At 70.4% G+C, this 224446-nt stretch carries 231 protein-coding genes, 1 tRNA gene, 2 pseudogenes and 1 riboswitch (1 of these 235 cut by a window edge); of the genes and pseudogenes, 97 read left to right on the top strand and 137 right to left on the bottom strand.

Annotated elements, in window-relative coordinates; genetic code table 11:
• From bla to HHX41_RS20190, 5 genes are all read right to left on the bottom strand, one after another.
• On the bottom strand, positions 1 to 527 hold the 5' portion of the coding sequence (gene bla, locus HHX41_RS20210) for a class A beta-lactamase (RefSeq protein ID WP_182907219.1). The gene continues 355 nt to the left of window position 1, outside the view; the window shows 527 of its 882 coding nt (coding positions 1-527); its start codon is at positions 525 to 527; the stop codon falls past the left edge of the window.
• 121 nt (positions 528 to 648) lie between these two features.
• Positions 649 to 1761 carry an AAA family ATPase gene (locus HHX41_RS41865; protein WP_182907218.1) on the bottom strand — a complete coding sequence of 371 codons (1113 nt, stop codon included), beginning with the start codon at positions 1759 to 1761 and terminating at the stop codon, positions 649 to 651.
• On the bottom strand, positions 1758 to 2432 hold the full coding sequence (gene pnuC, locus HHX41_RS20200) for a nicotinamide riboside transporter PnuC (protein ID WP_182907217.1): 675 nt from the start codon (positions 2430 to 2432) through the stop codon (positions 1758 to 1760). Before pnuC ends, HHX41_RS41865 begins: the two co-directional genes overlap by 4 nt.
• Before the next feature lie 10 nt (positions 2433 to 2442).
• Positions 2443 to 2835, bottom strand: coding sequence for a DUF2809 domain-containing protein (locus HHX41_RS20195; RefSeq protein ID WP_182907216.1), 393 nt, complete (start codon positions 2833 to 2835; stop codon positions 2443 to 2445).
• Positions 2836 to 2860: 25 nt separating this feature from the next.
• Positions 2861 to 3415, bottom strand: a complete 555-nt coding sequence (locus HHX41_RS20190) for a DUF1707 domain-containing protein (RefSeq protein ID WP_182907215.1) — start codon at positions 3413 to 3415, stop codon at positions 2861 to 2863.
• On the opposite strand from HHX41_RS20190, the gene HHX41_RS20185 reads away from it, so the two are divergent.
• Positions 3414 to 4025, top strand: coding sequence for a cadmium resistance transporter (locus tag HHX41_RS20185; RefSeq protein WP_182907214.1), 612 nt, complete (start codon positions 3414 to 3416; stop codon positions 4023 to 4025). The two genes, HHX41_RS20190 and HHX41_RS20185, sit on opposite strands and share 2 nt — an antisense overlap.
• A gap of 218 nt (positions 4026 to 4243) precedes the next feature.
• Positions 4244 to 7573 (top strand): S8 family serine peptidase, encoded by a 3330-nt coding sequence (locus tag HHX41_RS41860; protein WP_310742082.1) that lies wholly within the window; start codon positions 4244 to 4246, stop codon positions 7571 to 7573.
• A 53-nt stretch (positions 7574 to 7626) separates the two neighbouring features.
• Here the strand turns inward: HHX41_RS41860 and HHX41_RS20175 are convergent, their stop codons facing one another.
• Positions 7627 to 9021: a protein kinase domain-containing protein gene (locus HHX41_RS20175; RefSeq protein ID WP_182907212.1), complete on the bottom strand. Its 1395-nt coding sequence runs from the start codon at positions 9019 to 9021 to the stop codon at positions 7627 to 7629.
• Positions 9011 to 10399 carry a DUF4407 domain-containing protein gene (locus HHX41_RS20170; protein WP_182907211.1) on the bottom strand — a complete coding sequence of 463 codons (1389 nt, stop codon included), beginning with the start codon at positions 10397 to 10399 and terminating at the stop codon, positions 9011 to 9013. The genes HHX41_RS20175 and HHX41_RS20170 overlap by 11 nt, the downstream gene beginning before the upstream one ends.
• A gap of 227 nt (positions 10400 to 10626) precedes the next feature.
• On the opposite strand from HHX41_RS20170, the gene HHX41_RS20165 reads away from it, so the two are divergent.
• From HHX41_RS20165 to HHX41_RS20145, 5 genes are read left to right on the top strand one after another with little or no spacing between them, the layout of a single operon-like run.
• On the top strand, positions 10627 to 12051 hold the full coding sequence (locus HHX41_RS20165) for a hypothetical protein (protein ID WP_182907210.1): 1425 nt from the start codon (positions 10627 to 10629) through the stop codon (positions 12049 to 12051).
• Between the two features lie 8 nt (positions 12052 to 12059).
• Complete coding sequence (locus tag HHX41_RS20160; protein ID WP_182907209.1) at positions 12060 to 13046, top strand: hypothetical protein; 987 nt, start codon at positions 12060 to 12062, stop codon at positions 13044 to 13046.
• Positions 13043 to 15331 carry a hypothetical protein gene (locus HHX41_RS20155; protein ID WP_182907208.1) on the top strand — a complete coding sequence of 763 codons (2289 nt, stop codon included), beginning with the start codon at positions 13043 to 13045 and terminating at the stop codon, positions 15329 to 15331. The genes HHX41_RS20160 and HHX41_RS20155 overlap by 4 nt, the downstream gene beginning before the upstream one ends.
• A complete protein-coding gene (locus HHX41_RS20150) occupies positions 15328 to 15693 on the top strand; it encodes an erythromycin esterase family protein (protein ID WP_182907207.1) in 366 nt (121 codons plus the stop codon). Before HHX41_RS20155 ends, HHX41_RS20150 begins: the two co-directional genes overlap by 4 nt.
• 8 nt (positions 15694 to 15701) lie before the next feature.
• Positions 15702 to 16196, top strand: a complete 495-nt coding sequence (locus tag HHX41_RS20145) for an AAA family ATPase (protein WP_220504253.1) — start codon at positions 15702 to 15704, stop codon at positions 16194 to 16196.
• Positions 16197 to 16201: 5 nt separating this feature from the next.
• Here HHX41_RS20145 and HHX41_RS20140 read toward each other — a convergent pair whose 3' ends face one another.
• Positions 16202 to 16570, bottom strand: coding sequence for a VOC family protein (locus HHX41_RS20140; RefSeq protein ID WP_182907206.1), 369 nt, complete (start codon positions 16568 to 16570; stop codon positions 16202 to 16204).
• Between the two features lie 367 nt (positions 16571 to 16937).
• On the opposite strand from HHX41_RS20140, the gene HHX41_RS20135 reads away from it, so the two are divergent.
• Positions 16938 to 17333, top strand: a complete 396-nt coding sequence (locus HHX41_RS20135) for an SCO4402 family protein (RefSeq protein ID WP_182907205.1) — start codon at positions 16938 to 16940, stop codon at positions 17331 to 17333.
• Positions 17334 to 17557: 224 nt separating this feature from the next.
• On the opposite strand, the gene HHX41_RS20130 is transcribed toward HHX41_RS20135, so the two are convergent.
• Positions 17558 to 17642: transfer RNA gene (locus tag HHX41_RS20130), tRNA-Tyr, on the bottom strand.
• A 157-nt stretch (positions 17643 to 17799) separates the two neighbouring features.
• On the opposite strand from HHX41_RS20130, the gene HHX41_RS20125 reads away from it, so the two are divergent.
• The 9 genes from HHX41_RS20125 (at position 17800) to HHX41_RS20085 (ending at position 26051) form a co-directional block, all read left to right on the top strand.
• On the top strand, positions 17800 to 18279 hold the full coding sequence (locus tag HHX41_RS20125; RefSeq protein ID WP_310742081.1) for a GNAT family N-acetyltransferase: 480 nt from the start codon (positions 17800 to 17802) through the stop codon (positions 18277 to 18279).
• A gap of 54 nt (positions 18280 to 18333) precedes the next feature.
• Complete coding sequence (locus tag HHX41_RS20120) at positions 18334 to 18825, top strand: YajQ family cyclic di-GMP-binding protein (protein WP_182907204.1); 492 nt, start codon at positions 18334 to 18336, stop codon at positions 18823 to 18825.
• A gap of 153 nt (positions 18826 to 18978) precedes the next feature.
• Positions 18979 to 21528: an MFS transporter gene (locus HHX41_RS20115; RefSeq protein ID WP_220504252.1), complete on the top strand. Its 2550-nt coding sequence runs from the start codon at positions 18979 to 18981 to the stop codon at positions 21526 to 21528.
• A complete protein-coding gene (locus HHX41_RS20110) occupies positions 21525 to 22346 on the top strand; it encodes a YceI family protein (protein ID WP_182907203.1) in 822 nt (273 codons plus the stop codon). The genes HHX41_RS20115 and HHX41_RS20110 overlap by 4 nt, the downstream gene beginning before the upstream one ends.
• A gap of 35 nt (positions 22347 to 22381) precedes the next feature.
• On the top strand, positions 22382 to 22864 hold the full coding sequence (locus HHX41_RS20105) for a MarR family winged helix-turn-helix transcriptional regulator (protein WP_182907202.1): 483 nt from the start codon (positions 22382 to 22384) through the stop codon (positions 22862 to 22864).
• A gap of 111 nt (positions 22865 to 22975) precedes the next feature.
• A complete protein-coding gene (locus HHX41_RS20100) occupies positions 22976 to 23881 on the top strand; it encodes an ABC transporter substrate-binding protein (protein WP_182907201.1) in 906 nt (301 codons plus the stop codon).
• Positions 23878 to 24717 carry an amino acid ABC transporter permease gene (locus HHX41_RS20095; protein ID WP_182907200.1) on the top strand — a complete coding sequence of 280 codons (840 nt, stop codon included), beginning with the start codon at positions 23878 to 23880 and terminating at the stop codon, positions 24715 to 24717. The genes HHX41_RS20100 and HHX41_RS20095 overlap by 4 nt, the downstream gene beginning before the upstream one ends.
• Positions 24714 to 25454: an amino acid ABC transporter ATP-binding protein gene (locus tag HHX41_RS20090; RefSeq protein ID WP_182907199.1), complete on the top strand. Its 741-nt coding sequence runs from the start codon at positions 24714 to 24716 to the stop codon at positions 25452 to 25454. Before HHX41_RS20095 ends, HHX41_RS20090 begins: the two co-directional genes overlap by 4 nt.
• Positions 25455 to 25511: 57 nt before the next feature.
• Complete coding sequence (locus tag HHX41_RS20085) at positions 25512 to 26051, top strand: helix-turn-helix domain-containing protein (protein ID WP_182907198.1); 540 nt, start codon at positions 25512 to 25514, stop codon at positions 26049 to 26051.
• 4 nt (positions 26052 to 26055) lie between these two features.
• On the opposite strand, the gene HHX41_RS20080 is transcribed toward HHX41_RS20085, so the two are convergent.
• Genes HHX41_RS20080 through HHX41_RS20060 form a run of 5 tightly spaced genes read right to left on the bottom strand, consistent with a single transcriptional unit; the run spans position 26056 to position 32311 of the window.
• The gene (locus HHX41_RS20080; protein ID WP_182907197.1) at positions 26056 to 27114 is read right to left on the bottom strand and encodes a peptidase C39 family protein; all 1059 of its coding nucleotides are present in this window, start codon (positions 27112 to 27114) and stop codon (positions 26056 to 26058) included.
• 8 nt (positions 27115 to 27122) lie between these two features.
• Positions 27123 to 28856, bottom strand: coding sequence for an ABC transporter ATP-binding protein (locus HHX41_RS20075; protein WP_182907196.1), 1734 nt, complete (start codon positions 28854 to 28856; stop codon positions 27123 to 27125).
• Positions 28853 to 29683 carry an ABC transporter permease gene (locus HHX41_RS20070; protein WP_211591761.1) on the bottom strand — a complete coding sequence of 277 codons (831 nt, stop codon included), beginning with the start codon at positions 29681 to 29683 and terminating at the stop codon, positions 28853 to 28855. The genes HHX41_RS20075 and HHX41_RS20070 overlap by 4 nt, the downstream gene beginning before the upstream one ends.
• A 5-nt stretch (positions 29684 to 29688) precedes the next feature.
• On the bottom strand, positions 29689 to 30648 hold the full coding sequence (locus HHX41_RS20065) for an ABC transporter permease (RefSeq protein WP_182907195.1): 960 nt from the start codon (positions 30646 to 30648) through the stop codon (positions 29689 to 29691).
• A gap of 10 nt (positions 30649 to 30658) precedes the next feature.
• Positions 30659 to 32311, bottom strand: a complete 1653-nt coding sequence (locus HHX41_RS20060) for an ABC transporter substrate-binding protein (RefSeq protein ID WP_182907194.1) — start codon at positions 32309 to 32311, stop codon at positions 30659 to 30661.
• A gap of 206 nt (positions 32312 to 32517) precedes the next feature.
• On the opposite strand from HHX41_RS20060, the gene HHX41_RS20055 reads away from it, so the two are divergent.
• Complete coding sequence (locus HHX41_RS20055; RefSeq protein WP_182907193.1) at positions 32518 to 33549, top strand: hypothetical protein; 1032 nt, start codon at positions 32518 to 32520, stop codon at positions 33547 to 33549.
• Between the two features lie 19 nt (positions 33550 to 33568).
• The gene (locus HHX41_RS20050; protein ID WP_169981270.1) at positions 33569 to 34144 is read left to right on the top strand and encodes a pyridoxamine 5'-phosphate oxidase family protein; all 576 of its coding nucleotides are present in this window, start codon (positions 33569 to 33571) and stop codon (positions 34142 to 34144) included.
• A gap of 15 nt (positions 34145 to 34159) precedes the next feature.
• Here the strand turns inward: HHX41_RS20050 and HHX41_RS20045 are convergent, their stop codons facing one another.
• From HHX41_RS20045 to HHX41_RS40745, 7 genes are all read right to left on the bottom strand, one after another.
• Positions 34160 to 35008 (bottom strand): M48 family metalloprotease, encoded by an 849-nt coding sequence (locus HHX41_RS20045; protein WP_182907192.1) that lies wholly within the window; start codon positions 35006 to 35008, stop codon positions 34160 to 34162.
• A 75-nt stretch (positions 35009 to 35083) separates the two neighbouring features.
• Positions 35084 to 36628, bottom strand: a complete 1545-nt coding sequence (locus tag HHX41_RS20040; protein WP_220504251.1) for an NADH-quinone oxidoreductase subunit N — start codon at positions 36626 to 36628, stop codon at positions 35084 to 35086.
• Complete coding sequence (locus HHX41_RS20035) at positions 36625 to 38340, bottom strand: NuoM family protein (protein WP_182907191.1); 1716 nt, start codon at positions 38338 to 38340, stop codon at positions 36625 to 36627. Before HHX41_RS20035 ends, HHX41_RS20040 begins: the two co-directional genes overlap by 4 nt.
• A 52-nt stretch (positions 38341 to 38392) precedes the next feature.
• Entirely contained in the window at positions 38393 to 40309 is a 1917-nt protein-coding gene (locus HHX41_RS20030; RefSeq protein WP_182907190.1) for an NADH-quinone oxidoreductase subunit L, read from the bottom strand.
• A complete protein-coding gene (gene nuoK, locus HHX41_RS20025; protein WP_182907289.1) occupies positions 40306 to 40659 on the bottom strand; it encodes an NADH-quinone oxidoreductase subunit NuoK in 354 nt (117 codons plus the stop codon). Before nuoK (HHX41_RS20025) ends, HHX41_RS20030 begins: the two co-directional genes overlap by 4 nt.
• Before the next feature lie 43 nt (positions 40660 to 40702).
• Positions 40703 to 41242, bottom strand: a complete 540-nt coding sequence (locus tag HHX41_RS20020) for an NADH-quinone oxidoreductase subunit J (RefSeq protein ID WP_182907189.1) — start codon at positions 41240 to 41242, stop codon at positions 40703 to 40705.
• On the bottom strand, positions 41239 to 42069 hold the full coding sequence (locus HHX41_RS40745; RefSeq protein ID WP_182907188.1) for an NADH-quinone oxidoreductase subunit I: 831 nt from the start codon (positions 42067 to 42069) through the stop codon (positions 41239 to 41241). The genes HHX41_RS20020 and HHX41_RS40745 overlap by 4 nt, the downstream gene beginning before the upstream one ends.
• A gap of 540 nt (positions 42070 to 42609) precedes the next feature.
• Between HHX41_RS40745 and HHX41_RS20010 the strand changes: the two genes are divergently transcribed.
• The 4 genes from HHX41_RS20010 to HHX41_RS19995 all read left to right on the top strand — a co-directional run bounded on the left by HHX41_RS20010 (position 42610) and on the right by HHX41_RS19995 (position 45990).
• Complete coding sequence (locus HHX41_RS20010; protein WP_182907187.1) at positions 42610 to 43263, top strand: helix-hairpin-helix domain-containing protein; 654 nt, start codon at positions 42610 to 42612, stop codon at positions 43261 to 43263.
• Positions 43264 to 43363: 100 nt separating this feature from the next.
• Entirely contained in the window at positions 43364 to 43624 is a 261-nt protein-coding gene (locus HHX41_RS20005; RefSeq protein WP_182907186.1) for a hypothetical protein, read from the top strand.
• Between the two features lie 24 nt (positions 43625 to 43648).
• A complete protein-coding gene (locus HHX41_RS20000) occupies positions 43649 to 45652 on the top strand; it encodes a hypothetical protein (RefSeq protein ID WP_182907185.1) in 2004 nt (667 codons plus the stop codon).
• 146 nt (positions 45653 to 45798) lie between these two features.
• Complete coding sequence (locus HHX41_RS19995) at positions 45799 to 45990, top strand: hypothetical protein (RefSeq protein ID WP_182907184.1); 192 nt, start codon at positions 45799 to 45801, stop codon at positions 45988 to 45990.
• Between the two features lie 6 nt (positions 45991 to 45996).
• Here HHX41_RS19995 and nuoH (HHX41_RS19990) read toward each other — a convergent pair whose 3' ends face one another.
• The 4 genes from nuoH (HHX41_RS19990) to HHX41_RS19975 all read right to left on the bottom strand — a co-directional run bounded on the left by nuoH (HHX41_RS19990) (position 45997) and on the right by HHX41_RS19975 (position 48427).
• On the bottom strand, positions 45997 to 46950 hold the full coding sequence (gene nuoH / locus HHX41_RS19990) for an NADH-quinone oxidoreductase subunit NuoH (RefSeq protein WP_169981261.1): 954 nt from the start codon (positions 46948 to 46950) through the stop codon (positions 45997 to 45999).
• 10 nt (positions 46951 to 46960) lie between these two features.
• Complete coding sequence (locus HHX41_RS19985; RefSeq protein ID WP_310742080.1) at positions 46961 to 47494, bottom strand: NADH-quinone oxidoreductase subunit C; 534 nt, start codon at positions 47492 to 47494, stop codon at positions 46961 to 46963.
• A complete protein-coding gene (locus tag HHX41_RS19980) occupies positions 47491 to 47988 on the bottom strand; it encodes an NADH-quinone oxidoreductase subunit B family protein (protein ID WP_211591810.1) in 498 nt (165 codons plus the stop codon). Before HHX41_RS19980 ends, HHX41_RS19985 begins: the two co-directional genes overlap by 4 nt.
• A 67-nt stretch (positions 47989 to 48055) precedes the next feature.
• A complete protein-coding gene (locus HHX41_RS19975; RefSeq protein ID WP_169981257.1) occupies positions 48056 to 48427 on the bottom strand; it encodes an NADH-quinone oxidoreductase subunit A in 372 nt (123 codons plus the stop codon).
• Positions 48428 to 48796: 369 nt separating this feature from the next.
• On the opposite strand from HHX41_RS19975, the gene HHX41_RS19970 reads away from it, so the two are divergent.
• The 5 genes from HHX41_RS19970 (at position 48797) to HHX41_RS19950 (ending at position 54473) form a co-directional block, all read left to right on the top strand.
• Entirely contained in the window at positions 48797 to 50656 is a 1860-nt protein-coding gene (locus HHX41_RS19970; protein WP_182907183.1) for a 2-oxoacid:acceptor oxidoreductase subunit alpha, read from the top strand.
• Complete coding sequence (locus tag HHX41_RS19965; protein WP_310742079.1) at positions 50649 to 51719, top strand: 2-oxoacid:ferredoxin oxidoreductase subunit beta; 1071 nt, start codon at positions 50649 to 50651, stop codon at positions 51717 to 51719. The genes HHX41_RS19970 and HHX41_RS19965 overlap by 8 nt, the downstream gene beginning before the upstream one ends.
• 205 nt (positions 51720 to 51924) lie before the next feature.
• On the top strand, positions 51925 to 52833 hold the full coding sequence (locus tag HHX41_RS19960; protein ID WP_182907182.1) for an NAD(P)-dependent oxidoreductase: 909 nt from the start codon (positions 51925 to 51927) through the stop codon (positions 52831 to 52833).
• 31 nt (positions 52834 to 52864) lie between these two features.
• Entirely contained in the window at positions 52865 to 53746 is an 882-nt protein-coding gene (locus tag HHX41_RS19955; protein ID WP_310742078.1) for a phytanoyl-CoA dioxygenase family protein, read from the top strand.
• A 67-nt stretch (positions 53747 to 53813) separates the two neighbouring features.
• A complete protein-coding gene (locus HHX41_RS19950; protein WP_169981249.1) occupies positions 53814 to 54473 on the top strand; it encodes a class I SAM-dependent methyltransferase in 660 nt (219 codons plus the stop codon).
• Between the two features lie 49 nt (positions 54474 to 54522).
• Here the strand turns inward: HHX41_RS19950 and HHX41_RS19945 are convergent, their stop codons facing one another.
• The 3 genes from HHX41_RS19945 to HHX41_RS19935 form a co-directional block, all read right to left on the bottom strand.
• The gene (locus HHX41_RS19945) at positions 54523 to 55419 is read right to left on the bottom strand and encodes a hypothetical protein (RefSeq protein ID WP_169981247.1); all 897 of its coding nucleotides are present in this window, start codon (positions 55417 to 55419) and stop codon (positions 54523 to 54525) included.
• A 70-nt stretch (positions 55420 to 55489) separates the two neighbouring features.
• Positions 55490 to 55774, bottom strand: a complete 285-nt coding sequence (locus HHX41_RS19940) for a hypothetical protein (RefSeq protein ID WP_182907181.1) — start codon at positions 55772 to 55774, stop codon at positions 55490 to 55492.
• A 481-nt stretch (positions 55775 to 56255) separates the two neighbouring features.
• A complete protein-coding gene (locus HHX41_RS19935) occupies positions 56256 to 56879 on the bottom strand; it encodes a right-handed parallel beta-helix repeat-containing protein (RefSeq protein ID WP_169981243.1) in 624 nt (207 codons plus the stop codon).
• Between the two features lie 46 nt (positions 56880 to 56925).
• Between HHX41_RS19935 and HHX41_RS19930 the strand changes: the two genes are divergently transcribed.
• Complete coding sequence (locus HHX41_RS19930) at positions 56926 to 57237, top strand: hypothetical protein (RefSeq protein ID WP_182907180.1); 312 nt, start codon at positions 56926 to 56928, stop codon at positions 57235 to 57237.
• 148 nt (positions 57238 to 57385) lie between these two features.
• Here HHX41_RS19930 and HHX41_RS19925 read toward each other — a convergent pair whose 3' ends face one another.
• Positions 57386 to 58195: a 2OG-Fe(II) oxygenase gene (locus HHX41_RS19925; protein WP_169981241.1), complete on the bottom strand. Its 810-nt coding sequence runs from the start codon at positions 58193 to 58195 to the stop codon at positions 57386 to 57388.
• Between the two features lie 223 nt (positions 58196 to 58418).
• On the opposite strand from HHX41_RS19925, the gene HHX41_RS19920 reads away from it, so the two are divergent.
• The 4 genes from HHX41_RS19920 (at position 58419) to HHX41_RS19905 (ending at position 61540) form a co-directional block, all read left to right on the top strand.
• Positions 58419 to 59282 carry a metalloregulator ArsR/SmtB family transcription factor gene (locus HHX41_RS19920; RefSeq protein WP_182907179.1) on the top strand — a complete coding sequence of 288 codons (864 nt, stop codon included), beginning with the start codon at positions 58419 to 58421 and terminating at the stop codon, positions 59280 to 59282.
• On the top strand, positions 59279 to 59878 hold the full coding sequence (locus HHX41_RS19915) for a dihydrofolate reductase family protein (protein WP_182907178.1): 600 nt from the start codon (positions 59279 to 59281) through the stop codon (positions 59876 to 59878). Before HHX41_RS19920 ends, HHX41_RS19915 begins: the two co-directional genes overlap by 4 nt.
• Positions 59879 to 60005: 127 nt before the next feature.
• Positions 60006 to 60929: a glycosyltransferase family 2 protein gene (locus tag HHX41_RS19910; protein ID WP_182907177.1), complete on the top strand. Its 924-nt coding sequence runs from the start codon at positions 60006 to 60008 to the stop codon at positions 60927 to 60929.
• 71 nt (positions 60930 to 61000) lie between these two features.
• Complete coding sequence (locus HHX41_RS19905; RefSeq protein ID WP_310742076.1) at positions 61001 to 61540, top strand: dTDP-4-dehydrorhamnose 3,5-epimerase family protein; 540 nt, start codon at positions 61001 to 61003, stop codon at positions 61538 to 61540.
• Here HHX41_RS19905 and HHX41_RS19900 read toward each other — a convergent pair.
• The 3 genes from HHX41_RS19900 to HHX41_RS19890 are packed head-to-tail and all read right to left on the bottom strand — an operon-like array spanning position 61496 to position 64596.
• Positions 61496 to 62914, bottom strand: a complete 1419-nt coding sequence (locus HHX41_RS19900; protein WP_310742075.1) for an O-antigen ligase family protein — start codon at positions 62912 to 62914, stop codon at positions 61496 to 61498. The genes HHX41_RS19905 and HHX41_RS19900 overlap by 45 nt on opposite strands.
• A gap of 23 nt (positions 62915 to 62937) precedes the next feature.
• Positions 62938 to 63681, bottom strand: a complete 744-nt coding sequence (locus HHX41_RS19895; protein WP_182907176.1) for a hypothetical protein — start codon at positions 63679 to 63681, stop codon at positions 62938 to 62940.
• Between the two features lie 3 nt (positions 63682 to 63684).
• On the bottom strand, positions 63685 to 64596 hold the full coding sequence (locus tag HHX41_RS19890) for a hypothetical protein (RefSeq protein ID WP_182907175.1): 912 nt from the start codon (positions 64594 to 64596) through the stop codon (positions 63685 to 63687).
• Between the two features lie 186 nt (positions 64597 to 64782).
• On the opposite strand from HHX41_RS19890, the gene HHX41_RS19885 reads away from it, so the two are divergent.
• Entirely contained in the window at positions 64783 to 65979 is a 1197-nt protein-coding gene (locus tag HHX41_RS19885) for an acyltransferase (RefSeq protein WP_169981233.1), read from the top strand.
• Positions 65980 to 66025: 46 nt separating this feature from the next.
• Here the strand turns inward: HHX41_RS19885 and HHX41_RS19880 are convergent, their stop codons facing one another.
• Positions 66026 to 67222: an RNA-guided endonuclease TnpB family protein gene (locus HHX41_RS19880; protein WP_182907174.1), complete on the bottom strand. Its 1197-nt coding sequence runs from the start codon at positions 67220 to 67222 to the stop codon at positions 66026 to 66028.
• 22 nt (positions 67223 to 67244) lie between these two features.
• Here HHX41_RS19880 and tnpA point away from each other — a divergent pair, with 22 nt between their 5' ends.
• On the top strand, positions 67245 to 67661 hold the full coding sequence (tnpA, locus tag HHX41_RS19875; protein WP_182907173.1) for an IS200/IS605 family transposase: 417 nt from the start codon (positions 67245 to 67247) through the stop codon (positions 67659 to 67661).
• A gap of 135 nt (positions 67662 to 67796) precedes the next feature.
• Here the strand turns inward: tnpA and HHX41_RS19870 are convergent, their stop codons facing one another.
• From HHX41_RS19870 to HHX41_RS19825, 10 genes are all read right to left on the bottom strand, one after another.
• Positions 67797 to 68615, bottom strand: a complete 819-nt coding sequence (locus HHX41_RS19870) for a hypothetical protein (RefSeq protein ID WP_182907172.1) — start codon at positions 68613 to 68615, stop codon at positions 67797 to 67799.
• 93 nt (positions 68616 to 68708) lie between these two features.
• Positions 68709 to 69596, bottom strand: a complete 888-nt coding sequence (locus HHX41_RS19865) for a glycosyltransferase family 2 protein (RefSeq protein ID WP_169981227.1) — start codon at positions 69594 to 69596, stop codon at positions 68709 to 68711.
• 1 nt (position 69597) lies between these two features.
• On the bottom strand, positions 69598 to 71160 hold the full coding sequence (locus HHX41_RS19860) for an oligosaccharide flippase family protein (RefSeq protein ID WP_182907171.1): 1563 nt from the start codon (positions 71158 to 71160) through the stop codon (positions 69598 to 69600).
• Positions 71161 to 71176: 16 nt separating this feature from the next.
• A complete protein-coding gene (locus HHX41_RS19855; RefSeq protein ID WP_182907170.1) occupies positions 71177 to 72184 on the bottom strand; it encodes a hypothetical protein in 1008 nt (335 codons plus the stop codon).
• A gap of 4 nt (positions 72185 to 72188) precedes the next feature.
• Positions 72189 to 73445, bottom strand: a complete 1257-nt coding sequence (locus tag HHX41_RS19850; RefSeq protein ID WP_220504250.1) for a DUF4910 domain-containing protein — start codon at positions 73443 to 73445, stop codon at positions 72189 to 72191.
• Entirely contained in the window at positions 73442 to 74461 is a 1020-nt protein-coding gene (locus tag HHX41_RS19845) for an NAD(P)-dependent oxidoreductase (RefSeq protein ID WP_182907169.1), read from the bottom strand. Before HHX41_RS19845 ends, HHX41_RS19850 begins: the two co-directional genes overlap by 4 nt.
• Positions 74461 to 75108 carry a PIG-L deacetylase family protein gene (locus HHX41_RS19840; protein WP_169981219.1) on the bottom strand — a complete coding sequence of 216 codons (648 nt, stop codon included), beginning with the start codon at positions 75106 to 75108 and terminating at the stop codon, positions 74461 to 74463. Before HHX41_RS19840 ends, HHX41_RS19845 begins: the two co-directional genes overlap by 1 nt.
• Complete coding sequence (locus tag HHX41_RS19835) at positions 75105 to 75884, bottom strand: glucose-1-phosphate cytidylyltransferase (RefSeq protein ID WP_169981217.1); 780 nt, start codon at positions 75882 to 75884, stop codon at positions 75105 to 75107. Before HHX41_RS19835 ends, HHX41_RS19840 begins: the two co-directional genes overlap by 4 nt.
• Positions 75881 to 77095 carry a class I SAM-dependent methyltransferase gene (locus HHX41_RS19830; protein WP_169981215.1) on the bottom strand — a complete coding sequence of 405 codons (1215 nt, stop codon included), beginning with the start codon at positions 77093 to 77095 and terminating at the stop codon, positions 75881 to 75883. The genes HHX41_RS19835 and HHX41_RS19830 overlap by 4 nt, the downstream gene beginning before the upstream one ends.
• Before the next feature lie 213 nt (positions 77096 to 77308).
• The gene (locus HHX41_RS19825; protein ID WP_259401132.1) at positions 77309 to 77620 is read right to left on the bottom strand and encodes a transposase; all 312 of its coding nucleotides are present in this window, start codon (positions 77618 to 77620) and stop codon (positions 77309 to 77311) included.
• Positions 77621 to 77959: 339 nt separating this feature from the next.
• On the opposite strand from HHX41_RS19825, the gene rfbC reads away from it, so the two are divergent.
• Positions 77960 to 78517: a dTDP-4-dehydrorhamnose 3,5-epimerase gene (gene rfbC / locus HHX41_RS19820; RefSeq protein WP_310742074.1), complete on the top strand. Its 558-nt coding sequence runs from the start codon at positions 77960 to 77962 to the stop codon at positions 78515 to 78517.
• 25 nt (positions 78518 to 78542) lie between these two features.
• Positions 78543 to 79388 carry a glycosyltransferase gene (locus HHX41_RS19815; protein WP_182907167.1) on the top strand — a complete coding sequence of 282 codons (846 nt, stop codon included), beginning with the start codon at positions 78543 to 78545 and terminating at the stop codon, positions 79386 to 79388.
• Here HHX41_RS19815 and HHX41_RS19810 read toward each other — a convergent pair.
• From HHX41_RS19810 to HHX41_RS19770, 9 genes are all read right to left on the bottom strand, one after another.
• Positions 79383 to 80552 carry a hypothetical protein gene (locus tag HHX41_RS19810; RefSeq protein WP_182907166.1) on the bottom strand — a complete coding sequence of 390 codons (1170 nt, stop codon included), beginning with the start codon at positions 80550 to 80552 and terminating at the stop codon, positions 79383 to 79385. The genes HHX41_RS19815 and HHX41_RS19810 overlap by 6 nt on opposite strands.
• Positions 80553 to 80556: 4 nt before the next feature.
• A complete protein-coding gene (locus tag HHX41_RS19805; RefSeq protein WP_220504249.1) occupies positions 80557 to 81312 on the bottom strand; it encodes a WecB/TagA/CpsF family glycosyltransferase in 756 nt (251 codons plus the stop codon).
• A gap of 147 nt (positions 81313 to 81459) precedes the next feature.
• The gene (gene rfbD / locus HHX41_RS19800) at positions 81460 to 82317 is read right to left on the bottom strand and encodes a dTDP-4-dehydrorhamnose reductase (protein WP_182907164.1); all 858 of its coding nucleotides are present in this window, start codon (positions 82315 to 82317) and stop codon (positions 81460 to 81462) included.
• Positions 82318 to 82327: 10 nt separating this feature from the next.
• Positions 82328 to 83299 (bottom strand): dTDP-glucose 4,6-dehydratase, encoded by a 972-nt coding sequence (gene rfbB, locus HHX41_RS19795; protein ID WP_169981205.1) that lies wholly within the window; start codon positions 83297 to 83299, stop codon positions 82328 to 82330.
• Positions 83300 to 83393: 94 nt separating this feature from the next.
• Positions 83394 to 84458 carry a glucose-1-phosphate thymidylyltransferase gene (locus HHX41_RS19790; RefSeq protein ID WP_182907163.1) on the bottom strand — a complete coding sequence of 355 codons (1065 nt, stop codon included), beginning with the start codon at positions 84456 to 84458 and terminating at the stop codon, positions 83394 to 83396.
• 1 nt (position 84459) lies between these two features.
• Entirely contained in the window at positions 84460 to 85929 is a 1470-nt protein-coding gene (locus HHX41_RS19785) for a sugar transferase (protein WP_182907162.1), read from the bottom strand.
• 519 nt (positions 85930 to 86448) lie between these two features.
• Positions 86449 to 86820, bottom strand: a complete 372-nt coding sequence (locus HHX41_RS19780; RefSeq protein ID WP_169981200.1) for a hypothetical protein — start codon at positions 86818 to 86820, stop codon at positions 86449 to 86451.
• Positions 86821 to 86895: 75 nt separating this feature from the next.
• Positions 86896 to 87510 (bottom strand): GntR family transcriptional regulator, encoded by a 615-nt coding sequence (locus tag HHX41_RS19775; RefSeq protein WP_182907161.1) that lies wholly within the window; start codon positions 87508 to 87510, stop codon positions 86896 to 86898.
• A gap of 13 nt (positions 87511 to 87523) precedes the next feature.
• On the bottom strand, positions 87524 to 88459 hold the full coding sequence (locus tag HHX41_RS19770; RefSeq protein WP_182907160.1) for a DMT family transporter: 936 nt from the start codon (positions 88457 to 88459) through the stop codon (positions 87524 to 87526).
• 225 nt (positions 88460 to 88684) lie between these two features.
• Between HHX41_RS19770 and HHX41_RS19765 the strand changes: the two genes are divergently transcribed.
• The gene (locus HHX41_RS19765; protein WP_182907159.1) at positions 88685 to 90733 is read left to right on the top strand and encodes a nitrate- and nitrite sensing domain-containing protein; all 2049 of its coding nucleotides are present in this window, start codon (positions 88685 to 88687) and stop codon (positions 90731 to 90733) included.
• Complete coding sequence (locus tag HHX41_RS19760) at positions 90730 to 91083, top strand: DUF742 domain-containing protein (protein ID WP_182907158.1); 354 nt, start codon at positions 90730 to 90732, stop codon at positions 91081 to 91083. Before HHX41_RS19765 ends, HHX41_RS19760 begins: the two co-directional genes overlap by 4 nt.
• 66 nt (positions 91084 to 91149) lie before the next feature.
• On the opposite strand, the gene HHX41_RS19755 is transcribed toward HHX41_RS19760, so the two are convergent.
• From HHX41_RS19755 to HHX41_RS19735, 5 genes are all read right to left on the bottom strand, one after another.
• Positions 91150 to 91554: a hypothetical protein gene (locus tag HHX41_RS19755; protein ID WP_182907157.1), complete on the bottom strand. Its 405-nt coding sequence runs from the start codon at positions 91552 to 91554 to the stop codon at positions 91150 to 91152.
• 80 nt (positions 91555 to 91634) lie between these two features.
• Positions 91635 to 92066 (bottom strand): hypothetical protein, encoded by a 432-nt coding sequence (locus tag HHX41_RS19750; RefSeq protein ID WP_220504248.1) that lies wholly within the window; start codon positions 92064 to 92066, stop codon positions 91635 to 91637.
• A 280-nt stretch (positions 92067 to 92346) separates the two neighbouring features.
• A complete protein-coding gene (locus HHX41_RS19745) occupies positions 92347 to 93930 on the bottom strand; it encodes a hypothetical protein (protein ID WP_182907156.1) in 1584 nt (527 codons plus the stop codon).
• A gap of 102 nt (positions 93931 to 94032) precedes the next feature.
• Positions 94033 to 94848: a Sua5/YciO/YrdC/YwlC family protein gene (locus tag HHX41_RS19740; RefSeq protein ID WP_182907155.1), complete on the bottom strand. Its 816-nt coding sequence runs from the start codon at positions 94846 to 94848 to the stop codon at positions 94033 to 94035.
• A gap of 63 nt (positions 94849 to 94911) precedes the next feature.
• Positions 94912 to 95559, bottom strand: a complete 648-nt coding sequence (locus tag HHX41_RS19735; protein WP_169981178.1) for an NAD(P)H-binding protein — start codon at positions 95557 to 95559, stop codon at positions 94912 to 94914.
• A 100-nt stretch (positions 95560 to 95659) separates the two neighbouring features.
• Between HHX41_RS19735 and HHX41_RS19730 the strand changes: the two genes are divergently transcribed.
• The gene (locus HHX41_RS19730) at positions 95660 to 96013 is read left to right on the top strand and encodes a helix-turn-helix domain-containing protein (protein WP_182907154.1); all 354 of its coding nucleotides are present in this window, start codon (positions 95660 to 95662) and stop codon (positions 96011 to 96013) included.
• 14 nt (positions 96014 to 96027) lie between these two features.
• On the opposite strand, the gene HHX41_RS19725 is transcribed toward HHX41_RS19730, so the two are convergent.
• Positions 96028 to 96582 (bottom strand): TetR/AcrR family transcriptional regulator, encoded by a 555-nt coding sequence (locus HHX41_RS19725; RefSeq protein ID WP_169981174.1) that lies wholly within the window; start codon positions 96580 to 96582, stop codon positions 96028 to 96030.
• Between the two features lie 87 nt (positions 96583 to 96669).
• Between HHX41_RS19725 and HHX41_RS19720 the strand changes: the two genes are divergently transcribed.
• Both HHX41_RS19720 and HHX41_RS19715 read left to right on the top strand, forming a co-directional pair.
• Positions 96670 to 97113: a nuclear transport factor 2 family protein gene (locus HHX41_RS19720; RefSeq protein WP_182907153.1), complete on the top strand. Its 444-nt coding sequence runs from the start codon at positions 96670 to 96672 to the stop codon at positions 97111 to 97113.
• Positions 97114 to 97136: 23 nt separating this feature from the next.
• Positions 97137 to 97652 (top strand): GNAT family N-acetyltransferase, encoded by a 516-nt coding sequence (locus HHX41_RS19715; RefSeq protein WP_211591752.1) that lies wholly within the window; start codon positions 97137 to 97139, stop codon positions 97650 to 97652.
• Positions 97653 to 97700: 48 nt separating this feature from the next.
• Here the strand turns inward: HHX41_RS19715 and HHX41_RS40740 are convergent, their stop codons facing one another.
• Positions 97701 to 97934 (bottom strand): hypothetical protein, encoded by a 234-nt coding sequence (locus HHX41_RS40740; RefSeq protein WP_259401131.1) that lies wholly within the window; start codon positions 97932 to 97934, stop codon positions 97701 to 97703.
• 268 nt (positions 97935 to 98202) lie between these two features.
• Positions 98203 to 98442, bottom strand: a pseudogene (locus HHX41_RS42345) (GNAT family N-acetyltransferase); the annotation flags it as partial.
• A gap of 346 nt (positions 98443 to 98788) precedes the next feature.
• On the opposite strand from HHX41_RS42345, the gene HHX41_RS19705 reads away from it, so the two are divergent.
• The 4 genes from HHX41_RS19705 to HHX41_RS19690 all read left to right on the top strand — a co-directional run bounded on the left by HHX41_RS19705 (position 98789) and on the right by HHX41_RS19690 (position 102855).
• Positions 98789 to 99223 carry a nuclear transport factor 2 family protein gene (locus HHX41_RS19705; RefSeq protein WP_169981165.1) on the top strand — a complete coding sequence of 145 codons (435 nt, stop codon included), beginning with the start codon at positions 98789 to 98791 and terminating at the stop codon, positions 99221 to 99223.
• A gap of 92 nt (positions 99224 to 99315) precedes the next feature.
• Positions 99316 to 99915 carry an RNA polymerase sigma factor gene (locus tag HHX41_RS19700; protein ID WP_310742072.1) on the top strand — a complete coding sequence of 200 codons (600 nt, stop codon included), beginning with the start codon at positions 99316 to 99318 and terminating at the stop codon, positions 99913 to 99915.
• Positions 99908 to 100873 carry a CU044_5270 family protein gene (locus HHX41_RS19695; RefSeq protein WP_182907152.1) on the top strand — a complete coding sequence of 322 codons (966 nt, stop codon included), beginning with the start codon at positions 99908 to 99910 and terminating at the stop codon, positions 100871 to 100873. The genes HHX41_RS19700 and HHX41_RS19695 overlap by 8 nt, the downstream gene beginning before the upstream one ends.
• A gap of 224 nt (positions 100874 to 101097) precedes the next feature.
• A complete protein-coding gene (locus tag HHX41_RS19690; RefSeq protein WP_182907151.1) occupies positions 101098 to 102855 on the top strand; it encodes a glycoside hydrolase family 6 protein in 1758 nt (585 codons plus the stop codon).
• A 70-nt stretch (positions 102856 to 102925) separates the two neighbouring features.
• Here HHX41_RS19690 and HHX41_RS19685 read toward each other — a convergent pair whose 3' ends face one another.
• The 3 genes from HHX41_RS19685 to HHX41_RS19675 form a co-directional block, all read right to left on the bottom strand.
• Positions 102926 to 105478 carry a DUF6185 family protein gene (locus HHX41_RS19685; protein ID WP_182907150.1) on the bottom strand — a complete coding sequence of 851 codons (2553 nt, stop codon included), beginning with the start codon at positions 105476 to 105478 and terminating at the stop codon, positions 102926 to 102928.
• A 152-nt stretch (positions 105479 to 105630) separates the two neighbouring features.
• Positions 105631 to 106596: a lytic murein transglycosylase gene (locus HHX41_RS19680; protein WP_182907149.1), complete on the bottom strand. Its 966-nt coding sequence runs from the start codon at positions 106594 to 106596 to the stop codon at positions 105631 to 105633.
• A gap of 249 nt (positions 106597 to 106845) precedes the next feature.
• The gene (locus tag HHX41_RS19675) at positions 106846 to 107859 is read right to left on the bottom strand and encodes an RNA polymerase subunit sigma-70 (RefSeq protein ID WP_182907148.1); all 1014 of its coding nucleotides are present in this window, start codon (positions 107857 to 107859) and stop codon (positions 106846 to 106848) included.
• Positions 107860 to 108097: 238 nt separating this feature from the next.
• Between HHX41_RS19675 and HHX41_RS19670 the strand changes: the two genes are divergently transcribed.
• From HHX41_RS19670 to HHX41_RS19660, 4 genes are all read left to right on the top strand, one after another.
• Positions 108098 to 109231, top strand: coding sequence for a ThiF family adenylyltransferase (locus HHX41_RS19670; protein WP_211591751.1), 1134 nt, complete (start codon positions 108098 to 108100; stop codon positions 109229 to 109231).
• 95 nt (positions 109232 to 109326) lie between these two features.
• Complete coding sequence (locus tag HHX41_RS40735) at positions 109327 to 109452, top strand: hypothetical protein (protein WP_259401129.1); 126 nt, start codon at positions 109327 to 109329, stop codon at positions 109450 to 109452.
• A gap of 95 nt (positions 109453 to 109547) precedes the next feature.
• Positions 109548 to 110219, top strand: coding sequence for a DUF6879 family protein (locus HHX41_RS19665; protein ID WP_182907147.1), 672 nt, complete (start codon positions 109548 to 109550; stop codon positions 110217 to 110219).
• 21 nt (positions 110220 to 110240) lie between these two features.
• On the top strand, positions 110241 to 111425 hold the full coding sequence (locus HHX41_RS19660) for a hypothetical protein (protein WP_182907146.1): 1185 nt from the start codon (positions 110241 to 110243) through the stop codon (positions 111423 to 111425).
• On the opposite strand, the gene HHX41_RS19655 is transcribed toward HHX41_RS19660, so the two are convergent.
• Positions 111426 to 112325, bottom strand: coding sequence for an NAD-dependent epimerase/dehydratase family protein (locus HHX41_RS19655; RefSeq protein ID WP_182907145.1), 900 nt, complete (start codon positions 112323 to 112325; stop codon positions 111426 to 111428).
• Positions 112326 to 112486: 161 nt separating this feature from the next.
• Here HHX41_RS19655 and HHX41_RS19650 point away from each other — a divergent pair, with 161 nt between their 5' ends.
• The 7 genes from HHX41_RS19650 to HHX41_RS19620 all read left to right on the top strand — a co-directional run bounded on the left by HHX41_RS19650 (position 112487) and on the right by HHX41_RS19620 (position 117030).
• Entirely contained in the window at positions 112487 to 113338 is an 852-nt protein-coding gene (locus HHX41_RS19650; protein WP_182907144.1) for a helix-turn-helix transcriptional regulator, read from the top strand.
• A gap of 142 nt (positions 113339 to 113480) precedes the next feature.
• Positions 113481 to 113909, top strand: coding sequence for a hypothetical protein (locus HHX41_RS19645; RefSeq protein WP_182907143.1), 429 nt, complete (start codon positions 113481 to 113483; stop codon positions 113907 to 113909).
• Positions 113903 to 114136 (top strand): helix-turn-helix transcriptional regulator, encoded by a 234-nt coding sequence (locus HHX41_RS19640; protein WP_182907142.1) that lies wholly within the window; start codon positions 113903 to 113905, stop codon positions 114134 to 114136. The genes HHX41_RS19645 and HHX41_RS19640 overlap by 7 nt, the downstream gene beginning before the upstream one ends.
• Positions 114133 to 115134, top strand: coding sequence for an NAD(P)-dependent alcohol dehydrogenase (locus HHX41_RS19635; protein ID WP_182907141.1), 1002 nt, complete (start codon positions 114133 to 114135; stop codon positions 115132 to 115134). Before HHX41_RS19640 ends, HHX41_RS19635 begins: the two co-directional genes overlap by 4 nt.
• A gap of 81 nt (positions 115135 to 115215) precedes the next feature.
• Positions 115216 to 116142: an SPFH domain-containing protein gene (locus HHX41_RS19630; RefSeq protein ID WP_182907140.1), complete on the top strand. Its 927-nt coding sequence runs from the start codon at positions 115216 to 115218 to the stop codon at positions 116140 to 116142.
• Between the two features lie 3 nt (positions 116143 to 116145).
• Positions 116146 to 116388 carry a hypothetical protein gene (locus HHX41_RS19625; protein WP_182907139.1) on the top strand — a complete coding sequence of 81 codons (243 nt, stop codon included), beginning with the start codon at positions 116146 to 116148 and terminating at the stop codon, positions 116386 to 116388.
• Between the two features lie 15 nt (positions 116389 to 116403).
• Positions 116404 to 117030 carry a GPP34 family phosphoprotein gene (locus HHX41_RS19620; protein WP_182907138.1) on the top strand — a complete coding sequence of 209 codons (627 nt, stop codon included), beginning with the start codon at positions 116404 to 116406 and terminating at the stop codon, positions 117028 to 117030.
• Positions 117031 to 117057: 27 nt separating this feature from the next.
• Here HHX41_RS19620 and HHX41_RS19615 read toward each other — a convergent pair whose 3' ends face one another.
• The 3 genes from HHX41_RS19615 to HHX41_RS19605 all read right to left on the bottom strand — a co-directional run bounded on the left by HHX41_RS19615 (position 117058) and on the right by HHX41_RS19605 (position 120627).
• A complete protein-coding gene (locus HHX41_RS19615) occupies positions 117058 to 117693 on the bottom strand; it encodes an HNH endonuclease family protein (protein ID WP_169981122.1) in 636 nt (211 codons plus the stop codon).
• Positions 117694 to 117748: 55 nt separating this feature from the next.
• Positions 117749 to 119872, bottom strand: a complete 2124-nt coding sequence (locus HHX41_RS40730) for a sensor histidine kinase (RefSeq protein WP_310742071.1) — start codon at positions 119870 to 119872, stop codon at positions 117749 to 117751.
• Positions 119873 to 120045: 173 nt separating this feature from the next.
• Positions 120046 to 120627: a TetR/AcrR family transcriptional regulator gene (locus tag HHX41_RS19605; RefSeq protein WP_169981118.1), complete on the bottom strand. Its 582-nt coding sequence runs from the start codon at positions 120625 to 120627 to the stop codon at positions 120046 to 120048.
• Between the two features lie 84 nt (positions 120628 to 120711).
• Between HHX41_RS19605 and HHX41_RS19600 the strand changes: the two genes are divergently transcribed.
• From HHX41_RS19600 to HHX41_RS39740, 4 genes are all read left to right on the top strand, one after another.
• Positions 120712 to 121920 (top strand): FAD-dependent monooxygenase, encoded by a 1209-nt coding sequence (locus HHX41_RS19600; RefSeq protein WP_182907137.1) that lies wholly within the window; start codon positions 120712 to 120714, stop codon positions 121918 to 121920.
• Positions 121921 to 121974: 54 nt separating this feature from the next.
• Complete coding sequence (locus HHX41_RS19595) at positions 121975 to 122931, top strand: hypothetical protein (protein WP_182907136.1); 957 nt, start codon at positions 121975 to 121977, stop codon at positions 122929 to 122931.
• A 57-nt stretch (positions 122932 to 122988) separates the two neighbouring features.
• On the top strand, positions 122989 to 124077 hold the full coding sequence (locus HHX41_RS19590; protein WP_182907135.1) for a hypothetical protein: 1089 nt from the start codon (positions 122989 to 122991) through the stop codon (positions 124075 to 124077).
• Positions 124078 to 124479: 402 nt separating this feature from the next.
• A riboswitch (cyclic di-AMP (ydaO/yuaA leader) is annotated at positions 124480 to 124639 on the top strand.
• Between the two features lie 324 nt (positions 124640 to 124963).
• Complete coding sequence (locus HHX41_RS39740; protein WP_211591750.1) at positions 124964 to 125299, top strand: C40 family peptidase; 336 nt, start codon at positions 124964 to 124966, stop codon at positions 125297 to 125299.
• A gap of 138 nt (positions 125300 to 125437) precedes the next feature.
• Here HHX41_RS39740 and HHX41_RS19580 read toward each other — a convergent pair whose 3' ends face one another.
• The 3 genes from HHX41_RS19580 to HHX41_RS19570 all read right to left on the bottom strand — a co-directional run bounded on the left by HHX41_RS19580 (position 125438) and on the right by HHX41_RS19570 (position 129630).
• The gene (locus HHX41_RS19580) at positions 125438 to 126913 is read right to left on the bottom strand and encodes a non-reducing end alpha-L-arabinofuranosidase family hydrolase (RefSeq protein ID WP_182907134.1); all 1476 of its coding nucleotides are present in this window, start codon (positions 126911 to 126913) and stop codon (positions 125438 to 125440) included.
• Positions 126914 to 127643: 730 nt separating this feature from the next.
• Positions 127644 to 128258, bottom strand: a complete 615-nt coding sequence (locus tag HHX41_RS19575; protein WP_182907133.1) for a histidine phosphatase family protein — start codon at positions 128256 to 128258, stop codon at positions 127644 to 127646.
• Positions 128259 to 128379: 121 nt separating this feature from the next.
• Entirely contained in the window at positions 128380 to 129630 is a 1251-nt protein-coding gene (locus HHX41_RS19570; RefSeq protein ID WP_182907132.1) for a PEP/pyruvate-binding domain-containing protein, read from the bottom strand.
• A gap of 58 nt (positions 129631 to 129688) precedes the next feature.
• Between HHX41_RS19570 and HHX41_RS19565 the strand changes: the two genes are divergently transcribed.
• The 3 genes from HHX41_RS19565 (at position 129689) to HHX41_RS19555 (ending at position 132809) form a co-directional block, all read left to right on the top strand.
• The gene (locus HHX41_RS19565; protein ID WP_182907131.1) at positions 129689 to 130084 is read left to right on the top strand and encodes a DNA-binding protein; all 396 of its coding nucleotides are present in this window, start codon (positions 129689 to 129691) and stop codon (positions 130082 to 130084) included.
• Positions 130084 to 130716 (top strand): transcriptional regulator, encoded by a 633-nt coding sequence (locus tag HHX41_RS19560; RefSeq protein WP_182907130.1) that lies wholly within the window; start codon positions 130084 to 130086, stop codon positions 130714 to 130716. Before HHX41_RS19565 ends, HHX41_RS19560 begins: the two co-directional genes overlap by 1 nt.
• Before the next feature lie 734 nt (positions 130717 to 131450).
• Entirely contained in the window at positions 131451 to 132809 is a 1359-nt protein-coding gene (locus HHX41_RS19555) for a cellulose binding domain-containing protein (RefSeq protein WP_259401128.1), read from the top strand.
• Positions 132810 to 132925: 116 nt separating this feature from the next.
• On the opposite strand, the gene HHX41_RS19550 is transcribed toward HHX41_RS19555, so the two are convergent.
• The 6 genes from HHX41_RS19550 to HHX41_RS19525 form a co-directional block, all read right to left on the bottom strand.
• On the bottom strand, positions 132926 to 133957 hold the full coding sequence (locus HHX41_RS19550; RefSeq protein ID WP_182907129.1) for an alpha/beta hydrolase: 1032 nt from the start codon (positions 133955 to 133957) through the stop codon (positions 132926 to 132928).
• Positions 133954 to 135114 carry a glycoside hydrolase family 68 protein gene (locus HHX41_RS19545; RefSeq protein ID WP_182907128.1) on the bottom strand — a complete coding sequence of 387 codons (1161 nt, stop codon included), beginning with the start codon at positions 135112 to 135114 and terminating at the stop codon, positions 133954 to 133956. The genes HHX41_RS19550 and HHX41_RS19545 overlap by 4 nt, the downstream gene beginning before the upstream one ends.
• Before the next feature lie 157 nt (positions 135115 to 135271).
• The gene (locus HHX41_RS19540; protein ID WP_182907127.1) at positions 135272 to 136204 is read right to left on the bottom strand and encodes an ROK family protein; all 933 of its coding nucleotides are present in this window, start codon (positions 136202 to 136204) and stop codon (positions 135272 to 135274) included.
• A gap of 5 nt (positions 136205 to 136209) precedes the next feature.
• Positions 136210 to 137034, bottom strand: coding sequence for a carbohydrate ABC transporter permease (locus HHX41_RS19535; protein ID WP_182907126.1), 825 nt, complete (start codon positions 137032 to 137034; stop codon positions 136210 to 136212).
• Positions 137031 to 137999, bottom strand: coding sequence for a carbohydrate ABC transporter permease (locus HHX41_RS19530; protein ID WP_182907125.1), 969 nt, complete (start codon positions 137997 to 137999; stop codon positions 137031 to 137033). Before HHX41_RS19530 ends, HHX41_RS19535 begins: the two co-directional genes overlap by 4 nt.
• A 6-nt stretch (positions 138000 to 138005) precedes the next feature.
• The gene (locus HHX41_RS19525; RefSeq protein WP_182907124.1) at positions 138006 to 139361 is read right to left on the bottom strand and encodes an ABC transporter substrate-binding protein; all 1356 of its coding nucleotides are present in this window, start codon (positions 139359 to 139361) and stop codon (positions 138006 to 138008) included.
• 142 nt (positions 139362 to 139503) lie between these two features.
• On the opposite strand from HHX41_RS19525, the gene HHX41_RS19520 reads away from it, so the two are divergent.
• Complete coding sequence (locus HHX41_RS19520; protein ID WP_182907123.1) at positions 139504 to 140565, top strand: LacI family DNA-binding transcriptional regulator; 1062 nt, start codon at positions 139504 to 139506, stop codon at positions 140563 to 140565.
• A gap of 75 nt (positions 140566 to 140640) precedes the next feature.
• On the opposite strand, the gene HHX41_RS19515 is transcribed toward HHX41_RS19520, so the two are convergent.
• The 3 genes from HHX41_RS19515 to HHX41_RS19505 form a co-directional block, all read right to left on the bottom strand.
• Positions 140641 to 141759: a hypothetical protein gene (locus tag HHX41_RS19515; RefSeq protein WP_182907122.1), complete on the bottom strand. Its 1119-nt coding sequence runs from the start codon at positions 141757 to 141759 to the stop codon at positions 140641 to 140643.
• A 50-nt stretch (positions 141760 to 141809) separates the two neighbouring features.
• Positions 141810 to 142289, bottom strand: a complete 480-nt coding sequence (locus HHX41_RS19510) for a SigE family RNA polymerase sigma factor (RefSeq protein ID WP_182907121.1) — start codon at positions 142287 to 142289, stop codon at positions 141810 to 141812.
• Positions 142290 to 142462: 173 nt separating this feature from the next.
• The gene (locus HHX41_RS19505; protein WP_220504245.1) at positions 142463 to 143275 is read right to left on the bottom strand and encodes a GNAT family N-acetyltransferase; all 813 of its coding nucleotides are present in this window, start codon (positions 143273 to 143275) and stop codon (positions 142463 to 142465) included.
• 226 nt (positions 143276 to 143501) lie between these two features.
• Here HHX41_RS19505 and HHX41_RS19500 point away from each other — a divergent pair, with 226 nt between their 5' ends.
• Positions 143502 to 144008 (top strand): hypothetical protein, encoded by a 507-nt coding sequence (locus tag HHX41_RS19500; RefSeq protein WP_220504244.1) that lies wholly within the window; start codon positions 143502 to 143504, stop codon positions 144006 to 144008.
• 52 nt (positions 144009 to 144060) lie between these two features.
• On the opposite strand, the gene HHX41_RS19495 is transcribed toward HHX41_RS19500, so the two are convergent.
• A complete protein-coding gene (locus HHX41_RS19495; protein WP_310742070.1) occupies positions 144061 to 144792 on the bottom strand; it encodes a LysR family substrate-binding domain-containing protein in 732 nt (243 codons plus the stop codon).
• 55 nt (positions 144793 to 144847) lie between these two features.
• On the opposite strand from HHX41_RS19495, the gene HHX41_RS19490 reads away from it, so the two are divergent.
• Positions 144848 to 145219 (top strand): DUF5997 family protein, encoded by a 372-nt coding sequence (locus tag HHX41_RS19490; RefSeq protein WP_182907120.1) that lies wholly within the window; start codon positions 144848 to 144850, stop codon positions 145217 to 145219.
• 110 nt (positions 145220 to 145329) lie between these two features.
• Here HHX41_RS19490 and HHX41_RS19485 read toward each other — a convergent pair whose 3' ends face one another.
• On the bottom strand, positions 145330 to 145851 hold the full coding sequence (locus HHX41_RS19485) for a hypothetical protein (RefSeq protein WP_220504243.1): 522 nt from the start codon (positions 145849 to 145851) through the stop codon (positions 145330 to 145332).
• Between the two features lie 394 nt (positions 145852 to 146245).
• Here HHX41_RS19485 and HHX41_RS19480 point away from each other — a divergent pair, with 394 nt between their 5' ends.
• The gene (locus HHX41_RS19480; RefSeq protein WP_182907118.1) at positions 146246 to 146590 is read left to right on the top strand and encodes a hypothetical protein; all 345 of its coding nucleotides are present in this window, start codon (positions 146246 to 146248) and stop codon (positions 146588 to 146590) included.
• Between the two features lie 173 nt (positions 146591 to 146763).
• Here HHX41_RS19480 and HHX41_RS19475 read toward each other — a convergent pair whose 3' ends face one another.
• The 6 genes from HHX41_RS19475 to HHX41_RS19450 form a co-directional block, all read right to left on the bottom strand.
• Positions 146764 to 147180 carry a PIN domain-containing protein gene (locus HHX41_RS19475; RefSeq protein WP_182907117.1) on the bottom strand — a complete coding sequence of 139 codons (417 nt, stop codon included), beginning with the start codon at positions 147178 to 147180 and terminating at the stop codon, positions 146764 to 146766.
• Positions 147156 to 147467, bottom strand: a complete 312-nt coding sequence (locus HHX41_RS19470) for a hypothetical protein (protein ID WP_182907116.1) — start codon at positions 147465 to 147467, stop codon at positions 147156 to 147158. Before HHX41_RS19470 ends, HHX41_RS19475 begins: the two co-directional genes overlap by 25 nt.
• A 152-nt stretch (positions 147468 to 147619) precedes the next feature.
• Positions 147620 to 147787: a hypothetical protein gene (locus tag HHX41_RS19465; RefSeq protein ID WP_182907115.1), complete on the bottom strand. Its 168-nt coding sequence runs from the start codon at positions 147785 to 147787 to the stop codon at positions 147620 to 147622.
• A gap of 129 nt (positions 147788 to 147916) precedes the next feature.
• Positions 147917 to 148711, bottom strand: coding sequence for an ABC transporter permease (locus HHX41_RS19460; protein WP_169981051.1), 795 nt, complete (start codon positions 148709 to 148711; stop codon positions 147917 to 147919).
• Complete coding sequence (locus HHX41_RS19455; RefSeq protein WP_182907114.1) at positions 148708 to 149646, bottom strand: ABC transporter ATP-binding protein; 939 nt, start codon at positions 149644 to 149646, stop codon at positions 148708 to 148710. Before HHX41_RS19455 ends, HHX41_RS19460 begins: the two co-directional genes overlap by 4 nt.
• Positions 149643 to 149999, bottom strand: coding sequence for a hypothetical protein (locus tag HHX41_RS19450; protein ID WP_182907113.1), 357 nt, complete (start codon positions 149997 to 149999; stop codon positions 149643 to 149645). The genes HHX41_RS19455 and HHX41_RS19450 overlap by 4 nt, the downstream gene beginning before the upstream one ends.
• A 67-nt stretch (positions 150000 to 150066) precedes the next feature.
• On the opposite strand from HHX41_RS19450, the gene HHX41_RS19445 reads away from it, so the two are divergent.
• Positions 150067 to 150456, top strand: a complete 390-nt coding sequence (locus HHX41_RS19445) for a GntR family transcriptional regulator (RefSeq protein WP_169981045.1) — start codon at positions 150067 to 150069, stop codon at positions 150454 to 150456.
• Positions 150456 to 151589: a DUF1648 domain-containing protein gene (locus HHX41_RS19440; protein WP_182907112.1), complete on the top strand. Its 1134-nt coding sequence runs from the start codon at positions 150456 to 150458 to the stop codon at positions 151587 to 151589. Before HHX41_RS19445 ends, HHX41_RS19440 begins: the two co-directional genes overlap by 1 nt.
• Before the next feature lie 260 nt (positions 151590 to 151849).
• Here the strand turns inward: HHX41_RS19440 and HHX41_RS19435 are convergent, their stop codons facing one another.
• Positions 151850 to 152239 (bottom strand): hypothetical protein, encoded by a 390-nt coding sequence (locus tag HHX41_RS19435; RefSeq protein ID WP_182907111.1) that lies wholly within the window; start codon positions 152237 to 152239, stop codon positions 151850 to 151852.
• A gap of 144 nt (positions 152240 to 152383) precedes the next feature.
• On the opposite strand from HHX41_RS19435, the gene HHX41_RS19430 reads away from it, so the two are divergent.
• Both HHX41_RS19430 and HHX41_RS19425 read left to right on the top strand, forming a co-directional pair.
• Complete coding sequence (locus HHX41_RS19430; protein ID WP_182907110.1) at positions 152384 to 153532, top strand: sensor histidine kinase; 1149 nt, start codon at positions 152384 to 152386, stop codon at positions 153530 to 153532.
• Positions 153529 to 154200 (top strand): response regulator transcription factor, encoded by a 672-nt coding sequence (locus HHX41_RS19425; RefSeq protein WP_182907109.1) that lies wholly within the window; start codon positions 153529 to 153531, stop codon positions 154198 to 154200. The genes HHX41_RS19430 and HHX41_RS19425 overlap by 4 nt, the downstream gene beginning before the upstream one ends.
• A 43-nt stretch (positions 154201 to 154243) precedes the next feature.
• On the opposite strand, the gene HHX41_RS19420 is transcribed toward HHX41_RS19425, so the two are convergent.
• Entirely contained in the window at positions 154244 to 155239 is a 996-nt protein-coding gene (locus tag HHX41_RS19420) for a YafY family protein (protein WP_310742069.1), read from the bottom strand.
• A 113-nt stretch (positions 155240 to 155352) separates the two neighbouring features.
• On the opposite strand from HHX41_RS19420, the gene HHX41_RS19415 reads away from it, so the two are divergent.
• Positions 155353 to 155751 (top strand): VOC family protein, encoded by a 399-nt coding sequence (locus HHX41_RS19415; protein ID WP_182907107.1) that lies wholly within the window; start codon positions 155353 to 155355, stop codon positions 155749 to 155751.
• A 367-nt stretch (positions 155752 to 156118) separates the two neighbouring features.
• Here HHX41_RS19415 and HHX41_RS19410 read toward each other — a convergent pair whose 3' ends face one another.
• Positions 156119 to 156838, bottom strand: a complete 720-nt coding sequence (locus HHX41_RS19410; RefSeq protein WP_182907106.1) for a DUF2306 domain-containing protein — start codon at positions 156836 to 156838, stop codon at positions 156119 to 156121.
• 100 nt (positions 156839 to 156938) lie between these two features.
• Between HHX41_RS19410 and HHX41_RS19405 the strand changes: the two genes are divergently transcribed.
• Positions 156939 to 157679: a TetR/AcrR family transcriptional regulator gene (locus HHX41_RS19405; RefSeq protein ID WP_182907105.1), complete on the top strand. Its 741-nt coding sequence runs from the start codon at positions 156939 to 156941 to the stop codon at positions 157677 to 157679.
• A gap of 98 nt (positions 157680 to 157777) precedes the next feature.
• Here HHX41_RS19405 and HHX41_RS19400 read toward each other — a convergent pair whose 3' ends face one another.
• The gene (locus HHX41_RS19400) at positions 157778 to 158725 is read right to left on the bottom strand and encodes an SDR family NAD(P)-dependent oxidoreductase (RefSeq protein WP_182907104.1); all 948 of its coding nucleotides are present in this window, start codon (positions 158723 to 158725) and stop codon (positions 157778 to 157780) included.
• A 104-nt stretch (positions 158726 to 158829) separates the two neighbouring features.
• Here HHX41_RS19400 and HHX41_RS19395 point away from each other — a divergent pair, with 104 nt between their 5' ends.
• Positions 158830 to 159495, top strand: a complete 666-nt coding sequence (locus HHX41_RS19395) for a TetR/AcrR family transcriptional regulator (protein ID WP_182907103.1) — start codon at positions 158830 to 158832, stop codon at positions 159493 to 159495.
• Positions 159496 to 159659: 164 nt separating this feature from the next.
• Here the strand turns inward: HHX41_RS19395 and HHX41_RS19390 are convergent, their stop codons facing one another.
• On the bottom strand, positions 159660 to 161516 hold the full coding sequence (locus tag HHX41_RS19390; RefSeq protein ID WP_182907102.1) for a serine hydrolase: 1857 nt from the start codon (positions 161514 to 161516) through the stop codon (positions 159660 to 159662).
• A gap of 167 nt (positions 161517 to 161683) precedes the next feature.
• Between HHX41_RS19390 and HHX41_RS19385 the strand changes: the two genes are divergently transcribed.
• From HHX41_RS19385 to HHX41_RS19355, 8 genes are all read left to right on the top strand, one after another.
• Positions 161684 to 162835 (top strand): sensor histidine kinase, encoded by a 1152-nt coding sequence (locus HHX41_RS19385; protein WP_182907101.1) that lies wholly within the window; start codon positions 161684 to 161686, stop codon positions 162833 to 162835.
• Entirely contained in the window at positions 162813 to 163466 is a 654-nt protein-coding gene (locus HHX41_RS19380) for a response regulator transcription factor (protein ID WP_169981074.1), read from the top strand. Before HHX41_RS19385 ends, HHX41_RS19380 begins: the two co-directional genes overlap by 23 nt.
• Before the next feature lie 218 nt (positions 163467 to 163684).
• Positions 163685 to 164197, top strand: a complete 513-nt coding sequence (locus HHX41_RS19375; protein ID WP_259401141.1) for a DUF4240 domain-containing protein — start codon at positions 163685 to 163687, stop codon at positions 164195 to 164197.
• Between the two features lie 455 nt (positions 164198 to 164652).
• Positions 164653 to 164958 (top strand): hypothetical protein, encoded by a 306-nt coding sequence (locus HHX41_RS19370; protein ID WP_182907099.1) that lies wholly within the window; start codon positions 164653 to 164655, stop codon positions 164956 to 164958.
• A gap of 191 nt (positions 164959 to 165149) precedes the next feature.
• Positions 165150 to 165287, top strand: coding sequence for a hypothetical protein (locus HHX41_RS19365; protein WP_220504242.1), 138 nt, complete (start codon positions 165150 to 165152; stop codon positions 165285 to 165287).
• Between the two features lie 236 nt (positions 165288 to 165523).
• Positions 165524 to 165889, top strand: a complete 366-nt coding sequence (locus HHX41_RS39735; RefSeq protein ID WP_220504241.1) for a hypothetical protein — start codon at positions 165524 to 165526, stop codon at positions 165887 to 165889.
• Entirely contained in the window at positions 165886 to 166572 is a 687-nt protein-coding gene (locus HHX41_RS19360) for a siderophore-interacting protein (RefSeq protein WP_220504240.1), read from the top strand. Before HHX41_RS39735 ends, HHX41_RS19360 begins: the two co-directional genes overlap by 4 nt.
• Positions 166573 to 166829: 257 nt before the next feature.
• A complete protein-coding gene (locus HHX41_RS19355; protein ID WP_182907098.1) occupies positions 166830 to 168179 on the top strand; it encodes an NAD(P)/FAD-dependent oxidoreductase in 1350 nt (449 codons plus the stop codon).
• A 522-nt stretch (positions 168180 to 168701) separates the two neighbouring features.
• On the opposite strand, the gene HHX41_RS19350 is transcribed toward HHX41_RS19355, so the two are convergent.
• Positions 168702 to 169112: a DoxX family protein gene (locus tag HHX41_RS19350; protein ID WP_182907097.1), complete on the bottom strand. Its 411-nt coding sequence runs from the start codon at positions 169110 to 169112 to the stop codon at positions 168702 to 168704.
• Between the two features lie 445 nt (positions 169113 to 169557).
• On the opposite strand from HHX41_RS19350, the gene HHX41_RS19345 reads away from it, so the two are divergent.
• The 3 genes from HHX41_RS19345 to HHX41_RS19335 all read left to right on the top strand — a co-directional run bounded on the left by HHX41_RS19345 (position 169558) and on the right by HHX41_RS19335 (position 174406).
• Entirely contained in the window at positions 169558 to 171015 is a 1458-nt protein-coding gene (locus tag HHX41_RS19345; protein WP_310742068.1) for an MFS transporter, read from the top strand.
• Between the two features lie 722 nt (positions 171016 to 171737).
• Complete coding sequence (locus HHX41_RS19340; protein ID WP_182907096.1) at positions 171738 to 172640, top strand: VOC family protein; 903 nt, start codon at positions 171738 to 171740, stop codon at positions 172638 to 172640.
• A gap of 815 nt (positions 172641 to 173455) precedes the next feature.
• Positions 173456 to 174406 (top strand): MerR family transcriptional regulator, encoded by a 951-nt coding sequence (locus HHX41_RS19335; protein ID WP_182907095.1) that lies wholly within the window; start codon positions 173456 to 173458, stop codon positions 174404 to 174406.
• Here the strand turns inward: HHX41_RS19335 and HHX41_RS19330 are convergent.
• The 7 genes from HHX41_RS19330 to msrA all read right to left on the bottom strand — a co-directional run bounded on the left by HHX41_RS19330 (position 174403) and on the right by msrA (position 179313).
• Complete coding sequence (locus HHX41_RS19330) at positions 174403 to 174984, bottom strand: hypothetical protein (protein WP_182907094.1); 582 nt, start codon at positions 174982 to 174984, stop codon at positions 174403 to 174405. The two genes, HHX41_RS19335 and HHX41_RS19330, sit on opposite strands and share 4 nt — an antisense overlap.
• A 337-nt stretch (positions 174985 to 175321) precedes the next feature.
• A complete protein-coding gene (locus HHX41_RS19325) occupies positions 175322 to 175738 on the bottom strand; it encodes a PIN domain-containing protein (RefSeq protein ID WP_182907093.1) in 417 nt (138 codons plus the stop codon).
• Positions 175735 to 175941 carry a hypothetical protein gene (locus tag HHX41_RS19320; protein ID WP_139579074.1) on the bottom strand — a complete coding sequence of 69 codons (207 nt, stop codon included), beginning with the start codon at positions 175939 to 175941 and terminating at the stop codon, positions 175735 to 175737. Before HHX41_RS19320 ends, HHX41_RS19325 begins: the two co-directional genes overlap by 4 nt.
• Before the next feature lie 243 nt (positions 175942 to 176184).
• Positions 176185 to 177183 (bottom strand): Fic family protein, encoded by a 999-nt coding sequence (locus tag HHX41_RS19315; protein WP_310742067.1) that lies wholly within the window; start codon positions 177181 to 177183, stop codon positions 176185 to 176187.
• A 459-nt stretch (positions 177184 to 177642) separates the two neighbouring features.
• Positions 177643 to 177864: a hypothetical protein gene (locus HHX41_RS40725; RefSeq protein WP_259401126.1), complete on the bottom strand. Its 222-nt coding sequence runs from the start codon at positions 177862 to 177864 to the stop codon at positions 177643 to 177645.
• A 131-nt stretch (positions 177865 to 177995) separates the two neighbouring features.
• Entirely contained in the window at positions 177996 to 178466 is a 471-nt protein-coding gene (locus tag HHX41_RS19305) for a hypothetical protein (protein ID WP_182907091.1), read from the bottom strand.
• 184 nt (positions 178467 to 178650) lie between these two features.
• The gene (msrA, locus tag HHX41_RS19300) at positions 178651 to 179313 is read right to left on the bottom strand and encodes a peptide-methionine (S)-S-oxide reductase MsrA (protein ID WP_182907273.1); all 663 of its coding nucleotides are present in this window, start codon (positions 179311 to 179313) and stop codon (positions 178651 to 178653) included.
• A gap of 135 nt (positions 179314 to 179448) precedes the next feature.
• On the opposite strand from msrA, the gene rarD reads away from it, so the two are divergent.
• Together rarD and HHX41_RS19290 are read left to right on the top strand one after the other, a co-directional pair.
• Positions 179449 to 180354: an EamA family transporter RarD gene (gene rarD, locus HHX41_RS19295; RefSeq protein ID WP_182907090.1), complete on the top strand. Its 906-nt coding sequence runs from the start codon at positions 179449 to 179451 to the stop codon at positions 180352 to 180354.
• Between the two features lie 75 nt (positions 180355 to 180429).
• Positions 180430 to 181257 (top strand): LLM class flavin-dependent oxidoreductase, encoded by an 828-nt coding sequence (locus tag HHX41_RS19290; protein WP_182907089.1) that lies wholly within the window; start codon positions 180430 to 180432, stop codon positions 181255 to 181257.
• A 2-nt stretch (positions 181258 to 181259) separates the two neighbouring features.
• Here HHX41_RS19290 and HHX41_RS19285 read toward each other — a convergent pair whose 3' ends face one another.
• Positions 181260 to 181733 (bottom strand): Rrf2 family transcriptional regulator, encoded by a 474-nt coding sequence (locus HHX41_RS19285; RefSeq protein ID WP_182907088.1) that lies wholly within the window; start codon positions 181731 to 181733, stop codon positions 181260 to 181262.
• Between the two features lie 77 nt (positions 181734 to 181810).
• Here HHX41_RS19285 and HHX41_RS19280 point away from each other — a divergent pair, with 77 nt between their 5' ends.
• On the top strand, positions 181811 to 182554 hold the full coding sequence (locus HHX41_RS19280) for an SDR family oxidoreductase (protein ID WP_182907087.1): 744 nt from the start codon (positions 181811 to 181813) through the stop codon (positions 182552 to 182554).
• A gap of 55 nt (positions 182555 to 182609) precedes the next feature.
• On the opposite strand, the gene HHX41_RS19275 is transcribed toward HHX41_RS19280, so the two are convergent.
• From HHX41_RS19275 to HHX41_RS19190, 18 genes are all read right to left on the bottom strand, one after another.
• Complete coding sequence (locus tag HHX41_RS19275) at positions 182610 to 183605, bottom strand: polyprenyl synthetase family protein (RefSeq protein ID WP_182907086.1); 996 nt, start codon at positions 183603 to 183605, stop codon at positions 182610 to 182612.
• A gap of 11 nt (positions 183606 to 183616) precedes the next feature.
• The gene (gene nuoN, locus HHX41_RS19270) at positions 183617 to 185170 is read right to left on the bottom strand and encodes an NADH-quinone oxidoreductase subunit NuoN (RefSeq protein WP_182907085.1); all 1554 of its coding nucleotides are present in this window, start codon (positions 185168 to 185170) and stop codon (positions 183617 to 183619) included.
• A complete protein-coding gene (locus HHX41_RS19265; protein WP_182907084.1) occupies positions 185170 to 186675 on the bottom strand; it encodes an NADH-quinone oxidoreductase subunit M in 1506 nt (501 codons plus the stop codon). The genes nuoN and HHX41_RS19265 overlap by 1 nt, the downstream gene beginning before the upstream one ends.
• Positions 186675 to 188516 carry an NADH-quinone oxidoreductase subunit L gene (gene nuoL, locus HHX41_RS19260; protein WP_169980988.1) on the bottom strand — a complete coding sequence of 614 codons (1842 nt, stop codon included), beginning with the start codon at positions 188514 to 188516 and terminating at the stop codon, positions 186675 to 186677. Before nuoL ends, HHX41_RS19265 begins: the two co-directional genes overlap by 1 nt.
• Before the next feature lie 66 nt (positions 188517 to 188582).
• The gene (nuoK, locus tag HHX41_RS19255; RefSeq protein WP_030506864.1) at positions 188583 to 188879 is read right to left on the bottom strand and encodes an NADH-quinone oxidoreductase subunit NuoK; all 297 of its coding nucleotides are present in this window, start codon (positions 188877 to 188879) and stop codon (positions 188583 to 188585) included.
• A complete protein-coding gene (locus HHX41_RS19250; protein ID WP_182907083.1) occupies positions 188876 to 189793 on the bottom strand; it encodes an NADH-quinone oxidoreductase subunit J in 918 nt (305 codons plus the stop codon). The genes nuoK (HHX41_RS19255) and HHX41_RS19250 overlap by 4 nt, the downstream gene beginning before the upstream one ends.
• Positions 189786 to 190301: an NADH-quinone oxidoreductase subunit NuoI gene (gene nuoI, locus HHX41_RS19245; protein ID WP_139574090.1), complete on the bottom strand. Its 516-nt coding sequence runs from the start codon at positions 190299 to 190301 to the stop codon at positions 189786 to 189788. The genes HHX41_RS19250 and nuoI overlap by 8 nt, the downstream gene beginning before the upstream one ends.
• Positions 190288 to 191649, bottom strand: coding sequence for an NADH-quinone oxidoreductase subunit NuoH (nuoH, locus tag HHX41_RS19240; protein WP_182907082.1), 1362 nt, complete (start codon positions 191647 to 191649; stop codon positions 190288 to 190290). Before nuoH (HHX41_RS19240) ends, nuoI begins: the two co-directional genes overlap by 14 nt.
• The gene (locus tag HHX41_RS19235; RefSeq protein WP_220504255.1) at positions 191646 to 194000 is read right to left on the bottom strand and encodes an NADH-quinone oxidoreductase subunit G; all 2355 of its coding nucleotides are present in this window, start codon (positions 193998 to 194000) and stop codon (positions 191646 to 191648) included. Before HHX41_RS19235 ends, nuoH (HHX41_RS19240) begins: the two co-directional genes overlap by 4 nt.
• Positions 194001 to 194038: 38 nt before the next feature.
• Entirely contained in the window at positions 194039 to 195325 is a 1287-nt protein-coding gene (gene nuoF, locus HHX41_RS19230; RefSeq protein ID WP_169980978.1) for an NADH-quinone oxidoreductase subunit NuoF, read from the bottom strand.
• Positions 195326 to 195413: 88 nt separating this feature from the next.
• Entirely contained in the window at positions 195414 to 196151 is a 738-nt protein-coding gene (nuoE, locus tag HHX41_RS19225; protein ID WP_169980976.1) for an NADH-quinone oxidoreductase subunit NuoE, read from the bottom strand.
• Positions 196148 to 197464 (bottom strand): NADH-quinone oxidoreductase subunit D, encoded by a 1317-nt coding sequence (locus HHX41_RS19220; protein WP_169980974.1) that lies wholly within the window; start codon positions 197462 to 197464, stop codon positions 196148 to 196150. Before HHX41_RS19220 ends, nuoE begins: the two co-directional genes overlap by 4 nt.
• 43 nt (positions 197465 to 197507) lie before the next feature.
• The gene (locus HHX41_RS19215; protein WP_169980972.1) at positions 197508 to 198173 is read right to left on the bottom strand and encodes an NADH-quinone oxidoreductase subunit C; all 666 of its coding nucleotides are present in this window, start codon (positions 198171 to 198173) and stop codon (positions 197508 to 197510) included.
• Positions 198170 to 198721 carry an NADH-quinone oxidoreductase subunit B family protein gene (locus HHX41_RS19210; protein ID WP_169980970.1) on the bottom strand — a complete coding sequence of 184 codons (552 nt, stop codon included), beginning with the start codon at positions 198719 to 198721 and terminating at the stop codon, positions 198170 to 198172. The genes HHX41_RS19215 and HHX41_RS19210 overlap by 4 nt, the downstream gene beginning before the upstream one ends.
• A gap of 2 nt (positions 198722 to 198723) precedes the next feature.
• A complete protein-coding gene (locus HHX41_RS19205) occupies positions 198724 to 199083 on the bottom strand; it encodes an NADH-quinone oxidoreductase subunit A (protein WP_079315519.1) in 360 nt (119 codons plus the stop codon).
• Between the two features lie 2 nt (positions 199084 to 199085).
• Positions 199086 to 199247, bottom strand: coding sequence for a hypothetical protein (locus HHX41_RS19200; RefSeq protein WP_182907080.1), 162 nt, complete (start codon positions 199245 to 199247; stop codon positions 199086 to 199088).
• On the bottom strand, positions 199244 to 200497 hold the full coding sequence (locus tag HHX41_RS19195) for a geranylgeranyl reductase family protein (RefSeq protein ID WP_310742066.1): 1254 nt from the start codon (positions 200495 to 200497) through the stop codon (positions 199244 to 199246). Before HHX41_RS19195 ends, HHX41_RS19200 begins: the two co-directional genes overlap by 4 nt.
• A 163-nt stretch (positions 200498 to 200660) precedes the next feature.
• Positions 200661 to 201383: a demethylmenaquinone methyltransferase gene (locus HHX41_RS19190; RefSeq protein ID WP_182907079.1), complete on the bottom strand. Its 723-nt coding sequence runs from the start codon at positions 201381 to 201383 to the stop codon at positions 200661 to 200663.
• 218 nt (positions 201384 to 201601) lie between these two features.
• Between HHX41_RS19190 and HHX41_RS19185 the strand changes: the two genes are divergently transcribed.
• Positions 201602 to 202732 (top strand): hypothetical protein, encoded by a 1131-nt coding sequence (locus HHX41_RS19185; protein WP_310742065.1) that lies wholly within the window; start codon positions 201602 to 201604, stop codon positions 202730 to 202732.
• Here HHX41_RS19185 and HHX41_RS19180 read toward each other — a convergent pair.
• Positions 202729 to 202938, bottom strand: a complete 210-nt coding sequence (locus HHX41_RS19180) for a DUF4229 domain-containing protein (RefSeq protein ID WP_169980964.1) — start codon at positions 202936 to 202938, stop codon at positions 202729 to 202731. The two genes, HHX41_RS19185 and HHX41_RS19180, sit on opposite strands and share 4 nt — an antisense overlap.
• 259 nt (positions 202939 to 203197) lie before the next feature.
• Between HHX41_RS19180 and HHX41_RS19175 the strand changes: the two genes are divergently transcribed.
• Positions 203198 to 203419 carry a BldC family transcriptional regulator gene (locus HHX41_RS19175; protein ID WP_079315524.1) on the top strand — a complete coding sequence of 74 codons (222 nt, stop codon included), beginning with the start codon at positions 203198 to 203200 and terminating at the stop codon, positions 203417 to 203419.
• A gap of 113 nt (positions 203420 to 203532) precedes the next feature.
• Here HHX41_RS19175 and HHX41_RS19170 read toward each other — a convergent pair whose 3' ends face one another.
• Entirely contained in the window at positions 203533 to 203769 is a 237-nt protein-coding gene (locus HHX41_RS19170) for a hypothetical protein (protein WP_030506849.1), read from the bottom strand.
• Between the two features lie 9 nt (positions 203770 to 203778).
• A complete protein-coding gene (locus HHX41_RS19165) occupies positions 203779 to 204504 on the bottom strand; it encodes a hypothetical protein (RefSeq protein ID WP_169980963.1) in 726 nt (241 codons plus the stop codon).
• Between the two features lie 407 nt (positions 204505 to 204911).
• On the opposite strand from HHX41_RS19165, the gene HHX41_RS19160 reads away from it, so the two are divergent.
• Positions 204912 to 205214, top strand: coding sequence for a PLD nuclease N-terminal domain-containing protein (locus HHX41_RS19160; protein WP_169980962.1), 303 nt, complete (start codon positions 204912 to 204914; stop codon positions 205212 to 205214).
• Positions 205215 to 205323: 109 nt separating this feature from the next.
• Here the strand turns inward: HHX41_RS19160 and ccsB are convergent, their stop codons facing one another.
• The 6 genes and pseudogenes from ccsB to HHX41_RS19130 all read right to left on the bottom strand — a co-directional run bounded on the left by ccsB (position 205324) and on the right by HHX41_RS19130 (position 211123).
• Positions 205324 to 206307: a c-type cytochrome biogenesis protein CcsB gene (gene ccsB / locus HHX41_RS19155; RefSeq protein WP_169980961.1), complete on the bottom strand. Its 984-nt coding sequence runs from the start codon at positions 206305 to 206307 to the stop codon at positions 205324 to 205326.
• 3 nt (positions 206308 to 206310) lie between these two features.
• Positions 206311 to 208056, bottom strand: a complete 1746-nt coding sequence (locus HHX41_RS19150) for a cytochrome c biogenesis protein ResB (protein ID WP_182907077.1) — start codon at positions 208054 to 208056, stop codon at positions 206311 to 206313.
• On the bottom strand, positions 208056 to 208787 hold the full coding sequence (locus HHX41_RS19145; protein WP_169980957.1) for a cytochrome c biogenesis CcdA family protein: 732 nt from the start codon (positions 208785 to 208787) through the stop codon (positions 208056 to 208058). Before HHX41_RS19145 ends, HHX41_RS19150 begins: the two co-directional genes overlap by 1 nt.
• A complete protein-coding gene (locus HHX41_RS19140) occupies positions 208780 to 209382 on the bottom strand; it encodes a TlpA family protein disulfide reductase (RefSeq protein ID WP_396703499.1) in 603 nt (200 codons plus the stop codon). Before HHX41_RS19140 ends, HHX41_RS19145 begins: the two co-directional genes overlap by 8 nt.
• A 217-nt stretch (positions 209383 to 209599) precedes the next feature.
• Positions 209600 to 210202, bottom strand: a pseudogene (locus HHX41_RS19135) (histidine phosphatase family protein); the annotation flags it as partial.
• Between the two features lie 12 nt (positions 210203 to 210214).
• Complete coding sequence (locus HHX41_RS19130) at positions 210215 to 211123, bottom strand: LysR family transcriptional regulator (protein ID WP_169980953.1); 909 nt, start codon at positions 211121 to 211123, stop codon at positions 210215 to 210217.
• 204 nt (positions 211124 to 211327) lie between these two features.
• Between HHX41_RS19130 and HHX41_RS19125 the strand changes: the two genes are divergently transcribed.
• Both HHX41_RS19125 and HHX41_RS19120 read left to right on the top strand, forming a co-directional pair.
• Positions 211328 to 212215: an EamA family transporter gene (locus tag HHX41_RS19125; protein WP_182907075.1), complete on the top strand. Its 888-nt coding sequence runs from the start codon at positions 211328 to 211330 to the stop codon at positions 212213 to 212215.
• A 100-nt stretch (positions 212216 to 212315) separates the two neighbouring features.
• Positions 212316 to 212912 (top strand): Uma2 family endonuclease, encoded by a 597-nt coding sequence (locus HHX41_RS19120; RefSeq protein WP_310742064.1) that lies wholly within the window; start codon positions 212316 to 212318, stop codon positions 212910 to 212912.
• A gap of 29 nt (positions 212913 to 212941) precedes the next feature.
• Here the strand turns inward: HHX41_RS19120 and HHX41_RS19115 are convergent, their stop codons facing one another.
• From HHX41_RS19115 to HHX41_RS19080, 8 genes are all read right to left on the bottom strand, one after another.
• Positions 212942 to 213316, bottom strand: coding sequence for a LysR substrate-binding domain-containing protein (locus tag HHX41_RS19115; RefSeq protein WP_182907074.1), 375 nt, complete (start codon positions 213314 to 213316; stop codon positions 212942 to 212944).
• 92 nt (positions 213317 to 213408) lie between these two features.
• Positions 213409 to 214725 carry a glutamate-1-semialdehyde 2,1-aminomutase gene (hemL, locus tag HHX41_RS19110; protein ID WP_182907073.1) on the bottom strand — a complete coding sequence of 439 codons (1317 nt, stop codon included), beginning with the start codon at positions 214723 to 214725 and terminating at the stop codon, positions 213409 to 213411.
• Between the two features lie 24 nt (positions 214726 to 214749).
• Positions 214750 to 215394 carry a bifunctional DNA primase/polymerase gene (locus HHX41_RS19105; RefSeq protein WP_169980947.1) on the bottom strand — a complete coding sequence of 215 codons (645 nt, stop codon included), beginning with the start codon at positions 215392 to 215394 and terminating at the stop codon, positions 214750 to 214752.
• A 119-nt stretch (positions 215395 to 215513) separates the two neighbouring features.
• The gene (hemB, locus tag HHX41_RS19100) at positions 215514 to 216500 is read right to left on the bottom strand and encodes a porphobilinogen synthase (RefSeq protein ID WP_182907271.1); all 987 of its coding nucleotides are present in this window, start codon (positions 216498 to 216500) and stop codon (positions 215514 to 215516) included.
• Positions 216501 to 216568: 68 nt separating this feature from the next.
• Positions 216569 to 218158, bottom strand: a complete 1590-nt coding sequence (locus HHX41_RS19095; protein ID WP_169980945.1) for a uroporphyrinogen-III synthase — start codon at positions 218156 to 218158, stop codon at positions 216569 to 216571.
• On the bottom strand, positions 218155 to 219027 hold the full coding sequence (gene hemC / locus HHX41_RS19090) for a hydroxymethylbilane synthase (RefSeq protein ID WP_211591782.1): 873 nt from the start codon (positions 219025 to 219027) through the stop codon (positions 218155 to 218157). Before hemC ends, HHX41_RS19095 begins: the two co-directional genes overlap by 4 nt.
• 35 nt (positions 219028 to 219062) lie before the next feature.
• Positions 219063 to 220358 carry a glutamyl-tRNA reductase gene (locus HHX41_RS19085; RefSeq protein ID WP_169980942.1) on the bottom strand — a complete coding sequence of 432 codons (1296 nt, stop codon included), beginning with the start codon at positions 220356 to 220358 and terminating at the stop codon, positions 219063 to 219065.
• A gap of 25 nt (positions 220359 to 220383) precedes the next feature.
• On the bottom strand, positions 220384 to 221082 hold the full coding sequence (locus tag HHX41_RS19080) for a redox-sensing transcriptional repressor Rex (protein WP_169980940.1): 699 nt from the start codon (positions 221080 to 221082) through the stop codon (positions 220384 to 220386).
• 192 nt (positions 221083 to 221274) lie between these two features.
• Between HHX41_RS19080 and HHX41_RS19075 the strand changes: the two genes are divergently transcribed.
• A complete protein-coding gene (locus HHX41_RS19075) occupies positions 221275 to 221523 on the top strand; it encodes a glutaredoxin family protein (protein ID WP_169980938.1) in 249 nt (82 codons plus the stop codon).
• A gap of 16 nt (positions 221524 to 221539) precedes the next feature.
• Here the strand turns inward: HHX41_RS19075 and HHX41_RS19070 are convergent, their stop codons facing one another.
• Positions 221540 to 223165, bottom strand: a complete 1626-nt coding sequence (locus HHX41_RS19070) for a hypothetical protein (protein WP_182907072.1) — start codon at positions 223163 to 223165, stop codon at positions 221540 to 221542.
• 181 nt (positions 223166 to 223346) lie between these two features.
• Between HHX41_RS19070 and HHX41_RS19065 the strand changes: the two genes are divergently transcribed.
• Together HHX41_RS19065 and HHX41_RS19060 are read left to right on the top strand one after the other, a co-directional pair.
• Positions 223347 to 223994 (top strand): sigma-70 family RNA polymerase sigma factor, encoded by a 648-nt coding sequence (locus HHX41_RS19065; protein WP_169980934.1) that lies wholly within the window; start codon positions 223347 to 223349, stop codon positions 223992 to 223994.
• Between the two features lie 157 nt (positions 223995 to 224151).
• Positions 224152 to 224446: hypothetical protein (locus HHX41_RS19060; RefSeq protein ID WP_220504236.1), on the top strand; the 295-nt coding region annotated here is incomplete at its 3' end.

Below are 224446 nucleotides of genomic sequence, written 5' to 3'. Positions count from 1 at the left end.
CTCTCCTTGGGCGACCACTCGTTGAGCTCGGTCTCCCATCGGTCAAGCCGCGAGATCGGGTCCTTCAGCGTACGGAAGTAGCGGGTGAGCCCCTCCGGCCCGCCGATGCGCTTCAACAGCATGTTGCCGGCGGTGTTGTCGCTGTAGATGATCGCCGCCCGGCACAGCTCGGCGAGCGTCATGCCGTCCTTCACGTGCTTGCCGGTCTCCGGCGAGTACGGCTTCACCTCGTCGGCCGTCCAGTGGACGACCTTCTTCGTCAGCTCCCTGTCGGTGGTGCGGGCCAGCACCGCCGCGGCGGCCACCGCCTTGAAGGTGGACGCCAGCGCGAACCGCTCGCCCGCCCGGTAGCCGATCGTCTTCCCGGTCGCCGTGTCGATCGCGTACGCGCCGATGCGGCCCTTGAAGGACGTCTCCAGCGCCCGCAGCGCGGCGGCCGGGGTCGCTTCCGCGGCCGCCGGCGGGGCGGCGCCGACCAGGACGAATACCGTCATCGCGGCGGCTTTCACCGTCACCGGGTGTCCCATGGCATGTCCTCGCTCTCGTGCGCCGGTGATCTGTCAGACGCAGGAGCAAACCAGAGGGTTCGGAACAAGTCCAATATTTATATGGACATCCGGCCGATATCGGTTCACATATGAGCCGAGCTCAGAGCGGCGGGGCGAAGTGGCGGCCGGCCGCGACGAGATCGTCCACCGCCCGCGCCGCGGCGGCGAGCCGCTCCCCCGGCGGCCCGGAGACGACGACGTGCGGGAGGCCGCGCCCGGCCAGCTCGGCGCGCAGCCGCCGGTCCATCTCGTGCCTGACGTGCTCGCCGTCGCGCCAGCCGTCCTGCACGAAGGGCACGCCGTCCACGGACGTGTGGATCCACAGGTCGTGCCGGGCCCGCTCGTGGACGCGCAGGACGTCCGTGCTCACCGTGCCGAGGTAGCGCTCGTGCCACAGGGCGGTGGCGAGCGCGTCGGTGTCGCAGAACAGCACGGGCGAGCCGGCCCGCGCCGCCGCCTCCTCCCAGCCGAGCTGCCGGTGTGCGATCAGCGTGAACTCCTCCGGCTCCCACTCCAGGTCGTCGAGCCAGGGCTCGGGCGCTCCCGCCAGTTTGGCGGCCCGGCGGGCCAGGGCGAGCTTCTCCTCGCAGTAGGTCCTGCCGTACTCGGGCACCCACCGGGTCGCGGACCAGACACCGCCGCGTGCGGCGTAGTGGGCGGCCAGGGCGCGGGCGAGCGTGGTGGTGCCGGTGGACTCGGCTCCGACGACGACCACCCGCCAGGCGAGGTGAGCGCGTACGGCGGGGCTCAGCCAGGGCCACGCGGCGACCGGGTCGTCGCGGACCATCGTCCCGCTGACCGGATGGCGGTTCCGGTCCGGGTCGACCGCCACGTGCGCGCCGCCGAACCTGCGGGCCAGCTCCGGCCCGTACGCCTCGGAGGAGAAGACGGCGTCCACGTCGGGCGCGCCGCCGCCGTGGGCGAGCGCCAGCGCGTGCCGGAACGCCTCGACGTGCGCGGCCCAGACGTCCGGGTCGTCGTAGTCGATCTCGACGTCGTCCACCACCGGCGCCACCACCACGTGCGGCTGCGGATGGGCCTCGCGCAGCCACGCCGTACGCAGGGCGAGCGGGATGCTCTCCACGCTCGATGCGGCCACGACCACCGTGACCAGCGCGCAGTGCTCGGCGGCCGTGTCGACGAGGTGGTGGTGGCCGGCGTGCGGCGGATAGAACTTGCCGATCACGAGTCCGTGCGCGTAGCGGGCGCTCACCGTGCCACCGCCGCGTCGCCGTCGCGTTCATCACCGGGGACGGGAACGGGCCGGGCGGCCAGGTCGCGCCGCCAGGCGACCAGCCCGGCCACGCACAGCGCGAGGAACAGCACGTAGAGGACGCTGGTGAGGTAGAGGTCCTTGTACGCGTAGAGGGGGATGTAGATCAGGTCGGCCGCGATCCACAGCCACCACGACTCCACCCGCTTGCGGCACTGGCCATAGGTCGCCATGAGCGACAGGGCGGTCGTCAGGGCGTCCCAGAACGGGACGGCCGAGTTGGTCCAGGAGGCGAGCGCGGCGGTGAGCAGCCCGGTGACCCCTGCGCCGGCGAGGGCGAGCCACACCCATTCGGCGCGGCCGGTCCTGGTGACCGTGAGCGTGGTCCGCCCGGCCCCGCCGTAGAGCCACTGCCACCAGCCGTACAGGCCGAGGACCACGTAGACGATCTGCAGGCCCGCGTCGGCGTACAGTCCCACGGCCAGGAAGACGAGGCCCAGGAGGACGACGTTCGCGACGCCGATCGGCCAGTTCCAGATGTTCTGGCGGGCCACCAGCCAGACGGTGAGCGCTCCGGTCACGAAGCCGAGCAGCTCGGCCCAGCTCGTCGACACGCCGCCCAGGGTGACGGCGGGCTCCAGGAGGGGTCCCAGCAGATCGGTCAGTGCCACCACGACCTCCTTAATCGTCAGTGTGACGATAACAAGGGATCGCGATCAGGGAAACATGGACGACGTATCCGGCGGCAGCGCCCGCGGCGTACCAGAACAGGTCGGGGGCGTTGAAGGTCGTGCCGAGCGCCAGCCGGGCCAGCGTGCTGTGCGCCGACAGCTCGGCCGGCACGCCGGTGAGCTGGGCGAACTCGACCAGCCAGCTCAGGCAGAGCGCCACGGCCGCCACCACGACCGGCCGGGCGCGCGGCGCGGCCACGACGACCAGCGCGTACACGAGGAGGGTGTAGAGGAAGTCGCCCGCGTACTTGGCGACCGCGCCCGGCAGCAGCGCCCGGACCGCCAGGCCCGCGGCCACGACCACCACGGCGGCGGCCAGGGCGGCGAGTCGGCGATGCGGCATCCGGGCACCCTATCGGGCCCGGTCGTCAGGGGATCCGGTGGTAGCGCACCCAGATGTCGCCGCCGATGTGCCCGGACAGCCGCAGCACGACGCCGTCGGGGTCGGGCGGCACGGGAGAGGTGTTGTGCACGCGTTTGTGCCTGATCCATCCGCCGGAGGTCACCTCGTCGGCGACGACGCGCCAGCCGATCGGGACCCGGATGACGACGTCTCCGAACATCGAGTCGCAGCGGACGGTCATGTCGATCTCCCGGTGCGGGCAGTCCGCGTACCGGAAGTCGACCACCGCCGTCCGCCAGGTGCAGTCGAGCGTGATGCGCGGCGGCACCCGCCAGCGCCCGGTCCTCCTGACGGCGCGCGTGCCGCGGGTGAACAGCAGCAGGTCGTCGGCCGGCTCCGATCGCACCTCCGGGGCCCGCGTCCCGGGCAGGTCCGCGACCAGGGCCTCCAACTCGCCGTAGGTGCGCGCGGCGTACAGACGGTCGAGCCGATCGGTCAGTTCGTCCAGCGTGATGCGGCCCTCCCCGACGGCGGCGCGCAGCCTTTCCGCGGCCCGCGGCATCTTATGCTGACCTGCCATGGACGGCATCCCCGCCACGCTCGGCACCGCCTGTGCGGTCTTCGCGGGTACCAACGTCGACGACATCGTCATCCTGACCGTGCTGTTCCTGTCGGCGCGCGCCCGGGGCCGGCCCCGCCCCTGGCAGATCGTCGCCGGCCAGTACGCCGGCATCGCGGCGCTCGTGCTCGTGTCGGGCGTCGCCGCCCTCGGCCTCACCGTCGTCCCCGACGAGTGGGCAGGGCTGCTCGGCCTGGTCCCCCTCGCCCTTGGCGTACGCGGCCTGGTCGCGGCCCTGCGGGCTTCCGACGGGGACGAGGATCCCTCGCCCCCGGTGGCCGGCGGCGTCGTGCCGGTGGCCGGCATCACCGTGGCCAACGGCGCGGACAACATCTCCATCTACACGCCGCTGTTTCGCACCATCGGACCGGCGGACGCCCTGCTCACCGTCGCCGTGTTCGCCGTCCTCGTCGCCGTCTGGTGCGCGGCCGGGTCCTGGCTCGGCTCGCACAAGAAGATCATTGAGCTCGTCGAGCGGTTCGGGCACTGGCTCGTCCCCGTCGTCTTCATCGCGATCGGCACGGCGATCGTGCTCGAATCCGGCGCCATCGGCCGCCTCTTCTCGCAGTAGGCCGTGTCATCAGCAAAGAGCGCCAAATATCCCTTCATGGAACGATCTAGCCGGAAAAACGATCGCTAGTTAAACTCCGAGTCAGCTTCGGCCGCCCGTCTCGGGTGGCCGTTCGCCCGTCGCCCAACGGGGAGGGCCCGTGCCCTCCCATGCCCGGGGGCGGCGCGGCTCCTCCACGCCCTGAGCGGCGGGGCCTCACAGGTCTCCATGGAGGTGTCGTGTCGAGGAAGCCCCCACCTGCCTACTTACGGACCACAGCGGTCGTCGCCGGCCTCGGCCTCGTGACGGCGATCATCCCGGCGGCCTCCGCCGCCGCCGACCCCAGCCCCACCCCGTCGCGGTCGTGGAGCGCCACCGCCGTGACGGGCGCCGAGCGCGTCCAGGGCGCCAAGTCCCCCAGCGGCCGGCTCGCCAAGAGCGACCCCGCGCTGCTCGCCTCGCAGTCGCCGGAGCGGACGAGCGTCGTCGTCAAGCTCGACTACGACTCGCTCGCGGCCTACAAGGGCGGCCTGCCGGGTCTGCCCGGCACCAGCCCGTCGGTCACCGGCAGAGCGCTCAACCTGAAGAGCGGTGACGCGGCGAAATACCAGAAGCACATCGAGAGCGTCGAGAACACCTTCCTACGCGAACTCGGCGACAAGATCCCCGGCGCCAGGGCCGGGCAGAAGCTCCGCACGGTCTACGGCGGCGTCGCCCTGACGCTTCCCGCCAACAAGGCCGCCGACCTGCTGAAGCTGCCCGGTGTGGCCGCCGTGCAGGAGGACAGGCGCGAGCAGCCCCTCACCGACTCCAGCCCGGAGTTCATCGGCGCGACCACCGTCTACAACCGGCTCGGCGGCGCGAAGTCGTCGGGCAAGGGCGTCATCGTCGGCATCCTCGACACCGGCGCGTGGCCGGAGCATCCGTCGTTCGCCGACCCCGGAACGCTTCCGGCTCCCCCGCCGAGGGCGGACGGCACCGCGCGTACGTGCGACTTCGGCGACAACCCGCTGACGCCGGCGGCCGACCCCTTCCGGTGCAACAACAAGCTGATCTCCGGCCAGCCGTTCCTGGAGACGTACAACGCGATCGTGGGCGGGGAGGTGTACGGGGACAGCGCCCGTGACTCCAACGGCCACGGGACGCACACCGCCACCACGTCGGCGGGCGGGCCGGTCGACCACGCCGACCCGCTCGGCATCGACCGCGGCGCGATCCACGGCATCGCGCCCGCAGCGCACGTCGCGGTCTACAAGGTCTGCGGCGCGGAGGGCTGCTACCAGTCCGACTCGGCGGCCGCGGTCGCGCAGGCCATCGCCGACGGCGTGCGGGTCATCAACTTCTCGGTCGGCGGCGGCTCCGACCCCTACAGCGACCCGGTCGAGCTCGCGTTCCTCGACGCGTACGCCGCGGGCGTGTTCGTGTCGGCCTCGGCGGGCAACTCGGGGCCGGGCGCGGCGACGACGGACCACCGCGGCCCGTGGGTGACCACCGTGGCGGCCTCGACGCAGAGCCGCACCTTCCAGTCGACGATCACGCTGACCGGCGGGCCGTCGATCAAGGGTGCGTCGATCACAGCGGGCGTCTCCTCGCCGCTGCCCGTGGTGCTCGCGTCGGCCCCGCCGTACAACGACCCGTTGTGCGTCAACCCGGCGCCTCCAGGGCTGTTCGCCGGGAAGATCGTCGCCTGCGAGCGCGGCCCGAACCGGGTGCTCAAGGGATTCGCGGTCAAGCAGGGCGGCGCCGCGGGAATGATCCTGTACAACTCCACCCCGCTCGACGTCATGACCGACAACCACTGGCTGCCGACGGTCCACATCGACAAGCCGGAGACCGACGTGCTGCTCGCCTGGCTGAGCTCGCACCCGGGCGGCACGGCGAGCTTCACCCAGGGTGAGAAGGCCACCTGGCAGGGCGACGCGATGACGACGTTCTCCTCGCGCGGCCCGGGCGGCGACTTCCTCAAGCCCGACGTCACCGCGCCCGGCCTGCACATCCTGGCGGGCACCACCCCGACCCCCGAGTCGCCGCTGGAAGGCCCCCCGGGCAACCTGTACCAGGTGATCGCCGGCACCTCGATGTCGTCGCCGCACGTCGCGGGCGCGGGAGCGCTCGTGTTCGCGCTGCACCCCGACTGGACGCCCGGCCAGGTCAAGTCGGCCCTGGAGACCACCGCGACGACGAAGGTCACCAAGCAGGACCGCAGCACCCCGGCCGACCCGTTCGACTACGGCGGCGGCCGCATCGACCTGAGCAAGGCGGGCGACGCGGGCCTGACCCTCGACGAGACCGCGGCGAACTACGCCGCCTCGGCCGCCGACCCGCTGAACCGCATCGACCTCAACCTGCCGTCGGTCAACGCGCCCGTCATGCCGGGCGTGATCACCGCCAAGCGCACCCTCGTCAACGCCACCGGCAAGACGCTGGTCTACACCGCGTCGGGCACCACCGTCAGCGGGGCGAACATCACGGTGCTGCCGCCGCTGTTCACGGTGAAGCCGGGCAAGAGCCAGAAGATCACCGTTGTGATCACCGCGCCCGACCTGCCCGACGGGCAGTACTTCGGCCAGGTGAACCTCAAGCAGGTCGGCGGCAACCGGGAGCAGCACCTGCCGGTGGCCTTCTACCGGCAGGAGGGCGCCGTGCCGATCGACCAGACCTGCGCGCCGAGCACCATCGCCAGGAACACCGGCGAGTCCACCTGCACGGTCACGGTCCAGAACAACACCCTGGAGAACACCGACGTCACCGCGCTGAGCACGCTGGACGCGAAGCTGCGGCTCACCGGTGTGACCGGCGCGACCAAGGTCGGCACCCAGATCGTGACGGCCAGGAGCACGCTCGCGGGCAGGCAGCCGGACAAGCCGACCATCGCACCCGGCGTGGGCCCGGCGGGCTACCTGCCACTGTCGGCCTTCGGCATCGCCCCGACCCCCATCGGCGACGAGGAGGCGCTGAACTTCACCGTCCCGGCGTTCACCTACGCCGGCCGTACGTTCAACAGGATCGGCGTCGTCTCCAACGGCTACACGGTCGCGGGCGGCACGAACGGCGCGGCGGACATCCAGTTCGCACCGCAGACGCTGCCCGACACGGCCCCGCCGAACGGCGTGCTCGCGTCGTACTGGACCGACCTGAACGGCACAGGGGCGCCGGGCGTCTACGTCGCCACCCTGACCGACGGCGTGAACAGGTGGCTCGTCGTCGAATGGCAGGTCAACCTGTACGGCACGAACAGCCGCAAGGTCTTCCAGCAGTGGATCGGGCTGGGCGGCGCCGAGGACATCTCGTACGCCTACGACCCGGCCAACCTGCCGGGTGACCCGGGGGCGGACTACGGCCTGACCGTCGGCGCCGAGAACGCGGAAGGCAACGCCGGCAGCCAGATCAGCGGCCCGCCGACGCAGGACTACCGGATCACCAGCACGCCGGGCGCCCCCGGCGGCACGCTCAGCTACTCCTTCAAGGTCAAGGGCGTGTCCTCGGGCACCGGCACCGTCACGACCGGCACCTCCACCCCCCAGGTGAAGGGCATCACGGTCGAGGTCGACAAGATCACCGTTCAGTAGGGATTCCCGGGGCCCGGCGGACAGCGAAGTCCGCCGGGCCCTCGTCCACGGGTTCAGCCGGCGGTGGCGATCTGGGCGCGTACGGCGGGGCTGAGCCCGGCCAGAAGGCGCTCGGCGCGGCCGTCGGTGGTCGCCCGGAGCAGGGCCGCGGTGACAGGCGGGGGCACGTACTCCAGCACCTGCCGGGCCCGCCGGGTCGTCATCGCCTCGACCAGCCGGACCGCGGCGGGCGTGACGCCGAGCGCGTTGAGGATGTCCGCGGCGACCCGATCGGCCACGTCCGCCAGGATGCTCGCGCCCCGGCTCGCCCGCATCTGCCGCAGCAGCGCGGCCGCTCCCGCCGCGGTCATGTGACCGATCACCCGCCCTGCCTGGCCGGGCGGCAGCAGGGCCAGCACCTCGGCCGCCCGGGAGGGATCGCCCGCCATGGCGTCCAACGCCTGTCCGGCCGCACCGGGCGGCATCGCGGCCAGCGCCGCGGCGGCGCTGTGCGGAGAAGAGCCGCGCGGAGAAGAGCTGTGTGGAGAAGAACCGCGCGGCGACACGCGCGGTGACGACGGCGGCGGCTGCTGCGGTGTCTGTGGCGGTGAGTGCGGCGGCCGCCTCGGCGGCGTGGACCGCGGCGGCGCGAGGATCGCCGTCAACCGGCGGTCGAGTTCGGCCGCCCCCATCCGGAGGCCGGGGTCCTTCCTGAGCAGCCCGGCGATCACGTCGTACAACGGCCCGGGGCGGCGAGGCCGCGGAAGTCCTTCGCTGCAGACGGCGTGCACGGTCGCGTAGGGGTTGTCCCGCCGGAAGGGCGAGTAGCCTTCCAGCGCGCAGAAGAACGTGACTCCGAGCGACCACAGATCGGCGGCCGGTCCCACCGCTCGCCCGTCGACCCGCTCCGGCGCCATGAACTCCGTGGTGCCGAGCAGGGTGCTGCGCGAGGTGAGCCCGCTCTCGCCGACGATGTGGGCGATGCCGAAGTCGACCAGAACCGCCCTGCCGTCATGCCCCACGACGATGTTGGCCGGCTTGACGTCGCGGTGCAGCACGTGCGCTGCGTGCGCGGCCGTCAGCCCGGCCAGCACCTCGCGTCCCATGGTGGCGATCTCGCCCTCGGACAACCGCCGCCGCCGCATCAGGTCGTCCAGGGAGCCGCCCTCGACGTAGACCATGACGATCCACGGCGAGCCGCCCTCCTCGAAGACGTCGTAGATCCCGGCGATCGCGGGATGCCCGATCCGGGCCAGGGACCGAGCCTCCCGCAGAGCCCTCGCCCGCTGGACCTCGATCCTCTCCCCGTACGGCGTCAGGGCGATTTCCTTGAGCGCGACGAGCCGGCCGAGCATCCTGTCCTTCGCGAGCCAGACCGTGCCCATGCCGCCACGGCCGAGCTGGGACCTCAGCTCGTAACGGTCTCTGATCATCCGCCCGGGGCTCGCCATGGGAGCGTCAGTCGTCATCGGGCAGCAGCTCGACTCCCCCGTGGCGTTCGGCGCCGGTCCGCGGCACCCGCATGGTCCTGTCGTCCGGCATCCGTCTCAGCTCCTGGTCCTCCAGCGAGTCGTACACGTCGGTCTCGCCGACGGTCTCCGCGCGGGTGCCGGTCGGGCCCGCCGGGTACGGCGCGCCGCCCTCGGGAATGGTCACGACCGGCTGGGGGCCCGTTTCGCCCGTACGGGACCAGATGCGCCAGACGTCCTGGGAGCGGGCCGAGGGCGGGACGGACGTCCCCGGACCGGACGTGCCGGACGAGGCGAAAGTGCCCCGCGCGTCCCGGAACTCGTGCTTCTCGGCCAGCGCGAGGACCTTCTCGTAGTTGCCCGGCCGCTGCATCAGCTTGACCGCGATCGGCAGGCACTCGATGAGGAGGAACAACAGGAACAGCAGCAGGCGGGTGACGCTGAGGCTGGCGTCCTTGCCGGTCACCTCGTTGAGCGCCTGGATGCGGATGAGCAGGCCGTTGGTCGCCATATTCTCGGCGTCGAAGGACGCCTGGAGGTCCGCCTGCCGTTTGATCCCCGCGTCGAGCTGCGCCTTCGCCTTGGGCAGGGCCTCCTGCGCGCTGGCGAGGCGGGCCTGCTTGGCCTCCTCGCTACTCGCGCTCAACTCCCGCTTGCGGTTCTCGATCTGCCGGTTGATCAGGTCGATCCGCCGCTTGTCCTTCTCGTACGCGCGCCGGCTGTCCTGCGCGAGAGGACCGTCGCCCTTCTTCGGGCACGAGGGCCCTCCGTACAACTGGCACTGCCACTCGTCGTAGTGCTTGTCGGCCAGTTTCTGCTGTCTGGCGCGCTCGACGGTCAACGCCTTGACGCCCGGGTCCTGCTCGGTGTCGATGGGCACGTCGCCACCGGAGGAAATGACCTTCTCCAGATCCGCCACCTCCTTGCGGAGCTGGCCGACGTCCTTGCCGACGTTGCCCTGCTGCTGCTGCGCGACGAACACGTCCGCACGCCGCTGCTTGATTTGCACGATTTGAGCATCTATCTCGGACCGGAAAATCTGCAGCACCAATGGCGTGGAGATGACGAAACCGAGCAGGAGTGCCATGAGAACGCGCGGAACGGCCAGCGGCCAGCGGCGCGGGGCGTCCGCCCGCATCGTGGTGACCAGCCAGCGGTCGAGGCTTAGGATCATCAGGCCCCAGACAAGCGCCGCGATGACCGCCAGGACGACGTTGACGCCCAGGGCGCTGTTCAGGGCGAACGTCATCGAGACGACCGCGAGGACGGCCGTGGTGAGCACGGCGCCGCCGATGCCCTCGAACTTCCCGTACTCCGTCGGGCACCGTTCGAGCACCTCCGGCCGCGCTCCGGACAGCGCAATCAGAAACCGTCTCATGTTTCTCCTCGCCTACGCGGCCCCACCTGGAGCGCCATATTGCGACGTGGCATAACGCACGCGACGCGGGCTATCGTAGATCCCGGTCGTGAGATTGCGGGAAACTGACAATGATTCGACGCAACGACACAACAAGAAGCCTAGCGTTATGACAAGTCGTCTCTTCGTAGTTGTGGACTTGACATAAAGGGACGTGGGCGACGAATAGGACGATAACCGGAGGATTCGTGCCAGAGCCCGACAAGGCTCTGCTTCGCAAGGCCGTCGCCCGGGCCGTTGCGGGGCTCACCGCCACCGGCCGCCTCACGATCGTCGAGGTCGCAGCCGACGCGATGACCGTCTTCCGGATCCACCGGGACGACAACGGCAGGCCTCGCTGCCACTACTGGTCGCTGTCGTGGGGCGACCTGACCTCCGAGCACGGGTGGGGGGACGAGTCCCCCCGGCAGGCCGTGCTCCGGGCCGCCGACCTGCCGTCCGCCGACGAGGTCGTCCTCGTCTGCTCGTTTCCGGACGGCGCGGAGGCGAGCCGTGTGCTCGGCTGGCTGAGCGAGGAGCGGCCCGCCGCCGTCCACCCCGTCGACGGGCCGGTCACCGCGATCGTCGAGGACGTCCTGGCCTCCGACCCGCTGTCTCGGTCGTACGACCTGGTCGTGATGCGTGCCGACCACCCGAGCGGGCGACTGCGGCTGGGGAGCAAGCAGCTGTTCCCGATCGGCGCCGTCCCCGGCACCCGGGCCGAGGTGACCGTCCGCTGCGAGCCCGGCGACGAGTACGGCACCGCGTTCGCCGTGGTCACCTGGCAGGGCCGGGAGCCCCGGCTGCTGTCGGTGCACAGCGCCAGGCTCACCCCTGGGCGTTACCTGCTGACGGCCGAGCTGATGCGGCCGGGAAAGGTGCGGTTCACCGGCCTGGGCGAGCTGACCCGTGACCCGCGCGACTGGAGCGACCTCGTCGCCGCGGCGCCGTCACAGCTGCCGCCCCGGACCGGGCCGGCGCATCTGATCTGCGCGGTGGAGGTGTGCGGGCCCGACGCCAAGGTGGAGGAGCGACTGAGCCGGGTGCGCCAGGTGGTCAGTTTCCTGTCCGCCGAGCTCGCCGGCCTCCTACGGGTCTCCCTCGTGGCGTACGGCGCGCACTCCTACGACGACCGGTCGCAAGGAGAGCATCCGGTGGAGGTCGCCGCCTGGCAGGTCGCGCCCGAGCACGCCCTCGCCGCTCTGGAGCCGCTGGAGGAGCGCGGCGCGATCACCGAGGGCTATCCCTACTACCCGCACGCCGCCCAGCTGGAGGACATGCTGGACGCCGTGGCCCGTCGGCTCTCGACGTCGGAGCACATGCGCACGGTCCTGCTCACAGTCGGCGACCGCCCGCCGCATCCGGTGCGCGCGAACCGGTCGTTGATCCTGCCCTGCCCGCACCCGCACGACTGGCAGTCACTCCTGAGTCGCGTCCAGCGCCGGCCGGACACCCTGCTCGCCGCGATCTGCGACCGCCGGGACGCCTCCGCGCACCCGGCCTGGCGTCAGCTCGGCGCGGACGCCGTCGCGCATCTCGACGCCCTCGACATCCGGGGGCTGGCCACCGATCTGGGGCTGAGTGCGCCCGCCGCCCTCCCCATCCCGTTCCCCCTCCTCGACGAGACGGAGTGAGACCAGGCATGCAGTCCGATCCGGCGCCGGGACCACCGGCACACGACATCGCCATGTGGGGCGCCCCCGGCAGCGGCAAGACCACGCTTCTGGCCGCCCTGAACATCGCGCTGATGCGACGGAAGGACGACTGGAAGATCATCGGCTCCGACGCCGCCTCGTCCGACTACCTCATCGAGAGAACGAACGCGCTGTCGAGCGGAAGAGTCTTCCCCGAGGCGAGCCAGAGCCTGGAGCACTACCGCTGGACGCTGGTCGGGCCGACCGAGCGGCACAAGCGCCGGTGGTGGCGCAGGCTCCGGCCCGCCCCGCCGCTGAAGATCGGCATCAGCATGGTCGACGCGCCCGGGGGTCTGTTCAGCGCGGCCCCCCTCCGTACGGGGAACGGCTCGGGGGGCGTCGACGACCCGCGACGACGCCTGATGGACAACCTGGTGAAGAGCCGGGGCCTGGTCTTCCTTTTCGACCCCATCCGGGAGTTCGAGCTCGGTGACGCCTTCAATCACCTGCACCCGCCGCTCACCCGCCTGGCCGAGAAGATGCTGGAGACCGGCGAACTCCGGGACGGGAAGCTTCCCCATCACGTCGCCGTCTGCATCACCAAGTTCGACGACCCCCGCGTGCTCGAGACCGCGGAGAAACTGAACCTGCTCGACCCCGCGCCGGACGACGAGTACGGATTTCCCCGCGTGAGCAGCGAGGACGCCCGGGACCTGTTCCGGGCACTGTGCGAGGTGTCCGCGAGCGGCAACGCGGACATGGTCGTCAACGCCCTGGACCAGTTCTTCGACCGCACCCGCGTCGAGTTCTTCGTCACCTCGTCGATCGGCTTCTTCGTACGGCCGCAGACCAAGACGTTCGACTGGCACGACTACCAGAACCTGCTGCCCGAGGCGGGCAAGGACCTGCGCATCCGGGGACAGGTCCATCCCATCAACGTCGTCGAGCCCATGCTGTGGCTCGGGCAGCGCCTCGCCTCCGGCGGCTCCCGGTGATCGGATTCGAGTGGGCGCTGGAGGGCAAGCGACCCGGCAGCTATGACGAATACGGTCTACTGAACTGGAGCGACGGACGACTCGATCACGAGGTGTTCGAGAAGCTCAGGGACCGTTACACCGCGGGCACCGCCGTCGACCTGCCGCAGGTGACGATCGGGACCGCGAAGATCAGCGAGAACGGGGAAATATCCCACTATGTGGTCCTGGCGATCCGGGAATGGTCCGGTCACCACGACTTCGCCAACCGCAGGATCGCCTACACCCGCTGGTTCTACGTGCCGTACGAGCAGCTCGTCGATCGGCCCGTGTCGTACACGGCGCTCTACACGGCCTTCGCCGCGTTGCCGCTGGAGCCGCGGCCTCCGCTGACCGTCGACGTGCCCCCGTACGACCCGGAGGCGGTCTCTCCCGGGCCGGACGCGCTCTCGGCGGCGGCGCTGCTGCTGAACGGCCGGCCGGTGTGCGTGGTGGGCGCCGACGCCGTCCCCATGATCGACCGGCTGCGGTTCGTGGACACCGTCGCGGCGCTGCTGCCGTACGGGACGCGGACCAGGTTCACCGCCGCCACCTGGACCAGCAGCACGAGCGAGCACACCATCAAGCTGTCGTTCGCGCGGTACGCCCCCGAGGGAGGGCAGACGGTGGTCTGGGGACACGCGGCCGAGAGCCTCCGCGACCAGACGGCCTCGAAACTCTGCTACCAGTTCTACACACGGTCCGACGTCCCCATGGCGACGATGGTGGCACGGCTCGCCCGCGACACCGAGCCGCTGTCGATCGAGAAGGACCGGCCCAAGGTACTCCAACTGGTCGAACTGTCCGGCAGCGCGGTGCCCGAGATCGAACCCGTGCCGGATCACTCCCCGCCTGGCGCCCTTCCCGCCCTGTCCGCGGGTCCCGCGGACACGACGGTGGCGTACCGCAGCGGCGCGGGGAACCCCTTCATCGAGGCGCTGGCCGACGCGCTGATGTACGCCAAGGACGTCCGCGGCGCGGTCGAGGAACTGGCTCGCACGGGCACGAATCCCACGGCGCGGCAGCACCTCCAGCGGGCCCTGCTCCAGCGCAACTGCTTCCGCAGCGTGATCGACTCCCGTAGTGACGCGAGCGTCCTCTACGCACGGCTCGTGGACGCGGCCTTTCCTCCCGAGGACATGGGGAGGCAGTCCACCCAGGACGTCGCCGACGCTCTCGTCTGCTCACCCAGCACACCCGAGATCGTCCGGCGGATGCTCACCTCTCTCGTGGGCGAGCCACCGGCCGAGCGCCGGTGGACCTGGCGGACTCTGAACCGGCGAGCGCGTCTGGCCGTGACCCTAGGGGGAACGGCCGTGCTCGTCGTGGTGTCCGTCGTGGCCGTCTTCCTGACTCTGGGCGACGCCGGCGAATCCACCCCGGAGACGTTCTCCCCTCCGCCGGTGGCGGTGGTCGTGCAGGCGCCCGCGGACCAGCGGTACGCCGCCGAGGCCTTCGCCGAGATGCTCCGCCGCGACGGCTACGCCCCGGCCGTCGAGACCCTCGATCCCGCGACCTTCACGCCGCGCGCCGACGTGCCGGCCGTGACGATCGCCTACGACCTCGACGTCCTCCGGGCGATCAGCGGCGGCCGGTACTCCGGCGGGGACGTGCGGGGGGAACTGCAGGCGTTGGGCCTCAGCGAACTGGCGGACCTGCGGGTGACCGACCCCGACGTCCTGCTCGTCAGGGACGACATCAAGCAGCCCGAAAGGCTCCTCGACCATCCCGCGAAGGGCGACGAGGTTCTGATTCGCGACACCCTCGGCGCGGAGCAGCTGAATGCGCTGCGTGATCGGGGCGTCCAGTTGCGCCCCGAGTCTGCCCAGAAGATCGCGGACCTGCTGGCCCAGAGGTCCGCCGACGCCGCGATCGTTCCCGAGAGCGTGAGCGCTTACGAGGGCTACCAGCGCCTTGCTGCAGAGGAGCTGCCGCTGCCACGGCGCAGGCTGGTCGTGCTCGTCAACAACGCGGCGGGCGACGGGATGCGGCAGGACCTGCTTCAGGTCACCCAGAGAGCGGACCTCGCGCACGCCCCCCAGGGCGACCTCAGGGCGGCCGCGAAGACCCTCATCGACACGATCGCTCCGGTGGTGGAACCGGCGACCCTCGAAGAGCCGGCGGAAGGCAGCCGGTCCTTCCCGTACGCCCTCTTCTTCGTGGTGGTCGCCATCGCCTTCGTGGCGGTGGTGCTGTGGATGTGGCGCCCCGCCCGGCTCGGCGGCCACCCCCTCAGCTCGAAGCCGTCCAGGAGAGGCAGCAGATGACCGACCGCGATGGGCCCGCCGGCTTTGGAGCAGGCCGGTTCCGAGCCCGCCGGCCGCGATTCGGAAAGGTGAACCCGGCCAGGCCTCCGGCCACCTTCCGCGTTCCACTCGTCCGCAAACCCATGATCGTGGAGAGCTACCTGGCCACAGCCTCCCCGGGCGAGTATGTGGTCGACCTGCGGAGCGGGCCACGGCCCGGAGCTGTGGCGAGGTGGCTCGGTGAGCCCCTCCGCATGCGTAGCTACGGCGGCGCGGTGGCGAGGCGCTTCACCTACAAACTCAGCTACATGCCCACCGTGCTCGCCGAGCACTTCGACAGCATCGCCTTCGTGCCCGAGACCACCGCCTCCACGGCTCTGTAAATCCCGACATGAAGACGGCCAAGATATTGATCACCGGAATGTCGGGGACCGGTAAATCGACCGCTCTGCAGATCTTGGGCTCGCGAGGGCACCGGGTCGTGGACACGGACTACGGCCATTGGAGCCACTGGGTCACCCTCCCGGACGGGTCGCCGGACTGGGTGTGGCGCGAGGAGGCGATGACTGATCTGCTCGTCGGCCACACGGACGGCGCCTTGTTCGTGGCCGGCTGTAAGAGTAACCAGGGCGGGTTCTATCCGCTGTTCGACCACGTCGTGTTGCTGAGCGCACCCGCGGAGGTGCTGTTGGCCCGGGTCGGGGAGCGGACCAACAATCCGTACGGCAAACGGCCGGAGGAACGAGACGCGATCATGGAGAACCTGCGCGTCGTCGAGCCGCTGCTGCGGGCTACCGCGACCATGGAGATCGACGCCAGCGCTCCGATAGAGCATGTCGTCCGGCAGCTCGAGGAGCTGGCCACGGCGCGGGGGCCACTCGCGTGATCGAATCACGGCATGGGCGAGCCGACGCGATGCAGAGTTCCGTCAGGGTCGACGTAGGCGAACTCCCGGAGTCCGTACGGAGTGTCGTGAGGCTCGCCAAGGCGGCCGGCGACGTCCGCCGCGACCCATTCGGCGTACACGGCATCGGCGTCTGAGACATAGATATACACGGCAGCAGCAGTGCGGGCAGGATCGTGCTCATTCCACTCAGTCAGATGGAGCGAGACCGACCCCCGAGCGACGAAGCCATATCTAGGGTCCTCTTCGGATTTCCGCACCGAAAACCCCAGGTGACGGTAACGCTCGAGTGCAGCAGCCAGATCAAGGACGGGGATTACGGGCGCCACCGTCTCGAAGAGAACCCTGCTGTCCATGGCCATCCCTACGGCTGTCGCTATGAGAAGTCGATGCGAGGCTATGCGGTGGCCCTGACAGTTTCACGGATGCCGAGGTAATTCCTGGCGCCGCCGGCCGAGGCGGGAGCCGGCGGAGCATCCCGCCCACCACACCCAGGCAAGTCCATTGCGCAGCGGAGCGTTCAGTCGTTGTCTCCCTGATCGGAGAAGAGGTGCCGGTGGTCGTAGCCGACGTTGGCGAAAGCCGCTCTTAGCCATTGGCGCTTCGCGGGACCTGCGGTCTTCCAGGTCCACTCCAATGCGTGCGAGATCCGCTCAGGGAGGTGTCTTGGCATATTTCTCCAGGCTTTCCCTACCAAGTACCGGCTCTCAGTAGCGTGGCGTCGTGCACGAACACGCCTCCGCGGCACGGCGGGTCCAGTGGCCAGAGCGACGTGGAGACGTCCTGAACGCGTTACAAGCCCTCGCCGACCGCGAATATCAAGAGCAACACTGGCGGTCAGGACACGGGTGGCCAGACCTCACTGCCGCCGTTCACTGGCTGATCGACGACACGTTCATCGACCAAGCCGGCGCACGATCACTGATCCCTCAGCTCTTCCGGGACGAGCAAGAAGCCGACCACGTGCAGCTCGTGGTTAATGCCCTCCTTCGCGTTCTCGATGACCTCGGACCCACCGCCCCAGACCATGCCTACCTCGACCACCCCGCATGGATCACCGTCCTGCACGCGGCCGACGCCGCCCTCCAGGGTCTGTCGCCAGCGAAGGAGAACCCATAACGGCATCCCCGAACGCACCACAAGCGACGACGAGGTGCCGCCCTACCAAACACGTGGGAGCGTCAGGGGGCGAGGCGTGCGCGTCCACGCAGGAGCACCCCCGATCGCGTGCCCCGACATTGCCCTCAGCCGGAGCCAATCACGGGAATCGGGGGTACTCAGGGATCAAGAAACGAAGAAGCCCCCGACCGGCATCTCTGCTGATCAGGGGCTACTTTTCCTGCTGGTGGCAGGTCCAGGGTTCGAACCTGGGTAGGCTGAGCCGACGGTTTTACAGACCGCTCCCTTTGGCCACTCGGGCAACCTGCCTTGTCTTCCGCTCGCTGCGGCGACAGGTAGAAGAATAGCGGACTTCCCGGGTGCACGTGACATGGGTTCCGGCACGGCCTCCTCACGTGATCACAGCGAGCAGACGGCTCCAGAAAACCGGGAGCGGGCGCGGCAGGCAGGCGGCCATAGTGGGACGGTGATCAGAGAGGCTGAGCCGGCGGATCTCGCGGCCCTGGCGGAGATCGAGGCAGCGGCGGACGGGATGTTCGTGCCGCTCGGCATCGTCTTCCCGCCGGGCACCACGGTCATCGAGGGGTGCGACGACCCCGGGCGTGTCATCGTGGCGGGCCGGCCGCCGGTGGGGTTCGCCCTGGTCGGGATGGTCGACGGGCTGACCCACCTCGAACAGATCGCCGTACATCCCGACCACGGCAACCGGGGGATCGGGACCCGGCTCCTCGACGCCGTCTGCGCGGCGGCCACGCGGGCCGGTACCGCCGCGGTGACGCTGACGACGTTCCGCGACGTGCCATGGAACGCCCCCTGGTACGCCCGGCGCGGCTTCCATGTCGTACGACCTCACGAGTGGGGGCCCGAACTCACCGGGCTCGTCGAGCACGAACGGTCCCTCGGCATAGAGGTGGCGCCCCGCGTCGTCATGCGGAAGGACCTCTGATCACATCCGCGCCCACTAATCTCGAAGGGCAACGGAGAGAGGACACGGACACCGATGGCCGACAGCAGTTTCGACGTGGTGAGCAAGATCGACCGGCAGGAGGTCGACAACGCCCTGAACCAGACGGTCAAGGAGGTCGGGCACCGCTTCGACTTCAAGGGCACCGGCGCGAGCATCTCCTGGTCGGGGCAGAAGGACATCGAGATCAAGGCGAACAGCGAGGAGCGGGCCAACGCGGTCCTCGACGTCTTCAAGGACAAGGTCGTCAGGCGCAACCTGTCCCTCAAGATCCTGGACGCGGGCGAGCCGAAGCTGTCCGGCAAGGAGTACCGCCTGGTGGTGTCCCTCAAGGAGGGCATCGACCAGGAGAACGCCAAGAAGATCTCCAAGCTCATCCGGGACGAGGGCCCGAAGGGCGTGAAGGCGCAGATCCAGGGCGAGGAGCTCCGGGTCAGCTCCAAGAAGAAGGACGATCTCCAGGAGGTGATCTCCCTGCTCAAGGGCAAGGACCTCGACATCGCCCTTCAGTTCGTCAACTACCGGTGATACGCATCACAGCCTGACACGTCGATCAAGGCCCTGGCCTGCCGGTTCAGGGCCTTTGTCAGCTCCGCCCCATGACCATTTGATTGCCCGAAGCAACGATCAGTTTATGATTGCTTAGGGAAACTAAGTTTGATCGTACGGGGAAGGACTGCGATGGCGAACGCGATGACCAAGGAGACGCCGCCAGGAACGGCGGCCCCGGGAATGACGCACCGGGAGATCCTGGAGGCGCTCTCGGGGCTGCTGCTCGGAATGTTCGTCGCGATCCTGTCGTCGACCGTCGTGGCGAACGCGCTTCCCACCATCATGGTGGAGCTGAAGGCGGACGAGACGACCTACACCTGGGTGATCACCGCGACCCTGCTCGCGGCGACGGTCTCGACGCCGATCTGGGGCAAGCTGGCCGACCTGACGAGCAAGAAGGCGCTCATCCAGATCGGCCTGACCGTGTACGTGATCGGGTCCGTCATCGCCGGCCTGTCGCAGAACCCCACGATGCTGATCTCGGCGCGGGTGGTGCAGGGCCTGGGGGTCGGCGGCCTCACCGCGCTCTCCCAGGTCATCATGGCGGCGATGATCCCGCCGCGGGAGCGGGGGCGCTACTCGGGCTACCTGGGGGCGGTGTTCGCGGTCGCCACGATCGGCGGCCCGCTGATCGGCGGCCTCATCGTGGACACCGACTGGCTCGGCTGGCGCTGGTGCTTCTACGTCGGCGTGCCGTTCGCGATCATCTCGCTCATCGTGCTGCAGAAGACCCTGCACCTGCCCGTGGTCAAGCGCGAGGTGCGCATCGACTGGGGCGGCGCGGTCCTCATCGCCGCCTCGGTCTCGCTGCTGCTGATCTGGGTGTCCTTCGCGGGCAACAAGTACGACTGGCTGTCGTGGCAGACCGGCGCGATGGTCGGCGGGGCCGTCGTGCTCGCGGCGCTGTTCCTCCTGGTCGAGACGAAGGCCAGTGAGCCCATCGTCCCGCTGCGCCTGTTCCGGATGCGGACGGTCAGCCTCTCCGTGGTCGCCAGCGTGCTGGTCGGCGTGGCCATGTTCGGCGCGACGACCTTCCTCAGCCAGTACTTCCAACTCGCCCGTGGCGAGACGCCCACAGTGGCCGGCCTCATGACGCTGCCGATGATCCTCGGCCTGGCGCTCTCCTCGACCGTCTCCGGGCAGATCATCACCCGCAGCGGCCGCTGGAAGGTCTTCCTGGTCTCCGGCACGTTCTTCCTCACCGCCGGCTTCGCGCTCATGGGCACGCTGCGGTACGACACCGACTACTGGATCGTGGCCGTCTTCATGTTCCTCGTCGGCGTGGGCGTGGGCATGAGCCAGCAGAACCTCGTGCTGGCCGTGCAGAACGAGGTGCGGGCGGAGGACCTCGGCGCGGGCAGCTCCGTCGTCGCGTTCTTCCGTTCCCTCGGTGGCGCGATCGGCGTGTCGGCGCTGGGCGCCGTGATGGTCCACCGCGTCAAGAACTACCTGGAGGAGGGCCTGTCGGCGCTGGGCGTCAGCGGGACCGGCGGCGACAGCGGCGCGATCCCCGACCTCGCCGCGATGCCCGCCCCGATCCGCGCCGTCGTCGAGAGCGCGTACGGCCACGGCGTCGGCGACCTGTTCCTCTACGCCGCGCCGGCCGCCTTCCTGGCGCTGATCGCCGTGCTGTTCATCAAGGAGATCCCGCTGCGGACCAGCGCGATCACCGTCCGCGCCGACGCGCGGGAACCCGACGAGACCCTCACTCCCGAGATCTCCCACCAGCGCAACGGCGCCGCGCCCGGACGTCACGCGCAGCGCGACAGGCAGCGGCCGATCACGGCCGGCGCCGAGGTCGCCTCGCCGAACGGCCACGCCCTCACGCGACCCCTGAACGCGCAGCCCTTGAACGCGCAGGTTCTCACCGCCACGCAGGCCCAGCCGTACGCCGCCGTCGCCATGGACACGCACGGCCCGGGCGGCGTGGAGATCCGCGGGTTCGTCAAGGGCCAGGACGGCGTGCCCGTGGGCCGCGCCACGCTCACGCTGATCGACGTGCGCGGCCACCAGCTCGGCCGTACGGTCACCCGGGACGACGGGGGCTACGCGCTCCAGACGCCGGGCGGCGGGACGTACGTGCTGATCGCGTCGGCGGGCGACCGGGAGCCGCAGGTCGCGACGCTGGTCGTGGGCGACCAGCCGGTGGACTTCGACATGGTGCTCGCGGCCTCGGGCCGGCTCGTCGGCACCGTGCGCGGGACGGACGGTGCGCCGGTCGCCGAGGCGGTGGTCGTCGTGACCGACGTACGCGGCGAGGTCGTGGCCACGAGCGCGACCGACGCCGAGGGCGGCTTCTCCTTCTCCGGCGTCGTGGCCGGCACCTACACGCTCACGGTCAGCGGCGCGGCGTACCGTCCGGCCGCCGTCCCCGTCGAGGTGCTGGGCACCGGCCAGACCCGGCACGACGTCGTGCTGCTGCCCGGCGCGCGGGTGCGCGGCACGGTCCGCGTCAAGGACGGCGTGCCGCTGGCCGAGGCCAGGGTCACGCTGCTCGACGCCGCGGGCAACGTGGTGGGCGTGGCGACCACCGCCGAGGACGGCGAGTACGCCTTCACCGACCTCACCGGCGGGCAGTACACCATCGTCGCCAGCGGCTACCCGCCCGTGGCGAGCACGCTGAACCTGGGCGGCCAGGGCGACGAGCCGTACGACGTGTGGCTGGGACACGAGCGATGAGCGTCCCGGAGACGGTCCCCGGGGGGCTGCACGCCATGGTCCGCAGCAAGGACGGCTGGGCCGTCCAGCACGCGGTCGTCACGGTGACGGACACGACCGGCCGCCAGGTGGCGCGGGCGGAGGCGGACGCCGACGGGCAGGTCGCCACCGCCCCGCTGCGGCCGGGCGTGTACACGGTGGTCGCGACCGCGATCGGGTACGCGCCGGCCGCGTCCACCGCGATCGCGACCGCCTCGGGCGCCGCCGAGGCCGGCACGCTGGTGCTGGCCCGGCAGGGCGGCACCGAGCTCCCGCCGCCCGGCGTGTGGACGATCGACGTGGAACACTCGAAGATCTCGGCCACGGCCCGGCATCTCGGTCTCAGCAGCGTGCAGGGGCGGTTCACCGAGTTCTCCGGCCGGATCGACATGGGCGCCACCCCGGAGGAGTCGTCGGTGGTCGCCGAGATCGTCGCGGCGTCCATCGACACCGGCAGCCGGATGCGCGATGATCACCTGCGGTCCGCGGACTTCCTCGATGTCCCGGTGCACCCGGTGATCACCTACCGGAGCACCGGGCTGTCGCCGGCGGGCCCGGACCGGTGGACGGTACACGGCGTGCTGACGCTGAGCGGCGTCAGCCGCCCGGTCGATCTCGACATGACGTACCTGGGCGCCGGCCCGGACCTGTGGGGCGGGCTGCCGGCGGCCTTCCACGCGGTCACCGAGTTGCGCCGCGAGGACTTCGCGATGACCTACAACCAGGTCGTCCAGGCCGGGATCTCGCTCATCGGCGCGACACTGAAAGTAGAGCTGGACATCCAGGCGGTGCGCGGCTGAACGCCCTGCCCACCGCAGGCAGAAGGAGGCAGGCCATGACGCAGGCGGAGATCGCTCACCGACCGCCGACGGCCGGCGAGCGCGAGGCGTACTGCGCGGTCGAGCGGCAGCTCGCCATCCTGCTCCGGCGCGCCAAGGCGTTCTCCGCCGGCATGGGACGCAAGGTGCATCCCGAGCTCGACCCCGGCGCGTACGGCCTGCTGGTCCGCATCGACCAGAGCTCGCCGATGCGGTCCAGCGACCTGGCCGCCTACCTTCGGGTCGGCCGGGCGACGATCAGCCGCCAGCTCAAGGTGCTGGAGGAACTGGGGCTGATCAGCCGGAGCCCCGACCCGGAGGACGGCCGGGCCCATCTGCTGGCTCTCACCCCCGAGGGCCGCAGACGGCTCGACGACGCGCGGGCCGCCCGCGAGGGCCAGCTGCGCACACTGCTGGCCGCCTGGCCGGAGGAGGACGTCCGGCTGCTCGCGCGGATGCTCGAACGGTTCAACATGCTCACGGAAGGCCTGAACCCCTGACACCAGGTTTCACAGACGTTACTGGCTCCGGCCCATGCAGTGGCCAATCCGTCATAAGGGACGCTTAAACTGCGCCTCAGACTGTTTTCGCACCACAACAAGGAGGCCGGTGTGGCTCCCTGGTCCACCTATCGGAAAGCGGCGAGCATCGGCGCGGCGGTGCTGGCGACGGCGCTCGCCGTGTCCGCCTGCGGGAGCGACTCCGCCGATTCGGGCACGGCGACGGCCTCGGCCGCCCCGGGCGGCGTCGCCCTCGTGAACGCCGGAAAGATCACGACCTGTACGAACATCCCGTACGAGCCGTTCCAGTTCAACCAGGGCGACAAGGTCGTCGGGTTCGACGTGGACATCGTCGACCTGGTCGCGAAGAAGCTGGGCGTGACCCAGGACATCGTGGACATCGACTTCGCGGCGATCAAGAGCGGCGCCGCCCTGAACGCCCGCAAGTGCGACGTGGCCGCCGCCGGTATGACGATCACGCCGGAGCGGCAGCAGAACCTGCTCTTCTCCGAGCCGTACTTCGACGCCACCCAGGCGCTGATGGCCAAGAAGGGCAGCGGGATCACCTCGCTGGACGACGTCAAGGCCAAGAATCTCAAGCTCGGCGCGCAGGCGTCCACGACCGGCCTCGACTACGTCAAGAAGCAGGGCTTCGAGCCGATCGAGTTCGCCGACTCGCCCAAGGAGCTGCTCGGCCTGCAGACCGGCCAGGCGGACGTGATCGTGCAGGACCTCCCGGTCGTGCTGACCTGGCTGAAGAAGGGCGACGTCGGCGACAAGTTCGAGCACGTCGCGAGCCTCGACACCGGTGAGCAGTACGGCATCGGCATGAAGAAGGACAACGAGGCGCTCAAGAAGGTCGTCGACGAGGTCCTCGCCGCCGCGAAGTCCGACGGCACCTACAACGAGATCTACAAGAAGTGGTTCGGCACCGAGCCCGGCGCCACGTCCGGTGACGGTTCGGGCGCCGAGAGCCCGGCCGAGACCGAAACCGAGTCGCCCGCCGCCGGATCATGAGTGCTGTGAGCGAACAGCAGGACACCTCCCCCGCTGAGCCCCGCAAGGGGCTCAGCCCGCGGAAGAAGCAGCGCATCAGCCGGGGCGTCCAGTACGCCGTGCTGGTGGTGGTCCTCGTCGTCCTGGCCGCCCTGGCCGACTGGGCGGCGATCCGCCAGTCGTTCTTCAACCTGGACGTCGCACGCCAGGGCCTGCCCGACCTGTTCACGGTGGCGCTTCGCAACACCGTCATCTACACGGTGTCGGGCTTCGTCCTCGGCTTCGTCCTGGGTCTGGTGCTGGCCCTGATGCGGCTGTCCTCGGTCGCGCCGTACCGGTGGGTGTCGGCGATCTACATCGAGATCTTCCGCGGCCTGCCGATGCTGCTCATCTTCCTGCTGATCGGCAGCCTGCCGCTGGCGTTCCCCGGCTTCGAACTGCCCGGCGGAGTGTACGGCAGCGCCGCGCTGGGGCTCGGCGTCGTCTCGGCGGCGTACATGGCCGAGAACTTCCGGGCGGGCATCCAGGCGGTGCCGAAGGGGCAGATGGAGGCGGCGCGTTCGCTCGGCATGCCGCACATGCGGGCGATGGTGTCGATCATCATCCCGCAGGCGATCAGGATCGTGCTGCCGCCGCTCACCAACCAGCTCGTCTCACTGCTGAAGGACTCGTCGCTGGTGCTGATCCTCGGCGTCACCGCCGCCCAGGTCGAGCTGGCCAAGTTCGGCAACGACCAGTCCTCCACGTTCGCCAACCCCACGCCGATCCTCGTCTGCGGCTTGACCTATCTGCTGATCACGATCCCCCTCGGGTACGTCGCGAGGCGGCTCGAAGCGCGTCAGGGAGCGGGCCGATGAGCACTGTCGAGATCAGGAACCTGCACAAGTCGTTCGGCAGGCTCGAAGTCCTCAAGGGCATCGACTTCACGGTCGAGAGCGGCCAGGTCGTCTGCGTCATCGGGCCGTCCGGCTCGGGCAAGTCCACCCTGCTGCGGTGCGTGAACCTGCTGGAGCAGCCGACCTCCGGCACGGTGGTCGTCGGCGGCGTCGACCTGACCGACCCCGACGTGGACATCGACGCCGCGCGGCGGCGCATCGGCATGGTGTTCCAGCAGTTCAACCTGTTCCCCCACCTGACCGTGCGGCGCAACGTCACGATCGCCCAGGAGCGGGTGCTCAAGCGGCGCAAGGACGAGTGCGATCGCGTCGCCCGGGAGAACCTGGAGAAGGTCGGCCTCATCGAGAAGATCGACGCCTACCCGCCCCAGCTGTCCGGCGGCCAGCAGCAGCGGGTGGCGATCGCCCGCGCGCTCGCCATGAACCCCTCGCTGATGCTGTTCGACGAGCCGACCTCGGCGCTCGACCCCGAGCTGGTCGGTGACGTGCTGTCGGTCATGCGGCAGCTCGCGGAGGACGGCATGACGATGCTGGTCGTCACCCACGAGATGGGATTCGCCCGCGAGGTCGCCGACCGCGTGGTGTTCATGGACGGCGGCGTCATCGTCGAAGACGGGCCGCCCGAGCAGGTCATCGCCGACCCCAGGCACGAGCGGACCCGCGGGTTCCTGAGCCGCGTGCTGCACCCCGGCGTCTGATGCCCAACGTGCCCCCTTCGTGGAACAATGGCGTACTTCGAGGGGGGTGATGGGCGGGTGGGCGCGCTCTCGGAGCAGGTGCGGGCGGCGATCGCGAGCAACGTGCGGCACGCGCGGCACACGCGGGGTCTCAGCATCCGCGATCTGGCGGACCGCTCCGGCTTCAGCAAGGCGCTGCTGTCGCAGATCGAGCGCGGCCTGGCCAACCCCACGGTCGAGGTGCTGGCGGGGCTGGCCGAGGCGCTCGACCTGTCCTTCGCCGACCTCACCCGGACGCCGCTGTACGAGCCGCAGGTGATGCGCCGCGCCGGCGACGGCGCGGCGCGCACCCTGCTGAGCTCCCTGGACCGGCGCCGCTTCGAGCTGTACGAGACGCCGCTGCCGCCGGAGCACGCCCACGAGAGCGCCCCCCACGGGCGGGGGTCGGAGGAGTTCGCCTACGTGCTGTCCGGCGCGGTGACCCTGGAGGTCGCGACGTACGAGGTGCGTCTCGGGGCGGGGGACGTCGTGCGGTTCTCCGCCGAGACCGAGCACGGCTACCGGACCGGCGCGGAGCCGGCCCGGCTGCTGACACTCGTCTCGATGCCCTCCGACTGAACGGTCAGTTGAGCGCGATCATGCTCCGGTAACTCGGTCGGCCGTACCACGCGAGCCGGTCGAGCGTCGCGGCGGGCAGCGGCAGGTCGAGCGCGTCAAGATAGGTCTCCCCCAGGTGGGTGTCCGTCCACGGGTCGTTGACGTGGAAGACGTCCCCGTCCACCCCGTGGACGGCGATCCAGTGCGGGCAGCTCTCGTCGTGCATGCCGAACTGCTCGATCAGCACGAGCGCCACCCCGCCGCCCTCGACGACCGCGCGGAGCCGGTCGAGGTCGAAGGCGACGGTCTCCACGCCGACGCCCCTGCGGGACAGCTCGGCCCGGAAGCCCGTCTGGATGAAGCGCCGCAGCTCGCGCTCCTCGTCCGTACGGCACAGCTCCAGCAGGGTCGGCGCCTCGGTGGACAGCAGCACCTCGGGACTGGCGCCCCGGCCCGCGGCGGCGAGCGCAAGGCCCAGCGGGTCGCAGCCGGCCACGGTGGTCGCCTCGCGCCACAGCCGAAGTTCCTCCTCACGGGAGGGCTCGCCCCCCAGCCCCAGCCCGGCCAGGGCCATCTGCAGCGCCACGGGCCCGCAGGTGAAGTCGGTCGTCTGGCGCATGTACGGCAGCGCCCGCGCGGGCGGCCGCCCGCGCCAGCGCACCTGCCCGTGGCCGATCTCCGGGCCGCCCACGACCGGGCCCGCCCAGGTGGGCACCGGCACCTCCCGGTAGCCGCGGCCGAGAGAGCGCTCCCACGCCGCGTCGCGCGCCGCGAACCACCGCTTGACCGCCACCGCGCCCTCCCGCCAGGCGCGCTCCTCGATGGTGCGCACGAGCACGTCGGCGACCGCGTCGTCGGGCGCCCACACGTCCACGATCTTCCGGTACGCGGTGAGTGGCCTGTGCACCTCGAAGGCGGCCCCGGCCAGCCTCCCCTCCGTACGGGCCGTGACAAGCGTGCGCACCTGCACGCCGCCCGCGAGCCGCCAGCGGCGCAGCAGGTCGCCGGGCACGGCGTCGAGTCCGTCGGCGACGCAGGCCACGTCCTGCGTGACGGGCAGCACGTCGACGCGTAGTTCGGTCATCAGGATCTTCACTCCGCTCGTGTCGCCGCCGGCACGGACGCCAGCAGCCGTTGGGTGTACTCGTGCGCCGGGGCGCCCAGCACGCCGCCGACCGGTCCGGTCTCGACGACCCGGCCGCGACGCATCACGTACACGCGGTCGGCGACCTGCCGGGCGACGGCCAGGTCATGGGTGATGAACAGCAGGGTCAGCCCCAGCTCGCGGCGCAGGTCCGACAGCAGGTTGAGCACCTGCGCCTGCACCGAGACGTCGAGCGCGGAGACGGGCTCGTCGCAGACCAGCAGTTCGGCGCCCGGGGCGAGGGCCCGCGCGATCGCCACGCGCTGGCGCTCGCCGCCCGACAGCGCTGCGGGCCTGCGCCGGGCGTACGCCGCGGGCAGGCCGACGAGGTCGAGCAGGCCGGGCACGTCCGACCGCGCCTCCGACCGTGGGCGGCCTGCGGCCTTGAGCGCCTCGGCCAGCGAGGCGCCGACGGTGAGACCGGGGTTCAGCGCGGAGTACGGGTCCTGGAACACGTACTGCACCCGCCTCGGCCCGGTGGCCCCGCCGCCGAACTCGACGCTCCCGCCGTCGGGCCGTTCCAGGCCGACCACGCACCGAGCGAGCGTGGTCTTGCCGGAGCCCGACTCGCCGACCACCGCGACCGCCTCCCCCGCCGCGATCCGCAGGTCGACGGCGTCGAGCGCCTGCGCGGACGCCCCGGGGAACCTCTTGGTCAGTCCGCGTACGGTCAGCAGGGCGGGCGCCGGGCCCGCCTCCGGGGCGACGGCCGCGGCAGGGGGGACAGCGAGAGGGGGAACGGCTACCGGTCGCACGTCCGAGGGGCGCACGCACGCCGCCCGGTGTCCGCGCGCGACCTCGGCGAGGGCGGGCTCGGCCGTACGGCACGCCTCGACCGCGAGTTCGCACCGGTCCGCGAAGGCACAGGCGCCCCCTACCTCGTAGGGCCGGGGCACCGCACCGGGGATCGTCGGAAGCGCCGGCAGGCGGTGGGTGACGGGCGGGTCGCAGGCGGCCAGCCGGGCCGTGTAGGGGTGGGCGGGATGGTCCATCACCTGGGCCGCCGGGCCCTCCTCGACGAGCCGCCCGGCGTACATCACCATGATCCGGTCGGCCCTGGCCCGTGCGAGCCGCAGGTCATGTGTGATCAGGATCAGGCCCATGTGACGCGCCCGCTGCAGCCCGGCGACGAGTTCGAGGACCTCGTGCTGGGTCGTCACGTCCAGCGCCGTGGTCGGCTCGTCCGCGATCAGCAGATCGGGCCCGGCGGCCAGCGCCGCGGCGATCGCCACTCGCTGGCGCATGCCGCCGGAGAGCTGGAAGGGATACCGCCCCGCGACCTCGGCGGGCAGCCCCACCTCGTCCAGCAGCCGGGCGATCCCCGCGGCGCGGCCGGCGCGCGGCAGCGCCCAGCCGATCTGCTCGCCGCAGCGGTGCACCGGCGACAGCGAGGTGAACGGGTCCTGGAGCAGCAGCGCGATCCGCGAACCGCGGATGTGCTGCCAGGGCGTGCGTGCGGCGGCCAGGTCGTACGCCTGCCCGGACAGCTCCAGCCGCCCGGTGGCGCGCACGCCCTCGGGCAGCAGGCCGGTCAGCGCCCTCGCGGTCATCGACTTGCCCGATCCGGACTCGCCGACGACGGCCACGGTCTCCCCCGGCGCGACCGTCAGGCCGGCGCCCGAGACGAGGACGCCGGCCGCCGAGGTCACCCGTACGTCCCGGGCGTGGAGCAAGGGCGTCATCGGGCTGTCACCTTCCGGTCGAGCGTCTCCGACAGCCAGTCGCCGAGCAGGTTCACCACGGTGGCCGTGAGGATGATCAGCACGCCGGGCACGACGGCCGCCAGCGGGTTGTCGCCCAGCAGCGCGCGCCCGTCGGCGAGCTGGCGCCCCCAGTCCGGCGCCCCGGGCGGCACACCGAGCCCGAGGTATGACAGCGAGGACAGCGCGACCAGCGCGAACGCCACGTTGAGCAGGAGGTTGGCGACCACGATCGGGACGATGTTGGGGGCGATGTGCCGGAACATGATCCGCATCGGCCGGATGCCCAGGAGCCGGGCCGACTCGATGTAGGGCCGGGGCGTCTGCTCCATCACCGCCCCCCGCACGAGCCGCACGTCGGACGGCGAGAACAGCACGATCAGCACGGCGACCGTGATCCAGTAACCGCGCCCCACCAGCCCGGCGACCACGATGGCCAGCAGTACGGACGGCAGCGCCAGCAGCAGGTCGGCGTAACGGCCGACCAGCATGTCCACGATCCCGCCCCGGTAGCCCGCGAAGGTCCCGAGCAGGAACCCGATCACCATCGACCCCAGGGCGACCACGATCGGACCGGCCAGCGCGGAGCGGGCGCCCGCGAGCGAGAGCTGCAGGATGTCGCGGCCGAGCTGGTCGGTGCCGAACAGGTGGCCCTCGATGCCCGCGCCGACCACGCCCAGGTAGACGTCCTGGTCGAGGGCGTGCGGCGCGACCAGTTCCCGGCCCACCGCGCAGACTCCTACGGCCGCGAGCACGACGGCGGACAGGATCGCGACGACCGGCGGCCGCGTATTCGTCCTCCGCTTCATCGATTTCATCGGCGCACCGCCCTGGTCCGTACGCGCGGGTCGATCGCGAGGTACGACAGGTCCACGGCGAGCGCGGTCACCGACACGACCAGCGCGACGACGAGCGTCAGCGCCTGCACCACCGGGATGTCCTTGAACAGCACCGACTCCTCCACCAGCGACCCGAGCCCGGGCAGCGCGAAGGTGACCTCGATCAGCACGGTCCCGCCGAACAGGTAGGCGACCATCAGGCCGAGGCTGGTCACTATGGGGATCGCCGCGTTGCGCAGCACGAGGCGCAGCACCCGCCGCTCGGACAGGCCGCGGCCCCGGGCGAACGTCACGTAGTCCTGGTCCAGCTCCCGGATGACCGCCGCCCGGGTCAGCTTCACGACGAAGGCGCCGAGCCCGAAGGCGAGCGCCACCGCCGGCAGGACGAGATGCCACAGCGCGTCGAGGAACCCCTCGCCGGTGCCGTAGACGGGAAACCAGCCCAGTCCCAGCGCGAAGACGTACAACAGGATCAGTCCTACCGCGAAGCCGGGCGCGCCGACCCCGGCGACCGAGGCCGCCACGATCGCCCGGTCGAGCGGCCGGCCGCGCCGTACGGCGGTGGCGATCCCGGCCGGGACGCCGGCCAGGACCGACAGCAGGAACGCCAGCCCGGCCGTGGCCGCCGTGACGCCGGTCCGGTCGAGCAGCAGCGGCCCGACCTGCCCTCCGGTGCGGATGGACGTGCCGAAGTCGCCGGTGACCGCGTGGGACAGCCACCACCAGTACTGCGCGAGGAACGGCTCGTCCAGGTGATACAGCTCGCGGATCCGGGCCAGGGCCTCCGGCGTCACGTTGCGGGTGCCCAGCAGGTTGCGGGCGACGTCGCCGGGGGCGAGGTAGAGCAACGCGAAGACGAGCAGCGACAGGGCGAACAGCAGCGCGAGCGTGGCGGCGGCCCGGCGCAGCGCGAAGGCGAGGACGGCGCGGCTCACTGTGCCACCCTCATCGGGCCGCGTAGACCTGACCGGGCCAGTCGGCCAGCAGGGTGTAGGAGGTGTAGTCCCTGACCCCGATCGCGCTGCCGAAGGCGGTCGCCGCCTGGCCCCACCACAGGGGCAGGTACGCGAGGTCGGCGGCCTGCGCCGTCTGGGCCTCGATCAGCAGGCCGGCCCTCTTCGCCGGGTCGGCCTCGGCGGTGGCCTTGGCCATCGTCGCGGTGATGTTCTCGTTCGCGTACTTGGCGGGGTTGCCCTCGCCCAGGAACCAGCTCGCCAGCTCGCCCGGATCGCCGGTGGTGTTGAAGTACCACATGTAGCTCAGCGGCGGGAACTCGTTCAGCTCGGCCAGCCACTGCTCGATCGGCAGCTCCTTCACGTCGAGCGTGATGCCGATCTTCTGCAGGTCGGCGGCGAACGCCTGCGCGGCCGTCCCCAGGTGCGGGCCGGTGTTCGGGTAGGACAGGCTCGCGCTGAACCCGTTCGGCACCTTCGACTGCGCCAGCTCCTGCTTCGCCTTCTCCAGGTCGTACGCGTACTGGGGGACGGCGGCGAGCTTCCGCGTCGCCTCCTGCGGCGTCCACAGGCCGCCGAACTGCTCGGGCGTGGACAGCGCGGTGGCGACCTGGCCCCGGCCGCGCAGGATCTTGTCGACGATCGCCTGGCGGTTCACCGCGTGGGCGACCGCCCTGCGGACGTGCACGTCGTCGAACGGCGCGGCCTTCGTGTTGAAGGTCAGCCCGGCGTAGGAGCGGTCGGGCGCGTACACCACCCGGGTGCCGGAGGCGCCCTCCCACTGGCGCGACTGGGCCAGCGGCACGTTGAGCGCCATGTCGGCCTTCCCGGCCTGCCACGCCAGCAGGCGGGTGTTCTCGTCGGGCACGAACTCGAACCGGATCTTCGCGATCTTCGGCCGGGCGCCGTGCCAGGTGTCCACGCGGGTGAACTCGACGTAGGAGTCGGGGACGAATCCTGTGACCTTGTACGGCCCGGTGCCGACGGGGAGCGACTGCGGAGTGCCGAATCCGCCCTTCGCGCTCTCCCATGCGGCCTTGGGGGCGATCCACAGGGCGTTGACGTTCGACGGAAGCCAGGCGAACGCCACGTCGGCGGTCGTGGCGGTCAGGGTGATCTCGGCGTCCCCGGTCTTCTCGGCCTTCTTCAGATTCGCCCAGTAGGAGGCCGTGGCGGGTGAGACCTTCTCGTCCCTGGCCATCTCGATCGAGTGCAGCACGTCGTCGGCGGTGACCGGGGTGCCGTCGTGGAACCGGGCGTCCGGGCGCAGCCGGTAGACGAATGTGGTCGGCGACGTGCGCTCGACGCTCGACGCAAGGGCGGGGACGATCTTCCCCGTGGTGTCGACGCCGACGAGCCCCTCCATGCAAATCCCGGCGACGTAGTAGTTGAGGATGCCGGACTCCTGCCCGGGGTAGAGGTTCGACAGCGATCCGGGCAGCGACACCCGGAGCACGCCGATCTCCTTGCCGGTGTCCGTGCCGCCGGCGGCGCTTCCGCCCGGCGCCTTCGAACCGGCCGGTGACGACGGCGCCGCGCCGCAGGCCTCCAGCAGCGCCGCGGCCGACAGCACGGTGATCCCGGTGACCGCCGTCCTCAGGAATCCCCGGCGGGTGTGGACGCCGCGCTCGTCCCTGTCTGCCATGCCACACCTTCCCCGTGACCTGGCTTGTCTACCAAGCCACCCCAAATGGATAGGAGCAGTAAACACCATGGAAGGCGGGATCTTCCATCCCTTTCCCCACCAAATGTGTAGAGATCTTGCCGTGGCTGATTCGTGACAGAACCTTCCGTCCTCGCACCGCGTCTATCCAGGCGACATCCGATCCCGGCGGGACGAAAGGAACTCCGATGAGAAAGCCCGCGATCCTCGCCCTCTCGGCGGCGGCCACCATGGCGTTGACGACCACCCTGGCCGGCGCCGCGCAGGCGGAGGCACGTACGGGAGCCGCATCCGCCACGGCATCCTCCGCGTCCCCCGTCCGGTACGTCTGGCTGAAGTCCTGCCACAAGAAGGACGACTACTTCCCCTGCGGCCCGTGGCACCTGCTGCTCCGCAACGGCCGTGACAGCGTGGTCAAGGACGTCCAGGTGAATTCGCGCACAGCCAAGGGGAAGATCGACAAGCAGTCGAGCACGCCCTTCACGGTGAGCGGCGACGGGCGGCACGTGTCGTACTTCCGGGAGAAGGACGGCCTGCTCGTCGTCCGCGACGTGACCACGAACAAGGTCCGCGTGCTCCCCCGCTCGGTGTCGAAGCCGCCGAAGGGCATCGGCACGGGCGACCTCGGCATGACCCTGTCGCGGGACGGCGGCCTGCTCACGATCGACTACTACGACGCGGACGACAAAGCACCGTCCCTCCTCGTGAACGTGCGTACGGGGAAGGCGCGCAAGATCCCGGCCGGTGCCGCCATCCTGGGTTTCAGTCCCGACGGGAAGCACCTGCTCGTCTCCCGGGGGACCGCCGAGAACACCAGCCGGTTCAGCGTGTACGACCAGGACGGGCGGCAGACGAACACCCAGGTCGTGCCGCAGGTGGTGGCCAACAACAGCCCGACGGCGCTCGCCGACGACGGCTCCTCCGTGGCGGTGCTGATCACCACCACCTCCGGCAGGCAGCGGCTGCGGGTGTACGACCTCGCGAACGACACCGTGGGCGAGGCCGTCGACGTCCGCGTGCCCAAGAACGAGTCGGCCAGGCGCCTGGAGTGGACCCCTGACGGCGGCCTCAAGCTCTGGGAGACCCTGGACTCGGCGAAGACCGGCGAGACGACCGGAGTCGTGGTCCACGGCCTCGACGCCGGCACCGGCGCCACCACCAAGCTGGACTCCTTCCGGGTGAAGTCCAGCCTGTGGACGTGGTGGCTGCCCGGGGAGTGATGCGGGTTATCGTCCCGGTATGGGCAAGATTTACGAGAAGCTCACCGACCGGCTGCGCGAGTTCGTCACCACGCAGCCGGTCTTCTTCGTCGCGACCGCTCCCGAGCGGGGCGGCCACGTCAACGTGTCCCCGAAGGGGTACTCCGACACCTTCGCCGTCATCGACGACACGACGGTGGCCTACCTCGACCTCGACGGCAGCGGCGTGGAGACCATCGCCCACATCCGTGAGAACGGCCGCGTCACGCTGATGTTCTGCGCCTTCAGCGGGCCACCGAAGATCGTCCGTCTCTTCGGCACCGGCCGCGTGGTGACCCCCGGGGACGCCGGCTTCGCGGACCTGCTCACGCTCTTCGGGCCGCATCCGGGGGTGCGCTCGGTCATCGTCGTGAGCTGCGACCGCATCGCCGACTCGTGCGGCTACTCGGTGCCCTTCATGGCGTACGAGCAGGACCGCACGCTGCTCGACGAGTGGGCGGGACGCAAGGACGTCCAGCAGCGGCGGGACTACCGCGCCAAGCACAACCGGGAGAGCATCGACGGGCTGCCCGCCCTCGGCGCCGCGGAGACCGACCCGGTCGCCCAGCACTCCTGAACGGGTCCCTGCGCGTCACCGCCGGTAGCCGGCCATCCGCTCCAGACGGGCGATCCGCGCGGCGACCGGCGGGTGCGTCGCGAACAACCTGCTGATCCGGGTGCCCCGGAACGGGTTGACGATCATCATGTGGCCGGCCGAGGCGAGCCTGCCGTTCTCCGGGAGCGGCAGCCTGCGGACCTCCATCTCGATCTTGCGCAGCGCGGAGGCGAGGGCCAGCGGGTCGCCCGTCAGCCGTACGCCCGCGTCGTCGGCCGCGAACTCCCGCGAGCGCGCGATCGACACCTGGATCACCGTGGCCGCGACCGGCCCGAGGATCACCACCAGCACGGCGCCGAGGACCCCCGGGCCCTCGTCGTCGTCGGAGCCGAAGAGCACGCCCGCGTACCCGAAGTACGTGATCATCGTGGCGAGCGCGCCCGTGACCGAGGAGATCAAAATGTCCCGGTTGTGGATGTGCGACAGCTCATGGCCGAGCACACCCTTGAGTTCGCGTTCGTCCAGCAGCCCGAGGAGGCCGTGCGTGACGCACACCACCCCGTCACGCGGGTTGCGGCCGGTCGCGAACGCGTTGGGCTGCATGGTCGGGGACACGTACAGACGGGGCATCGGCCCGCGGGCCTCGGTGCACAGCTCCCGGACGACGCGGTAGAGGACCGGCTGCTCCACCTCGGCCACGGGCCGGGCCCGCATGGCCGACAGCGCGATCCTGTCGGCGCAGAAGTAGGCGACGCCGCTGACCACGAGCGCGGCCACGACGGCGATCCGGGCACCCGTGCCACCCCCCAGCCAGGCCCCGGCCACCAGGAGCGACGCGGACAGCGCCCCCAGCAGGGCCGCGGTGCGCAGGCGGTTGTGGTGCACGCCTCCTCCTCACGGCTCGGTGCGTCCAGCCCTACCAACGCGCATGGCCTGGACGAACGTTCCCCGTGACGCGCCTCACCCTGTCATGGACAGCACCACCTGCGGGGCGACGGAGAAGACCACGGTGACGGCGACCGTGACGGCGACGGCGGCCCCGGCCGCCGCTCTCGCCGGGACCGTACGGCTCTCGCCCGCCGCGGGCGGCGCGAACAGCCGGGCGGTCCAGGCGATGTAGTAGTAGAGCCCTGCCACCGTGTTGGCCGCCATGACCACGGCCAGCCAGCCGAGCCCGCCGTCCACGACGGCCCGGAAGACGACGATCTTCGCGAACAGGCCGGCGAGCCCCGGCGGCAGCCCGGCCAGGCAGACGAGGGCGAAGGCGAGGGACAGCCCGGCGGCCGGGCTCCGCGACGCCAGCCCCCGGTACGCCTCCAGGTCGCCGCCCTCGCGTTGCGACACCAGCATGACCACCGCGAAGGCGATCAGGTTCATCGCGGCATAGAAGACGAGGTAGGCGATCGACGCCCCGACGGCCACGCGGGGTCCGGCGGCATAGGCGGCCAGCGGCGCGAGGATGTAGCCCGACTGCGCGACCGACGACCAGGCCAGGAGCCGTACGGCGGCACGCTGCCGCATGGCGAGGACGTTGCCCGCCGTCATCGTCAGCGCGGCGACGACCGCCACCCCGGGAGCCCACAGCGCCGCCCTCTCCGGCAGCGCGGACGTCAGCAGCAGGATCAGCCCGGCGAAGCCGGACGCCTTGGACACCACCGACAGCAACGCCGCGACCGGGATCGGGGCGCCGTGGTAGACGTCCGCCGCCCAGAAGTGGAACGGCACCGCGGCGATCTTGAACGCGAAGCCCGCCACCACCAGCACGGTGGCCACCGCCGTGACCTGGGCCATGTCCCCGGCCGTGCCGCCCACCGTGCCGCCGACCGTGTCCCCGGTCGTCCGCAGGGCAGCGTCGATCCGGTCGAGGTGGACCGAGCCGGTCACGCCGTAGAGCAGCGACACGCCGAACAACGTGATCGCGGTGGAGACCACGGAGACCAGGAAGAGCTTGAGGGCCGCCTCCGACGCGCGGCCGTCATGACGTCTGAGCGCGGTCAGCGCGAAGACCGGCAGCGACACGAGTTCCAGCGACACGACCAGCATGAGGAGATCGCGGGAGGCCGGCAGCAGGACGGCCCCGGCCAGCGTGGCCAGCAGCAGGAAGTACCACTCCCCGGCCGGGATCCGGCCGCCCTCTCCCGGCCCGGTGCCGGCGATCTCCGTCATCGACAGCAGCACGACGACCAGCCCGGCGGCCAGCACAATCGCCGCGACGACCAGGGTGAAGCGGTCCGCGACGAACGAGCACGACGCCGCGGCGGACTCTCCTGCCAGGGAGGCGGGGACGCAGAACGTGCGCCGGGTCTCGCCGCTCGCGGCCTGGACGGCCACCACGGCCAGGGCCGCGGCCAGGCCGCCGAGCGTGACGAGGCCGAGCGCCCGCGCGCCGCCGGGCCGGGCGGGCAGGAACGCGTCCAGCAGCAGCACGAGCCCGGCCACCAGCACGAGGACCAGCGGCGCCGCCACGGCGGCGTAGTCGATGGACTGGATCACCCCGCCCGTCATGGCGCCACCCCCGGTCCGAGGAGCGCCTGTACGGCGGGCGTGGTGACGGCGAGCAGGGCCTTCGGCCACAGGCCGAACAGCACGATCAGCGCCACCAGCGGAAGCCAGGCCGCCAGCTCGTGGGCGGTGACGTCCCGGAAAGGCCGCTTCCCCTGGCCCGTCTCGACGGCATCGGCGGCGCCTGCTCCCAAAGCCCTGGCGGCGCCCGTCGCACCAGCCTCTCCGACGTCCGCCACGGCTTCGGGCTCCCGCTCCAGGGCGGCCACCGCGGCTGCTGCCGCGACCGGTTCGACCGGTTCGGCGCCCTCCCCCGCCTCGCTCAGCACCTCGCGTACGCCTTCGGCGGTGGCGAGCGGCGGTCCCGGCGGGATCGTCTCGACCGGCCGGCCGTGCGTCACCCGGGAGAGCATGCGCAGGAAGTAGGCCGCCGTGAGCACCGTGCCGAGCCCGCCGACGGCCATGAACACGAGGAACAGCGGCCGGGAGACGACGGCGGCCGGGCGGAACGCGCCGAGCAGCGCGAGCATCTCCCCCCAGAACCCGGCGAGGCCGGGCAGGCCCAGCGAGGCGACGCAGGCGAAGGTCAGCAGGGACGCGACGTACGGCAGGCGGCGCAGCATGCCGCCGCCCAGCCGCCTCATGTCGGCCGTGCCGTACCGCTCCTTGACGGCTCCGGCGAGGAAGAACAGCAGCCCGGTGATGAGCCCGTGGGCGACGTTGGCGAACAGGGCGCCGTTCAGGCCCACCGGCGTGAGCGAGGCGAACCCGAGCAGCACGAAACCCATGTGGCCGACGGACGAGTAGGCGATCATCCGTTTGAGGTCGCGCTGGGCGAGGCAGGCGAGCGAGCCGTACACGATGCCCACGACGGCGAGCGCGCCAAGCCAGGGGGCCAGGGCCGCGGCGCCCTCGGGGAGCACCGGGATCGCGATCCTGGCGAAGCCGTACGAGCCCATCTTGAGCAGCACGCCCGCGAGGAGGACCGAGCCGACGGTCGGCGCCTCGGTGTGCGCGTCGGGCAGCCAGGTGTGGAGCGGCCACATGGGCGTCTTCACCGCCAGGCCGAGCCCGATGGCGAGGAACGCGACGATCTGCGCCGACCGGGCGATTCCCGAGCCGTGCCGCCCGGCCAGCGCGACCATGTCGAGCGTGCCGGCCTGCGTCCAGACCACGAGCAGGCCGATGAGGAGGACGGCCGAGCCGAGCAGCGTGTAGAGGATGAACTTCAGAGCCGCCGCCCGCCTGCCCGCGCCGCCCCACAGGGCGATCACGAAGTACATCGGCACGAGCACGACCTCGAAGAACACGAAGAACAGCAGCAGGTCGAGGGCGAGGAACGTGCCGATCATGCCGACCTCGAGCACGAGCAGCGTGACGACCAGCGCGCCCGTGCGGCCCCCCGCGGGCGGGTGCCCCGCGAGGTGGACGAAGCACAGGAACGTCAGCAACGCGGTCAGCACGACGAGCGGCAGCGAGACGCCGTCCACCCCCAGGTGGAACCGCAGGCCGAGGCCGGGGATCCACGGCCGGTCGGTCCGCAGCTGCATGGCGGCGGGGCGCGCGTGGTCGAAGACCGCGGCGAGCGTGACGGCGAGGGCCAGCACCACGGCGGAGATCGCGATCCCCCAGGTCACCGCCCTGTCCCGGGCGGCGGGGGCGATGAGCGCTCCCAGCAGCGGCACGGCGACGAGCGCGATCGGCAGCCAGCTCATGTCGTCACCACCGCCACGCGAAGCCGCGTGCCGCCGCTGTGAGCCCGCCGCGTCATGTGAGCACCACCGCCGCGACCGCGATCAGCACGATCCCGGCCAGCAGGCCGGTGACGTAGAGCTGCGCGTTGCCGTTCTGGGCGCGCCGCACCAGGGCGGACAGGCCGAGCGTCGCCCGGCCCGAACCCCGGACCGCGCCGTCCACCAGCCGCGCGTCCGTGCGGACCACTCCCCGGGCCAGGCGCAGGACGGGCCGGGCGACCAGCGCGGCGTACGCGGCGTCGACGTAGAAGGCCCGCTCGCACGGCACCCGGAACGGGCCGAGCAGCCGGGCGGGGTCCTGCTCGGGCGCCGCCCGCCACAGGGCGTACACGATCCCGGCGCCGAGCAGCGCCACGGCGAGGCTGACGGCCGCCGACCCCCACTCGATCTCCACCCCGGTCATCGGGCCGGCCAGGCCGAGCAGCAGGGCGGGCACGGCCAGCACGCCGGCGGGCCACAGCATCGACGCGGGCGCCTCCCTGCCGTCGAAGACATGGGCGACACCGGGCGGCGGCTCCGCGAGCGGCTCGATCCGGGTGGGACCGAAGAACGTGCGCAGCCAGGCGCGGGCGGCGTACGCCCCGGTCACCCCCACGGTCAGCAGCGCCGACGCCTGCACGAACGGCTGGGCCGGTCCCGTCCCGTGCTCGATCGCCGAGATCACCGCGTCCTTGCTGAAGAAGCCGCTCGCCGGCGGCAGTCCCGCGAGCGCGGCGAAGCCGACGGTCATCGTCCAGAACGTCACGGGAAGGGCGGTGCGCAACCCGCCCATGTGACTGATCAGGTTCGACCCGACGTGGTGGATGACCAGGCCCGCGCAGAGGAACAACAGCGCCTTGAACGCGCCGTGCGACACCAGGTGGAACATCGCCGCCCGGTCGGACCCGGCCGCCAGCGCGGCGGCCATGTAGGCGAGCTGGCTGATCGTCGAGTAGGCCAGCACACGTTTGAGGTCGCTTTGCGCCAGCGCGGCCAGCGCGGCGCCCAGCATGCCGACGGCCGCGACCACGCCCAGCACGTCGAGCGTGGGCGGCGCCGCGAGGAAGGCGGGATAGAGCCGGGCGACGGCGAAGATCCCCGCGGCCACCATCGTGGCCGCGTGGATGAGCGCGCTGATCGGGGTGGGCCCGGCCATCGCGTCGGGCAGCCAGGTCTGCAGCGGCACCTGCGCGCTCTTGCCCGCGACCCCGGCGAGCAGCAGGAGCGTCGCGGCGATCAGCGTGCCCCTGTTTTCGGCGTGCTGGAGGATGTCGGCGCGCAGCACGTCGTCGATCCGGAAGCTGCCCGCGGCCGTGCCGAGGATGAAGATCCCGAACAGGAAGCCGACGTCGCCGAGCCGGGTGACCAGGAACGCCTTGACCGCCGCCCGGGAGTTGGCCCGGTCCTCCCACCAGTGCCCGATGAGCAGGTAGGAGCACAGGCCCATGATCTCCCAGCCGACGTAGAGGACGATCAGGTCCCCCGCGTAGACCACCAGCAGCATGGCGCTGGTGAACAGGCTGACGAACGCGCTGTAGGACGGGTAGCGGGGCTCGTCCCGCATGTACCCGACCGAGTAGACCTGCACCGCCAGCGCGACCACGACGACCAGGATGCCGGCGAGCACTGACAATCCGTCGGCGCGCAGAGTCAGGGAGATCGGCGCCGCTCCCGTCTCGACCAGCGTCAGCGTGCCCTCGGCCCGTCCGGGGAGCAGCTCCGACCAGAAGCGCCCGCCCGCCGGGGCTGTACGACGCGCGAGGGCCGTGGCGAGCCACACCGTGAGCGCCGCCGACACCGCGCCCGGGACGATCGCGAACCACGCCGCCCGCCGATACGCCGCCGGTCCGCTACGAGCGCCCAGATTCCGGGTGCCCAGGCGGGTCGCGAGCAGCCCGGCCACGGCGGCGGCGAACGGCAACAGGACGATCAGGGCCACCACGGCGATCACGAGGCGTCCTCCCCCTCCGGGCGCCCCGGATCGGGTGTCCGTACGACTTCGGCGAGCGCGCGCAGCCGGTCGACGTCGACGGTCCGCCGAGTGCGGAAGACCGCCAGCACGATCGCCAGCCCCAGGCCGACCTCGGCCGCGGCGATCACGATGACGAACAGCGTCAGCACCTGACCGCCGTGCAGACGGTCCCCGAGCCAGACGTCGAAGGCCACCAGGTTGAGGTTGACCGCGTTGAGCATCAACTCGACCGACATCAGCACGAGGATCGCGTTGCGCCGGGCCAGCACGCCGTACACACCGATGGAGAACAGCAGGGCGGAGACCACCACCGGGTAGACGAGGTGCATGGCGCTCACCGCCTCCGGACCGCGGGTCTGGCCGATAACGAGGTCATTCCCGCCCCCTGATGTCGGTGCGGGACAGGACGATCGCGCCGACCAGCGCGGCGAGCAGGAGCACCGACAGCGCCTCGAACGGCAGCACCCAGGTGCGGAAGACGCTCGCCCCCAGGGATCCGGCCGACCCCTGCCCGGGCCGGAGCGGCGCGTACGCCGTGCGGAAGCCGGTGACGACCACGGTGACGAGCACGCCGGCGGTCGCGAGGGCGACCAGCGCGGCGGCCCACCGGTTGCCCGAGTCGAGGCCGGCGGAGGGCCCGATGGGCGCGCGGGTCAGCATGATGCCGAACAGCAGCAGCACCACGACCGCGCCCACGTAGATCAGCACCTGCACCCAGGCGACGAACTCGGCCGTCAGCACCAGGTAGCCGCCCGCGAGCGCGCCGAAGCAGACGACCAGCCACAGCGCCGCGTGGACGAGTTGCCTGGTCGTGACGACCAGCAGTGCCGAGCCGACGGCGACGGCGCCGAGCAGCAGGAAGACGACCTCAGGCCCCGAGGGCGGCCACAACCCCGGCGCCTGGGAGGTCATCGCTCCCCCTCGGGCCCGTCCTTCTTCTCCGGCGACGATCCGTTCTTCCTGGGCAGCGAGCCCGGCGGCCGGATGGAGCGGATGTCCCGCATGGCTCTCGGCGGCTCACGCCGCGGATGGCTCTCCGGGGCCTTCACGGGTTCGGCCGCCGGTCGCGCGGTCTCCCGCGCTGTTTCCCGCGCTGTTTCCCGCGTGGTTTCCCGCGTGGTTTCCCGCGTGGTTTCCCGCGCGGTCTCCTGGGCCGCCTCCTGAGCCGTCTCCTGAGCCGCGGACGCGCCCTCGGCCGGTCCCTTCACCCGCGCCGGCGGCGCCGTACGGCCGGCCGGCGCCGGGCGGGAACCGGCCGACAGTTCCTTCGGCGGTTCGGCGCCGATCTCGTGCGCCGGCGGCGGGGGCACGGTCGCGGCCCACTCGCCCAGCCTGTCCTTCTCGTGCAGGAGGTCACGGATGTCGTACTCGGCGTACTCGAACTCCGGTGACCAGAACAGCGCGTCGAAGGGGCACACCTCGATGCAGATGCCGCAGTACATGCACAGCGAGAAGTCGATCGCGAAGCGGTCGAGTACGTTGCGGGCGCGCGGACGGCCGCCCTCGGGCGCGGGCAGGGTCTCCTTGTGGGAGTCGATGTAGATGCACCAGTCGGGACACTCCCGGGCGCACAGCATGCAGACGGTGCAGTTCTCCTCGACCAGGGCGATGACGCCCCGGCTGCGGGCGGGCAGGTCGGGGTGGACCTCCGGGTACTGCTGCGTCTCCGACTTACGCAGCATGTGCCGCATGGTCACGGCCAGGCCCTTGGCCAGCCCTTCTCCTGGAATGCGCGCCACACGCTCATCATCGCGCACTATCGGCGGCGAGTGAACGTGTGACTCCATCCCGACGGTTTTCCACATCATCCACACGGTCATCCCCAAGGTTGTCCACAGGGGTGTGGGGAGAAGGGGCAGCGCAAACACCGACATATCCGTATCGTCTGGACCATGAACGGCTATGGGGGGCCGGGAGGTTACCCGCCCGGACCGCAACGACCGCAGGGACCACAAGGGCACGGACCGCAGGGACCACAAGGGCCGCGCGGACAGGGACCACAGGGGCACGGACCGCAGGGACCACAAGGGCACGGACCGCAGGGACCACGAGGGCCGCGCGGACAGGGACCACAGGGACCACAGGGACCACAGGGACCACAGGGACCACAGGGACCACAGGGGCAGGGACCACAGGGGCAGGGACCACAGAATCCGTACCGGCACCGGGGGGGACCGTACGGGCAGCAGTGGCCGGGCCCTTACGGCGCCCATCCGGCGTCGCCCGCACAGCCACCCGTGCCACCGCCCCCTCCCCCGCCGATGCCCCCACCGCCACCCATGCAGCGGCCTTCCAGCGCGCCCAGCTACCTGTGGGCGCTCGCCCCGCTGTACACCTGCGGCTTCGGGACCCCCCTCACCATGCTGTACGCCGCTCTGCGCAGGCGCAGCGCGTGGTACGGGGCCGCTTCCGCCGGGTACGCCACGGCCATCGGCACGTGGATCTATCTGGCCGAGGCGTACGACGAAGCCGAAGCACCGTTCCTCGTGTCCCTCGCCATGGTCCTCGGCATGCTCGGCCCCTGGCTCGTCGGCACCGTGCACTCGCTCGCGGTCAGGAAGCAGGTCTTCGACGACCTCGTGCCGGATTCGTCCGCGAACGAGCAGGCGGTCGCGTTCGTGCAGCACCGCCGCGCCCTGCGGGAACAGGCCAGGGAACTCGCGCAGCGCGATCCCGTGCTGGCACGCGAGCTGCGGATAGGGCGGCCCGACCTGCCGAGGCAGTACGACGACGGCGGTTTGGTCGACGTCAACCGCGCCCCCGCTTCGGTGATCGCCGGCTTGCCGGGACTGACGCCCGCGCTCGCCGAGCAGATCGTGCGCGTACGCGACCAGGTCGGCGGCTTCGTCTCGGCCGAGGACGTCTCGGCCGCCGCATCCCTGCCTCCGAACCTCACCGCCGATCTCGCCGAATACGGCATTTACCTCCCATAGTCATTCGGTAATCCCGGTTGTCGTCGCACATATCCCTGGCTGAGCGATCGGTGTTTCCTTAGGCTCTACGGTGCGTCAGCCGTGAGAAACGGGAGGGCCAGTGACGTCATCCGAGATCGCCGAATGCAGGGCGGACATGGCCGCGGCCGCCATCGCCGTGCGGGAGATCCTCCAGGCGCTCACCGCCGTCCCCGCCATGTTCGGTGACCACACCTGGCAGGGCCCGGCGGCCGACCGCTGGGCGACCGGCTGGAACGCCAGAAGGACCCAGCTCACCAGGCTGTTCGACGCCGTGCTCGCCGAGCAGCCGCACCTGATCGCCCGTGTGGAGGAGGCGGAGCGCCGCAAAGCCGCCTCGTAGGCCGCCGCACCGGGAAGGATCGCCGTGGGGGAGTTCGTCGGAGTCGATCCCGAAAATCTCAAGGAGCTGACCAAACGACTGGAACAGCTTCATGAGTTGCTGGCCCGGCACAGTCCGCTCATACAGCAGAAAATGCAGAAATGGGGGAGCGAAGTCGCGGTCACCTCGCTGCCCGGCCTCATCGCCGCCGCGCTCGACGACGTCCGCGACATGGACGCCCGCACGACCAGGGCGTACGAACTGGCGAGGCAGCAGGGCTGGAGCGCGCTGGGCCGGGCTCCCGGCGTCCTCGGCCTCACCTCCAATCGACCGCCCAACGTACGGCTGGACTGGGAGGCGACGGGGCAGAGCGGATACCAGGGCGAGCGCGATGCGGAGACGCTGGCCGCCGCCCTCGCGGCGAAGGACCCCGAGGACGCACGCATCGCTCTCCTGGGACTGCCGGAGAGTCTGCGGCGGCACCTCGCCGACAAGGACTACCAGGCGGCCTTCTGGGCGGGGGCGGGCCCACTCGCGCTACGCGCGGCCCGCGCGCTGTACGAACGAGCGGGTAGCGCGCTGTTCAGCGCGGAGAGCGTGAGCGTACTGCGGGCGCTCGGGGCGTCCCTGGCCGCCGCCAGCCAGATGCGCGTCGGCACGGGCAAGGACCGCCGCCCGTTGCTGCCCGCCGCGACCCGCGCCACCCTCACCGGAAGCTCCGACCCCTGGTCGGTCGGAATGCTCGTGAAGTACGGCCCCGAGGGCAGGTCGTGGGACTCCCGTCTGCTCGCCGACCTGACTCGCGCCATGCTCGACGCCCGCGCCGCGGGCAAGACCATCTGGCCGCCCGCCCGCGGCAAGCTGGAGACCGACGTCGACGCCTCACGTCATCAGCGGCTCATGGCGGAGTACGACGCCGTGGGGGCCGTCCTCCAACGGGCCGCGGAAAACGGGATGGCCGCCCGGCACGTGCTGGGCGATCCGGCCACCGGCCTCAAATACGCCCGCATGCTCGTCAGCGACTCCTGGCACACCCCCGGCTACGACGCGAGCCTGTACTCCAGCGCCTATCTCGACCCAGTCAGCAGGGATGCAGCCCCCGGCTACCTCGAACCCCCCGGGAAAATCGACACCTCTTCCTCCACGGCCGCCTTCCTCAAGGCCGCCGTCTCGGCGGAGCGGGGCACGTCAACGGACGCCAAGGAGTCGGCCTGGTCCGTCGTTCACATCGCACAAGCCACCGCCGACTTCTCCAAGCTTCACCCGCAGACGGTGCTGCCCAGAGAGATCCGGCACGCACTGATCTACACCGCCGACCGCTACCTCCCCGATTTCGCCGCCTCGGCAAGTCATGAGTTCACCGCATCCATCGCGATGCAGAGAGGCGAGGATGCCGCAAATCCCTGGGCTCCTGTCGTACGGCCGGCTGAACTGGAGGCTCTGTTCGGGCAGGCACTGCAGGAACCGAAAGAGTTCGGTGCTTACAAGGGAAAGATGGACGGGCGTATAAGCGTTGCCGTCGCCGCCACAATCAGAGACCCCTCAGATCAGAATTACCTACGGGAGATGGGCGGCCTCTACGGCATGATCCAGAGAATTCAGGGCGACCACCACTTCGCCGAGGAACAGCTGAAGGACGAGCAAGCCACCCGCACGCAGACGGCGATCTCGATAATCAGCGGAGGCTTCGGCGCATTGAGCTTCAGCAACCCACTCGGCCCGGGAACGATCACGCAGATCCTCGTCGCCCTGGCTGCCCCGCCGCTCAACGCCATGTTCGACACCGACTTCGCCCTTCAGGCGTTTAAGAGCAACGCGGACGACTTTCGTGCTCAAGTCCTGCATGTCGAGGCGCCAGTACTACAGGGTTTGATACTGGCCGGCGCGATCAACCCGCCCGACGATGCAAGCTGGGTGAAGAACGGCGTTGTCACTCGCACCGCGGCGATGGCCGACTGGATGAGCCGGCACTCCGACACGAGGTATTCGGGAAAGACTTTCACGGAATGGGTCAAAGAGGCGCAGGACGCCATGAGGTTACAACAATGATGAGGCGTCGTCTGGCCAGTCTCCTGGCCGTCGCCGTCTGCACCCAGATGCTGGCGAGTTGTACACGGATAGAACCGCCCACTTCACCTGAGACAGGTGAAGCAGAACGGCGCGGCCAGGCTCTCGTCGCCGTAGTCCAATGCTTCGTGGACCACAACGTGCTGGCGCGGAGCGAGGCGGAGAGCCATTCATGGTTCGAGAACGGCAAGGTGCAGCAGACTGCGGCCCTCGTGGACTGGGCGAGCAGCCACGCGGAAACCAGCTTCAGTGGGAAGACACTGCAGGTGTGGGAGGACGAGGCGACGGCGGGGTGGCCGGGGTGGAGGTGCCCGCTGTGAGACCGCTCAGGCGGTGAGGACCCTGACGACGCCGGTGAGGGCGAGCTGGAGGAGGGCGAGGGGCACCAGGACGGTCCAGGCGAACTTCTGCAACTGGTCCTCGCGCATCCGGGGATAGCTCACCCGGACCCAGATGACGACGAAGGCCAGGGCGAAGACCTTGATGAGCGTCCAGACCGGTCCGGGCAGGAGCGGGCCCTGCCAGCCGCCGAGGAACAGCACGGTCGTCAGGGCGGACAGGACGACGATCCCGGCGTACTCGGCGAGCATGAACAGGGCGAAGCGGAACCCGGTGTACTCGGTCATCGGGCCCATGATGAGCTCGGATTCGGCGATCGGCATGTCGAACGGCGGCCGCCGCAGCTCGGCCAGCCCGGCGACGAAGAAGACGAAGGCGCCGATCGCCTGCCAGGGAAGCCACCACCAGCGCCACTGCTCGGCGATGCCCTGAAGGGACAACGTGCCCGCGGCCATCGCCACGCTGGAGGCCGCGAGCACCAGTGGCAGCTCGTACGACATGAGCTGGGCGGCGGCCCGGATGCCGCCGAGGGCGCTGTACTTGTTGGCCGAGGCCCACCCGGCCATGATCGCGCCGAGTACGCCGACGCCCATCACCGCCAGCACGAAGAACAGCCCCACGTCGAGGTCCACGGCCGCCAGCCCGGGGCCGACCGGAATCACGACCATCACGACCAGGTACGGCACGAGCGCCACCGCCGGGGCGATCGCGAACACCCGCCGGTCGGCGGCGGCCGGAATCACGTCCTCCTTCTGGGCGAACTTGACGCCGTCCGCGAGGAGCTGGGCCCAGCCGTGGAAACCGCCGGCGTACATCGGCCCGAGGCGGGACTGCATGTGGGCCATGGCCTTGTGCTCCATCTGCCCGACGATCAGCGGCAGCAGCAGGAACGCCGCCACCACGACGACCAGCCGGACCGCGACGTCGAGCACCTCGGCCATGGCACCCCTCTCAGCCGGAGGCCCAGTCGGGCGGCACGCCCGGGGGCGACATCCTTCGGCGGCTCGGCGAGCCGTGGCCGGACTCCCCCGGTTCCTTGGCTCCGGGCCAGGCCTTGGCGACGCGGGCGGCCAGCACGAAGTCCTTGCGCAGCGGGTGGCCTTCGAAACCGTCCGGCAGCAGGAGCGGGCGCAGGTCGGGATGGCCGTCGAAGACCACGCCGAACATCTCGTACGTCTCCCGCTCGTGCCAGTTCGCCCCGCGGAAGACACCGGTGGCGGTCGGCAGGCGGGGGTCGGCGCGCGGGACCCGGGTGCGCACGAGCAGGTGCGCGAACGCGACCGGGTCGAACACGTGGGCCACGACAGCGAACGCCTCGGGCGGTTCGTCCACGGCGGTCAGCCAGTCGAAGAACTCGAATCCGGCCGACCGCGCGAACGCCATCGCCTCGACCCACTCGCCGGGGTCCACGTCGAGCACGTCCTGGCCGAAGGAGTCGGTGACGCGTGAGCCGTACCGCTCGCGCAGAACCTCGATGGCGCTCACGACTCCGCCTCCGGCAGGTAGCGGTCCTCCAGCGTCTCGGCCGCGATCTTCTCCTGGAGCTTCATGATGCCGTGCAGCAGCGCCTCGGGGCGGGGCGGGCAGCCGGGGACGTACACGTCCACCGGGATGATCTGGTCGACGCCCTTGGTGACGCAGTAGGAGTCCCAGTACGGCCCGCCCGAGTTGGAGCAGGCGCCGAACGAGATGACGTACTTGGGATCGGGCATCTGCTCGTACAGCCGGCGTACGGCCGGGGCCATCTTGTCCGTCACCGTGCCCGACACGATCATGAGGTCGGCCTGCCGGGGGCCGTTGGCGAACGGGATGACCCCGAAGCGGATGAAGTCGTGCCTGCTCATCGACGTGGCGATGAACTCGATGGCGCAGCAGGCCAGCCCGAAGTTGAAGACCCACAGTGAGTAGCGACGGCCCCAGTTCAGCACGAACTTCATCGGTTTGGGCGCCAGCCGGGACACCGGCCCCACCGTGGGCATCGGGAGATCGTTCACGGGCATGCGGTCACCGCCATGCCGTCCATTGTCCTCCCCGTAGCCGGTCGGGTCACGTCCAGCCCAGCACCCTCTTGCGCCAGGCGTACAGGATGCCGAGCGCGATGAACGCGAGGAAGACGAACATCTCCACCAGCGTCGTCATGCCGTATCCGGGCGCGGCGAAGACGGTGGCCCAGGGGAAGAGGAACACGGCGTCGACGGCGAAGACCACGTAGAGATACGTGAAGACGTAGTAGCGGATCTGCGACTGCGCCCAGCCCTCGCCGACCGGGTCGACTCCGCACTCGTACGTCGTGAGCTTCTCGGGGGTCGGCCGGCTCGGTCGTAACATGCGGTTCACGAACAGGCCGCCGGCGAAGATCGCTACGCCGACGAGGAAGAGGGCGACGACCACGGCATATGAGCCGAAATATCCACTCATACCGCCTCCAGACTTCGAGGATAACCCCGGCACGATCTCAAGGGCTGAACACTTGGCGGTCACACGGGGGTCCCGCGCATATAGTTGAGGATCGTGACCCGAATCAAGCTCGTCGCCCGCTTGCACCTAGACCTGTGCCGGCTCGCGTCGGGCCTGTGTCGCCCGGAAGGTTCGCGAGGCTGACGGTGCGCCGCCCCCCCGGCGGCCAGGCACCGAACGGGAACGCGCCACAGGCGTGGAAAGTCCCGGTAGACCGCACCTCAAGTGCGCATCTACGAAAAACCAGCGTGACCCCGATGGATCTAGCATGGATATGACAACGTGCCACAAGCAGGCTGGCCTGGGCGCGTCAAGGAGGACTGAGGAGCTGTGACCAAGCAGGTTCAGCAACTCGACCGTGTGATCATCCGGTTCGCGGGTGACTCGGGCGACGGAATGCAGCTCACCGGTGATCGGTTCACGGCGGAGACGGCCCAGTTCGGCAACGACCTGTCGACGCTCCCCAACTTCCCGGCGGAGATCCGCGCCCCCGCGGGCACCCTGCCCGGGGTGTCGAGTTTCCAGTTGCACTTCGCCGACCACGACATCCTGACCCCCGGCGACGCCCCCAACGTGCTGGTGGCGATGAACCCGGCCGCGTTGAAGGCGAACCTGGGCGACCTGCCCAAGGGCGCCGACATCATCGCCAACACCGACGAGTTCACCAAGCGCAACCTGTCCAAGGTCGGCTACGACGGCAACCCGCTCGAAGACGACTCCCTGGCCGAGTGGCGGCTGCACGCGGTGCCGCTGACCTCGCTGACGGTCAAGGCGCTCGAGGGTTTCGACATCTCCAAGAAGGACGCCGAGCGGGCCAAGAACATGTTCGCGCTCGGGCTGTTGTCGTGGCTGTACCACCGGCCGACAGAGGGCACGATCGCGTTCCTGGAGGCCAAGTTCGCCCGCAAGCCCGAGATCGCCAAGGCGAACATCGCGGCGTTCCAGGCGGGCTGGAACTACGGCGAGACGACCGAGTCGTTCTCGGTCTCCTATGAGATCAAGCCGGCCACCCTGCGGCCGGGGACCTACCGCAACATCTCCGGCAACCAGGCCCTGGCCTACGGGCTGATCGCGGCGGCGGTACAGGCCAAGCTGCCGCTGTTCCTCGGCTCCTACCCGATCACCCCGGCCTCTGACATCCTGCACGAGCTGTCCAAGCACAAGCACTTCGGCATCCGCACCTTCCAGGCCGAAGACGAGATCGCCGGCGTCGGCGCCGCCCTGGGAGCCGCGTTCGGCGGGTCGCTGGCCGTGACCACCACCTCCGGGCCCGGTGTCGCGCTGAAGGCCGAGACCGTCGGTCTGGCCGTGACCACGGAGCTGCCGCTGATCATCGTGGACGTGCAGCGGGCCGGCCCGTCCACCGGCATGCCGACCAAGACCGAGCAGACCGACCTGCTGATGGCGATGTTCGGCCGCAACGGCGAGTCGCCGGTGCCGGTGCTGGCCCCGGCCACCCCCTCCGACTGTTTCACCATGGCCGTCGAGGCGGCGCGGATCGCCCTTGCGTACCGCACGCCGGTCATGCTGCTGTCGGATGGGTACCTGGCCAACGGCTCGGAGCCGTGGCGCATCCCCGAGATCGATGAGCTGCCCGACATCTCGGTGCAGTTCACCACGCAGCCGAACGGCGAGGACGGTACCACCTACCTGCCGTTCAAACGAGACCCGCAGACGCTGGCCCGGCCGTGGGCGGTGCCCGGCACCCCCGGGCTGGAGCACCGGATCGGCGGCATCGAGAAGGCCGACGGCACCGGGAACATCTCCTACGACCCGGACAACCACGACCGGATGGTCCGGCTGCGCCAGGCCAAGATCGACGGCATCGACGTGCCCGACCTGACCGTGGACGACCCCGACGGCGACGCCCGGGTGCTCGTGCTCGGCTGGGGCTCCACCTACGGGCCGATCGCGGCCGCCGCCCGCCGGGTCCGCGCCGCCGGGCACAAGGTGGCCCAGGCGCACCTGCGGCACCTGAACCCGCTGCCGGCCAACACCGGCGAGGTCCTGCGCGCCTATGACAAGGTGCTGCTGCCCGAGATCAACCTCGGCCAGCTGGCCATGCTGCTGCGGGCCCGTTTCCTGGTCGACGTGATCAGCTACAACCGGGTGCGCGGGCTCCCGTTCAAGGCCGCCGAGCTCGCCGCCGTCATCCAGGACGTCATCGGGGACGTGATCGAAAGTGACTGACACCCTCAACGGGAGCCTCAACGGCAAGGGCCTGGCCCTGATCCCCCGCACCGACGCCAAGCAGACCATGAAGGACTTCAAGTCCGACCAGGAGGTGCGCTGGTGCCCCGGCTGCGGTGACTACGCGATCCTGGCCGCGGTGCAGTCCTTCCTGCCCGACCTGGGCCTGCGCCGGGAGAACATCGTGTTCGTCTCCGGCATCGGCTGCTCCTCGCGCTTCCCGTACTACCTCGACACCTACGGCTTCCACTCCATCCACGGGCGGGCCCCGGCCATCGCCACCGGGCTGGCCGCCTCCCGGCCGGACCTGTCGGTGTGGGTCATCACCGGCGACGGGGACGCTTTGTCGATCGGCGGCAACCACCTGATCCACGCGCTGCGCCGCAACGTCAACCTGAACATCCTGCTGTTCAACAACAGGATCTACGGCCTGACCAAGGGGCAGTACTCCCCGACCAGCGAGATCGGGAAGATCACCAAGTCGACGCCGATGGGGTCGCTGGACAAGCCGTTCAACCCGATCAGCCTCGCGATCGGCGCCGAGGCCGGGTTCGTCGCCCGGACCATCGACTCCGACCGCAAGCACCTGCAGAGCGTGCTGCGCCAGGCCGCCGAGCACCGGGGCGCGTCGCTGGTGGAGATCTACCAGAACTGCAACATCTTCAACGACGGTGCCTTCGACACGCTCAAGGACCCGGCCACCCGCGACGAGATCACCGTCAAGCTGGAGCACGGCCGGCCGATCGTCTTCGGCACCGGCGACAACGAGCAGGCCGTACGGCTGTCGCCCACCGGCGGCCTCCAGGTCGTGCCCCGCGCGCAGGTGGCCGACAGCGAGATCCTCGTCCACGACGCCCACAACGTGGACCCGTCGCTGGCGTTCGCGCTGTCGAGGCTGGACGAGCCGGCCTTCAAGCACGTCCCGATCGGCGTCTTCCGCTCGGTCGACCGGCCGTCCTACGACCACCTCCTCAACGAGCAGGTCCAGGCGGCGACGGCCGACAAGGGCACCGGCAGCCTCGCCGACCTCCTCCACGGTGGAGACACCTGGACCATCGGCTGACCGAACCACAAGAGAAGGGGCCCGTCTTCGGACGGGTCCCTTTTGTATTAGCGGGCCCGAACATTGTTCTCGCCGTCAACCCGGGTCTCGACCGGACCGTCTCCCTTGCCGAGACGCAGCATGATCCAGCACCTAGGGAGAGCGCATGGCCCGGGCCCCTTCCTCCGGACCGCCGTCACCCGCACGGCCGGAAGAACCACCATGGGTGGGCAGGAAGGTCCTGGTCACGGGAGCGTCGGGATTCATCGGCAGCCGTCTCGCTCTCCGGCTCGCCGGCATGGGCGCCGAGGTGCACACCCTCAGCCGAGGTCCCGTGCACCGGCAGGACCCAGGCCTGGGTGAACAAGCGATCTGGCACGCGGCCGACCTCCGCGACCGGGAGACGACCGGGGCACTGCTCCAGAAGATCCGCCCGGACGTCGTCTTCCACCTGGCCGGTGAGGTCGACGGAGCGAGGGACGCCGACCTCGTGCTGCCCACACTGGAGAGCAATCTCCTCGCCACGGTGAACCTGCTGCATCACGCCGCGGCCCTCCCCGGGGTCCGGGTGATCCTCTGTGGCTCCAGTGAGGAACCCCGGCCCGCGAACGAGCAGTCGCCGCCCCCGTCGCCGTACGCGATGGCCAAATGGGCGGCCACCGGCTACGCACAGCTGTTCCACCGGTTGTGGGGCGTCCCGGTGACCGTGCTGCGACCGACCATGGTCTACGGTCCCGGCCAGCGGGACGCCCGGAAGCTGGTGCCGTACCTCGCACTGTCTCTTCTGCGCGGCGAGGAGCCACGTCTCACCAGCGGGAGCAAGCGGGCCGACTGGGTGTACGTGGACGACGTGGTCGACGCGTTCGTCCTGGCCGGTGAGACCGACCGGGCCGCCGGGCAGGTGCTGGACGTCGGTACGGGGGTTCTCACCTCCGTCAGGGAGACCGTGGAGTTGCTCTTCCGTGTCTCCGGCACCCCACTGCGGCCGCGGTTCGGCGCGGTCGCCGACCGCCCCCTGGACGTGGCCCAGACCGCCGACGTCGGGCCGGCGGCCGAAATCCTCGGCTGGAAGGCGGCCGTCGGCCTGGAAGAAGGGCTGCGACGGACGCTGGCCTGGTATGCCGAGCGCAGGTAACAGAAGACTCCAGAAAGGCGATAGCCGTACCGTGACCGTTATCTTCTCAGGTCCCCTTCTGACGGACGAAGAGCGCCGCACACGCCTCTACGAGGGGCAGGTCTTCCTGTATCCGGCCCGCCCCGAGTCCCAGGCGCTGATCGAGTTCGCGCGGGAGTTGATCGGTGACGCGTTCGGCGGGTTGGACCCGGAAACGGCCCAGTACGAACTGCCCGTGGAGAAGTTCGCCGCGATCCTCGCCGAGCTCAAGCCGAAGTTCATCCACCACCCGCGCGCGAAGGAACTGCTGCGGGCGCTGCTGCTCTCCTTCGGCTGCGACGCCGACCGGACGTATTTCGACGTGCCGAGGATGCGGTCGTCCACCTCTGACGACTACCTCACCACAGGGATCGCCTACGCGTTCCACCCGCACCGGGACACCTGGTATTCGGCGCCTCTGAGCCAGGTCAACTGGTGGATCCCGATCTACGAGGTCGTCCCCGAGAACGTGATGACGTTCCATCCGCGTTACTGGAGCACCCCGGTCAAGAACGGGTCCGCCCGCTACGACTATTACGAGTGGAACCGGACCAGCCGGTTCAACGCGGCGCAGCACATCGGCACCGACACCCGGGAGCAGCCCAAGCCCGAGGAGCCGATCGAGCTGGAACCCCGGGTGACGCTCGTGCCCGAGCCGGGCGGCGTCATGATCTTCTCCGGCAACCAGTTGCACTCGTCGGTGCCGAACACGTCGGGCAAGACCCGCTTCAGCATCGACTTCCGTACGGTCAACGTGGACGACGTCATCGCGCGGCGCGAGGCGCCCAACGTCGACTGCGCGTGCACCGGCACCACACTCCGCGACTTCCTGCGTGTCTCCGATCTGGAGCGGCTGCCGGAGGATGTCGCGCTCGCCTACGAGGGCAAGGGCTGATGATCGTTTCGGCATCGGAAGGTCTCCGCACGCCCCCAGGAGCCCCCGCATCAGAGAGGCCCCGCCCATGAGCCGTCTGAACGCCCTGCGCAGCCGCTTCGTCGACGCGCCCGACTCGCTGGGCGCGAAGGCCCGGGCGCGGCGGTGGAGCTGGTTCGCCGAGTGCTTCCCGGACCTCGACCGGATGAACGTGATCGACCTCGGGGGGACGGCCGGGGCCTGGCTGCGCGCCCCGGTCAGACCGGCCCACGTGCACATCGTCAACCTGGAGCAGCCGCCGCCTGACCTGCCGTCCTGGCTGCGCGCCGACGTCGCGGACGCCTGCGACCTGCCGGCCGCGATCCGGAGCGGCACCTACGATTTGGTCTTCTCCAACGCGGTGATCGAGCACGTGGGTGGTCACCAGCGCCGGCAGATCTTCGCCGACACCGTGAACGCACTGGCCGACCGTCACTGGGTGCAGACGCCCTACCGCTACTTCCCGGTCGAGCCGCATTTCCTGTTCCCGGGCTTCCAGTTCCTCCCGCTGACGGCCCGGACGGAGATCCTCCGCCGCTGGCCGCTCATCCACACGCCGACCTCCGATCGGGAGGCCGCACGGCGCATCGTGATGGACGTCGAACTGCTCAGCGTGACGGAGATGCGACACTACTTCCCCGGCTCGCGGATCCGGTTCGAACGGCTGGCCGGCCTGGTGAAGTCGGTGATCGCCTACAGGCGCGCCTGACGCCGGACGAGCGGCCGGGCCCCGCCGAGGGCCCGGCCGCTCGTCGTCGTCACGACTTGTCGGGGTTCACGGCCCCGCCGTCCTCCCAGGTGTTGCCCTGCCAGACGTTGCCGGAGCCCTCGTGGTCCCAGTAGGCCACCGGGCCGGCGTGCCCGCCCTTGGGCCACACCTGACGGCTGAAGACGTTGCCGATGACCTTGACGTTCGACGAGGTGCCCTTGGTGCCCGCCCCGGCGTACAACGCCCAGCCGCCGCCCGCCAGCAGGTTGCCCTCCACCGTCACGTCGCGGATCACGCCGAAATCCTGGAACAACGCGATGGCGCCGGTCTGGTCGAGCGTGTTGATGACCGTGTTGCGCCGGATGATCAGCTGCGTGCCCTTGGCCGGCGCGCTGGTGCTCATGATCATGTCCGTGTGGTCGCCCGAGTAGTACTTGGGGTCGTGGAGGTAGGAATCCTCCACCACGCCCTGCTCGGTGCAGATGCCGTTCGAGATCGTGTGGATGTCCACGCGCCGGATCGTGATCATCCTCCCCTGGTTGAGGATGCCGAACTGGGTGCGCACCTTGCCGTTGCCGAAGACCTCGACGTCCTCGACCGTCAGCCCCGAGTGGCCCTCACGCTGGAGGATCCCCCAGTAGTCCCGCTGCCCGCGGACCCGCGTGTTGCGGATGGTCACGTTGTCCGCGTCCACCGTGATGTCGCCGTAGACGTCCAGGCCGTCGATGACCGTGCCGTCCTTGGTGATGACGAGCGAGTCGGACCTCTTGAGCGTGACACCCGCGGGGACTCCCGTGTTGCCCGGGCCCGGCCAGGCTCCCGTACGCGGCGGCGTCGGCTCGTTCGAAGGTGCCGGGGAAGGGCGGGCGGACGCGGACCTCGACGGCGTCGGCGAGGGCCGGTCCGGGGAGGGGGTGCGCGACGGGCTGTACGCCGGACTGTGCACCGGGCTGTGTGTCGCGCTGGGTGAGGGCGTCACGTCGGGCGAGGGACGCGCGCTACGCGAAGGGGTCGCGCTACGCGAAGGAACGACGCCGGGAGAGGGGCTGCGCGTGGGGACGGCGCTGGAAGAAGGGCTGCGCGTGGGACGGACTGTCGGCCGGTGGGTCGGCCAGAATGTCGGGCGAGTCGTCGGGCGGGTGGTCGGCGACGCCTCCGGCGGGGGGCCGGCCGAGACGCCCGGACGCGGAGAGGCCGACGGTCTCGCCGTCCAGGACACCCTCGGAGTGGGCCGCACAGTGGGTCGCGCTGTGGGCCGCGCTGTGGGCCGGTGTCCCCTCCGCGGTGGCAGGGTGGTCCACCAGGTGACCGCCGGATACGGGTTCCGCCGCCCCGTGGGAGCCGGCGTCGCCCCTGCGCGGTCGCGGCGGGAGGATGTCGAGGCCCTGACCGCCTCGGCGCCGGCCGCCCGCGGTTTCGCCCGCGCGTCCTGCTCCGCGCCGTCTCGCGTGCCGTCTCGCGTGCCGGCGCCCGTCAGCGTGACCGTTCCGTCGGACGCGTCCTGACCACTGACGCCGCATCCGCCGCCGGCGAGGACGACGAGGGCGGACAGACCCGCCACGACCAGCAGCCCGCTTTTCCGGGTGTCCTTATATACCCGCACAGTCGACTCCTTCCGGTCCACGGTTATGCCGACTGTCCGCCTCTATAGGGGGAGGCTCCTTCGGGAGGGTAGCCACACCTGACACACAATGTGGGCTGTTTTCACAAAAGGAACCATTTTCAGCGCAATCTACATGCGTCCCAATCCGCGTATAAATCGCATTCAGGCGCCAAAGGGTGTTATTCGGGCGTTACCTTCCCGCCGCCCTCCCAGACGTTGTCCCGCCAGACGTTCCCACGGCCATGGGCGTCCCAGTACGCCACCGGACCCGCGAATCCGCCCTTGGGCCACACCCTGCGGCTGAAGACGTTGCCGATGACCTTGACGTGCGACGAGGTGCCCTTGACGCCCGCCCCGGCGTACAACGCCCAGCCGCCGCCCGCCAGCAGGTTGCCCTCCACCGTCACGTCGCGGATCACGCCGAAATCCTGGAACAGCGCGATGGCGCTGGTCTGGTCGAGCGTATTGACCGCCGTATTGTGGCGAATGATCAATTCGGTTCCCCGGGCGGGCGGTCCGGACGACATGATCATATCGACGTGATCGTCTTTGTAGAGCTTCGGATCATGGACGTAGTTGTCCTCGATCAGGCCCTGCTCGGTGCTGATGCCGTTGGAAATCGTGTGGATATTCGCCCGCCGCACGGTGATCATTACGCCCTGGTTCAGAACGCCGAACTGCGTGCGTTCCCTGCCGTTGCCGAAGATCTCGACGTCCTCGACCGTCAGCCCCGAGTGCCCCTGCCGCTGGAGGATCCCCCACCAGCCCGGCGTACCGCGGACCCTGGTGTTGCGGATGGTCACGTCGTCGGCCTCGACCGTGATCGCGCCGTGTACCTCCAGGCCGTCGATGACCGTGCCGTCCCTGGTCACGATGATCGACCCGGACGGGCGCAGCTTCGTCCCCTTCGGCACTCCGGTGTTGTCCGGTCCCGGCCAGGCCGCCGGCCGCGACGGTGAGGGCGCGGGGCTCGGCGTGGTTCGCGCCGACGGCGTCGCCGAGGGGGTCGGACGCTTCGGGCCGCCGTCCGTGGTCGCCTGGCACGCGGTCTGCGAGGTCACCAGTACGGCTCCCGCGAGCAGGACCGCCGTACGCCTCGTCACCGCCCGGCGCATGCCGGGCCGATTCCGCGGGCGATGCGGACGCACCGGCGTGACGTGATGCGGCTCACCGCGCTCTCCCCCCTGCGCCCGTCGTGCGGGCATGTCGGCGCCGTGCATCCGGGCGGATCTCCGGCCGCCATCACCGTACCGGGCGGGTCCGTCCCACGCGGGGAATACCGGCGGCGAGCCTCCCGCGCCCCGTCCGGCTACGCCTTGCCGTCGCGGCTGAGCAGGTCCACCAGCGCCGGGGGCGTCCAGCGCTTCACCGTCTGACGGAAGCTGCTCTTCCACTGCTCACCGGGCCGCTGCTTGAAGACGGTCGTGTGGTCCGCGCCCGCCTCCTCCTCCGGCCGGCCGTTCGAGTAGTAGTACAGCGCCATCGAACGGCGGGCCCGGTCGTCCGGGCACGTCAGCGGATCGGGGTGCCCGTGGTTCGCATCGTCGGTCGTGGCGAAGACGACGAAGCGGTTGAAGACCGGCAGGATCTTGTGCTCGCAGTGGGCCATGTCCTTGTCCCAGAGCTGCAGGTGACCGCCGTAGTCCTCTTTCCAGTCCTTGTTCAGGTAGAGCAGCCCGTTGAGCCGACGGTCGAGGTTGAGCCTGCGGTGCCGGTTGAAGTCGGCGTGCACCTTCAGGAACCCGCCGGGCTTGATCTGGTGCAGGCCGCCGCCCTCCAGGTGCGGATCGGACACGAGCTGCGTGATCCCCGTCAGCCGTTCGAGGAACTCGACGAACACCTGGCCGTTGAACTCGGCGAGCAGGTGGCGGGTGGCGGGGCCCATCCGCTCGGTGTCCGCCAGCGCGAGCTTGATCTCGCGCGAGCTGTCGAACTGCTGCCAGCTCGCGTCCCGCGGCTCCGGGAACTCCTCGAGGATCGGCTCCAGCACGCCGGGCGGCAGGAAATCGTCGATCACCACGTGCCGGAACGGCGAGGCGCCGAGGAAGTCCTCGCGCCGGCTGTCGGCCAGCGGGAACAGGTCCTCCCGACGGAAGGTGAACGCCTGGGTCTCCTGCATCGATCTCTCCCTCGCCGCCGGCTGAAAGGTGTCTGTCTCGATCCGTCGCGCCCGCGCTCGCCACCGCACGATCCGCCGGACGCTTTCCCTGCGGCTCGGAACGGCGAGGCTCCGACTTGAATATCGTGCGGCGAATCCGCCCGTGTTACAGCGCCGCGTACGGCCAGGCACTCCTCCATATATTCCTTGACACGAATATTCTTCGAGGGGAATACTTGCCTTCATGGAGGCACTCCTCACCGCACTGGCCGACCCGGCCCGCTGGCGGCTTGTGAGCCTGTTGGCCGAGCGGCCCCGGCCGGTCGGCGTCCTGGCCCAGCTCTCCGGGGCGCGCCAACCGCAGACCACCAAGCACCTGCAGACCCTCGAACGCGCCGGCATCGTCACCTCACAGCGCACCGGCCAGCGCCGCGTCTACGCGCTGCGGCCCGAACCCCTGCGGGAGCTGGCGGCCGCGCTCGGCCGGCTCGCCGACACCGCGGACCAGGCCGGCGGCGCGCGCGAGACCTACGACCGCTACGGGCTCAGCCTCCACGCGGAGCGACTCGCCGCGGAGGAGCCGGGATGGGCCGACGGCCGCACGTTCAGGTTCCACCGCTCTCTGATGGGGCATCCGGAGCTGGTCTGGCGCCACCTGACCGACACCTCCCTGCTCGCCCGCTGGTGGACGCCCGACGACCTGCGCGTCTCCGAGCTCGTATTCGAGGCACGGCCGGGTGGGCGGATCGTCCAGCAGTATCGTGACGCCGACGACGCCGACGGCTCCGACCTGGTCGCCGGGCACGCGGAGGGAACCGTCGAGGAGGTGCGCCTCCATGAACACCTCGCGTACCGGCTCTCCCCGCTGCTTCCCGACGGCAGCCTCGCCTTCACCGCCCACGTCGACCTCGGCCTCCGGCCCACCGGCACCGGCACCGGCACCGACCTCGACGTCCTCTTCCGCGTCAGCGACAGCACCGTCGAATCCGCGGACTTCATCGCGGGTATCGAGATCGGCTTCGGCCAGAGCATCGACAGACTCGCGGCGATTCTCGCCGCCGGCCCACACGACACCGAGCACCACACGGATACGAGGAGCACGAAATGACCCACTCGACCGGCCGCAGGGTGACCGCGAACCTGAGCCTCACCCTCGACGGGCGTTACCACGGTCCCGGCGGGCCCGGCGATTTCGCCGCGTTCGTTCCCTACGTGACCACCGAGGTCGCACGAGACCACATGAACCGCATCTGGGAGGACGCGACGACGGCGCTGCTCGGCCGGATCAACGCCGAGGGATTCATGGGCTACTGGCCGCCGGTCGCCGAGGACGAGAACGCCGACCCGCGTGATCGCGGATACGCCAAGTGGCTGGTCGACACGGAGAAGGTGGTCCTCTCGACCACCTTGACCGAAGCGCCGTGGGAACGCACCCGCGTGGTGAACGCCCCCGCCGCCGAGGTCGTCACCGGCCTCAAAGCCACCGGCGAGGGCGACATCCTCGTCAACAGCAGCGCCAGTGTCATCAAGCCGCTCCTGTCGGCGGACCTGCTCGACCGGCTGTACCTCATGATCCTCCCTGAGATCGCCGGGGGCGGGCGGCGGCTGTTCGACGACGGCCTGCCGGCGACGAAGTGGACGCTCACGCATCAGCGGACCGGCGAGCTGGGCGAGATCGCCATGGTCTACGACCGAGTCCGCTGAGCGCGGGACGCCCGCGTGGCCGCGTTCGACCGGCGACACCAGGGCGAGACCGCGGAATGCGTTGCCTCCCGGGTGCACCGCCTCTAGCATGCGCCTGGCGGGCAGTTCCCGACCCCCGGAGGACCGCATGTCCGAGACCCCGCGGATCGCGGTCGTCGTCGTGACCTACAACAGCGCGCGCGTGCTGGCGGACTGCCTGCAGTCGCTCGCCGCGGGCGCGCGAGGCGCCGACCTCGTGCAGGTGGTCGTCGCCGACAACGCGTCACGGGACGAGTCCGTGCCGCTCGCCGAGCGGGCCGGGGCGACGGTGGTGCCGGTGGGCCGCAACGCCGGCTACGCGGCGGCCATCAACGCGGGCATCGCCGCCCTCGACCGCGAGGGACACCTCGACCGCGTCGACGCGGTCGCCATCCTCAACCCCGACTGCCGCACCCGGGAAGGGGCGCTCACCCGTCTCGCGGCCGCGCTGCGCGCCCCCGGCCGCGGCATCGCCGTACCCCGGCTGGTCAGCCCGGACGGCCACACGCATCCCTCCCTGCGCCGCGCCCCCACCGTACGCGGCGCGCTGGCCGAGGCGGTGATCGGCGGACGGCTCGCGGGCCGCGTCGGGCGGCTCGGCGAGGTGATCACCGATCCCCGCCGGTACCGGACGCCCGGCACCGCCGCCTGGGCCACCGGGGCCGCCCTGCTCGTCTCCGTGGCGGCCGTACGCGACCTCGGGCCGTGGGACGAGTCCTTCCTGCTCTACAGCGAGGAGACCGAGTTCGCACTGCGGGCGGCCGACCGGGGCTGGACGCTCTGGTACGAACCCGAGGCCGTGGTCGAGCACATCGGCGGCGAGGCGAACGTCAACCCCGTGCTGGCCGCGCTGCTCACGACGAACCGGGTGCGGCTGTTCCGGCGGCGGCGCGGGCCCGTCTCCTCCCTCGCCTTCTATCTGGCCGTGGTTCTCGGCGAGGCGCTGCGCGCGCTCACCGGCCGGCGTACGGCGCGGGCCTCGCTGGTGGCCCTGCTGCGGCCCTCCAGGCGCATGCGGGTGCTGCCGCAGTGAGCGGGCGGAGCGGCTCACTGCGGCAGCGGCGTAACGGCCGGCCCGTCCGCCGCGACTACAGACATGTGAAAGTGACGCGACTCGCCCTGGAGGGCGTGCTGCTGTTCGTCCCCACGCCCCACCACGACGAGCGCGGCTTCTTCACCCGGACCTTCGACGCCGCCGTCGCCGCCGAGCACGGGCTCGACCCCGCCGTCTTCATCCAGGACAGCCAGTCACGCTCCCGCAAGGGCACCGTCCGCGGCATGCACGGCCGTTCAGGGCGTGGCGAGGCCAAGCTCGTCCGATGCGCCCGCGGCGCCGTCCTGGACGTACTGGTGGACGCCAGGCCCGGCTCGCCGACCTTCGGCCGCCACCTGTCGGTGCTGCTCGACGACGAGACGTTCGCGCATCTGTACGTGCCCCCGGGTCTCCTGCACGGCTACCAGGCGCTGACCGAGGCCGACGTGTGCTACCGCATCGACCGGGAGCACGACCCGTCGGAGGATCTCGCCGTGAGGTACGACGACCCGGATCTCGCGCTTCCGTGGCCGCTGCCGGTCGGCGCGATCAGCGGCCGGGACCTGTCAGCCGGGTCCTGGGCCGAGCTGCGCGACCGCCTCGGGGCGTAGCCCGGCACCCGCCGGCACCGCCGCCGCCGGCGGGGCGGGGGCCGCGGCGGCGTTCTCGGCCTTCAGCGCGCGCAGCAGCGCGCCGGCGGCCCCGATCAGCAGGAACATCAGGCTGGTTACGCCGGGATAGGACAGCAGGTCGAAGGTGGCCGCGCCGACGAGCGGAACCAGCAGGCAGGCGGCGATGGTCAGGGCCAGGTTGCGGACGTTGGGATCGCCGCTGAGCCGCCGCGCGCGCAGCGCGACGACCACCCCGCAGACGATGACGCCGACGAAGGCCACCACGCCGACCACGCCGGTCTCGACCAGCGAGAGCAGGTACTGGTTGTCGAACACCTGGTGCTTGTAGGGATACCAGGTCCCGATGCCCCGGCCGAACAGCGGATGCTTGGTGACCTCGGTCAGCGCGAACGGGTAGTCGTGCGTGCGGTAGAGGATGCTGTCGTCGGAGCCGGCGTTCGCGAACAGGTTGTAGAAGGTGCCGAGCAGTCCGGGGGCCGCCACCTTCATCAGGCCGAGGAACACGGCGAGCGCCCCCAGGCTCACCAGGCAGCGCCTGAGCGGCCAGCCGGTGAACAGCACCGCGCCGACCACGACCATCCCGAGCACGGCCGACCTGGAGACCGAGAACATCAGCCCGGCCGCGATGAGGGCCGCGCACAGCCACCAGCGCCGCCACGGCTCGCCCCGGTCCCGCGCCTGCAGGGCGAAGTGCGCCGCGAACGGCAGGACCATCGAGCAGAAGACGCCGAACTCGATCGGGTGGCCCAGCGTCGCGGCCACCCGGCGCAGGTCCGCCCGCGACATCACGGTCTCGGTGCCCTCGACGGAGGTGTGCCGGAACCCGGGAAGGGACATGTAGGTCGTGGGGTCGAACTCCAGCAGGTACTGGCACGCGGCGACGACCGACACGATCGCCCCGGCCACCACGACCGTCTTGAGCACGAAGTCGAGCCGGTCCCGTCCCCTGACGCCGTCACACATCACGAGCACGAGCCCGACGTACCCGGCGAACAGCACCAGGGAGTGGTCCGCCAGGTTGAGCTCGTCCGAGGGCAGGTATCCGAGGCTGGCGAAGCCGTAGCAGGTCAGGAACGCCATCCCGTACGCGAAGATCGCGGTGCGGACGGGGTTGGCGCCCTTGGCGGCTCCGAGGGTGGTGGTGAACTGCGCCAGGAGCCATACGAGGAGGAGCAGGAGGGCGAGGACGTCCGCGAGCGTCAGCGACATCGGCAGCCCACGCAGGACCAGCCGGGCCGGGATGAGCAGCAGGGCGAGCGCGAACAGGCAGACGAGCGTCGCGCCGTCGGCGCGCCGGCGCGCCCCGGGCAGCGGGCTGTGCAGTGGGCTGTGCAGCGGGCTGTCGATCCTCACGGGACTCCCGATGGTCACGGCTGTCAGTGCCGGAGCAGCGGCGCCGACTTCGTCCGCGTGCCGGCCGGATAGGCGGATCCGTTGAGGGACGCCTGCGGCTCCGCGGCACCGGAGCGGCGGGCGCGACGGGACCGCGCCCAGCTCTCGACGGCGAAGGCGGCGGCCATGCTCAGGAACAGGCCCATCGCCAGCGCGACGCACGCCGCCCGCAGCCTGCTCCCCGTCTTCTCCTCGGGGGTGGTCGGCGGCACGACCTCGAACGCCCTGAGGTAGGTGGCCCGTGGCGCGCCGAGCGCCCGCTGCTGCTCGACCAGCTTCTCCTTGGCGATCCGGCCGAGCCGCGCCACCACGTCATGGGCCTCCTGCGCCGTCGGGGCCTCCGCGGAGATGACGACGAACGGCAGCGTGATCATCAGCTCCGGGTTCGTCGTGCCGTTGCTGACCTTGAACGTGGTCCGTCCGCCGGGCGTCACCCCCACCTGCTGCGCGACCTCGCCCGTGGTGAGGCCCTGGATGAGGATCGAGGCGGAAAGGCCCAGCCCGCTGTCGACGTTGACCAGCGGGTTCGTCACCGGGTTGGGGAACTTGGGGTCCGCGGGCAGGCTGCCCCCGTCGCGGGGGACGGTCAGCACGAGGCTCGAGGAGCATACGAAGGTCTTCGGGAACATGACGTAGACGCCGGCCGCCCCCGCGAGCACGAGCACGAAGACGGGGAAGGTGACGTACCACCGCCGGAACAGGACGAGGACCGTCGCCCAGAAGTCCATGCGTCAGTCCTTGTCGTCGTCCGTGCGCGCGTCTCTGATCACACTCGCGAAGCGACGGTCGTCGTCGGCGCGCAGCGCCTCGGCCGCGTCCTGCCCCTTCACCGGCTCCGTCACGATGACGATCTCCTGGGTGTCCCACAGGACCACGTCCACGTCGTCGTCCTCGTACGCGGAGACGACGGGAGCGACGGAAGCGACGGGAACCGCCGGGAGCGCGGCGGCGGCCGGCGGCGCGGAGCCGCGCGGGGGCGGCGGCGCCTTGCGGCGCAGCGGGCGCTCGCCTCTGCGCGTCAGGGCGTAGACCAGGCCGAGACCCGCGCAGGCGACCAGGAGGCCGGCGCCGGCCGCCACCTGCCACCGCGTGGACAGCATGGCCTCCGGCTTGGAGGGCGGCACGATGTTGGCGACCGTGAGATAGGTCGAGGGCGGGGCGCCGAGCGTCTGCTGCCACCCCGTCAGCTCGTCGCGGACGCGCCGCTGCGCCTTCGTCAGAACGCTGGAGGCGACCGCCGGGGACGGCGCCACGACGCGGATGTAGATGTAGGGCCCGCTGATGTCCAGAACCCTTGGGTTGCTGCGCCCGTCGTCGATCGTGATCGTCGTGGGCCCGTCCTTGGGCGCGCCGAGCTGCGTCCACACGTCCTGCGTGTTCATGGACTGGATGACGATGCTCGCGGCCGTCTTCAGCGCGTCGTTGAACTGCAGGAGCGGGTTGCCCCGGGGCAGCGGGCGGTTCGGGTCCCTGGAGTAGACGCCGCCGTTGACAGGCGTGGCCAGCACCAGCGAGGTGTCCGCCTCGTAACGGGTCGGGGCGACGATGAAGGTGACCGTGCCGGCCAGGATCGAGATCGCCAGCAGGGGGAGTCCGATCGACCATTTCCGCAGGAGACCGGCGATCGTCGTCCAGAACTCCACGTATCCCCCCGGCCTGTCCAGTGCCGTCGGCCTGCCAGCAGGCGTCCGGACCCTGCTTGGATACATCGTCACGCGCGGCTGTCACGTTACAACGTTCCGGTGTCCCGCGCCGGGTGGTTACGTTCGGCGAACTTCCGCCGATATACGTTGCGGCGACCGGTCCGGGCGACGACGGGAGTGCGGCGGATGGAGTCCACTGCGGACCAGGCGACGGCCCCGTCCACCCGGGCGACACGCGCGCCCGCGCGTCTGCCGGGCCTCGACGGGATCCGCGGGATCGCGGCCCTGTTCGTGGTCCTGCACCACTGCTGGCTGCTGTCCTTCCCGGGTTTCCCCGCCGACACGGGCCCCGCGTGGGCCGGTTGGCTCGTCTACGGGCACCTCGCGGTGGTGATGTTCATCGTCCTGTCGGGGTTCTCGCTCGCGGTCTCGCCGGCGAGGTCGGGCTGGCGGCTGAACGGCCTGCGCCGGTTCGCCTACCGGCGGGCCTGGCGCATCCTCCCGCCCTACTGGGCGGCCCTGCTGTTCAGCCTCGTGGTCGCGTGGACGCTGATCCCGCAGCCCGGGCAGGGCAGCCCGACCGTGAAGTCCGTCGTCGTCTACGGCCTGCTGGTCCAGGACCTGTTCGGCTCGCCGAGCCCCAACGGCGCCTTCTGGTCCATCGCGGTGGAGGCGCAGCTCTACGTCGTGTTCCCGCTGATGCTCCTCGTGCTGCGGCGGGCCGGCGCGGCCGTCCTGCTCGCCGTCCTGACCGTCGTCGTGGCCCTCATGGGGCTGCTCGCGCCGAGCGTCCCCGCGGTGGACCTGTTCATGCGGCTGACCCCGCAGTTCGCGGTGCTCTTCGCGATCGGCGCGGTCGCCGCGGGGGTGGCGGCGCGCATGACCGCGGGTATGACGCCGGGCATGACGGCGCCCGGGAACGCGCACGGGCAGGCGTCGCCGTGGCCGTCGCGCCTCCCCTGGCTGGCCCTGGCCGCCGCCGCACCCGTCGTCCTGCTGATCGTCGTGCGTGGTCCCGAGTGGACGGTCGACCACTACTTCTGGGTCGACCTGGCCGTCGGCCCGGCGGTCGGGCTGCTGCTCGCCTCAGTGGCGGCCGGTAAGCCCCGGCCCCTCGTGCGCCTGCTCGACACGCGGGCGCTGCGCCGGCTCGGCTCGTTCTCCTACAGCCTCTACCTCATCCACGCGCCGATTGTGGTGGTGGTGAACCGCATGGTCCTCGCCCCCCGTCTCGCCCCGGGCGTGACGATGTTCCTGGCCACCCTCGTGCTGACCGTGCCGCTCACGCTGCTCGCGGCGTGGCTGTTCGCGTCGGTCTTCGAGCTGCCGTTCCAGCGCCACCGCGGCTGGGGCGCGCTGCGGGCGGCGGTCCTCCGGCGTTGACGCGCTCCCCGGCCTGAAGGCCGGGGATTCAGCCCGTGCCGCGCGGTCACGCGGCACCTCTGAGGCTTCCTGCTTCCTCGCGCTGTGCCAGGCCAGGGCCTGGTCTTACCTGCGCTCCACAGGCGTTTAACCTCTCCGCCCGTCCGGCGGCGAGGATGTTCTTCGCGGCGTTGACGTCCCGGTCGTGGACCGCCCCACATGGGCAAGTCCACTCCCGGACGTTCAGCCGCATCGACTCGGCCACTACCCCGCATTCCGAGCAGAGCTTGGAGGAGGGGAACCACCGGTCGATCCGGTGGAATGTGCGCCCGTACAGGCGAGCTTTGTACTCCAGCATCCCGACGAACGCCGACCAGCCCGCGTCGTGCACGCTCTTGGCCAACCTGGTGCGCGCCAGCCCCTTGACCGCCAGGTCCTCCACGTAGATCGCTTGGTTATCGCGGACTATCCGGGTGGAGAGCTGGTGGTGGAACTCGCGGCGCGCGTCGGCGACCTTCGCGTGCTGGCGGGCAACCGCCAGCCGGGCCTTGGCCCGGTTGTTCGACCCCTTAACTTTGCGGGACAGCGCCCGCTGGAGCCGCTTGAGTTTCTTCTCCGCCCGGCGCAGGAAACGCGGTGCGGTGATCTTCCGGCCGTTGGACACGACCGCGAAGGCCGACAGCCCAAGATCGATCCCGGCCTCGGGCTCGACCGATGGCAGGGGCTGCTCGGCGACCTCGATCACAAAGGATGCGAAGTATCGGCCGGCCGCGTCCTTGACCACCGTCACCGAGGACGGTCCGGCGGGCAGGTCCCGCGACCAGCGAACCGGCACATCGCCGATCTTCGGCAGGCGCAGCTTCCCGCCCGCCGTGACCTGGAACCGGGCGTTGCGGGTGAAGCGGATCGCCTGCCGGTTGTCCTTGCGGGACCGGAACCGGGGCGGGGCGACCTTCGCCCCATGCCGCTTCCCACTCATCGAGTCGAAGAAGTTCCGGTACGCGGTGTTCAGATCGGCAAGCGCCTGCTGTAACACCACGGCTGAGACTTCGCCCAGCCAGGAGCGTTCCGGGGTCTGCTTCGCCTGGGTGATGACCCGCTTGGACAACTCCCCGTCCGAGACGTACGGCAAGCCCTGCTCGCGGGCGTCGGTCCGTGCGCGCAGCGCGTCGTTGAACACCACCCTGGCGCACCCGAAGGCCCGTGCCAGCGCTTGACGCTGACCCGGCGTCGGGGACAGGCGGTAGTTGTACCGGAGCTGCACGCCATGATCTTACCATTGGCCTATGGCCGACCATGGGGACATCAGAACCGGCAGACACTGTGTTTTCGTCCTGCACGCCCACTTGGTTTTCCTCACCAAGTTCCGGCATCGGGTATTCACCGGGGCCCACCTGGAGCGCATGGAACAGATCATGCGGGACGTCTGCGCCGACTTCGAGACCGAACTGGCCGAGTTCAACGGCGAGGCCAGCCACGTTCACCTGCTGGTCCACTTCCCGCCCAAGATCGCCCTGTCCCGGCTCGTCAACAGCCTCAAGGGCGTCTCCTCCCGCCGGATGCGGCAAGAGTTCCCCGAACTGGCCCGCCACTACTACCGGGCGAACAAGCTGTGGTCGGGCTCCTACTTCGCCGGATCGGTGGACGGCGCACCGATCAGCGTCCTGCGCCAATACATCGAACAGCAAAACCGCCCCGTCTGATCTGCTAAGACGCCGATCCGCCTGACGGCGAGTCAGCTTTCCCTGCCCCGCTACACGGGCAAGTCCGCTTCACCCCCGGCCTGAAGGCCGGAACACTGCGGACGAATCCGGTAGCCGCCGCCCAAGCTCTCCGATTCAGAGCGGCAGCTCCGTCTGGCTGTCGGGGCGGCCGACGTACCGGCCGTAGTCGGGGTGGTCGAAGCGGTGCAGCGCGACGATGTTGTCGTTCCAGGGCGCGGGCACGGCCCGCTTGTGACGCAGGCCGTTGATCGGGGCGATCTTCAGGGTCTCGTTCGCCTCGTTGAACTCACTGATGGCCCGCAGCTCGCCGACGTAGTCGTTGTGCAGGATCTGGTCGTCGTCGCCGACGGTGTCGTCCAGATAGCAGAAGACGCGGGGCAGGAAATACTTGTGGTCGCCCGTGAAGATCCTCAGCGCGGCGGCCGTGGAGGAGTAGAAGTCCACGTCGACGGAGACGAAGCCGATCGGCGCGGGCCGCCTGTCGTCCAGGAATTCCGCCACGGTGTCCGTGATGTTCCCGAGGACCAGGTGCGCCTCGGGCAGGCGCGCGCGCAGGGCCGCGACGTCCATGCTGAAGTCGCCCTCGCGCCAGATATAGGGCAGGTCGCGGTAGTCGGTCGGCTTCGGCAGGCCCTCTCCCGTGTCGAAGCCGTACACGTCGATCCGCACGCCGGTGGCGGCGGTGGCCAGCCGCGCCTGGCGGGACATCTCGACCAGGCCCGCGCCGCCCGCGACGCCGAACTCGACCACGCTGATGCGGTCGACGCCGAGCCGCCTGGCCAGCGCGGCCGCCTGCTGGACGCCGTAGGCGTAGTGCGGCCGGGGGTAGAGATCGAGAGCGCAGCGCAGCTCGTACGAGCCGAAGGGCAGGCGGCGCATGACGGCGAGAACCGACCGTCCGGGCTGCATCAGCACCCGGACGAGGCGTATCACGGTCCGGTCGAACCCGCTTCGCGGCGAGGACGTCATAGGGGGTCGGCCTTTCTTCTGGTCGCGTGGGTGGATTGCGGCCGCCGTGCCCGCGGGTCAGCCTCCCAGGAGGCGGACGGCGAGACCGGTGAGCCTGCGGCCGCGGTGGGCCAGCACCTGGCGCTGGCGGCGCCCGTATATGCGGGCCAGCACGGCCCGGCCCCGGCGGCGCTGCTCGGGGGTGAGGTCCGTGGCGCGCAGCGCCCGGTACATCGCGCGGAACTGGAGCGTGTTGGCGAAGTGCGCGGTCCACACCGGCACGCCGATGGCCCGGGCGATGTGCGGCAGCCGCTTCCAGCGCAGGCTGCGGTGGGCCAGCACCTCGGGGACGTGGCCCCACGGCCCGGTCAGGGCGAGCACGGTGGCGTACACCTCGTCCTCGCGGATCATCACGGGTCTGCGGATGCCCACCACCGCCGCGCGCCGCATCATGCCGTACAACGGGTCGAGGCGCATGTGCTCGGTGGTGACCGCGTCCCACAGCTCCGCCAGCCGGTCGACGGGGTCGGCGGAGAGCATCCCCGTGCCCTGGTAGGCCGGCCGGTGGACCGAGCCGTCCGGGCTGGTGTACGCCGTGTCCGAGGTCACCAGGATGAGCCGCTCATCGGTCAGGAGCGGCTCGATCGAACGGGACACGCAGTGCGGCTCGAGATGGTCGTCGTCGCCCATCCAGCGGAAGAACTCGCCCCGCGCCAGCCGCTGCACCTCGGTGAAGTTGCCGACGATGCCGATGTTGCGGGGCTGGCGGTGGTAGACGACGCGGGAGTCCTCCCTGGCGAGCCGCCGGCACAGCTCCTCGGTGCCGTCCGTGGACGCGTTGTCCGAGATGACGACCTCGAGCCGTTCGTGGTCCTGGGCGAGGACGGACCGCACGGCCTCCTCCAGCCGGTCGGCGCCGTTGCGGACCGGTATGCCGATGGAGACGAGTCTCCGTGAATCTCCCAACTCAGCGCTCCTTCGCCGTCGCCTCGACCGGCACCGGATGCCGGTGGCCGGCGGGCAGCCGCTCCATAACGTGGCCGCCCACCGTTCTCATCTGGTGCAGCGGCACCACGATCAGCACGTAGACCAGCAGTCCTCCGGCGCCTCCGACGACGAGCTGGAGGAACTGGCTGCCCCCGGTCAGCGCGGCCAGGCCCACGGTGACCGCGAACGACACCGCGGCCCCGGCGAACGGCCGTACCAGCTGGGGCAGGATCGGCCGCAGCCGCACCCCGGTGCGCTGCACGGCGAGCATCGCGAGCGGAAGGGCCACCAGCAGCGCGGCCGCCGCCTGGCCGACGGCCGCGCCCCGGATGCCGTCGAGGTGCGTGCCGACGATCACCGCGGGGATCAGGGCCACGCCGTACCCCAGGTTCATCCAGACGGTCGAGCGGGTGGCGCCCTGCCCGTTGAGGATGTCCAGGGCGAAGGAGGTGAGCATGCGCACCACCATCAGCACCGCGAGGAACCGCAGGACGCCGGCCGCCTGCCCCCACTTGTCGCCGTACAGGAAGTGGATGAGCGGGTGGGCGAGCACCGCCATGGCCACGGCCAGCGGCAGGATCGCGGTGACCAGGATGGGCACCGACTTCTGCACGCCGAGCGACAGCGACTCCTCGTCACGCTCGGCGAGCCGCGAGAAGCCGGCGATGGACACCGAACGGATCGCCGTTCCGATCAGTCCGGGGACCCAGCTCGACACGTTGAAGGCCATCAGGTAGAAGCCGAGCCAGTCGGGCCCCATGATGGCGCCGACGATGATGTAGCCGACGTTGAGCAGCACGACTTCCAGGGCGATGCCCGCGGCGGAGGGGATGCCGAACCACAGCAGCCTCTTGGCGACGCTGCGGTCGAATCCCATCCGCCACGGCAGCCGGGCGTAGACGAGCATGAACACGCCGGTGACCACGGCGCCGGCCACCTGTCCCCAGGCGAAGCTGTACGGCCCGGCGCCGCCGGCGGCGAGCGCGATGGCCACCGGAGCGTTCACCAGGAACCCCGCCAGGATCGCCTTGGCGCTCTTGCCCACGTGGAACCTGCGCAGCAGTGTCGCGCTGCGCACCGCGGTCACGGCCTCGATGAGGATGACCGCGGTGAGGAGCCGGACGACCGGGGTGGCCTCCTCGCTGCCCGCGAGGCTGGAGAAGTACGGCGCGCCCACATAGAACGCGCCGTACAGGGTGACGGCGGAGATCATCGAGAGGGTGGTGGCGGTCGGCGCGACGTCCTCGAGCCTGCCCCGCCACTGCACGACCGCCGCCATGACGCCGATGTCCTTGACGACCATGACGAACTGGGTCGCGGCCAGCGCGACCGCGTAGATGCCGAAGTCCTCCGGGGACAGCAGACGGGCCAGGACGAGGCCCATGAGGAACGACCCCGCCCGGGTCGCCAGGGTGCCGAGCAGGCTCCAGCCGAGCCCGCGTCCGGCCTTACGGCCGATCTCCCGGAGGTGACCGGCCTCGCCGTCCGGCGGCTCGGCCGGCTCCGCTGACTCCGCTGACTCCGCGTCCTGGCTCTCTCGCATCGGCACTCCCCGACTCCTAGTTCTCCTCGGTGACCCGCTCCAGCCAGATCTCCCGCCAGAACGGCACGAACGCCCGTGGGCAGTTGGCCTTGTACACACCCGCGCAGACGACGCCGTCGAGGATGATGCAGGGATTCTTCATCTGCAGCATGCGCCCGGTCTTCTCGTCGATGCACCGTTCCACGCGCGCGGCGACCCGGGCCACGCGCCCGCAGTACCGCGCCATCTCCTCCTCGAACCCCATCCCGCGGTTGAGCCGCTTCGTGTCGAGCGTGGCGACGATCGCATCCCGCGACTTGACCCGCACGAGCTCGCCCGGTTGCAGGTCGCTCAGCTCGGTCGGGGTCGTGGTGTTCGGGCCGGGCGGCACGAAGCCCCACGCCATGCCGTCCTTGAACCGCAGCCGGGGGGGCAGCCTGCGGCTCGCCCGCTGTAATCGGTTGAACAGCCCGAAGAAGACCGTGCGGAGGGTGGCCAGGACGCCGGCGTTGCCCACCCGGACGTCCGTGACGTACTGGCCGAGGTCCCTGAAGGGCAGGGGTTCGGGAGCGGCGCGCAGCAGCTCGGTCGCCTGGCAGCGGTACCGCACCTCGCCGTCCGCCGCCGGCTCCCCGCGGGAGTTGATCTCCAGCAGGGGAAGGCTGCGTACGGGCTCGGGTGCGGGCTCGGGCACGGGCGCGCCCGGGTCCACCCGTTTGAGCCAGGCCTCCTTCCAGTACAGCGAGCACGAGGTCTGGCAGCCGCCGTGGGCCGAGCCGTCGCAGCGCGCCCCGGTCAGGTGCACGGCGTCCCGCATCCGCCGCATGCCCGTGCCGCTCAGCGTGTCGCAGAGCTTGTGGGCCACCTTGTGCACCGTCATCCGCCGCCCGCAGAACGACAGCATCTCCGGCATGAAGGGCAGGCCGTCGAGCTCGCCCTTCTCGTCGAGTGTGGTCATGATCTCCTCGACGCTGCGGACCTCCACCACCTCGCCGACCGTGAGGCCGAGGGCCTTCGGTCGTGCGGAGGTCTCGAACTGCGTCATCCGGCTACTCCTTCACGAGTCCCGCGACCGACAGAGCCTGGGCCGCGTCCGCCACCACGTCGAACGGCAGACCAGAACGTTCCGAGATGTCGAGCAGGCTGTGGGCGCCGTCGGACAGGTTCAGCACCCACAACATCGCCATCTGCGCCTGTTTCGTGTCGCTGCGCCCGCCGAGCGACTCGTACAGGCCGCGCCTGCCCAGCTGGGGCTCGCCGTACGGGCTGAGGTTCACGTAGGCGCGGTTGCGCTCCAGCACCCCGAAGGCCCGCACGCAGGCGTCCAGCGTGTCCCGCATCGCCTCCTCGGTGACGAAGTCCGGGTCGTCCGCCGAGGTGTGGTACTCCGGATAGCCGGCGTACGGGGTCCTGGTCAGGCAGCCGACCGGCAGGTCGAACCCGGGCGAGCAGTACTGCCGCTCGTCGTAGCCGTAGGGGGAGAAGTCCACCAAGGTGTGCGGGCGGTCCCGCAGGACGTGGGCGAAGACCCGGTCGATCTCGGCGTCCCCCCGCCGGCTGCGCTTGTAGGTGATCGGTCCCCGGTCCCCCGCGCAGGCCAGCACGATCCCGTGCCTGATCCGGCCGGCCCGGTCCCGGTTGCGCGCCAGCCAGGCGATGGAGCCGATGGTGCCGGGCGCGAACAGGAAGCGGTAGGTGTAGCGCCGCTCCTCCTGCGCCAGCAGCCGCGCCAGCCGGGTCGCCACCGCGACGCCCGCCAGGTTGTCGTTGGCCAGCGAGGGGTGGCAGACGTGGCACGAGACCAGGACCTCCTCCGCGCTGCGGCCCGGGATCACGTGCTCGCCGTACGTCAGGTGCCCGTCGGCGAGCGTCGAGTCGATCCGCACCTCGTACGGCCCCGGCCCCATCCCCGCCAGCGTGTTCTCGCTGAGGCAGAACCCCCACGTCTCGGCGTAGTAACTGGTGCGGTACGGCACCAGGCCGGGCTGGCCGGGAAGTGTGTGCAGGTGGGGGCGGAGCTCCTCCAGGGTCATGGTCGCCGACACCGGCACGCTGTAGCCGACCACGTGCAGGTTGGACGCCGCGAAGTCGACGATCCGGGTCCCGGAGGAGTCCTTGATGTAGGCGTCGCGGATGTTCCATTCCTTGGGAATGGTCCAGTCGAGGACCTCGGTGCCCGTGGGCACCTCGCTGATCTCCAGCGGGATCGACTCGCCGATGATCTCCAGGGTGCGCCGCAGGCCGGATCCGGTGATGCTGCGGCACAGCGGGTAGAGCCGCCTGACCAGCGCGTGCATCTCGCTCATGGGCGCAGCGTGGAGTCGACGGCGCCGGCCTCCCGCCGGTCGGACAGGCGGGCCAGCCGGGTGAAGCGGCGCTCGAAGTCCTCCTTGGTCAGCCCGTACTCGCGGTAGGCGTCGACCAGTTCCACCGCGCCGTCCTTGACCGACCAGCGGGCCTCGTACCCGGGGAGGGCGGCCCTGATGCGGGAGAAGTCCACCCGGTAGGAGCGCGGGTCGGCGCCCGCCTCGCCGGTGATCACGAGCGTGGCGCCGGGCACGGCCTCGACGACCTCGGCCGCGATCTCCGCCACGGTCAGGTTGTTGCGCTCGGTGCCCACGTTGAACGCCTTCGCGTGCACCGCCTCCCTGGGCGCGGTCAGCGCGGCGGCGAACGCCTCCGCGATGTCGCGGGCGTGGACCAGCGGGCGCCAGGGCGTGCCGTCCGACAGCACGCGCACCTCCCCCGACAGGCACGCGTGGCCGACCAGGTTGTTGAGCACGATGTCGGCCCGCAACCTCGGCGAGAAGCCGAAGGCCGTCGCGTTGCGCATGAAGACGGGAGTGAAGTCGTCGTCCGCCAGAGCGGTCAGGTCGTCCTCCACCCGGACCTTCGACTCCGCGTACGGGGTCACCGGCCGGAGCGGCGCGTCCTCGTCCAGCAGGTCGTCGCCGCCCGAGGCGCCGTACACCGAGCAGGTGGACGCGTACAGGAACCGGCGCACGCCGGCGTCCCTGGCGAGCCGGGCCAGCCGCGAGGAGGCGTAGTGGTTGATGTCGTAGGTCAGCTCGGGGGCCAGCGAGCCGAGCGGGTCGTTGGACAGCGCGGCGAGGTGGATGACGGCGTCGAACCCCGCCAGGTGCTCGGGCCGGACGTCCCGCAGGTCCACCGCGTACGTCTCGGGGTCGGCGGGCGGAGGGCCGAGCACGCAGTCGGCGAACAGCCCCGAGTCGAGGCCGACCACCTCGTGGCCGGCCTCGGCGAGCACCGGGGCCATGACCGTGCCGAGATAGCCCTGGTGTCCGGTCAGCAGTAGCCGCATCAGTTCTCCAGGTCGAGGGTGAGCTTGTCCACGTAGAAGGCCTCGGCGTACCGCGCGTGGCACTCGATGCCGCGGATGCGGGCGAGGCCGAGGAAGGCTTCCGGGTCGTACCAGGGGCGGTGCCGCTGTGAGGGGTAGTGGCTCTGCAGCAGGGCGACCTTCTCCTTCGCCACGCCGGGGGTGAGCGGCTGGTAGACCGCGGGCCGGCCGAGGTCGCCGTCCCACTTGACGATCTCGTAGCCCAGGACCAGGTGGTCGCGGAACGCGGTCGGCACCAGTTCGGCGAGACCCCGGTGATCCTGGTGCAGGTCGCCCCGGTGGGGGGCGACGACCAGGTCGGGGTCGCCCGCCGCGCGCAGCTCCTCGACGGCGTTCTTCGCCTCGTCCCAGTGGGCGGGCAGCCGCCCGTCGGGCAGTTTCAGCACGGTCAGCCGCAGGTCGGCGCCGGGGCAGAAGGCGGCGAGCGCGGCCCGTTCCTCGTCCTCCCGCCCGGTGCCGCCGCCGGACAGCACCAGGGCGTCCACGCGGACGCCGGGGTGCGCGGCGCAGACGGTCAGCAGCGTGCCGCCCGCCCCGATCGCGATGTCGTCGCAGTGCGCCGCGAGTGCCGCGATCCTGCGCACGCGGCCGGGCCGCAGCCCGATCACACGTGCTCCCACAGCGCCCACGGCCGGTCGCCGCGCGCCCACGCCTGGTCCAGCTCCAGCCGCTGGTTGACGGTGTCGCTCGGCCGCCAGTAGCCGCGGTGGGGGTAGGCGAGCAGCCGGCCGCGTTTGGCGAGCTCGGCGCAGCCGTCGGCCACGAGGTCGCCGTTCTCGGGGATGTGGTCGAAGACCTCCTGGCGGAGCACGAAGAAGCCGCCGTTGACCCACAGCGGCATCTCGCTGACCGGCGTGAGCGAGCCGACCCTGCCGTCCTCGCCCACGTCGACGCAGTGGAAGGTGTTGGACGGCGGGACCACCATCATGGACGCCCCGGCGTCCGCGGCCCGGAACCGCTCGACGATCTCGGACAGCGGCGCGTCGGTGAGCACGTCCGCGTAGTTCGCCAGGAAGATCTCATCGCCCTCAAGATAGGGGCGCACCCGGCGAAGCCGCTCCCCAATGGGCGAATCGACCCCGGTGTCCACAAGGGAGATCGACCAGTCGGAGATGTCGGTGGACAGCAGGTCCACCCGGCCGTTGCGCAGCACGAAATCGTTGGACGCCGTTTCCTGATAGTCCAGGAAGAAATTCTTTATGTGTTGCGCGCCGTATCCGAGACAGAGGACGAAATCCCGATGTCCGAAATACGCGTAATACCGCATCACATGCCAGAGCAGCGGACGGGGGCCGACGAGCTGCATCGGCTTGGGAATGTCCCCACCGGGGAGGTCGCTGCGCATCCTGGTGCCCCGGCCGCCGCAGAAGAGGACGACTTTCACACGATCTCCAGTCTGGGGATCGGGAAGACCAGCCGGCCTCCCCACTCGCGTACGTACGAGAGCTGGGCGGTCAACTCCTCCCGCAGGTTCCACGGGAGCACCAGGACGTAGTCGGGGCGGTCGGCGGCGATCTGTTCCGGCGGGAGGACGGGGATCCGCGCGCCGGGGGTGAACCGTCCGTGCTTGTAGGGGTTGCGGTCGACGGTGTAACGCAGCAGGTCGGGGCGGATGCCGCAGTGGTTGAGCAGGGTGTTGCCCTTGCCCGGGGCGCCGTAGCCCACGACCGTCCTGCCCTGCGCGGCGGCGTCGAGGAGGAAGGTCAGCAGCTCCCGCCGGACCCGCGCCACCCGCTCGGCGAACTGCGCGTAGCCGGACAGCTCGTGCAGTCCGGCGGCCTTCTCCGCCGCCAGCACCTCGGCCACGCGCGGGCTCGGCTCCGCGCCGAGTTCCTCCGGGCGGGCCCACAGCCGGATCGATCCGCCGTGGGTCGGCAGCAGCTCGACGTCCACCAGGGCGAGCCCGCCGCTCGCCAGCGCCCGCTCGGCCGAGGCGACCGTGTAGTACTGGAAGTGCTCGTGGTAGATCGTGTCGTACTGGTTGAGCTCCATGAGGGTGAGCAGGTGCTGCACCTCGATGGAGACCCAGCCCCGGTCGTCCAGGAGCGCGCGCAGCCCCCGGGTGAAGCCGATGACGTCGGGGATGTGCGCGTAGACGTTGTTGGCCACGACGAGGTCGGCGGGCCCGTGCTCGGCCCGTACGGCGGCGCCGGTCTCCGGCCCGAGGAACGCCGTGAGCGTCGGGACCCCGTTGTCCCTGGCCGCCTGGCCGACGTTGACCGACGGTTCGATGCCGAGGCACCGGATGTCGCGTTCCACGACGTGCCGCAGCAAATAGCCGTCGTTGCTCGCCACCTCGACCACGAACCGGGGGCGCAGCCGCTCGGCCGCGTCCGCCACGAACCGCCGCGCGTGATCCACCCACGAGGTGGAGTACGACGAGTAGTAGGCGTACTCGGTGAAGGTGTCCTGCGGCGTGATGAGCGCGGGGATCTGGGCGAGCCAGCAGTCCGTGCACACCCGCAGGTGCAGCGGATAGGTCGTCTCCGGCTCGTCGAGCTGCTCCACGCCGAGGAACCGCTCGCACGGCGGCGTCGCGCCGAGGTCGACCACGCCGACGAGGCTCGCCGACCCGCACAGCCGGCACGTCGTCATCAGGACCTCCTCCGGCCGCGCGGAGAACTTCGCGCCGGCCGTTTTCCGGATGAATTCCGGGCAGGCGTAACCGACAGAAACTGAGTTGGCATTTCCCCCCCAGCACCGGAGTCCGACAGTCATAAGTCGGACGATGGACTGCGAGCGTTACAAGACGCCTGTGTCATGCTTCCGGCCGTGACTCCTCCGCTCCCTGAAGGGAGCGGCTTCTCGCTAGGCCGCTTCCGCAGCGTCGCGAAGGGCAAGCCCTGCCCTGAGAATGTTCTTGGCCGCGTTCACGTCGGCGTGCGCGGCATGCCCACACGCCGTACAGGCGAATTCGGCTTGGGTGACGCGGTTGTCCTTCGCGCAGTGCCCGCAACGGGCGCAGGTGCGGGAGGTGTTGCGGGGATCAACCGCACGACGTTGACGGCGGACCTTGGCGTGCAGCGCCGCCACCCTCGCCACCGCCTCACGACGCCGCTTGGACCCTCGCTTCTTGCGGATGATGGCCCCGCACCGGGCGGTGCCGGTGCACCCGCACATGCCCGATGCCCTGAAGGCGGACGAACGTCGCGGTCGGGTGCTCGGGCTGACAGTCCCACCGGCAGCCGTCCCCAAACGCCCGACTCGCCGACGAGTGCCAGCGTCCTGCCGGGCTCCACGGCGAAGTACTTCAGACACCACACCACGTGGTACCCGAGGTCATACGCCGCACCGGGGGAGGCGCGCACCCGACGAGTCACACGATGACCATGAAAGCACCGCCCATCTCATCCACCAGTGAAAGGAACTCGCGATGAGCCCGGAGAGAAAACCAGTCAGGGACGGCATTCCCCCGTCGCCTGAAGGCGACCGTCCCCTGCCGAGGTTCTGATGGAGCCGATGAGTATCGAGGGAGCGTGGAGCTTCACCCCGCGAATCCACAGCGACACCCGGGGCGACTTCCTCGAATGTTTCAAGGCGGGGGAGTTACGCGAGGCGATCGGGCACGCCATGGAGCTGGCCCAGGCCAACTGCTCGGTTTCCCGTCGCGGTGTGCTCCGCGGCGTCCATTTCGCGGACGTACCGCCCGGCCAGGCCAAATACGTGACCTGCGTCTCCGGGGCCGTGCTCGACGTCGTGGTGGACCTGCGGGTGGGCTCGCCGACCTTCGGCAAGTGGGAGGGGCTCGTGCTCGACGACGTGTCCCGGCGCGCGGTCTACGTGTCGGAGGGCCTCGGCCACGCGTTCGCCGTCCTCAGCGAGCAGGCCACGGTGCTCTACCTGTGCTCCCAGCCGTACGCGCCGGGGCGCGAGCACGGCGTGCACCCGCTCGACCCGGAGATCGGCGTCGACTGGCGGCTCGACGGTGAGCCGATCCTGTCGGACAAGGACGCCGCGGCGCCCACGCTGCGCGAGGCGCTGGATTCCGGGATCCTCCCGAGATATCGGCCCTCCTGACCCGGCGGAGGCCCATACTGCTCGTGTGACGAGCGTCGTGATCCCCGCGCACAACGAGGCTCCGGTCCTCGGCCGTCTGTTGTCCGGGCTGCTGGGCGACGCCCGGCCGGGCGAGTTCGACGTCGTGGTCGTCGCGAACGGGTGCACCGACGAGACCGAGTCGGTCGCGCGGGCACACGGCGTGCGCGTGCTGAGCACGCCGGTGCCCTCCAAACGCGAGGCGCTGCGTCTCGGCGACCGGGCGGCCCGCGGCTTTCCCCGGCTCTACGTGGACGCCGACGTCACCGTGAGCACCGCGGGCGCCCGCGCGCTCGTGGCCCGTCTCGGCGGGCCGGGCACGCCGCTCGCGGCGGCGCCCGAGCGCGATCTGGCGCTCGCCGGCCGGCCCTGGAGCGTCCGCGCGTACTACGCGATCTGGACCCGCCTGCCGCACGTGCGCACGGGGCTGTTCGGCCGCGGGGTCATCGCGGTCACCGAGGCGGGCAACGAGCGGATCCGCGCGCTCCCGCCGGTCATGGCCGACGACCTGGCCGCCTCCCTGGCGTTCGGCGAGGGCGAGCGGGTGGTCGTGGCGGAGGCGCGGGCCGGGATCCAGACCCCCCGCACGTTCGCCGACCTGCTGCGCCGGCGCGTCCGCGCGGCGACCAGCGTGAGCGAACTGGAGCGCGAGACCGGTCCGGGCGGTCCGTCCGCGCGCACGAGCCTGGGCGACCTGGTCCGCATCGCCGCCCGGGAGCCGTGGCTGCTCCCGGCGGCGGCCGTCTTCACCTGCGTCACCGTGCTGGCGCGGCGCAGGGCGCGCCACGCCGTACGGGCGGGCGACTACACGACCTGGCTGCGCGACGAGAGCAGCCGGGCGCCGGGGTCATGACGAACGCGGGAGCTCGAACAGCCAGGCGTACAGGAGCCAGCCCAGCTCGTAGGGCCGGCATTCGCGGTCGACGGCGACCGGCGGGTAGAACCGGTCGAGGGTGGCGAGCCGGGCCGCCGGACGGGTGCGGGTGGCCACCGCGCGCAGGCCACGCACCAGCTTCTTCGGGTCCGCCCTGGCCGCCTTCCGCCAGGTGAGGCTCAGCCGTTCGTCGATGAGGGACTCGTCGGACTCGGGCCGCTCGCTCATCCAGCGCACGCCCTCGCCGATCTCGTCGAAGTAGGCCGTGCCCCCGGCGTCGGCGAGGTCGAGCAGGGCCATCGGGGCCATCGCGAGCTGGTGGACGCTGTAGACGGGATACCCCTCGACCACGGCGCCGGTGCGGGCGTCGTAGTGCCACCACCACTGGCCCTCGGCGCCCTGGGCCGCGCAGATCCCCGCGGCCACCTGTTCCGCGGCGGCCAGGGCGTCGGCGTCTCCGACCGCGGCGTGCAGCCGCGCCAGCGCCTGCAGCGGGTACACCTGGTCGGCGAAGCAGCCGACATGCGCCCGATACCAGGGCACGAGCGACCCGGACGACGGGCCGAGCACGTGCCGGTAGAGGCGGTCGGACGCCAGCCCGCCGAGCAGCCGGGCACGGGCGCGCTCCAGCCTGCCGTCCAGCTCGGAGCCGGCGCCCATCGTCGTCCTGGCGGCGACGAGCGCGGCGAGCTCCCACGCGGCCTCGACCGTGTACACCTGACCCGAGGACGCGAGCCGGTCGATCCCGGCCAGGTGCCGCAGCGCCTCGTCCAGCCCCGGATGCCCCGTCTCCGCCGCCGCCCAGCAGATCAGGGCCGCGTCGCCGAGCCCGCGCACGCCGGGCAGCCGCTCGACGAGGCGCCCGGCCAGGTCGGCGGCGGTGTCGCCGGCGAGCGCGGCGCGCTGCCGCTCCTCCGGGAGCGTGGCCACGCCGAGCGCGACGATCGCCGAATAACGCAGGCTGCGACCCTCCGCGACGGCGTCCCACGTGCCGTCGGGCCGCCGCACGCCCCTGCGGGTGAACACGAACTCCCCGTCCACGTATCCGGGCGGCAGTCCGCGCACCGCCAGGTCCAGCATGGCCGGCAGCAGGACGGCCGGCGCGCCCGGGCCCAGCAGGGCGATTCTGCGGTGCTGCGTCACGTTGTCACTCCAGAGAATCGGCGGAACTCGCGAGACGGCCGCGGTCACGAATCAGTCCCGCGGCCACGAGGAGGAGGAACCTCCCGTTGGTCTTCAGATACCGGGGGCCGAGGCGCGCCGGCTCCTGCAGCAGGCGGTACAACCACTCGAACCCGAGGCGCTGCCAGGCGCGCGGCGCCCGGCGGGTGCGTCCGGACAGCACGTCGAAGGCGCCGCCCACCCCGTGCACGACCTTCGCCCCGGTGGCCTCGCCCCAGTCTCGGACGAAGATCTCCTTCTTCGGCGAGGTCATGCCGAGGAACAGCAGGTCGGCTCCCGACAGCGCGATCTCCTCCGCCACCCGCGCGGACTCCTCGACCGGGAAGTAGCCGTCGCGGTACCCGGCGATCCGCAGGCCCGGGAAGTCGCGCCGCACCCGCTCGACCAGCAGGGCGAGCACCTCCGGCGTGGCCCCCAGGAAGTACGGCCGGTATCCGCGCCGCTCCCCCTCGGCCAGCAGCTCGGTGAACAGGTCGATCCCGGCCACGCGTTCCGGCAGCGGGTGGCCCAGCAGGCGCGCGGCCCACACGACGGACTGCCCGTCGGCGAGGACGAGGTCGCAGTCGAGCACCGACCGCCGCAGCTCGGGGTCCCCGCGCATGGTGACGATCTTCGCGGCGTTCACCACGCCGATGTCGAGCCGTCCGCCGCCGTCCACCGTCTCCACGCAGGCGGCGACGACCTGTCGCATGGTCAGCGCGTCCAGCGTCGTGCCCAGCACCGACCGCCTGTGTGCCCGTCCCCGCGCCGTCATCGGGGGACAGCCCGATCCACGGCGCGCGCCACCGATCCGTCCACGAATCCCCACCGTCCATGAATGCCGCCACGGGATGCCGTCCATGGGTTATCGCGCGGACGCCCGCGAACGTCACAACTCGCCGGAGGCGACGAGCCGGGGCCAGGCGTCGCGCAGTGCCTCGCGCCAGTCCCGCATCGGGGCCAGCCCCGCCCTTCCCCACGCCTCGTGCCCGAGGACGCCGTACGCGGGGCGCCGGGCCGGGCGGGGGAAGTCCCGGCTGCTCGTGGGCCTGACGCGGTCCGGGTCGGTGCCGAGCAGGCGGAAGATCTCCCGGGCGTAGCCGTACCACGTCGTCTGGCCCGCGTTCGTCCCGTGGTAGACGCCGGGGGGCGGGCACGCGCGCACCAGCCGCACGATCTGGGCCGCCAGGTCGGCCGTCCAGGTGGGCTGGCCGTGCTGGTCGTCCACCACGCGCACCGGGTCGCCCCCGGCGGCGAGCCTGATCATCGTCCTGGCGAAGTTCGGCCCGTGCGCGCCGTACAACCAGGCGGTGCGGACGACGTAGCCGCCGTGCCGCAGGGCGGCCCGCTCCCCCGCCGCCTTGGTCCGCCCGTACGCGTTGACCGGGTTGACCGGCTCGTCCTCGGCGTACGGCGTCCGCGCCGTGCCGTCGAACACGTAGTCGGTCGACAGGTGGACGAGCGTCACGCCGTGGCCGGCACACGCGGCGGCGAGCGGGCGCACGGCGTCGCCGTTGACCGCCAGCGCCTCCCGCTCGCGGGTCTCCGCCTCGTCCACGGCCGTCCAGGCCGCGCAGTTCACCACGACGTCCGGTTTCTCCGTACGGACCGCCGCCCGGACGGCCGCCGGGTCGCACAGGTCGAGGTCGCGCCGGGACAGCGCGGCGACGTCCTCGCCCTCGCCGGCCAGCAGCGTGGTGAGATCGGCGCCGAGCATGCCCGTGGCGCCCGTGACCAGCCACCTCATGGCGACGCCGTCACCGGGCCTCCGCCCGCAGCGGTTTCCACCACGACGGGTTGTCGGCGTACCACCGCACGGTCGCCTCCAGGCCGTCGTCGAAGGACACCTGGGGCGCGTAGCCGAGGGCGCGCAGCTTCCGGTCGTCGAGGGAGTAGCGGCGGTCGTGCCCCTTGCGGTCCTCCACCCGTCTGACGAGGTCGGGTGAGGCGCCGAGCAGGTCGAGCAGGCGCCGCGTGAGCTCCAGGTTGGTCAGCTCGGCCGTGCCGGCCACGTGGTAGACCTCCCCCGGCCCGCCCACCTCGGCGACGAGCTGGATGGCCCGGCAGTGGTCGGCCACGTGGATCCAGTCGCGGACGTTGCCGCCGTCGCCGTACAGGGGAACGGGCCTGCCCTCGATCAGGTTCGTGATGAACAGCGGGACGACCTTCTCCGGGTACTGGTACGGCCCGTAGTTGTTGCCGCACCTCGTGATGGAGACCGGCAGCCCGTGGGTGACCGCGTACGCGCGGGCGATCATGTCGCTGCCCGCCTTCGAGGCGGCGTAGGGCGAGCGCGGCGCGAGCGGCGCGTTCTCGTCCCACGACCCCGTCTCGATCGACCCGTACACCTCGTCGGTGGAGACATGGACGACGCGGCCCACCCCGGCGGACAGGCACGCCTCCATGACCGTCTGCGTGCCCAGCACGTTGGTCCGCACGAAGTCCGCCGCGCCGTCGATCGACCGGTCGACGTGGGACTCGGCGGCGAAGTGGATCACCACGTCGTGGCCCGGAACCACCTCGGCGAGCAGGCCCGGGTCGCACACGTCGCCGTGGACGAAGTCGTACCGCCCCTCCACCGGGGTGAGGTTGGCGAGGCTGCCCGCGTACGTGAGCCGGTCGAGCACCGTGACGGACGCCCCGGCGAAGGCCGGGTATCCGCCCGCGAGAACCGTACGGACGTAGTGGGAGCCGATGAACCCGGCGCCGCCGGTGACGAGTAACTTCACGGAAGGTCCACACCTGTCTTCGAGCTCGGACTGGAAAGGGATTGTGCCGGACGGGCCGGGAGAGCGGCAGCGGTCGGAAACTGTGCGGCGGCGGTCAGGAACTGATCTGGACCCTGCTGTGGTCCCCGAGCACCAGCCGGTGGGCCTTCGGCGTGTCCGGGGCCGGCGTGATCTCCACGTCGTGGCCGATCAGCGAGGCCTCGATCCGCCGGACCCCTTCGATGGACGAACGGGCGAGCACGATCGAGTACTCGATCTCGCTGCCGCTCACCACGCAGTCGGCGCCGATCGACGTGAACGGGCCGACGTACGAACGGTCGACGACGGTCCCCGCACCGACGACCACCGGACCGACGATGCGGGAGCGGCGCACCGAGGCCCCGGCTTCGACCACCACCCGCCCGATGAGCTCGCAGTCCTCGGCGTCGCCGTCGACGCGGCGCTCCAGGGATTCCAGCACCAGCCGGTTCACCTCGAGCATGTCGGCGACGTTCCCGGTGTCCTTCCAGTATCCCGAGATGACCGCGGGCTCGACCTCGTGGCCGGCGTCGATGAGCCACTGGATGGCGTCGGTGATCTCCAGCTCCCCCCGCCAGGACGGCTTGAGCTCCGCCACGGCGTCGTGGATCGCCCGGGTGAACAGATAGACGCCGACCAGGGCGAGGTCGCTCTTCGGCTCGCGCGGCTTCTCCTCCAGGCCGACGACCCGGCCGTCGCCGGCCAGTTCCGCGACGCCGAACTGGCGGGGATCGGAGACCCGGGTCAGCATGATCTGCGCGCTCGGCCGCCGCTCCCGGAAGCGTCCGACCAGGCTCTCGATGCCGCCCACGATGAAGTTGTCGCCCAGGTACATGACGAAGTCGTCGTCGCCGAGGTAGTCGCGGGCGATCAGGACGGCATGCGCCAGCCCCAGTGGCGCCTCCTGCCTGAGGTAGCTCGCCTGCAGGCCGAACCGGGACCCGTCGCCCACCGCCGCCTCGATCTCGTCCTGGGTGTCGCCCACGACGATGCCGACCTCGCTGATGCCGGCCGCGGCGATCGACTCGAGGCCGTAGAACAGGACGGGCTTGTTGGCCACCGGCACCAGTTGCTTCGCGCGGGTGTGGGTGATGGGCCGCAGCCGGGTGCCGGACCCGCCCGCGAGCACGAGGGCCTTCATGTCAGTAGGCCCCCCTGCCGCCGGTGACCGCGGACCACGTCTTCCACAGGATCTGCAGGTCCAGCAGGAGCGACCAGTTCTCCACGTACCGCAGGTCCAGCCGGACCGACTCCTCCCAGGACAGGTCCGCCCTGCCGCTCACCTGCCACAGCCCGGTCATGCCCGGCCGTACGACCAGGCGCCGGTGCACGTCCGTGCCGTACCGCTCGACCTCCGCGGGCAGCGGCGGGCGCGGCCCGACGAGCGACATCTCACCGCGCAGCACGTTGAGCAGCTGGGGCAACTCGTCCAGGGAGTAGCGGCGCAGCAGCATGCCCACGCGAGTGATGCGTGGATCGTTCCGAATCTTGAACAAAACACCGTCCGATTCGTTGGACGCGGCCAGGACCGGCTTGAGCCGCTCGGCGTCCACGACCATGGTCCGGAACTTCAGCATGTGGAACTCGCGGCCGTACCGGCCGATCCTGGTCTGCCGGAACAGGGCGGGGCCGGGGCTGGTGGCGCGCACGACCGCCGCGATGGCCAGCATCGGGAAGAGCAGGATGAGGAGGAACGCGGCCGCCACGATCCTGTCGAAACCGTTCTTGACGAGCCGCCGGGAGCCCTGGAGGTCGGGGTGCTCGACGTGCAGCAGCGGCATCCCCGCGACCGGGCGGACGCTGATGCGCGGTCCCGCGACGTCCATCAGCGCGGGGGCGACGAACAGGTCGGTCCCCCGCGACTCGATCCCCCAGGCGAGGCGGCGCAGCGCGGCGCCGTGGAGTTCGGGACACGCGAGGACCGCGACCGCCTCGGCATCGACCTTGTCGACCACGGCGGGCACGTCCCGGAAGTCTCCGAGAACGGGCACGCCGTCGATGTCGGAGCGCTGCCTGCGGTACTGCCCGCTCGGCAGGCAGGCGGCCACCACCCGCATGCCGTGGTACGGCTGCCGCCTGAGTTGCAGCACCAGTTCGTGGATGGACTGCCGGTGCCCCACCGCCACGACCGGCCGCATGTACCGGCCCTTCATGCGCAGCCGGTGCAGCCGCTTGCGCATGCGGTGCCGGATCAGCAGCGTCAGCACCGTGGCGAGCGGCAGCATCGCCATGACGTAGCTACGGGCGACGTTCGTCTGCGTGAGGTACGCCCCGATCGCGACGGCCGCGATGAGGCCCAGGCCCGCCTGGGCGACCGAGCGGAACTCCTCCGTCCCCTCGCCGTGGGTGCGTCTGCGGTAGCCGCCGGCGACGCCCACGACCAGCGGCCAGGAGATCGTCAGGGTCGCGCCGAACGCGAGGTCGTACACCGGGATGAAGGCGCCGAACCACAGCCGCGTGAGCTCGACGCCGGCGAGGGCGACAACAGCGCAGAGCAGGTCTCCCACCAGGAGAATCTTCGAATACGATCTCGTCGACACGCTCACCGGCAGCCGCACATGGACTTTGCGGGGAAACACCCCCGATTCCGCCAACTCCGTTTGCGATTCCATCTCACCGCGCCTAGGTAGCCGGACCGTCCAGGTGGTTGACGCCCCTCGCGTCTCAAAGGTTGACCCACGACTCACCCATTTGAGGGCGTGCCCGCACGAGGATGATGTTAGACAGCGACGGCCCGGTAGGGAACGTAAGCTCCCTGTCCACAATTGGTCGCAATGACCCCAGCTGGAGGACTTGACGGGAACGGTCCAAGATGGCACTACCAGTCCTCAGCACGGCATATACCGCCAATATATGCCGATACACAAAATGCCTATGCGGCCACCTCATACGCCCGCGAAAGGGAGCGGCGGACTCGCGAAATCCAGCGAATACCTGCCCCTCTGCGCCTCGAAAGTACTATCTGGTCGAATCGACTCCGTAATCGAACTCGGCCTTACCCGCCGATTCAAAATGCGATGCCGATTGGACGGCCGGCGCTGCCCGGAACTCACCGAACTACATCCGGAACAGCGCAGGAGCCCGCTTCGCCGGCGTGAAGCGTTCACGGGGCCGGCACGACGCCGCGGTCTCTAGTCGTATTCGAGGTCGGGCAACGGGGACGGCGGCTCCGGACTGCGCCACACGACGACGTAGTCCGCACGCGCGCTCGCGACCGCGGTGCTCAGCCGGTCGAGGTCGAAGTCCGGCAGGTAGCGCAGCCGGGTCAGGAAGCTCGCGTCGGTCGCCGAGTGGGGGACCACGCAGCCCTCGCCCTCACGGTCCAGCAGGACGATGAAGACGTCCTCCGGATGGCCGGGCGGCTCCCGGTGGCTGTGGCCGCCGACGCGGACCTCGACCACGTCCTCCCAAGCGAGGGCCTCGACGCTGCCGTCGGCGTAGTGACGCGTCACGCCTTCTTCGGTGACGTACACATAGGTGTCCGGCACAGGGTTGCCGTGCATGGGCGCGATTGTGACGACTTGAAGTGGCGCCGTGCAAGGGAATCCGGGTCTCCGGCCGCCTGGAGCCCGCACACCTCAGGGATGCCGCCACCGCAGGTGCTCGCGCACCGCGCGGACCGCCGCGTCCGCGGGCCCCTCGGCGATGACGCGCAGCAGCCCGGCGTGCTCGGCCGCGAGCTCGTGGGGGTCCTCGTACGCGTTCCTGAGCCGGACCAGCCCGAGCCGCGTCTCGGCCGCGAGCGTGGCGTACAGCCGCTCCAGGCGGGGGCTGCCCGCGGCGGCGACGAGCGCCTCGTGCAGGGCCATGTGCTCGGCCACGACGGCCGCCCAGGGCGCGCCGGGCGGCAGTCCGGACAGGCGGTCCAGCGCCTCCTGCGCCGCCGTCACCCGGCGCCCCGCGACGGCCTGCGCCATCAGTTCCTCCAGCGGCCCGCGCACGTACATGAGGTCGTCCAGGTCCGCGGGGGTGATCACCGGGACGTACGCGCTGCGGTTGCGCTCGCGCCGCAGCAGTCCCTCGTGGACGAGCAGCGCCAGCGCCTCCCGCACGGTGGGGCGGGCCACGCCGTAGCGTGCGGACAGCTCCTGCTCGGGCAGCGCGGCCCCCGGCTCGATGTCCCCGGACAGCACCCGCTCGCGCAGCGCGGCGGCGAGCGCCTCGACGGTGGACACGGGTCTCAGGGTGGTCACGGGACCGAGCCTACTAACGAGTCCCGGCCGCCGCCGTGGGCGTTTCCACCGCGGGGGCGTCCGGCGCGGCCGCCCTCGCGGGCAGCGCCACCACGACCAGTCCCAGGGCGAGCAGCACCAGGCCGGCCCACGAGACGAGGGACAGGTGCTCGCGCAGCGCCACGACGCCCAGCAGGGCCGCGACGGCCGGCTCGGCCAGCGCGAGCGTGGCCGCCGTGGCGACAGGGGTGGTGCGCAGGCCCCGGCCGTACAGGAGATAGGCCAGCGCGGTCGTGGCGCAGCCGAGGTAGAGCGCGGTCAGCAGGCCGGTCGGCCGCGCGAGCCAGGCCGGTCCGGTCAGCACGAGGACCGGCAGCATGAGCACGGCGGCGCCGCCGAACATGACGCCCATCACGGTCCCCGACTCCATGCCCCCGCCGATGGCCCGGGCCGCCACGACCGCGTAGAAGGCGTACAGGAGCCCGCCGAGGAGGGCGAGCGCGATGCCCGCGGCGTCCGCGCCGCCGGCTCCTCCGCCGGTGACGAGCACCGCGCACCCGGCGACGGCGGCGGCCGTGGCGAGCGCCCAGCGCCCGCTCGGCCGTTCCTGTCCTGCCAGCCAGGATAGGAGCCCGGTGAAGACGGGGCCGCTGCCGATGGCCACCACCGTGCCGATCGCCACGCCCGTCCTGTCGACCGCGGCGAAGAAGCACAGCTGGTAGGCCGCGACGGCGACGGCTCCCAGGACCAGTGCCCAGCGCATCGCGTTTCCCGGAACGTTCCCGTGCGCCGTGCGCCGCGCCCGGCGAGACGCGATCAGCGCCAGGGCGCCCAGCAGGGCCCCGCCGAGCACGAGACGGGCCGCCGCCAGCGAGACGGAGCCGGCAGAGGCGAGGGTTCCCGCGGTGCCCGCGGTCCCCCACAGGACGGCCGCCGCGACCACCGCGAGCGGACCCGATCTGGATTTCATGGGTCGATTGTCTGACAACCAGACACAGTGAGGCAAGAGCTTTCCTCCGGAACGTCGAGACTGTCCCGATATGGGGTGTGGCCCAAGTCGTTAGGAACGATCCCTGGTGGCCCAGCTCACAGATTGCTAGGGTTTCGCCACTGTTAACACATGTGTAACCGACGGGCAGGTCTGATGGCTGGTCGGAAACGATCCATCCGATTCAAGATTTTCGCGATCCTGCTGGTGCCTTTGACCGCCCTGGTGGTGATCTGGGGGTTCGCCGCCAAGCTGACCATCGAGCAGGGGCAGCAGCTTCTGCGCATCCAGAAGGTCTACGACAACATCGTCTATCCCGTCAGCGAGGCCATCAACCAGCTGCAGAGCGAGCGGTTCGTGTCGGTGAGCTACCTCGCCTGGCGCACCTCCTCGCTGCGCACCGACCTCCAGGTGCAGCGCCGCAAGACCGACGCCACCGCGGTCCTGCTGACCCGCCTGTCGGCCGAGGCCGAGGACAAGACGCCCCCGGCGATGTGGGACCGCGTCCAGGACCTGCTCCGGCAGCTGGACCGGCTCGACGTCCTGCGCGGCCAGATCGACGACCAGCGGCTCACCCGCCTCGACGCGATCGAGGAGTACAGCGCCGCCGTCGAGACCGCCCACCAGGTCTACGACCGGCTGATGATCTCCCCGAACATCGACATCATCGAGCAGACCAAGGCGCTCATCCTCATCACCCGCAGCCGTGAGCTGGTGAGCCAGCAGTCCGCGCTCGTGCTGGGCGCGCAGGCGTCCGGGCGGATGACGCAGGACGAGCGGGACGCCTTCTCCGGCATGGTCGGCAAGCGCCGCCTGCTCTACCAGCTCGGCACGAGCCAGCTCGACGCCGGCCTGATCAAGCAGTACGGCACGCTGAACTCCACCGCCGTCTACACGTCGTTCATCTCACTGGAGAACGACGTCATCGCCAGGGTGCGGCCGGGCCAGCCGCTCCCGCCGGAGGCGATCGCCTGGCCGACGACGGCCCAGGCCCTGACCCGCCAGCTCACCGAGACGACGGACGCGGCCTCCGACGCCACCGCCGCCCGCGCCGTGCCGCTGGCCGAGGACGTGCTCTGGGACATCGGCGTCGTCGGCGCGCTCGGCCTCGCGGCCGTGCTCGCGACCGCGTTCATCTCCTTCCGGTTCGCCCGTACGGTGACCGGCGAGCTGGGCACCCTGCACCGGGCCGCGTCCGACCTGGCCGGGCAGCGACTGCCCGAGCTCGTACAGCGGCTGCGGCGCGGCGAGGACGTCGACGTGACGGCCGAGACCCCGCCGGTGACCCAGGCCAGCGGCACCGTCGAGATCGAGAACCTCGGACGCGCGTTCGCCTCGGCGCAGCACACCGCGATCGAGGCGGCCGTCGGCCAGGCCGAGCTGCGCAAGGGCGTCAACAAGGTCTTCCTGAACCTCGCCCGGCGCAGCCAGTCGCTGCTGCAGCGCCAGCTCGGCATGCTGGACGGCCTGGAGAAGGAGATCAGCGACCCCGACCTGCTCGAACGGCTCTTCGGCGTCGACCACCTCACCACCCGCATGCGCCGCCACGCGGAGGGCCTGATCATCCTGTCCGGCGCCGTGCCCGGCCGCGGCTGGCGCAACCCGGTCCCGCTGTACGACGTGGCCCGCGCCGCCACCGAGGAGGTGGAGGACTACCTGCGGGTGGACGTGAACGTGCCGCACGGGTTCTCCCTCGCGGGCGCCGGCGTCACCGACGTCGTCCACCTGCTCGCCGAGCTGATCGAGAACGCCACGGTCTTCTCCCCGCCGCACACCCGCGTACAGGTCAGAGGGGAGATGGTCGCCCGCGGCTTCGCCGTCGAGGTCGAGGATCGCGGGCTCGGCATCCCCCCGGACGAGCTGGCGCACCTCAACGCGCGGCTCGCCGACCCGCCGGAGTTCGACCTGGCCGACAGCGACCGGCTCGGGCTGTTCGTGGTCGGGCTGCTGGCCAGGCGGCACAACATCCGCGTCTCCCTGCGCACCTCGCCGTACGGCGGGACGAGCGCCGTGCTCCTGCTTCCGAAGGAGATCGTGGTGGAGAACGAGACCAGGGAACCCGTGGTCGAGCGCCTCGCGCAGCCGGAGGCCGCGCCCCCGGCCCTGGCCCTCACACCGCCGATCGGCGGCGGCGCCGAGGACTCCCTGCCCCGCCGGGTGCGGCAGGCCAACCTCGCTCCGCAACTCAAAGAGGAGCGGGGCGACCTGTTCTCCTCCTTCCAGGCAGGCTGGCAACGCGCTCAGGAGGACTCGTGACCGCGCACGAGGACGGGCCGCTGCTGCGCCCCTACACGATCACCCGTGGCCGTACCCGCCCGACCGGGCCGGAGTTCGACCTGATGACCATCATCAGGACGTCTCCCTCGGCGTACAGCGGGGTCACCGGGCTGGCCCCCGAGCACTGGCGGATCCTGCAACTGTGCCGGGTTCCCTCCTCCGTGGCCGATCTGGCCTCGGAGCTCGGCCTGTCGCTCAACGTCGTCCGCATCCTGCTCGGCGACCTGCGCGACCAGGGGCTGATCACGGCGCGGCCGCAGGCCACGGTCGCCCAGCTGCCCGAGGAGCGCATCCTCCGCGAGGTGATCCAGGGACTCCAGGCGCTCTGACGTCAGCCGTCCGCTTCGCAGGACGCGCTGCTCACTCGGTGTCCGCTTCGCAGGACGCGCTTCTCGCTAGGAGTCCGCTTCGCAGGACTCCAGGAGCCGCTGCACGTGCCAGCGGGCAGGTGTCAGCAGTTCGTCGGCGTACCGGTCCAGCAGGTCCGCGCACGCCACCGGATCGGCGATCTCGACGGACGGCAGGACCAGGATCTCCTCCTCGCCGTCGAGCACGAGATCGCCCCGCACGCTGAAGGTCCCGTCGCCGACCCCGACCGCGGTCTCGAACACGAGGTCGTGCCCCGGCAGCGCCAGCGCGGCGCCGAGCCGTACGGCGGGCCCGGCCAGATCGGAGACGGGCTCGACGCGGACGTGGGGGAAGAAGTCGCGGGAGACGGAGCGCCCCATCTCGCTGAACCGCGCCGCCGTACGCATCAGCGCCTTCAGGAGTTCGGCGGCACCCTGACTGTTGGCGTCCACCCCCGCAGGGTAGATCACGGAAAGTTGCGTTTTGGCCAAATGATTGGGTTCGGCCGGAAATTCCGCCGAAAAGGGCGGCCTCAGCGGAAGGCGTAGCACTCCACCTCGGCCCGCCGTCGGGTCAGCCCGCCGGCCACGGACTTCTCGACACAGGAGCGCTGCGCGGCGGTGAGTTCGAGCGCGCCGCAGACGCTGACCCCGGAGTACGTACGGCAGTCGAGGTTCGGGTTGAAGGCGCCGACCGTGTACCGTTCGCGCACCTCCGCGCGGCAGCGTTTCCGCGCCTCGGAAGTCTTCCGGTAGCGGCACTGGCCGACGAGGACGTCGTACTGGCCCCGGCTCACCTCCTGCCGCTCCACGCCCCCTCTGGGAGCGGGCGCCTGCGGCGCGATCCCCGCCCTCGGACCGGTCCTCGGGTGGCCGCCGGCCCCGGCATCCACCGAGGCGACCGCGGCGACCGTCCCGAGCATGGTCATCGCAGCGAGCACGGCGACAGCGACGATCTTTCTCATGGCGATCCTCCCGAGCAGGAACGTACCCACACGGGAACCATCACCCCCGGCGCCACGCCACGCCCGCATGGACGGCCGTGACCTCGCGTCACGGCGAAGCCGGTGCTTCCAATACGTCGGGCATGCCCGACATTGCGAAGTGTGCCGGCGGACGAGCGAGGGTAGACGCGACCGCGTGAACGGCGGGGACGGCGTTCACCCGGACCACCCTCGATCTCTCGGATCGAAATCCGGTCATTCCCGACACGACAGAGCTTTTACGTGCTCTTTGCCCGCTTCCTCATCGTGCGACCGCGGCCTGTTCCCTCCGGCTGCGCGTCCGCTCCCGTACGGCGGCGCGTACGGCGACGACCAGGACCACCGCGCAGAGCAGGACCGCGAGCAGCACCGCGACGCCGTAGTCGTCGGGCAGGCCCGCGCTCCAGCCCAGGAACGGCAGGAAGACGGCGGCGAACGCGGCGGGCGCCGCGAGCAGGAGACGGGTCCCCCTCGGCCGCCATCGCAGCCAGACCGTGAGCACACCGGCCATGCCGGCGACGAACATCGGCGCGGCGAGCAGCAGGGACATGTAGTCCTCAATCCCGTCCGCCGTCACGACCAGCAGGACGCTCGTCCACAGGAGCGCGGCGCAGATCCCGAACCAGACCGGCCACCTGCGTGCCCCCGCCGTCGTGCCGAGGGCCGCCAGCAGCGCCGCGAGCGCCACGAGGACGGCGACCTCCAGTTCGGGGCCGATCCGCTTCCCGGGGGACGTGAGGGGAGCCGGGGCGCTCTCCGACAGCGGAGCCCCTTCGGGGTTGTGCTCCGGGAAGCCCAGCCGCCGCCACCGTCCCGACACCTCGCGCAGGGCGACCCCGTCGGTCCCGTTCGCCACGGCGACGACGTGGCCGCCGGGCACCTCCTGGACGGCGACGGCCAGGGAGACGGCCGGGCCGCTGGGCTCGCCCAGGGAATCGGGATTCTCGTAGACCCGGTCGAGCCAGCCCTGTCTGCCTCTGGAGATCTCCCAGGCGACCGTCCAGGTCGCTCCCCCGTCCGTGGTCTGCTCGACCCTGAGCCGACCCGGTGTGACCCGGTAACACCGCCCCGGGTCAGCGGGCACGCACGCCCGGGTCGCCGGAGACCAGGACGGGGACGGAGACGCGGACGCGGACGGAGACGCGGACGGAGACGCGGACGCGGACGGAGACGCGGAAAGAGCCGGCGAGCCCTTCCACTCGTGCCACGACCTCCCGCCGTCCCCGCTGGCGATCATGAACCAGTCCGGCACCACGACCACGATCTCCCCGTCCCGCACCTCGACGGCCCGGGCGGACGGCGAGGCGGGCACCGCGCTGGTCGCCGTCACGGCGAAGACCGCGGCGGGCAGCACCACCAGCACGCGGGCCCGGGAGACGTCCCGGCGCCCGGCCCGGGCCGCGCGCCGCCACACCAGCCACGCGACCGCGAGGACAGGAAGCGCGAGCAGGTCCGTGGGGTCGGCCACCACCCGCGAGGACGGCACGAGCATCGCCCACGCCCGGGTCGCCGCCTCCGCGCCGCTCCCGGTCGTCTTCATCCAGGCGAACAACACCCCGGTCAGCGCGATCGCCCCCGCCGCCGTACGGCCGCCCGGCGGGACGCGGCGCGCGGCCCGGGCCGCGTACGCCACGAGCAGGGCGAGCAGCGGGGGCGCGACGAGCATGCCGGCGACATCGCTGAGCTTGCCGGTGACCACACCCGGCCACGCGAGTTTCAGCACGCGGTCGTTGACGATCAGCACACCGATCGCCGCCACGGTCACCGGATGGCCGAGCCAGGCCGCCTGCGCCCCGGGCCCGGCTACGCTCGGTCGATTGCGGTCGTGCTGAAGACGATCACGCATCCGTCGATCGTAAACGTGTTTCCACCGGCGCGACAGTGACTCCTCGGACGAGCCGCGCCGCCGTACGGGGAAGGGATCGACCGCCGCGCGGCCCTCCGCGCGCTACGGAGTGCTGATGGGCGACGGCTCCTTGCTGAGGATGACGGGGGAGGCGCCGCCCAGCGCCAGGTGGGCGGGCAACCCCGCCATCCGGCTCTGACGTCCCGCACGCGCCAGCCCGCTCACGGTCAGCGTCCCGTCGCACGGCCATTCGTCCGCCCGCTCGCCCGGCCGGTCCCACACGGCCAGTGGGCCGTCCACGTGCGCGGTGAGCAGATACTGCAGCGGAGTGCGCGGCAGGAACAGGTCGACGTCGGGCGTCGCGCGCCGTACGGCCCGGGGGAGCACCGGCTCGCGCAGCCGCACCAGCGTGGCGGGCTCGGTCCGCTCGACCAGCGCGCGGATGTCGGGCGGGGACAGGTTCGCCACCTCCCTGGCCGTCGAGACGTTCCGGACCAGCACGCGGACCCGTCCCGACGCGCCGTCCATACGCGCCAGCGCCTGCTCCGACCTGGCGTCGCAGACGACCTGGTCGGCGAACAGGTCGTGCAGGCCGGCCACTCCCCCGGCTCCGATCGCCGCGACGGCCGCCGCCAGGGCGTCGGGACCCGTGATCCCCTCCCAGCGGAGGCCGGGGCCGCAGGCCGTGCAGCCCGTCGCGGCGGACACGGACCTACGGGCGTCCGGCCCGCGGCACTCCCGTCCGCAGTCCGCGCACAGGACGGCGGAGGGCGTCACTCCGGCCGGCGGCCGGCAGTCGTCGCAGCAGACGAGCGGGTACATGTACCGGCGGCCGGCCCGGTCGAACAACTCACGGACGCAGGCGGAGCAGAGCCCGTGCTCGCTTCGCCGAGCGCCGGGGGAAGCCGAGATGACCATGGAAGCCGCACTGCCCGCCGCCGGTCGCTCTAATCACACCCCGTCACGCCGATATCGCGGTGATCAGGCCCGCTCGACGCCGAGGTGGACGCGGTGATGCCGCGGCCGCTCCGCCTCGTCCAGCACGGCGACCGCGAGATCGGGGTAGGAGATCCGGCTCCCGGCGTCGCCCGGCGCGACGCGGTACCCGCCGGTGCGGACCCCGTCGTGGTCGAAGTCGCCGGACGGGCTGATCACCAGCCAGTCCACCGGGGTGACCGCCTCACGCAGGACGGCGTCGCCCGCCTCGTGACCGAGGTAGAACTCGCGGTACTCCTGCGGGTAGCCCGGCGTGTCCATGAGCAGCGTGCCCGCGGCGGTCCGCAGCCCGGTGGCCAGGCCGACCGCGATCAGCCGCCGGACGCCGGCCCGTTCCAGCCCGCCGAGCAGCGCACGGGCCGCCGCCGGGAAGAACTCCATCGGCGGGGCGGCCAGATCGGCGGCGGCGTTGACCGCCGCCTGGTGCCCCGCCGCGACCCGGGCGATCGCGTCCGCGTCCGTGACGTCGCCCGCGACGACGTCGTCCGCCTCCAGGCTCGGTCGCCCCTCCCGGTCGGCGTACGCGGCCGGGTCGCGCACGACCGCCGTCACCCGATGCCCGCGGTCGCGGGCCTCCCGCACCACCGCGCGGCCCGCCCTGCCGCCCGCTCCGAACACCACGATCGCGCTCACGTCCGCCCCTCTCCGCGGGGACCGGCCCCACGGCCGGTCACAGCAGCGGACGGTATCCGGATGGGCGGTTACCTCCGGGTCACCGGTTAGCGTGATCGCCGTGACCGAACCTCTCGACCCGGACATGTTCGATCCGCTCTGCCCGTCCGGCCTGATGCCCATCCGGCTCGGCGACAAGTGGTCGGGCATGATCATTCGCTGCCTGGAGCATGGGCCCCGGCGCTTCTCCGAACTGCGCGTCCCCCTGCGCGGCATCTCGGCCAAGGTGCTCACCCAGTCGCTGCGCGCCCTCGAACGCGACGGCTTCGTCCTGCGCACGGCCTACCCCGGGGCCGTCCAGCGGGTCGAGTACGCGCTGACGCCACTCGGCCGGAGCCTGATCGAACCGTTGAACACCATGTGCGCGTGGGCCGAGGAACACTGGGAGGAGCTTCTCGACGCCCGCGAGGCGTAGCCGTACGGGCCTGCTCAGCCGTCGGCGAGGGCGCGCAGGGACGGGCGCAGGGCCTCGGCGATCCGTTCGGGCGACGCGCCGCGCAGAGCGGTGAGGCCGAGCAGCTGGTGGGCGATCGTCACGCCCAGCATCGTGCTGACCATCAGGGCGGCCCGCAGTTCCGCGTCGCCCGTCCCGATCGCGTCCGCGAGATGCGCCACCTGGCCGTCGAGCTTGCCGCGCACCTCCTCGGCGGCGTCGGGGTGGGTGAGCATGGAGCGCATCATCGCCAGCGTCGCCTCGGGCAGCGGCCCCATCTTCATGCCGATCCTGCCCAGCAGTTCCTCGACCGGCTCCAGTTCGCCGTCCAGCGGCGGGATCGACGGGATCCGCACGGCCTGGTCGAACAGGTCCTGCTTCGACCCGAAGTACTGCATGACCAGGGCGGGGTCGACCTCCGCCGCCGCCGCCACGGCCCGGATCGTCGTGCGCTGGAAGCCGCGCTCGGCGAAGATCGCCCGCGCGGCCGACAGGATGCGCTCCTCCGTGCGGCGCCGGCGCTCGGCCCGGCTCGTCGGCGTCCCCTCCACACGACGACTCTACCGGCGTTGACCATGCCGGGCCGTTCGCTCTACAGTCGTTGAGTCAACAGCCGTTGAGTGAATTGGAGTCACCCGATGCCGCTCACCCCACGCGAGGTGCTGGCCCGCTATCACCGGGCGATGGTCGACAGGTCGGCCGACGACCTCGCCGGTCTCTACGCCGCCGACGCCGTCCACACGTTCCCGTTCCGCGTGCCGCTGTTCCCCGCGCGTCTGGAGGGCCGCGAGGAGATCCGCGCCCTCTACCGGGCGACGTGGGGCGCGAGCCCCGTACGGCTCGCCGAGATCCACGACGTCGTCGTGCACGAGGCGGCCGATCCCGAGGTCGTCACCGGGGAGTGGGAGGGCACAGGCAGCGTCGAACCCGACGGCCGGCCCTTCCGTGCCACCGGCCTGCTGACCCTGCGCGTACGGAACGGCGAGATCGTGGAGACGCGCGACTACATGGACGTGTTCGGCACCTACCACGCGATGGGCCGGCTGCGGGACGTCGCGGCCGCCGCGGAAGGCGCCGGCTGAGCCACCGGGCCACAATGGGCACCATGACGATCTCGGGGAGGATGGTCCGCCGGGCGGGAACGGCGGACGCCGCGGCCCTCGTCCGCCTGCGCGCCGTGATGCTGGAGGACATGGGCGCGGACACCGGGGACGAGAGCGCGCCCTGGCGGGCGGCGGCCGTGGAGTGGTTCGGGCGGCGGCTGCGCGATCCGGGGGACTTCGCCGCGTTCGTGGTGGACGACCCGGAGCTCGGGGTCGTGAGCTGTGCGGCGGGCACCTGTGACCCCCACGCGCCGGGGCCCACGAACCCGAGCGGCCTGCACGGCCACGTCTTCAACATCTGCACCGACCGGCGCCGCCGCCGCCTCGGCCTCGCGCGGGCCTGCCTCGACGCGCTGCTCGGCTGGTACCGCACCGAGACCGAGGTCCGGACGATCGACCTCAACGCCACGGCGTACGGCATCGAGCTGTACCAGTCCCTCGGCTTCGACGCGCCCCGCTACCCGGCTCTCCAGCTGCGGCTGGGCCCGCCGCTCGGGCACGGCTTCACGAGTGGCTAGTGCCGCGACCGCCGAAGTTTGCCCGGGGCAAAGGTCGGCGGGAGGGCACTAGAGGTCGAACCGGTAGTGGACGGTCCGGTGCGTCGGCACGTAGCCGAGTGCGTCGTTGATGCCGCGCATGTAGGTGTTGCCGTCGGCGGTGTCGGCGAGCAGCCCTCCGAGGTCCGGGTGGCGTTCCCGGACCAGCCTGATCGTCTCGGCCTCCATCCAGCGGCCGAGGCCGTGCCCGCGGTGCTCGGGAAGGACGCCGGTGCCGTAGTGCTGCCCGTCGCCCCTCGTCACCGGGGACCACCAGCTCGGTGAAGCCCGCGATCGTCCCGGCGGCCTCGTCCACGGCCGCGACGGTGTGCAGAAGGTCGCCGCGCCGCGCGATCGCCTCCGCGGCGGCCCGGACCCGGGCGACGTCCCAGGGCGCCGGCCTGTAGTCGAGGCCGTCCATCGGCATGTCGTCCATCGCGCGGCGGGACGCGGCGAAGGTCTCGGCCAGTTCGTCCGGGACCACGCCCTCCCAGGAGACCAGCCGATATCCGGGATGCGGCTCCGCGAGGGCCGCGGCGAGCAGGCGCGACCCCACCCCGGCGCGGCGCTCGGCCGGGTGGACGTGCAGGTCGAGCTCGGCGAGATGCTCGTGTCCCGCGGCGGTGGACAGGCGCAGGTACGCCGATCCGGCGGGTACGCCGTCGGACCGGGAGGCCAGCCAGGCCAGCCGCTGACTCGATGCGCCGGGGTGGGGACCGACCAGGTGGGTCAGATGGAAGACACGGGCGCATACCGTAAACCATCGGCCCACTCACGGATCAATGGGATTTACCCGCAGTCCCGGGCAGGCGGGGGCCCGCCGCCCGGGCGCCGCTTCACCGGCCGTCACGTCGGCGTACGCCCGTGCCCTGCCCGGCGGCTGATCCTCTGGCGAGCCGCTGCCGATGGTCGTGCCCGGCTGGCCGGACTCCCGCGAACGGGAGCAGCAGACCCCGGTAGAGGGACCACGGAAGGAATCCCTCACCGGCTCACACGGTCCACTAAGAGCCATTTGACCTGAGTTATCGTGAAAATGCCGCCCATGTCCGGACGCTGTCATGCCGGTCACGGTGCGGGCGCATCATACGGCCGCTCTCGTCGGGGGAAGGGAACGTCCGATGTCCGAAGTGCTCCGTGCCGTGGACAGGCTGAGACAGGCCATCAACCGCCATGACCTCGACGCCCTGGCGCAGTGCTTCGACGAGCGGGCCGTTCTCGTGGCCCCGGACGGCATCGCCGAGAGCAGGGAGGAGATCGCCTCCTACTACGGCCAGTGGATGGAGGCGTACCCCAACATGGTGATCACGCCGCAGTCGGTGACCATGTTCGGAGACACCGTGGCGGCGGAGTTCACGATCAGCGGCACGCACAAGGGGCCGCTTCTCGTCCCCGGCGGGGACGTTCTCGAGGGGACCGGGCGGCCCATCCTCGTACGTTCGTGCAGCTTCTCCACGGTGGAGGAAGGGCTGATTCTCAGTCACCGGCTGTTCTACGACCAGTTGGAGATGGCGGCCCAGATCGGCGGCTGCCTCTGTTTCAGCGACCGCCCGTAACCGGCCTTCGCGCGGGAAAGGCTTTCAACCGTCCGCGAACTCTTTTCCCTTCGTCGGGTGAAAGCGGGTAGCCGGATGGATGGAGCCCCCACGTGATCCCCGAAGCACCGCCCGATCGCGTCGACGACGCCGAGCTGATCCAGCGGTCCCGGCGCGACCCCGAGGCCTTCGCGGACCTGTTCGACCGGCACGCCTCCGCTCTGCACCGGTACGTCGCCCGCCGCCTGGGCGCGTCCCTCGCCGACGACGTCGTCTCCGACACGTTCCTGGCCGCTTTCCGCAAGCGCGAGCGCTACGACCCGGCCCAGCCGGACGCGCGCCCGTGGCTGTACGGCATCGCCGCGAACCTCATCGGACGGCACCGCCGTACCGAGATCCGGTTCTACCGGGCACTGGTGAGGACGGGGGTGGACGAGGTCGCCGAGCCGTACGCCGACCGCGTGAACCAGCGGGTGTCCGCGCAGAGCGCGCAGCGCGGCCTGGCGAAGGCGCTGGCCGGGCTGTCGGCGGGCGACCGTGACGTGCTGCTGCTGGTCGCGTGGGCCGACCTCACCTACGAGGAGGTCGCCAGGGCCCTGGACATACCGGTGGGGACCGTGCGATCGCGGTTACACCGGGCGCGGGCGAAGACCCGCGCGGCGCTCGGCGGCGACGACCCCAGCGCGACAAGTGAGGAGCCTCTCCATGGATGACCTGCGACTGCTCCGTGAGATGCGCGCCGAGGTGCCGGACCCGGGTCCCGAGTGGCTGGTCCCGGCCAGGGCGCGGCTGCTGCGCCGCGTCCGCGCCTGGCACCTCCCCCGGTTCGGCCGCAGGCTGCTGCTCGCCGGGGCCCTCGGCGGCGCCGCGTCCGTCGTGATCGCGACCCGGCCGCACGAGCCCGGCGGCGTCGTGCGGCCGGCGACCGTACGGCTCGACTCCGCGACTGTGCTGCGGCAGGCGGCCGAGGTCGCCGAGTCGCGGCCGCGGCGGGCCGTCCCCAGGCCGGACCAGTGGCACTACACCAGGACGCTGGACAAGCAGGCCAACGACGATTCCGGCACGACGCAGGAAGGCTGGATCCGCTACGACGGGAAGCAGACCGCCGGCTACGGAGAGGACGGCCGGATGCACGTCAGCGACGTGCCGCCGGATCCCGGCGACGACGACCTGTCCCCCCAGCAATACGACGCGAAGCTGCGCCGGCTCCCCACGGACCCGGACGACCTGCTGGCCCACGTCAGCGGCGACCGGCACTGGATCGACCTGCCGGTCGAGGAGGGCGTGAAGAAGAACGTCGAGCCCCCGGACGCGCGGGCCTTCCGCGTGATCTTCCTCTACCTCGAACGGCACGTGGTCATGCCGCCGAAGCTGGAGGGCGCGATGTTCCGGGCGCTGATGAGGATCCCCCATGTCGTGGTCGACAAGGACGTCGCGGACGCGGCCGGACGGCGCGGCCTGGGGATCCGCTTCGACTGGGGTGCTGATCCGGGCACCCTGAGCTACCACATCCTCGATCCCCGCACCTACCGCTACCTCGGCAGCCGCATGGTGTGGGTGCGCGACGAGTACGTCGAGGGTGATTCCACGCCCGCGTTCCGAGCGGGGTCGGTGTGGGCGACCGCCCTGCTCGCCTCCGGCATCGTGGACCGGCCCGGCCGGCGGCTCTGAATATTTCACCGCATTCAGGCGCCGCCCCGCGCATCTCGTACGACGTTTCGCGAGGTGCCATACGGTTCCCGCATTTCTGCCATGGAAAGGGACATTTCCACTTCGGCGATTCGTGTACACGAGCCGGGCGATTGCCGAGTCTGGGAGCGTCGGCGCCCCTGCGTGAACCGGCAACGGGCGCCGGATGCCGGAACCTGTCACCACGCCCCTGGAGACGATCGCCTATGCCCTTCGGCCACCATCGTTTCGTCCGCAGGATCCTGACGGTCGTCGCGGCGGTCGTCCCCGCCGCGGCGCCGGCCGTGGCGGGACCGGTCCTGGGCACGACGTCCGCCGACGCCGCGGTCACGTGCCAGGTGACCTACACGAGCACCCAGTGGGGAACGGGTTCGGGCGGCTTCACGGCCGCCGTCTCCGTGAAGAACAGCGGTGATCCGCTCACGGACTGGACCCTGACCTTCACCTTCCCGGGCTCCCAGCGGGTCACGCAGGGCTGGTCGGCCCAGTGGAGCCAGTCCGGCGCCCGGGTCACGGCCAAGAGCGAGTCGTGGAACCGGCCCGTCGCCTCGGGCGGCTCCTTCCAGATCGGCTTCAACGGCACCTGGACCGGGAGCAACCCGCCGCCCACGGACTTCGCCGTCAACGGCGTGCCCTGCCAGGTGGCGGGCACCTCGCCGAGCCCGTCGCCGAGCCCGAGCCCGGACGTGCCGGTGGACAACCCGTTCGTCGGCGTCAAGGGGTACGTCGACCCGGGCTGGGCGGCCGACGTCGAGTCCTCCGCCGTGCGGGTGGACGACGCGACCGCGCAGAGGATTCGCGGCCTGAAGACGACCACCACCGCGGTCTGGCTGGACCGGATCGCGGACGTCACCGGCGGCTCCGGGGTCGCCCGTACGCTGAAGGACCACCTCGACACCGCCGTCGAGCAGCGGGCCGGATACCTCACGCTCGTGCTCCACAACCTGCCGGACCGCGACTGCCGGTCGCGGGTCTCCGACGCCGAGCTGCACGAGCAGCAGAACGGCCTCAACCGCTACAAGACCGAGTACGTCGACGCCATCGCCGCCCTCCTGGCCAAGCCCGAGTACCGGAACCTGCGCGTCGCGGCCGTCGTCGAACCGCGGGCCCTGATCGACCTCATCGTGGGTGGCGCGGTGGACACCTACCCGTGCGAGCAGGCGGCGGGGTCGGGCGTCTACGTGATGGGCATCCGGTACGCCCTCGACAAGCTGGCGCCCCTGCCCAACGTCTACACGTATCTGGACGCGGGCAGCGCGGGATGGGCCGGCTGGGAGACGAACTTCACGGCGCTCGCGTCCCTCGTCACCGAGACCGTGCGCGGCACGGCACGCGGCCTCAACGGCCTCGACGGCATCGCCACGAACGTCGGGGACTACATCCCCCTCGACGAGCCGTTCCTCACCGACCCCTATCAGACCGTGAGCGGCCAGCCGATCATCCAGAGCAGGTTCATCGACTGGAACCCCTACCTGAACGAACGGAGCTACGCCGTCGCGATGCGCGCCGCCCTGATCGCCAAGGGCTTCCCCGGCTCGCTCGGCGTGGTCGTCGACACCTCCCGCAACGGCTGGGGCGGGCCCGCCCGGCCCACGGCCGCGAGCACCTCCGGCGACGTCAACACGTACGTGGACCAGAGCCGCGTCGACCGGCGTCCGTCGCGGGGCGCGGAGTGCAACCAGAACGGCGCGGGGCTGGGGACCCGGCCGGTCGCGGCGCCCGCTCCCGGCGTCGACGCCTACCTGTGGATCAAGCGGCCGGGCGAGTCGGACGGGGTCGGCGGGCCGCTCCTGCCCGAGGGCTCGGACCGGCTGATCGACTACCGATGCGACCCCAACGGCTCCCTCACCCCCGGTACGGACGGTTTCCGGCCCACCGGCGCTCTGCCCAACGCGCCGCTGATCGGCGACTGGCACCACGAGCAGTTCGTGATGCTGGTGAACAACGCCTACCCCGCGCTCTGAGGACGTGCCGCGGCTCCGGCGCCGGGCGCCGGAGCCGCCCTTCCCTCGCGGTTTCCGTCGGCATCGGCGGCTAATCGCCCGCACGTCCCTGGAGCAGCTGCGCGTCGGCGGGGAGCGACGCCTGGGTGGAGGTGTCCACCTGTGAAGTGATGTCGATGCCGTTCCTCAGCTGGCTCCACAGGCCGAGGATGGCCGCCGCCTGCGCGACGATGAGCGCGACCCCGCTGCCCGCCGTACCGAGCCGGTAGACGACGGCCACGGGGGTGAGCCGCGACGCGAGACCACCCGGGCGGGTCTGCAGGGTCCGCGCGTCCATGAGGACGGCGACGACGGTGAGCACCAGGAACAGCAGCAGCACCCGCACGAGCGAGCCGCGCACGGGGGCCTGACCGATGACGTTGTTCAGCACGGCGTGCGCGCCCGTCGCCGCGGCGTACGCGAGGACCGGCACGACGCCCTTGAGGTAGCCGCGTCTGCCGGGCAGACGACGCCACAGCGCGCCCAGCACGAAGCCCGCCACCGGCCAGATCAGCAGCCCGCCGATCAGGTCGCCGGCCAGGCCGTAGAACCCGTTCGGGTCGCCGAGCCGGTCGAGCCAGCCGTCGCGCCCCCGGCTGTCGGTGCTCCAGGTGGCCCAGATGAGGAACACGGCGGCGGGCGCCCCCACGTAGGACGCGTACCTCGCGGCGAGCCGCGCGTTGGCCCACCACGACACGCCCGGGCCGCGCGACAGCGCCAGGTCGAGCGGGCTGATCCCGTCCTCCCTGTCGGGATCGAGGCCGATCTCCATCCGGAGCCCGCGGATGCGGTCGACGACCGGCCCGTTCTCCCTGTGGTAGGCGTCGTCGTCCATGTCGCCCGCGGCCCAGCGCCGCCGCAGGCCCTTCTCCCGCGCCTCCAGGTCCCGGTACTCCTCGACGATCATCGCCAGCCGTCGCCGCGACACGCCCGGGTCCGCGGCCTCGGCCCGTCGCGTCAGCCGCAGCAGCAGGGGCAGCACCGCCAGGCCGACGAGCGCGGCGAGCGGGACGGGCATCCCCGCGTACGTGCCGGGCCACCTGATCGTGCCCACGACGAACAGGAAGACGACGAGCCATGTGGTGAGCGGCCCGACGGTCTCCGTACGCCGCCCGTGCAGGCGCAGCAGCAGGAGAAGCAGGAGCACCACCAGCGGCCACATCAGGTACGCGACGCTTCGCAGCAGGAGGAAGGGCGATTCGACCACGTCCGCCAGGCTTCCCATGCGCACGACGACCGCGTGGGCCTCGAACGCCAGGGTCAGCAGCGCCAGTCCCGGGACACTCCAGCGCAGCAGCACGCGGACGGCCCGGGGCGTCCGTCCGCCCGGGATCCGGGCGGCCCGGACCGCGACCGCCCACGCCGCCGCGGTGAGCAGCAGCGCCGTCGCGACGCCCGACGCGACCACCGCGGGCTCCCCCGGGCTGGGGAAGTACCGCATGGACAGGGGCGCGTAGGCGCAGACGGCGACGAGCACCACTCCCCCGAGCACCACTGCGGCGAACGCGGTGAGCCCCGAACGGGTGGGCGCCGAACGGGTGGGCGCCGAACGGGTGGGCGCCGAACGGGTGGGTCCCGAACGGGTGGGCGCTGTGCCGGCGCGCCGGATCCGCGTGCGTGCCGTCCGCCACGCGGCCGCGCAGAGCGGCGCCACCAGGATGGCGACCGCCGCCCCGTCCGTCAGGCCGATCAGGTGGGCCAGGAAGCCCGCCTCGGTGAGCACGAGGACGACCGTGATCGCCTCCACCGTGGTGATCGCCGCCAGGGTGCCGAGGACGAGCCTGACGAGGGCGCGCTCGCCCCGGTCGCCCGAGCCCCGGTCGCCCGAGCCCCGGTCGCCCGATCGCCGGTCGCTCGATCGCCGGTGGAGCAGCACGAGCAGCCAGGCCAGCAGCAGGTACGGCAGCGCGAAGCCCAGGTAGGTCGCGACCGTGAGCACGTTCTGCCCCCGCAGGTCCACCCAGCGCTGGAACGTCGCCCGCGCGGACAACGGCACGGCGACCTCGACGCGCGGCGGGGTGGCGGCGTCCCGCCAGACGTAGGTGCCGCCGGGGAGCACCTGCGACGGCAGAGGCGTCACCGTGCGCACCCGGGACTCCGGCATCCTGACGACCACGGTCCGCCAGCGCGCGCCGGCCAGCCCGGGCGGCAGGTCCACGGTCGGCGGCGCGCCCGCGGTCGAGGGCAGCAGCGCGACGAACCAGGTCCCGCCGGACTCGCGGCTCGCCCACAGCCCGGCGGACTCCCCGCTCCAACGGGGGCCGTAGTGCTCCAGGCGGGTCTCCCGCGTGCTCTGGACCACCACCTCGGCGCCGTCGGCCGACGTCGTGACGCTCGGCGTGCCGCCGTCCGGCAGCAGGCAGGCGACCGTGCTCCCGTCGCCGCTCCCGTCGCCGAGCAGAGCGGCGGACCCCGCCCAGTCACGGGGGACGCCGACCCGCGTCGTGCTTGTCAGCACGGGAGTGTCGTGGCCGCGTTCCGCGATGGTCACGGACGTCTCCACCCAGGCCGAGCGGGGAGGCCCGAACCCGCACGCCGCCCCGTCCGCGAGCGCCGGCCCCGAGCCCGGAATCAGCAGGCCGAGCGCCGCCACGACGAGCGGCACCACAGCGAGGATCCCGACCGGCTTCGTCCCCGCACCACTCGTCACCCGACGCACAACCCGCCTCCCGTACGCGATCGATCCCCCAAGGATGAGTCGCACGGAAAGCGGCATTGGTTACGGACGATTCCCCGAGGACCGTCCCTCCCGCGGCATCACCTGCGGTCAGGGCCGGTCAGGCGGCGCTCCCCCTTCGTGGTGATCACGTAGACCTGCCAGGTGTAGTAGGCGTAGTAGTTCCTGATGTCCTGCTTCATCTGGCGGGCATGCAGCAGGACGGCGTCCACGTACGCCTGGGAGTGGTTGTAGGCGTACAACGCGCGCCGGTAGTCGCCGGGCGCACCCGAGGCGTGGAGGTAGTTGGCCGCGGCGAACAGGGCGTCGCCGGTGTCGTCGATGTCGCCGCCCATGCCGTACGCCTTCCAGGTGCCCGGCATGAACTGCATCGGCCCCCTGGCGCCCACGTAGCTCGGCGAGCGCACCCGGCCGAACTTGGTCTCGACGAGCATCACCGCCGCCAGCACCTCCCACTCGACGCCGAACCGGCGCTCGGCGCGCCGGAAGGCCGCGAGCAGGGCGTCGGCCGGTTCCGCCGGTCTGACCTTGATCTTGATCGGGCCGCTGACGGGGTGGGCGAGGGAGAGCAGGTCGCGGATGGCCGTCACGTTGTCCTTCGTCCGCGCGGCCACCGCCTTGGGCAGTTTCCCGTAGGCGCGGGAGGCGACCTGGGGATTGCGGGCGAGGTAGCGGTACACGCGTTGCTCGTACAGGGACAGCAGGACCACGGGCTCGGGCGCCTCCCCCTTCGCGGGGTCGCCCGTACGCCTCCAGTCGTCGATCGCGTCGCGCAGTCGTCCGGCCGTACGGGTGAGGGCCTCGGCCAGCCGCGCGGGGTCCTTCGGCACCGCCTCGTCCGGGGCGGGCAGGTCCCCTACGGACGGCTCCGGCGCCGGGCTCGCGGAGGACGCCGGCGCGGGCGGGGACAGGCGCTCGCGCGGGGCGACCGAGGCGGCCTCCCCCGCCGAGCCGCCGCAGCCCGTCAGCGGGACGACCACGGCGGCGAGCACGGCGACCAGCACCCGGCGGCGCGGCGGTGAGATCACAGCAGGCTGATCGTTCATCGTCACCAACGTATGCCCAGCGGTGACGATCCATGCCCTCCGGCACGCGTAGGTGCCAGGCCTCAGCCGCGACAGGGCCGTCCACAGGAATCGCCCGGCGGGGCGAGCGCGGCCGCGAGGGTGGTGGCCGCCATCGCCCCGAGCGTGGCGACGAGGCCGGTGCCGCGACACGCGCGCCACCTCGCAGCGCGAGCGTCCGCACCGGGCCTACTCCGCGTCCGCACCGGGCCTACTGCGTCCGCACCGGGCCTACTCGGTGCCGTCCGCAGGCAGGCGCTCCGGCAGCCCGAGCCGCGGGAACCGGTCGTCGTGGAACGTGACGATCTCGGTGATCGCCCCGCCGGTGACGCGCAGGACGTCGATCGTCAGCGGCAGGTACGCGCCCTCCCGCTTGCGCCACTGGTAGAAGGCGACGGCGGGCTGCCGGTTCACCGAGGTGGGGACGGCGCGCAGGTGCTTCATGCCCTCGAAGCCGCTCTCGATCCAGTCGTTCACCACCGCGTCGCGGCCGACACACAGGCCCGGCGTGGGCGGCATCGAGCAGCGGACGTCGTCCCGCAGCAGTGCGGCGAGCCCGCCGACGTCCGTGGCCACGCTGGCGTCGGTGTAGCGGCGCACCAGCTCGCGCGTCCCGGCGTCCTCCTCGCCGCCGGTCCAGTCCTGCCGCTCGGTGGGCAGGTGCTCCCGCATGCCGGCGCGGGCCCGCTGCAGTGCGCTGTTCACGGAGTTGACGGAGTCCCCGAGGAGCTCCGCGACGTCCTTCGCCCGCCAGCCGAGCACGTCCCGCAGGATCAGCACGGCCCGCGGGCGCGGCGCGAGGTGCTGGACCGCGACCAGGTACGCCAGCTCGATCGTCTCCCGCGCGACGGCGACGGTCTCCGGCTCGTCCGCGTCGCCCGCGGGCAGCTCGTCGAGCAGCCGGTCCGGGTAGGGCTGCAGCCACGGCACCTCGCCGCCGGTCGCGGGCTCCGGGCGGCACTTGGCGAGCAGGTCCAGGCAGGCGTTGGTGGCGATCCGGTACAGCCAGGCCCGGAACGTCGACCTCCCCTCGAAGGTCTCCCGCCGCCGCCAGGCACGGAGGAACGTCTCCTGCACGGTGTCCTCGGCGTCCTCGAACGACCCGAGCATCCGGTAGCAGTGCACGTGCAGCTCCCGCCGGTGCCGCTCCGCCAGCCCCGAGAACACCGGCTCGCCGACCTCGCCCAGACCGCTCACGCCCAGACCGCTCACGCCCAGCTCCTCCAGCCGCGTGTCCGCACTCATCGCGTCATCCTCCCGCCTCGTCGTGTCCCGTCGTAGGTGTGACGGGTGCGGGCGCGACAACTCATCACCACGGTCGGCCGGCATGGCTGATTCAGTGACAGAGTCGGTGACGGATCCGGTGGCGAGCACACGACGATGCGACGCCGGCGATGCGGGAACGTTTTACGGCCGACCCCTTTTTCCGCAACGCGAAAATCGGTGTTGACTCACCTAGTTATCGCCCACTAAACGTCGTCACGTGCGACTGCCCCGCGTGAAATTCGAGCACCGGCCTCACCGGTACGACGACGGCACCATTCGCATCGGCGGTGAGATTTACGGGATCGCCGCCGAAATCGCGGACCCGTACGGCTGGGTGTGGACGGCCCTCACGCTGATGGACGGCACCCGGTCCCGCGACGAGATCGCCGAGCGGCTGCGCCTGTCCCATCCGGAGGTGCCGGACGCCGCGTCGATCGTCGAGCAACTGGTCGCCACCCGATACGTGGAGGACGCCGCGGCCGGGCCGCCCGCCGGGCTGAGCGAGCGCGAGCTCGACCGCTACAGCAGGAACCACGCGTTCTTCCGCGCCGTCGACGTCGCGCCGCGCGGCGACGGCTGGGAGACCCAGCTGCGGCTGAAGTCCGCGCGGGTCGTGGTGCTCGGCCTGGGCGGCACCGGCAGCCACGCGGCGTGGGCGCTCGCCGCCGTCGGCGTCGGCACGATCCACTGTGTGGACCCCGACGTGGTCGAGCTGTCCAACCTCAACCGCCAGGTCCTCTTCGGCGAAGACGACATAGGGCGCCCGAAGGCGGAGGCGGCCGTCGCGCGGCTGCGGACCGTCAACTCCGACATCCGGGTCACGGGCGAGCGCCGCCACATCGGCAGCAGGCGGCAACTGGACGACCTGATCGCGGGCTACGACGCGCTCGCCCTGTGCGCGGACCGGCCCACCGGGCACGGCATCCGGGTGTGGGCCAACCGCGCCTGCGCCGCCGCGAACATCCCCTGGGCCGGCGGCGGATACAACGGCCCACTCGTCACCGTGGGGTGTTTCGCGCCGGGAGCGGGCGCCTGCTACGAGTGCCTGAGCAGCGGCGAGGAGGCGCGGCGCCGCCCCGGCACGCCGGTGAACCTCGGCGGGCCGGGCGTGATCGCCACCTCGGCGGGCGTGTCCGGCCAGCTCGTCGCCCACGCCCTGCTCGGGCTGCTGACCGGGGTGCCCGTGCCGCCGGCCGGCACCATCCAGGGCGTCAACCTGATCGCCGCGGACCACCACGTGTGGGTCAGGCATCCGCCGCGCCCCGGCTGCCCGGTGTGCGGCACGCGGGCCCCGGCCGGCGGGCCGAAACACAATTCATTCCGGCCGAGGACCGAAATCGATGCCGGTTGAATGAATAGAGAAATCCTTGACTGCCCCCAGTCAAAGGCGAATCATGAACGCGTTCTCGCGAGAACATCCATGTCCCCTCCAGAGAGAGGAACCGGATGAACACGAACGAGCACGAGACCGAACCCGTCGAGGAGACCGCCTCGCCGGCCAAGACGAAGATCACCATCCGGCTGCTCGACAAGATCGAGACCACGACCAGCAGCAACAGCGTCGGCAACTGACGAAGCACCGCCCGAGGCGTGCGGGGGTGCCGCGGGGCCGTCCGCACGCCTCGGCCGACGAGAGCCAGCACCAGGGAGTGCCCAGGGAGGGAAGGGTGGCACACGCCGGGACCATCTTCGACGACGTACGGCAGGCCGAGGCGCGGGTCCTGCCCGCGGACGCGTACCAGGCCGAGTTCACCGAGGAGTTCGAGCGGGCCCCCGACGGGGTGTGGAAGCTCGAACGCGCCCAGGAGTTCTTCGAACCCGACGTGGCGAGCTGGCGGGCGATGATGGCCGGCGACTGGGACGGGTCGCTCGCCATGCTGGAGGAACTGCGGGAGTTCCTCGTCGGCTACTACCGGACCCGGCCCCAGGCCCGCCGGGTCCGCATCGTGGAGACGCCGCTCACCCCCTATCTCCAGTGGGAGCTGCACGTCCTCGCCGTACGGGCGACGGCGGGCGAGCGTCCCCGGGTGCTGCACGCGGACGCCGTGCGGGAGCTGGAGCACCACGCGCCGCTGCCCGAGATCGTCGTGCTCGGCCCCACGCTGCTCTACGAGGTGCTGTACGACGAGATCGGCGCCCACGTGGGCGCCCGGCGGATCACCGACCCCGGCCTCGTCGGCCCCTGCCTGACCGCGATCAAGGAGCTCTACGGCCGTGGTGAGGACGTGCGGGCGTACGTCGAGCGGGAGGTCGCCCCGCTGCCACCGCCCGTGATCTCCGACAGGACACGCGCCCTCCTGCCCGGCTACTCCCACGACACCGGGACCATCCGCCCCTGACCCCGCACCTGGAGGCCCGCGTTGCGAGAGGCCACCGTGGTCCGGCTGCGCGAGCTGGCGTTCCGGCGGGACGGTTCGCAGTGGATCGTCGGCCGCCCGGACGGGGACGAGTTCGTCGCCGTGCCGTACGAGGGAATGCGGGCCATCGAGCTGCTGTCGGCGGGCGCCACGGTCGAGGAGACGGAACGGCGGCTGCGCGCCGAGACGGGCGTGGATCTCGACGTCGGCGACTTCGTCCGCGCCCTGGGCACGCTGGGCTTCGTGGAGAAGCCCGGCGCCCCGGCCGCCTCCGCCGGGCCGCCGACCTTTCCCCGGTTGCGTCCCCGGCACGTGCGGTGGACGCTGCACCCGCTGCTCCACCTGCTGGTCGCCGGCCTGATCGCCGCCGGGATCGCGACGGCGGTCGTACGGCGGGAGACGCTGCCCGGCTGGCGCGACCTGCTGTGGAGCGAGCGCGGCACGCTCGTGCTCGCGTCGCAGATCGTGGTCGGCTGGGCGCTGATCTTCCTGCACGAGTTGGCCCACCTGTCGGCCGCCAGGGCCGCCGGGGTGCCGGGCAGGATCCGGCTCGGCACCCGGCTGCAGTTCCTGGCCGTCCAGACCGAGGTCTCCGGCGTCTGGCTGGCCGGGCGGCGCGTCCGCCTGACGGTCTACCTCGCCGGGATGGCGACCGACGCCTCGGCCTGTTCGGCCGCGCTCCTCCTGACCGCCGTCGTGGGTCGCCAGCCCGCGCTTTCGCTGGTCGCGCTGACCTCGCTCGGCATGCTGGCCACGCAGTTCCTCGTGTTCATGCGCACCGACGTCTACTTCCTGCTGCAGGACCTGAGCGGGTGCCGCGACATGTACGGCGACGCCTCCGCCTACGTCCGCCATCTGGCGCTGCGGCTGCTCCGCCGTCCCTCCCCCGACCCGCTCGCCGGGCTGCCGCGCCGGGAGCGGCGCGCCCTGCGTACGTACGCGGTGCTGCTGGTCGTGGGCACCGCGGCCTGCCTGGGTGTGGCGTTCGCGGTGACGGCGCCGGCGACGCTGACGCTGCTCGGCCGGGCCGTGGGCGTGCTGGCCGCCCCCGCGGACCCGCTCGCCGGGCTGGACGCCGCGGCGGTGCTGCTGTCCGCGGTCGCGTTCCAGGTGCTCTGGGCGCGGGCCTGGTGGCGCAGGCACGGCCCGCGCGTACGGCGCGCGCTGCGTACGCGGCGGGGGCGTTGATCAGGACCGCGTGTAGGAGCCGGTCGTCAGCTCCTCGATCAGCCCGGGCCGCTCCGGGGCCCACCCGAACAGCCGCCGGGCCCGCGAGGCGTCCATCGGCGACGAACGGGTGAGCGCGGCGATGGCCGGCCCCATCGCGGCGACCGCCTGCTCCATCGTCAGCGACACGGCCTGGGCGCCGGTCAGGCCGGCGACCGCCTCGGCGATCCGCCGGATCGGGGTCCGCTCGGCCGACGCGGCGTTGACGACGACCCCGTTGCCGACCACCTGGGGCTCGCGGCGCTCCAGCGCGGCGACGTACAACTCCGCGAGGTCGTCGACGTGCACCGACGACCACTCGTTGGCGCCGTCGCCGATGTAGGGCACCATCCCGTTCTGCCTGCCGGCGCCGATGAGCCCCTGGAGCAGGCCCGATCCGCCGCGCCCGTAGACCAGCGCCGCCCGGATCACCGTGCCCGCCACGTGGCCGGCCGCCAGGACCTGCCGCTCGCCGAGGACCTTGTACGGCTGCGCCGACGTCTCGGGGGTGACGGGGTGGTCCTCGTCCACGGTCGCGCCCTGCCGGTCCGGGTAGACCAGTCCCGTGCTGGTGTAGACGAACGCGCCGCCGTCGTTGAGGCCGTCCAGCAGCGCCGCGAGGGTGTCGCGCTCGATATCGCCCATGTCCGGATCGGCGTAGTCAACGGCGGTGTGGACCACGGCCTCGGCCGCCGCGGCGGCGCCGCGCAGGACGTCGAGGTCCCGCAGGCTCGCGAGCACCGCCTTGGCGCCCAGCCCTTCGACCCGCTCGCGCGCCTCGTCCGAGCGGGCCAGGGCGACCACTTCGTGGCCGGCCCTGACGAGGTGCTCGGCCACGACTGCGCCGACGTAGCCGCTCGCACCGGTGACGAAGATCCGCATGATCGTGTGCCTTCCATGAGGTCGGGTGACCGCGGCGCGTCCGTGTTCGCCGCCGGTCGCTGCCAACCCCACCGTCGCCCCCGGCGTCCCGCACAGCCAGGGACCAAGAGTCCGTGGCTGAGGGGGTCCGCGCACCCGATGCCCGGCGTACGGTCACAAACATGGACAAGCATGGCCTGGCGCGGTTCCTCCGGAGCAAGCGGGAGAGCATCGACCCCGCCGACGTCGGCCTGCCCCTGGGACGCCGCCGCCGCACCCCCGGACTGCGGCGCGAGGAGGTCGCCCAGCTCGCGTACATCTCGGTGGACCACTACACACGGCTGGAACAGGCGCGGGGCCGTCACCCGTCGCGGCGGGTGCTCGACGGCATCGCCCGCGCCCTGCGCCTGTCGGACCAGGAACGCGCCCACCTGTTCCGCCTGGCCGGGGAGCGGGAGGAGAGCCGGTCCGCGGAGCCCGCGAGCGAGGTGCGCCCGAGCACACTGAGCCTGGTCAACCGGCTGACCGACGCCGCCGCGATCGTCGTGGACGACATGTGCCGCGTGCTGGCCTGGAATCCGCTGGCGGCGGCCCTGTTCGAGGACTTCTCCACCCTGGCCGGCCAGGAGCGCAACGTCATCCGGCGCTACTTCCTGCATCCCGACCCGGAGCGGCGGCACTTCGGCATGGGCAGCCCGGAACGGTTCGCCGTCACGGCGGTCGGCTACCTGCGCGTCGCCGTGACCCGCTATCCGGACAGCCGCGAGCTGAAGAGCCTGATCGAGGAACTGCTGGCGGGGAGCGAGGACTTCGCCCGGCTGTGGAACTCCCAGCGGTTCCACATCGACCGTCACCTCCACCAGACCGTGCGGCACCCGCGCGTCGGGCCGATCGAGCTGGACTTCGACGTGCTCACCGTGCCCGACCAGGAGCAGCAGGTGGTCATCTTCACCGCCGAGCCCGGGTCCCCGGCCTACGAGTCCCTGCGGTTCCTCAAGGTCGTCGGCGCCGAGCAGGTGCCCGCCGACGCCTGACCCGCGCCCGCGGACGCATGTTCTCCCCGCTCGGCAGGCCCGGCTCCGCCAACGGATTCGATGTAAAAACTTCTGTACATCAAGTCAAAGACGGATTACCTTGAGGGTGTCAAAGATTCTGTACACCCGAAGGGAATCGATCATGACCCACGAGGAGAAGCGCGCCTGGATCCGGCTGGTCGTCGCCGTGATCGCCTACGCGGCGTACGTCGTCGCCATCCTCAGGCGGGCGGGCGGAGGCCCGTTACCCGACGTGCCGTACGCCGCCGCCATGCTGTGGACGATCGGCGGGGCGATCGGCGCGTCGATCCTGGCCGAGATCGGGATGGCGATCGTCAACCCGGGGGCCTCGCGCGTCATCGACGCCCGCGACAGGGAGATCGGGCGGCTGGGCGACTACACCGGTCAGGCGTTCGTGGTCATCGGGGCGATCGCGGCGATGCTCATGGCCATGGCGGAGTGGGACCGGTTCTGGATCGCCAACGTGATCTACCTCTTCTTCGTCCTGTCGGCGATCCTCGGCGGCATCACCAAGATCGTTCTCTATCGCAGGAGCGTTCCGGAGTGGTGAAGCCCACACGCGTGACGAACCGCATCCGCGTGCTGCGATTCGCCCACGACGAGATGACCCAGGCCGAACTCGCCGAACGCATCGGCGTGACCAGACAGACCGTCATCGCCATCGAGCAGGGCCGGTACTCGCCGTCCCTGGAGATGGCCTTCCGGATCGCCCGGGTGTTCAACGCCCCGCTCGACGACGTGTTCCAGTATCCCGACCTCCCAGAGGAGACGAAATGAAGGCCATCGTCCAGGACACGTACGGCCCGGCCGACGTGCTCGAACTGCGTGACGTCGACCGCCCCTCGATCGGCGACGACGAGGTGCTCGTCGAGGTCCGCGCGGCCGCCGTGGATCCCGGGGTGTGGGTCCTGATGACCGGCACGCCGTACCTCGCGCGTGGGGGATTCGGGCTGCGCCGCCCCAAGGTTCCCGTCCGGGGCCGCGACGTCGCCGGGGTGGTGACGGCCGTCGGCGCCAACGTCACCCGCTTCCGGCCCGGGCAGGAGGTGTACGGCACCTGCCCCAACGGTTCGCTCGCCGAGTACGCGAGGGCGCCGCAGGCCCGCCTCGCGCCGAAGCCGGCCAACCTCACGTTCGAACAGGCCGCCGCGGTGCCGGTCTCCGGCATGACGGCGCTGCAGGCCGTACGCGACGTCGCCGGCGTGCGCCCGGGGCAGCGGGTGCTGGTGATCGGCGCGTCGGGAGGCGTGGGGTCGTTCGCCGTGCAGATCACCAAGGCGCTCGGCGCGAGCGTCACCGGTGTGTGCGCGGCGGCGAAGGCGGACTTCGTGCGGTCGCTCGGGGCCGACGACGTCATCGACTACACCCGCGAGGAGATCGACCGCGACGGCGCACGCTACGACGTCGTCGTCGACACCGCGGGCAACCGGCCGCTGTCCCTGCTGCGGCGTGCCCTGACCCCGCGCGGCACGCTGGTGATCGTCGGCGGCGGGCACACCGCGTACCGCTTCACCGGTGGCATGGGACGCACGTTCCGGGCGCCGCTGCTGTCGTTGTTCACGGGGTCGATGTTCAGGGGGCAGCGGCTGCGCCCGATGTTCTCCCGCGAGCGCGCCGAGCACCTGGAGGAGCTGACCCGGCTCATCGAGTCCGGCGCCGTCGTCCCGGCGGTAGACCGCGCCTATCCCCTCCCCGCCGCGCCCGACGCGATCCGGCACCTCATGGAAGGCCACCCCGCCGGCAAGGTCGTCGTCACCGTGGCGGGAACGGCCTGAGTCCCGAGTTCCCGGGCTCCTCGGGTCTGGCGAAAAGTGATATCACTTTGCTAGTGTCATGCTAGACATCGAGGAGAAGACATGACAGACCTGCAGATCGCCGTCGACATGCCGGCCCCCCAGACCCACGAGCGGGCGGCGCGAGCAGCCGCGGGATGGCCCATGCTGATCCTGGCCCTGGTGGGCCTGCTGAGCGCGTTCGCGCTGGTCCCGGTCGGAGCCGTCCTCGCGGCCGGCGGCAGCGGCGCCCTGGGAGCCATGCTGATCGCCGCCGGGGTGCTGCTCCTCCTGGCGGCCCTCGTCGTCTTCACCGGGCTCACCGCGGTCGCCCCCGGTGAGGCGCGCGTGATCCAGCTGCTCGGCCGCTACGTGGGCACGGTCCGCACGCCCGGCCTCCGGTTCGTGGCTCCCTTCACCCAGAAGCGCCGCGTGTCCACCCGGATCCGCAACCACGAGACCGACATCGCCAAGGTCAACGACGCCGACGGCAACCCGATCGAGATGGCCGCCGTGGTCGTGTGGCAGGTCGAGGACACGGCGAAGGCCGTCTTCGAGGTCGACGACTTCGTGGAGTTCGTCGCCTTCCAGACCGAGACCGCGGTCCGTCACATCGCCGGCAGCTACCCGTACGACGGGCACGACGACATGCTGTCCCTGCGCCAGAACGCGGACGAGATCACGGGCCGCCTGTCGGTCGAGATCCAGGCGCGGGTGGCCTCGGCCGGAGTCAAGGTCATCGAGTCGCGCATCACCCGGCTGGCGTACGCTCCCGAGATCGCGCAGGCGATGCTGCGCCGTCAGCAGGCCGGAGCGGTCGTCGCGGCCCGTCAGCGGATCGTGGAGGGCGCGGTCGGCATGGTCGAGGCCGCCCTGGCCCGCCTCGACGAGCACGACGTGATCGAGCTCGACGAGGAGCGCAAGGCCACCATGGTCAGCAACCTGCTCGTCGTCCTGTGCGGCGACCGCGACGTGCAGCCCGTGGTGAACACCGGCTCCCTGTACCACTAGACCGTGGCGACCGAAAGAAAGAGCATCCTGCTGCGGCTGGACCCCGCGGTGCACGACGCGCTGGCCCGCTGGGCCGGCGACGAACTGCGCAGCACCAACGCCCAGATCGAGTTCCTGCTGCGCCGGGCGCTGTCGGAGGCGGGGCGGCTCCCGGGCGGCGCCGGTCGCATCCCCCGGCGCGGCAGGCCCGCCAAGAAGCAGACGCCGCCTCCGGAAGCCCCCGCCGCCGACCCGCCCGACGACTGAGAGGAGGGCAGTCCAATGAACGTCCCCGGTTCCCTGACGGCCCAGCTCTATCTACTGGCCTACGACCCCCGCAAGGAGCGGGTGGTGACGAACTACCGCTTCCCCTACCTGCTGCGCGCGGCCGCGCTCACCGATCTGCTGCTCATGGGCCGGATCGCCGACGACGACGGCAAGGTGCGCGTGGTGTCGGAGGACCGGCTCGGCGACCCGGTCCTCGACGACCTGCTCCGCCAGCTTGCCGAGACGGGACCCCGGCCGTGGCGGCACTGGATCGGCAAGGACGGCCGGGCCACGGTCCGGGCGGTCCGGGACGAGCTGGAGGCGGGCCGCTGGGTCAGGGTGGAGCTGCGCCAGCCGTTCCTGATCTTCAACAGGAGCGCCGTCCGCGTACGCGACACGCGGGTGGTGAAGCGCCTCGCGGCACGGTTCGCCGACGCCATCACCGGGCCGGCGTCCCGGGTCGGTGACCGCGAGGCGGCCCTCGTCGGGCTGGCCGCCGCGGCGGAACTCGGCACGGTCCTCCCGCGGGCGAAACGGCGCGCGCACAAGCAGCGCATCGACCAGCTGGCCGAACGCGGCGGCCCGGCGGCGGCGGCCCTCCACAAGGTCATCCAGCAGGCCCGCGGCGCGAGCAGCGGCTGAGCCCGCCCGCCGGCCGCGCGGGCCCGCTCATCGTCCGCAGGTGCGGAGCATGTTGAGCAGGGCCACCTTCTCCTTCCGGGTGACGAAGAGCCGGTAGTGATGCTTCACCGTGATCCACGAGGTCGCGTAGCGGCACCAGTAGCGGCGGCGCGGCGGACGCCAGCTCTGCGGTCCCTGGCCTCCCTTGGCCATGTTGACGGAGTGGCTCACCACGACCAGCTCGGGACGGGTGAGGTCGTTGGCGAACGCGCGCCGTTTCGCCTGGCTCCATCGCTTGGCGCCGGAGCGCCAGGCGTACGCCAAGGGGACGACGTGGTCGACGTCGGTCTGTTTCACGCTCTTCAGCACCTTGCCGTCGTACGGGCTGTGCCAGACGCCCTTCACGGCCTGGCACGCCGCGTTCCTGCGCACGCCCCGCCCGTCGCGGGCGAGAACCGCCTCCCTCGCGTCGCACTCCCCCTTGTGATGCGCCCAGCGCGGCTGGAACCGCCGATGGCTGTACCCGCGGATCGACAGCGGCTTGGCGACCTTCAGCTGGGCCAGCATGCGGCGGGCCGGCGCCCCGGCGTCGGCCGCGGCCTGCGGGGCGAGCGCGACAGCGGTGATGGGGAGGACCAGAAGGGAAAGCGTGGTGACTCGGAGCGTGCGGTGCAAGAAGATCATAGTTACAGCCATACCAAATACTCCCCACTGAGCGTGACGATATGCGCTGCGACGGTCAGCGGATGGTGGAGGCGGTCCGCACGGGGAGGGAGACCTCGATGAGGGCGCCGCCGCCGGGCGGGGAGGAGATCAGGCAGAAGCCGCCCACCTCGGCGGCGCGCTCCCGCATCGAGGCCAGGCCCACCCCGCCGCGCGGCGACTCCGGCAGCCCGACGCCGTCGTCACGCACCCGCAGGGTCAGCGTCCCCGCGCCGTTGTGCAGCGTCACGGACACGGTCGTGGCGTTCGCGTGCCGGAGCACGTTGGTCAGCGCCTCCTGGACGATCCGGTAGACCGCCACCTCCGCGGCGGCGGGAAGATCCGTCAGATCCCCGCTCACCGACACCGTGATCCGCGGGGCATGACCACCGGCCCGGCCCCTCTCGTCCCCGTCCGCCACGGCGACCGCGGTGGCTCGATCGGTTATCGCGCCGTCGCTCCCGCTCACCCGGGCCGCTCGCGGGCCGGGTGGGGTGTCCGAGCCCGCGCCGCCCCCCATCGCCTCGGCGGCGAGCGCACGGACGGCTCCCTCCAGGGCCAGCTGGTCGAGCACGGGCGGACGCAGGCCGTAGACGAGTTCGCGGATCTCGCCGGCCACTCCGTCCATGGCCGTACGCAGGTCGAGCAGGATCCGCTCGGCCTGCTGCGGTGACGTCCGCAGCGTCCGCCGGGCCATGGTGATCGTCATCGCCATGGCGGCGAGCGCCTGGCCTAGACCGTCGTGCAGGTCGCGGCGGAGCCTGCGGCGCTCCTCCTCCCGGGCGCTCAGGATCCGCTCGCGCGAACGCTGCAGATCCGCGGAGAGCCGTACGGCATGGGCGATGTCGGCGACGTACGGCGTCACCGCACTGATCAACCGGTCGTTGTGGGCGGCGGGGAAGCGGCGCGGGCCGGGTGCGCCGATCAGCAGCCGGCCGACGTCCTCGCCGTGCCACACCAGCGGCACCACGCGCGCGGCGTCGACACAGCCGCTCTCGACGTAGCGCGGCCGCCCGTCGTACACCTCGACGGCCACACCCCGGACCGCCAGGCCCTGACGTACCGCGGCGGCGACGGAGGCGAGCGCGGTGACCGGGTCGGCGGCGTGCACCTCGCGGGTGAGCCGCTGCTTGAGCGCCTCGGGATCCCCGACGGGGCCGTAGAAGACACGGTCGAGCAGCCGCCGCAGCCGGCGCCGCAGCGGCTGGATGAACGCCCCCGCGAACAGCGCCGCCACCAGTCCCTGGATCTGCCCGTACTCCGAGACGAAGACCCCCCACAACACCCCGACGCCGAAGTAGATCGCGGTGACCGACGCCAGAACTCCGGTGACGACCACGGTCCTGCTGACCAGCGTGTCGATGTCGTACAGCCGGTAGTGCGTGACCGCGACGGCGATCGCGACGGGCACGGCGGCGCTGGTGACGAGCGACAGCGGCGACTGGTGCCACCACACCTCGACGATCAGGTTGGCGGCGGTGGCGTACAGCAGCCAGCCGATCTGCCGCCGCCGCACGGTGTCGCCGGTCAGGAACCTGACGACGAGCGACAGCAGGCACACCGCTTCGATCGGATAGAAGAAGTTGAACGGCAGGTCGCGCAACCATTCGTGCAGTGGAGCGATCCAGGCCACCGCCAGGGGATTCGGCCCGCGCGGTGAGTCCGCGGGGACGACGCGGCAGACGAACGCCACGGACTGGATCAGCGTGACGGCGCTCACCGCGACGGCGACGGGACGCCAGCGCCGCGACGGGAGCCGCCCGTCCGGATACAGCAGCGGCAGCAGTTGGTCCACCGCGAGCATCCCGAGGGCGCCGACGGCGTTGTTGACTATCAGGGGGTAGTACTGGGCCCGCAGGTCGCCGTGGTAGCCGAGCCACTCGTAGGCCGCCTGCGAGGGCCCCAGCACGGCGATCGCCAGACCGCCCAGGACCATCAACCACCCGACACGGAGCCTGGGCCGCCGCACGACCAGCAACGCGCCGATGACCGGATAGGCGATGCCCACCACGTCGTCACCCGTCAGCACCGCGGGCCGCACCCGGAACTCGGCGGGTATCGCGTAGCGGCTCGCGGCGGCGGCCACCACCATGACCGCGGAAAGGGCGGCCAGTCCCCCGGCGACCAGCCCGGCCGTACGGGCTCCGGTGAGTCGGCGCACCCCGTACTCCTCCTCCGACGCCCACTCGATCAGCGGCGTCGCCGGATCCTAGCGCGGCCGGGACGGCCGCCGTAGCGGCAGAAACCGCCGGACATCGTGACCGGATTTCGTGGAACGCCGCCTGCCGGGACCGCCCCGGGCTCTCAGCCGGCCCCGAGCCCGGCGTCCACGTGTCATTCCGTCCCGAGCCCCGCACCGATCGTGCGCAGCGCTTCGAGAAGATCGTCCGCTGACGGGGCCTGATCCGGATCGACGAGCCACTGGGCCGCCATCCCGCCGAGCAGTGCCTGGTAGAAGGAGCCGACAGCCATCGCCTTCCGCTCGTCCGCGCCCGGATCCAGTCGCTCGAAGATCGCCGCCAGTCCCAGCCTCGCCTGCCGGTTGGCGGTCGCGAACGCCTCGCGCAGTTCCGGAAGGCGGTCCATCTGGGCGATGAGCTCGAACTGGATGGCCCAGAGCGGTCTCAGCCTGACGAAGGACTCGATGATCCGTGTCCAGGTCGTCACGAACCGCTGAGCGGGAGTGCCGGACAGTGACGTGTCGGCGGCGAGAGTCCGCTCGATCTCCTTTCCCCACTCCTCCATCGCCTCGATGAGGGCCGCGTTGAGCAGGGCCTTCGTCGACCTGAAGTGATAGCCGATGGCGGCGAGGCTCGTGCCGGCGGCCCCCGCGATGTCCCGCGCGGTGGTGCCGGAATATCCCTTCTCCACCAGGCAGCGCTTGGCTCCCGCGAGCAGATCTTCCCGGTTTCCCATGGCCAGAGCTTAGCCCGCCATCGAGACAAGCGTCTTGGACATTTGTGCTAGACAGATGAGTGAGACATTTGTACAGTTCCTGGCATGAGAAACATCCTGATCTCCGGCGGGAGCGTCGCCGGGCTGACCCTGGCTTTCTGGCTGCGCGGGCACGGGTTCGCGGTGACCGTCGTGGAGCGCTCGCCCTCACTGCGGGACGGCGGCTACAAGATCGACATTCGCGGAGCGGCACTCGACGTCGTCGGCCGCATGGGACTGCTGGACGAGGTGCGACGGCACAGCACGGACATGCGGATCGCGCGCTTCGTCGACGCGCGCGGCAGGCAGGTGGGCACGATGGACGCCCGGTTGTTCGGCGGCCGCGAGGGTGACGACGTCGAAATCATGCGCGGCGACCTCGCCGGGCTGCTGTACGCGGCGGCCGGAGACGACGTCGAGTACGTCTTCGACGACTCCATCACCGCCCTGCACGAGACTCTCGAAGGGGTGCGCGTCACCTTCGCGAGCGGCCCTCCGCGTACGTTCGACCTGGTGGTGGGTGCCGACGGCCTGCACTCGAACGTGCGCGCGCTGGCCTTCGGCGAGGAGTCCCGGTTCGTCCACGATCTCGGGCACCACATCTCGATCTTCACGGTGCCCAACCACCTCCACCTGGACCGCACCGAGATGATGCACCCCGCTCCGGGCAGGAGCGCGGGGATGTACAGCACCGGGGGCGGCGACGACGCCAAGGCGATGTTCCTCTTCTCCTCGCCGCCGCTCGCCTACGACCGGCGAGACGTCGCCCGGCAGAAGAAGCTGCTCGCCGACGCCTTCTCCGGTCAGGGCTGGGAGGTCCCGCGTCTTCTCGACGCCATGGAGGACGCGCCGGACTTCTACCTGGATTCGATCAGCCAGGTGCGCATGGACCGCTGGTCGTCGGGCCGGGTGGCACTCGTGGGCGACGCCGCCTACGCGGCCTCGCCCGCGTCCGGCCAGGGCACCAGCCTGGCCCTGGTGGGCGCCTACGTTCTCGCGGGCTGCCTCGCCGAGGCGGCGGGAGACCACGCCGCGGGATTCGCCGCCTACGAGCGCGAGATGCGGCACTTCGTCGAGGAGAACCAGAAGCTCGCCGCGAACAACCTCAAGGGCATGGTGCTGAAGTCGGCGGCACAGATCCGGTTCCAGATGTTGATGTTGCGGCTGATGCCGCATCTGCCGGGGAGGAACCGCATGATCGAGCGGATCACCGAGCCGATCCGCAGGGCCGCGACCGCGATCACGATCAGGGACTACCGAACACCGGCCTCGTAATAGGCCCACAACATTTCCCGGATTTCCGGCATCTCACAAAGCATGACATTGCGCATGACCCTCGGAGCACTGCTCCTGACCGCCGTACCACTGACCGCCGCGCCCCTGGCCGCCGCACCGGCAGCCGCCGCACCGGCAGCCGCACGGCCCGCAGCGGCCGCCACGCCGGTCACGATCGCGTACGCGCAGTTAACGCGGACCTGGGAACTGGTGCTCGCCAACGGAGACGTGGTGAAGGTGCCGGAAGCGCTCGCCGTGGCACCCGCCGACGCGGTCAACCCCGGCGCGCAGGCACCCTTCCTGATCAGCGGGGACGGCCGGCATTTCTTCTACTTCCGCAAGTCGGATGAGCTGTTCGTCGAACGCACCCTCGACGGCAAGGAAAGAGTGGTGTCGCGGGCGATCCAGGCGTACGCCATCGACGAGGAATGGCCGTTGGTGTCGGACGACGGCAGCTACGTGATCACGACGACCTCGGCGCCCGGGACGGGGGTCTTCGTGGACCTGCGGAAAGGCAAGACCTTGTCCAAGCCCGGCGGGACGGACATGTGGAGCTTCGCGGGATTCAGCCCCGACAGCAAGCGGCTGCTGCTGGAAGGGGACCGGGTGACGGTGTTCGACCGCGGGCTGCGTGCCCGGTCGCGGTTGAAGACGCGGCTGTCGCCGATGGCGCTCGCGAACGACTACCGCACGGCGGCGGTGCCTGTCGGCACCTGGCCGAAGTACCGGAAGATGCGCATGCTCGACCTGCGTACCGGCCGTGCCGGCGGCACAGTGACCGTGCGGCTGCCGCGCGGGCAGTACATCGACAACCTCGACTTCGACCAGGCGGGGCGCGTGGTCGTCCGGTCGAAGACCAAGACCGGCGTGGCGATCTACCGGGTCTCGAAGACGACCGGCAAGGCGACGTTGCTGCGGACGATCACCAGGCCAGACGCGCGGGTCTGGGTGCTCCCGGGAGACAGCACGTACGAGCCGTGGACGGAGAAAACGAGCAAATCGTCCGGGTGACGGAGTGAACTGATCCTCTCCCCCGGACGTCATCCTCATGACGGAAGGGGAGGCGTTGTGCGTACCGTGTTCGTCTCGGGGATGACGGCGCTCGCGCTGGCGTGCGCGCCTGCCGTGACGGCCTCCGGCGTGACCCACGAGGGCGGCCGGGCCGGGGAGACCGCCGCGTGGCGGCTGGCCAGGGTGAACACCCTGCCCGGTGACGACGTCCTCGACGACGTGACGGTCCTGGGCGACGGGTCGGTGTGGGCGGCCGGTCACCGGGTCGCGAACGGGAAGCAGCGGGGCCTGGTCCAGTGGTACGACGGCCGGGCGTGGCAGGTGGTCCCCGGCACCCCGTCGTACGAACTGAAGGCCGTGACGGCCACCTCGAACAGGAACGTGTGGGTCTTCGGCCAGGGGAAGGCCGCCCGGTGGAACGGCCGCGCGTGGACCGCTTTCTCGCTGGGCGGCGCGTTCTCGGCGACGGACGCCGACGCGACGGGCGCGAAGGACGTCTGGGCGGTGGCCGGGTCCTCGGCCTCGGCCAGGCACTGGAACGGGTCCTCGTGGAGGAGCGTCCGTCTGCCGGCCCACGCCGCCGCCGTCGACGTGTACAAGGCCCGCGACGTCTGGGCGGCGGGGACCAAGGGCGACCGTCCCGCTGTCATGCGGTGGAACGGGAAGTCCTGGGCGCTGGTGCCCACACCCGCGATCAAGCTGCCCGCTCCCGACGCCGTCGCGTTCCTCGACGACATCGCCGTCGTGAGCCCGGGGAACGTGTGGGCCGTCGGCGGCGTCACCTGGGAGGGCGCGAACGACGAGGGTGACGACGTCACCTACAACCGCACTCTGGTGATGCGCTGGAACGGCACGTCGTGGGCCACCTCGGTCGGCAGCGCCAACGCGCAGCCGTACACGGAGGTGGAGCCCGACGGCAAGGGCGGCATGTGGGTCGTGCAGGGCAACTGGAACCCCACTCTGTGGCATGTGACGGGCTCGGCGTGGAGGAGCGTCCCCCTCCCGCGGAAGGCGGGCACCGACGCCGTCCTGTTCTCGATCGCGCGCAGGCCGGGGACGGCGGCACTGTGGGGTGCGGGTTTCACCGTGCCGCAGGGCGACCCCGACGACCCCTCGGCCAACGGCACGTTCTGGCGTACGCGCTGACCGGCTCGTCCGCGGACACCGCCGGCGCTCGTTCTCGAGCGCGCCCCGGGCGCCCGGCGTTCTTCCGCGATGCACGCCGGTGGGTCTCCGGAGTCGAACAGCCCGCGCGACGTCGCGGTGATCTTCACGACGCCGAGGGCTTCCCACCGGCCCTCGCGCAGGTGTGACGAGCACCACGTTTTCCCCGAGCGCGAGGCCCTGACCTGCAGCTATGCGGGCTTGATCCTTTTTATGGGCTTCTTACCCTTTATGTGCCCTTTGCCCCAATATAGGGGAGCTTGGTAGTTTCCTTGCCCTGCGACGGCGGCGTACCCCATGACGCCGCCGTCGCGAACCGGCTCCGCCGTGCTTGAAAACGAAAATCCACAGTCACCGCCGCCATGTCCTCTCCGCCCCCCGATGGCGCCGGTGACGCCGAATCCGTGCAGCAAGGAGGCACGGAGCCGGGGAACCAGTCGACCTTCGTACGAAGGTCCGGGGTGAATCGGCGCGCCGAGCGCCGTAGGGCGACTTCCCTGCCCGAATCCGTCAGCTAACCCGGTAGGCGCAAGCGGAAGACTCTAGGAGAGACCCCCTGTCTACCAACCCCGCCACTCTGTCCCGCATCGCCCGCGTCACGATCGGTGGCGTCGCGCTGACCGCGTCGGTAGCGGCCTTCGGCGCGCTGCCCGCGGCCGCCGCGCCGGGGACGGTCACGGCACCACAGCCCGCCTCGACGCTCATCCCGCCGCAGCCCCCCGCGACGGGAGCCACCCCGGACACCGCCGCGGCGACCACGACGGCGACCACGGCGGCCACCACTGCTGAGGCCACCCCGAACGCCGCCGCGGACAAGAAGCTCAGCAAGTCCGCTCTGCAGCAGGAGAAGGCCAAGCGCGCCATCAAGGTGGCGAAGAAGCAGCTCGGCGATCCCTACGTGTGGGGCGCCACAGGCCCGCGGGCGTTCGACTGCTCCGGGCTGGTCCAGTTCGCCTGGCGCAAGGCCGGGATCAAGCTCCCGCGTACGACGTGGTCGATGCTCAACGCCGTCAAGAAGAAGGTCTCCCTGGCACACCTCAAGCCTGGCGACCTCGTCTTCACCAGCGGCGGCGGCCACGTGGGCATGTACATCGGGCACAAGAAGGTGATCAACGCCCCGCACAGCGGAGCGGTGGTCCGGGTCGACAGCCTCAAGGGCTACTGGAGGAGCGGCTTCCTCACCGCCGTACGCCCGGGGGTCTGACACCGGGCGCGAGGATGACGATTTCCCGGCGGAGACGTCCCGGCGCGTGCCGTCGCCGCCCGTCTCCGCCGGGGACGCCCGGGAAACCTCCGGTCGGGCGACACCGACCGGAGGTCTCACGAGCCCTTGATCACACCATCAGCGCTGCAGCGTCAGCACGCCCGGCCGGTAGGGCAGGAGGCCGTAGTCGCCGCCGGAGCTGGGGCTGCGACCCTGGTAGAGCAGCTGCAGGTTGCAGGGGTCGACGGTCTTGGTCTGGTCGGGGTTGTTGCGGACCAGGTCGCCGTGACTGATGTCGTTGGTCCAGGTGGCGCCGCTGTTGGCCTTGCCGGCGAACGGGTTGCTCTCGCTCGTGGCCTGCGGGGTCCACGAACCGCCCAGGCTGGTGGCCGTGTACGAGCGGAAGTAACGGCCCTGCGAGCCGATCGACTCGACGAGCATCAGGTACTTGTTCTGGCCCTGGAGCTTGTAGACCTCGACACCTTCGAACAGGTTGTTCGTCGTGTCGCTCATGATCGTGGTGTAGTTGGAGCCGAAGTTGCCCGGGAAGTTCCCGATGGGCATGCTGGACCGGTAGATCTTGCCGTTGTCCCCGGCGAAGAACAGGTACATGTTCTGGCCGTCACCGATGAGCGTCTGGTCGATGGGGCCGGTGCCGGAGCCGGTGATGCTCGCGGTGGACAGGGTCTGCTGCGCCGACCAGCCGTTGGGGTTGCTGGGGTCGCTGGAGGTCCGGTAGGAGAAGGCGGTCCCGCCCCACTGGTAGGCCAGCACCCAGATGTTCTTGGGAGCGAAGTAGAACAGCGTGGGCGCGACGGCCGAGAAGTTCATCGTGTTCTGGCTGGCCGAGGCCATGTCGGACCAGTTCGTGAACAGGCCGAAGTTCATCGACCCCCAGCTCGACCCGGTGTCGTGCGTCGTCGCGTAGACGAGGTGCTTGCCGTTGTAGACGACGTTGGTGAAGTCCTTGAGCGAGACCCAGCCCGACTTCGGGTTCGCCAGCGAACCGGTCGAGGTCCAGCGGTACGACGACGGGAGATCGCACGTGCCGCCGGTCGGCGTCACCGTCGGGGACGGCGTCGAGCTCGGGCCGCCTCCGGAGGTGCTCCACTTCTGGTTGGTCTGGCCGTTGCAGGACCACAGCTGGACGGCGGTCCCGTTGGCCGTGCCGACTCCGGTCACGTCCAGGCACAGGCCCGACTGCACTCCCCTGATGGAGCCGTCGGAGTTCTGCTGCCACTTCTGGTTGGTCTGGCCGTTGCAGGACCAGATGACCACCTTGGTGCCGTTCGTGGTGCCCATGTTGTAGGCGTCCACGCACCGGGTGCCGTTGAAGGTCCGCAGCTCACCGGCCGAGGTGAACTCGAAGGCCTGGTTGGCCCCACCGCTGCAGTCCCAGATCTGCAGACCGGTGCCCAGCGCGTCGGTGTTGCCCGCCACGTCGAGGCAGCGGCCCGACCCGGCGCCCACCAGCGGCGCCGGCGCCGCCGACGCCGGCACCGCCCACGTCACAGTGGCCGCCGCCAACGCGGCCAGCACCGCCACGAGGCGTACGCCGACACCGGCCGGCGAACGACGCCGACCGCTCGTCACACGAATGGGGGGTGAATCCATTGTTTCGTTCTCCTCCTTTGGGGGGTGAAAGCGTGGCGAAGCGGGCCACGCCAGGGAAACCGCAGTGGTCTCACGCAGTCGGGCAGGGACGGTCCATCAATCGGGACGAATCCCTGGGCTCTGCCGCCAAGAGGTCGACGGGCCCGCGAATCGTTTCCGTACGGCCCGGTTCGTTGTGGTTCGTGCGTGGAGTTCGAAACCAGCCCCACCCATCATCAAGGCCTCGCCCCCGGCAGGGCGACGGAAGGGCCGATGGCGACCGCGGGTCTGTTAGCGTTAACATGTTCCGCAATCCGGGTTCCTCTCCCTCGGCTACTTGACAGTGGTGGTGCAGCGGGCGAACACGACCGGGCGAGGCGCCGCGTCAAGAACGCGACTCTGGCCCCTGCCGGCCACGCCCGGATTCCGCTGCGGTGGCGCGCAGCCGCGGACCGTCTCCGATCATGGAGACCCTCCTTTCCGGGGCCGGCGCGTGTTAGCGCTCACATTCCACGACGCGGGGAGCCGCGTCCACAGGTCTCGATGCCGGTGATATTGGCGGAGCAAACTAGGACTCACCGGGGTCCGTCAAGAGGAGACCGAGAGCCCCGGTGGCGTTTCGCGCTTCTGGAGCGCACCCATCTGGCATTACGGGCCCGGCCCGCACCGCGCGCGAAACGGCTCGTGATGAAACTTTCAACCACGCGCGCGCTGACGCAGGCGGCGACCTCGGGGCCTGTCGGGAGCCACCTCACGGCCTGACGCCTTCGGGGAACCCGGTCCAGCGTAGGTCGGGCGGGAGGTGGCTCATGTCGTTGAACATCACGAGCGTGGGCGGCAGGCCGTCGCGGTAGTCGATGACCGTCAGAGCGGTGTTGGCGCTGTTCAACCCGAGCCACCGCGATGGCGGCGCGTCCAGTGCGTGCCGCACCAGCCACGCGATCTGGTAGGCGTGCGTCACCAACACCTCACGTGTGTCGGGCCGGGTTCCTTTCGTGGTCGTGCCGGGGACCTTCGCGAACCGGGCGACCAGGGCCTCGGCGAGCCTCCGGCCCGAGGCTGCCTCGGTGTCGTCGTAGCCGTCGAAGAAGCCGGCCCAGGACGGGGGCGTTTCGGCCGCGCTGGGGACGTAGGGCACGTGGTCGACGAGTTCGGCGGCCTCGGTCACGGGCACGTTCGGCAGGTGACGGGCGAGTTCGTGCGCGCTCGCGACGGCGCGTGGCAGCGGCGAGTGCCACACGGCGTCGACCGGTACGCCGGCGAGCCGTTCGCCCAGCAGACCTGCCTGCCGACGTCCGATGCCGGTGAGTTCCCCGAACGCGTCGGCCGCGCCGTGACGTGCCAGGTAGAGGCGTCGAGTTGTCATGCGTAGCTGGGAGGAGTCCGCGTGGACCCTTCCCCGCCTCCTTTCGATCGGTACGTGTGGGTGGGGCGGCGGAATGCCGAGCCGGAACCCGTGACACCAAGCCGGCCCGGGGCCGCAGAGGTCAGTCGCTCTTTGTCGCCGTGACGGTCCCGGTGGTGCCGTCGATGGTGATGACGGTGCCGTCGCGGAGCCTGCTCGTCGCGTTCGCGAGACCGAGGACGGCGGGAATGGCGTGCTCTCGGGCGACGATCGCGGCGTGGGAGAGCACGCCTCCGGTTTCGGTGACGACGCCGGCGGCGATGCTCAGCAGCGGCGTCCACGCGGGGTCGGTGAAGGGGCAGACGAGGATGTCGCCCGGGCGCACGCGCGCGAAGTCGCCGGGACCACGGACGATCCTCGCGGTGCCGGTCACGGTCCCGTGGCTGCCCGGCGTTGCTTTGAACGTGGCGGCCGGGATGTCCGCGGCGCCGGAAGGCGCTGTCGGTGGTGGGGGTGTGGCGGTGACCGGCCGTGCTTGCAGAACCCACGTGCGGCCGCCGGCGATCGCCCATTCGATGTCCTGCGGTCCGCCGAACACGGCAGCAGCCCGTTCGCCCAACTCGGCCAGCCGCACGGCGGTCGCGTCGTCGATCGCCGGCCGGTTCCGGGTGGCGGCGGGCACGTCGCGGATGACGAGCCGCGCGCCGCGCCGGTCGAGGCGCTTCTGTTTGTCCGCGACGGTGCGGGTGACCGACCCGTCCTCGGCGACGCGGTAGGTGTCAGGGGTGACCCTGCCCTCGACGACGCTGGGGCCGAGACCCCAGGACGCCTCGATCCGGGTCGCGTCGTTCCGGTCCGAGGGTGTGAACATGACTCCGGACACCTCGGCGTCCAGATGGCGTTGGACGATGACGGCCATCAGAAGATCGTCGGATGGTCGGTCGTGGCGGCCGGAGACAGCTCGGTAGGCGATGGCACGCGAGGAGAACAGCGACGCCCAGCAGGCACGTACGGCCACGGCCACCTCACCGGCTCCGCGCACGGCGAGGAAGCTCTCGTGCTGACCGGCCGCCGATGCCTGACCGGTGTCTTCCCCCGCTGCCGATGATCGCACCGCCACGGGCGGATCGCCGAGTTCGCCGAGCGCGCGTCCCAGCGCGTCGATGACGGCGGCGTGGACCGGGCGGGCCTCGACCGCCCGCCGCGTCGCATCGGCGTCGTCCGCCTCGCCGGCGAGCCGCCGGGGGTCCAGGTCGCGGACAGCGGCGAGGTAGGCGGCGAACGGGACGACGAAGCCGTCAGGAACCGGCAGACCGGCGCGGTGCAACGCGCCGAGTGCGCCGGCCTTGCCCCCGCAGGTATCGGCGACAGCCTCCGTGAGGGGTACGATCACCGCTCCACCCTTCAACAGATGATTGACAACAATTTGTTGATTGTGCATTCTGGGGCACATGGAACGCAAGGACGACATCGGTCGCGGCATGCACGCCGACCACGTCCGGGCCCGGCGTGAGCAGGACGCGCGTGACCGTCTTCTGGACCTGGGCGCGGACGCGCTCGACGCCCGTCCGTGGCGACCTCCGCCCGTCCCGCCGTCGGCGGTCGACCTCGTGCAGTTCGCCGTCTGGCGCAACGCCGATCTCGGCCCGGACGACATCCTGAGCGCGCTCGCCCTCCTGCCCGCCGCGCGAGCCGAGGTCGAAGGACTCGAGTCCGCCCTGCTGTTCATCGCCCGGAGCGCAGGCCTGACCTGGGCGCAGATGGCGCACGCGATGGGGTTCAACTCCCCGCAGGCGTGCCAGCAGCACTACACCCGCCTGACCGCACGACAGGACGCCGACTCGTGATGTGTGACTCCTCGCCCGGCCTCCTGGTCCTGCACGCCGTGCGCATCACCGGGTTCGCGGACACCCCGGTGATCGCTCGTCGGTACGGGCTCGACCCGGCCGAGACGGAAGAGCTGCTGCTCGACGCCGAGGCCCTCGGCTGGGTCGAGCACACCGCCTTCGCCGGCACCGGAGGCTGGTCGCTGACCGAACCGGGCCGGGCCGAGAACGAGCGCCGACTCGCGGCCGAGCTCACCCGCGTCGGCGGCGCCGGCGAGGTCCGAGACGTCTACCGCGGGTTCCTCCCGCTGAACGCCCTCCTGCTCCAGGCCTGCACCGACTGGCAACTGCGGCCCACCGCCGGCGATCGGCTCGCCGTCAACGACCACTCCGATCCCGCCTGGGACGCCGGAGTCCTCCACGAGCTCGCCTGTGTCGACCGGGCACTCACGCCACTGGCAGACCGGCTTGGCCGCGTCCTCAGACGCTTCCGCGGATATGACACGCGATTCGCCACAGCCCTGGCGCGCGCCCGGGCCGGCGAGGCCGCCTGGGTCGACCGCACCGACGTGGACTCCTGCCATCGTGTCTGGTTCGAGCTGCACGAAGACCTCATCGCCACGCTCGGACTCGACCGGCACGCGGAACCCTGACCCGCCATTCCGGCGCGGAAGGCGTACAACGCCCGACAGCCGCGAGCAGTGGTACCAGTCGTGCGCGTGGGCGCGAAACGGGCGGCGTCGTCGCCGGAGGCGTGAATCCGTCGACGATGAAAATTTCATCTCGAGGTCGACGGCAGGCGCGGTTTCCTCCCTGGTCAAAACCGAAGGAATGAACGGTCACAGGCAAGGGACTCTCGGGGAGCGGGCGAAGTCATTGACACGACTCCTGACTTCATATTTGCTCCCCACCACCACCACCTCCAGTCGACCGGCAGAGAGGAGCACGTGGCCGCCCCCGTCACTGTTAGCGATAACAATTTGTCGTCTCCACGGCAGACGGAACTGACAGGACCGGCGACACCCGGCAGGCGCATTCATCTGGTATCCGCCAGATGAGAGGTCGCGTCCCGAGATTCCGCCCGTCCTCCATCAGAACCGCCGAGAAGAGAACACGGCAGGCGCCATGCCGACGCTAACGGGCATCTGACCTCGCCCTGCTCTTCTGCAGCAGGAAAGGGGCGAGCACGCGCAGGCCGACGATGGTCGGTCGCCGCGCAGCTCCGGATCGACTGACGGTGGGCTCACTTAGCGTTCGAATCCGTCCGGGGAGGCCGCTCGGCCGGCATGCACACGCCGGCCGCGGACGCTCCGCCTGGTGAAGGAAAACAAGTGACTTCCCTACCGACGCATGTCGATTTTCGAACGACAAAGGGAGTTGTGTGAAGTTGAGACAGAGATCCATCTTCGCCTCTGTCGCGGCCGCCGCGCTTCTCGTCCTGGCTACGGGACGCATGGCACTGAGCGACAGTCTCGGCGCGACCACGCCGTCCTCGGCCGTCGCCGTCGCGGCGGCGACCGCCGGCTGCGGCAAGACCCCGACGTTGAGAAGCGGCTCACAGACGATCACGACCAGCGGCAAGAGCCGCAGCTGGATCCTGAGGATTCCCGACAACTACGACAACAACCGCCCCTACCGGTTGATCTTCGCGTACCACTGGTTGAACGGCACCGCCCAGATCGTCGACACGGGCGGATCGGACGGATCTGTTTGGGCCTACTACGGGCTCAAGCAACTGTCGAACAACAGCACGATCTTCATCGCACCCCAGGGCATCAACAACGGCTGGGGCAACTCCAACGGTGAAGACCTGACCTTCACCGACGACGTGCTGAGGCTCGTCGAGAGCAACCTGTGTGTCGACACGACGCAGCGCTTCGCCATGGGGTGGAGCTACGGCGGTGCGATGAGCTTCGCGGTCGCGTGTGCCCGTCCGACGATCTTCCGTGCGGTCGCGGTCTACTCCGGCGCGCAACTCAGCGGGTGCAACGGCGGCACTCAGCCGGTCGCGTACATGGGCATTCACGGCACCCATGACTCGGTGCTCAACATCTCCCAGGGACGGTCGCTACGTGACAGGTTCGTCACGAACAACGGCTGCACCCCCACGACCCCCCGGGAGCCCGCGCAGGGCAGCCTGACGCACATCATCACCGCCTACTCGGGGTGCCGGGCCGGCTACCCGGTCGTGTGGGCGGCGTTCGACGGAGACCACACCCCCTCTCCGAACGACGGATCCACCTCCACCAGCGGTGCCAGGACCTGGACATCGGGAGAGGTGTGGAAGTTCTTCACCCAGTTCCAGTCCGATTCGTCTCCTTCTCCCTCACCTTCGCCTTCCGCGTCTCCGTCGTCGTCCCCGTCGTCGTCGCCTTCCGCGTCGCCTTCCGCGTCGCCTTCCCCGTCGCCGTCGCCCAGCGGCGGATCGGGCGCCTGTCGCGTCAGCGCCACCGTCAACGCGTGGAACAACGGCCTGACCGAGCAGATCGCCATCACCAACACCGGGTCCTCCGCCCTCAACGGCTGGTCTCTGACCTTCACCCTCCCGAGCGGGCAGACCATCACCAACGGATGGAACGCCACCTACTCGCCCGCCAGCGGACAGGTCACGGCGAAGAACGTCAGCTACAACGGCTCGCTGGCGCCCGGAGGCTCCACCGAGATCGGCTTCCAGGCCACCCACACCGGTAACGCGGGCAAGCCCACCGCGTTCGCCCTCAACGGAAACCCCTGCACCATCGCCTGATCGACGAGAATCACCGGGGGTGGCGCCCGACCGGACGCCACCCCCGGGCCGTCGGCTCAGCTCCTACACGCGACCTCCGGGCAGCGCGACCGCCGCCTGGAGGTCTCACGATCCGCCTACTCTCCGCCGGGGGTCGTCAGGCCGGCGGGGCAGCGGGCCAGAGCGTCGAGCATGCCCTGGCGGAACGCGCGCATCGACGGCACGGTCGTGTGGTGGTCGAAGTCGGCGCCGTGGTACATGCCGGGCTCGACGGCGAGGTCGACCGGTACGCCGGCCGCCCTGAGCCGTTCGGCGTAGCGCAGGTTCTCCGGGTGGAACAGGTCGAGGTCGCCGACGCCGATCCACGCGGGCGGCAGGCCACGCAGATCCTCCCGGCGGCCCGCCGCGGCGTAGGGGCGGGGTTCGGCGACGCGCGGCCCGCAGCCGAGATAGCAGGTCCAGGCGTACGTGTTGGAGCGCGGCGTCCACCCGATCCTGCCGCGTCCACGATGGTCGCGCACCAGGGCCGTTCGGTCGTCCAACATGGGATACAGGAGCATCTGGAACGCCACCGGAAGCCCCTGATCGTGCGCCTTCTGCACGACCGAGGCCGCCAGTCCGCCGCCGGCGCTCGCTCCTCCCACGGCGACGCGCGCGCCGTCCACACCGAGCGCGGGTGCGGCGTCGTGCAGCCAGCGCAACGTGGCGAAGCAGTCGTCGAACCCTGCGGGGAAAGGGTGCTCCGGGGCGAGCCGGTATCGTGCGCTCACCACCATGATCCGCAGGTCACGGGCGATGCGGCTGCACAGTTCGTGGTCGCTCTCGGGGTGGCCGACGATCGTGCCGCCCCCGTGGATCCACAGCAGCGCCCCGCCGGGGCGCCGGCGGCCCGGCGACTCGTACACGTAGGCGTCCCGTCCGCCGGGGACGTCGTGCCGCGTGACCGCCACCCCCGTGACCGGCTGCGTCGTGTGGCGCGAGAGCCGCCGGGCGAGGGCCAGGCTCAGCTTGCCGATAATCGGGCGCGGCAGCCACAGCGCCGGTGTCCTCAGGGCCGGCGTCCTCAGGTCCGGCGCGACGGCCGAGAGTGTGTGGTGACGACGCGCCGCGGCGGCCGCGACGGCGGCCGCCGCGAGCACTCCCGCCGCCGCGCCGCGCGACGTGCTCAACGCCCTGCTCCCGTGGACACGGGAACGACCACAGAGGTGGCGTCCTCGTGCAGGGTGAGTTCGAGAACGGGCGCGATCGTCCCGCCGAAGGCGGCCCTCGCCTCGGCGGGCTCGGCCGTCCACGGATCCGGCCCTCCGGTGGAGCGGTAGTTGAGGAAGCTCACGACCTTCAGGTCGGGCAGGACCAGCCAGGCGTACGCCTGGTCGGGCTCCTCCACCGGGTTGCGCAGCACGAGCCCCGAGCCGTTGAGCGGCGTGTACGGCCCGGTGAGGCCGGGGGCGACGAAGCCGTAGAGCCCTGAGGGCGCGCTTCCCGGCGGGTGGAACGAGTGACGATGCGTGCAGAAGAAGAGGTAGTACGACGACCGGTGCACCACGATGTGCGGCCGTTCGATCTCGTGGTTGACTCCGTCGGCCACGAGGAGGGGCGGCCGCAGCGACCAGCCGCCCGGTGTCGCGGCGGCGAGGGCCACCGCGCCCATGAAGGCGTGGTCCGCGTCGGCGGACGCCGCGACGGACGCGGCGACGAGCAGGTACTCACGCCCGTCGGCGGGGTCGCGGAACCAGCCGGGATCGCGGAATGCCTTGATCCGCCCGGGCCCTCCCTCGACCTCGTCGGCCGGCAGGTACGTCACGCCGTCCGAGCGGAGCACCTCCCGGTGCTCGGCGGCCTGGTCCAGCTGGATCCGGCCGTCATCGGTCACCAGCCGGGCGCGGGCCTCGACGACCGTCTGGGCGAACGTCGGGCGGGCCTCCCCCCGCCGGCCCGCCGCCGTGTAGAACACCGACACCGTGCCGTCCGGTCTGCGGACCGCCGATCCCGACCATTCGCGGCTGCCCGGCGAGGCTCCGTCGGCGAAGGCGTGGCCGAGGTCCGTCCAGCCGTCGGCATCCCTGGCGAGCAGCCGGAGGCGGGCGCGGTCGTGACGCTCCTCGGGGTGGCCGAGGGCGGGCGCGGAAAGGGCGATCCACAGCTCGCGGCCCCGCACCACGGACGTCGAGCCGTCCTCCTCCTGGATCGGCCACAGATCCCAGATGTCGTCGTGAGGCAGCACACGCGGCGGCGCAGGAAGGCCGATCACCGGTGCCGTCGTCGCCGCACCTCCGGCCGGTGCGGCGAGGTGCCGCCGCGTCCAGCGCGCGGGCTCGCCGTTCACGCGGTCCCCCCGTCACGTCGCCGTCCGCCGGCGAGGGCCTCGTACGCGCCGGACCGGGTCTCCGGTCCGGGCGTGCCGCCTCGCCGCCCCCATGGAGCCATTCGAAGAACCTCCAACTCGATCGCGCGGGGCGTTTCCCGGCGCGTCACAGAAAGCGTCATCGGAAACGGGGTGAACTCGGCGCGGGCCCCGCCGCGCGCGCGAGTTCCACGGCTCCGGCCACTCCCGAGCGGTCGCCGAGGGAGGGGCCGACGACGTACTCGTCCATGGCCGCCTGGCCGACGGGCACCGGCGCCCCCGGGTAGCCCGCCGCGAGGGTGAGCAGCCGCGCCCGGACGGCCGGAAGCAGCGCGGGGTGCTTGGCGACGCCCCCGCCCACGACGATCCGCTCGGGCGACAGCGTGTAGGTCAGGTTCACGACGGCGAGGGCGACGTACTCGGCCTCGAGTTCCCAGGCCGAGGGGTCGTCCAGGTGCTCGGCGGGACGCCCCCATCGCCGGCGCATCGCCTCACCCGACGCGAGCCCTTCGAGGCAGTCGCCGTGGAAGGGACAGCTCCCCGTGAACGGGTCCCTGACCGGGTCGCGGGGGATGCGGATGTGGCCGAACTCAGGGTGCAGAAGTCCGTGCAGGAGGCCGTGCACGAGCCCGTCGTTCACCACCGCTCCCACGCCGACGCCGGTGCCCACGGTCATGTACGCGAACGTGCCGAGCCCCATGCCCGCTCCCCGCCGCCATTCCCCCAGCGCCGCGGCGTTGACGTCCGTGTCCAGACGGACGGGTACGCCCAGCGCGGCGCGGAAAGGGGAGACGACGTCGGCGTTCGCCCAGCCCGGCTTGGGCGTGGCCAGGATGCGGCCGTACGTCGGCGAGCCCGGCCGCACGTCCACCGGGCCGAAGGTGCCGACGCCGAGCGCGGCGAGCGGCCGATGGCCTTCGAAGAACCGCACCGCCGCGCGGATCGTCGTCTCCGGCGTGGTCGTGGGGATCACTTCGGTCGCGAGAAGGCCTCCCTCGACGTCGGCGACCGCGCACACCCACTTCGTCCCGCCCGCCTCTATTCCCCCGTAGAACGGGGCGGCTCCGTCCACGTGCGTCACCCCTTCAGGGAACCCTGCAGCAGAGCCGTGACGAAGCGGCGCTGGAAGATGAGGAAGATCACGAGCGTGGGGGTCAGGATCAGCAGCGACCCCGCGCACAGCAGCGGCATGTCGGTTCCCCACTGGCCCTGGAAGGCGCCCAGGGCGCCGGACATCGTCCGTTTCAGCGGGTCGTCGACGAGGACGATCGCCAGGAGGAACTGGTTCCAGGTCCACAGGAACAGCAGGATGGCCAGGGACGACAGCGCCGGCATGGCCAGCGGGACGTGGATGCGCCAGAAGAGCTGCCACACGTTCGCGCCGTCCATCCGCGCGCTCTCCGACAGCGCGTCGGGCATGTTGACGAAGTGCGCCCGCATCCAGAAGACCGCGAACGGCATGTACAACCCGATGAGCGGCAGGATGATGGCCCACCTGGTGTTCAGCAGTCCCATGTCGCGCACCTGGTAGTACAGCGGCGTGATGATGCCCTCGAATGGCAGCGTCAGCCCGAGCACGAACAGCAGGAACACCGCGTTCCGTCCCGCCATCCGCAGGTGGCCGATGGCGAAACCGGCCAGCGTCCCGAGGAGCAGCGCCACGGGAACCACGCCGAGCACGATGAGCGTGCTCGACTTCACCAGCTCGATCATCCGGGCGGCCTCGAACGCCCTGACGAAGTTGCCCCACTGCGGGTCGCGCGGCCACTCCAGGCCCGAGGGGTAGCTGCCGGACGGGTGCAGGGCGGTGACGAACAGGCTGAGGAACGGCATGAGCGTGACCGCCATCAGCAGGACGAGCAGCAGCTTTCCGATCCACGTCTCCCGGCGTCCGACGATCATGAGGACCTGTCCTTGGTGAGCCACTGGATGGGAAGGGCGACGAGGATGACGAGCAGCATGAGCACGACGGCCAGTGCGGACGCCATGCCCACCTGACGCTCGGAGAAGGCCAGGTAGTAGATCTCCAGGCCAGGCACCATGGTCGCGTTGCCCGGGCCGCCCTGAGTGGAGACGTAGACGATGTCGAAGCTGGCCAGCGCCGCGATCACGGTCACCGTGACGCAGACGCCGATCTCCTGCCGCAGGCTGGGCACGGTGATCGAGACGAACTCGCGCAGCGGCCCCGCTCCGTCCATGCGGGCGGCCTCGTACAGCGCCGCGTCGATCTTGCTCATGCCGGACAGGAGAAGGATCGTGCACAGGCCGAGCAGCACCCACGCACCGATCACGCCGACCGCCGGCAGGGCCGTGGAGAAGTCGCCCAGCCAGGCGCGGGCCACCCCGCCGAGCCCGGCGTACGTCAGCAGCTGGTTGACCAGGCCGGTCGACGACATCAGCCAGCTCCAGGCGATGCCCGCGGCGACGAGCGGGATGACCTGTGGCAGGAACAGGACCGTCCGCGCCACCAGCGCGAGCCGGCTCGCGGCGATCCGGCGGATCGTCGAAGCGATCGCGAGGCCCAGCACGACCGGGATCACGCTGAAGAAGACGATCAGCTTGATCGCGTTGAGGATGGAGGCGAACAGGTCGGGGTCGGTGAACACCCTGACGTAGTTGCCCAGCCCGGCCCAGGTGGAGGGGCCGATGCCGTCCCAGCGGTACAACGAGTACTGGACGGTGAGCGCGATCGGACGCAGTACGAAGACCGCGTAGACGCCGAGTGCCGGAGCCACGAAGAGCCAGCCGACCCAACTCGGCGTGCGGAGCCCCGCCGCGTGGGCGGGGCTCCGCTTGCTCGTCACGGCTGCCGGCCCGGTGCGGGTCGCCTGGGAGTCGACCGCGCTGTCGGGAGTCGGCCGTGTCATCAGTGCTCAGCTCCCCCCGACCTGGCTCGTGTAGTCGCTCTGCACCGACTTCAGCAGCGCCTCGGGGGTCTGCTGACCGGCGACCAGCTTCTGCAGCTGGGGCGTCCAGCTCTTGGCGTAGATCGCGCCGGTCGCGTTGGCGATGAAGTCCATCGCGCCGTTGTCCTCGGCGATCTTCGCGCCTGCCGCCAGGGTGCTCGCGGTGACCGTGTCCTCCGCCACCTCCGGCATGGGGGCGTCCGCCGGGCCCATGGGGTGCGACCCGCCGACCTTCACGCCGATCTCACGCGCCTTCGGGTCGGTCGCCACCCAGTTGAGGAAGAACGCCGCGCAGTCGGCGTTCTTCGCCCTGGAGCTGATCCCGTAGGTGAGGGGCGCCGACATCGCGGCCTGCTTGCCGCCCTGCTGCGCCGGGGGCATCAGGAAGAAGCCCACGTCGCCCGGCATCTGCTTGTCGAGGTTCCCCGACTCCCAGTCGCCGTTGAACATGAACAGGCCCTCGCCCTTGACGAAGCGGCTCATCATCGTCGCGTAGTCGACGGCGTTGACGTCCTTCCAGAAGTACCCGGCCTTGATCCACTTCTCCAGGTGCCGCGTCGCCTGCAGGTTGGAGGGAGTGTCGATCGTGGCGCCCGGCTTCTGGTAGATCCACTCGTTGATCGGCCCGGAGGGACCGTACGAGGCCATGAGGTCCTGCAGCGGGAAGGCGAGACCACCGGTGGCGCCCCCGTTGAACTGGGCGATCGGGGGGATGCCCGCGCTCTTGGCCTTCGCGAGCGCGTCGTCCAGTTCGGCCAGGGTGGCCGGCGGGGACGACATGCCGATCTTGTCGGCGAGCTTCTTGTTGTAGAACACGCCGGTCATGCTGAAGTTCAGCCCCATGGCGTACAGCGACCCCTCGCCGCGGGTCTTCCCGCCGGGGCCGAGCCGCATCTGCTCCAGCTGCGACGCCGGCCAGGAGTCCCAGCCGAACGCCTTCGCGTAGCCGTCGAGGTTCTTCAGCAGGTTGTTCTTCACCAGCTCCGACACCTGCGGGAGCCGCATCAGGTCCGGCGGGTCGTCGGCGAGGACGCGCGGCGCGTTCTGGGTGATGACCGCGAACTGGTCCTCGCGGATGTTCCATTTGACGTTCGGGTACTGCTTCGAGAACTCGGTGCTGAGCTCCTTCGCCAGGGGGAAGCCGGTCTCGATATAGGCGTTCAGCGTGACCGGCGCCGTGCCGCAGGTCGGCGCGGCGGCCAGGGACGCGCCGGTGGCCTCCGGCTGAGGGGCGTCGCCGCCGGGCGCCCCGCAGCCCGCCGCCAGCGTCCCTCCCATCACGACCGCGAGCGCGGCCCCGTTCCAGCGAGTTCGACGCGACATCTGCGTCTCCTTGATTGCTCGGGGACCCGCCGGCACACACCGGACGCCCCAGGACTCAGGTTTGCTAAATCGGATTAGCAGTGCGATAGTCTCATCACACGTGTCGCGGGGTGTCAACCCCCACATCGCAGGAGGTCACTCGGTGAGCCGACGACGGGTCACGCTGGCCGACGTCGCCAAGATCGCCGGCGTCTCGCCGACCACCGCGTCGCTCGTGTTGTCCGGACGCGGCCGGGAGTTGCGCATCTCGCAGGACGTCGAGCAGCGCGTCCTCAAGGCCGCGGCCGAATTGCAGTACCGGCCGAACATCGTATCCGTAGGCCTGCGAACTGGGACAACTCGGACTATCGGCTTCATTTCCGACACGGTCGCGACGTCGCGGCTCGCCGGCGACATGATCAAAGGAGCACTCGAGGCCGCGCGGGAGCGCGGCTTCATGCTGTTCATCGGTGAGACGGAGGGCGACGCCGAGCTCGAACGCCTCCTGCTTCAGGCCATGCACGACCGTCAGGTGGACGGGATCATCCTGGCCTCGATGTACACGAGAACCATCAGGGTGCCGAAGGGCATGGCGGCCGCCCCCGCCGTCCTGCTCAACGCGCTCCCCAAACAGCCGTCACCGTTGCCCTCGGTCATCCCCGACGAGATCGAAGCCGGACGCGTCGCCGCGAAAGCTCTGCTCGACGCCGGCCATCGCGAGGGCATCCACCTGATCGGCGCCGGCCCCGGACGGCGCAACGTCCCGCCGGGTGGAAGCGTCGCGGCCGTCGAACGGCTCATCGGCATTCGCGAGGTGCTCGCCGAGGCGGGGGTCAAGCCGGCCGGCGGCCACGTCTGCCCTGACTGGCAACCGGAGTACGGCCTCGCCGCGACCCGGGCACTGCTGCAGAAGGAGCGCCCGCGGGCGTTGATCTGCTTCAACGACCGGGTCGCCCTCGGCGCCTACCAGGCGCTCGACGACTTCGGGCTCAAGGTGCCCGCCGACGTCTCCGTCGTGTCCTTCGACGACCACCCGATCGCCGCGTGGATGCGCCCCCAGCTGACGACGGTGGCCCTCCCCCACTACGAGCTCGGCCGTAAGGCCGTCGACGTGCTGTTCACGGAGATCGGTCGTGACCGTGAGGACGACGGCGGGGAGGGCGAGGTGCATCGCGTGCCGATGCCCATCCGCGTGCGGGAGTCGGTCGCATCGCCGGGCGCGTGACCGGCCCGCCGGCCGCTGCCATGCCGGTCGACGCGTCTCTGCACCGCGGCCGGGGCGGACCGCAGGTTTCCTGGGCTAACGGTCCGGGTCGTGAATGACGGCCCACTTATCACCGCGCTTGAAGTAGAGCATCTCCGTATCGGTGTAGAGGGTGGGGGATGCCTTGCGGTCGTTGTGAATCCACAGCCTGCCGGCCCGTGACGTGGCGAGATCGAAGATCACTGTGGCCTTCCGTCCCTGCTCGTCGACCTGGCTCAGGGTGACGAAGCGATCGGCCACGAGTGACCGTGGGCTGTCGCCCGGCAGGTCCAGAACCTGGCTGCCGTCGCGGCGGGTCGCCTGGTCGCCGGTGAGGCACCAGGCCACATCGCACCGCGCCTGCGCTCGATCTTCGAGCCGCTCCCCGGTGCTCAGGTTGAGCAGATTCGTCATGGCCCCCGGACCATCGGCGGGACGCCCCGCCCAGGGCCAGGAGAACAGACGCAGCCCCTTCGTGCCCGGGACGAACGACGGTTCGCCGCCCGCCACCGGAACCTGGTTGACGCCTCCCGACTTGGTCGACGACCAGAAGATCCTGCCGCCGCCGACCGCCAGGTCCACCCCGTAGATGGTGTCCCCGTTCGCCTTGTCCACATCCAGCTCGGCCGGGAACGAGACCACCGTGCGGGGAGTGCCCCCGGTCACCGGAACCGTCATGATGTGGATGTCCCGGTCCACGTACTTGAACCAGACGATCACGCCTTCGCCCACCGCCAGCGAGTCCACCGGCGCGATGGGATAGTCGATGACGGCCAGGCGCTGAAAGGTCTGCGATTCCAGGTGATAAGCCCACAATTGAGGCGCAGGATCGTAGCCCTTCTTCGACACGTACCCGAGCATGGTGCGTGGATCGATGAACAGCTTCGGCGTGAAGGCCTTCCCGTTAGGGACCTTCCGGGGGACCTCCGCGATCACCGAAGGCAGTATCTGTTCCAGCGGCGGCGCGATCTCCTCCACGATCCGTGGTTCATGAATGTGCGGCGCGGGCTTGGCCGTGATGGCGGGTGGCGGCGCGGGAGCCCGCCACGTCACGGCCGACGCCGCCCAGATCACCAGACAGGTGGCCATCGCGGTCGCCACCACCAGGCCACGGCGTCCGCGCCGGGTCTGCCCCACGGTCACCTGACGCAGCAGATCCGGCGGAGTGGCCGGCATCCGCGCCTCCGCGTCGGCGAACGTACGGCGCAGCGCCTCTTCGACGTCGTTCATCGCAGTCTCCTCAGCGGGGTGACGGTGTCGCGCAGTTTGCCGAGAGCGCGGGATGCCTGACTCCGTACGGTTCCGGGAGAAATCCCGAGGATCTCGGCGATCTCGGCGTCCGATCGGTCCTCGTAGTAGCGCAGGACCAGTACGGCCCGCTGCCTCTTGGGCAGCTTGACCAGTTCGTCCCAGAGGTCCAGCGGTGGCTCCGCCATCGGTTGCGGCTGTTCGGGCACCTCCCATGCCAGATGTTCGCGCCTGCGCCGTCTCCAGACGGAGATGTGCAGCCGGGCGATCGTGGTCCTCACGTAGCTCTCCGGGTTGTGCTTGTGCCGCACGCGCGGCCATGAGCTGCGCAGCCGTACCATCGCCTCCTGAACGAGGTCGGCGGCGTCGTGCGGGTTGCCGGTGAGCATGTAGGCGTAGCGGAACAACGCATCGATCCGATCGGCGGCGAAGTCCGCGAAATCCGGCACGTCATCCACGGGCGGGAATCCTCTCGTCCATCCCGGCTGAGACGCACCAGAACCCCGAAATGTTGCATCATCGGAAATCCGCTGAGGCGACGCTCAGCGGGGAGTCGCCCCGAGACGGCCGTGCGGGCGCCGACCAGGTGAGGCGGCGTAGATACGGCGACCGTCGTTCCTGAGGAAGCGCCTCATGCGATGGCGTACTCGGTGAACCGGCCGCAGGTTTCGAATCCGAGGCGGCGGTAGACGGGCTCACCGTCCGAAGATGCCTGCAGAACCGCGGTGCGATAGCCCTCGTCGTACGCGGTGTGCAAGGCGGCCAGGGTGATGGCGCCACCGTAGCCGCGCCGGCGTTCTGTCACGAGGGTCGCGATGTTGTAGATCCCGGCGACTCCCCCGTGGAGGAAGACCTCGGCCGAGCAGACCGGGCGGCCGCTCACGTAGCCGATGAGGTACCGGGCGGGGCAGTCGGGAGCGAGGGCCCACTCGGCGGCGTCGGTGAAGAACCGGCGCACCGTGGCGGCCGGCGGGTCCCAGTTCGCGGCCAGGACCATCGCGTAGTCGGCGAGCCGCTTCGGAGTTGTCACCAGGCGGATGTCCAGGTTGTCGGCGTGCGGCTTCGGCAGTGCCCCATGCAGGTCCTTCCACATGCCCGCCTCGGTCTCGGCCGCCTCCAGACCGGCGCCCTTCAGGAGCGAGGCGAGGCCTGGCGGTGTGGAGGCGGGGCCGACCCACCAGGAGAAGGGGCGACCGGTTGCGGCCACTGCACGGACAGTCTCCGCCACCCGCGCGGGGGCGGTGTCCGCGGTGAAACGCGCCGCCGCGACGATATTGAACGTGTCGTCGTCAAGCCCGCTGTCGGCGATCAGGAGGTCGTCCGTCTCCATGACGGTCGAGCGCTCCATGCGGCGGTGCAGGTGGCAGGCATGCTCGGCAAGGTTCTGCTCCATCCTCACCAGCAGGTCGAGATCGCCTGGAACCTGTTGTTCCGTCTCGTGCATGTGGAGCATCACATCATGCCTGTTTGTGGCGCGGACCCGATCGGGTGACGCTCGCTCATGTCGTCCTCGTCTCCGGGACGGAGCAGTGATCAGCGTTCGGGACCGCGGATGCCCTCGAGCACACGCCGCTGCCATCGCCCGCCACGACGTCGGTCACGTCGTCGGAGTCTCCAGCGCCGGGCACGGCTGGTCGACCCCAGCCGGCGTCCTCTCGGCGGCCTTCGCGATGGACGCCGAACTCGAAAAGTCCGGCGCGGCGTATCGGGCGTTGTCCATGCCCTTCTACATGGAGAACCTCCTCGGGCAACTCGATGCGATCTGCGGGCAGGGCGCGTTCTCCCTGACCTGTGCGGGTGACCTGCCGCTGGCGTCGATCGCGACGCGGGACATCGCCGGCACCGCAGCCGGCCTGCTCACGGATCTGTCCTGGACCGGGCAGGAGAACCTCCCCGTGTTCGGCCCCGACCGACTGACCCCTGACGGCATGGCCGAGGTGATCGGCCAGGAACTCGGGCGTCCGGTCGCCTACCGTCGCGTGAGCATGGACGACTACGCGTCGCTGCTCCGCGCCCGAGGCGCCGACGATCAGGCGATCAAGGACGTGACCGAGGCGTTGGCCGCACAGGACCACGGCATCTACGACGCGGACTGGGCGACCGCCAAGCCCACGTCGACAGACTTCCGCAGCTGGTGCAGGGAAGTGCTCAAGCCCGCCGCGGCCGCCCGGGCATGAGGCTTATGGCTTGGCCGAAGGGTCGCCTGTGTCGGCAGGTTAAGGGCGCAGGTCACCGAGACCTGTAGCCCCTCCTCTTACGGCCGGTCGGCACGGCCCGGCGACCGGAGCCATTCTGCGCGGGTTTCTGCGCCTGCCGCCGGGCTGGTTTCTCCGCCGCGGGGGAGTCAGGGGTACGGCCCCGCGAGCTGTTCACCGTCCGGCCGCGGACGATGCCGATGAAATCTTCCACCAGGTCGGTGGTCGCGTCCGTGGGCCAGGTCAGTGCGACCTGAGACTGCGGCGCGTCGAGCACCGGCCGGTATGTCAGATCCCTACGGTGGTAGAGGCGTGCCAGCGACTGCGGAACCAGGAGAATCCCGGTGCCGGCCGCCACCAGCTCGACCGCGTCCGCCGTTGTGGCCGGGCGGGTGAACGTGGGCCGCCCGGGGCGGACCGTCCACTCGATGGTGTCGTCCAGGGCGTGGAACACCTCGTCGTCGACGAGGTCGGCGATGGTCACCTCGTCAGCGGCGGCCACCGCGTGGTCCTTGGGCACCACGACCACCGTGGTCTCCACGTAGAGAGGAATCACGCTGAGCCCGTCGCGGTCGATCGGCAGCCTGGCGAACCCGGCGTCGGCGCCGCCGTTTCGCAGGAGTCCCACCACCTCGGCGGCGGGAACCGCGACCAGGGTGACCGGCACGTCGGGCATCCTCTCGGTCCAGGTGTTGACCCATTTCGCGGGTGTCACCCCGGGCACGTACGCCAGCCGGAACACCTTGCCGGTCTCTCCAACAGTCACTTCCTCAGGCTACCGATGTCATGGGAACCCGTTCCGACTGACTACTCTTGGCGTTATGAGCTCGCCCAAGCCGAAGACCATCCAGACGATGAAGCCCGCGACCGCGGCCAAGAAGCTGGGTGTCCTCCTCTCGGCCACTCCCGCCGAGTTCCAGGCGGGTGTCGTCTCCAGGGACGAGCTGAACGAGTTGCAGTCGACGCCGCCCGCCTGGCTCGTCGACCTGCGCCGCAACGGCCCGCATCCCAAGCAGGTCATCGCCGCGAAGCTGAAGGTCTCCATTTCCGGCCTGATCAGGGGCGGAATCACCGGACCGCTCACCACCGCTGAGATCGAGGCGCTGAAGGCGGAGAACCCGGCGTGGCTGGAGCGCGAGCGGTCCGTCCAGGCCGAGGTCCGCAAAGAGGCACTCCGTCTCAAGCAACGCTAGACAGCCGAGACTCCGCACGTCCCTGGCCCCAGACCCGTCTCCATGGCTGCCGCCCCCGCCGAGTAGCTGTTCAGCGCCTTGAAGAGGACGTACAGGTTCACGGGCCCCGGTCACCGGTCACGCAGGTACCGCCAGCCCAGCGCTCCGTACCAAATCATGATCGGCAGGTGGAGGGCGTACCCGAGCTGTTCCAGCGCCACCGTCAGCCCATCGGTCCCGGTCGTCCACGGAAGCGCGACCGCGGCCAAGCCTGAGATCGCGGCGACCGCACCGGCGATGCGGAGCCCGGTCGGCATCGGGACGCCGGCCGCTGCGGCGGCGGTGGCGGCGACCCACAGCAGCCCCGCCAGGTTGACCACCCACTTGGCGGTGAGCAGTACCGCCCAGGCCACGGTGGCGACCGCCGGGGCGGTGCGGTCGGCGGCCAACTGGGTCAGCGCCAGGTTCCCGGCGTCATGAAGCAGGCCTGCCAGCCCGGAGGCGGCCAGTAGTCCACCGGCCAGCGTCACCAGGTGCGGTCCGGGTGCCTGGGCGGAGCGAGCGGACATCACGAGCCCGGCCGCGGTCAGTGCCAGCCAGCCCAGCACGTCGAAGGCCAACTCGGTGAGATGCAGCCCGAACTGCTCACCCACCGCGGCCAGTGCAGCATCGGGGTCGGCTGAATTCAGGGTCAACCCTGATGGCACCACGATGGCCGCACCGGCGATCATGGCTATCAACGAGGTCAACAGCAGGACACCGGTAAGCCGGGTCCAAGGGTTCGAACCGGTCATGGACGGTAACGGTAGGACCTTGCCGCAGGGACAAAGTCAACATGCCGGGGAGAGGACCGCCAGATCGCCGATCTGCTGGACGCTCCTGAGGCACAGCTGCGGCAGGCCCTGACCGAGATCGTGACGGGCATCAAGCATGACATCGCCGCCCTCGCCGCCGCCGCGGCTCACGCCGAGGACCGCCTTGCCACGCCGATGTTCGATCCTGCCTCAGGAAACCACATTGGGCTCTCGCCGCCTACGCGTACGCCGTATGCGCCTCGACCATCCATCCGAGCTCGCCGCCCTGTGCCCGGCACCGCCGGCGACCCTGCTGACCTGGCTGCGCGGGCAGCCGACCGGCGGCTTCACGGCGGCGGTGACCACCGATCGGGGCGGCGAGAAACTCACCCTGCCCGCTCGCGCCGTCGTACGAGCCGTCGTTCCGCCTTCCACAGACGTGGTCCACGCCGGGCAGGACCTGTTCGGCTGGTTACACCGCCACCACTTGACCATCACCGGCCCTACCGTCGAAGAACACCTCGTCGACGCCGACGGCGCCCACGCCGTCGTCCTTGAAGTATCCGTACACCCTCAACGACACACCCCCCTGGCCTGACAGAACCGGGCCGGACAGCCGGACGGCTCACGCCCAGGAGTTGAGAGTGATCCGTCCGGCGAGATCTGTGGAGCTACTCCTGTCGGGGCCAGACCCGTCTGGCAGGCGCCCCACCTCGACAAGTCACCTAGCTTGACGCCGGTGCCGCCGAGGCCGCAGTAGCCGTTCGGCACCTACACGCGTACGAGGCGGACTGCCTTGCCACAGAGCTTGCTCATGTCATCCTCGTCCGAGGTGAGGATGATGACGGGGCGAGTGGAGCGTAGAGCCGTGGCGGCCACGACAGCGTCGATCGCGTATTTATGGCCGTGAAGACCGCTCTTACGGAGCAGGTCCAGCGCGTGGACGGAAACCACCTCGGTCACCGGTTCGACACGCATCCGTGACAGTTGCCAGCGCAACCGATCGTCTGTCACCCGGCCGTCGAAGGCCTCGATAGGCGTCAGGGCACTGACGGCAACGCGGAAGTCGTTGTTCTGCGCCTCACGGACGATCGCCGTGACGCGCTGGTCGGCCAGACACCACTTCGAGAGTCCCTCGGAGTCCAGGATGACCGTCCCCGCACTCAGCTTGCTTCGTGCGCGCGCCATCCACGCTTCTCCTGCAGCTCCGGAGCGGACTTCACGCTGCGGAACAACTGCTCAGCTTCGTCTCGAAGGGACTGCGGGATGGGACCGCTCTCGTTCTCGTTCGCCTGCAGGGCCTCCTCCAACAGGTCCCGCTCGATCTGCCGCTCCACAGCGGCATCCACATAGGCCGAGAACCCGCGCGCGCCGACACGTTCCTTGATGGCGCGGATGTTGCCGGCCCGCAGGGAAACGCTGACCTTGGCCGCGGGCCCTTCTCCTGGTGGGAAGGCTCCTTCAGGCGCACTCATAGCGGCAGTTTACTACTTCAAGTAGCAAAATCACGCCCCGCAAACACGAAACCTCCGAGCAGCGCGGTGCTGCCCGGAGGTCTCACAGTCCGGCTACTCCCTGTGGACACATCGCAAGCGCGCGAGCCGGCGTGCCTTGCCACGCAGCTCGCTCAGGCCTTGCGGAGCCCGGCGAACTGCAGGCCGGTGAAACCCGCCACCACTGCCGCCTGGACGACCACGAAGGCCGTGCCCAGACCGGACACAGGGAACCATCCGGCGATCAGCATCTCCGCGCTGGCCGCCACCCAGGCCACGTTGACCACCATCACCGCGATCACCGCCCCCCTCCTCCGAAGAGGTCGTCAGCCCCGTCGGGCACCAGGCAACTCGCCACGATGTCACCTCCCGGCAGGACCTGATGCAGTGGTTATTGCGGTGTTGCGCTCGCGCCCCCCTCGCGGCGCTGGTCAGGCGATGTCCCGCCGTAGTGGGGCCGCGACGGCGACCGCGCCGGCGATCAGGGCGTAGCCGAGCAGTACGGCACCGCCGACCGGCGCGGGAAGCAGTTGGGCGGCCGCCGTGCCGGTCTGGTCGGCGACGGCTTCGGCCAGATAGGTGGATCCGGTCAGCGCGGCGGTGGCACCGCCAGGCAGATAGGGATAGAGCGCCTGGATCCCTGGGATGAGCAGCAGAGCGGTCTCGATCATGTAGAAGTAACCGCCGACCACCACGAGCGCGGTCACCTGGTTACGAAGAAGAGCGCCCACCGCCACCCCCAGCAGGGTGTAGACGGCCATGGTCAGCGCGATGCGGCCGAGCAACGCCAGGACGGTGGTCGCGGGCAGGCCCAGGGTGACCCCCTTGATGGCGGCCGCCGCGAAGAGGGCGGCTGCCGCGGTCGCTGCCGTGAGCAGGCCGTAGACGAGTCCGCCTCCGGCATAGGCCACTAACTTGGCGGCGAGCCAGGTCCAGCGTCTCGGGGCGAACAGCGCCGTGGTGGTGATGGTCCTGTGCCGGTATTCCGAGGCCACGGCGGCGGTCCCGAGCAGGGCGGGGGCGAACGTAGTGAGCCCCAGCAGGCCGATCAGCACGAGGGTGCCCTGCGCGGTGTCCAGGCCCGGAAGCGGCGGGGTGAAGTTCTCCGGGCCGACGATCGCGAGCAGGCCGACGAGCCCTCCGCTGCCGAGCGCGGCCAGCGAGCCCCACAGCCACAGCCTCGTCGTGGTCAGGCGCAGCCACTCCGCCGAGATGAGCGCGGTCATCGGGCCCGTCCTGTGAGGTGCAGGAACGCCCGCTCAAGAGTGGGACGTTCAAGGGTGATCTCATGCAGCGGGATACCGCGGGACGCCGCGACAGCGGCGACCTGGGCGGTGGTCAGGCCGTGGATGCGCAGGGCGCCGGGTTGCGTGGTCTCCACGCGGGCCTCGCCTCCGGCCTCTCGCGGGGACTCCCCGCGTCCCGCGCCTCCGGTCTCGTCCCCCAGCAGCCATGCCTTGAGCAGGTCCGCCTGTGGTGAGCGCACCAACACCGCAGCCGTGCCGCACAGCTCGACGATGGGCCCAGCGGTGACCAGCCGCCCGTCGTGGATCACCACGATGTGGTCAGCCATCTGCTCGACCTCTCCGAGTACGTGGCTGGAGACCAGGATGGTGCGCCCCTCGGCGGCCAGGTCACGCAGGAAGTGGCGTAGCCAGGCGATGCCCTCGGGGTCGAGGCCGTTGCTCGGCTCGTCCAGCAGCAGGACCCGCGGATCGCCGAGCAGCGCGGTAGCCAGGTTGAGGCGCTGCCGCATCCCGGTAGACAGGGTGCGCGTCGTACGCCCGGCGAATGCCGACACGCCGGTCAGGTCGGCGACCCGCGCGACGCGAGCTGGGCCGTACCGACCCATGCGGGCGTAGACGCGCAGGTGGTCCAGGGCGGTGTGGCTGGGGTGAAAGCCCGAGCTGTCCAGCACGGCGCCGACGGTCGCCGACGGCCTGCGCAGGTCGGCGTAACGCTTGCCGCCGATGGTGGCCGTGCCGGAGGTCGGCGTGATCAGGCCCAGCATCATCCGCATGGTGGTGGTCTTGCCCGCGCCGTTCGAGCCCAGGAAACCGGTCACCGTGCCGGGTTCGGCACCGAAGCTGAGATCGCTGACGGCGGTCACGGGCCCGAAGGTCTTCGTCAGGCCGCGCACCGCGATGTCCCAGTCGCTCATGCCGGCACCGCCCTCAGGTGGCGCCGGATCTCCTCGGCGTTCTCGACGCTCAGTATCAGCTCGTCGTAGCCCGACACCCTGCCGTTCAGGACGATCCGCAGACCGGCGACGCCCCTGCGAGCGGCGACCAACCGTTTGACGCCGGTCATGGACGTCCAGGTGCCGACCTTGGCGAAGCCGCTGACGAGCAGACCGGAGTGCAGTCCCGTGGCCGCCGCGAGCGGCCGGTCGAGGTTGTGCACCTCACGGATCGCCGCCACGGGCACGCTCACCCCACCCGTCCTGGTGAACAGCCGCGCCCACGGGGCGAAGAACACGGTCAGGGCCCCCTCGCGGATCTCTACCTGGATCACGATGCCGCCCCTTTCCAATGGCGAGCTCTATCTGTTCTATAAGTTGTATAGCAGATACTCTGGTGGTGTGCACTTGACCCTTGACCTCGACAGCGAGGTCCCGATCTACCAGCAGATCAGGGATCGCATCGTGGAGGCGATCGCCCGGGGGGAAGCGCGGGAAGGCGACCCGCTCCCCTCGACCCGGCAGCTGGCCGCTGACTTCGGCATCAATTTCCACACCGTGAACAAGGCCTACGACCTGCTGCGACAGCAGGGAGTCATCCGTATCAACCGCAAGAGCGGCGCGGTTGTGCGACGAGACGCCGCCAGCGGGCCGCCCGAGGCGGGATTCACCGACGACTGGGAGGAACGAATGCGCGTGCTGTTGGCGGAAGCCACCGTCCACGGCCTTGACCGAGGGTCCGTGATACGCCGGTGCGAAGCGATGCTGACCGGGTTCACGGAGGTGCTGTGATGCTGCTCATCGCGGCCGACCTGGCCACCGTCGCGCTGGTCACCTGCCTCATGCTGGCCCTGCCGGTGCTTGCCAGACCGACCCTGCCGTTCGGCGTACGCGTGGCCTCCGAGCGAGTGGCCGATCCCGCCATCGTCGCCCAACGACGGACCTTCGCCCGCCTGGTCGGCCTGGTCGCCGCGATCGCCGTGATCACCTCGATCCCCGCGCTGCTCGCCGCGGATCACCCGGCCGTGCTCGGCGCCGTCGCGACCGCTCTGACCATGGCGGACCTGCTGCTGTACTACCGCGCTCATCGCAAGGTCCGCGCCGCCAAGGACGCTGGAGGGTGGACGGCCGAACGGCGTCAGGGCATCACCGTCGACACCACCTTCCGCACCGACCCTGTCCGGGTGCCGTGGGCCTGGGGTCTGCCCGCCCTGGCAACCCTGCTGCTCACTGCGGGCATCGGGTGGTCACGGTACGGCGGGCCGCCCGACACGGTGCCACTGTTCCTCGGATACGGCGTGGCCCCCGCGCAGCGTGAGCCCGCCACTTTGCTGAACGTCTTCGAGCCGGTGGTGTATCAAACTGCGCTCACCCTGCTCATCCTCCCTGTGGTCCTGATCGTGTTGCGTGCCCGCCCCGACCTCGACGCGGCAAGGCCCAAGGGATCGGCCCGTCGCTATCGCGTCTACCTGCACGGCGTCGCCGCACTCTCGCTGCTGTCGGCCGCCTGCCTGAACCTGGGCCTGCTCGTCTCGGCGCTGCAACTGTGGGAGGTCATCACACCCGCGGTCGTGTGGCAGGTGGCCGCCTGTCTGCCGCTCGTCGCACTGCTCGCCGGATGGATGGTCTGGGAGATGAAGGTGGGTCAGGCAGGGCATCGCCTGACCGCCCTGCCCGGAGAGGAGGCGGAGGACTCCGGGGTCGCGCAACGTGATGACGACAGGCACTGGTTCCTCGCGGGGACGGTTTACGTCAACCGCCGTGACTCCGCACTCCTCATCCATGCCCGCATAGGCACCAGCTGGACGCTGAACCTCGGCCATCCGATCGCCTGGCTACTCGTCGCCGTCCTTGCCGGGTTCGGCCTGCTCGCCCTCTTCGGCGTGATCGACCTGCCCGAGAAGCGGAACCTCTTGAGGCCATAGGTCCAAGGCGATGGCCTCCGCCGCGCTACGACTCGTCGGCACTCAAGCCGACGGGGCAACTAAGGCCGGTGCCGCCGAGGCCGCAGCGCCGTTCGGCACCTTGAAAAGGTATTGCATAGTGGTTCATCTGAGGCAAAAAATCAGCCACCCCTCTCCAGAGCCGGCCAGGTAGCCGTCGCTCTTGGCCTGAAGTGCCGGGAGGGCACGGCTCATTTCTGCCTACGTCGATGCCGCTCCCAGCGTATGGTTCGGACTGTGGGCTATCGGCGCTTTCCCAGCGCGAGCAGCGCCAGGAGAAGCGCATCGACAGCGATAACGGGCAGGACCATCTCGTCGTACCAGACGATTTTGATCACGCTGAACACCATCTGCGCGATCACGAACACGAAGGCGGCGGTGCGCAGTCCGGGGTTCGCTCCGATGCGGACGGCGACCCACAGGTAGCCGACGCCAACCGTGTACGACCATGCGGCGAGCGCCCAGTCGATCGGAGTCGTTACACCCCCGTCCTCCGGCGCGGCGAAGAACGTGAAATAGGACGTAGCGGCGAGCCCAAACAGCCCGAGCAGCAGGAGCAGGACTCGTCCGGCCCACCAGGCGATCACTGAGGCCTGACTGGGGCGAGGCGGAGTGGTGGTTTCGGGAGACATGCGAAAGCTCCTCAGGGACCGTGAACGACGCCGCAGACGCTACGCCCGAGCTGGACATTTGACATCGCACCGCAGGCGGCTTTTCAATCAGCCCTGGGGCTGATAATCAGGTTTGCCCACTTCTCATCCTGTTAGTCTTGATCCATGTCGCTATGGTCTGCGCCCCGCGCCCTGACCAGGAGCCCTCAGCGCATTGACGCCATCCTCGCGGCCCTGTTTTGCGGCGCCTCCCTCGCGCAGGTGGTCGTCGCACCTATTGCCAGCCTTCCCGTGTCCGTGCTCGTCGCCGTCGGCTCCACGGTGCCGCTGGCATGGCGACGCCGGCATCCGGTCATCGCCGCACTCGCCGGCTCCTTCATATGGCTCATCCCCACCAATGGCTTCCTGTTCCTGGGTTACGTGATCACCGTTCTGCTCTACTACTCCGTCGGGACACGGGTCGCCGCGCTTGGAGTCACCGTCGCGACAGCCGTGACCGGCTCGATCACGGGCGCCGTGGCGACATTGCTCGGACCGGAGCCCTTCGGTGCGGTCTTCGGCGCGATGCTCGCGGTCGCCGCGCCCACGGCTATCGGGCGCCTGGTCGCCCACCAGCGAGCGCAGACCGCACGCATGAAGGAACTCGCCGAAGACCTGCGACGCGAGAGGGCGGGGGCCGAACGGGTCGCGGTGGCCGAGGAGCGGGCGCGCATCGCCCGGGAGCTGCACGACGTCATAGGACATGACGTCAGCGTCATCGCCCTGCAGGCGGATGCAGCGGAGGCGGCCATCGAAAAGGCACCGCAGCTCGCGAGGGCACCGATCGCCGCCATCCGCGAATCCGCGGGCGAGGCGTTGAGTGAGATGCGGCGGGTGCTCGGCGCGCTCCGCCAGGACGGCGACGAGCATGGGTCGCATCCGCAGCCTGGGGTGCAGGACTTGATTAGGTTGGTCGACCGGGCGCGCGCGTCCGGCATGCAGGTGGACATGGTGGTACGTGGCACCCCCCGCCCCACGCCGCCGAGCGTCCAGCTCGCCGCCTACCGCCTGAGCCAGGAGGCGCTGACCAACGCGCGTAAGCACGCAGCCGGCGCGCCCGTGCTGCTCGAAGTCCTCTGGGGGAAAGAAACCCTGAGGCTGCGGGTGACCGATAGCGGTCCTGGGCCGGTGTCCCAGGCAGGTGCGGGCTACGGCCTGATCGGGATACGCGAGCGGACGCGCCTGCTCGGAGGTCACCTGCGCACAGGGCCGGCGCCGGGCGGGGGCTTCGAGGTGATGGCCGAGCTGCCACTCGACCCGCTGTCGGTGACATGACCTCCGTCGTCATCGCCGATGACCAGGCACTGGTTCGTGATGGGTTACGACTCATTCTTGAGCTGGCGGACATCGAGATCCTGGGTGAGGCGGCCGACGGCGCCGCGGCGGTTGAGCTCGTCCGGAGGACGCGGCCGGACGTCGTTCTGATGGACCTCCGTATGCCGAGCCTCGACGGGATCGAGGCGACCCGGCGCATCGCCGCGATGAACGTCCCGACCCGTGTCCTGGTGCTGACGACCTTCGGCCTCGACCAGTACGTCTACGAATCGCTACGGGCCGGTGCCGCCGGCTTCCTGCTCAAGGATGCAGGGCGTGAGCGGCTCGTGGAGGCGGTGCGCACGACGGCGGCGGGAGAGACCCCGCTAGCGCCAGAGGTGCTCGAACGGATCGTGAATCACTACGTGCGGCACCCCCCGCTCGGCCTGGTCAAGCCACCGCGGCTCGAAGCGCTCAGCAACCGCGAGATCCAAGTGCTCAGGCTCGTCGCCGCAGGCCGCTCCAACCCCGAGATCGCACAAGAGCTGTTCATCTCGCTCGCGACGGTCAAAAGCCACGTGCGGCACATCCTGTCAAAGCTTGGACTACGCGACCGTGTACAGGCCGTGGTCACCGCCTACGAAGCCGGACTCACTACGGCAGGGGGCGATGCCGGCTCCACACCGTAAATCCCCCGGATAAGGTTCCGGTCGACGCACAAAGCCCTCCGCTTCACGCGACAACTGTGCCCGGGGCAGGAGGGACCCTGCGGGCGGAGGCCGCGAGCCGGTCAGCCAGCGCGGCGACAAGGCCGCGGAGTTCGTCTGGTCGCTCGATGACGAACGGCCGGTCGAGCGACGCGAGCACCGGAGGCAACCAGTCGAGCCGCTCCGCTCGCAACTCGACGCGGAGCCAGCCCTCGGTGTCGCGATCTGTGTCGTGCGCGGATGCGGGCTCCTCCACAGTCGCGACGCTGGCGGGAAGCCGGGCGCGGATCTGCTCGACTGTCCCCTGGATGAGCAGGACCACTTCATGCCGGTACGGAGCCTTGGCGAGGGCCGACAGAACGCGCTGCGCCGGATCAAGCCCGGCAGGCGGCTCAAACGAACCGGGCAGGGTCCTCGCGTCCGCGATGCGATCCAGCCGGAAGGTCCGCTCCTCACCGATCTTGGGGTCAACGCCCGTGACGTACCACCGGCCCGAATGGGCGACGAGCCCGTATGGATGCAGCGTCCGTTCGCTGCGCCGGCCGTCGGCGGCGGTGTACCTGATCGAGATCGGCCGGTGATGGCGCACCGCATCCGCGATGGAGAGCAGGACCGCGGTCTCCGGGGTGACGGACTCGCCGGGTGGAGCTGTGAAGGCGAGGGATTCGATCACCGTGTCGAGCCTGCGGGCGAGCCGCCCGGGCAGGACCCGCCGAATCTTGGCCGCCGCCGTCTCACTCGCCGTGCCCATCGTCGTCACCAGCCCTGACCGGCGACCGGCGACCAGGCCAAGCAGCACGGCGAGCGCCTCGTCGTCGCTCAGCATGAGCGGAGGCAGGCGGTATCCGGGGGCGAGCCGGTACCCGCCGTAGCGGCCGCGCACCGACTCGACGGGCACGTCGAGGTCGACCAGGTGGTCCACGTACCGCCGTACGGTGCGCTCGTCGACGCCGAGCCGGTCGGCGAGTTCGGCCATCGTCCGGGTGCCGCCCGACTGCAGGAGCTCTAACAGCGTGAGCACGCGGTGAGTAGGTCGGGCCACGACATACAAGTTAGTGGAGATACTGGGCGGTTTCTGTCCGGTATTCGTCTTAGCCTGCGGTCGGAGAACAGCCCATAAGCAGGGAGACCACCATGGACTTCGTATCGATCCGCATCATCACGGGCGACGTCGCACGCCTCGTCGACTTCTACGAGCGAGCCACGGATGTACGCGCCACCCGATACAGCGAGGACTTCGCCGAGCTCAGAACCACCTCCGGGACCCTGGCGATCGGCAGCACCCGCACCGTCTCGCTCATCGCGCCTGGCGCTGCCCGGCCAGCCGACAACCGCACTGTGATCATCGAGTTCCTCGTCGACGACGTGGACGGCGTGCATCGGAATCTGTCCGGCTTCGTAAAGGAGTTCGTCAACGAGCCCACCACGATGCCCTGGGGCAACCGCTCACTCCTGCTGCGTGACCCCGACGGCAACCTCGTCAACTTCTTCACCCCCGTCACCCCAGCCGCCCGCGATAAGTTCGCGCGCTGACCCTCACCCCCACTGCGTCCTCCCCTCGCCGCATACGCCGCCTCCTTACCTTCACTGAGACGAAGAACGATCGGGGCTCCGGTCCCGCTGGTCACCCGGCCAGAGCCACAGCAAAGGCTGTAGCTCCCGATACTGCTCGGCGCGGTCCGAGTGGTGCCAGGGAAACCAGCCATCGGGGTCAGGGGGAGTCTCACACACCGGAGTATTCGCCGACCACGTCCACCGCTTCGGGCGCGAGACGACGAGCCGTCACAGACAGCGCCGTGCACAGTTCAGGTCCTCCGCGGACGCGAACGCCCCGGCACCTGCGGCGGTGGTTCCGGGGCGGGCGGTCGTTCCGGGGTCGGCCTGAGACCGGCCTCCGGGATCAGGTCGCGAGGGCGGTGCGGCGGCCGCGGCGGGCCACCTCGCGCTCCAGGTACCACTCCACGACCAGCAGCGGGATCGTCCAGCCGAGCCAGCCGGACAGGCCGGAGATCGTCCACGCCATCAGGTCGGGATCGCCACGGAAGACGGTGTCCTGCAGCGGGGGAAGGGCGATGATCAGGATCCCTGTCCACACCCGGTTGGTGATGATGGAGTAGGTCAGCACGGCGCTGCGCAGCATCCAGCGCCGGTGGTCGGCGTATCGGCGGGCGCGGGCGGCGCGCCAGCCCGCCAGGGTGAAGGCGAGCCACAGCAGGGCGAGGAGCACGTCGCTGACCGCGAGGAACAGCCCGAACGGGGAACGCGCCCCGATGACCAGACCGGTCAGCCCGGCAGGCAGCACCCCGGCGAACACGTAGACCCGCCCGGCACGCCGGTGCCACACCCGGTGCCGCCGCCGAAACCACGGCCACACCTGGAAGAACGCGGTGACCATGGCGACCGAGGCGAACAGTACGTGCGCCACGAGCAGCGGGTAGTGCAGGCCGAACCCCTCTGGCTGCGGCACCCGGGACAGCGACGGGTCCCCGGTCAGGTACGGCGGCAGCGAGAACGCGAGGAACCCGGCCGTGACCAGGCCGAGCGGCACCGTCCAGCGGCGCCGCCACCACGGACGCCGGCGGACCGATACCGGCGGAGGACTGTCGATCGTCGTGTGCATGACGGCTCCAAGAGGACGGTCGAGGATGCGTATCCCATACGCTCAATGCGTACCATATACGCAAGGAGTAGGCCATACGCAAACTGGTAAGCTCACTGGAATGCCGGACGACATCGGGAACGAGCTGCCGCACGCGCTGAACGTGCTGTGGGGACGGGCCAAGCCGAAGGGGCGGGGACGCACGCCCGCGCTCAGCCTGGAGCGGATCGTGGCGGCGGCCATCGCCCTCGCCGACGAGGAGGGCCTGGCCGCGCTGTCCATGGCCCGGCTCGCCGAACGGCTCGGCTGCGCGCCCATGTCGCTGTACCGGCACGTGGCCGGCAAGGACGACCTGCAACTGTTCATGCTGGCCGCCGCACCCGGCCCGCCGCCGGAGTTCGACACAGCGCCGGCCGACTGGCGCGGCTCACTCACCCGATGGGCCGTCGAACTGTTCGACGTCTACCTGCGGCATCCGTGGATCGCCCAGCTGGCGAACTCCCCGCCGATGGACCCCGGCCAGCTCGCCTGGCTGGACGCCGCGCTGCGCTCCCTCGGCGGCACGCCGCTGGACCCACGGGCCCGGTTCTCTGTGGTCATGCTGGTGCTGCACTACGTGCGCGGCGCCGCCCAACTCCTGACGTCCATCCCCGCCGGACCAGAGAAAAGGGCCGACGAGACGTACGCCGCCCTGCTCACCGAGCTCGCCGACCCCGCCCGGTTCCCGGCACTGGCCCACGCCGTCGAGGCCGGGGTGTTCGACCCCCGCGCGGGGGCCGCCCCGGACGACGACTTCCGCGCCGGCCTTGACCACCTGCTCGACGGCGTGGGAGTGGCGATCGAACGCGCCGCCCGGGCCTGAGCCGGGTCAGCGGGCCGGCGCTGCGCCAGCCGTCCCCATGATCGTCGACCGAACGGGCGCTTGCGCCGCGACAAGCCGGCGCCTCCTACCAGCGCGGGCTACATCGTGATGGCCGATCCCGAGGGAAACGAGTTCTGCTTGGACTGAACGACGGGAAACTTCACGCCGGTGAGGTCTTCGGAGACGGCCCACAGCCGCTGCTGGACGACTACCTTGTACGACTCCGGGCTGGAGGTGACCAGCCGGGGGTGGCCCATGACCTCGAAGCGTCCGCCGGGACCGTAGTACTGGCCGCCGAGCACGGCGGGGTCGGTGGCGGCGCGCAGGGTCGGCAACGCGCCCATCGCCGGCGTCTGGCTGATCAGCGGCGCGAGCCAGGTGAGCGGAAGCCGGAGGGCCGCGGGGGTGTTGCGGGCGAGCTCGGTGCTGGACATGCCGGGGTGCGCGGCCACCGCGACGGTGGTGCCGTACGTGGCGAGCCGGCGCTGCAGCTCGTACGTGAACATCAGGTTGGCCAGCTTCGACTGACCATAGGCGGCGACCCGGCTGTACGACCGCTCCCACTGCAGGTCGTCGAAGTGGATCGCGGCCCGGATGCGGTGGCCGGTGCTGCTGACCGTCACCACGCGCGAGCCGGGCACCGGCAGCATCAGGTCCAGCAGCAGCCCGGTGAGCGCGAAGTGGCCGAGGTGGTTGGTGCCGAACTGCATCTCGAAGCCGTCCCGGGTGGTCTGCTTCGGGGTGTACATCACGCCGGCGTTGTTGATCAGCAGGTCGATGCGGTCGAGCCGGGACCGCAGCGCCGCCGCCGCGGCCCGGACGGAGTCGAGCGAGGTCAGGTCCAGCGCCTGCACGGTCACGTCGCCGGTCATGCGGGCCGCGGCCTGCTCGCCCTTCTCGACGTTGCGCACGGCGAGGATCACGGACGCCCCGCGCTCGGCGAGCGCCCTGGCGGTCTCGTATCCCAGTCCGGTGTTGGCTCCGGTCACCACGGCCACCCGCCCGCGTTGGTCCGGAATGTTCGCCGTCGTCCACTTATTGCCCATGCCGTGCTCCCACCTAACGTACCGAAGGTATCTTCTGCCGCAACGCTAAAGTACCTTCGGTACGCTGTCAACGTACCGGAGGTACTTAAGTTAGGCTGGCGGTCGTGAGCTTCCAGCGGGCGCGAACCGAAGAGCAGCGGGAGATCCGCCGGCGGGCGATCCTCGACATGGCGTCGGCGATGCTCCACGAGATGCCCGTGGCCGCGGTCACCCTGAACGAGCTCAGCCGCCGGGTAGGCCTGGCGAAGCCGAACGTGCTGCGCTACTTCGAGTCTCGCGAGGCGGTGCTGCTAGAACTGCTGGACCGCTTCCTGCAGGAGTGGCTGACGGAACTGTCGGGCGAGTTGGCCGCCGGCATCGACGAAGATCTACCCATGGCCGAGCGAGCGGCAGCGGTGGCAGAGATCCTCAGCCGCTCGCTCTCCAGCCGAATGGTGCTGTGCGACCTCTTCGGCGCACAGGGCAGCGTCCTGGAACACAACGTCTCCGTCGAGGTCGTAGCACGCTACAAGCGCGCCTCCCTGGACCGCCTGACAACCATGACCGCCCTGATCCATAACTACCTGCCGGAGCTGGGCGAGAACGCAACACTGTTCAGCCTGCAAACCATGGTCATGGCCGGCGCGCTGTCGGCGTACAGCACACCCCCACCCAGCCTGCAGGCGGCCTACCAGGCCGAGCCCGACCTCGCCCGCTTCCACCTGGAGCTTAAGGACTCCTTGAAGCTGGCCCTGACCGCAACCCTCCTGGGCGTGCTACCCCGCCGCTGACCTGCCTCGCACTGGACAGGTCCTGGAGCCTCGATCCTCGGTCGGGACCAGCCCCGTCGGGCAGGCGGCTCACCCGGATGGGCCACCTGGCTTGACGTTGGTGCCGCCGAAGCCGCAGTAGCCGTTGGCCACCTTGAAAGCCAGGCGGTCGAGTGCTCAAGTGATCACAGGTGCCAGCCGAGCAGGTTCCAGTGCTGGCAGAACCAGAGGAGGGCGAGCAGGCCCGCCAGCACGACCACCTGGTGGCCGCGGGCCAGGACGCCCGCGCGCCGCCAGGCCGTCACGGTGGTGGCGATCGCGGCGACGGTGAGTGCGAGGACCAGCAGCGGCAGCACCAGGAGGACCTGGACGTTGGCCGGCACGCCGTACAGGATGCTCGTGTCGCCGGTCAGGACCAGCGTGAACAGCACCACGAACACCAGTCCGACCGCGGCGGCGAGCCCGGTCAGGACACGCCCGGCGCGCCAGACACGCGGAACGGGGCGCTTCTTGGCCCGGCGGACCACAGCGGCCACCGGCAGGCCGAGCACGGCGGTCAGGGCGGTGACGGCGAACAGCAGGACGATGACGACATTGACCGGCGGGGTATCCCACCAGGGGACGCGTTGGTAGGCGGGGCCGTCCGTGGCCACGTACGCGACACCGCTCCCGCCGGTCACCAGCGCCAGCCGCTGCGTGCCCCCGTTCTGCTGATACAGCCCGGGCCCCAGCGGGCTCCACGTCGAGCCCCTGAAGGTGAGCTTCCCGCCCTCCACCCGCAGCCGGGTGGAACTGGTCAGGGCGATCACCTTCTCGATGCTGGACTCGGCGGACCGGGTGAGCTTGTAGAAGCCTTCAACAGGCACGACGGAAGCACCGCCGTCGGGCACGGCGCGCTTTCCGGGCAGGAAGCGGTCGAAGAAGGCAGGAATGATCTTGGTGGCGGCGTCGGCCCCGCCCAGACTGTTCATGGAGACGAACAGGCCGAGGTCGGCGTCGGGCACCAGCAGCAACGCACTCTGGAAGCCCTCCCAGCCGCCGTCGTGCATGATCACGCGATGCCCGTTGAGCGTCTGCTCCTTGAAGCCGTGGGCGTACCCGTCGATGCGCGGATCGGCCGTGAACGTCCGCCGGTGCATGAGCCGGGCCGTCGGCTCGTCGAGGATGCGCCGGTCGCCGAAGCGTCCGTCCAGCAGGTTGGCGATCATGAAGTGGGCCATGTCGTTCGCGGTGGCGCTGATCGACCCGTCGGGGGCGAGGTTGTCGAAGACGAACGGCTTGCGCCGATACGCCCCGCCCTCGTAGTCGTAGCTGCGCGCCAGATCCGCGGCCAAGGGGGCGGGGACGGGCTCGGCGGCCGTGCTGTGCCGCATCGCGAGCGGGTCGAGGATGTGGTCGCGCACGTACTCGTCATACGGCTGCCCGCTCACCCGCGACACGATGTATCCGGCCAGTGCCGCCCCATAGTTCGAGTACGCCGACACCTCGCCGGGCGGGCGCACCCGCGCGGGCATGTTGTCGGCGAGATAGTCCGCCAAGGGCGGCACGTCGTCCTTGCTCCGCGACCCCACGCCGATGGTGCGGTCCTCGAACCCGGCCGTGTGGTCCATCAGGTCCTGCAGCGTGATCGGCCGGGGGTAGGTCGCGGGGATCCGGAACGCGGTCAGGTAGCGGTTCACGTCCGCCTTCAGGTCCAGCTTGCCCTGCTGAACCTGCTGCATCACCGCGGTCCAGGTGAACAGCTTCGTGATCGAGGCGATCCGGACCGTTGAGGTGTCCGGGTCAAAGGGCCTGCGGTTCTCGACGTCGGCCAGTCCGTACCCCTTGCTGAAGTGCACCTTCCCACCGGCCACCACCGAGACGACCGCGCCCGGCACGTGGTTGGCCGCCAGCCCGTCCGCCATCGCGGCGTCGAAGAAGTCTGCCAGAGCACGTTCGTCCGGAATATCGGTAGCCGCCGCGGCAGGGGAGGCGACGCAGGGCGGCACGAGGGTCATCAACGCCGCGCACACCGCGACGAGCATCGAACGGAAGACATACACGGGACGACTCCTGACCTTGTCGAGGCCATCCACGATGCGGCCGGCGAGGGTGCGGCCGCATCGCCATCGCGGCCATAGGCGTCTGCGACGAAAGTCGGAGACCGCCCGGCGTCCGGCACCGACCCCGGTATGAAGTGGCGCGCCGCCGCCCTGGCTACGCTGGAGCGATGCTGTCGTACCCCGCGGCGCTGCGGCGGGTGGCCGCGCTCGGGCCGCGCGCGATCAGCGTGGCCTTCGTGGCGCTCTGCCTGTTCCTCACCGTCCTGGCGGTCAAGACGCCGTGGGCGCCGCTGCCGCGACCCGTCATCGCCGCCGCCGGGCTGGCAGGCACGGGTGCGGTGTGGTTCCGGGGCCGGTGGCCGGTCGCGGTGGCCGTCGCCGGGGCGGGCGCGTTCGTGCTGTCGGGCAATCCGGGGCCGCTGCTGATCAGCCTGTTCTCCGGCGCGAGCACGCGTTTCCTGGCACTGGCGGCGATCGGCATGGCGGGGTTCCTGGCCCAGCAGTGGGTGGACGGCGGCCGGTTGGGCACGGACGCGCTGATCTCGGCGGTGACCGCCACCGGGGTCACGCTGGCGGCAGGGGCGTACGCCACCACCCGCCGCGAGCTGACCCGATCGCTGCGCGAGCGCGCGGAACGCGCCGAGACCGAGCAGCGTCTGCGCGACGAGCAGGCGAGGTCCGCTGAACGCGGCCGGATCGCCCGGGAGATGCACGACGTGCTCGCGCACAAGGTGACGCTCATCTCGCTGCACGCCGGCGGCCTGGAGGTGAACGCGAGCGCGGGGCCGGAGCGCGTCGAGCGGGAGGCGGCGCTGATCAGGGTCAGCGCGCAGGAGGCGCTCGAAGAGCTGCGCAAGATCCTCGGCGTGCTGCGCGCCGGGCCCGACGATGACGACGACGGCTTCCCCGACCTGCGACGGCTGGTGGACTCCTGGGTATCGGCTGGCGGGACCGTAACCCTGCACGGCGATATCGGCACGTGGCCACCGGAAACGGCCAGGGCCGCGCATCGCCTCGTCCAGGAGGGCCTGACCAATGCGCACAAGCACGCCCACGGGGCCCCGGTCACGGTCACGGCGACCGGGAGCAGGGACGACGGCGTCACGATCGTGGTCGCCAACGGACGATCGTCCCAGCCGAGTCTGGAGACCGGCGCCGGGGTCGGTCTGGTGGGCCTGGCGGAGCGTTTCCGGCTGATCGGCGGAACGGTGCGCGGCGGGCCGGACGATGCGGGAGGCTGGCGTCTTGAGGGCCGGCTGCCGTGGCACGCCGCGGACGCATCCCCAAGGGAATCACATGATCAGGACACTGCTGGTTGACGACGAGCCACTGATCCGTGCGGGGCTGCGGTTCATCATCGAGTCCGCACCCGACGTGGAGGTCGTGGGCGAGGCCGAGGACGGCAACCAGGCCGTCGACGCGGTCCGCCGCCTGGGGCCCGACGTCGTCCTGATGGACGTCAGGATGCCCCGGTACGACGGCCTGACCGCCACCGGGGCCATCCGCCGGCTCGCCCGGGCACCCGCGGTGATCATCCTGACCACGTTCGACAGCGACGAGCACATCTTCACCGCCCTGGAGGCGGGAGCCTGCGGGTTCCTGCTCAAGGACACCTCGCCGCACGACCTGATCAGGGCGATCCGTCTCGCGCACGGCGGCGACTCGATGCTGTCCCCGCGGGTCACTCGGCGGCTGATCCACCGGCTCACCACCGACCAGCCCATTCGGCGCCGCCGTGACGCGCTCGCCCGGTTGGAGGCCCTGACCGGCCGCGAGCGCGAGGTGCTCACCGAGGTTGGGCTCGGCCACTCCAACACCGAGATCGCAGCCCGCCTGAACATGAGCGAGGCCACGGTCAAGAGCCACATCTCCCACCTGTTCGACAAGCTCGCCGTCACGAACCGCGTACAGGTGGCCATCGCCGCCTACCGCGCCGGCCTGGTCGACTGACTCAGCCCAGCCCCGCCCCGATCTCGCGACCGGGACAATGCCCACGTCGTTCGGCGACGGCGATCACGGACACCGAACTGTGCCAGATGGGCGGCTTGCGTACACCCGCAGGTGCACTGCTCAGGATGACTGCCTCTGCCAATCAATCGCGTGAACGCGCCAATAGGATTCATAGTCTTCGGCGTGCCATCATCGCTTCTCATGGATGAGGACCGGTTCTGGGAACTGATCGACCTTTCCGGTACCACATATGGTGGAAGCTCAATGCGAACCGCGGCTGCACATGTGACATGTACGCGCTGAGCTGTCACCTGTTACGACGCGAATCAACGGACGGCTTCGAGTATTTCGTCTACTGGCTCATGAGCTTGGGCCGAGAGGCGTACGACCAAGTCGCCGATTGCCCGGATCGCGTCATGGAACTGCCGCAGGTCGTGCACCTCCTCGACCTGAAGCGACGCTGGTTCGCCGAACGTCGTCGCGGCTTGCCGTGGTCCGACGAGGAGTACCCGGGTTTCGAACTCCTTTCCTACGTGGCGCTGGACGCCTATGAGCAGGTCACCGGCGCGAATGTGGACGCTCTCTACGCCGCCGTCAAAGCTCGAGGAGTCCGCAGTAGGTTCCCGCTTCTGGCTGCCGAATTCGGCGAGCAAGACTGGGATATCGCCGATGACGGGGAGATCGCCCGTAGACTCCCCCGGTTGGCCCGCCACCTGACCATGTCTGACTGACCTCCGTGCTCCCCGCCACTACTGATCGCAGATATGCCCGCCGAACGAGATGGATGCGGGCGCGGCGAGCGATGTGAAGACCCCTCCGGGCGTCACTGGATCCCCACCACATTGCGCCGCCGGTGATGATCACCTTGACGGGGTCGCTGATCTGCTCCGCCGCATCCACGCTGCCTTGACGATGAGGGCGGCAGCCGCTCCCAATCTTGTAATTTTCACACACGTGATCACGAATGGCTGCTCTCGTTGTGCCGCATTCCCGTCACAAGATCGATCAGAGTGGGGCGCATTGTCCCAGCTCACCCTGCAAATGGCGGCTGCCGTATTAGCCATGTTCTCCGTCATGAGGACAACGGTCGCCAGATTCTTGTGGCCAATTGGTCAATACCGCGCTGTATCGATCCGGGCTAAATCAATGTTGATCGATCACCTGCCCGTCCCGCATAAGGAGAAGCATGCGAAAAGTCACTTGGCCCCGCCGGCTCGGCCTCGTCTCAGCGGTGGTGGCGGTCGGCCTGACCACCTCGCCCGTGGCCGCGCACGCCGACGGCTATGACACTCCCCGCAGCGCCACCGCTATGGGAGCAGGCGATACCGCAGCGGCCGGGTACGCGGCGGCCGAACAGCGGGCCCGGCAGGCCGTCCTCGCGGTCGGCCACGACTGCACCCCCGGGAGGTATAACACGTATCCGACCTTTATTTCTCCGGGTGGCGGCACATGGGTCTACCGGTCCACCCATGACGCGATGTGCGTCGACTGATCAAGGTTCAGCAGATCGGCCCGCCGGGGTTACCCGCCATCGTGGAGCCCAGCGCCAGCAGGCCCCCAGATTGAGCCCCAGGCTCAGCGCCATGGTCATTTGCACCCTGCGAGTGATCCCGCCCATGTCACCTCCTCTCGCTGCAGGCCGGCGTACAAGACCCGACGAACGACCTTGCAGATCGCTTGGGGGTGCCCCTCATCTCCGTCTACGCGTGGAACAGTCGCGGCGGTGGCCCCCGCTTCATGAAGTTCGGCAAGCACGTCCGGTACAAGGTCGCCGACGTGGAAGCGCGGGAGCACGAGCGCTACGTGGAGCAGGCGAGCTGACGACCCCTAGAACGGAGGTCACGGTGCCAGGCCCTTTCCGGCTCAGCGCCCGCTTCTGGGAAGATCGCCGCTTCGACGCCCGTTGGTCCAAGGGTTTCTGACATGGGCACGCGAACAGGCACGCGTGCCCATGTGGCGTGGGACCCAGATCGGGCAACCACACTGGGAGTACTCCGCATGCGCTGCGTCGGCCGCATGCTCGAGCAAGCAATCGCAGTTACCCGCGTGGTCAACTCATGTGCTCGAACTGGACGGCCACGCGGTGCTCACCGACCCGTGGTCTCACCGAACGATGGTTCCTGCGCCGCGGCGAGCCACTCGGGCTGCGGGTCGCCGAGTTGCCACCACTCGCCGCGATCGTCGTCACCAATCTGGCCACCAACCACTGGGACCTGCGCGGGTTCCGTCCCGCCCAGGCCGTGGCCGGGGCGTCCGTACTTGGCGCGAAGGTGCTGATTCCGCTGCACGACGCCCATGGATACGATCCGCTCTCAAAGCTGTTCCGCACCACCGGCACCGCCTCAGACGCGATCGCCCTGGCTGGAACGGATCTGACGGTGATGGACCTGCCCACGGGCGAGCGCTGGGAGTTGGCACAGTGAGTGTGTTCCTGTACGGAACCGTCCAAGAAATCGAGCCGATCGCCAAGCGCATGCGCCGCGTCCGGATCACCGGCCCTGACCTGTGCAACCTGACCTGGCTGCCAGGCATGCACACCCGTCTACGAGTCGGCGACCCCCGCTCGCCCCGCTCGTGGCTGCGCGGATTCCTCCGCACCTACTCGATCTGGGACTACTCCCCCACCGGCCACCTCGACCTGTGCATACTTGACCATCCGTCCGCCGGGCCCGGAGCGCAGTGGTCGCGGCAAGTACGCGTCGGTGACCCGGCGGCTCTCACCCCACCGGAAGGCAGGCTCGTCCTCCGCGAGGGTGCGGGATACCACCTGTTTGTCGGCGACGAAACCGCAACCGTCGCCTTCGGAGCGATGTTGCGCGCGTTGCCGCCGTCCGCGATCGCGCATGGCGCGATTTCGGTAGAAGGCCCCGACGACCGTCTCCCACTGGAACATGCGGATCGCCTGACGTGGAGGTATCGACCGACCGATCTTGCTGACGTGGTCCGCTCCCTGGAACTCCCCCACACGCCGGGCATCGCTTACGTCGCCGGAGAGGCCCGTAGTTGCCAAGCCGTGCGTGCTCACCTCGTCCGGGAACGCGGCTGGCCTCGCAGGGCCGTCATCGTGAAACCGTTCTGGACTCCCGGACGGCGCGGCATGGACTGACCGCCCCCTGAAGCCCGCCCTTCGGATGAGGGCGGGCTCGTACGGGTCAGGCTTCGCCGGTGGTCAGGCCGACGGGGCAGGGGACGCCGGTGCCGCTCGAGCATCCGAGTCGGCGGGTGTGTCGAGCCCCTGGACCCGGGTATGGCACAGCACGGTCACGCAAAGTCAGCGCGCGAGCACATCCGCGCAGCAGCGTCGGGCAATTGGTGCCGTCAGCGAAAACACCCGATCGAACGGATAGCCCAGAGGGATGGATCATGAAGAAGTCCTTTGACGTCGTCGTGATCGGAACGGGGGAAGCCGGTGCAGCGGTGGCCATGCAATGCCGGGCGGCTGGCCGGAACGTGGCGATCGTCGATTCCCGGCCCTTTGGCGGTACCTGTGGGCTGCGTGGCTGTGACCCCAAGAAGGTGTTGGTGGGAGCGGCCGAGATCATCGATCGGAAACGTCGCATGGAGGGTCAAGGCGTTGCTGGGGACCTGCGCATCGACTGGCCTGAGCTGATCCGTTTCAAGGCCACGTTCACAGACCCCTTTCCCCGGCAGCGAGAGGACGGCTTCGTCCAGGCAGGGGTGGAACCCTTCCACGGGCGTGCACGCTTTCTTGACCAGCGTTCGATCGAGGTTGGCCAGGATGTGCTCGACGGCGCTCACCTAGTCGTAGCAGTTGGCGCGTGGCCGGCCAGGCTGGGCATCCAGGGCGAGCACCACCTCACCCGCAGCGATCAATTTCTCGACCTGCAGGAGTTGCCTCGGCGGATCGCGTTCATCGGAGGCGGCTACATCGGCTTCGAGTTCGGGCACATCGCGGCCAGAGCCGGGGCAGCAGTCACGATCTTGCACCAAGGCGCCCGGCCGCTCAAACACTTTGACCAAGACCTCGTGGCGCGGCTATTGGAGCGCACCCGCGACGTGGGCATCGACGTTCGGACTGGTACGAAGGTCACGGGCGTCGAGGGAGCACCGGGAAGCTTCAAGGTCACGACCTTGACGGATTCGGGACCTGAGAGGTTCGAGGCGGACATGGTTGTCCATGCGGCTGGTCGCGCACCCGAGGTGGACGATCTCGACCTGTCCGCCGCTGGGATCGAGTTCGATCGCAATGGGATCCGGGTCAACGGCCACCTGCAGAGCGTCTCGAACCCGGCGGTCTACGCGGCGGGTGATGCGGCCAACAGTGGAGGTCTGCCCGAGACGCCCCTCGCTCAGTACGAGGGCGGCCTCGTTGCTGAGAACATCGTGGAGGGCAACCAGCGTACGGCGGACTACATCGGCATGGCGAGTGTGGTCTATTCGATTCCCGCACTGGGCGCGGTGGGGATGACCGAGGAGGAAGCCCACGCCAAGGGCCTGACGTTTACCGTCAACCAGGCGGATACCTCTGGCTGGTACTCGGCGCGGCGGGTCGCCGAGCCGGCGTCGATGTACAAGATCCTGATTGAGAAGGACAGCGGTAAGATTCTCGGAGCTCACCTCTTAGGCCCGGAGGCTGACGAGTTCGCGAACGTCTTCGCTCTTGCCATCCGAGCGGACATCCGCGCTGACGCGCTGAAGCACGCGCTATTCATCTACCCGACCCAGGCCTCCAACATGGCATGGATGCTTTAGTGCCCGATTCTCAGGCGGGCTGGTACTTCCCGCGATCACCTGCGTGTTCGGCACCCCGCTCGTGGACTCCCTGATCGCCGCCCTCCTTCCCGACGTCGACGCGGAGGCCGTCGTGGACGTGCGTACCACGCCGGGCAGCCGGCGCCTCCGCGACGTGGGCAGTTCTCCGCCTGACGGCGGCCTGTCCAGCGAGGCCGTCTGGTGGCGCTGCCATCGGCGGATCACCGCCGATTACGCCGTGCTACACCTGGCCCGTGACGGGCGGCTCACAGAACAGCGGCCGACCGCGGGCACACGCCCTACTCGACGACGGACTCCTCGTCCATGACGCCGCCCGAGCCGCTCCGCCGTACGGCGATGACTCCGACCAGCAACACCCACTGGATCAGCAGACGGAGGCCACCATGAACCGCGCTCTATGGCCAGTAGCGACGGCAGAACTCGGTGAACTGGCCGGATCGTGGTCGTGCCATCGGCGCAGTTCGGTCGAGGGCGCAACATCCCTGCTCCCGGTGGGGAGTGTCATCGTTGGGCCTCGCGCCCCCGCCGCCACCGGCTGTCCACAGCGAGGGCTCCTCCCCCGCTGAAGGCGATGGCGATGCCGGCAGCCGCGAGCGCCAGAACGAACTCGTAACCGCCTTGGGATACCCAGAAGCCTTTGCTTGCGTGAACGAAGACGATCGCCAACAGCATGTCGAGCACAAGTAGCGTGCCGAACACCGGCAGCAGCAGCCCGAGCACAAGAGCCACGCCTCCGACCAGTTCGAGAGCCGCGGCCGCCAGGGTCGACACCCCAGGCAGGGGTACACCGGCCGACTTGAAGAACGCGGTCGTAGCGTCGATACTCGTGAATTTCTCCCACCCGTGCGCGATGAAGATGATGCCCACGATGACCCGAGTGATCAGCAGCGCGACCGGCTGAACCTTCTCCATAACAAAAGTATCCCCCTCGTTAAACGCTCGTAGCGGTCCAGGGGCAATGGCCCCCATGGCTACTTCGCAAGCGGAGGGTCCTCAACGACAACACAACTTCACGTTATGCCCGGCTCAACAGCCGCACAACCCAGCTCGGTTAATGATCCATCCAAGATCACAAGCTTGCCTGCGCATGCCGTCGAGCAACCAAGTGGAAATTTTCGCCGATCGCCTATGGGGAGATCCATTGAGCGTCATCACGCCTCATCGCTCGCGGCAACAGCCACGACGGTGGTGCGGGAAGTCTCGTCGATGCCGGGTCACCTAAGGATTTTGGGTTCGCAAGGAAAGGTTTGGCTCGGCGCGGTTTCGTGGGGGCAACTCGGTACGATTTTATGGGTGGCAGTAGTAAGCGGCACTGTACGGTGCCGTCGCGAGATGGGTGTGATGGTGCGTTGCTCCGGTGCCTGATCAGATGAGTGGCGTCGCCCCTGCAGGCGGGGCGCCCGGCGAGCATGGGCAAGATCCTTCGGACCCCCGCCGATGGAAAGCCCTGACCGTCTGCCTGATCGCCGGTTTCATCACATGGTTGGACATCAGCATCGTTAACGTGGCGCTACCCTCTATCCGCACCGCGTTAAACGCCTCGCCGAGTGACCTCCAGTGGGTCGTTTCTGGATACGCGTTCGCCTTCGGGTTGCTGCTGATACCCGCCGGGCGGTTCGGCGACGCACATGGCCGGCACAACGTATTCGTCTTCGGCATGCTCCTTTTCGCATTGGCCAGCGCCGCGGCGGGAGCAGCCTCGGGACCGGCTTGGCTGATCGTGGCACGGGTCGCACAGGGGGCTGCTGCAGGTGTGACTGCTCCGCAGATCACCGGGCTGATCGAGCAGCTTTTCTGGGGCGCGGAACGGGGGCGGGCGTTCGGACTGCTAGGCGCCACGATGAGCTTCTCCACGGCAATCGGCCCACTGCTGGGCGGCCTGCTTATTCAATTTACCGGCCAAGAGGCGGGCTGGCGCCATGTCTTGCACGTCAGTATACCGATCAGCGTCATCGCCATGATCTTGGCGTACCGATACGTGCCCAGGAAGGAGGTTGTAAAACGACAACGAGAGAGCATGGATCCTGTTGGCGTTTTAATTCTCGCCGCCGGCATATTGCTGCTGCTAATGCCGCTCGTGGAAGGACGGGAGTGGCAGGGACAGGCCAAGTGGCTCTTTGTGTTGGCCGCGTCCGTCGTACTGGCCGGGTTCGTACGCTGGGAGCGTTGGCACGGTCAGCGACACACTCCGATAGTTGATCTTTCCCTGTTCCGTAGAGGCTCATATGCCATGGGTGTATTGCTCGCGGCGCTGTATTTTGGCGGATTCACCGCAATCTTTTACATCGTCACTCAATATCTGCAAGAAGGCCTGCATTATTCCGCTCTGCGCGCGGGTTTGTTGAGTGCGGCGTTCGCGCTGGGATCAACATTCAGCGCCGCACTGAGCGGTCGACTCGTCGACCGATCCGGCCGACTGCTCGTCGCATTCGGACTGGTGCTGGTCACAGTTGGATTGGGCGCCACGGAACCCGCCATCCTGCTGGCTTCCGGCGAAAACGTGGCCTGGCTGATCGCAGCACCACTGTTTCTCGCAGGGCTGGGCAACGGCCTGATCGTCTCGCCAAACCAGACACTCACCTTGTCAGCGGTGCCGCCTACCGAGGCCGGCCTTGCCGCCGGCGTGCTTCAGACAGGACAGCGAATCGGCGCCTCCGTCGGTCTTGCGGCGGTGGGTTCGGCTCAAGGCATCTATGCGACGGCGTTCCAGCACGCCCTACTGGTTAACGTCACGTTCGTGCTGGCCGCGCTAGCTGTGGCTCTTGTTGACGTATTCGTGAAGCGCCGAGCCAACCGACGATCGGGCTATCGCTGAGCGAGGGACCGCGTGGGGGCGGAGCCACGCGACTGGTCCTGCCAGTCCAGACGTTTCCGGCTCCGTAGCGCCATGCCCGGGTGGACGGCGATTCCCGGACAGTCCCATTCTGGGGACTCCAGTCGCGGGTCAGCCGACAGCTTCTATGCCTCAACTGGAGCTACTACCTGCAGTTGCCGAATGATCGAGTACAGCCCGGCGCGACCCAAGTGGGTGCAGATCTACGAGGTCGCACGCGCACGCATCGAGTCGGGCGAGTAGCCGCCCCGTCACCTCATCTCCCAGGTGCCGATGGAGGGCGAGTTCGTGGCCCAGGACCAAACGAGACCTCCGAGCAGGGGAGGTCTCAGCAATCCCGGCTACTCCTCCGAAGAGGTCGTCAGCGCGGTCGGGCACCCGGCCGAAGGGTCACCTGCGTTGACACCGGTGCCGCCGATGCCGCAGTAGCCATTGAGCACCTTGAAGAGGTACTGCTGGTGGTAGCGATTCACCTCAGGCAATAATTCGCGCCTAGCGTGGGCTGGAGCGGAAGTCAGCCCAGAGGTCGACCGCCTGCTGCAAGTCGAGGGCGGCGACCTCCTCCCGAGACATACCGATGGTGTAGATCAAACGCTCCGCGAGCCAATCCGGCACCGGCTCCCTGAGAGGCGGGTGCTCGACGCGAATGTGATCGGCCAGCCCATCCCACGTCGTGCTCGCCCACGGGTGTATACAAGACGAACATGACAGCGGATACCTTTACGGATTCGACAGCATTCCTCGTCTCCAGGGGCGCCGCCGGGATCTCTCACCCCGGCGGCACGCTTTTGGAGCACCTGCACCGCGTCACTGCCCAACTCATGGGCTGGGGCGCCCCCGAAGAGGTGCAGCTCGCCGGCCTGTGTCACGCGACCTACGGCACAGACGGCTTCGACCACCGGCTCCTCGACCTCGCCAATCGGGCCGCGCTGGTCGAGGTGATCGGGGCACCAGCCGAGGCACTGGTATATCTCTACGCCTCCTGCGACCGCGCGGCCACCTATCCCGCCCTGCGCTTCGTGGACCGCTTTACGGGCCGGCCGGTCGCCCCCTCCGACACCGAGCTCCGGGCCTTCACCCTGATCACGGCCGCGAACGAGATCGACGTCGCCCGGCACAACGCAGACATCCGCGCGAAACACGGGGCCGAGCTGCATGCGTTCTTCGCCCGTAACCGGCACCTCCTACCGCCGGTCGCCTGGGAGGCAGTCAAGGAGACCTTCGCCGTCCGTATCGCGAGCCTCGATCACCTGGTTTTGACGGTGGCCGACATCCCTCGGACGATCGACTTTTATCGGGACGCCCTCGGATTGGAGCCGGTGACCTTCGGAGACGGCCGCCACGCGCTCACCTTCGGCTCAAGCAAGATCAACCTGCATCAGGCCGGGCACGAAATCCCGCCGCACGCCCTCCACCCCGTGCCGGGCAGCGCCGACCTCTGCCTGATCACGCGTTCGCCCCTGGATCAGGTGGCCGCCCATCTGACCGCCGCGGGCGTACCCATTGAAGAGGGCCCGGTCTCCAGGACCGGTGCGCTCGGCCCGATCACCAGCCTGTACATCCGGGATCCGGACCACAACCTCATCGAGATCGCCGAATACGACTAACGGAAGAGGTCTCTGGACAGCCGTACCCGCGAAGTGCCGGAAAGGCGGTCCACGCGTCCGAGCTTGAGACGTCAGGATCTACCACGGCGCAGTTCGAGGGCGGGCGAGCGCAGCCATGCTTGGGCGAACGAGGGCTCCTCGGCCGTCTGACGGGCGATCCTGATACATAAGGCGGGCGCACGACCCGGCTCGACGAGGCCGGCGGCCTCCCGCAAGGCGTCGAGCGTCTTGTCGTTCCGCCGGGACGGTGACCGCCTCGTCGGCCCAGCGGGGGCGACTGCCCGGAACGGTCCGCACAACGCGCCCGCCGTTCGCAACCCGCTGAGAGCGGCTGCCCCGGCCCGGAACCTGGGCTCCGGGCCGACGAGTCCTACAGTCAGGCGTCACCGGCGGTCAGGCCGACCGGGCAGCTCACGCCGGTGCCGCCGATCCCGCAGCAGCCGTTTGACACCTTGAACAAATGTTGCTGGTGGGGTCCTTCACCTCAGGCAATAAATACACGAGGACGATCTACGCATCGGTGTTCTTGGAATGCCGTCGGGATGCATGGACGAGCCACACTGCTCGCGCCTCGTCATCGAATGATGTAGCGGACACGACCTCCACTCGTGATCTCGAACTCCGAGATCGACTCGAAGGCGACGATGCCGTTCGACATTCGCTCGCGGAGCGTGGATCTGCGCGCAGAGCTTCAAGACATCGCCATGTATTCGCCAGGGCGTGTCTGAAGAGCTCCTCCCACCTCTCAACGGCATCACCGGTCGTGCTCTCTCACAGGCCCACCGAAAGGGCGGCTGATAAGCCAGGCTGGACGTGTGAAGGACGACGGGCTCTACACGATCGGCCAGGTGGCGCGGCTCGCCGGGGTGCCGGTGCCGACGGTCCGGTACTACTCCGACGAAGGGCTGGTACCTCCAGCTGGCCGGTCGGCCGGCGGCTACCGGCTCTACGATCACGACGCCCTGGACCGGCTGGAACTCGTCCGTACGCTGCGAGATCTCGGCGTCGAGATCGCGACGATCACACGAGTGCTCGCCGACGCGCAGACTCTGAACGAGATCGCCGACGGGCAGATCGCGGCCATGGAGGACCAGATCCAGACCTTGCGGGTACGCCAGGCGGTGTTGCGCTACGTCACCACCCGCCGTACCGGCACGGCCGGAATCGCCCACGTGAACCGGCTCGCCCGGCTACCGGCGGAGCAGCGCCAGCAGCTGGTGGCCGATCTCGTGGCCGAAGCGACTCGCGGGCTCGACATGGAGCCCGCGTTCGCCGCGCACCTGCGCTCGATGCTGCCCGACCTGCCCGACGACCCATCGGTCGAGCAGCTCGACGCGTGGCTGGAGCTGGCGCACCTGGTCGGCGACCCCCACTTCCGGGAGAGCGTACGCGAGGCGTTCGAGCGGCACGCGACGGACCGCTCCTCCGGCGCCGAGCACGGCGACCACGAGAGCTGGGCGCGAGCCGAGCAGGCCACGCTGGACCTCGTCGGCCGCGCCCTGGCGGACGGGATTCCGCCGGTCTCCGCCCTGGCCCGGCCCATCGTGAACGAGCTGGTCGCCGTCTTCGCCCAGGCCCACCGGCGGTCCGACGACGCCGGGTTCCGGCTCTGGCTCGCCGAGCGGATCCGCATCGGGGCCGACCCTCGGGTCTCCCGATACTGGCAACTGCTGACCATGATCAACGGTACGCCCCCGAAACCCGATCCGGTCCCTGCGGCCCGCTGGCTCCTCGCCGCACTCGACCCCCGCGTACCCGACCTCTAGGGAACGGGATGGTGCCGGAGCGCCTGAGCGAACCAGTCGAACGCCGGCGCCAGGCTCGGCGGCGCCGGCCAGCCGTTGATCGTGGACAGCAGGGCGAAGTACCGCTCCGTACGGGGATCATTGGCGATCTCCAGCCGAGTCAGCAGCTTCCGGCGGTACTCGGCACTGTCGAGATGGCCGAATGTCACGGTGTATCCGGCGATCAGCTCGACCAGCACCATTCGCGCCTGCTGCGAACCCGGCTCGACCCCGTCCGTCTGCGCCTGCCGCACCCGTTCCCGGACCAGCTCGGTCACCTCGTGGTGCAGGCCGGTCTGATCCCCGGCCGCCCTCTCGGCCGCCTGATGCTCGGCCATCCTGCGGACCCTGGCCTTGAAGTCGGCATCACGGACCAGCTCGGACAGCTCCGTCCAGGCGCCCAACTGCTCAGGGCTGGGAGCGGCGGGCATCTCAGGCACCACCGTACGCAGCATGGCGACGAAGTCCGGGTTGGCGTCCAGATCACCGAAAGTCTCGTCGATGAAGTCGTTGATGAGGCGCTTGCCATCCTCAGCGGACGGCGTCACGTATCGCGGCATGGAATGCGCTCTCCCGGAGTCGGATCGGATGGGTCGCGGACGGCGGAAACGAGCACGTGCCGCCCACGGCATCGATCCTGGAGTCTCCGGTTACTTGAGACTCAAGTGCCGGTCCAAACAAAGGCTCAGCCCACAACGCGATCAGGTGCCGGGAATCTGGCTGTCCGGGCCGCCGTCGACAAGCTCATGGACCACGTGAGCCCGCTCTCAAACTCCAATGGCCCGCAATTACGAACCATCGGTTCGAAGGGTTACGCCTCGCCGGCGGTGAGGCCGGCTCGCGCCCGTGCCGTTCGATCAACAGATCACTGCTCAGGACCGCGGGGCGGGACGGCGCTCAAAGCTGTTCCGGTAGCAGCATGAACGCACCGGTGTGGTGAGGACGGACGACGGTGAAGTGGCAGCGGTCAAGTGTTGCCACTTCCGTGACGCCGAGTCGCTCAGCAATGGCGATCACAGAGGCGTCAACCGCCCCGAGTGGGAGACTTACGTACGTCTCCACCAGGTCGCTCATACGCTGCAGATCACGTTCTGTGAGATCCACCAAGGTCAGACCTGCTCCAAAGGAGCGCAGAAACGCCGCCTCCGCTTTGCTCCCCTGCCGCTTCTCGACGAGTTGGCATACCTCGGTGACCACGCTCGCGGGGACGAGCAAGGGCCCTGGATGGGTCCGCAGAAGTCGGGCACAGGCCTGATGATGGCGGTCCCGGACGTTCACGGCCGCAACCAACGGACCCGAGTCGATGACGATCACAAAGAGTGATTGTCCTCCGCGCGGAGAATCTCCTCCGAGCGTTCCGCGAAATCCGGCTCCGCTTCGAGCATGCCGATGAACGGCAGGTCGCGTACCACAGGCGGCTCTTCGAGCTGATCGCGGACGAGCCTGAGCAGAGGAGCGACCTTCTCCTCTGGCAGCCGATCAACCAGGTGGTGGAGTTCCTCGCGCATCACGCTCATGTATCGAGTGTAATCAGCGGGACCGCCCCGGACAGCCGCGCGGCGCGGCAGCTGATCGCAACCCACTGAGAGCGGCTGTGCCGGCCCGGGGCAGCCCGGGCTCCGGACCGACTGGTTCCTGCGAGATCAAGCGTCACCCGCGGTCAGGCCGATGGGGCAGGAGACGCCGGTGCCGCCGAGACCGCAGTAGCCGTTTAGTGGAGGCACTATCGGAGTGGGTTCGGCTTCTGATCACCAGACGCGTCACGACCTACGATGCCTCGACTTGAGGTAGTCGTCCACCCACTTCTTGCTGCTACGCCACATGCCGTCATCCCCCTTGACCGCACGGAGCCGTCCCCGTGCGGCGGCCACGCGAAGTGCGTTTTCGGTGACGTCTCGCGTGGCGAGAGCGGGTAGTGGGACAAGCTTGACCGGACCGGCCACCGCCGGCATAACGAAGCGGTACAAATTTGTCGTCACACTGCGTGCGACGAGTTCGCCCAACGGGCCGAACTCGTCATTGTCAGCTCGGCGCATCGCCAGAAGGTACTTGTCGCGATCGCGCTTGTAGATGATCGCGGGCGGATATCCGATTCTGCAGAGTATCAAGTTGAGCACCAGGCGGCCCGTCCGTCCGTTGCCGTCTAGGAACGGGTGTACCTGCTCGAATCGGTTATGGATGCGGGCCAAGCGTTCGGGGAGAGCCTCGTCGGACTCGTCCCGAAGGCCATCAACCGTCTTCACCCAGTCCCGCATCTGGGGATCTACTTCCAGCCATGACGGCGGCTTCATGCCCCCGGGGAACCTGGCGATCTCGTGCTGCCGGAAGTTCCCCGGCCCCTCGGCGGGGGTGGCATGCGGGTGGGGATCTACAGCCCACACGAGCGACATGGCGGTGTGGTGTATCTGACGAACCTCCTGAAGCGTGATGAGATCTCCGTTCTGCCAGTCTCCCGGCTCCAGTGCCTGCCCATACACCCACTTCGCGGCATCGCCGTACCCCCTCACCTCCATGTAGTCCCTGAGCGGCTTCGCACCTACCGCCCGCCCCTCCTCGAGAAGCTTCTCCACCTCCTGCAGGACAAGCGTGTTGCCCTCGATGGCAGTACTGTTGTGGGCCTCCTGATGCCAGATGTCGGACCAGATGTCCTCCGCCTCGGCAGGCGAAGGCAATCCGCCCAGGCGGTCACGGAGCTCTCGAACGGCCTCGTCAAGGCGCTGATACACGGTCGCCCTGGACGGCCTCCCCGGTCCCGACACCGGCGCCTCCCCTGATTTTGTTCGGCTAAGCCGATGTAACTGTACCGAACAAAATGAACTCTGGTTGTTCGCCTGGGCTAAATTAATCGAACCGAACAACTCGCCGTATCAGGCCAAAGGAAAGCCAGACGCCGAAGCGGCCAGGTCTGGTTGACCTCGCCCCGTCATGGCTCCTCCGTCCACGAGGAGCCCTACGAGCCAGCCTGACCATCGCCCGGGTCTCAGCAATTCCGGCTACTTGTCCGTAGAGGTCGTCAGCCCAGCCGGGCACCAGGCGGACGGGTCACCTGCGTTGACACCGGTGCCGCCGATGCCGCAGTAGCCGTTCGGCACCTTGAAGAGGTATTGCTGGTAGTAGCGCTCCGCTTCAGGCAATAAATCGCGCTGGCCTCGCCACACTTGCTCCTGCCCTCGGCGCCGGGACTGGCTGTGTCACAGATCTCGGCGGGTCAGCCGGCCTCAGACATCGGTGTCCTTCGGATGACGGGGCGAGGCATAGACAACCCAAACCGTACGAGCGGTGTCATCGATCACGTAGCGCACGCGCCCGCCACTGGTGACCTCGAACTCCCATTGCTCGAGGTCCTGTCCGTTGTGACGATGAGTCGCGAGGTCGCCACGCAGGCGATGCTGGCGCTCATGATCGGTACGGGAGCGCGGATCGGCGCGCAGCGTCTCCAAGCATCGGCGCGTGTTGGCCAGGGCGTGACGGCATAGTTCCTCCCAGCCTTTCACCGCATCGCTCGTACCGAACCGTACGTCCCATTCGTTGCCAGGAGGCGGGACTGTGACCCGGTCTCCACGCTTCGGACTCATACCGAAACCTCAACCGGTCCGAAGTCTCCGCTCGTCGCCTCACGCGCCTGGGCATAATGTGCGGGGTCGGCCTTGATGCGGGCAGTGGCCTGCCAGCCTGCGATGACTTCCTGCGTAGTGGCGTCGACATCCAGCTCGGCCGCGTCGGAGAGCGCCTCGACCAGTTCAAGAGTGAAGGACCGCACCTCATCAGAGGTGAGGTGACGAACCCAGGGAAAGACCTCAGGCATGGCGATGACCAGCGCGCGGGCGGTCGGATCATGCCTCATGAGAGCGAGGAAGAGACGAGAAGCAGTGGCCAGCGTCTGTTCGCGTCGTTCCTCACGGTCAGCCGCAGTCAGATAGAAGTCCTGGGCATCCCGGTGAGTCACACGTACGCGGCCGAGCCGCGCGGCGCGTTCGGCGACGGCACGGGGATTCCTCGACAGGTCCGAGAAGGTGACGGCGTCGGCATTGCTGATGCTCACGCCACCAGTCTAATTCAGAACACATTCTGATAGCGGTCGAACGTCGCCCGCCTGGCGCGTCATGCCACGAGACGGCTACGCCGCCCAAGCGCACACCTCAAGACCCCCGAACGCATCGAGCCTGACCCCGGCCCGCCGGACCAGCCCGGCCGGCCAAGGGCCAGGATCAGTCAGTTACCGCAGGTCAGGCCTCACCAGTGGTCAGGCCGACGGGACAGGAGACGCCGGTGCCGCCGATGCCGCAGTAGCCGTTGGGCACCTTGAAGAGGTATTGCTGGTGATAATCCTCCGCAAAGTAGAACTCGCCGGCGGGGGCGATTTCGGTGGTGATCTCGCCGTACCCGGCCTTCGTGAGCACCTCTTGGTACGCCTCCCTGGAGGCCGCTGCCGCCTTGGCCTGCTCGGGGCCGTGGGTGTAGATGGCCGATCGATACTGGGTGCCGACGTCGTTGCCCTGGCGCATGCCCTGCGTCGGATCGTGGGCCTCCCAGAACACCTTCAGGAGCTCCTCGTACGACACCTCGGCCGGGTCGAAGACCACCCGGACGGCCTCGGTGTGCCCGGTCAGTCCGGTGCAGACCTCCTCGTACGTAGGGTTCGGCGTGTAGCCGCCCGCGTAGCCCGCGGCGGTCGAGACGACCCCGGGGGTCTGCCAGAACTTGCGCTCGGCACCCCAGAAGCAGCCCAGCCCGAACTCGGCGATCTCCGTGCCCTCGGGGTACGGCGGAGCCAGCGGCGCGCCGAGGACCTGGTGGCGGGTGGCCACCGGCATGACCTCGGCCCGGCCCGGCAGCGCGTCCGCGGGGTCCACCATCGTCGTCTTGTCTGTGCCGAACAGCCAGCCCATCACGTAGCCTTCCTTCCGCTCTGCCAACCCCAACCAGGCACCGGGCGGCCTTGTTCCTCACGTAAGCGCCTCTAAATCTCAAACGTAGAGACCCTTATTTGTGCTGAATCCAGGTAAGCAGCAAAGATGGGGGTCATGCCTGATACGCGCCGTGGTGTCCTGTATGGCGTCACCGCCTACACGATGTGGGGTCTGTTCCCTCTCTACTGGCCCCTGCTCAAGCCGTCCGGCGCCGTGGAGATCCTCGCCCACCGGATGGTCTGGTCTCTGGTCGTGGTGGTCGCGGTCCTCGCCGTACGCCGCCACTGGTCGTGGATCCACACCATGACCCGCCGCCAGTTCCTCCTCCTCGCCCTCGCGGCCCTCACGGTCTCGGTCAACTGGGGCGTCTACATCTACGCCGTCAACGCCGGTCACGTGGTGGAGAGCGCGCTCGGCTACTTCATCAATCCCCTCGTCAGCGTGTTGTTCGGCGTTCTGGTCTTCCGCGAGCGGCTGCGCAGGTGGCAGTGGATCGCCGTAGGGCTGGGCGCGCTCGCGGTCCTCATCCTGACGCTCGACTACGGACGTCTCCCCTGGATCGCCCTCGTGCTCGCCTTCAGCTTCGGCACGTACGGCCTGATCAAGAAGGCGGCGGGGGTGGGCAGCGCGGAGAGCCTGACCATCGAGACGCTCGTGCTGCTGGTGCCGGCCCTGGGCTACCTGCTCGTCCTGCAGGCGGACGGCACGGGGACCTTCGCCAATCACGGTGTCGGCCACGCGCTGCTGCTGGTGACGGCCGGTCTCATCACCGCGGTGCCGCTGATGCTCTTCACGGCCGCCGCGCTGCGGGTTCCGCTCACCGTCATCGGCCTGCTCCAGTACATCGCCCCCGTGCTGCAGTTCCTGTGCGGGGTGCTGATCGCCCACGAGACGATGCCCGCCAGCCGGTGGGCCGGGTTCGTGGTCGTCTGGCTCGCGCTGAGCGTGTTCACCTGGGACAGCATCCGCGCCGCCCGTACGTCCCGGCAGGAACGCACAGCGGCGCTCGAGACCGTCTGATACGCCTCCCGGAGTACGGGGTCCGCCTCCGGCGGGGTGACGACGCCACAGGCCGCAACGGCGAGGATCGGCGGCATGAGCAAGGAATTCCGTTTCGGGATCGTCGCCGGCCTGGCCCCCGACGCCGCCGCGTGGACGGCGACGGCCCGCCAGGCCGAGGGCCTCGGCTACTCGACCCTGCTCGTCCCCGACACGCTGGGGACGCTGCCGCCGCTACTCGCGATGACCGCCGCCGCCACGGTCACGACGACGCTGCGCGTGGGCACGTTCGTGCTCGCCGCGCCCTACCGCAATCCCCCGCAGCTCGCGCACGAGCTCGCCGGGCTCGACTTCCTGTCCGGGGGACGGCTGGAGGTCGGCGTCGGAGCCGGCCGCGCCGCCGCCGAGGAGGAGGCCCGGGCGCTCGGCATGCCGTACGGCACGGCGGGCGAGCGCGTCGCGCTGGTCCGTTCGGTGATCGGCGAGGTGCGGGCGGCCTTCGCCGGGAGCAGGATCACCGTGCAGCGCCAGGGGCCGCCCATCCTCGTGGCGGGGGCCGGTCCCCGCATGCTGGCGCTGGCCGCGCAGGAGGCGGACATCGTCGCGCTCGCCGTACCGGCCGACGCTCCGGAGGAGGGCCTGCGCGGGCCCGCCGGCACGCTGCGGGAGATGGCCGGGGCGAGGTTCGACGACATCGAGCTGAGCATGAACCTGTTCCAGGTGGGCGACGAGTCGCCTCCGTGGATGCCCGGCGGGCTGACAACCCCGGCGCCGGACGCCGCCGCCGTGCTGCGCGGCTCGCCCCGCGAGATGGCCGACACGCTGCTGCGCCGCCGCGACGAGCTGGGCCTCTCCTACATCACCGTCAACGGCTTCTTCGCCGACGCCCTCGCCCCCGTCGTCGAACTCCTCGCGGGCCGTTGACGTCAGCGAGTGGCCGACAGCCGTGACCGGGTGCGAGCGGGCGCCCACTCGGGCAGCTCGGCGAGGATGTCGGCGAGCGTCACCCCGGCGAGGCTGGTCCGCCACGCGCGGTGCGCCTCGCTCATCTTCTCGGCGATGACGCAGATGCGCCGGCAGTCCTCGGGAGGCAGCGCCCCCCGTCCCTGCTGGCGGATCTCGCGGCACTCGTACGGCGATGAGGCGCCGTCGACCGCCTCGACGATCTGCAGCAACGTGATGTCGGAAGCCGCCCGCGCGAGCCGGAACCCACCGCGGGGGCCCGTCATCGCGGCCAGCACACCGGCCTTGACGAGCGCCTGCAACTGCTTGGCCAGGTAGGGCGCGGGAACGTCGTAGTACTCCGCCAGTTGCGCCGCCGACGCGGTGGCTCCCGGCTCCAGCTGCGCCAGCGCTGTGGCGCAGTGCAACACCCACTCGGTGCTCGCAGGCAGCTTCATGTCCGACAGTGTATCGAAGACATTGCAGATCTATTTTGTCCGAGATAGCATCCGTGGCGTCTAGCGAAGGAGAGACCATGAGAATCGCAGTCGCCGGCGCCACCGGGAACATCGGGAAACTCACCGTCGCCGCCCTCGAACGGGACGGGCACGACGTCGTCCGCGTCAGCCGCTCGCTCGGTGTGGACCTCCTGACGGGCGAGGGGCTCGACAAGGCCCTGGACGGCGTCGAGGCGGTCGTCGACGCGATCAGCTCAGCGGCGGCCGACCGGGACGAGTCGGTGGCGTACTTCGGCACGACCACCGCGAACCTGCTCGCCGCCGAGGAGCGGGCGGGCGTCCGCCACCACGTGCTGCTCTCGATCATCGGCATCCACGGTGTGGAGGGCAACGCCCACTACGCCGGCAAGCGCGAGCAGGAGCGCCGGGTCTCCGCCGGTCCGGTGCCGTGGACGATCGTGCCGGTCGCACAGTTCCACGACTTCGCCGAGATGGTGGCGGGGTGGACCGAGCAGGACGGGGTCGCCACGATCGCGCCGCTGCTGGTGCAGCCGATCGCGCCCGCCGACGTGGCCGACGTCCTCGCGGAGGTCGCGGTGGGCGACCCGCAGGGGCGCTACGCCGACGTGGCCGGTCCCGAGCCGCAGGACCTCGTCGACATGGCCAGGCGCACCCTCGCGGCACGCGGCCGTACGGTCAAGCTCGTGCCGACCTGGTCGGGACTGTTCGGGACGGAGATGGCCGGCGACGTGCTGCTGCCCGGAGAAGGCGCCCGCATCGCGCCGACCACCTTCGACGAATGGCTCGCCGCCCAGCGCTAGAGACTCCATGCCACGGCGGCCGAGCAGGACCCCGGCGTCCGGGCGGCCGGTCTGGTCAGCCGGTGCGCTCGACGACGTAGTCGCACAGGGCGACGAGAGCCGTACGAGCGGGGATGTCGGGCAGGCCGGCGAGGGCGGTCTTGGCCCGGCCGATCCAGCGGGTGAGCTCCTCGCGAGCCTGGTCCATGGCCCGGTGGGCCCGCAGCAGCGTCAGCGTCTCCTCGACGTCCTCCTCGGCCACCGGCCCGGACAGCAGGGCGCGCAGCCGCTCGTCCGCGGGGTCGCCGGAGGTCAGGGCGTACAGCACGGGGAGCGTGCGGACGCCCTCGCGCAGGTCGGTGCCCGGGGTCTTGCCCGAGTCGGCCGTGGGCGCGGCCACGTCGATGAGGTCGTCGCCGAGCTGCCAGGCCACGCCGATCGCCTCGCAGGCGTCGGTCAGGCGATCGACCACCTCCGCGGGGGCGCCGGCGAGCATGGCGCCGAAGCGGCCCGAGGTGGCGATCAGGGAGCCGGTCTTGTCGGCCAGCACGCCGATGTAGTGGGCGATCGCGTCGGAGCCCTCGGCGGGCCCGATCGTCTCGCGGATCTGACCGCGCACCAGGCGGGAGAACGTACGCGCCTGGATCCGGATGAGCTCGGCGCCGAGGTCGGCGAGGATCTCGGACGCCTGGGCGAACAGGTAGTCGCCGGTGAGGATGGCCACGGTGTTGTCCCACCGGGCGTTGGCGGACGGGGAGCCCCGGCGCACCGGGGCCTCGTCCATCACGTCGTCGTGGTAGAGCGTGGCCAGGTGGGTCAGCTCGATGACGACGGCCCCGGGCACGATGCCCGGGGCGTCCGGGTTGCCGAACTGGGCGGCCAGCAGCACGAGCATCGCCCGGAACCGCTTGCCGCCCGCCTCGATGAGGTGCCTGGACGCCTGGGTGACGAAGGCGTCCTCGCTCTCGACCGACGAGCGCAGCAGCTTCTCCACCGCAGCGAGCCCGCCTGCGAGGTCGTCGGCCAGCCGCTCGTCTACGAGAGGAATGTCCACAACGGGCGGCGCGGCCATACGGAGATCTCCTATCGGACGAACAGGGACTGTGCTGCCGTGTGCGCGAGGTCCAGCACGGGCTGGGGATAGACCCCGAGAACTACCGTAGCCAATGCCGCGATACCCACGACCGCCGCGGTCGCCCGCGAGGGCAGCACGACGGACGGGCCGTCGGCGGCCGGATCGCTGAAGAACATCAGCACGATCACACGGACGTAGAAGAACGCGGCGACGGCCGAGGCGACCACACCGATGATGACCAGCGGCGTGGCGCCGTTGGCGACGGCCGCCTGGAAGACGGCGTACTTCCCGAAGAACCCGCTGGTCAGCGGGATACCGGCGAAGGCCAGCAGGAAGAACGCGAAGACCCCGGCCAGCAGCGGCGAGCGCTTGCCGAGCCCGGCCCAGCGGGACAGGTGCCACGCCTCGCCGCCCGCGTCGCGCACCATCGTGACGACCGCGAACGCGCCCACCGTGGTGAAGCCGTACGCCACGAGGTAGAACAGCAGGCCGGACAGGGCCGAGGTGTTCTCGGCCTGGGTGTGGCCGGTCGCGATCACGCCGATGAGCAGGAAGCCGCCGTGCGCGATGGAGGAGTAGGCGAGCATCCGCTTGATGTCGGTCTGCGTGATCGCGAGGACCGCGCCCACCACCATCGTGAGAATCGCCACACCGTACAGCACCGGGCGCCAGTCCCAGTCGAGACCGCCGAGACCGACCCAGAACACCCGCAGCAGCGCGCCGAAGGCGGCCACCAGGGTGCCGGAGGCCATCAGCGCGGTGATGGGCGTGGGCGAGCCCTGGTAGACGTCCGGCTTCCAGGCCTGGAACGGCGCCGCGCCGATCTTGAACAGCAGCCCGACGCCGAGCATGGCCGCGCCGATGTAGAGCAGCGTGTCCTGGCCGCCGACCGAGCCGAGCGCCTGGTTGATCTTCACGAGGTCGACCGACCCGGCGAAGCCGTAGAGCAGGGCCGTGCCGTACAGGAAGAAGGCCGAGGAGAACGCGCCGAGCAGGAAGTACTTGACCGCGGCCTCCTGCGACAGCAGGCGGCGACGCCGGGCCAGGCCGCACAGCAGGTACAGCGGCAGCGACATGACCTCGAGGGCGACGAACGCCACGAGCAGGTCGTTGGCCGCCGGGAACAGCAGCATGCCGCCGACCGCGAACAGCAGCAGCGGGTAGACCTCGGTGTGCGTGGCCCGCTCGACCAGCGACTGCTCCTCCTCGGCCGAGCCCGGCACGGCCGCGGCGGAGCCGACGAAGTGCTCCTCGTCCTTGATGAGCAGCACGCTCACGAAGGCGAGGATGAGGATCGTGCCCCAGATGAACAGGGCCGGGCCGTCCACGGCGACGGCGCCCATCGCGGCGGGCTGGGTGGGCACGCCCTTGACCGCCTGCCACACGGCCAGCGCGAACGCGCCGGCCAGCGACAGCAGCGTGAGCGGCAGGTGGATCGCCGAGCGCAGGTAGCGCGGGGCGAACGCCTCCACAAGCACGCCGACGATCGCCGCGCCGAAGACGACGAGCAGCGGCGCCAGCAGGGCGTACTCGATCGTGGGCGCCTCAATGGTGCCGTTCACTACTGGCCCTCCTGAGCAACGGGTACGGCCGGCTGCGGGTCCGTGACCGACACGCTGGACAGCGTGTCCTTCACGGCGGGATTGATCACGTCGAGCAGCGGCTTCGGATAGAAGCCGAACACGAGCAGCAGCGCGACGAGCGGCGCCACCACCCACTTCTCCCGGGCGTTCAGGTCGGGCAGCGACTTGACCGACTCGGCCGTCGGGCCGTTCATCGTCCGCTGGTACATCCACAGGATGTAGATCGCGGCGAGGATGACGCCGACCGTCGCGATCACCGCCGGGACGACGTACCGCTGGTAAGTGCCGGTCAGCACCATGAACTCGCTGACGAACGTGCTGAGACCGGGCAGCGAGAGGCTGGACAGGCCGGCCACCAGGAACGTCCCGGCGAGGATCGGGGCGACCTTCTGCACACCGCCGTAGTCGGCGATGAACTGCGAGCCCCTGCGGTAGATGAGGAAGCCCGCGATCAGGAACAGCGCGCCGGTCGAGAAGCCGTGGTTGACCATGTAGAGCGTGGCGCCCGCGCCCGCGCTCGTGGTCATCGCGAACACGCCCATCGCGATGAAGCCGAAGTGCGACACCGAGGTGTAGGCGATGAGCCGCTTCATGTCGGTCTGCCCGATGGCCACGATCGCGCCGTACACGATGCCGATCACCGACAGCGTGATGACCAGCGGCGTGAAGAACTTCGCGGCGTCGGGGAACAGCTCCAGGCAGAAGCGCAGCATGCCGTACGTGCCGACCTTGTCCAGCACACCGACCAGCAGGACGGCCGCGCCGGCCGGAGCCTGGGCGGCGGCGTCCGGCAGCCAGGTGTGGAACGGCCACAGCGGCGCCTTGATCGCGAAGGCGATGAAGAAGCCGAGGAACAGCCACTTCTGCGTCGTCACGTCCTGGATGGTCCCGACCAGGTCGGTGAACATGAACGTGCCCTTGCCGGCGATCGAGTAGAGCGCGATCACCGCCACCAGCATCAGAAGCCCGCCGAACAGCGAGTACAGCAGGAACTTCACGGCCGCGTACGACCGCTGCGCCCCGCCGTACGACCCGATCATGAAGTACATCGGGATCAGCATGGCTTCGAAGAAGACGTAGAAGAGGAAGACGTCGGTCGCCGCGAAGACGCCGATCATCATGGCCTCGAGCACGAGCAGCAGCGAGAAGTACGTCCGCACCGAGCGCTTGCCGGCCTCGGCGTCGTGCCAGGAGGCGAGCACCACGATCGGCACGAGGATCACCGACAGCAGGATCAGCACCAGGGCGATGCCGTCCACGGCGACGCCGTAGTGGACGCCGAACGCGGGAATCCAGTCGTACGTCTCGGCGAACTGGAACTTGTCGCCGTTCGGGCTGAACTGGACCGCCATGGCGACGGTCAGCGCCAGCACGATCAGCGACACCACGAGGGTGAACTGCTTGGCGAGCTTGTCGTTGCGGACAAGGGTCACGCCCAGCGCGCCGAGCACGGACACGCCCATCAGGGTTGAAAGCCAGGGCATCACAGGTTCCCTACGACGAGCCAGGCACCGGCCAGGAGGGCGGCACCCAGGAATATCGACAGCGCGTACGAGCGGACGAACCCGGTCTGGACCCGGCGCAGGCGCCCGGACGTGCCGCCGATGCCCGCGGCCAGGCCGTTCACGAGGCCGTCGACACCGCGGTTGTCGAAGAACACGGCCAGGCGGGTCAGCCACTGGCCGGGACGCATGAACAGCGCCTCGTTCAGGGCGTCGCCGTACAGGTCACGACGGGCGAAGGTGGTGAGGAACGAACCGCGCGGGGCGACCACGGGCACCTCGGCCCTGCCGTACTTCATCCAGGCGAGGGCCGCGCCGACCGCGACGAGCGCGAGCGTGACCAGACCGGTGAGGCTGAACGGGTGGAACGACGGCATCTCCTCCGGCGCGCCGACGGCCGGCGCGAGGAAGGTCATGAACCGGTTGCCCAGGATCAGGAACGCGCCCAGCCCGATCGCGCCGATCGACAGGATGATCAGCGGCACCGTCATGACGGCGGGCGACTCGTGCGGGTGGGCCGTGGGCTCCCAGCGCTTGGTGCCGAAGAACGTCATGAACACCAGGCGCGACATGTAGAAGCCGGTGATGCCCGCGCCGAGCACGGCCAGCCAGCCGAGGACGGCGTTGTGCTCCATCGCGGTCTCGATGATGCCGTCCTTGGTGAAGTAGCCGGACAGCAGCGGGAACCCGATGATCGCCAGGTAGCCGATGAGGAACGTCACGAACGTCACCGGCATGACCTTGCGCAGCGCGCCGTACTTGCGCATGTCGACCTCGTCGTTCATGGCGTGCATGACCGAGCCCGCGCCGAGGAACATGTCGGCCTTGAAGAAGCCGTGCGTGATCAGGTGCGCGATCGCGAAGGCGTAGCCCGCCGGGCCGATGCCCGCGGCGAGCACCATGTAGCCGATCTGCGACATCGTCGAACCGGCCAGCGCCTTCTTGATGTCGTCCTTGGCCGTACCGATGATCGCACCGGCGAGCAGCGTCGCGACGCCGACGATCGTCACCACGAGCTGCGCGGTCTCGGTGCCCAGGAAGATCGGGCCGGACCGGACGATCAGGTAGACGCCGGCGGTGACCATGGTCGCCGCGTGGATGAGGGCCGAGACCGGGGTCGGGCCCTCCATGGCGTCGAGGAGCCAGGACTGCAGCGGGAGCTGGGCCGACTTGCCGCAGGCGCCGACCAGCAGCAGCAGGCCGATCGCGGTGAGCGTGCCGGAGGACGCCTTGTCGGCGTTCGCCAGGACGCCGTCGAAGGCCAGCGTGTGGAACGTCGCGAAGATCGTGAAGATACCGATCAGCAGGCCGAAGTCGCCGACGCGGTTGACGATGAACGCCTTCTTGGCCGCGGTCGCCGCCGTCGGCTTGTGCTGCCAGAACCCGATCAGCAGGTACGACGCGAGGCCGACGCCCTCCCAGCCGACGAACAGGGCCACGTAGTTGTCGGCCAGCACCAGCAGGAGCATCGCCGCGACGAACAGGTTGAGGTAGGCGAAGAACCGCCGCCTGTTCGGGTCGTGCGCCATGTAGCCGATCGAGTAGATGTGGATCAGTGAGCCCACAAAGGTGATCAGCAGGCAGAACGAGATCGACAGCGGGTCGACCAGCAGGCCCACCTTCGCCAGGCCCGGGATGAAGTCGTACAGCTCGATACCACGGCGGCGCTCGCCGGGGGCGAGGCCGAGGAGCTGTACGAACGACAGCGCCGCCACCACGAAGGACGCGACGGCCATGAGCACGCCCAGCAGATGGCCGAACTTGTCGGTCCTCCGGCCGCCCAGCAGGAGGACCGCCGCTCCCACCAGGGGCAGAGCGATCATGAGCCAGGCTGCTCCGATCGCTCCGCCGGAGTGCTGGATGATCTCAGCGGGTTCCACGGCCACCTCTTAGTACTTCAGCAGGCTGACGTCGTCGACCGACGCGGACCTGCGGGTTCGGAAGATCGTCACGATGATGGCCAGGCCGATGACCACCTCGGCGGCGGCCACGATCATCACGAAGAACGCGATGAGCTGGCCGTCGAGGTTGCCGTTCTGCCGGGCGAAGGTGACGAACGCCAGGTTGCAGGCGTTGAGCATGAGCTCGACGCACATGAACACCACGATGGCGTTGCGCCGTACGAGCACGCCGACGCCGCCGATCGCGAACAGCAGCGCGGAGAGCACCAGGTAGTGCGTGGTCACTTGCCGTCCTCCTCGCTCCGGGCGTCAGCGCGGGCGCTGACGACCCGGCCGGCCACGACGCCCTCTTCCACCGGGCCCTCTTCGGCCATGGGCTCGGTGTCGGGACCGCCGTCCCTGGCCTCGTCGGCGACCGTCGGGGTGCTGTGCCCGTTGGCCCGCTGGGCGGCCTCCTCCTGCTCCAGCACGCGGGCGACCTCCGGGGGCAGGATGCCCTGGGACTCCTCGTACCGGGCGATGTACCGGTTGACCGACAGCGGCGAGACGGACCCGTCGGGCAGCAGCGCCGGCATGTCGATGGCGTTGTGCCGGGCGTAGGTGCCGGGGCCGGGCAGCGGCGCCGGGTTCTTGCCCGTCCTGCCGAAGGCGACGAAGCGCTGCCGGGACAGGTCCTTCTGGGTCGGCTTGGGCTCGCTGCGCTCCCGGTGCGCGAGCACCATCGCGCCGAGCGCGGCCGTGATCAGCAGCGCCGAGGTCACCTCGAAGGCGAACACGTGGCGCGTGAAGATCAGCTCGGCCAGGGAGGGCACGTTGCCCGCCTGGGTGGCGGCGGTCAGGCCCCTGGGGGCGCCGACGACCGCGTTGCCGATGCCGGCCGCGAGCAGGACGGCGAAGCCGAGCCCGCCCACGATGGCCCAGAACCGCTGGCCCCTGATCGTCTCCACGAGGGAGTCGGACGAGTCCACGCCCACGAGCATGAGCACGAACAGGAACAGCATCATGACCGCGCCGGTGTAGACGATGATCTGCACCGCCGCCAGGAACGGAGCGTCCTGAACCGCGTACAGCACCGCCAGCGAGAGCATGACGACGCCGAGCATGAGGGCCGAGTAGACGGCCCTGCGGCTGAAGACGAGTCCGAGCGCGGCGATCACCGAGACGACCGCGAGCACCCAGAACGTGATGGACTCACCCATTGCTTCGACCCAACCGGTAGTAGTCCTCCTCGGTCTCGCCGAGGCGCATCGGGTGGGGCGGCTGCTCCATGCCCGGCCCCAGCGGCGCGAGGAGCATCTCCTTGGTGTAGATCAGCGACTCGCGGCTGGAGTCGGCGAGCTCGTACTCGTTGGTCATCGTGAGCGCCCGGGTGGGACACGCCTCGATGCACAGCCCGCAGAGGATGCAGCGCAAATAGTTGATCTGGTAGACGCGGCCGTACCGCTCACCCGGCGAGAAACGCTCCTCGTCGGTGTTGTCGCCGCCCTCCACGTAGATGGCGTCGGCCGGGCAGGCCCAGGCGCACAGCTCACAGCCGACGCACTTCTCCAGCCCGTCGGGCCACCGGTTCAGCTGGTGCCTCCCGTGGAAGCGCGGCGCGGTGGGCCGCTTCTCCTCGGGATAGTTGACGGTCACCGGCTTCTTGAACATGTGGTGGAAGGTGACGCCGAATCCCTTGATCGGGTTCAGCCAATCAGTTGCTCCCACTGGTCACCTCCTTGGCGGCGTCGGAATTGAGACGCGCGGCGGGCACGACTCCGTGATAGTGCGGGGCGTCGAGCGGCGGCACGGGGAACCCGCCCGCGACCGGCTCCTCCCGCAGCTGCTCGAACTCCTCCTCGATCTGGGCGGCCTTCGCCTCCTTGCGGCGCTGGTTGACCGTGTCGAACCGGAGCCAGATCGCGAGGGCGCCGACGATGACGACCGCGCCGATGGTCATGACGACCGCACGGTTGCTGTCCGGCAGGCGCAGCGCCTTGAACGTGGCGGCCATCAGGATCCAGGCCAGGTTGACCGGGATGAGCACCTTCCAGCCGAAGGCCATGAGCTGGTCGTACCGGACACGCGGCAGCGAGGCGCGGACCCAGACGAAGAAGCCGAAGGCGATCACCAGCTTGATGAAGAACCACAGCAGCGGCCACCAGCCGGAGTTCGCGCCGTCCCACATGGAGATCGGCCACGGGGCCCGCCAGCCGCCGAAGAACAGCGTGATCGCCATCGCCGAGACCGTGAAGATGTTCACGTACTCGGCGAGCATGAACATCGCGAACTTCAGCGAGGAGGAGTACTCGGTGTGGAAGCCGCCGACCAGCTCGCCCTCACCCTCGGGGAGGTCGAAGGGCACGCGGTTCGTCTCACCCAGCATCGTGATCGCGTAGATCAGGAAGGACGGGACCAGCGAGACCACGTACCAGGACGGCATGGGGATGGACAGCGCGCCGATGTCCCAGGTGCCGCCGCCCGCCTGCTTCGCCACGATCTCGTGGGTGGACAGCGTGCCCGCCTGGAGGAACACCGCGACGAACGACAGGCCCATCGCGATCTCGTACGACACGACCTGGGCGGCCGAGCGCAGCCCGCCCAGCACGGCGTACGGCGAGCGGGAGCCCCACCCGGCGAGCACGATGCCGTAGACCCCGATCGAGGCGGTGGCCAGGACCAGCAGCACCGCGACCGGCAGGTCGGTGAGCTGCAGCGGCGTCCGGTGGCCGAACATCGAGACCACCGGCCCGAACGGCACCACCGAGAAGGCCAGGAAGGCGGGCACGGCGATGATTACCGGGGCGAGAAGGTAGATCACCTTGTCCACGGTGCGTGGCATGATGTCTTCCTTCAGGCCCATCTTCAGGCCGTCGGCCACCGACTGCAGCAGGCCGAACTTCCCGGCCCGGTTGGGGCCGTAACGGTGCTGCATGCGCGAGATGAGCTTGCGCTCGGTCCACACGCCGAACAGCACGCCCAGCATCAGGAACACGAAGATCGCGACGGCCTTGATGATGATGATCCACAGGGGATCGTGGCCGAAGTCGCTCCAGGTGGGTCCGGGGTTGTTCACGAGACGCTCCCGATCTTTACGACGTCTCCGGCGACCGCGCGCAGGTCGCGCGTGACCGACAGGCCGGCGGAGTTGGACGGCACCCACACGACACGGTCGGGCAGGTCCGCGACGCGCACCGGCACGACCACGTCGTCACCGATGGTGATCTTTCCGCCGTCGACTGCGCCGATCTCGGCGGCCGTCGCCTCCGACAGCAGCGCCGCCACCGAGCGGGCGGTCCCCGCCAGGTAGGGCTCGCCGTCCTGCAGCCGGCCGTCGTCGAGCAGCAGGTGCCAGGTCGCCAGCACGGCCTCGCCCGCCTGCGGCTCCCTGGCCGCGCGGCCCGTCACCGCGGGCGCGGCCGGGCGGGAGCCCTTCCAGGAGCCGAGCGCGGCCATCTCCCGCCGGGCGGCGGCGGGGTCGGGCAGGCCGAGGTGGACGTCCATCTGGTCGGCGATCGAGGCGATGGCGCGCAGGTCGCTCATCAGCCCGGGGACGGCCGTGGCCACACCGAACGAGCGGCCCCTGCCCTCCCAGTCGACGAACGTGCCGGACTTCTCGGCCACCGCGGCGACCGGCAGGACCACGTCGGCCCGGTCGGTGACCGCGCTGGCGCGGATCTCCAGGCTGACGATGAACGGCGTGTTCTCCAGCGCCGCCAGGGCCCGGGCCGGGTCGGGCAGGTCGTAGGGGTCCACACCCGCCACGACCAGCGCGTCGACCTCGTCGTTGAGCGCGGCCTCGATGATGCCCGCCGTGTCGCGGCCCGGCGCGTCCGGCAGCGAGCCGACGCCCCACACCCTGGCGACCTCCGCGCGGGCGGCCTCGTCGGAGGCCGGGCGGCCGATCGGCAGCAGGCCCGGCAGCGCGCCCGCCTCCAGCGCGCCGCGCTCACCGGCCCGGCGCGGCACCCAGGCGAGCCGCGCGCCGGTGGCCTGCGTGAGCCGTACGAGCGCGGACAGGGCGCCGGGGGCGGTGGCGAGCCGCTCGCCGGCGAGGACGATCGAGCCGGCGGGCAGCACGTCGCCGCCGACGAGGTCTCCGAGCGCCTCCGCCTCGGCGCCGGGCGCGGTGCGGATCAGCGTGCCCTGCATCTTGGCCAGGCCCGGCGTGGCGAACGGCGCGAGCGAGTAGACCTTCAGGCCCCGCTTGCGCGCCGCCTTGCGCAGGCGCAGGAAGACGATCGGCGACTCCTCCTCGGGCTCGAACCCGGCCAGGAGCACGGCCGGGGCCGTCTCCAGGTCGGCGTAGGAGACCTCGATGCCCTTGCCGGCGACGGCGTGGGCGAGGAAGCGCGCCTCCTCCTCGGAGTGCGGGCGGGCCCGGAAGTCGATGTCGTTGGTGCCGAGGGCGATCCGGGCGAACTTGCTGTAGGCGTAGGCGTCCTCGACCGTGAGCCGCCCGCCGACCAGCACGCCGGCCTTGCCGCGAGCCCGCAGCAGGCCCTCGGCCGCGACGGCCAGCGCGTCCGGCCAGGAGGTCGGGACGAGCTTGCCGCTCTCGTCACGGACCAGCGGCGACCGCAGGCGGTCGGGCGCGGTGGCGTACGTGAAGGCCCAGCGGCCCTTGTCGCAGTTCCACTCCTCGTTGACCTGCGGGTCGTCCCCGGCCAGGCGGCGGGTGACCTTGCCCCGGCGGTGGTCGGTGCGCAGCGAGCAGCCCGACGCGCAGTGCTCGCACGCGCTCGGCGTGGAGACCAGGTCGAACGGGCGGGAGCGGAACCGGTAGGCCGCGCCGGTCAGCGCGCCCACCGGGCAGATCTGGATGGTGTTGCCCGAGAAGTAGGACTGGAACGGCTCGCCCTCGGCGACGCCCACCTGCTCCTTGGCCCCGCGCTCGAAGAAGTCGATGAGCGGGTCACCGGCGATCTGCTCGGAGAAGCGGATGCAGCGCGCGCACTGGATGCAGCGCTCGCGGTCGAGCAGCACCTCGCTCGACAGCGGGATGGGCTTCTCGAACGTCCGCTTCTGCTCGACGAACCGGCTCTCGCCCTGGCCGTTCGACATGGCCTGGTTCTGCAGGGGGCACTCGCCGCCCTTGTCGCAGACCGGGCAGTCGAGCGGGTGGTTCAGCAGCAGCATCTCCATCACGCCGCGCTGGGCCTTCTCGGCCACCGGCGAGGTGAGCTGCGTCTTGACCACCATGCCATCGGCGACCTCGATCGCGCAGGACGGCTGCGGCTTGGGGAAGCCGCGGCCGTTGCCCGCGTCGGGGATGTCGACCAGGCACTGGCGGCAGTTGGCCGCCGGCGAGAGCAGCGGGTGGTCGCAGAACCGGGGGATCTGGATCCCCAGCAGCTCCGCGGCCCGGATGATCAGCGTGCCCTTCGGGACGCTGATCTGGAAGCCGTCGATGGTCAGGGTGACCATGTCCACGACCGGCTGCTCCGGCTGCGTCGTCTGAACTGTCACTTGGACCCCCACACCGTGGAAGCGGCGGGATCGAACGGGCAGCCGCCGATCTCGAAGTGCTTGAGGTATTCGTCGCGGAAGTGCTTCACCGACGAGTGGATCGGGCTCGTCGCGCCGTCGCCGAGGGCGCAGAACGAACGGCCGAGGATGTTGTCGGCGATGTCGGTGATGGTGGCCAGGTCGTCCTCGGTGCCCTGGCCCTTCTCCAGCCGCTTGAGCACCTGCTTGAGCCAGTAGGTGCCCTCACGGCAGGGCGTGCACTTGCCGCAGGACTCGTGCGCGTAGAACTCGGTCCACCGCATCACCGCGCGGACCACGCAGGTCGTCTCGTCGAAGATCTGCAGGGCGCGGGTGCCCAGCATCGAGCCCTTGGCCCCGACCGACTCGAAGTCGAGCGGCACGTCGAGGTGCTCGGCCGTGAAGATCGGCGTCGAGGAGCCTCCCGGCGTCCAGAACTTCAGCTCGTGGCCCTCGCGGATGCCGCCCGCCATGTCGAGCAGCTCGCGCAGCGTGATGCCCAGCGGGGCCTCGTACTGGCCCGGCCGGGTCACGTGGCCCGACAGCGAGAAGATGCCGAAGCCCTTGGACTTCTCGGTGCCCATCCCGGCGAACCAGTCGGCGCCATTGGCGATGATGCTCGGCACGCTCGCGATCGACTCGACGTTGTTGACCACCGTCGGGGAGGCGTACAGGCCGGCGACCGCCGGGAAGGGCGGCTTGAGCCGGGGCTGGCCGCGGTAGCCCTCCAGCGAGTCGAGCAGCGCGGTCTCCTCGCCGCAGATGTACGCCCCGGCGCCGCTGTGCACGACGAGTTCGAGGTCGTAGCCCGAGCCGAAGATGTCCGTCCCGAGGTAACCCTTCTCGTACGCCTCACGGACCGCGGCCTGCACCCGGCGGATGACGTGGACCACCTCGCCGCGGATGTAGATGAACGCGTGGTTGGCCCGGATGGCGTAGGACGCGATGATCACGCCTTCGACCAGCGCGTGCGGGTTGGCCATCATGAGCGGGATGTCCTTGCAGGTCCCCGGCTCCGACTCGTCGGCGTTGACGACGAGGTAGTGGGCCTTGCCGTCGCCCTGCGGGATGAAGCCCCACTTCATGCCGGTGGGGAAGCCCGCGCCGCCGCGGCCGCGCAGGCCCGAGTCCTTCACCGCCTGGATGACGGCGTCGGGGTCCATGCCCAGGGCCTTCTTGGCGGCCGCGTACTCGCCGTACCCGTCGAGGGTGAACGAGTCGTCCTGGTCCCAGTTCCTCGTCAGGATCGGCGTAAGCTGTGTCATTTGGTCGCTCACCGCTCCTCGTTCGCTGCGCGGGCCGCTCGTACCTCGCGGACCGCTCCGCTCACTGCGTCGGGTTCTCTCCGCGTTGTCATTCCGAGCTCCCCTCGGCCTTGGGGGCCTCCCAGCCGTTGGCCTTGGCGACCTTCAGGCCCTCCAGCGACGGGCCGGCGGCCGACGGGCCCTCGGCGGCCTGGCCGTCGGGGAAGCCGGCGAGGACCCGGGACGCCTCCTTGAACGTGCACAGCCGGCGCGGGCCGCGCGTGGGCGCGACCTCCTTGCCAGCGCGCAGGTCGTCGACGAGCTGCCTGGCCGACTCCGGGGTCTGGTTGTCGAAGAACTCCCAGTTGACCATCATGACCGGCGCGAAGTCGCAGGCGGCGTTGCACTCCAGCCGCTCCAGCGTGATCTTGCCGTCCTCGGTGGTCTCGTCGTGGCCGACGCCCACGTGCTCGCTGAGCTCTTCCCAGATCTGGTCGCCGCCCATGACCGCGCACAGCGTGTTGATGCAGACGCCGACGTTGTACTCGCCGGCCGGCTTGCGCTTGTACATGGTGTAGAAGGTCGCGACGCCGACGACCTCGGCCTTGGACAGGCCCAGCATCTCGGCGCAGAACTCCTGCCCGGCGTCGGAGATGTAGCCGTCCTCCGACTGCACCAGGTGCAGCAGCGGCAGCAGCGCCGAACGCGGCCGGGGGTAGCGGCCGATGATCTCCTTGGCGTCCGTCTCCAGACGCTCGCGGACCTCGGGCGCGTAACCCGTGCTCATGGTCGCGCTCCCCTCCTCATTCGCAACGCGGGCGGCCTGAACCGGCGGCTTGCCGCTCATCGGTCCACACCTCCCATGACCGGGTCGATCGAGGCGACCGCGGAGATGACGTCGGCGACCATGCCGCCCTCGCACGTCGCGGGCACCGCCTGCAGGTTCGTGAACGACGGGTCGCGGAAGTGGACCCGGTAGGGCCGGGTGCCGCCGTCGCTGACCACGTGCGCGCCCAGCTCGCCACGCGGCGACTCGACCGAGGCGTACGCCTGCCCGGCCGGCACCCGGAAGCCCTCGGTCACCAGCTTGAAGTGGTGGATCAGGGCCTCCATCGAGCTGCCCATGATGTGGGCGATGTGGTCGGGCGAGTTGCCGAGGCCGTCGGGGCCGAGCGCGAGCTGCGACGGCCAGCCGATCTTCTTGTCCTCGATCATCACCGGGCCGCCCTTGAGCGGGCCGGACAGGCGGTCGAGCGCCTGCTCGACGATCTTGAGGGACTCCTCCATCTCGGCCATGCGCACGAGATAACGGCCGTACACGTCGCAGGTGTTCTGTGTCGCCACCTCGAACTCGTACGTCTCGTAGCCGCAGTAGGGCTGAGACTTGCGCAGGTCCCACGGCAGGCCGGCGGCGCGCAGCATGGGCCCGGTGATCCCGAGCGCCATGCACCCGGTCAGGTCGAGGTAGGCCACGTCCTTGGTGCGCCGGGTGTAGACCGGGTTGGCGTCGAGGAGCTTGCGCATCTCCTTGATCCGCCCCGGCATGATCTTGAGGAACTCGCCGATCTTGTCGACGGCGCCGGCCGGCAGGTCGACGCTGACGCCGCCCGGCCGGACGTACGCCATGTTCATCCGCAGACCGGTGATGTACTCCATCAGGTCGAGCACCATCTCGCGCTCGCGGAAGCCGAACAGCATCGGCGTCGTCGCGCCCAGCTCCAACCCGAACGTCGCGATCGCGACGAGGTGGGAGGAGATCCGGGTGAGCTCCATCGTCAGGACCCGGAGGGCCTGCGCCCGATCCGGGATCCTGTCGGTGATCCCGAGAAGCTTCTCGACCCCCATGCAGTAGGCGGTCTCGTTGAAGATCGGCGCGAGATAGTCCATGCGGGTGACGAACGTGACCCCCTGGGTCCACGTCCGGTACTCCATGTTCTTCTCGATGCCGGTGTGCAGGTAGCCGATCACCGTGCGGGCCTCGGTCACGGTCTCGCCGTCGAGGGTCAGCACGAGCCGGAGCACACCGTGCGTCGACGGGTGCTGCGGGCCCATGTTGACGACGAGGCGTTCCTCGGCCGACTCGCTGACGGTCTTGACCAGTTCGTCCCAGTCCTGACCGGCGACGTCGTAGATCCGGCCCTCGGTCTCGGTGGTGCTCACGACGCTCTCCTCGCTGCCCTCGTCCAGTCGTGCAGGTCGACGCTCACGAGTACGACCTCCTCCGGTCCGGCGCGGGGACCTCGGCGCCGCGGTACTCCACCGGAATGCCGCCGAGCGGGTAGTCCTTGCGCTGCGGGTGCCCCTCCCAGTCGTCCGGCATCTCGATCCGGGTCAGCGCCGGGTGGCCGTCGAAGACGATTCCGAAGAAGTCGTACGTCTCGCGCTCGTGCCAGTCGTGCGTGGGGTAGACCTGAACCGTGGAGGGGATGTGCGGGTCGGCGTCGGGGCAGGAGACCTCCACCCGGACGCGCCGGTTGTGCGTGATGGAGCACAGGTGGTAGACGGCGCGCAGCTCCGCACCGGTCTCCTCGGGGTAGTGGACCCCCGAGACGCCGAGCGACAGCTCGAACCGCAGCGCCGGGTCGTCACGCAGGTGCTTCATCACCTCGGGCAGCCGCTCGCGCCGCACGTGGAAGGTGATCTCCCCGCGGTCGACGACCACGCGCTCGATCGCGTCGGCGAACGCCGGCTCCAGCGCGTCGGCCACCTCGTCGAAGTACGACCCGTACGGCCGGCTGCTGGACAGCTTCGGCGGACGGCGGACGACCAGACGGTTGTAGCCGGAGGTGTCGCCGGTGTCCTTGACGCCGAACATGCCCCTGCGGGCGACGGGCTCCTCGGGCAGCCCGGGCAGGTTCTCGGTGGTCACTTCCCGGCCCCCTGGTCGATCAGCGGCAACGTGCGCAGCGCCTGGAGCTCGAGCTCCTCGATCTGCTTCTCGCGGTGCGCGCCGAACTTCATGTTCTGGATCTTGTCGTGTAGCTTCACGATGGCGTCGATCAGCATCTCCGGGCGCGGCGGGCAGCCGGGCAGGTAGATGTCGACCGGCACCACGTGGTCCACGCCCTGGACGATGGCGTAGTTGTTGAACATGCCGCCGCTGGACGCGCAGACGCCCATCGCGATGACCCACTTGGGCTCGGCCATCTGGTCGTAGATCTGGCGGAGGACGGGCGCCATCTTCTGCGACAGCCGGCCGGCCACGATCATGAGGTCGGCCTGCCGCGGGGAGGCGGAGGCACGCTCCATGCCGAAGCGGGCCAGGTCGTGCTTCGGGCCGCCGGTGGCCATCAGCTCGATGGCGCAGCACGCGAGACCGAAGGTCGCCGGCCAGACGGAGTTCTTCCGGGCCCAGCCCGCCACCTGCTCGACGGTGGTGAGGATGAACCCGCTCGGGAGTTTCTCTTCAAGACCCATGGCTAATCCCAATCGAGGCCGCGACGCCGCCACACGTAGGCGTACGCCACGAGAACGGTGACGATGAACAGCACCATCTCGACCAGCCCGAACACGCCGAGTTTGTCGAAGGCCACCGCCCACGGATAGAGGAAGATGATCTCGATGTCGAACACGATGAACAACATCGCGGTGATCATGTACTTCAGCGGGAATCGGCCGCCGCCGACCGGCTGCGGAGTGGGCTCGATGCCGCACTCGTAGGCGTCCAGCTTCGCGCGGTTCCAGCGCTTCGGCCCGGTGAATGGCGCGATGCTCACGGAGAACACGGCGAATCCCGCCGCGAGGACCGCGAGCACCACGATCGGCACATACAGCTCCATGGCTACATGTCCTCGCTTACTCGATGAATTTGGGCGATCACGAGAATGCCGGAGGGCGCGGCCGGCCGGGCGGCCACCTGCGGGGCCGGGGGCGACGTGCGCATCGTCTCGGTCATGCGGGCTTCAGTCATGCGGGCTTCAGTCATGCTGGCTTCGGCGATCATGATGGCGGAGCCACCTTGGACAGGGCGTTGATTATGCGGTCGGAGACGTCGCCCCGCCGGTCTGTGAGATTAGCGAGCAGCTTGAAGGCGAATCTCATCAGGGTGGGATGGGGCATCCCGTGCCGGGTGGCGAAGCTCATCACACCCGGCCTCCCGATCGCCTCCACGAACAGGCGGCCGAGGGTGAAGTATCCGCCATGGGCGTCTTTGAGCATACGGGGATACGCGAGTAATACGCGCTCACGCTGGGCGGGCGTCGGCCGGGACAGCGCCTGGACGATCACTTCGGCCGCGGTCCTGCCGGTCTCCATGGCGTACGCGATGCCCTCGCCGTTGAACGGGTTGATCGAGCCGCCCGCGTCGCCGACGAGAACCAGCCCGCGGGCGTAGTGCGGCTGCCGGTTGAAGCCCATCGGCAGCGCGGCGCCCCTGATCGGGCCCGTCATGTTCTCCTCGGTGAAGCCCCACTCCTCCGGAGTGTTCTTCATCCACCGCCGCAGCAGGTCGCGGTAGTCGATGTTCTTGAACGCCTCGCTGGTGTTCAGCAGGCCGAGGCCGACGTTGGAGGTACCGTCGCCGACGGGGAAGATCCAGCCGTAGCCGGGCAGCAGCCGGTCACCGTCCCAGAGCTCGAGCCACGTCTCCAGGTAGTCGTCGTCGTGGCGGGGGCTCTTGTAGTAGGTGCGCACCGCCACGCCCATCGGGCGGTCCTCACGCTTGTGCAGGCCCAACGCGATCGACAGCCGGGTCGAGTTGCCGTCGGCCGCCACCACGAGCCGCGAGCGGTAGGACACCTCCTCGCCGTCCGCCTTGGCCGTCACGCCCACGACGTGGCCGCTGCGCTCGTCGAGCAGTGGGCCTGTAACGTTCACGCCCTCGCGCAGCCGGACGCCCGCGCGCTCGGCGTGCCTGGCGAGGATCTGGTCGAAGTCGGCGCGGGTGCGCACGAGGCCGAAGTCGGGGTAGCTCGACAGCTCGGGCCAGTCGAGTTCGAGGCGCACGCCGCCGCCGTAGACGCGCAGCCCCTTGTTCCTGATCCAGCCGGGCGCGTCGATGTCGACGCCCATGGCGACGAGTTCCTTCACCGCCCGCGGGGTCAGTCCGTCACCGCAGACCTTCTCCCTGGGGAAGCGCGTCTTCTCCAGGAGCAGCACGTCGAGACCGGCGCGGGCGAGGTGAAAGGCCGTCGTGGCGCCCGCGGGGCCCGCGCCGACGACGATGACGTCGGCGTCGACCTCTCTCCGCGTCACGCGGGTTCGCTCACTCACGGGGGACCTGTCCGTTCCAGGGAAGGAAGGCCTCGAAATTGGTTTAGACCTTCGTGCCTTTGTGAACAACTTCACAAACTGTCGCGCCGCAGTCTAACCCCTATCCGGGGCGAAGTGTCAGAGGGGTATGGCCAAGCACGTCTCATCACGCTTTGACCGCCCGGTGCAGGGCCACGATGCCGAGCGTGAGGTTGCGCCAGGCCACCTTCCGCCAGCCCGCCCCCTGGATGATCCGCGCCAGCGCCTCCTGGTCCGGCCAGGCCCGGATCGACTCGGCGAGGTACTCGTAGGACTCGGGATTCGAGCTGACCATCCGGGCCACCGGCGGCAGCAGCTTCATTAGGTACTGCGAGTAGACGAGGTCGAACGACTTCGGCGTCGGCCTGGAGAACTCGCAGATCACCAGCCGGCCGCCCGGGCGGGTCACCCGCAGCATCTCGCCCAGCGCCTGTTCGGTGTCGGCCACGTTGCGCAGGCCGAAGGAGATCGTCACGGCGTCGAACGTCTCGTCGCGGAACGGCAGGCGCAGCGCGTCGCCCGCGACGAACGTCACCCCGCGCACGCCCCCGCCGTACAGACCGGAACCGCCGCGCCGCTCGACGCCGGTGCGGAGCATGCCGAGCGAGAAGTCGCACGCGATCGCCCGCGCCCCGAGCGCGGTGAACGCGTCGGTCGAGGTGCCGGTGCCCGCGGCGAGGTCGAGAACCAGCTCGCCGGGCCCCGCGTCGATCGCCGCCGCGGTGGCCTTCCGCCACAGGCGGTCCTGGCCGAGCGAGAGGACGTCGTTGACCAGGTCGTAGCGCCGGGCCGTGCGATCGAACATCGCGGCGACCTCGTGCGGCTGCTTGTCCAGCGATGCGCGCGTCATGCAGGCAAGCCTAGGACGCGACGGGCGTGCCCCCTCACCACCGCCACCGGATGAGCGGAACGTAGTTCTCCGATTACGTTGAGTCTGCTAGAAATTGGGGAATGCGCGTCACCACCGCACTGCTTCCGGTCGCATCGCTCGTCACATGCGCCGCCCTTCTCCCAGCCGCCACGGCGTCCGCCGGCATCCGGCAGCCCCGCGCGGTGTCGGAGAATCCGGTGGACACCACACCGCACGTGCTCGACGGCATCGTGACCGCGTTCGCGCTGGTCGGCCGCACCGTCGTGGTGGGTGGCGAGTTCAGCGCGGTCCGCGAGGCCCGGGGCGGGGAGGACCTGCCGCGGGCGAACGTCTTCGCCTTCGACCTCTACACCGGGCGCGTCCTGCGCGACTTCGCGCCGGACCTCGACGGGCCGGTGGCCGCGCTGGCCGCCGGTCCCGGCGACACGGTCTTCGTGGGCGGCGCCTTCAACGTGCCCTCCCGGGCCCTGGTCCGCCTCCGCGTGTCCGACGGCGCCGTCGACGACGATTTCTCCGCCCCCGTCTACGGCGGGGACGTCACCAGCCTGGTACAGCTGGGCGGCGCGCTCTACGTGGGCGGCGACTTCAGCAGGATCGGCCGGAGCCCGCGCACCGCGCTGGCCCGGGTGGACGCCGAGACCGGCGCGGTCGACCCCCGGTTCACCGTCACGCCCGGCGACGGGCGCCGCGGCGATCCGCGGATCTACGCGATGGCCGCCGTCCGCGACCGCTTAGTGGTGGACGGCTCGTTCACCACGCTCGACGGCCTGCGCCGCCCGCAGCTCGGCGTGATCGACCTGACGACCGGGCGGGTGGCCGACTGGCACACCGAGGCGTACGCCCCGGCGTGCAAGCCGGACTTCCCGTCGTACGTGCGCGGGCTCGACCTGTCCCCGGACGGGCGCTACTTCGTGGTCGTCACGACCGGCGGGGCGGCGCGCGGCACCTCGAAGCTGTGCGACTCGGCCGCCAGGTTCGAGACGTACGCGAAGGGCGAGGCGATCCGCCCGACCTGGGTGAACCTGACCGGAGGCGACTCCCTGTACGCGGTCGCGGTCACGGGGTCCGCCGTCTACGTGGGCGGACACCAGCGCTGGCTGGACAACCCGCGCGGCGCCGACACGGCGGGCCGGGGGGCGGTCCACCGGCCCGGCATCGGGGCGATCGACCCGGTCAGGGGCAGGGCGCTGCGCTGGAACCCGACGAGGGAAAGGGGAATCGGGGTAAAGGCCTTCCTGACCGTAAAGACAGGTCTTTTGGTGGGAAGCGACACGACGGAGCTCGGGCATGAGTACCATGCCCGCGTCGGCATGTTCCCGGCGACCTAGTTCTTCCCCGTCTCCCGCCGTTTCCCGGCGATGCGCTCGCTCACCGCGTCGCGCTGTTTGGACAGCAGCACATAGCTGGCCAGACCGCTGACCAGGACGGCGAGCAGGAGAAGCGGGAACGACCGCAGGCCGACGAGATACAGGACGCCGAGAGCGACGGCGAACAGCCCGAGGCGTGAAAGGGTGTAAACGACAACCGGATGCACAGCGTCGAGGTTACGTCACCCTCCCGGCCCGCCCGTCTCTCTTCGCATCTGCTGCGGGCACTGCTAGTGTTCACAACAAGGCGCTTTTGTAAAGAAACACCCATGAGCGCCCCAAAGAGGCTCTATCATATAACAATCGGGCACTGAGCCGGTAACAACCCGTGATCTTCTCCGAAAACCACGGATAAATCAGGCTTCGCTCGGCACACTGGTTACCTGTCCGCCCGCTGCAGGACGCGGGACGCGAGGGGGAGAGATTGTGGAGAGTAGCAGCGAGCGACTGCTGACTCCTGGAGAGGTTGCCGCTCTCTTCAGGGTCGACCCGAAGACCGTGACCCGTTGGGCCGCGGCCGGGCGCATCAGCAGCATCCGTACCCCCGGGGGGCACAGGCGGTTCCGTGAATCGGAAGTGCACGCCCTCCTTCGCGGTGAGGACGTCCTCACGGCCGAAAGGCCGAACGGCGACTCCCCGCGAGTCTGACGCAGTACCAGCACCAGGTGATCCTGCGCGCTACCCGGACGCCGCAGGGTCACCGGAGTCAGTCCCACATCGAGTCTGCGTTCCCGGCCTGTCCTGCTCCCTTGCCGGGTACGTCAGTCCTGCTCCGCCTTGAAGGCCAGGAACGCCTGCTCGAGCGCGTCGTCGCCCTCACGCCAGCGGCGCCGGCGCTCGGCGTCCTCCTCCTCGGTGATCGACTCGGCCAGCCAGCGTTCGTAGTCGGGCTCGCCCGGCGCGACCTCCACGTACGCGTTGCCGATCAGGCGCCCGTCATCGGTGGTCAGTGACCGGGGCACGCGCAGCGTCCCGTCGCCGAGCCGGATCACGTACATCCGAATCACCTAGATTCCGTAACGCCGGTTGAAGAAGAGCATGACGTTGAGGGCCGTCCGCGTGTCGCCGCCCAGCATGTCGACCAGGGCCGGACGCTGCCGGGACGCGATCGCCGCGAACGCGTCGGCGAAGAACTCCTTGCGCCCCAGGCCGCCGGGCTGCCGGTGGAACGACGATGCGAACAGCGGCAGGCACTCCTCGTAGAGCGCCGCGAACTCCGGGGAGTCCGACACCCACTCTCCCGGACCCGCGTCCACGTCGTCCAGCGCATGCCCGACTTCGTGCATCATCACGTCGGGCGTCGGCGACGGCCGGTCCCCTACCACGATCTTGCGGTCGCCGTACGCGCCGGCGCAGATGTCCCAGGTGGCCCGTCCCGACGGCAGCGGCGCGCCGCGCAGGTAGCCCATGTCGTCCAGATCGGGCACCCCTCCGCGCCCGACGTAGATGCCTTCGAGCCCGATGGCGAGCTTGGTCTTGAGCTGCTCGGGCAGCCTCGCCAGGCTGTCCACGGCCCGTACGGCGTCGGCGGACGGAGGCCCTTCGGCGGCGTCCCACTCGCGGTACAGGATGCGTTCCAGGGGCCCGCAGTGCCGTCTGCCGTCGCGCAGGTCGGGTGCGTCGGGCGGGTGGGGCGCGGCCCGCGTCGGCAGGTCGTCGAGCTCGAAGTCCTGCCAGGTGTACTGCGGCCGGTCGTCCACCACGGGTGCGGTGACCGTGTGGACCCGGTCCACCGGCCGCTCCGGCGGCCAGCCGGCCGCCCATTCGCCGCCCCGCTGCGCATCCCACTGGGTGTCCCGCTCCGCGCGGCGGCCCTGCGGTCGCTCCGCGGGCCGGTCCCGGTCGCGTTCCGCCGCCCACTCGGAGGTTCGGTCGGAGGCCCGGTCGGAAGCACGCTCGGCAGCACGATCGCGAGGGCGTTCGGGGGCGTCCGTCCGGCGGTGGGAGGACAAATAGGGCCCTCGCTGCCACCACCGCGACCCCCGCCGGTGGCGGCCTCTGTCGCCCGGCTCCGCCATCGCACCCCTCAGTCAGGCTCCGCGTCCTCGTGCCGCGTACCGGTCCACCGTACGATGCCGGGCTGCCCCCGTCACCTCGAAGCCCGACCCGATCAGTGGCCGGCATGGCTTACCGTGTGGGCATGCCTAGCGTGATTATCGGCCTGGCGCTGCTTGCCCTCTGGCTCTACTGCCTCTTCGATGTGATCACGACCCCCGAGCAGGACGTGCGCAATCTCCCGAAGTTCCTGTGGGTCCTCATCGTGATCCTCCTGGCGGACATCGGTGCGCTGACCTGGCTCCTCGTGGGTCGCCCCCGCCGTCAGCACGCCGTGTACGCGGCGGGAAGCGGCGGGTGGGCCCAGAGCGGCGACGTGCCCCGCGGACCCGACGACGACCCCGAGTTCCTGCGCAGCCTCGATCGGCGCCTGCGCGACGAGGACTGACCCCGCACGAGACCGCACATGAGACCCCGCGCGACCCCCCCGCGCACCCCCTCGAACCTCCCGCCGGGAGTCCCCGCGTGAGACGAGACCTCCCGCCGCGAACGGCCCCTTACTTGGGCACGTCGGCGTAGGAGTGCAGTCCCGAGAAGAAGATGTTGACGCCGACCAGGTTGAACAGCAGGCAACCGAAGGCGACCAGCGAGATGATCATCACGGCCTTGCCGCGCCACCCGGCCGTCGCCCGGGCGTGGAGATAGGCGGCGTACACGACCCACGTGATGAACGCCCACACCTCCTTCGGGTCCCAGCCCCAGTAACGGCCCCACGCGCGGTCGGCCCACAGGGCGCCGGCGATGACGGCGAACGTCCAGATCGGGAAGGAGATGACGATCGCGCGGTGCGCGACGCGCTCCAGGCTCTCCCTGCTCGGCAGCACCGACGGGCGCCCGTCCCTGCGGATCAGGTAGAGGATCGCGCACACGCCCGCCACGATGAACAGCCCGCTCGCCACGATCGCCGCCGTGACGTGGATCGCGATCCAGTACGAGTGCAGCGCGGGCATCACCGGGCCCGCCTGGACGTGCAGGAACAGCACGGCGAAGCCCAGCCCGAGCGCCGCCGTCACGGTCACGAACGCGCCGAGGAAGCGGATCGGCTGACGGATCAGCAGCGCGAGGAACGCGGTCACGGCGGCGAAGCAGATGGCCACCACGAACTCGTACATGTTGGCCCACGGCCACCGGTCGACCGCGATGCCCCGGGTGATGATGCCGGCGAGGTTGCCGGCCCACGCGATCCAGGTGAGGACCACGCCGACGGTCCCCGCACGGACGGCCCACGCCGCCGGCTGCGAGCCTGAATCCTCCGTCGTGTCCCCGGTCGCGTCGCCGGTCGTGTCATCGGGCACCGCCGGACCGCCCGCGCCGACGAGCTCCCGCCGCCGGGCGGACACGACCGTGCGGGCCCGGCCGAAGGCGAGATCCAGCGCGAAGCAGATCATCGCGGCGAGATACAGCAGGACGGTGACCAGGATCAGCTGGTCGCTCAGCGTGGCGAGACTCTGGTTGACCGCTTGGGTTACCGGGGCGGGCATCACTCACTCCTCGTCCGGGCGGCCGCCCGGCGCAGCGTTTCCGGTGGGCGCGTCCGGCGTGGACGCCCCGGGCTCGGTCGTGGCGGGCTTGTCCTGCGTGGACGCTCCGCGCTCGGTCGTGGCGGGCTTGTCCGGCCCGGTCGCCTCCGGCCGCTCGGCCGGGGACCCGTCGGGCCCGCCGCGCAGGGCCGCGACGATCTGGGCGAACTCCTCGGCGAAGGCCGCGCCGCCGCCTTCGGTGCGGGCCAATCCTCCCACCGTGACCGTCCCGTCCTTCACCCGCACCCAGACGCGGCGACGGCGGACCGTGAGGGACAGCACGAGCCCGATCACCGCGGCGGCCGCGGCCAGCAGGGCGGGCTCCCGGCCGGGGTCGTAGGTGATCTGAAGGCTGATCCACTCCTTCACGCCGGTGAACTCGATCTTCCCGGCGCCGTCGGCGAGCTCCTTGGTCTCGCCCACGTTGAGCGGGGTCGGCTGGGCCGACATCTTCCCGAGTGGCTTCAGGTTCGTGGTGTCGAGCTGGTAGACCGACTGCGGCTGCCCCGACTTGAGGCCGAGGTCGCCGGCGAACGGGAAGATCTGCACGGTCGGGTTCGCGGCGCCGGGGAAGACCGACACCCACGTGTCGCCGTTCGGCACGGTCGTGGGCAGGAAGCGCGCCAGGAACCCGAGCTGGGTCGGCTGCGCGTCCGGCACCTTGATCACGCACTCGGACGTGTAGGTGGCCTGGTCGTCGGCCAGGCACGGCACCGGGCCGTCGTAGGCCACCTGGCCCTTGCCGTCGGTCACCCGGAACGTGGGCGCGTAGCCGTGCCCGATCAGGTAGGTCAGCGTGCCGTCCACGTCCAGCGGGTCGTTGACCTTGAGGTCCGCCTCGCGCGGCGCGGACGTCGGCGAGTCCTGGACGGTCAGCCTGGCGTGGTAGTCCAGCGGCTGGCCCTGCTTGTCCCCCGCGGCCACGTAGGTCGCCTGGAAGTCCTTGAGCGTGAAGGAGAACGGCTCCAGCGACTCGGCGTTGACCCGGCTGCCGGGCATGAAGCGGTCGTAGGCCGCCACCGCGTTGGAGAAGCCGTCGCCCTCCACGACCAGCACGTTGCCGCGGTAGCCGTACAGGCCTCCGGCGCCGACGGCGAACAGCAGCGCGAGCAGCGCCACGTGGAACAGGAGGTTGCCGGTCTCCCGGAGGTAGCCCTTCTCGGCCGCCACCCAGCCGTCGCCGGTGACCACGCGGAACCGCCTGCGCCTGAGCGTGGCGGCGGCCTGCTCCAGGGTGAGGCCGCCGTCGAGCGTCTCGCTGTGCGGCAGGCGCAGGAGGTTGCGCGGCGCGGCCGGCGGGCGGCGCCGGATCTCCTTCACGTGCGCCAGCGCGCGCGGGAACACGCATCCGGCCAGTGAGACGAACAGCAGCAGGTAGATCGCGGCGAACCAGGGCGAACTGAAGACGTCGAACAGCCAGAACCGGTCGAGCCACTCGGCCTGGGTGGGGTTGTCCTTGAAGTACTGCGCGACCCTGGCCGGGTCGACTCCCCTCTGCGGGTAGATGGAACCGGGGACCGAGCCGAGCGCGAACAGGAACAGCAGGATCAGCGCCGTGCGCATCGAGGTGAGCGTGCGCCAGGCCCAGCGCAGCCAGCCGACCGGTCCCAGGCCGACCGGCTTCGTCCGCTCCTGCGCCTGCTGCTCGGCCTGCTCCTGTGCCGCGGACTCGTCCCGTACGGCGGACGCGAGGTCGTCGGGGGCGCTCATCAGATCACCGGCCTGAAGCCGCCGACCCATACCTGCAGGTGGACGATGATCTCCGACCACTGCCCGGTCACGAGCAGCAGGCCGACCGCCACGAGCATGCCGCCGCCGACCCTGGTGATCAGCGGGGTGTGGCGGCGCACCGCCTTGAACGTGTGCAGCGCCTTGCGGTAGGCCAGCCCCGCCAGCACGAACGGCAGGCCGAGACCCAGCGCGTACGCGAAGGCGAGGGCGGCGCCGCGCAGCGCGCTGCCCTGGTTCACCGAGAGCGTCATCACCACCGCCAGCGTCGGGCCGATACACGGCGTCCAGCCGAGGCCGAAGACGACCCCGAGCAGTGGGGCCGTCGCGATCCCGGCCGCCGGAAGTTTGTGGATGCGCACGTCACGCTGGAGACCGGGGATCACTCCAACGAAGGCCAGCCCGAGGACGATCGTCACCACCCCGAGGACCCTGGTGATCACGTCGGCGTTGCCGTGCAGCGCCGCGCCGAGGCCGCCGAACAGCGCGCCTCCCAGCACGAACACGGCCGCGAACCCGAGCACGAAAAGCGCGCTGCCGAGCACCATCCGGCCGCGCTTCGGGTCGCCGCTCATGCCCGTGACGTACGACAGGTAGCCGGGGACCAGCGGCAGCACGCAGGGCGAGACGAACGACACGAGCCCGGCGACCGCGGCGATCGGCGCGGCCAGCAGCAGCGACCCGGTCGCGACGGTGCTGCCGAGGTCACTCATCGGTCACCTTGGTGACGGCCGAGAGCAGGTCGTCGTACTTGACCGCGCCGAGCGCGCGGGCGGCGATGCGGCCCTGGGCGTCGATGATCAGCGTGGAGGGGATGGCGGCGGGCGGCACCGTGCCCTGGAACTGCAGCAGCACCTTGCCGCTCTGGTCGTAGATGCTCGGGTAGCCGGGCTCGACCGAGCGGTCGTACGCCTGGGCGGAGGCCTTGAGGTCCTTGAAGTTGACCCCGAGGAACTCCACGCCCTTGGTCTTCGTGGTCGCCGCGATGTCCTTGAGCACGGGCGCCTCGGCACGGCAGGGCGCGCACCAGGAGGCCCAGAAGTTCAGCACGTGGACCTTGCCCGCGGTCAGCGTGGCCGTGCCGCCGTCGAGGGTCTGCCCCTCGACCACGGGAGCCTTGTGGCGCTGGGCGGCGGCGAAGAACTCGACGCGGCCGTCCCCCGCGATGAAGCGCGTGTCACCGGAGCGGGGCTGGGCCGCCTGGCCGCCCGCGCAGCCGGCGAGGGCCGTCGCGGCCGCGGCCGCGGCGGCGAGCGCGGTCAGACGCTTGACGGTCACGCGCGTGGCGGAAGGGCGCTTGGCGGACACGGGAGGAGATTCTCCTTGCACTACAACCGGTAGAGCTGTAAGCCTACCGAGCGATGCGGGTGCCCCGTTCGCCGGGTCACACGCCGGGGACGGATCGCGGGCCGGGCGTCTCCTCGTCCTCCGGACCGGCCTGCAGGACCTCCGGGAGCGCCTCGCCGGCCTTGTCGAACAGCGCGGCCTCGCCCTGCGGCTGCGTGCCGGACGCCCTGAGCAGCGCCCCGGCGGGTTCGCTGTAGCCGACGCTGATGAGCCGGTCGCCCTCGAAGGTCAGGCTGGTGAGGCTGGCGAGCGCGCACTGGCGGCGGCGCGGGTCGTGCCACAGCCGCCTGCCCTCGGCCGCCAGCCGGATGATCCAGATGGGCAGCTGGTGGCTGACCAGCAGGGCCTCGTGGCCGCGCGCCGCCGCCCGCGCGTCGTCCACGACGGCCTTCATGCGTGCCACGACGTCCCGGTACGGCTCGCCCCACGACGGACGGAACGGGTTCCTGAAGTGGCGGTAGGACCGCGGATCGCGGAAGACGTTGTCGCTGCCGGCCATCCGCAGGCCCTCGAAGACGTTGCCCGCCTCGATCAGCCGCTCGTCGGTGGCCACCTCCAGGCCGAGCACCTTGGCGGACGGCGCCGCGGTCTCCTGGGCGCGCTCCATGGGCGAGCTCCACACCGTGACGATGTCCCTGCCCTCGACGGCCTTGGCGACCACCTCGGCCATCCGCAGGCCGGTCTCGGACAGGTGGTAGCCCGGCAGCCTGCCGTACAGGACCCCACGGGGATTGTGAACCTCACCGTGCCGGAGCAGGTGAACGATGGTCATCTCTATCATGACCTGGACAGCCTACCCGCCGGGCAGCTCGGAGCACGCGGAGCGCAGCGCGTCGACGGCGGCGCGGATCGCGGGACGGCGGGCGGCGTCGGTCCGCCAGACCGCGTAGATCCGCCGCACCGGCGGCGGCTGGACGGCCAGGACGGCGACGCCCTCGGGCAGCGGTCCCCGGCCCAGCCGGGGGATCAGCGCGCAGCCGTGGCCCTCGGCGACCAGCGCGAGCTGGGTGGGGTACTCGTCGGCCATGCAGACGATCCGCGGTTCCCGCTCCTCGGAGCGCAGCAGGAACACCAGGAAGTCGTGACACACCGTGCCGGGGGTCGAGCTGATCCAGCTGTCGCCCGCGAGGTCGCTCAGCCGCACCCGGTCGGCGCGCACCAGGGGGTGATCGGCCGGCACGACGACGTCGGCCACGTCGTCGAGCAGCGTCGTACGCGACAGCCCCTCGGGCAGCGCCATCGGCCGGTTGAGCCAGTCCTGCAGGACGGCGAGGTCGAGGTCGCCGCGCACCAGCTCGCGGGTCTGCCGCTCCGGTTCCCTCTCGTAGACGAGCAGGTCGAGATCGGGGTGCTGTCTCTTGAGCGCAGTCAGGGCGCGCGGCACGATGCCACGGGCCGCGGTGGGGAAGGCGGCCATGTTCAGCTTGCCGACCACCGCCCCGCGCAGCGCCTCGAAGTCGGCCTCCGCCGTCTCCACGAGCGCGAGGATGCGCTCGGCGTGGTCGGCGAGCAGCCCGGCGGCGTCGGTCAGCTTCACCCCGCGCCCGTTGCGCTCGATCAGGACGGCGCCGGTCTCCCGTTCGAGCTTGGCGAGCTGCTGGGAGATCGCCGAGGGGGTGACCATGAGCGCTTCGGCCGCGGCGCCCACGGAGCCGTACACCGCGACGGCGTGCAGGGCCTTCAACCGGTTGAGGTCCAACATGTAGCCAGTCTAAACCGTTCTGCTTAGAAAAACTTGTTTGCGCTCAACTGTTTAGCGATGCGACGATATAGGCATGCGAATCTTCAACCGACTCTTCACGAAGCCCGTCCGTTCCGAGCAGACGTCCTATCTCGAGACCCTGGCCAGGCAGGCCAGGCAGAGCCGCGACCGCCACCCCTCGCGCTGATCGCCGCATCCTGATCCATGCGGCCCCGCCACCTGGCTCTCGCCGTCGCGCTCGCCGCCGTCTGGGGCTTCAACTTCGTCGTCATGCAGACGGGCCTGAAGCACTATCCGCCGCTGACGTACGCCGCCCTCCGGTTTCTGCTGGCCGCCTTCCCCGCCGTGCTGGTCGCCGGAGGGCCGCGCGTGCCCTGGCGGTGGGTGCTGGCCACCGGCGCGTCGCTCGGCGTCGCCCAGTACGGCCTGCTGCTGCTCGGCATGCGCGCCGGCATGCCCGCCGGGCTGACCTCCCTGGTCCTCCAGGTGCAGGCGGTCTTCACCGCGCTGTTCGCGACCGCCCTGCTGGGCGAGCGGCTCGGGCGGCGCCGGATCGCCGGGACGGCGGTGGCCTTCGGCGGACTGGGCCTGATCGCGGCCGACGTGGTCGCGAGGTCGGGGGCGATCCCCTTCGGCGCGTTCCTGCTGTGCGTCGGCGCGGCGGCCGGGTGGGGGCTCGGCAACGTCGCCACCCGCAGGGCCGCACCGCCCGACTCCCTGCGGTTCATGGTCTGGGTGAGCGCGGTGTCGGCGCCGCCCCTGCTGGCGCTGGCCCTGGCGACCGAGGGGCCGTCCTCACTGGGGTCGTTCACGGCCGAGGGCGTGGGTGCCGTGCTCTACACCGCGTTCCTGTCCACCCTGGGCGGCTTCGCCGTCTGGGGGTGGCTGCTGGCCCGCTACGACGCCTCGGTCGTCGCGCCGTACAGCCTGCTCGTGCCGGTCTTCGGCATCGCCGCCGCCGCACTGTTCACCGGCGAGCCGGTCTCTCTCCTCACGGTCGCCGCGGGCGCCCTCATCCTCGCCGGCCTCCTGTTCGCCAACTCCCGCCCCCGTACGGCCCTCGCGAGACCCCCCGTCCCCGCCTCTCCCTGATCCTCGCCCTCGCACGTCAATCGGGAGAGAATGGGTAAGGGTCACGAGATTGAGTGGAACGGCTACCGTGAGTGACGAGGATGACACTGAAGTGCACGACGTGAGCAGCGCACTCGAGTACTGGCCGGCGCCGCCTCCCTGGGGGTGGACCGCGGACGACCTCGATCATCTGCCCTATGAGGGCCCGAACGGCGAGCCCGACTTCTTCAAACACGTCGAACTGATCGATGGAGCACTCGTCTTCATGTCCCCCCAGCGGCGGTTCCACGAGCGGCTCATCCGCGGCTTGACAGAACGGCTCGACGCGGAGGCCCCCACGCACTTGGCAGCCGTTCAGCAGATGGACGTCAAGCTGGGGGAACGGACGCGGCCCTGCTCGGATGTGATGGTCATCGACGCCGAGGCCGCAGCGGACAATGCACGCACTTTTTACCGGGCGCGAGAGGTCCATCTCGTGATCGAGATCGTCTCCCCGGAGTCGGTGGAACGCGATCGCAAGCTCAAGCCGCTGCGGTACGCCGAGGCGGGCATCCCGCACTTCTGGCGGGTGGAGGAGAACGACGAGCGTCCCGTCGTCTACGTGTACGAACGGGACCCCGCCACGGGCGCGTACACGCCGACCGGGATCCACCACGGGCGCCTGGCGGTACAGGTGCCCTTCCCCGTCGAGGTGGATCTCGATCAGCTGGTGAAGTGAGGCCCGGAAGGCGGCGCCATTCGGGAGGCTCAGCCGCTTTCCGCCTGATCGGCGCGTAGCAGCTCGAGGAAGGCCGTGGCCGCCGGCGACGGCCGGTCTCCCCAGACCAGGTGCTCCACCCGCGTCGGAGCGTCGCGAAGACGGATCACACGCAGGTCGGGAAAGCGCGGCGCGTACGCGGCCGGCAGCATGCCCACGCCGAGCCCCTGACGCACCAGATCGACCATGAACCCGGCGGACGACACCTCGAAGGGCACCTCACGCCGCACGCCCGCCACATCACCCAGGCCGCCGCGCCCGGCACCTTCGGAGCCGCGATGTCGCTCAACACCATGGCCTACAACACGTCCATCGCGCTCGGGGCGCTTTTCGGCGGGCTGTTCGTCGACCACCTGGGCCGTCACGAGTGTCGTCTGGTACGGCCTGGCGCTGACGGCGGCTTCGCTGCTCCTCGTGCTCGGCGCCCGTCGGACGCCGAGCACGAGGCTGAAGTGACTCAGACGCCGGCGGCCTGAGCGGCGGCCTTGGCGGCCAGGGGCAGGGCCTCGGCCACCTGCGTGAGCGCCGCGTCGTCGTGGGCGGCCGACAGGAACCACGCCTCGTACGCCGACGGCGGCAGATAGACGCCCTGGTCGAGCATGCTGTGGAAGAACGCGCGGTACGCGTCGGCGTTCTGGGTGCGCGCGGAGTCGAAGTCGGTGACCGGGGTGTCGGTGAAGAAGATCGAGAAGAGGTTCCCGGCCCGCTGGAGGCGGTGCGGGACCCCGGCGGCGGCCAGCGCGTCGGAGGCGGCCCGGCCGATGACCAGGGCGGACGCGTCGATCCGGTCGTACGCGTCGTCGTCGCAGGCGCGCAGCGTGGCCAGCCCGGCCGCGCAGGCGAGCGGGTTGCCCGACAGCGTGCCGGCCTGGTAGACGGGCCCCTCGGGGGCGAGCGCGGCCATGACCTCCGCCCGGCCGCCGAACGCGGCGGCGGGCAGCCCGCCACCCATGACCTTGCCGAACGTCATGAGGTCGGCCTCGACGGGGTCGATGCCGTACCAGCCGGAGGCGGACACGCGGAACCCGGTCAGCACCTCGTCGATGATCAGCAGCGCGCCGTGCTCGGTGCACAGCTCGCGCAGGCGACGGTTGAAGCCCTCGGCGGGCGGCACCACGCCCATGTTGGCCGGGCACGCCTCGGTGATCACGCAGGCGATCTCGAAACTGCGGAACGCCTCCTCGACCGCCTCCACCGAGTTGTACGGCAGGACGATCGTGTCGGCGGCCGAGGCGCCGGTGACGCCGGGGGTGTCGGGCAGGCCGAAGGTGACGACCCCGGACCCGGCCGAGGCCAGCAGCGCGTCCACGTGCCCGTGGTAGCAGCCGGCGAACTTCACGACCTTCGCCCGCCCGGTGAACCCGCGGGCCAGCCGTACGGCGGACATGGTCGCCTCGGTGCCGGAGCTGACCAGGCGGACCTTCTCGACGGGGGCCACCCGGGAGACGATCTCCTCGGCGAGCAGGACCTCTCCCTCGGTCGCGGTGCCGAACGAGAAGCCGCGCGCGACGGCCTCCTCCAGGGCCGCCACGACGGCGGGGTGGCGGTGGCCGAGGATCATCGGGCCCCAGGAGCACACGAGGTCGACGTAGCGGTTGCCGTCCACGTCGGTGATGTACGGCCCCTCGCCGGAGGCCATGAAGCGGGGCGTGCCGCCCACGGCGCCGAAGGCGCGCACCGGCGAGTTGACGCCGCCGGGAACGATCCGGCGGGCGCGGTCGAACAGGTCCTCGGAGGTCTGCGTGCGAGTCACGCCCTCCAGATTACGGGCCATCCGGTCCGGGGCCCGTACCGGGAACTACTCGCAGAAGTCGGCGAGCAGGTCGAGCACGCGCAGCGGGTCGGGCAGCGGACGGCCGTCAGGGGGCCTGATCCAGCTCACGACCCCGCCCACGGGCGTGGTGGACGGCGGCGCGAGCACGTAGCTGTCCCGGCAGTGCCAGCGCAGTCCCGGCGTGCTGTCGATCGTCTCGGGTCCCGCGTCCAGGCTGCAGGACCACCACTCGTCCTCGTCCTCGGGCGCCCCTCGCGTGGCCACGAAAAAAAGCACCCGGTCGCCGTTCTCGGCGACCGGGCCCGTGTCGAAGCCTGCGGCGTCCATCGCGGCCAGGGCGGGACGGCCCGCCGAGGCCGGTACGTCGAACACGTCGAACACCCTGCCGGTGGGCAGGATCACGTTCGCGTCCGGATCCTGCTTCCACCACCGCGTGAGCAGCGCGGTGTCCGTCGTGGCCTGCATCTGCCACGCGGGCGACAGCGGGTGCATCCCGGGGTCGGGACAGCCGACCCGGTCACAGGAGCACGCCCTGCCCCCCTCGCTCAGCGGATGCGCGCCCATACAGCTCGCCCAGCCCAGTTGTGCGTATTCGAGCACCGACGTCAACTTCCGCGGCGCGTGATGCGCACGCCGTTTCGCACGTCGGGCCAGCGGTACCCCCACCATGGCGCTCCTCCCCACAAGCGTCCCCGCCGCCCTCCTGCGGATACGCAAGATGCACGCGGTACGTACCTGATAATGCCTTCTGGCCGGTCGCGGCGCGGCAGGACCCCCCTGATGAGGTGTCAGGATAGTCCGCGGGCGACCTCGGTGGCCCAGTAGGTGAGGATCATGCCGGCTCCGGCGCGGCGGATCGCGATCAGCGATTCCATGATCACTCGCTCCCGGTCGATCCAGCCGTTGGCCGCGGCCGCCTCGACCATCGCGTACTCGCCACTGACCTGGTAGGCCGCGACCGGCACCTCCACGGTGTCGCGCACCTGCCGCAGGATGTCCAGATATGCCAGGGCCGGCTTGACCATGACGGCGTCCGCGCCCTCGGCCAGGTCGAGGCGCACCTCGCGCAGCGCCTCGCCGATCGGGCCGGCCGGGTCCTGCTGGTAGGCGCTGCGGTCGCCGAACTGCGGCGCGCACTCCGCGGCGTCGCGGAACGGCCCGTAGAACCCGGAGGCGTACTTGGCGGCGTACGCCATGATCGGGACCTCGGCGAAGCCCTCGGCGTCGAGGGCCGCGCGGATGGCGCCCACCTGGCCGTCCATCATGCCGCTCGGCGCGATCATCCTGCTGCCGGCCACCGCCTGCGCGACCGCGGCCGACGCGTACCGCTCCAGCGTCGCGTCGTTGTCCACCTCGCCGTCGGCCGTCAGCAGGCCGCAGTGGCCGTGGTCGGTGTACTCGTCCAGGCAGGTGTCGGTCATCAGCACGAGCGCGTCGCCCAGGTCGGAGGCGAGGTCGCGCAGCGCCACCTGGACGATGCCGTCGGGGTCGTCGGCGCCGGAGCCCCGGGCGTCCTTGTGCGCCGGGATCCCGAACAGCATGATCCCGCCCACGCCGGCCTCGGCCGCCTCGTGGGCCGCCTTGCGCAGCGACTCGCGGGTGTGCTGGACGACCCCGGGCATGGAGCTCACCGGCTGCGGCTCGGCGATGCCCTCCTTGACGAACATCGGCAGGATGAGCTCGGCCGGGTGCAGCCGCGTCCCCGCGACCATCCGGCGCATCGCGGCGGTACGGCGCAGCCGCCGGGGCCGTGCCACCGGGTATTGGGCGTTCACAATGGTCTCCCCGCTCGTGATCGCGCCGGCCCGCGGGATCGTCTCCCGCGGGCCGTACGCGATCTGGTTCATTTCACGCGCCGTCGTGCGCCCCTGCGCATCTGGGACGGCCGGCGGGGCACCTCGCCCGCCGAGACCGCGGCGTGCCGCATCTTCGCACCGTAGTCCGCCAGCGCGGCCGCGAGAGCCGAAGCGGACGGGTGGTCGGCCATCACGTCGACCCGCAGGCCGAACTCCTCGGCCGTCTTGGCCGTCTGCGGCCCGATGACCGCGATCACCGTGACGTTGTGCGGCTTGCCGGCGATGCCGACGAGGTTCCGCACGGTCGAGGACGAGGTGAACAGCACGGCGTCGAACCCGCCGCCCTTGATCGCCTCGCGAATCGGGGCCGGCGGCGGCGCGGCGCGCACGGTCCGGTAGGCCGTCACGTCGTCGCACTCCCAGCCGAGCTGGGTCAGGCCCGCCACCAGCGTCTCGGTCGCGATGTCGGCCCGCGGCAGCAGCACCCGGTTGATCGGGTCGAGCATCGAGTCGTACGGCGGCCACTCGGCCAGCAGGCCCTCGGACGACTGCTCGCCCGTCGGCATGAGGTCGGGCTTCACGCCGAACTCCACCAGCGCCCGCGAGGTGGCCTCGCCCACGGCGGCGACCTTGAGCCCGGCGAAGGCCCGGGCGTCCAGGCCGTACTCCTCGAACTTCTCGCGCACCGCCTTGACCGCGTTGGCGCTGGTGAAGGCGACCCACTCGTAGCGGCCCGTGACCAGGCCCTTGATGGCGCGGTCCATCTGCTGCGGCGTGCGCGGCGGCTCGACGGAGATCGTCGGCACCTCCTCGGGCACCGCGCCGTACGAGCGCAGCTGCTCCGACAGGCCCTTGGACTGCTCCTTGGTGCGCGGCACGAGGACCCGCCAGCCGAACAGCGACTTGGTCTCGAACCAGGACAGGCGCTCGCGCATGCCGACCGCGTCGCCGACCACGATGAGCGCGGGCTCGGTCATCCCGGCGTGCTTGAGGTCGGGACCGAGCCGCCCGAGCGTGGAGACCACCGTGTACTGCTCGGTGGTCGTGCCGTCGCTGGTCACCGCCACCGGTGTCGAGTCGGGCTTGCCGCCGGCGATCAGCGCCTTGCCGATCGGGACGGCGTCCGCGACGCCGTTGTAGATCACCAGCGTGCCCTCGCACGCGGCGTGCTTCGCCCAGTCGTCCACCTGCGCGGCGTCCACGATCCGGAACTCCGGCACCGACGCCGCCGGCGGGATGCCGGCGTAGGTCAGCACGGCAGTGGCGGGCGGCACGCCCGGCACGATCTCGAAGTCCACGTCCGCCTTGGCGCAGGCGGCCACCTCGTCGGTGACCGAGGAGAAGAAGGACGGGTCGCCCGAGCACAGCCGCACGACCGTGCGGCCCGCCTTGGCGGCCTGGATGGTCTTCAGCGACACCGAGTTCTCCGCCGCGTCGGCGGAGATGTCGACGACCTCCGCGTCCTCGCGGCAGTGGCGCAGCAGCGCGCCGTACGCCTGCCGGTCGAGCACGACGACGTCCGCTCTGCCCAGCAGGTCGGCGCCGCGCAACGTGAGCAGGTTCTCGTCACCGGGGCCGGCGCCGACGAAGGCGACGAACCCGGACCGGGTCTGAGTGCTGTGATTCGCGGGGCTCAACGGGCCTGCTCCCCCATCAACGTGTCGGCCCCCTCGGCGATCATGGCTGCCGCGAGATCGCGGCCCATCTCCACGGCCGTCGAAGTGGGTCCGGAGGTGGACTTGCGCACCGACCGTGCGCCGTCGACGCCGACGACGGTGGCGGTCAGATTGAGAATGTGCCCGTCACCGGAGGCGAAAGCACCTACCGGGGCCGCGCAACCGGCCTCGAGGGCGGCGAGCACCGAGCGCTCGGCGTCCACCGCGGCCCGCGTCGGCGGGTCGTCGACGGCGTTCAGCAGCTCGATGAGGTCGTCGCGGTCGGACAGGCACTCGACGGCGAGGGCACCCTGCCCGGGAGCGGGCAGCATCTCGTCGACCTCGAACACCTGGGCGATCTCCCCGTCGCGGCGGATCCTGACCAGCCCTGCGGCGGCCAGCACGATGGCGTCGAGCTCGCCCGACGTCACCTTGCCGATGCGGGTCTCCGCGTTGCCCCTGATGGGGACGTACTCGAGATCCGGCCGGAGCAGCCGCAGCTGGGCCACCCGGCGCGGCGAGCCGGTGCCGATGCGGGCCCCGGCGGGCAGGTCGTGCAGCTTGACCGGGCCGACGAGCGCGTCGCGCGGGTCGTCCCGCCGCGTGATCGCCGCCATCGCGATCCGCTCGTCCGGCTTGGTCGGCAGGTCCTTCAGCGAGTGGACCGCGAAGTCGACCTCGCCCGCGAGCAGCCTGCCGCGCAGGTCGTTCACGAACACGCCGGTGCCGCCGAGCTGGGTCAGATGGGCCCGGGACACGTCACCGAACGTGGTGACCCCGACCAGCTCCACCTCCCGGCCGGTCAGCGCGGTCAGCCGGTCGGCGACGATCTGCGACTGCGAGGTCGCCATCAGGCTCTTGCGGGTGCCGAGCCGCAGGGGGACGGTCACTGTTCCACCTCCAGGCTCGCAACGGCATCGGGCGTCTTCGGGTCGAGGCCGAACAGCTCGCGCAGCGCCTCCGCGTACTGGTCGCCGCCCGGTGAGGCGGCCAGCCGCTTGACCCGTACGGTCGGTTCGTGGAGCAGCTTGTCCACGACCCGCCGCACAGTCTGGGTGATCTCGTCGCGCATCCGCCCGTCGATGTCCGGCAGGCGGGACAGCAGCCGGCCCATCTCGGCCTCGACGACCCCGGCGGCCTTGCTGCGCAGGGCCACGACCGTCGGGGTGACGAGCGCGGCGCGCGCCGCGTCGAGGTAGGCGGTGACCTCCTCGGCCACGATGCGCCTGACCTCGCAGATCGCCTCGGCCCGGCCGCCGTCGGAGACGTCGCCCACGCCGTCCTGCTGCATCGACTTCAGGTCGACCAGCGTCACGCCGGGCAGGGCCCGTACGCCGGGGTCCACGTCGTGCGGCAGCGCGAGGTCGAGGAGGAACAGCGGGCGCTCGCGGTCCCCGATCATCTCGGGGGTGACGGTGCGGGTCCCGGCGCCGATGCAGGAGATGACCAGGTCGGCCTCCGCCAGCTCGGCGGGGACGTCGGCCAGGTCTGCGGCCCGGCCGCCGACCGTCTCGGCGAGCCGTTCTGCCCGCTCGCGGGTGCGGTTGGCGATGACGACGTCGGTCACGCCCGCGCGGGACAGCGTCGCGGTGGACAGCGAGCTCATCGAGCCCGCGCCCACGACCAGGGCGCGCCGGCCGGTGATCGGGCCGAGCACCCGCTCGGCGAGCGTCAGCCCCACCCCGACCAGGGACGCGCCGGCGCGGTCGATGCTTGTGTCGGCGTGCGCGCGCTTGCCCACGCGCAGCGCGTGCTGGGCCAGCTCGTTGAGCGTGGTCCCGGCCGTGCCCTCCTCCTGCGCCAGGCGCAGCGCGCCGCGGATCTGGCCGAGGATCTGCCCCTCGCCGATCACCATGGAGTCGAGCCCGCAGGCGACGGTGAACAGGTGCTGGACCGCGCGGTCCTCGTAGTGCACGTACAGGTGCCGCGCGAGCATCTCCTGCGGGAGGCCCGAGTGCGCGGCGAGCATGTTCGTCACCGCGGTGACGCCGCCGTGGAAACGGTCGACGACGGCGTAGACCTCGACGCGGTTGCACGTCGAGACGACCAGCGCCTCGGACACGTTCTCGTCCGCCTGCACGTCGTGCAGCAGCTTGACGAGCGCGTCCCCGCTGACCGTGACACGTTCGAGCAGCGCGACCGGTGTGGTCCGGTGGCTCAGGCCGACGACGAGGACACTCATGAGCTCGCTCCGATCGATGGCTCACTCACATGACCACCCCGTCCGGCCACTCCTCGGCCATGATGGGCCCTCCATTAGCCTTGCGCTGCTCGTGGAACGCAAGTATCTGCAGTTCGATGGATAAATCGACTTTACGGACGTCCACGCCGTCAGGCACAGCCAGGACGACGGGGGCGAAGTTCAAAATACTGGTGACACCGGCCGCGATGACACGGTCGCAAACCTGCTGCGCCGCCGTGGCGGGGGTGGCGATCACCACGATCGACACCCCGCGCTTCTGGATCACCGACTCCAGCTCGTCCGTGTGCTCGACGACGAGACCGGCGATCCGGTCGCCCACGACGTGCGGATCCGCGTCGAGCAGGCCGGCGATCCGGAACCCGCGGGAGGCGAACCCGCCGTAGTTGGCCAGCGCCCGGCCGAGGTTTCCCACGCCCACGATGGCCACTGCCCAGTCCTGAGTGAGACCAAGCTCACGCGATATCTGGTAGATGAGGTACTGCACGTCGTAGCCCACGCCCCGGGTGCCGTATGACCCGAGGTGCGACAGGTCCTTGCGGAGCTTGGCGGAGTTCACCCCGGCGGCGAGCGCCAGGTCCTCCGAGCTCACCGTCGCCGTGCCGCGCTCGGCCATCCCGTTGAGCGCGCGCAGATAGAGCGGCAACCTCGCCACCGTGGCGTCGGGAATGCCGCGGTCGCGGGCCTGCGGGATACGGCGGATCACTTGCCGGGGCTCCAGGGGGACGGACGGCCGGTTACGCCCCCGGCCGCACAGCGGATGCGACGGATGAATACCAGGTTAGTGCCTTTGTGAAGCGATGCACAAAGTGATCGTGCGCTGCTCCCACGTTCCAAGGGTCGCAGGAGGGGACGCCGGTCTCCATTCCGGGCCACGAGGATCGCAATAATCGAGAGCATGGCTCCTCGAGATCACCGGATCACACTGCTCGGCAAGCCCGGCTGCCATCTGTGCGACGACGCCCGCGCGGTGATCGAGCGCGTGGCCGCGGAGCTGGGCGTTCCCTGGGAGGAACGCGACATCACCGCCTCGCCCGAGGACCAGGCGGAGTACTGGGAGATGATCCCCGTCGTGCTGATCGACGGCGTGCAGCACGACTACTGGCGGGTGAACGAGAACCGGCTCCGCGAGGCCCTCACCCGCTGACCCCGTCCGGGAGGGGTCACAGGATCTGGCGGGTGGGGAGGGGGACCACCTTGGCGGCGTTGACGCTGAGCTCGATGACGTTGGCCGCCAGCACGTACCTCACCCGCTCGGTCGCGAACCGCTCCATGTGCGGCTGGCGCTGGTGCTCGCCGTAGCCCACCTCGTCCCGGTAGAGCTCGTAGACGATGCGCTGGAGCGGCGCCGACTTGACGCCGTGGCAGACGAACAGCAGCGTGTCGGGTTCGTTGCGCTGGACGGCCTCCACCGTCTCCTCGGCCAGTTTGTCGAACGCCTCGCCCGAGCCGTCGAGCAGCGTGAAGACGGTCAGCAGGCCGTAGATGCCGGGGGCCGGCTTCACCGAGCCCCCCTGACCGGCGGGCCGGCCCGCCGGCCGGTCCCCCTGCCCGTCGCCCGGGCGGTTCATGGGCGGCCGGGACCTGCCGCCGAACCCCACGCCGAAGCTCGCCGCGAGGTCGGCCGGGTCGGGGACCTCCGCCCCGGGGTAGAGGGCCCCCGTGGCGGGCATCGCCCGGTCGGGCTCGGCCGGAGACGCCGCGGGCATGCCGTACTCGGGCCGGTGGGGCTGGCCGTACTGGTCGGCGGCGAGAAGCTGGCCGGTCGCGGGCCCGCCGAAGTCGTCGGCGGACGGGCGGCCGTCGGAGGGCCGCATGCGGGCGGCGTAGTCGACCTCGCCCTGCTCCCCCGCCCGGTATTCGGCCACCAGGTCGCCGAGCCCGGATCGGCGCGGCGCTCCCGGCCCCCCGGCCGCTCCCGGCACACCCCGCGCTCCGGGAACCCCTGGCGGAACCGCGCCGGGCCCTGCGGAGCGGCCTCCAGCCCCGCGCGGCGGCGCGGGCGGCCCGGAGGGCGCGGAGGGCACACGGGTCTCGGCGCGCAGGGCGTTGTCGGCCCGGCCGCCGCGCCGTCCCTGCCACTCCTCCTCGGGAGCCTCGTCGTCCTCGTCCTCGTCGTCGTACGGCGCGAGCGGACGGGCCACGGCGTACCAGACGCCGCCGGCGGAGGCGGCCAGCACCACGACGACGACCAGCCCCGGGAGCCCGAATTCGAGTACGCCCGAGATCGCCATGCCCGCCGGGGCGAGCACGACGGTCGCGTTCATGTTGTCGACGTCGTAGTCGTCGCCGTCACGCCAGGCCAGCAGCGCCATGGCGAGGCAGAGCAGGAGCAGGAAGACCACCAGGCCGTGGACGCCCCGCAGCAGCCACTCCGGCCACAGGTCCCAGTGGGCCGGCCCGTCGGGCAGCGACTTGCCGAACCCGGCGGTGACGACGGGGTCGAGCACCATGATGACCGTGCCCACGACGGTGAGCGCGGCGCCGAGGAGCCAGCCGGCGAAGCGGGCGCCGCCCTTCTCCGACAGGAGCTGGATGACGCCGATCGTCAGCCACAGCGGCGCCAGCAGCGACCCGGTGATCTGGTACGCCCGGAACGTCACGGGTCCGAAACCGGTGAGGTGACCGACGGCGATGGCGCCGAGCGACAACGCCAGCGCGCCCGTGGCGATGCTCCACGCGATCAGCCAACCGGCCGGCTCGTCACGGAGACGCCCGACGAGGACGCCGGTGGTGATGCCGGCGAGCAGGGCGCCGGCGAACGCGAGGAGTGCGACGAGGACTTCCATGGTGGCACCCATGCTGCCGGACATCGGCTCATCACCGGTAGCCGGTCGCCCTGTACGGGAATGTCACCACCCGCGTCTCCTCACCCGAACGCGATTCCTCCACCCGAACGGATTGTGTTATCTCCCGTTGATTTCTAGAGTGTTCGAGCACGCCGACTCCCCTTCCCCCATGGGATAACGGATGCCGAATACGTGGCCGTTGGCCGGGCTGTCCCCTCCGGCCGCCGCAGGAGCAGCGCAATCCGCACGCTCCGCCGGTCTCTCCGACCGCGAGCACGAGTACGACGAGATGCGAAGCCTCGTGCTGCGCGCCAAGACCGGCGACAGCGAGGCGTTCGGCATGCTCTACGACCACTACCTGGAGCTGGTCTACCGGTACGTCTACTTCCGGGTCGGCAGCCACGCGCTGGCCGAGGACCTGACGAGCGAGACGTTCCTGCGGGCGCTGCGGGGCATCGCCGAGTTCACCTGGCAGGGCCGCGACTTCGGCGCCTGGCTGGTCACGATCGCCCGCAACCTCGTCACCGACCACTTCAAGTCGGGCCGCAACCGTCTTGAGGTGACCACCGCCGAGATACTCGACACGCCCCTGGACGGCCCGCACATCCCCGAGAACGCGGTCGTCGCGAACATGGTCAACGAGCGGGTCATGCAGGCGATCAAGCAACTCGGCGCGGAGCAGCAGGAATGCGTGATCCTGCGCTTCCTGCACGGGATGTCGCTCGCCGAGACGGCGAAGATCATGGGCAAGAAGTCCGGGGCGATCAAGGCGCTGCAGTTCCGGGCGATCAAGGCGCTCGCCCGGGCGCTTCCCGACGATCTCGGCTGAGATCCCCGTAACCATTACCCATACCCCATCGTTGGGCATGTGACAGGTCGGATCTTCAGGCGGGGTCCGCGGGCCGGCCGGGAGGCGGCGAACGCCTCCCAGCGGCTCAGCGCGCGGATCTCCGCCGGGCGTCAAGCGGGGGATGGCGGGAGCGGTGATGGGCTGGTGGCGACCCTCGCGCCGGGCGGGCGGCGGGTCGAAGAGCCGCACCCGCGGCGTCCCCGGCCACCGGGGTCCGTTCCGCCGTAAGCCGCCGGCCCGCACCCGGGGGGCCGTCGCGCGCCTGGTGGGCCTGCGCTCCCGGCTGAGCGGCGACCCGAGGCCGGAGTTCCGCGAGAGGCTGCGTGCCGAGCTGATGCGCGCCCACGCCGCCGAGCGCGCCGCGGGCAGGCACGCGGCGCCGCCCGCCGCCGGGCCCCCGCGGCCGCGGCCCCGCCGGTCAGATCGGAAGA

It is taken from the genome of Microbispora sp. H13382, from assembly GCF_014161445.1.
GTDB lineage: Bacteria > Actinomycetota > Actinomycetes > Streptosporangiales > Streptosporangiaceae > Microbispora.
Note: the sequence above shows the minus strand (reverse complement) of the source record. Positions and strands in the feature narration are given on the sequence as shown.

What these genes read in the sequence shown, in the direction of transcription:
- HHX41_RS20195 (WP_182907216.1), bottom strand. Translation starts at nt 2,835, where the DNA reads ATGCCGCATCGCCGACTCGCCGCCCTGGCCGCCGCCGTGGTGGTCGTG.
- HHX41_RS20185 (WP_182907214.1), top strand. Translation starts at nt 3,414, where the DNA reads ATGGACGGCATCCCCGCCACGCTCGGCACCGCCTGTGCGGTCTTCGCG.
- HHX41_RS20190 (WP_182907215.1), bottom strand. Translation starts at nt 3,415, where the DNA reads ATGGCAGGTCAGCATAAGATGCCGCGGGCCGCGGAAAGGCTGCGCGCC.
- HHX41_RS20175 (WP_182907212.1), bottom strand. Translation starts at nt 9,021, where the DNA reads ATGACGACTGACGCTCCCATGGCGAGCCCCGGGCGGATGATCAGAGAC.
- HHX41_RS20170 (WP_182907211.1), bottom strand. Translation starts at nt 10,399, where the DNA reads ATGAGACGGTTTCTGATTGCGCTGTCCGGAGCGCGGCCGGAGGTGCTC.
- HHX41_RS20160 (WP_182907209.1), top strand. Translation starts at nt 12,060, where the DNA reads ATGCAGTCCGATCCGGCGCCGGGACCACCGGCACACGACATCGCCATG.
- HHX41_RS20150 (WP_182907207.1), top strand. Translation starts at nt 15,328, where the DNA reads ATGACCGACCGCGATGGGCCCGCCGGCTTTGGAGCAGGCCGGTTCCGA.
- HHX41_RS20145 (WP_220504253.1), top strand. Translation starts at nt 15,702, where the DNA reads ATGAAGACGGCCAAGATATTGATCACCGGAATGTCGGGGACCGGTAAA.
- HHX41_RS20140 (WP_182907206.1), bottom strand. Translation starts at nt 16,570, where the DNA reads ATGGACAGCAGGGTTCTCTTCGAGACGGTGGCGCCCGTAATCCCCGTC.
- HHX41_RS20120 (WP_182907204.1), top strand. Translation starts at nt 18,334, where the DNA reads ATGGCCGACAGCAGTTTCGACGTGGTGAGCAAGATCGACCGGCAGGAG.
- HHX41_RS20115 (WP_220504252.1), top strand. Translation starts at nt 18,979, where the DNA reads ATGGCGAACGCGATGACCAAGGAGACGCCGCCAGGAACGGCGGCCCCG.
- HHX41_RS20110 (WP_182907203.1), top strand. Translation starts at nt 21,525, where the DNA reads ATGAGCGTCCCGGAGACGGTCCCCGGGGGGCTGCACGCCATGGTCCGC.
- HHX41_RS20105 (WP_182907202.1), top strand. Translation starts at nt 22,382, where the DNA reads ATGACGCAGGCGGAGATCGCTCACCGACCGCCGACGGCCGGCGAGCGC.
- HHX41_RS20095 (WP_182907200.1), top strand. Translation starts at nt 23,878, where the DNA reads ATGAGTGCTGTGAGCGAACAGCAGGACACCTCCCCCGCTGAGCCCCGC.
- HHX41_RS20090 (WP_182907199.1), top strand. Translation starts at nt 24,714, where the DNA reads ATGAGCACTGTCGAGATCAGGAACCTGCACAAGTCGTTCGGCAGGCTC.
- HHX41_RS20080 (WP_182907197.1), bottom strand. Translation starts at nt 27,114, where the DNA reads ATGACCGAACTACGCGTCGACGTGCTGCCCGTCACGCAGGACGTGGCC.
- HHX41_RS20075 (WP_182907196.1), bottom strand. Translation starts at nt 28,856, where the DNA reads ATGACGCCCTTGCTCCACGCCCGGGACGTACGGGTGACCTCGGCGGCC.
- HHX41_RS20070 (WP_211591761.1), bottom strand. Translation starts at nt 29,683, where the DNA reads ATGAAGCGGAGGACGAATACGCGGCCGCCGGTCGTCGCGATCCTGTCC.
- HHX41_RS20060 (WP_182907194.1), bottom strand. Translation starts at nt 32,311, where the DNA reads ATGGCAGACAGGGACGAGCGCGGCGTCCACACCCGCCGGGGATTCCTG.
- HHX41_RS20055 (WP_182907193.1), top strand. Translation starts at nt 32,518, where the DNA reads ATGAGAAAGCCCGCGATCCTCGCCCTCTCGGCGGCGGCCACCATGGCG.
- HHX41_RS20050 (WP_169981270.1), top strand. Translation starts at nt 33,569, where the DNA reads ATGGGCAAGATTTACGAGAAGCTCACCGACCGGCTGCGCGAGTTCGTC.
- HHX41_RS20040 (WP_220504251.1), bottom strand. Translation starts at nt 36,628, where the DNA reads ATGACGGGCGGGGTGATCCAGTCCATCGACTACGCCGCCGTGGCGGCG.
- HHX41_RS20035 (WP_182907191.1), bottom strand. Translation starts at nt 38,340, where the DNA reads ATGAGCTGGCTGCCGATCGCGCTCGTCGCCGTGCCGCTGCTGGGAGCG.
- nuoK (WP_182907289.1), bottom strand. Translation starts at nt 40,659, where the DNA reads ATGCACCTCGTCTACCCGGTGGTGGTCTCCGCCCTGCTGTTCTCCATC.
- HHX41_RS20020 (WP_182907189.1), bottom strand. Translation starts at nt 41,242, where the DNA reads ATGACCTCCCAGGCGCCGGGGTTGTGGCCGCCCTCGGGGCCTGAGGTC.
- HHX41_RS20010 (WP_182907187.1), top strand. Translation starts at nt 42,610, where the DNA reads ATGCAGCGGCCTTCCAGCGCGCCCAGCTACCTGTGGGCGCTCGCCCCG.
- nuoH (WP_169981261.1), bottom strand. Translation starts at nt 46,950, where the DNA reads ATGGCCGAGGTGCTCGACGTCGCGGTCCGGCTGGTCGTCGTGGTGGCG.
- HHX41_RS19980 (WP_211591810.1), bottom strand. Translation starts at nt 47,988, where the DNA reads ATGCCCACGGTGGGGCCGGTGTCCCGGCTGGCGCCCAAACCGATGAAG.
- HHX41_RS19975 (WP_169981257.1), bottom strand. Translation starts at nt 48,427, where the DNA reads ATGAGTGGATATTTCGGCTCATATGCCGTGGTCGTCGCCCTCTTCCTC.
- HHX41_RS19950 (WP_169981249.1), top strand. Translation starts at nt 53,814, where the DNA reads ATGAGCCGTCTGAACGCCCTGCGCAGCCGCTTCGTCGACGCGCCCGAC.
- HHX41_RS19930 (WP_182907180.1), top strand. Translation starts at nt 56,926, where the DNA reads ATGACCGTGCCGTCCCTGGTCACGATGATCGACCCGGACGGGCGCAGC.
- HHX41_RS19925 (WP_169981241.1), bottom strand. Translation starts at nt 58,195, where the DNA reads ATGCAGGAGACCCAGGCGTTCACCTTCCGTCGGGAGGACCTGTTCCCG.
- HHX41_RS19920 (WP_182907179.1), top strand. Translation starts at nt 58,419, where the DNA reads ATGGAGGCACTCCTCACCGCACTGGCCGACCCGGCCCGCTGGCGGCTT.
- HHX41_RS19915 (WP_182907178.1), top strand. Translation starts at nt 59,279, where the DNA reads ATGACCCACTCGACCGGCCGCAGGGTGACCGCGAACCTGAGCCTCACC.
- HHX41_RS19910 (WP_182907177.1), top strand. Translation starts at nt 60,006, where the DNA reads ATGTCCGAGACCCCGCGGATCGCGGTCGTCGTCGTGACCTACAACAGC.
- HHX41_RS19895 (WP_182907176.1), bottom strand. Translation starts at nt 63,681, where the DNA reads ATGGACTTCTGGGCGACGGTCCTCGTCCTGTTCCGGCGGTGGTACGTC.
- HHX41_RS19885 (WP_169981233.1), top strand. Translation starts at nt 64,783, where the DNA reads ATGGAGTCCACTGCGGACCAGGCGACGGCCCCGTCCACCCGGGCGACA.
- tnpA (WP_182907173.1), top strand. Translation starts at nt 67,245, where the DNA reads ATGGCCGACCATGGGGACATCAGAACCGGCAGACACTGTGTTTTCGTC.
- HHX41_RS19860 (WP_182907171.1), bottom strand. Translation starts at nt 71,160, where the DNA reads ATGCGAGAGAGCCAGGACGCGGAGTCAGCGGAGTCAGCGGAGCCGGCC.
- HHX41_RS19855 (WP_182907170.1), bottom strand. Translation starts at nt 72,184, where the DNA reads ATGACGCAGTTCGAGACCTCCGCACGACCGAAGGCCCTCGGCCTCACG.
- HHX41_RS19850 (WP_220504250.1), bottom strand. Translation starts at nt 73,445, where the DNA reads ATGAGCGAGATGCACGCGCTGGTCAGGCGGCTCTACCCGCTGTGCCGC.
- HHX41_RS19845 (WP_182907169.1), bottom strand. Translation starts at nt 74,461, where the DNA reads ATGCGGCTACTGCTGACCGGACACCAGGGCTATCTCGGCACGGTCATG.
- HHX41_RS19830 (WP_169981215.1), bottom strand. Translation starts at nt 77,095, where the DNA reads ATGACGACGTGCCGGCTGTGCGGGTCGGCGAGCCTCGTCGGCGTGGTC.
- HHX41_RS19825 (WP_259401132.1), bottom strand. Translation starts at nt 77,620, where the DNA reads ATGTGCGGGTGCACCGGCACCGCCCGGTGCGGGGCCATCATCCGCAAG.
- rfbC (WP_310742074.1), top strand. Translation starts at nt 77,960, where the DNA reads ATGAGTATCGAGGGAGCGTGGAGCTTCACCCCGCGAATCCACAGCGAC.
- rfbD (WP_182907164.1), bottom strand. Translation starts at nt 82,317, where the DNA reads ATGAGGTGGCTGGTCACGGGCGCCACGGGCATGCTCGGCGCCGATCTC.
- HHX41_RS19790 (WP_182907163.1), bottom strand. Translation starts at nt 84,458, where the DNA reads ATGAAGGCCCTCGTGCTCGCGGGCGGGTCCGGCACCCGGCTGCGGCCC.
- HHX41_RS19785 (WP_182907162.1), bottom strand. Translation starts at nt 85,929, where the DNA reads ATGGAATCGCAAACGGAGTTGGCGGAATCGGGGGTGTTTCCCCGCAAA.
- HHX41_RS19780 (WP_169981200.1), bottom strand. Translation starts at nt 86,820, where the DNA reads ATGCACGGCAACCCTGTGCCGGACACCTATGTGTACGTCACCGAAGAA.
- HHX41_RS19770 (WP_182907160.1), bottom strand. Translation starts at nt 88,459, where the DNA reads ATGAAATCCAGATCGGGTCCGCTCGCGGTGGTCGCGGCGGCCGTCCTG.
- HHX41_RS19750 (WP_220504248.1), bottom strand. Translation starts at nt 92,066, where the DNA reads ATGAGAAAGATCGTCGCTGTCGCCGTGCTCGCTGCGATGACCATGCTC.
- HHX41_RS19745 (WP_182907156.1), bottom strand. Translation starts at nt 93,930, where the DNA reads ATGCGTGATCGTCTTCAGCACGACCGCAATCGACCGAGCGTAGCCGGG.
- HHX41_RS19740 (WP_182907155.1), bottom strand. Translation starts at nt 94,848, where the DNA reads ATGGTCATCTCGGCTTCCCCCGGCGCTCGGCGAAGCGAGCACGGGCTC.
- HHX41_RS19720 (WP_182907153.1), top strand. Translation starts at nt 96,670, where the DNA reads ATGCCGCTCACCCCACGCGAGGTGCTGGCCCGCTATCACCGGGCGATG.
- HHX41_RS19715 (WP_211591752.1), top strand. Translation starts at nt 97,137, where the DNA reads ATGACGATCTCGGGGAGGATGGTCCGCCGGGCGGGAACGGCGGACGCC.
- HHX41_RS19705 (WP_169981165.1), top strand. Translation starts at nt 98,789, where the DNA reads ATGTCCGAAGTGCTCCGTGCCGTGGACAGGCTGAGACAGGCCATCAAC.
- HHX41_RS19695 (WP_182907152.1), top strand. Translation starts at nt 99,908, where the DNA reads ATGGATGACCTGCGACTGCTCCGTGAGATGCGCGCCGAGGTGCCGGAC.
- HHX41_RS19690 (WP_182907151.1), top strand. Translation starts at nt 101,098, where the DNA reads ATGCCCTTCGGCCACCATCGTTTCGTCCGCAGGATCCTGACGGTCGTC.
- HHX41_RS19680 (WP_182907149.1), bottom strand. Translation starts at nt 106,596, where the DNA reads ATGAACGATCAGCCTGCTGTGATCTCACCGCCGCGCCGCCGGGTGCTG.
- HHX41_RS19675 (WP_182907148.1), bottom strand. Translation starts at nt 107,859, where the DNA reads ATGAGTGCGGACACGCGGCTGGAGGAGCTGGGCGTGAGCGGTCTGGGC.
- HHX41_RS40735 (WP_259401129.1), top strand. Translation starts at nt 109,327, where the DNA reads ATGAACACGAACGAGCACGAGACCGAACCCGTCGAGGAGACCGCCTCG.
- HHX41_RS19655 (WP_182907145.1), bottom strand. Translation starts at nt 112,325, where the DNA reads ATGCGGATCTTCGTCACCGGTGCGAGCGGCTACGTCGGCGCAGTCGTG.
- HHX41_RS19650 (WP_182907144.1), top strand. Translation starts at nt 112,487, where the DNA reads ATGGACAAGCATGGCCTGGCGCGGTTCCTCCGGAGCAAGCGGGAGAGC.
- HHX41_RS19645 (WP_182907143.1), top strand. Translation starts at nt 113,481, where the DNA reads ATGACCCACGAGGAGAAGCGCGCCTGGATCCGGCTGGTCGTCGCCGTG.
- HHX41_RS19635 (WP_182907141.1), top strand. Translation starts at nt 114,133, where the DNA reads ATGAAGGCCATCGTCCAGGACACGTACGGCCCGGCCGACGTGCTCGAA.
- HHX41_RS19630 (WP_182907140.1), top strand. Translation starts at nt 115,216, where the DNA reads ATGACAGACCTGCAGATCGCCGTCGACATGCCGGCCCCCCAGACCCAC.
- HHX41_RS19620 (WP_182907138.1), top strand. Translation starts at nt 116,404, where the DNA reads ATGAACGTCCCCGGTTCCCTGACGGCCCAGCTCTATCTACTGGCCTAC.
- HHX41_RS19615 (WP_169981122.1), bottom strand. Translation starts at nt 117,693, where the DNA reads ATGATCTTCTTGCACCGCACGCTCCGAGTCACCACGCTTTCCCTTCTG.
- HHX41_RS19605 (WP_169981118.1), bottom strand. Translation starts at nt 120,627, where the DNA reads ATGGGAAACCGGGAAGATCTGCTCGCGGGAGCCAAGCGCTGCCTGGTG.
- HHX41_RS19600 (WP_182907137.1), top strand. Translation starts at nt 120,712, where the DNA reads ATGAGAAACATCCTGATCTCCGGCGGGAGCGTCGCCGGGCTGACCCTG.
- HHX41_RS19595 (WP_182907136.1), top strand. Translation starts at nt 121,975, where the DNA reads ATGACCCTCGGAGCACTGCTCCTGACCGCCGTACCACTGACCGCCGCG.
- HHX41_RS19580 (WP_182907134.1), bottom strand. Translation starts at nt 126,913, where the DNA reads ATGGATTCACCCCCCATTCGTGTGACGAGCGGTCGGCGTCGTTCGCCG.
- HHX41_RS19575 (WP_182907133.1), bottom strand. Translation starts at nt 128,258, where the DNA reads ATGACAACTCGACGCCTCTACCTGGCACGTCACGGCGCGGCCGACGCG.
- HHX41_RS19565 (WP_182907131.1), top strand. Translation starts at nt 129,689, where the DNA reads ATGGAACGCAAGGACGACATCGGTCGCGGCATGCACGCCGACCACGTC.
- HHX41_RS19560 (WP_182907130.1), top strand. Translation starts at nt 130,084, where the DNA reads ATGTGTGACTCCTCGCCCGGCCTCCTGGTCCTGCACGCCGTGCGCATC.
- HHX41_RS19535 (WP_182907126.1), bottom strand. Translation starts at nt 137,034, where the DNA reads ATGATCGTCGGACGCCGGGAGACGTGGATCGGAAAGCTGCTGCTCGTC.
- HHX41_RS19530 (WP_182907125.1), bottom strand. Translation starts at nt 137,999, where the DNA reads ATGACACGGCCGACTCCCGACAGCGCGGTCGACTCCCAGGCGACCCGC.
- HHX41_RS19525 (WP_182907124.1), bottom strand. Translation starts at nt 139,361, where the DNA reads ATGTCGCGTCGAACTCGCTGGAACGGGGCCGCGCTCGCGGTCGTGATG.
- HHX41_RS19515 (WP_182907122.1), bottom strand. Translation starts at nt 141,759, where the DNA reads ATGCCGGCCACTCCGCCGGATCTGCTGCGTCAGGTGACCGTGGGGCAG.
- HHX41_RS19505 (WP_220504245.1), bottom strand. Translation starts at nt 143,275, where the DNA reads ATGCACGAGACGGAACAACAGGTTCCAGGCGATCTCGACCTGCTGGTG.
- HHX41_RS19500 (WP_220504244.1), top strand. Translation starts at nt 143,502, where the DNA reads ATGGACGCCGAACTCGAAAAGTCCGGCGCGGCGTATCGGGCGTTGTCC.
- HHX41_RS19490 (WP_182907120.1), top strand. Translation starts at nt 144,848, where the DNA reads ATGAGCTCGCCCAAGCCGAAGACCATCCAGACGATGAAGCCCGCGACC.
- HHX41_RS19480 (WP_182907118.1), top strand. Translation starts at nt 146,246, where the DNA reads ATGCGCCTCGACCATCCATCCGAGCTCGCCGCCCTGTGCCCGGCACCG.
- HHX41_RS19475 (WP_182907117.1), bottom strand. Translation starts at nt 147,180, where the DNA reads ATGGCGCGCGCACGAAGCAAGCTGAGTGCGGGGACGGTCATCCTGGAC.
- HHX41_RS19470 (WP_182907116.1), bottom strand. Translation starts at nt 147,467, where the DNA reads ATGAGTGCGCCTGAAGGAGCCTTCCCACCAGGAGAAGGGCCCGCGGCC.
- HHX41_RS19460 (WP_169981051.1), bottom strand. Translation starts at nt 148,711, where the DNA reads ATGACCGCGCTCATCTCGGCGGAGTGGCTGCGCCTGACCACGACGAGG.
- HHX41_RS19455 (WP_182907114.1), bottom strand. Translation starts at nt 149,646, where the DNA reads ATGAGCGACTGGGACATCGCGGTGCGCGGCCTGACGAAGACCTTCGGG.
- HHX41_RS19440 (WP_182907112.1), top strand. Translation starts at nt 150,456, where the DNA reads ATGCTGCTCATCGCGGCCGACCTGGCCACCGTCGCGCTGGTCACCTGC.
- HHX41_RS19435 (WP_182907111.1), bottom strand. Translation starts at nt 152,239, where the DNA reads ATGTCTCCCGAAACCACCACTCCGCCTCGCCCCAGTCAGGCCTCAGTG.
- HHX41_RS19430 (WP_182907110.1), top strand. Translation starts at nt 152,384, where the DNA reads ATGTCGCTATGGTCTGCGCCCCGCGCCCTGACCAGGAGCCCTCAGCGC.
- HHX41_RS19425 (WP_182907109.1), top strand. Translation starts at nt 153,529, where the DNA reads ATGACCTCCGTCGTCATCGCCGATGACCAGGCACTGGTTCGTGATGGG.
- HHX41_RS19415 (WP_182907107.1), top strand. Translation starts at nt 155,353, where the DNA reads ATGGACTTCGTATCGATCCGCATCATCACGGGCGACGTCGCACGCCTC.
- HHX41_RS19410 (WP_182907106.1), bottom strand. Translation starts at nt 156,838, where the DNA reads ATGCACACGACGATCGACAGTCCTCCGCCGGTATCGGTCCGCCGGCGT.
- HHX41_RS19405 (WP_182907105.1), top strand. Translation starts at nt 156,939, where the DNA reads ATGCCGGACGACATCGGGAACGAGCTGCCGCACGCGCTGAACGTGCTG.
- HHX41_RS19400 (WP_182907104.1), bottom strand. Translation starts at nt 158,725, where the DNA reads ATGGGCAATAAGTGGACGACGGCGAACATTCCGGACCAACGCGGGCGG.
- HHX41_RS19385 (WP_182907101.1), top strand. Translation starts at nt 161,684, where the DNA reads ATGCTGTCGTACCCCGCGGCGCTGCGGCGGGTGGCCGCGCTCGGGCCG.
- HHX41_RS19380 (WP_169981074.1), top strand. Translation starts at nt 162,813, where the DNA reads ATGATCAGGACACTGCTGGTTGACGACGAGCCACTGATCCGTGCGGGG.
- HHX41_RS19370 (WP_182907099.1), top strand. Translation starts at nt 164,653, where the DNA reads ATGCGAAAAGTCACTTGGCCCCGCCGGCTCGGCCTCGTCTCAGCGGTG.
- HHX41_RS39735 (WP_220504241.1), top strand. Translation starts at nt 165,524, where the DNA reads ATGTGCTCGAACTGGACGGCCACGCGGTGCTCACCGACCCGTGGTCTC.
- HHX41_RS19355 (WP_182907098.1), top strand. Translation starts at nt 166,830, where the DNA reads ATGAAGAAGTCCTTTGACGTCGTCGTGATCGGAACGGGGGAAGCCGGT.
- HHX41_RS19350 (WP_182907097.1), bottom strand. Translation starts at nt 169,112, where the DNA reads ATGGAGAAGGTTCAGCCGGTCGCGCTGCTGATCACTCGGGTCATCGTG.
- HHX41_RS19340 (WP_182907096.1), top strand. Translation starts at nt 171,738, where the DNA reads ATGACAGCGGATACCTTTACGGATTCGACAGCATTCCTCGTCTCCAGG.
- HHX41_RS19330 (WP_182907094.1), bottom strand. Translation starts at nt 174,984, where the DNA reads ATGCCGCGATACGTGACGCCGTCCGCTGAGGATGGCAAGCGCCTCATC.
- HHX41_RS19320 (WP_139579074.1), bottom strand. Translation starts at nt 175,941, where the DNA reads ATGAGCGTGATGCGCGAGGAACTCCACCACCTGGTTGATCGGCTGCCA.
- msrA (WP_182907273.1), bottom strand. Translation starts at nt 179,313, where the DNA reads ATGGGCTGGCTGTTCGGCACAGACAAGACGACGATGGTGGACCCCGCG.
- rarD (WP_182907090.1), top strand. Translation starts at nt 179,449, where the DNA reads ATGCCTGATACGCGCCGTGGTGTCCTGTATGGCGTCACCGCCTACACG.
- HHX41_RS19290 (WP_182907089.1), top strand. Translation starts at nt 180,430, where the DNA reads ATGAGCAAGGAATTCCGTTTCGGGATCGTCGCCGGCCTGGCCCCCGAC.
- HHX41_RS19285 (WP_182907088.1), bottom strand. Translation starts at nt 181,733, where the DNA reads ATGAAGCTGCCTGCGAGCACCGAGTGGGTGTTGCACTGCGCCACAGCG.
- HHX41_RS19280 (WP_182907087.1), top strand. Translation starts at nt 181,811, where the DNA reads ATGAGAATCGCAGTCGCCGGCGCCACCGGGAACATCGGGAAACTCACC.
- HHX41_RS19275 (WP_182907086.1), bottom strand. Translation starts at nt 183,605, where the DNA reads ATGGCCGCGCCGCCCGTTGTGGACATTCCTCTCGTAGACGAGCGGCTG.
- HHX41_RS19265 (WP_182907084.1), bottom strand. Translation starts at nt 186,675, where the DNA reads ATGCCCTGGCTTTCAACCCTGATGGGCGTGTCCGTGCTCGGCGCGCTG.
- nuoL (WP_169980988.1), bottom strand. Translation starts at nt 188,516, where the DNA reads ATGATCGCTCTGCCCCTGGTGGGAGCGGCGGTCCTCCTGCTGGGCGGC.
- HHX41_RS19250 (WP_182907083.1), bottom strand. Translation starts at nt 189,793, where the DNA reads ATGGGTGAGTCCATCACGTTCTGGGTGCTCGCGGTCGTCTCGGTGATC.
- HHX41_RS19235 (WP_220504255.1), bottom strand. Translation starts at nt 194,000, where the DNA reads ATGGTCACCCTGACCATCGACGGCTTCCAGATCAGCGTCCCGAAGGGC.
- nuoF (WP_169980978.1), bottom strand. Translation starts at nt 195,325, where the DNA reads ATGACACAGCTTACGCCGATCCTGACGAGGAACTGGGACCAGGACGAC.
- nuoE (WP_169980976.1), bottom strand. Translation starts at nt 196,151, where the DNA reads ATGAGCGGCAAGCCGCCGGTTCAGGCCGCCCGCGTTGCGAATGAGGAG.
- HHX41_RS19210 (WP_169980970.1), bottom strand. Translation starts at nt 198,721, where the DNA reads ATGGGTCTTGAAGAGAAACTCCCGAGCGGGTTCATCCTCACCACCGTC.
- HHX41_RS19205 (WP_079315519.1), bottom strand. Translation starts at nt 199,083, where the DNA reads ATGGAGCTGTATGTGCCGATCGTGGTGCTCGCGGTCCTCGCGGCGGGA.
- HHX41_RS19200 (WP_182907080.1), bottom strand. Translation starts at nt 199,247, where the DNA reads ATGATCGCCGAAGCCAGCATGACTGAAGCCCGCATGACTGAAGCCCGC.
- HHX41_RS19190 (WP_182907079.1), bottom strand. Translation starts at nt 201,383, where the DNA reads ATGACGCGCGCATCGCTGGACAAGCAGCCGCACGAGGTCGCCGCGATG.
- HHX41_RS19170 (WP_030506849.1), bottom strand. Translation starts at nt 203,769, where the DNA reads ATGTACGTGATCCGGCTCGGCGACGGGACGCTGCGCGTGCCCCGGTCA.
- HHX41_RS19160 (WP_169980962.1), top strand. Translation starts at nt 204,912, where the DNA reads ATGCCTAGCGTGATTATCGGCCTGGCGCTGCTTGCCCTCTGGCTCTAC.
- ccsB (WP_169980961.1), bottom strand. Translation starts at nt 206,307, where the DNA reads ATGCCCGCCCCGGTAACCCAAGCGGTCAACCAGAGTCTCGCCACGCTG.
- HHX41_RS19150 (WP_182907077.1), bottom strand. Translation starts at nt 208,056, where the DNA reads ATGAGCGCCCCCGACGACCTCGCGTCCGCCGTACGGGACGAGTCCGCG.
- HHX41_RS19145 (WP_169980957.1), bottom strand. Translation starts at nt 208,787, where the DNA reads ATGAGTGACCTCGGCAGCACCGTCGCGACCGGGTCGCTGCTGCTGGCC.
- HHX41_RS19130 (WP_169980953.1), bottom strand. Translation starts at nt 211,123, where the DNA reads ATGTTGGACCTCAACCGGTTGAAGGCCCTGCACGCCGTCGCGGTGTAC.
- HHX41_RS19125 (WP_182907075.1), top strand. Translation starts at nt 211,328, where the DNA reads ATGCGGCCCCGCCACCTGGCTCTCGCCGTCGCGCTCGCCGCCGTCTGG.
- hemL (WP_182907073.1), bottom strand. Translation starts at nt 214,725, where the DNA reads ATGGCCCGTAATCTGGAGGGCGTGACTCGCACGCAGACCTCCGAGGAC.
- HHX41_RS19105 (WP_169980947.1), bottom strand. Translation starts at nt 215,394, where the DNA reads ATGGTGGGGGTACCGCTGGCCCGACGTGCGAAACGGCGTGCGCATCAC.
- hemC (WP_211591782.1), bottom strand. Translation starts at nt 219,027, where the DNA reads ATGGCGACCTCGCAGTCGCAGATCGTCGCCGACCGGCTGACCGCGCTG.
- HHX41_RS19085 (WP_169980942.1), bottom strand. Translation starts at nt 220,358, where the DNA reads ATGAGTGTCCTCGTCGTCGGCCTGAGCCACCGGACCACACCGGTCGCG.
- HHX41_RS19075 (WP_169980938.1), top strand. Translation starts at nt 221,275, where the DNA reads ATGGCTCCTCGAGATCACCGGATCACACTGCTCGGCAAGCCCGGCTGC.
- HHX41_RS19070 (WP_182907072.1), bottom strand. Translation starts at nt 223,165, where the DNA reads ATGGAAGTCCTCGTCGCACTCCTCGCGTTCGCCGGCGCCCTGCTCGCC.
- HHX41_RS19065 (WP_169980934.1), top strand. Translation starts at nt 223,347, where the DNA reads ATGCCGAATACGTGGCCGTTGGCCGGGCTGTCCCCTCCGGCCGCCGCA.